We start from the raw sequence: 230,686 nt of genomic DNA, 5'->3' as shown, positions 1-230,686 counted from the left end.
CGCTGGACGGCAATCGCCCACCGCAAACTCCTGAATGGGCGATAAGCCATAGCGTCAGTTGGCGCTCGTCCGATGGCTGGGTGCTTTCCGGCATTGTCCGCCATATCGGCGTGCAATTCGAGAGCGACCAGGAAAGCGACACTTTGCCTGCCGCTACCACTCTGGGCGTCTATGCGCAGATCCCGGTATCCAATCGGTTCGCGCTTGTTCTGAGAGGTGAGAACTTGACTGATGAGACCATCGTGACGCGAAATTCGGGCGGTGCGATTGATCTTGGAGTCCCTCGCACGGTGTGGGGCGGCATCAAGGCCAAATTCTAAGTCCTGAATCTAGGACACTAGGGTTCGCTGATCTGCCATTCCCATTGCGATTAACAGGGGCGCTTCGGATTGCATTGCCTTGAATGTTTCCTTTCCATCCATCCCGCGCCAGTCTGCTAAAATAAGTGATTGCGCAACCGCCCCGCCCAGCGTGGTTCCGGGGCCGGTCACAATGAACAAATCGGGCGCGAATTCGCGTGCAGCGACAGCAACGGCGCGGGTGAAGTCGTAAGTTTCCATCACTTGGTAGCCCAGAGTGTAATTTCGAAGGGTTTCGGTATCGGTGGCATGGGGCCACCAGATTGCGCCGCGCCCGTCGATTAGCGGCAAATCCGGTTGGCGGAACAAATCTGCAGAGAGCAGCGCGCGACCCTTCTCCGCTACCGGTGCTTGCATTGGCGTATGAAATGCAGCGTGATTGCCGAGCCGCATCGGGAAGCGTCCGTCAATCGGTTCTGCCGCCTTTTCAAATGCTTTCAAGCCGGCCTCATTTCCGGCTAGCACCAGCATGCCGCCCAAATGGATTGAAGGGAGGAGCGTGCAATTGGCTCGGCTATCAATCTCTGCGGCCATGTCTAATAACGCATCGCGCCTTGCACAATCGGGTGTCCAATCTTCGCCGAAAAATGGATAGACTAACTGGCCGCCGATCAAGGCGTCCTGCATCAGAGTGCCCATCGTGTTGGCGATATTAAAGCCGTCCTCAGACGTGGTCGCGCCCGCGCAAGCAAGCGCGCTATACCAGCCCATCGAATTGCCGGTCACCGCGACAATCTCTATTGCAGCGCGGTCAATTGATTTGAAGTCACCTAACGTCGCGGCGAAGATTAGGCCCGAGGCATTATCTCCTCTTGTATGTTTGGCGAGACTGAAGCGGTCGGCACCATCCAGTTCGGACAGCGTTTCCTGGCCAGCCTCTGTGCGATGTGCATCAAACGCCTCAAGCAATCTCGTGTCTGGGAAATTGCGCCCAAGATAACCGAGTTCGGCTTTGTTGTATGTTCCGCGTCCAGGGCAGATGACGACCGCCGTTTTCTTGGGGGCGTTCATGATTTTTCTCCCACCAGATTGCGGCCGGCCTGAACGATACCGTCAACGGAAGGCATCGTCGTGGCGTAAGCGGGGCCTGTGGGAATGAAGCTGTCTTGCGCCACCAACCGCGCATGGGGAATAGCAGACTTCTCCGTGAACAACGCCATCAGTGCTTCGGCAAGGCCGCCAGTTTTGCGCGTTTCATCAACAATCAGCACATTCATGCACCCCTTCACTGCTTCCAGCAGCGAGGTTTCGGGCAAGGGCGAAAGCCAATTTAGATCGATTACCCGCGCTGCAATCCCCGCCGCCTTAAGCCGTTTTTGCGCTTGCATCGAAAGGTAAGTGCCATTGCCGTAAGTGACTATCGCGAGATCTTGTCCGCCTCCGTGGGTGGTCACTTTGCCAAACGCAATCCGTTCCGATGGATCTGGGTAATGCTTCATCCACAAGCCATCCCCCTGCTCGTGAAGATCACGCATCGGGTATAGCGCAATCGGTTCAAGGAAGATCACCAGCCGCTGTTCCTCACGCGCAAGACGAACCGCCTCGCGGAGCATCCGCGCCGCATCGGCCCCGTTGGAAGGGCAGGCGAGAATTATGCCCGGCACATCGCGGATTGCGGCAAAGCTGTTGTCATTGTGGAAGTGGCCGCCAAATCCCTTTTGATAGCCAAGCCCGGCAATCCGTAGCACCATCGGATTGGTATATTGACCGTTGGAGAAGAACGGCAGCGTGGCTCCTTCGCCCCTGATCTGGTCTTCTGCATTGTGATAATAAGCAAGGAACTGGATTTCAGGGATCGGCAGAAAGCCATTCTGCGCCATGCCCAGGCCCAAACCTAAGATCGATTGTTCATCCAGCAGCGTATCAATGACACGTGCGCGGCCGAAGCGTGCCGCGAGCTTTTGCGTTACCCCGTAAACGCCGCCCTTCTTGCCAATATCCTCGCCCATCATGGCGATCTCGCCATGAGTGAGCATCAAGTCGGTCAGCGTCCAATTGATCAGCCGCGACATGATTTGCGGCTGGTCCATCGCTTTCAAATCACCGCCAAAGGCAGCAGCCCGGCCTTCGGCAGAGGGACCGTTAGACGGCGCGCAATCACGTTTTGGCGGGATGATGCTTGCCATAACATCTGCTGCATTATCGAGCCGGGAACGAGTGCAAGCCTCAGCGGCAATGCGTTCCACCCTGTCACCCGTTTGGTTATAGATTGCCAACGCAGCTGCGCGGTCGAGCGTGCCTGCCGCCTCCAACAAACGCACCGAATGGAGTAGCGGATCATTCGCTTCTTCGGCCTCAACCTCAGTTTTGGACAAATAGGTTGTCGGTACATCCGCGCCGGCATGGCCATAAAGCCGGATCGTACGGATATGGAGGATGGCAGGCTTACGGCGAGCACGGACATAGTCTGCAGCTTCCTGCGCGACACGGAACGTGTCGTACATGTCGGTCCCGTCGCAGTGGAAATATTTGATCCCGGGCCGTGCTTGGAAATTCGCGGCGATCCATCCGGTCGGGGTCTTGGTCGAAATCCCGATGCCATTATCCTCGCACACCCACAGCAACGGCATCGGAATATTCTGATACGCGGTCCAGCCGGAAGTGTTGATGGCGCCCTGTGCAGTGGAGTGATTAGCCGAAGCATCGCCGAAACTGCACATCACAATCGCATCGTCAGGCAATTGCTTATGTTCGGGCGGCTGACGCTTGGCGAGGCCAATCGAGTAAGCAGCGCCGACAGCTTTGGGCAAATGGCTGGCTATGGTCGAGGTTTGCGGCGGAATGGTGAGTGCTTTTGAACCAAGCACCTTATGCCGTCCGCCAGAGATAGGATCATCGACCGAACAGGCAAATGAAAGCAGCATGTCCCATGTGATGGTTTGCCCGGGAACTTGTGCCGCCCGCTGAATTTGAAATGCCGCATCGCGGTAGTGCAAGAATGCCATGTCTGTTGGACGTAAAGCCGCCGCGACAGCTGCCATTCCCTCATGACCGGACGAGCCAATGGTGTAAAAGCCTTGCCCTTTGGATTGCATCGCGCGGCTGGTCCGGTCGAGCGCCCGTGTAAGGCATCCCGACTGGAAAATCGCCACCGCCGTGACGCCGTCCAGTGGCCCTGCTGGCTCAATGCCCTCTGGCAGGTCACCGCTCTCAACACGGCGGAGGAAATTTTCGTGAACGATCTGTGCGCGGTCCATCATGCGCACTTAGGCGCGTTGGTTTGGCAGGCCAAGTCCGAACCTGGCGCGCAGGCAAATGTTGCGCTGGTCAGTTGGCTGACTCGAAAAGGATTCCGATGGCCAGAACGGGGGAAAGCGAGGCTGCCTGGCTTGGGCATTTCCGAGCCTGCCGCTATCCTGCCAATTGTGAAAACAGAAATCATCATTGGCGAAGATAGCACCGGGAAACCGGCTGTTATCGATATGGAAGAATTGCTTGCGACGCGCCTATTGGTGCAAGGGAACAGCGGTTCCGGCAAGTCTCATCTTCTCCGCCGCTTGCTTGAAGAAAGCGCAAAGATGGTGCAGCAGATCGTGGTCGATCCCGAAGGGGATTTCACCTCGCTGGCAGACCTGTTTCCGCATGTGGTGATCGACGGTTCTGCGCATTCTGTGGCGGAGATTGAAGCGCTGGCCAAACGGGTTAGGGAACACCGCGTTTCTGTTGTGCTCGCGCTTGAGGGATTGGATGTAGAGCAACAGATCCGCTGTGCTGCACAATTCCTCGGGGCATTGTTTGATTCGCCGCGAGATTACTGGTTTCCGGCATTGGTAGTGGTTGATGAAGCGCAGATGTTTGCTCCATCAGTTTCGGGCGAAATAAGCGAAGAAACGCGCCGGCTTTCGCTAAACGCGATGACCAATTTGATGTGCCGGGGTCGCAAACGTGGCCTGGCCGGGATTGTCGCAACGCAACGACTGGCCAAGCTCGCCAAAAACGTCGCCGCTGAGGCTTCCAATTTTCTAATGGGGCGGACGTTTCTCGATATTGATATGATCCGCGCCGCCGATCTGCTTGGGATGGAGCGGCGACAGGCGGAGCAAATTCGCGATCTGGAACGCGGCAGTTTTCTGGGGCTCGGGCCAGCGATTACACGAAGACCACTGTCGATCCGGATCGGGTCAACCCGCTCAGGCCCGAAGAGCCGCGCCGGTGGTTTGATGCCCCTGCCGGATGCCGGGCCTGAAGCGATGGAGGCACTGTTGCATGCGGAACTTGAGAAGGATGTTGCAACCGCAGCCGATACTGCTCCGCCATCGCCGCCGGACCAGCTTTCCCGTCATATGGAATCGCTGAATGTTGAGATTGACACTGCACCTTCAACTTCCACATCAGATGCAATGGAGGACGTCAGCGACCAAGCGGAAAGTGTCCTGAATCAAATGGCAGATGATCCCGCTAACGCTTATCTATCGTCCGCCAACCTTTTCCAGTCCTTCCTAACTCGGTGCAGGAAGGTGGGAATGATTGCTCCACGAATGGATATGTCCGAGTTTCGCCGCCGTTTCGCCTTTGCTTTGGCGCGCATCGACAGCTTGGAAGAGGTTGACCAAACACAGGCAAAGAGACTGGCAGCGAGCGTTGAGGATGACATTCTTGCGCCTTATTTGGTCATTCTGCGCAGTGCGTTCGAAGGCGCAGGATCACCCGATGAAGATGAATTGGCTGCGGCTTATGGCACCAGTTCTCCTGGCCGGATAAAGCGATTGCTCGACCATCTGGAATCGTTGGGATTGATTGTCATTCGCGAGGAATATGGCGGCGGACGAACCGTCATGGTGCCTGGCATAGCGGAAGCTGCGACCTAGCTTCGCCTGTTACTGAGTAATCGCGCGCTCGATCCACTGCCTCACATTGGGCAGGCGGCCTTCGATTTCTGGCAGGTCATTAATACACAATAATTTAATCTCGGGGCCTGCAAGATTGGACAGTACTTGCTTGATGGCTTCTGCCGACCAATCTCCGTCATTATTGGCCGGAATGTGCAGATGGTCACTAAGCTCGCTGATGCGGCCCAGGCCATGATTTAGGCAATGATGGGTGTACAGGCTTTGCGGCAGGAATTGCGATGTGCTGCGAAACCGGAAGGCGCAATTGGCGGTGAACGCTTCGAGGTGCTCGGCAAACAGCGTTTCCATAATGGAACGTTGCATCGGGTACACCACATGCGCGCTTTCGAACAGATGGTCGGCAGTGAACCCCGCGAGTCTACCCGATGCAATTTGGTTATATTGGTTGAGCAATGCCGCATCATTGCGGCTCTCCTCACAACCCAGCAGATGCGAGAGATCAGCCCATTTGCCGCGTAGCACAGGACCATCTTGTGTGAAGAAGTCTGAAAATTTGACCGGCGCGGTAAGGAAAACATCATCATTGAAATAGAGAAAATGCTCGGCAAGGCCGGGGATCCGCCACAAAAATGTCTCGATCGATAGCGAATTGAATGTCGGCAGGAACTCTTCATAGCCTGCGAAAATTTGTCTGTGATCGGCGATTGATATCTTGGCTTTGAGACTGGCAGGAAGATCCGGCAGTTCAGGGGTTTGTCCGTCGGTAAGAATCCATATCCGCCGGATATCGGGCGCATGATTGGCGATCGACCGCAGGCAATAGCCAAGTTCGTCACTGCACAGCCAACGGTGCGGATTGATCCCATTGCCGTGCAGGGGCTGTTCCGCTGCACCAAGAAAATGGGCACGCTTTTCCATCATTTCGGGAGTCGATCCATCGACCCAAGTGATGACAATGTCGGCGTTTTCCATAACCTATTGTAACGGGGCGTGAGGTGTATTGGTAGTTAATCTAGCAGTAAACGTTCGCGGTTTTTGGATGAAATCAATGCGATCATTTGTAATGCTCGCGCCGGTCACCAAATTGCCGGACACGTTTACGCCAAGTGCGATAGCTGGAAGGCTTGAGCGATGCCCGCATCAAACCCTTTACCTCACTATCGGACAAGCCAAACTCCCGCTCGATATTGGCGAAGCTGACATGGTCGCTAAGCGCCATTTCTATAATAGCGCTGACGTCTGCGTGAGATAGTTCATTTTTGTTCAACCTTGGTGGGGCCGCTTGAAGTCTTTGGACGGCGCTATCACGCTCGTAAACTCTCCATCCGCTTGAGATAGCGCGCGAGCACGTCGATCTCCAGATTGACTTCGCTACCTGCGCCCAGATCGCCAAGCGTGGTCACGTCCCACGTATGCGGAATTATGTTGAGCGTGAAGCTGCATGATCCATCGGCATTGTCGGTCACGTCATTCACTGTCAGCGAGACGCCTTGCACCGTGATTGACCCCTTGGGCGCAATGAAGGCGGCAAGATCACGCGGGGCGCGGATTGTGACTTTGTGCGATCCGGCGGCTGGCTCTACGCTGTCCACTCGGCCTACCGCATCGACATGGCCGGTCACGATATGACCGCCAAGCTCATCGCCAAGCCTGAGCGCGGTTTCGAGGTTCAGCTTCGCACCTGCATTCCACATTCCGGTCGCGGTTTTGGAGGCGCTTTCGCCTGAAACATCTACTGCAAACCATGCATCGCCCTTGGCCCCGCCGCGTTCCACGACAGTCATGCATGCGCCCGAACAGGCAATTGATGCACCGATAGCGATCTCTGCGGGGTCATAGGGGCAGGCGATCCGCACGCGCAGATCGCCCTGCGGTTCGCTCGATTCGACTGTGCCGATGGCGGTTACAATTCCGGTGAACATCTAATTTCCTGAATTAAAGGAGGCTTCGCTGCGGTCATAGGCTTCGTAAGTATCGGTGCCAAGCATCCGGCGTTCTGTCAGCTGCCAGTATTCATGCGCCTCGGCCAGGCTCGTCAGACCGTAATCGCCCAATGCGGTTATGCCGCTGCCCAGAAAAATCGGAGCGCGGTAGATTTCGATCCGGTCGGCAAGGCCTTTTTTCAAGAATGACGCGGCCGTTTGCGCGCCGCCTTCGACATAGAGATATTGTACGCCATCCAGTGCTGATATCTGTGCCGGATGGTTGATCACTTTGACGCCATCTGGCGCGATCCCGCGTGAAAGAAGTATGCGCTGCGGGCTGCGACTTTCCAGCCCAGGCAACCGCACATCGAGGCGCGGCTTGTCTGCGCGCCAAGTTCCACCGCCAACCAATATTGCATCGGCCATCGCACGCCGTGAGTGGACATGTGCACGAGCATTTGCGCCAGTGATCCATTGGCTTTCGCCATCTGGCCGCGCAAGAAACCCGTCGAGCGACATCGCGAGCTTGATGGTTACATGAGGACGACCTTTGGTCTTGCGCATGAGGTATCCCGAAAGGCTGGTTTTGCATGCGGCGCAGTCTGTCAATTCGGCTTTGATGCCTGCATCGCGCAATATGCTTTGACCCTCCCCATTGGTGCGGGAATCTGGGTCTGCGAGCCCGTAAACGACCCGCGTTATGCCGGAACTGCCAATTAACTGACTGCAAGCCGGGCCACGGTCGGATCGATGGGCGCACGGTTCAAGGCTGCAATAAAGCGTGGCGCCTATGGCGGCTTCGCCTGCTTGTGCCAGCGCCATTGCTTCAGCGTGGGGGCGTCCGCCTGCTTGCGTGTGGCCGTGAGCGATTACGATGCCATCTTTGACGATTATGGCGCCAACAGACGGGTTGGGGCGGCTGACCGGCCTGCCGCGCAGCCCCAGCCGCGCTGCCGCAGCCAGCCAATCGGCATCACTCGGCGGAATTGACAGTGCTCCGGCCTAGCGCCTGTTCACGCCGCACGATTGCAGCAGCTTCATCGCGCGCTTCTTCTTCTGCTGCTTCGCGTTCGATCTCGTCCGGGTCCATTCCGCTGGCACGGGCAAGCGCGCGGTAGAGTTCCTTCTTGCGCTCCTCATTCTGTTCAAGCAGCGCTGCCATCTCTTCTTTCTTGCGCTGATTTTCGATGTTGGAGACCATGATCTCCTCGTCGGTCCGCCCGGGCTCGAAACTAGTGATATACTCGACATCATAGGGCACTGGCGGCCCGACGACGTTCTCTTGGATGATGAGATACATCAACCCACCTGTTAGAGTCATCGAAGCGGCCAAAATACGCCAGCGGTAAGGATTGGGGCGGCGAAATTCACTCCAGAAGTCCTGGACGCCATCTTTGGGGTTAAGTCTGCTGATCAAGCTCATGTTCGCAAGATAAGCGCCAATGCGTGATTTCGCCAGACTTTTGCTGGATTTGCCAAATCTTTGCGACGGAAAAGCGCGCCGACCTATCCAAAATAACGGTAAAGCGAGCGGCCCTGCCGCTTCAGCCAACTGTCTGCCGCGCTTAATTCGCCCTCGAACAAATCGCCAAGCAATCGATAAAAAGCCGGACTATGGTCGAAATGGACAAGATGCGCGACCTCATGCGCCACGACTGACCGGCGTACGTGGTCAGGCGCCATAATCAGCCGCCAATTGATTCGAACGGTGCCGCTGCTGGAACAGCTACCCCAGCGCCGCTGCGCCTTGGATAACGCTATTTTGGGAGCGATCACGTCCGCCCGTTCACAATACTGGGTAAGGTCACTTTCCATCAGCTCCAGCCCCTCTGCCCGAAGCCATTTCTCGATACGGGCGGGAAGGCCGCTTTGCGGCCCGCCAACCAGCAAATTGCCGTCATCGGTGACCGGTTTGCGCGGGTAGTTGCTGTCCCAATCGATAGTCAGTGTGTCGCCGCGAAAGGGAATTTTCTCTCCGTGGGCAGGCGGTGTTTTGTCCGAAATTCCTGACAATTGGCGCGCCAACCATTCAATCCGGGTCCGAGCAAAATCCACTGCATCGCGCGATTGCCCCCAGCGAGGCATCGTCACCCGGACTTCGCTGCCATCTGGCGCGAGCCGCATCACAAGTCGTTTGGCAGTTTGGTGACGCCGGATCGCAATGGGAATATCCCGGCCTGATACGCTGATGGTCGGCGTTTCATTTTGGCGACCCATCCAGTCCATCAGATTTGATCCCAGCCGTGGTCCTGATCCCAATTCGCATCACTATTCGGCCATTCGACTATGTGATGTTCTAGCGGACCTGCGTCGACTTCGCTGATCACTCGCTTGGCGACCGAAACTCCGGCTTCCTTGACCGCCTCATGATCGCCGGAAATCAGATAATGCCAATCCTTTAGCGGTTCGCCATCGGCGCGCAGCCGATATGCACAGGTTGCAGGTAGCCATGCCACCTTTTCGACAATTTTCAGGGTCAGCCGCATACAATCGGGCACGAAAGCCTTACGGTTGCGGTAATCGGTGCAGCGCGCGGTTTGCGGATCGAGCAATTTGCAGGCGACGTTGGTATCCTCGATCGCGCCGGTATCTTCATCTTCGATTTTGTGCAGACAACAGCGGCCACAGCCATCGCACAGCGCTTCCCATTCTTGCCGGTCGAGATCGCCGATCGGAAGTTCCCAGAAACGCTCTCTCATCGAACCCATCGTTCAAGTTCGGCGACGACCCCATTCGGCCCCTTATCGGTTGGGATTATACCTAAAGGTTTGCCATCAGGATCAAATAAATAGGTGAAAGTGCTGTGTTCGAAATCATAATTGCCAGCCTCGGTCTCTGGCATCTTGATTGCTGTGACCTTGAACGCTTCAAGTGCTGTGTCGATGGCCTCTTGGGAACCGGTTAATCCGATAAGCCTCGGATGGAAATTGTCTACAAATTCTCCGATAGTGGCAACGTCGTCTCGTTCAGGATCGACTGTGATGAAAATCGGCTGAATCTTTGCACCAAGGTCAGGGTACGACTTTTCAAATATAGCCAAACCTGCTGAAGACCGCGCAACATCAGTCGGACAGATGTCGGGACAATAGGCAAAACCGAAATACACCATGCGGTATTGTCCGGTAAAATCAGCCCAGCGCACTGGCTTGCCTTCGTTGGAGGTCAGCAGGAAGTCGCCGCCAATCGCCGAGCCGCGTAAATCGACGCCATCGAGCGAAGGGCCAACTTCGCCTGATGGAGCGGGATCGCATGCGGCCAGCATCATGGTTGCGGCAATCAGAATGAAATAACTACGGATATAGTGAAGCATAGCGTTGAGGTTCATGGTCTGCTAATCGCTTTTCATCAAGAGAACGAATCCGTTTCGTCACGTAGTTATTTCCTGGAGATTGAAAATGGCCACTGCCGTTTTCCGCAAATTTTTCGCTTTTATCGCATTGGTAGTGCCTATGGGTGCAGCCGCGTTGACCGCAGTTCCGGCTGCGGCCCAATTTCAATCGGACGGCTATAAATTCCTGGAAGCCGTGAAAGAGAATGAAGGCGACATTGTCACCGAAGCCTTGAAAGAACCCGGCAGCGTTGTGGTAAATACGCGCGATATTACCACCGGTGAAACCGCGCTGCATATTGTTGCGAAACGGCGCGATACACAGTGGGTCAAATTCCTTACCGCCTATGGCGCAAATCCCAATATCGCGGACCGCAATGGCCTTACCCCCCTACAAATCGTTGCCACCTTGGGCGCGGTCGATGCGGCAGAGGCGTTGATTGATGCGGGTGCAATAATCGACAAGACCAATTCTTCGGGCGAAACACCTCTGATCACAGCGATCCACCGTAAAGATGTGGCAATGGCGCGCTTACTCCTGTCCAAAGGGGCTTCTGCAGACCGGAGCGACAATTCCGGCCGTACCGGTCGTGACTATATCGCTTTGCAAACGGGCAATAGTTTGATGCTTAATGAATTAAAGAAGGCGGATGAAGCGCGCGCCAACGCTGGCCCTACGCAGACTTATGGGCCACAATTCTGATGGCCCCAAATTCCGCGATCGATCCGGTGGACCTGACCCTCGACGAGCTACGCTTGGCCTTGGCTCCGCTAATTGCTGACGCGGCGATTTTTGACGGCTGGAAAGATGCTGCCATTGTGCAAGCCGCAGCGGATTTTGGCGCTGATCCCGATGTGGCGAAGCTGGCATTTCCAGGTGGTGCGATGGATATGATCGGGGCTTGGATTGCAGCGACCGACGCGAAAATGGCGGAGGCCTTACCGGCAGAATTGCTCGGGGCCATGCCAATCCGCGAGAGGATCCGTAGCCTTGTCCAATTTCGTCTCGATGCAATTGCCGGTCAAGAGGAGGCACTAAAACGCGCCACCGCGATCATGGCCATGCCGCAGAATGTGGCAAAATCGCTGAAGACCGGATGGCACAGTGCGGACATCATGTGGCGGCTCGCTGGCGATACTGCGACCGATTACAACCATTATACGAAACGCACGATACTTGCAGGCATTTACACTGCAACTCTGGCGGTGTTCGCCGATGATAGCAGCGACGATAAGGCTAGGACAAAGGCATTTCTCGGTCGCCGTATCGAAGGTGTGATGAAGTTTGAGAAGACCAAGGCGAAATGGCTTAATCCTAATCGCGAGACCTTTAGCGTCTCTCGCTTTTTGGGGCGGCTGCGTTACCCCTCCCGCTGAGGACACCCAAAGGGCGGCTGTTAATCCTATTGATAATCACTTGCAATTAGCGCTTGCAGGTGGCAGCGCCCACTCATGACGCTCGACTCCATCCCGCGCGGTAAGCGCGCCCAGATCATTGCGGTTAATTGGGAGGCACTCGCTCCTGATGAAGGCAAAAGATTGCGCTCACTTGGCCTTGATGCGGGTGCAAGAGTGGCAATTGCACATAAGGGCGTATTCGGCACCAATGACCCGATTGCGGTGATGATTGGCCGTATGACGATAGCGGTGCGAAAAATCCACGCGCAGGCGATGGAAGTCGAAGCATTATGAGCAAGGGCGCTGGCAAATTGATGCGGGCTGCACTGCTCGGTAATCCCAATGCTGGTAAAAGCGCGCTGTTCAATGCTCTGACTGGTGCGCGGCAGAAAATCGCCAATTATCCCGGCGTAACGGTCGAGCGCAAAGCGGGACGGATCGAATTGCCATCGGGCGATTCTGTGGAGCTGATCGATCTCCCCGGCAGTTATTCCTTCGACACGACCAGCCCCGACGAAGAAGTCACGCGTAAAGTTGTGATGGGCGAATTTCCGGGCGAAGCGCGTCCTGATGTGCTGATCCTGGTACTCGATGCTGCCAATCTCGAGCAGCATCTTGTGTTTGCGCAGGAAGTGATTGAGCTGGGCCTGCCGACCGTAGTTGCGCTCAACATGGTTGATCTGGCCGAGCGGGACGGGCTGACGCTCGACCCGGCGGCATTGTCGAGTGCGCTGGGCGTTCCGGTTGTTCCGACTGTGGCCGTGCGCCGCCGCGGCCTGAGCGAACTTATCACCGCGATTGATGCCGCCGAGCACCGCGCCGAGGATATCGGCCACGCAGAGCCGCGACCGCACATCACTTTGCCGGAGCGCCGATTGGCGGCCAGTAACATCGCGAAGGCTGGCATATTATCGGAATCGACCGAACGCCGCTTGCATACGCGGCTTGATTCAGTGTTGCTCCATCCATGGATCGGCCCGCCAATCCTGTTTGCGTTACTGTTCATCATATTCCAAGCTGTGTTCGCATGGGCGACGCCATTTGCCGACGCACTGGATACCGGCGCAGGGATGCTGTCCGAGTTTGTGACAGCGACTTTGCCCGAGGGGTTTGTCCGCGATTTGCTGACCGAGGGGCTGATTGCCGGCGTCGGATCAGTGATTGTTTTCCTGCCTCAAATCGTCATTTTGTTTGCTTTCATTTTGCTGATGGAATCGACCGGATATATGGCGCGTGCCGCCTTTGTGATGGACCGTTTGATGGCGATGGTAGGACTGTCGGGCCGCAGTTTTATTCCGCTACTGTCGAGCTTCGCTTGCGCCATTCCAGGCATTATGGCGACGCGAAGTATTGCCGACCCGAAAGACCGCCTGACCACTATTCTGATCGCGCCACTGATGACCTGCTCGGCGCGTTTGCCGGTCTATGCAGTGGTTATCGCTGCGGTCATTCCGGAAACAAGCGTTGGTCCGGGAATTGGGCTGCAGGGTCTGGTGCTGTTTACACTATACGTGCTCGGCATCGTCGGTGCGATGGCGGTCGCGCTGATCCTGCGCAGCACAGTTACCAAAGGTGCTGCGAGCGGCTTCATTATGGAGCTCCCGCGCTATCAATTGCCGCGTTTGCAGGATTTGCTGATCGGTCTGTGGCAGCGTGCCTGGGTATTCCTGCGCCGCGCGGGGACGATCATTTTTGCAGCAACGGTAGTTCTGTGGTTGCTGCTGACTTTCCCCAAGGCGGAGATTGGCGAGAGCCAGCTTGATGCGTCATTCGCCGGGCAAATATCTGCGGCAATCCAGCCCGCATTCGACCCGATTGGCTTCAATCAGGAGATGACACTGGCGTTGGTGCCCGCAATGGCCGCGCGCGAAGTTGCTGTGGCTTCGCTCGCCACTACCTATGCGGTCGATTCAGAGGATGATGCGGAGACCGAAGAGGCGTTGCGCGAACAAATCGCCGCGCGCTGGAGCCTGCCAACCGCACTGGCTTTTCTTGCGTGGTTTGTGTTCGCGCCGCAGTGCATTTCAACCATCGCAGTTGCCCGCCGCGAGACGAACGGGTGGAAATGGCCGATAGTGATGTTGGCCTACCTGTTCGGGCTCGCGTATATTTTTGCAGGCGCAACCTATTGGATTGCGGTCTGGATCGGGCTGTAAGGAACGTTTGTTCACAGCATCGGTAAAAAATCCGGCTTCCGGCTGGTTTGCGCGGCGTTGATTAGCTAATCCCTCTCGCAACAGATTCGAGAAGGAAAACTGACATGGCTGGCAGCCTCAACAAAGTAATGCTCATCGGCAATCTGGGGGCTGACCCGGAAGTTCGCTCGTTCCAGAATGGCGGCAAGGTTTGTAATCTGCGGATTGCGACATCCGAAACCTGGAAAGACAAGAATACTGGTGAACGTCAGGAAAAGACCGAATGGCATACAGTCGCGATCTTCTCCGAAGGACTTGTCAATGTTGCCGAGCGTTTTCTGCGCAAGGGCAGCAAAGTCTATGTCGAAGGTCAATTGCAGACCCGCAAATGGCAGGATCAATCCGGCAATGATCGCTATTCGACCGAGATCGTCCTGCGCGGCTTCAATGGCACGCTGACGATGCTCGATGGTCCCGGCGGCGGTCAAGGAGGCGGCCAAGGAGGCGGAGGCGGCCAAGGTGGCGGTAATTACGGCGGCGGTGCCTCTGGCGGTGGTGGTTACAACCAAGGCGGTAGTTCTGGCGGTAGTGGGTCTGGTGGCTCGGGCGGCGGCTCCGGTGGGGGCTCCAACTATGACGATCTTGACGACGATATCCCGTTTTGATCTGAGCGGGGCGTCAAATGCATACAAGTCATCCCGGCCTTCGCTGGGCTGACGGAATGCTGCTAGATTTTCGGCGAACTAATCAAAATTTGGGTTCAGGGTTACACCTGTAACCTAACACACCCCGGATAAGCCTCTGGAGCAAAAAGATTTCCCTGTTGGAATCCGGGTTACACATTTGCTCGGCCCGGACTTTGGGGCGCTCGAATACTACAGACGATGTCAAAGAGCGGGTCCGATATTGGCGATGCGGCGCCGTGTAGGAAAGTGTATTCTAGCTCGTCCTCAATCCAGTGGCATCAACCCATGGGTACCAGCCGGCCGCTCCAAAACGCACTTTATCCAAAAAATGTCCGGACAAAGCCACTCCACGCTTCCCCGTCGGCAATCGTGAATTTTGCGGCCATCGAAGCACCGAACAGAATGATCGCTATCACCGTTGCCCAGTGCGGTCTGCCTCTGGTTCTGAAATCATGGATGAAGAAGGCCGCGAATAAAGCGAGTTCTAGTCCGGCAATAAGCGGCGGCGACCCCCCTAAGGATAACACCAGGCGCGCTGCTGCGGGATCAATCATCATCACCCCTGAAAGTATCATCAGCCTTTTGTGCGTCTGGCCATCTGCACGATAGTACAGCGCCAGAGCGTAGATAATTACGAAGTTCACGATATCGGTGAACGGGAATATGGCCGACCCCAGAGCATCCTTGCCCGCAATCGAGAAATCTGGCCGAGCAATGGAGGTGCGAACGAGTAAATAACCGAGCACCACCATCAGCAGCGTCAGCCCGATGCTGAACAGGCCAATGCGCTTGTGCAAATCCCATTTGCCAGCGGCTATAAGGCTAGGCTGAATGATGAGCAGCGCGTACCATGTAATGAATACAAACGCATGGACCGCCAATAATGGCGTGAAATCGGGCGCGAAATTTGTGCTGGTTAGCTGGGCCGAGCCAAATCCGGCGATCACAATCGCCATCAGAACCCATGCCATTTTCCGGTAAAAACTCTCGCCGCTCTTGGTCAAAGCCAATGTTCATCCCCCCATGAAACTTCACCTCGCGACCGGAGAAATCATGCCACATCAGGTGAACGAGGGCAAATCGGTGGCAGGCTGGTTCGTGTCGGGCTGGTCAGCGAAGCGCGGCGCGGCCGACGAAGTTCGGTCGGTGAGGGTGCCGCTCAACTCTTCTTCAGCGCCGCCAGCATTTCGGCCATCGGCCCGTCTTGCTCGCCCTCGGCAAGTATCCCTGTTTCCTTGCGCGCTGTGTCAGCATCGGGGCCGGTGGCGAAGGGATCGATCGCGAGGCCTAGGCTTTGCGCGACCGCTTCGCCCAGATCAAAAATCTCGCCATCATAATCAATCGTGTCCAGATCATCGGCTTCGAGCTCGATTTCCTCGTCGGGCACTTCCTCGCGGGCCTGAACGAAGCGGAAGTGGAGCGGCTCGTCCAAGCGGACAGGGAAATCCTCGCCCGCAACCGCGCAGGGCTGAATCCAATGTCCGCTGAAAGTGCCATCGGCGTTAATGGTGCTGCCGTCGGGGGTCAGCTTTAGTGTTGCCTTGAGCGATTTGACTTCGCTCAAACCGAACCGCTTGGCCAAGGCTGCGCGTTCTTCCGCATTGGCCTTGATCTCGTAAGGCTCCTCCGAAATCGCCCGGCGTTTGACCAGTAGAGTCAGCTCGCTTTCACCAAATTCGGCAGTCATGCGGGGAGGTCTCCGTTAAGCAATTGCTCGTCGGAAAGCGCAGCGAGAGCGCCATGCAAATTGACCAGCCGCGCGGCCATTGCGTCTGGCGAAGTTCCGTCTGCCAAAGTGACATTGCGCTCGACCGCGTCCTTCATTGCGCCAGGCCCTTCAGTCAGAGCGTCCCGATATGCGCCAATCCGGCCGCCTAATGCCTCCATCATCTTGCCCATTTTCTTGCCGAGTGTCGGATCACCCAGGCCGGTTTCGCGCAATTGCCCGTCCATATCTTCGACAAATAATTCGGTGAGCCGGGCGGAGGAAGGTAGCAATTCGGGGTTCGCCTCCATTCGCAACATCACCATCGCGGTTACGTTGGTGATCATCTCGAACCGGCCATCGACTGTATCCGCCGCGCCGCATTCTCGGAACCAAGCGGGGTCGCGCGCTGTGCGGATGACGCCGGAATAAAGCGGCCGCAGCGCCTCTTTGGGGTCGGGCGCGGTGCCAAACAGTCGGGATAGGAAGGACATTACGGCTTCTCCGGCGAATGGTCTTGCTGCGCCAATCGCGGCAAAACTGTGCGTGTTGTTCAGGGGGAATTCAAGCCGTCTGCTTCAGTCGCGATTTCCAGAGTATCAAGTCTGGCAAAAGCGGATGGTTGCATGGCGCTGTTCATCCCCGTAAGGCTCGTGCTGATATAGGATTAAGGCCCCACTATCCAAGCCATCATGTGTTTGGAATGCGGGTTTGCAAAGAAGGTAGTGTGGATGCGTAAGGGCAAAATGATCGGTGCAGGGCTGGTATTGGCAGCGGCGCTGACCGCTGGCGGTTGTTCGTCAATCCGCGAAAGCCGCGGCTATATTGCCGATCAGACGCTAATCAGCTCGGTCCAGCCCGGCATCGACAACCAGACATCGGTTACCGCGACTTTGGGCCGCCCGACATTTACCAGTCAATTTGGTGAGCCCGTCTGGTATTATGTGTCCAGCGTAACCGGTCGCAAGCCGTTTGTGCGCCCTAGAATTCGTGAACATGCGGTGCTGGCGGTCAAATTCGATGCAGCAGGCAATGTCGTTTCGGCAGACCGGACGGGCCTCGATCAGGTCGCGTTCTTGTCTCCAGATGGTGACAAGACACCGACCTTGGGCCGCGAACGGGGCTTCTTTGAAGATTTGTTCGGCAATATCGGCACTGTAGGTGCGCCGGGTGCCGGCGCTCCCGGGGGTTAAGCAAGCGAGACTGCTTGCGTGGCGGATCACAGCTTGATCGAACACATAGGCTCCCCATATTCAGTTTCATGAGCGAAACGAACAATCCGCATGGCCTTGTCCAATGGCACGGGACCACCATCATCGGTGTAAAGAAGAACGGCAAAACCATCATTGCCGGGGACGGCCAAGTCTCCATGGGCAATACGGTTATGAAGCCTAACGCGCGCAAGGTGCGCCGGATTGGCGAGGGCGGCAAGGTGATCGTCGGCTTCGCTGGCGCAACCGCCGATGCTTTTACTTTGTTTGAAAGGCTTGAGAAAAAGCTCGAGCAATATCGCGGGCAATTAATGCGCGCAGCGGTTGAGATGGCCAAGGATTGGCGGACCGACAAATATCTGCGTAATCTGGAAGCCTTGATGATCGTGGCCGACGCAGAAAGCCTGTTAGTTCTGACGGGTAATGGCGATGTGCTGGAGCCAGATGGCGGAATTGCCGCGATTGGCTCGGGCGGAAATTACGCACTTGCCGCTGGCCGCGCGCTCACCGAATATGAAGACGACGCAGAACAGATTGCGCGCAAGGCAATGGCCGTTGCAGCGGATATTTGTGTGTTCACCAACGGCAATGTGACCGTCGAAGAGATTTGAAACCCATGATTGAATCCCCAAGCTTTGAAGCCTTGACCCCAAAGGCGATTGTCGCCGCGCTCGACGAGCATATCATTGGCCAGAAAGACGCGAAGCGCGCGGTGGCGGTGGCGATGCGCAACCGCTGGCGCAGGCAGCAGCTCGGTCCCGAATTGCGCGATGAGGTTACGCCCAAGAACATTCTGATGATCGGCCCGACCGGTTGCGGTAAAACCGAAATCAGCCGCCGTCTGGCCAAGCTGGCCGAGGCTCCCTTTATCAAAATCGAAGCGACCAAATTCACCGAAGTCGGCTATGTCGGTCGCGATGTGGAGCAGATTGCCCGCGACTTGGCCGAAGAAGCGATCCGGCTGGAGAAAGAGCGCCGCCGCGAGGCAGTGCGCGAAGCCGCGTCGACGGCGGCGATGGACCGGCTGCTCAATGCATTGGTTGGCGAGAATGCTTCGGAAGCAACTCGCGAAAGTTTCCGCCAGCGCGTTGTCGACAATTCGATGAACGAAACCGAAGTTGAAATAGACGTGCAGGACGCACCTTCAATGCCGATGGATATTCCTGGCATGGGCGGCGGCATGGGGATGATCGACCTTAGCGATATGATGGGCAAGGCGTTCGGCAAATCTTCCTCAAAGCGCCGTAAAATGAAAGTTCCCGATGCGTGGGACAAGCTGGTCGATGAAGAAGCCGAAAAGCGGATGGATCAGGATGATGTTGCGCGCACCGCGATCCATAATGCTGAAACCAATGGCATCGTATTCCTCGACGAGATCGACAAAATTGCAGTTTCGGATGTGCGCGGCGGATCGGTGAGCCGTGAGGGCGTGCAGCGCGATCTGCTACCGCTCATCGAAGGCACCACGGTTGCGACCAAATATGGTCCGATGAAGACCGATCATATTCTGTTTATCGCCAGCGGCGCGTTTCATGTGGCCAAGCCGTCCGATATGTTGCCCGAATTGCAGGGCCGTTTGCCGATTCGCGTGGAATTGCGCGCGCTGACCGAGGAAGATTTCGTCCGTATTCTTGGCGAAACCCGCGCCAATCTGGTAGCGCAATATAAGGCGCTGCTCGGCACCGAAGATGTGACCATCGACATCACCGAAGATGCCATTCGCGAGGTCGCGAAAATTGCCGCACAAGTGAATGAAAGTGTCGAGAATATCGGTGCGCGCCGCTTGCAGACGGTGATGGAAAAGCTGCTCGAAGAGCTGAGCTTCGAGGCTGAGGATCATGGAGGCGAAACGATCACGATCGACGCCGCCTACGTACAGGAACGCCTGACCGAACTCGCCGGTGACACTGATTTGAGCAAATATATCCTGTAGCAAGGCGCGGGGGCATTACCCCGGGCCAGCCAGTCTGCTTAAAACCTGTTGTAATCTGTCCAGCAAGTGTCCCCTGGTATGAGGCCACATAGATAGACCGTGGTAGACAAGGTGCAGTACCAGCTATCAGCACGTTCGTAGCAGACCTCCTTGTAGCAAACTTGTAGCAAATTTTTTCTGCCACGCTTTGCCAAGAGCATCAGCTGCGCGTTGTCGTGCCGCCACCCGAACCGGCCCCTGCCTGAACTGCGAGCGCCGTGGTTGGTGCCGACACAATGGCGGCAGCGGCAAGGCATGGCGCAATGAGTCCCATGACAGCGATTTTCTCTAATTTTTCATTTGCGTTCCTTCATTCGCAATGCGACCCACACAATGCTGGGTGCCAGCCTAATGGTATTCGCTTGCTTTAAAAGCATTTTTTGGTGCCGAAATCATGACGCAGAAAATTACTGACGCACAAGCAATGGTCGCGCAAATGGACCCTGCGCTTGATCTGGTGGACTATTGCTTCGTCATGATTACGCCTGACATCGCGGCGCAAGCCTTAGGCGCAGCGATAGCGACGTTCCGCGAGGATGAGGGTGTTTCCGCGATTATTCCCGCTTGGCTGGCGCAGGAACTGGGACAGGCTGGCCCCCATTTCCGGCGGATTACGCTTCAGGTCTATTCCGATCTTGAGGGCTTTGGCTTGACGGCTGCTGTTGCAGCGGCGCTCGCCGATGCTGGCATCGCCTGCAATATGGTCGCCGCATTTCATCACGACCATGCATTTGTTCCAGCGGGCCAAGCGGAAGCAGCTTTGGCGATTTTGCAGGCTTTGTCGCTCGCGGCCCGTGGGGCTATCTAAGTCGTTCGTCGATTATGGGGCCGCGCGGGTTGTAACGGCGGTGATGATTTGGTTTACTCCTTCGGTATCAATCATTTGGCCATTGGGGTGCCTGATGAATTGAATAAAGAGGGCGCAATCATGAATCGTTCAATTTTTTATATCGGCACCGCACTCAGCGCGCTGTCTGTTTCAGCCTGTTCGCCTGCGATGCAGGAACCGTTGAGCGCAACCACTGCGCCAGTTGCAGTCATAGCCGAGACAAATGCTACTGCCACAATCTCTGCGCCCGCAATCGAATATACCGAATGGATGCTGGATAATGGCTTGCGCGTGATTGCGCTGCAAGATGATACCACTTCCACCGTCACCACATCGATGTGGTACGATATCGGTAGCAAGCTCGACCCCGAGGGGCGCAGCGGTTTTGCGCATTTGTTTGAACATATCCTCAGTCGCAAGACCGAGAATATGCCGTATAATATGATTTACGGCCTGACTGCCGATATCGGCGGCACGCGCAACGCCTCCAACAGCCCCGACCGCACCAATTATTACGAGCAGGTTCCCGCCGAATATCTAGAAGCGATGCTGTGGACACATAAGGAACGCATGGCTTTGCCAGTTATCGACGAGGACGTTTTCGGCAAGGAACGCGATGTCGTGAAAGAGGAACTGCGCCAACGTGTGCTTGCACCTCCTTATGGCCGGTTCCAGCGCTTCGTCCTCGCAGAAAATGCGTTTGATGTCCTGCCCCAGCGCCGCCCCGGTATTGGCAGTATTGAGGAGCTCGATTCGGCGACTCTCGACGATGCGCGGGCATTCTATCAGGCCTATTATGGTCCAGACACGGCCACTCTAATTATCGCCGGTAATTTTGAAATGGGTCAACTGCGCGGGCTGGTCGATGAATATTTCGCCGACATTCCGCGCCGCGCCAGCCCTGTTGATATTACCATACCCGAGCGCGAACCCGCGCGCACCGAACCGCGCTTTGTCACGGCTACCGCGCCCAATGTCCCATTGCCGCTGGTTGGCGCGACTTGGAAAGTACCCGGAGCCGCGCATCCGGACTCGGCCGCTCTTGAAGTGCTCGACATGGTAATGTCGGCTGGCGAGAACAGCCGCTTGCACAAGGCACTGGTCCGCACCGGCAAGGCCGTGCAGGCCCAGCAATTTGTGTCGCAAAGCGAGGAGGGCGGCTTCTTCGCACAATTCGCGGTGATCAATCCCACCGCTGATGCCGACGAAGTCAATGGCTTGCTTGCTGCAGAGCGCGCAAAAATCCGCGCCGAAATGGTTTCTGATGCCGAACTGGCTGAAGCCAAAAACGAAATCTTCGCCTCCAGCCTGCGCCGCCGCGAAACTGCGCGAGGTCGCGCATTCGAAATTGGTGAGGCTCTCGTGCTGACCGGCGACCCCAAGGCCGCAGACATTCGTCTGCAACGTATCGCTGGTGTTACCAAGGAGGATATCCTCCGCGTAGCTCAACAATATCTGAAGCCCGAAGCGCGCGTGGAGTTCCGCTATATTACGGGCGAGGACGATCCATCGGCCTATGCCAATCCTGCACCGTTCCCGACATTCCGCACACTGCCCGCGGCCACGGGTGAACCGCGTCAGGTAAAGCCCGATGGTGAACGCGAAGCGCCACCCGGGCCGGGTACGAAACCGACTGTGATTGCTCCATCGATTGTCGAAACGACACTCGCTAACGGTATGCAAGTCGTCGCGACGCAAACCAGTAATGTGCCAATGGCCACCATCACTGTGGTTCTGCCGGGCGGCACAGTTACCGACAGCAGGGCCAAAGCAGGCGTGGCGGAACTCGCAGCCAGCCTAGCGGATAAAGGGACGGCCGATATGTCGGCCACCGATATCGCCTCGCGGCTTGAAAGCCTCGGCGCATCGTTCAATGGCAGCGGCGGCAGCGACGGTACATATTTCAGCCTGACTGCGCCTGTTGCGACAATCGATGAGGCTGGCGAAATCATGGCCAGCGTCTTGTCGAGCGCGTCCTATCCCGAAGAAGAATTCGCACGCGAGCGTAAGCGCACGATCGACGGCTTGCAGGTGTCGCTGAAAGATCCGGGCGCTTTGGCCGGATTTGTCGCTGCACCGGTGATGTATGGCGATGCGCCCTATGGCACGATTGCGACGACTACCAGCATTGGTGCAATCGAAGCATCAGATCTGGTAGCACACCGCGAAACCTATTGGCATCCTTCGCTCGCCAAAGTGATTGTCAGCGGCGGGATGGCTCCCGATGCGGCAACCGCCCTGGTCGGCGACTTGCTCGGCGACTGGACTGTGGAGGGTGCGCCGCCAACTCTGGTTGCCGATCCTGATGGAACAGTGCCCGGACCGCGCACCGTTGTGATCGATATGCCCGATGCTGGTCAGGCAGCGGTAATTGCTGGCGTTCGCGCCGTATCACGCGGCGATGACCGCTATTATGATCTAATGCTGGCCAATGCCGTATTAGGCGGCGGATCAAGCGGGCGTCTGTTCGATGAAGTGCGCACGAAACGGGCCCTCAGCTACGGCGCTTACAGCGGTTTTGCCTCGCGAGCGGGAGAATCGATCCTGAGCGCCAGCGCGCAGACAAAGAATGAAACCGCCGCAGAAGTAGCGGAGATTTTCCTCAATGAGTTTGCCCGCCTCGGGACAGAGCCATTGGCTGCTGATCTGCTGGAAAAACGCCGCCTGTATTTGGGCGGCAGCTATGCGCGGGCGCTCGAAACCAGTTCCGGTTTTAACAGCATTGTTGCTGGCTTGATGCAGCAAGGTATTGAACCGGCTGAGGCAGCCCGTCTGGCAGAGCGCCTGTCAGCGGTCAGTCCCGAAGCTGCGTCAGCTGTGGCTGCCGAACTGGTCGATCCGTCCAAGGCAACGATCATCATTGTGGGCGATTCAAAGCAGTTCCTCGACAAATTGCGCGAATTGCGGCCCAATGTCGAAGTCATCTCAGCCGATGATCTCGACCTGTCGAGCGCCGATCTGGGCGCTGTCGAGTAAATGGAATTGTGGGCTCCGGCTTAGGCTGGGGCCTCCAACCAAACTGGCGTTACGTTTGGCGATGGATTTGCCAGCCTCCGCTGGCACTTGGGCATTTGCTAGGCCGACTGGCTCTCGCTCGCTTGTCGCGCCCACATCTCGGCATAGAGGCCGCGTTTCGTCAGCAGCGCTGTATGGTTTCCGCGTTCCGCCAGCGTTCCATGGTCAAGCACCAGAATTTCATGAGCATCGGCGATTGTCGAAAGGCGGTGGGCGATGGAAATGGTTGTGCGATGCTCGGCTATCCGGTGCAATGTCCGCAGAATGTCTTGCTCGGTGCGGGTGTCGAGCGCGCTGGTCGCTTCGTCCAACATCAGGATCGGCGGGTCTTTCACTAAAGTCCGGGCAATAGCGACGCGTTGCTTCTCACCTCCTGATAGCTTCAGGCCGCGTTCGCCAACTTCGGTTTCGAAACCTTTGGGAAGCTGCTCGATAAAGGGCAGAATTGACGCATCGCGTGCAGCGGCCAGCACCTCATTTTCGTCCGCGCCTGCTTTGCCGTAGGCAACATTATAGCCGATCGTGTCATTAAACAGCACGGTGTCCTGCGGGACGATGCCAATGGCTGCGCGCACCGATGCTTGGGTAACTTGGGATATATCCTGCCCGTCGATCAATATCCGGCCCGAGGCTGGATCATAAAAGCGGAACAGCAGGCGTGCGATGGTCGATTTGCCTGCGCCCGAGGGGCCGACAATCGCGACATTCTTACCGGCAGGAACTTCAAAGCTGAGACCGTGGAGGATAGTCCGGTCGGGCTCGTACCCGAACACGACATTGTCGAATACAACCGTAGGTTGGCGGATGATCAAGGCGGGGGCGCCGGGCAAATCCTCGACTTCGACTGAAGTGTCCATCAGGCGGAACATCTCTGCCATATCGATCAGACCTTGGCGGATGGTCCGATAAACCCAGCCAAGCAGATCAAGCGGACGAAACAGCTGCATCAGATAAGTGTTCACGAACACCAAATCGCCGACGGTCAGCTCGCCCTTGCTCCAGCCCCATACGGTATAGGCCATCGCGCCGGCCATCAGCCCGTTGGTGATGAGCGATTGGGTGATGTTGAGCAGGCCAAGCGAGTTCTCGCTCTTAACTGCCGCCTCGGCATAGGCGCTGGTGGCGGAGGAATAGCGTTTTTCCTCTCGCGATTCGGCACCGAAATATTTGACCGTCTCGTAATTGAGCAGCGAATCGACAGCGCGGTCGAGTGCGCGGCCATCAAGGTCGTTCATCTCTTTACGCAATTTGGTGCGCCATTCGGTGATCCAGCGGGTGACCGCGATATAGCTGACCACAGTGATTGCAGTCGCTGCGACGAGCTCCCAACCGAAATTGATATAGAAGATGATGCCGACCGCTGTCAGTTCGATGAACGTCGGGGCGATGTTAAACAGCAGAAAATACAGCATCGAATCGATGCTCTTGGTCCCGCGTTCGATGGTCTTTGTCACCTCGCCCGTGCGGCGCGACAGGTGGAAGCGGAGGCTGAGCCTGTGAAGCCGGTGGAAAACGTCCTCCGCCAATTGCCGGGTCGCGTCCTGTCCGACCCGTTCGAAAGTAATATTTCGCAGATTGTCGAATACCAGACTGGTGAAGCGGCCAAGGACAAAGGCCACAACCAAGGCCAGCGGTACCAAAAATGCCTCCTGCGAACCGTTGGTCATGGCATCAACGGCATTCTTATAGGCGAATGGCAGTGACAATATCGTCGCCTTCGCTGCGAGTACGAAGAATATCGCAATCACAATCCGCCGCTTTAACGCAGGATTATCTTTGGGCCACAGATAGGGGAGGAACCGCTTTAGCGTGCTCCAGCTGTCGTGGTCGGCGGGTGTGGGGGTGGCTGCGTCAGGTGGCATCGCCGTCTATGTGGTGGCGCGCGGCATGTTTGGCAATGCGCGCCGCCGCATCGATGCGGTGTCGTGCGAAAATTCGGTCAAAGCCGCGTTGGGCGAAATTTCTTCCTTACGCCTCCACTCGATTTACCTGATCTGATGGCTCCGGACGGCATATCGAACAGCACGGTACGCGTGGCAAAATCAATCGCAACCCGGTCAAACAGCCGCAAGTCGCGCATCCCGAGGATCAGGGCAGGGCGCTTATCCAGCCCGAGCGCTGCAAAAGCGGGGCTATCCGCAAAGGTAATCGGCATATTGGTCAGCTGCATCTGCTTGATCCTCAGCGACTTTGCCAGATGACGGTCGCCCTCAATCTGGACGCCGTTTACATCGGTCGAGCTTACCTCTGTCATATTGCGGGTGCGCAGGCGCCGCTGAAGCTTGCGATTGCCGAAACTGCTTTGGGCGCCTGTGTCGAGCACCACGGCGGTTCGCACACCGTCAATCTCTGCGCTGGTAATAATCAGACGGCCTAGCCGGTGGCGCGCACGCACGATAATCTCATAACCATTATCGCCGCCCAACGCTTTTGAATCATTGACTGCGATGGTGCCGTCGCGAAAATCGATCATCACCCGCAAATCTTGCAAGCTATCGAGCCCGAGAATGCCGTCGGCTCCCACATTGCGGGCCTCCAGCATGGGCGCTGAAATATCGTCGATCACCCGTTGGGCGAATTCCAGGCCGTTCAATTCGACTAACTGCACCAATCTTCTGCTGCCCATTCCCACAACGGTAGCGGATCCCGCTGGCGCCAAGTTCAACTGCTCGGTCAATCCGCGGGTGACCACCGTTGCCTGCGCGCCGGTATCGATCATGAAGCGAAAAGGACCTTGTCCCTCAATCGTGACCGGCACGGTCATCCTCTCGTAATAGTCGGTTTCGCTGGTCAATACTTCGTCGGAAGGATCGTCAACCGATGCAAACTCGTCGATGACGGTGGGCTGGGCATTGCCGGTGGCCGGACTGGCATCTGGCATGGCGGCCAAAGGGGGGGGCACCTGCGCTGCGATCAGTGCTGCTGCCCAATAGGTCCAAATTGACATTGCCGGTCTCCGTTCCATGCCTAAAGCTTACCATATATGGCAGCGGCAGCCTAATTCGGCAGGTAGTACGTTACGCTGGAAGCGGCATTGCGGCTGTCGCTGGTTTCGGTTTGCGCAGCATCGCCCAAGTCTCATACAGAATGTTTCGCCACCCTAGCCACAGCGCCGCGACATATGTCAGCGCGCCGAGGGGAACCAGAATCAGCAATAGCAATGGAGGCGCGATTTCAGGCGCCATCGTGCCGAGCGCAAATTTCATCGCGGTAACCGCAAGCGCCATTACCCCGCTGGCAAGCATGACAGGCAGCAACTGTTTGAGCAGATCAGCCAACCGGACATTGATTGCTGGCAAGGTCAGGGCAAAGGTCGCAATGACCAGCAAAGGCGCGGCAACCCACCATGCGTGGACCAGCCCCATCGGGCCGTTCGCGATGCCGAATAGGAAGCACGTGGGAAACAGCACCGCGCCGATCGCGCTTGTAGTGACATATATGCGGGGGCGGCCAATCGCATTTGTGGCCGGCGCGCAAACTATCTGCATCGCAAAGAACGGCATGGCCAAGGCGAGACCGGCAATGATGGGTATCATCTCGGCCCATTTTTCCCCGCCAATTGTGAGGATGGCCGCTTCTGCAGTCAGGGCGAGGCCGACATATATCGGTGCGGTTACCAGTAGCACCGTACGCAAGGTGCGGATGAAGAACGGGCCGAGCGGCCGCCCGGCTTTGTGCAATTCTGCATAGGCGGGGTAGGCGACTTCATTAATTGGCGGAAGGAACCGCCCCGTAACTACCAAGGCAAGGAATAGTGCCTCTGCATAGATGCCCAACTCATGCGTCGTGAAACTGCGGCCCGCGACAAAGATGTCGCTCTGACTCTGTACGATCCACAGCAGCTGACACAGGGTCAACGCGCCGCCGAACGAGAGTATGTCGCCCGCGCCGCGAAAATCAAAACTTGGCCAGACTAACAAGCGAGCCGAGATCGTCAGGCCGAGCGCCCTTACACCAGCCATTGCCATCGGCGCATAGACTAGCGCCCAAACGCCAAACCCAATCCATGCAAGGCCAAGCGCGGTTGTTGCACCGACTATAGCGCACAATAGGTTGACGAGGCCCTGACTGCGAAATTCTATCCGGCGGGCAAGCAGCGCGGAGGGCAGGGCGATAAAAGGGGTGGCGAGGAATATGAGAGCTTGAACCTTAAGCATCGCTTCTACTTCGGGCTGTCCATAATAGACGGCCGCAGCGGGAGCGAGCAGGAACTGGGCCAGCGCGATCCCGGCATTTGCGAGGATAAGCATGCCGAACACTTGACTGATTCGGCGGTCATCCACGTCATCAGTCTGGATCAGCGATGCCGCGAAGGAGTAGCCGTTGAGAAAATTGAGCGCTGCAAGCACCGCCTGCGTCATCGCAAACAGGCCGTAATCACTCGGGTCGAGGATGCGGAAAACCGCGATAGTAGAGGTCCAGGTGATAATCTGTGCAATAACCTGACTGCCCCAACGCCACGCGACTGCACTGCGCACGCGCGCAGCGAATCCCGAATCATCAGGTGCAATGAAGGCTCTCTCTTTCGTCACAAGCAGTCCATTAGCCGGCAAAAGTGAACAATCCGCCAAAGTGAATCGCCGATTCACCATCGATTTCGTAGGCTTAGGCGGCCGGACGAGGGGGGATTCTTGCCAAATCAGCAGGCTGGCAGACTTGAATGCCCCACTAAGGAGCCCATTTGGCTTTTAAGAGATGGTCAGGAATGGCGGAATTCTGGGGTTTTTTGCGCCTTTCAAAATCTTTTGAAAGAAAATTACAAAAAGCCGTTGACCAGAATCAGAGTCGCCAGTAGAAGCCATCTCACCAACACGGAGCGGACGGAAACGCCCCGCCGAGTTGGTCGCCAATATAAACGGACAACCGGCCCCCGGTTCTAAATCGGGGAACCTTTGTTGTCCGCCTTTTGTATTGTGTGGCTCTTTGACATTGTTAGTTTTTGATGAAGGGACATGTGGGCGACGGCGCCAGGTCCAAGGGCTTTAAGGCCTTGGATACCTGTTAAATTAAGTCGATGCCAATTTCCTCTGCAAACTTAGGTTTGTGGTGGATCTAACATGTCCTAATGTATCCATAAAATACGTTTGACAAGTGCAGGTATCGGCTCCTTAAATTCGGGCTTATCGGTTTGCTACCTTCGGGTGGTGCTGATTTGTTCGTGACACAAACTTGAGAGTTTGATCCTGGCTCAGAACGAACGCTGGCGGCATGCCTAACACATGCAAGTCGAACGAAGCCTTCGGGCTTAGTGGCGCACGGGTGCGTAACGCGTGGGAACCTACCATCAGGTTCGGGATAACAGTTGGAAACGACTGCTAATACCGGATAATGTCTTCGGACCAAAGATTTATCGCCTTTTGATGGGCCCGCGTTAGATTAGCTAGTTGGTGAGGTAACTGCTCACCAAGGCGACGATCTATAGCTGGTCTGAGAGGATGATCAGCCACACTGGGACTGAGACACGGCCCAGACTCCTACGGGAGGCAGCAGTGGGGAATATTGGACAATGGGCGAAAGCCTGATCCAGCAATGCCGCGTGAGTGATGAAGGCCTTAGGGTTGTAAAGCTCTTTTACTAGGGATGATAATGACAGTACCTAGAGAATAAGTTCCGGCTAACTCCGTGCCAGCAGCCGCGGTAATACGGAGGGAACTAGCGTTGTTCGGAATTACTGGGCGTAAAGCGCGCGTAGGCGGCTTTTTAAGTCAGAGGTGAAATCCCAGGGCTCAACCCTGGAACTGCCTTTGAAACTGGAAAGCTAGAATATTGGAGAGGTAAGTGGAATTCCGAGTGTAGAGGTGAAATTCGTAGATATTCGGAAGAACACCAGTGGCGAAGGCGACTTACTGGACAATTATTGACGCTGAGGTGCGAAAGCGTGGGGAGCAAACAGGATTAGATACCCTGGTAGTCCACGCCGTAAACGATGATAACTAGTTGTTCGGGCACTTGGTGCCTGAGTGACGCAGCTAACGCATTAAGTTATCCGCCTGGGGAGTACGGTCGCAAGATTAAAACTCAAAGGAATTGACGGGGGCCTGCACAAGCGGTGGAGCATGTGGTTTAATTCGAAGCAACGCGCAGAACCTTACCAGCTTTTGACATCCTAATCGCGGTTTAGAGAGATCTTTACCTTCAGTTCGGCTGGATTAGTGACAGGTGCTGCATGGCTGTCGTCAGCTCGTGTCGTGAGATGTTGGGTTAAGTCCCGCAACGAGCGCAACCCTCATCCTTAGTTGCCATCATTTAGTTGGGCACTTTAAGGAAACTGCCGGTGATAAGCCGGAGGAAGGTGGGGATGACGTCAAGTCCTCATGGCCCTTACAAGCTGGGCTACACACGTGCTACAATGGCGATGACAGTGAGCAGCTAACCCGCGAGGGCAAGCTAATCTCTAAAAGTCGTCTCAGTTCGGATTGTTCTCTGCAACTCGAGAGCATGAAGGCGGAATCGCTAGTAATCGCGGATCAGCATGCCGCGGTGAATACGTTCCCAGGCCTTGTACACACCGCCCGTCACACCATGGGAGTTGGATTCACTCGAAGGCGTTGAGCTAACCGGTTTACCGGAGGCAGGCGACCACAGTGGGTTTAGCGACTGGGGTGAAGTCGTAACAAGGTAGCCGTAGGGGAACCTGCGGCTGGATCACCTCCTTTCTAAGGATTTTTACGAAAGCGTCAGGGCTTGCCTCTGAAAGTGCTTCGTACATTCCAAAGAACATTGCCGTCGTCCTCATGTCCTTTCATCACTGGAGATCAACACTGGGTAATACCCCTTTGTTGTGACGCCTGAGCTGGCTCACGCCGCCTGCGGCATGCCCATTTCGCAAGATTTGGGCAGGCTAGCATGTGGTTATGGGCCGGTAGCTCAGTTGGTTAGAGCGCACCCCTGATAAGGGTGAGGTCGGAGGTTCGAATCCTCCTCGGCCCACCATTTCTACAGCAGGTTATGCCGCAAATCTAAAGGGGCCTTAGCTCAGCTGGGAGAGCACCTGCTTTGCAAGCAGGGGGTCATCGGTTCGATCCCGATAGGCTCCACCAGATTTGCCGCTTCGCGATTATCCGCTGAAGCAACCAAATTTCTCCAGAGATGAAACGAAAACTAATCCGGCTTCGGCCGGTTAGCGATCATTTGGATCGCGATCTTTGACATTGTGAATGGGTTTTTAATCGATGCCGTGGCGCATAGCGTTACAGGTGTGGGTGTATGCTTTTGCATATTCTTACGTCTGAGCGATATGCATCACAAATTAGATGTAAAAATCTGGCTGAGATATCTTCCGCATTATCATTAAGACGTTCAAGTTTTATGCAAGCTTGTCGTTGATGGTGTGGATTCTCAAGCGTGAGGTAAGAGCATTTGGTGGATGCCTTGGCACATACAGGCGATGAAGGACGTGGCACGCTGCGATAAGCGTCGGGGAGTTGTGAGCAAACTTTGATCCGGCGATTTCCGAATGGGGAAACCCACCTTCACCATTTCTTTTCGAATTCCTTCGGGGTTTCGGAACGAGGTGGATAAGGTATTACCGAGTTGAATATATAGACTTGGTGAAGCGAACCCGGGGAACTGAAACATCTCAGTACCTGGAGGAAAAGACATCAACCGAGATTCCGTTAGTAGTGGCGAGCGAACGCGGACCAGGCCAATGCCTTTGTATAAATTAGCAAAACTCTCTGGAAAGTGAGACCATAGTGGGTGACAGTCCCGTATGCGAAAGTGATTACAAAGGATTCGAGTAGGGCGGAACACGTGAAATTCTGTCTGAACATGGGGGGACCACCCTCCAAGCCTAAATACTCGTATGTGACCGATAGTGAACAAGTACCGTGAGGGAAAGGTGAAAAGCACCCCGATTAGGGGAGTGAAATAGTACCTGAAACCGAATGCTTACAAGCAGTTGGAGCCCCTTTGGGGGGTGACAGCGTACCTCTTGCATAATGGGTCAGTGACTTAATCTAACATGCAAGCTTAAGCCGTTAGGTGTATGCGTAGCGAAAGCGAGTCTGAATAGGGCGACTGAGTATGTTGGATTAGACCCGAAACCCGGCGATCTAGGCATGACCAGGTTGAAGGTGCGGTAACACGCACTGGAGGACCGAACCGTTGCATGTTGAAAAATGCTCGGATGAGTTGTGTTTAGGGGTGAAAGGCCAATCAAGCCGGGAAATAGCTGGTTCTCCGCGAAATCTATTGAGGTAGAGCGTTGGATGTATGCCGATGGGGGTAGAGCACTGGATGGGCTAGGGCTGCGCGAGCGGTACCAAACCTAACCAAACTCCGAATACCATCGAGTCTTGTCCAGCAGACAGACGGCGGGTGCTAAGGTCCGTCGTCAAAAGGGAAACAGCCCTAACCTACAGCTAAGGTCCCCAAGTCATATCTAAGTGGGAAAGCATGTGGGAATCCCAAAACAACCAGGAGGTTGGCTTAGAAGCAGCCATCCTTTAAAGAAAGCGTAACAGCTCACTGGTCTAAATAAGGGTTCCTGCGGCGAAGATGTAACGGGGCTAAAGATATGCACCGAAGCTTAGGGTTCAGAATTTATTCTGAGCGGTAGCGGAGCGTTCCGTAAGCGGATGAAGCCGAAGGGTAACCGACGGTGGACGTATCGGAAGTGCGAATGCTGACATGAGTAGCGATAAAAAGGGTGAGATACCCTTTCGCCGAAAGACCAAGGGTTCCTACGCAATGCTAATCAGCGTAGGGTAAGCCGGCCCCTAAGACGAGCCCGAAGGGGGTAGTCGATGGGAACCACGTTAATATTCGTGGGCCTGAAGATGTGTGACGGATCGTGGAAGTTGTGTGCTCTTATTGGATTGAGTGCGCAGCCAAGCGGTTCCAGGAAATAGCCTCTTCATATAGACCGTACCCGAAACCGACACAGGTGGTCAGGTAGAGTATACCAAGGCGCTTGAGAGAAGTATCCTGAAGGAACTCGGCAAATTGCCTCCGTACCTTCGGAAGAAGGAGGCCCTGATTCGAGGCAACTCTTATCAGGGGGCACAGGCCAGGGGGTAGCGACTGTTTATCAAAAACACAGGACTCTGCTAAGTCGGCTTCAAGACGACGTATAGGGTCTGACGCCTGCCCGGTGCTTGAAGGTTAAGAGGAGGAGTGCAAGCTCCGAATTGAAGCCCAAGTAAACGGCGGCCGTAACTATAACGGTCCTAAGGTAGCGAAATTCCTTGTCGGGTAAGTTCCGACCTGCACGAATGGCGTAACGACTTCCCCACTGTCTCCAGGATATGCTCAGCGAAATTGAATTCTCCGTGAAGATGCGGAGTACCCGCGGTTAGACGGAAAGACCCCGTGCACCTTTACTGCAGCTTTAGAGTGGTATTGGGAAAGAACTGTGTAGAATAGGTGGGAGGCTTTGAAACTTGGGCGCCAGTCCGAGTGGAGCCAACCTGTGAAATACCACCCTGTTGTTTTCTAATATCTAACCTAGATCCGTTATCCGGATCAGGGACCCTCTATGGCGGGTAGTTTGACTGGGGCGGTCGCCTCCTAAAGAGTAACGGAGGCGCGCGATGGTAGGCTCAGGACGGTTGGAAACCGTCTGCGAGAGTGCAATGGCATAAGCCTGCCTGACTGCGAGACTGACGAGTCGAGCAGAGACGAAAGTCGGTCATAGTGATCCGGTGGTCCCTCGTGGAAGGGCCATCGCTCAACGGATAAAAGGTACGCCGGGGATAACAGGCTGATGATTCCCAAGAGCTCATATCGACGGAATCGTTTGGCACCTCGATGTCGGCTCATCACATCCTGGGGCTGGAGCAGGTCCCAAGGGTTTGGCTGTTCGCCAATTAAAGTGGTACGTGAGCTGGGTTCAGAACGTCGCGAGACAGTTTGGTCCCTATCTGCCGTGGGCGTCGATACTTGAAAGGAGTTGCCCCTAGTACGAGAGGACCGGGGTGAACATACCTCTGGTGTACCAGTCATTCCGCCAGGAGTGCCGCTGGGTAGCTATGTATGGACGGGATAACCGCTGAAAGCATCTAAGCGGGAAGCCTCCCTTAAGATAAGGTATCTTCGAGTCGTAGTAGACCACTACGTTGATAGGCTGGGTGTGGAAGTGCAGTAATGCATGGAGCTAACCAGTCCTAATAACTCTGATCGCGCTTGATGAATCCCACCATCAACGTCAGGTTTGTACTTAGTACAACTTGCTGTTGGTGTCGGAAGACATCCAGCCAGATCTTTGACGCCTAAATACGTATCGTATCGATTAAAAACCCGCACACCCGCCTGCTTCATTGCTTGGTGACCATAGCGTCTGTGACCCACCCGATCCCATCTCGAACTCGGCCGTGAAACCAGACTGCGCCGATGGTACTACCGCTTAAGCGTTGGAAGAGTAGGTCGTCGCCAGGCATTGTAGCCGGCGGGTATGCGCGGTAAAAACCCATTCATAAGTCAAAGGGCTGACCCCACAAGGGCAGCCCTTTTGGCGTTTCTGCAGCTGTCGTTGTAGTTTGCGTCATAAATTGGTGACGCGGGGTGGAGCAGTCCGGTAGCTCGTCAGGCTCATAACCTGAAGGTCGTTGGTTCAAATCCAACCCCCGCAACCATAAAAATCAATCACTTACCTATGTTCAAACCTTGGCGCAAATGTGCTGTGTCCGCGTGGTGTCCGCACTTGTAGAGTTTGATCTTAACAAAGATCCGGCTACGCTCTCATCACATTAATGGCATTTGGACCCCTTCTGTTGAAGGCAATGGAAAAAGTGACCTTGTCTCCATTATGGAGTTCCGGCCAAACTTCATCATCAGTGTATGCTCTTGAAGCAAAAAGACCGTCCGGTAGATGGGCGGATTTAATGAATCCGTAGCCCTCCTCGAGTCTTGTTAGTTCTCCCTGCAATCTGCCGGAGGTAGTTTTCTCACCCGCTACTTCTGCGGATGAACCTGATCGAAAACGACCGGGTGCATGTTTGTGAAGTGCATCAAATATCTTGGTGGCTTCTGCAAACTGGTCCTGCAAAAATAACTCTCTCGCGTACCAGAACTGACCTTCGTAGTTTGTGTCACCCTGTGTAAACGATCGCCGAAAATGGTCGAGTACAAGAGCTGCCTCACCATTGCTGGCTTTTAGGCAATGTCCCAGTTCAAGATGACCCATTTTGCTTGATGAATTTTCTCTCAAGCAAGCTTCCAGAACTGCAATGGCCGCGTCACAATCCCCATCGTTGCGATGTTTGCGAGCTAGGCGCGCTGCAAGCCAGTCTTGTCGAGGGTTTTTCTGAAAGGCACGCTTCAGCGCCGCAATAGCTCTTTCATCGTCGTTGAGCAGCTCGTGGAGCGACGCCTCAGATGACAGGAGTTCAGCGCTTTCTGGATGAGCTTGGCGACCACTAGAGATTGCTAGTTCTGCTTCTTTTGTGGCAATTAGTATTTCATTCGTGGATGAATTGTTATCGGCGTCTTCACCCGAAAGCACGTCCCTTAAGACATCTAGCGCCATCCGTGCTCTAGTATTTAGGTCGTATGCGCTCGATTTCCCTTGATCCCTAGAGAGCCATTTGCGAGATTCTCGCCGATGAGCTTGCTTCAATAATGGGTCGTCTGACTCATTTGCCTTTCGACGAAAAACTTCCGCCAGCGTGTGCTTGATGCTTTGGCTTTTGGCATTAGCCTTGAGCGCACGATTGCAGGCGTTTTCGGCTAAATCGAGAGAACCACCCTGATGGTTCAGTTCGAAAACTGCTCTCTGGTGAGCAACGAAAGAACCTCCTGGGGCAGCTTCCTCCGCGCGGTCATAAAAAAGCCTGCCCAAGGAAACATCGGCAAAGATCTCAGAGATGTTTCTACCCTTAATCATGCGGCTGAACGTCTCTCGATCTGAATTATAGTCTACATTCATAGCGCCAAGCAGTGATGCCAATGCGTCATATTTCTCTTCGGCGCTTGGCAGAGCTTGTGAAAACACCATTGCGGCGACCTGAGAATGCCTCGCTTGATATGAGAGATCCTTCGTGTGCTTGTCTTCTACAATCTTCACGACATTATCTAATGGATGAACGAATTTGGATCGAAAGTCCTCGAAAGATATCCCTGACGAACGAGAGATAAGCCCAGCTCTGACTGGAGCACCAAATTGATGAAGGGCACAGATCTCAAGATAGAGTTGCTTGGCTTGTGGTGGCTCAATGCGCTCGTACTCGTCTAGCACGATTTTCTCGAACGGTAGCCCCAGAGTGACCTCGTGAAGTGCCACTAGCAGCTGACGCTCTGCTCCAGAAACAAATGCCGTTATCCGCTCTTCGGGTGTTTTTTCGGAAAGAACTCCTAGGCAGTTGTGCCTTTCCAGCAAGTCGACCAACTGTCGGATTTCAATTTCTGAGAGGTATCTGACCGGAAAATCTTGCGTAAGAAACGCTTCTAATCCCTCGCAATAGGTATGCCATTCGTTATCGCGTTCTGCGCCAATAACTGTCAATGGTATGTTGTATGTTTGACAGGATTTTAGCAAAGAAACTACTTCATTTCGAAATAAAGCTATATGATCAACAAATAAATAAATGCGTTTCTTTACTAAATTAAAAATCTCTTTGAGTGGATCAAGGCGAATGCTGGCCGGACCGTCTGCATAAAGTACCAGCTTGTCGTAACTGGTTGCTGCCTCCCACGCTATTCGTTTCAATGCAACAGTCTTACCGTTTCCGGCGGGACCTTTCATCATAAATAGATGGGTAGAATTATTACTCGTGTCGTCATCATAAAATAGGACCGCATCAACTAAAGCTGAATCAACGATTTTTCTTTTAACATCGTAATTTTGGATGATTGCAGACCATCCCTGATCATGCCCCGAATAAAATTCTCGCGCGGTTGAGGTGTCTGATACGTAGCCTGAATGCACATGTGAAACATCGGTTAGTAGATAAGCTTTTAGCTCATCGCTCTCTTGAGGGTCGTTCGTTCGATAGTGTTTGCTGATGGATAGGTCGTCGCTTGAGTTCGATACCAAAGGAACTTTCCGAGCTAAGTCTGGTATCTCGGCATCAAGCGAGGTCAAAAACCCCTCTAGGGTATCTTTAATAACCGTCACACGGTGACGGGCCCAATATCTGATTTCAATGTCATCGAAATCTGGGCCTACGCAATAGAAAGAGGGACGCTGCAGGTCATTACTGGTGACGTCGAATAATATCTGTTGGATATGTGGATCTGCCAGTGAGTACCCAGCAAAAATTATCGAGTTCTCGTAGGCGAGGTCTCGTAGCCGTTCATAAAACCTCTCTCTATTTTGGCTGTAGCTTGCATACTGCTCGTTTCCCAAAACCAGCGGGATTGTATCGTCAGTATAATGATCGACACACCCATGGAGCTTAAAGAAGCCAACCGGTGAGCTTTCACCCTGGATTCTTGCATCGTATTCATCGCCATTCTTGACCGTTTTTACAAGATTCTGAACCCGCTGGGTTTCGGCTGCGTAGGCTTTTTCGATTATTAGGTCGAAGTTGGTAGAGGCAATCGCACGCCATCGAAACTTTGGGATTTTTAGATGATAGTCTGCTGGGCCATAGGGCTCAAATATGTCACGGATGAAACGCTGAAACTTGCTGAAGCCCGCTTCCGACAATGCCATAGCGGAAACCGCGATAAGTGATTTGTCCTTAAGCCGTCCGCCAAAAAATTCGTCGCAGATAAGCTCTTTTAAGCCATCACCAACCGGAACACTCTTATCCTTTGGATGTTTTGCACCATAATTTGCTCCAGCGCCTAAGAATAGGATGGCTCGCTGGTCGCGCACTGTTTGTATTAACATTGGGGGCAAATCGGTCATACGCTATAGATTGCCGTATCCAGAAATATGAGCAAGTGTTTGTTTCGGATTGCGGCAAGTTAATAGACAAAATATCGATCTTCAGCCTTTTTGAGCTTTTCCGCAAAGTCCTCCGGCGCTGACTGAATCGCAGTTGCCATTTCGTTGCCGGTCAGTCTTGCGAACTCTGAGAGAGAATCGGCATCAATCCCATTGATCGCAGCCTTGCTCGTAAGCAATCCCGTCATCTGCCTTTGCAATAATTCGCTGTGCTCATGCTGATGAACTTGTTTGATGAGGCAAGGTTCAGCGTAGCTCCGCATCTCAAAAAGATCAGTGTCGAGCGCTGCCTTAGCTTTCAGCCACAGTGTGCTGTCAGGCCATCGAGAGCGATTGCTGTCTGATGTTGGATTGGTATATCTTATGGATTGAGCGGTAGCTGACACTAAATCGCCATATCGATTAGCGACATCAGCCCAACTTCGAATGTTCCAGCGATCTTTAAGAAATTTTTTACCTGTTCGATATTCAACGCGCCAAATCCGGCTTTTGTCTGGGTCGTCATGATCGAGGGGAGGTAATCCCTTCTGCTGCATGGCCGCATTCCAAATCACCCACCAAGCGTGTTTGTGTTTGCTAATCACTTCTGCGCGCTTGTCGTAGACGATCACTTGCTGCCCGGGCATCTTTCCTACCGTTACAGAGCTAGTTCTACCTGATTTCCCGTTCGTGGATATCTCGAGCGGCTCCCAATGATCCGCGCGATTAGCATTAGAATGCATGACAAAGCGTTCAGGGACCAGCTCAAATTCGGGGGCGAGAATATCGACCGCGTAATCAATTCGTCCAATACTCTCACCGCGAGACTTCAGCTTAACCTCTAGCAGGTCCAAGAGTTCGTAAATCTTGTTGCGGGCTTCAGCAAAACCATAAGTGGCTAATAGGAAGGAGTTGCACGACACCCGCACACCCCAAGGATCGCGCACGTTGGGTTTCTTGAAGAACCACGTCGCCCCAAAATCGCCAGTGCTTACCAAATAGGAATAACCGCCTCTTGCGCCGCTATCTTTGACATGTAGCTTTGCGCCTTTCCAATCCAGAACGACTGCACCGTGTTGCTTTTTCGCTTCCAATTTTGCAGCTTCAAGCTCTTGCTCAAGGGCGGGGCTGATTTGTCCCTGCAAGCTGAAATCCAGACCGTCGAAGCCTTGGTAAACTACTTCCATGACTTGGCCGTCCAAATGTATTTCTGGAGGGGGGTGCTACAGGGACCCCCCTCTTGCTCTTCGGGCCATTGCTGCATGAGGTTCGCTCCTCGCTGCCGCTGCGGTGCGAACTCGTGCAGCATCAGGTTGCGCCTCGGACGGGCGCGACCATGAATTGTTCCAACCATTCGTAAAGACCAGTAGCCGGATAAAGAATGCAACCGCCTTCTCGGTGAAAGCGAGGTCCACGACCTTCAGCCCTCATTCGGGCTAAAGTCCTCACGCTTCTCCTGAGTCTTAGAGCAGCCTCGAACGGAGTGAGAAACTCATCTTGGGTGGCTTTCAGCTTCATCGCACACCATTTCGATAGAGCGATGAGCGCGACTTACCTCGTTTGCCTACGCGGAGTAGGCTGATTGGCTCGTCATATTCTATTGGCCAATATTGGTAGCCAGATTTGATTTCAAACCGATCAAAGTCGGGGTCCGAACCGCACCGCCGGGTAATGTCTTCAATATTGCGATCTAGAAATTTCTGTGCATGCGCCTTGGATTTGAACAACGCCGTAGCGCGCGTTGCCAAGTAGCCTTTAGCTGAAACGCAGATATATTCGTCTTCGAAAAATGGTTCAATGCCTTGGAAGCGCACAGCAATGTACCAGTAAGTAATTTTGTGGCGTGATGGTGGTATCGTCATAATTCTAATTATAGCGTAACAGAAACCGCAGAAGTATATGCAAAAGTGTCTCAAATATGAGCGACTTTTGCATATACTTAATTGCATAAGTTTATAATTTAGAACGATAATTTGTCTTATTAGCTAATTGGCTGCTAAATTTTCTCTAGTCTGGTGTTGTTTTAAGAGCAGGTCGATTCGATGATTTAATCTAAGCTGTTCTCAAGACCGATCGCACCATATCCGATCGTAACGGCGGACGGCGTGGCCGCTCTCAATTTGGGCACAAGACAGATCGATCTCCCCGACTGAGCATCTGGCAAGCGTCCGACCGTATCTATCAAGACCATCAGGCAAGCATCGCAACTGGCCACTGGCTACTAATCTGGAGAGGTTCGCAGTGCTTGCGAAAGGGTCGCCTGGTGTGCAGTTTCTGCCCGTGCGGCAATGACCTGGCATTTCAGGAGCGTCTATGCCCTGAAGGCGTATTCTCTGGTCTCCGCATCGTATCGTATCACCATCAACAACTGATGGAGGCGAGCAGACAAAGGTATCAGCCAATTCGCGGGATTGAGAAGCCTTCCAATTAAGCGTGCCAAGCGTAACTAGTGCTCCGAGCGACAATCCAAGGGCGACGGTCAGAAGGATCTGGGGCGTCATTCTTCTAGGCCACGAAGCAATCGGTTTCGGCTTTTTTGTCTCCCTGAACTGCAACACGTTGCTTGGTTTGCGCCTAACCTTTAACCTTAGGCGCTTGAATAACTTCCTACCGAGCATCTTCTATCGCTCCCTAAAGCCAATCGCGGCGGAAACTCCCTCGGCAGCTGAGCGAAGTGTATCATCGTAGAGGCTAGCGTAGCGTTTAGTTGTTTGCGGTGATGAGTGCCCGAGAAGTTGGCCAACAATGTAGAGCGACTGCCCCGATGATGCGGCAATGCTGGCAAAAGTGTGCCGAAGATCGTGAATCCGCACATGATCAAGACCCGCAACCTCGCAAACTGATTTCCAAGTACGACGAACATCTGCCAACGGCGCACCGAGCCTTCCGGGATATATATAGGTCCCTTCAGTCTCGGCACGCCTCCGTTGCAAAATCTCTGCAACCGTTTCCGAGTATGGCACACGATGTTCTCGGCGTTGCTTGGTTTCAGAGCTGGCTTTAGTCCAAACCCGTCGCTCTAGATCGAACTGGTCCCAGCGTGCGTTTAGCGCTTCACTGCGCCGACAGCCAGTTAGCAACATGAACAGGAGTGCATCAGCTGAAGTTCGTTCTTGATGAGATTCCAGCGCCTCGATCAATTTGGCCACTTCTTTGCGGCTGAGATATCGAGTCCGCTTAAGTTCAGGGTTTCGACGAGCGCCAGATGCGACATTTCTCTCTATCCATCCCCAACGGATTGCGAGGTTCAGGGCTTTCCTTAGCACTTCAATGACGCGGTTAGCCCGAGTGGGACGATCTAGCGAAATGGTCCGGTGCAATTCATCACAATCTTGAGGGCAAAGGTCACTGACCTTCTTTGCAGCAAGTGCAGGCAAAATGTCTTTGATCCACATTGAGCGATCATCAGCAGCGGATCTAGGCGCTTTTGTCGGCAGATGCTCTTTTGCATACCGATCGAAAAGGTCGCGCACAGTTGGGGCAGAACGTTCAGCGACGCGTTCCTCCAACGGGTCGAGGCCTAGATCGACACTTCGGCGCAGCTGCTCGGCCTGTTTCCTAGCGGCTAGCACCGTCCATGCAGGGTATTGACCTATGGTTATGCGCCGCTCTCTTCCTTTGACTCGATAGTTAAGAACGAAGGAGCGCACTCCCTTCGCTGTCACCCGCAGACCAAAGCCGGACAGCTTGGAATCATAAACAATTCGATTGCCTGCCGCTGGTGGTTGAGTTTCCCGCGCTATTTGATCGGAAAGCTTCTGCTTTTCGTTCTGTGTCCGCACTGTGTCCGTCATTGAAGAGGATGTGCTTGGCATTGACTGTCCTCGCTTTGCATTGATTGGCGCGATAGCTTACTCGTTATATCAGCAAGTTACGCCATTTTATGCCAAACAATCAATAGGTTCGTTTCGCCCCTGTTTTCAGGCTCATAACCTGAAGGTCGTTGGTTCAAATCCAACCCCCGCAACCATCATGTCATTGAAAACCCATATTATTCAGCCTCACTGTCTTCAGTGGGGCTTTTTCGCGTTGGCTATCGCGGTTGCACAAATAACTGAACGAAGATTGGCCCTTGTGCTGCAAAATAGTATTCGGCCTGTTTTTGGCCCTGTTTGCGCGCGAGGAATGGCGATAGGGTTCGCATTCACCGGGGCGGGAACGCATGTTGTATTTATCTGCGTCAACGTACGCAGTGCCGACAACTCCTTAACGCCAATCCATCTATGCTTTAGGCTGGCCTGTGGGTGTAAAACGCTCATAATCAGGCCATTGTCACAAAGTGCGCTACGCCGGTGCGGAGAAGGCGTCAGCCACAAAATCCCGCCCAAGGCGCAAGCCAACGGGATCGACGTTGTGAGCCACGCCATAAGAAACATGACTGGTGACGCTCACGCCAAGGCGCTTCAGCTCGCTTTCCGCCATATGAAGTGCCGCAACCGGAACCACTGGATCCGCGGTACCGTGCACTAGCATGACAGGAGGTTTGGCGACCTCTTTGCCAGCGAGCCCGGTGGTCTCGGTCAGCATGCCTGAGTAGCCGACTATGGCGGCCGCCGGTCGCGATCTTCTCAAGCCGACATGAAGGGCCATCATCGTACCTTGGCTAAAGCCGACTAGCGCCAGGTTTTCGTCGGTCAAATTATACTGGCTGAGCTTGCGGTCGATAAAGGCGTTGATTGGCGGTGCCGCAGATGCTGCGCCTGCCGCCAGCGCCGACGGCGCCAATCCTGATAATCCCCACCATTGGTAACCTGCGGCCATCATTCCGCAACGTTGCGGCGCATGCGGCGCGAGAAACAGTGCATCCGGCAGCGCATCTTGCCATTGTGGCGCTAGCGAAATCATGTCGGTGCCGCTGGACCCGAAGCCATGCAAAAGAAGTACTATTTGCTTAGGTAAGCCTCCGGAGCGTGGCTTAAGGCTTGCTCCATTTATGATTTTGGACAGCACTATTTCAACCTCGCATTCGATGAAGGACACATACTCGTGGCGACATTCAGCCCTTGCCGCTATGGCGTACCGATGTCATTCGCTAAGATTGATCACTGGATCGGCAAGACACTGTTTGTCCCGCCGATTATCAAATTATGCCAGCTTACGCGTCAGAGCCAGTTTGCTGTTTCGCGCCTTTTTTGGTTCATAGCAGCGCTGGATGGATTCTATCGTGCCGAAACGCTGTTGGGCTCGGTCCTGTGGGCCGGCCTTAGCGTCCTAATGATGTTTGCCGCGGCTCAACGCGCTGATACGCCGAACACTAGCTTCATATTTTTTCGGTTGCTGGCAATGGTTATGCTGGTTGTCGATATAGTTAGAGGTTTTGCGACCGGCGAGTGGGCAGGAATTGAGTTTTGGGTGTTCGTCCTGATCGCCGAGTACGCGGCAATTATTCGCACGATCCCGCCAAAATCGTCAGCTGATTCAGCGATTAAGGTATCAGAACCAACGCCATAGGTGGCGACTGCAACCGGGGCAGGAAACAGCCATTAGGGTTATTTGATAAAATAAAGCGATGTCCGTTAAGCGGCTATTTCCTCGCGGCTAGCAATGTCAGCGCCTGAAACCCATGTCACTCTCGCGCAGAACCAAAAATCCATTGCGTTCTGCATGCTTTCCTAGAGGATGCTCCCAGCTAATAAGGAACAGAAAAATTGCATCCTGCATTCGATAAACGTGGTGCCGACTTACTGGCAGCCGCCCCGGAGTGGCTTGCGCCGCTGATGACTGGCCCTGTGGTGCAAGGCCAGATAGACGCCGACGGCTGTAGCATCAATTATTTTGAATGGGGCAAACGCGGCAACCCGCCGCTAATTTTGCTGCATGGTTTTCTGGCTCATGCTGGTTGTTGGGCAGCGATTGCCCCGTCTCTTGCTGTTGGGCGGCACGTGGTGGCCTATGATTTGTCGGGGATGGGCGATTCCGGTAGGCGCGAGACCTATACGGTGGAGGACCGCGTTGCAGAGCTGATGGAGGTCGCCCGTCAGACTGGGCAATTTGATCACGCTGTTAAGCCGGTGATCGTCGCGCATTCTTACGGCGGAAGTGTCACCCTGTCGGCACTTGAACAGCACCATGATGCTTTCAGTGGAGCCATAATTTGTGACTTGATGGCGATGCGGCCTGAGACACTCGCAAGGCATTTCAAGAGAAACCGGCGACCCGGCTCGCAAGACCCCGACCGGCCAAACAAGGTCTATCCCGATTACGAGGCTGCGCGCGGGCGTTATGTCCTGTCGCCACCGCAAGAGGCCGGTGTGCCCTATCTGGTCGACTACATGGCCTATCACTCGCTTAGTCAAGTCGCCGGCGGATGGCGTTGGAAATTCGATCCGGAAGTGTTTCGCCGCGACCCCAAAATGGAGAGTTCCTGGCAAAGAACGCCTGAGCGCATCATCGAAGCACCAGGCCGTAAGGCGGTTATCTATGGCGAACAAAGCCTACTCTTCAACGCTGATTCTGCCGCTTACTTGCGTGAATTGGGCGGAATAGATTTCCCGATCATCTCCGTTCCTCAGGCCCAACATCATCTCATGTTGGATCAGCCAGTCGCTATGATTGCTGCGTTAAGATCAGTCCTGGAAAGCTGGACTGCCGCCGATTGCCGGGCCAGTTCGGATTAGCAGGGTGCACGGTTTGCAAGCCTGACAGGCCGGCTTTTTGGTTTGCAAAATTATATCCCAAGAGCAGATTGCAGATCATCCAGCCATGGCTCGAATGGCCGCCACGCTCCTTGACCGGAGCGGTTGATTGGCTGACGTACCTGTTCGGAGCTGGCCGTTCTCACAGCGCGATTGGATTGGTGGAAATCAATGCAAGCCTGTTCAAACGTCAGGCCTAGATAATCGAGCATCCTGCGGACTTGGCCCTCAAGATCATCCAGCACATCTTCATGCTGAACCCGCAGGATTGCCCCGGGCAAGACCGCGTCCCAGTGCTGCATCAATTCGACATAATCAGTGTAGTACCGCCCAATCTGTTCAAGTCCGTAGGTGAATTCCTGCCCTTCTGCGAATAGCTGTTTGAAGCCGGAGAAACAGCAATCCATCGGATCGCGGCGCGCATCTATGATTTTGGCATTGGGCAGGATTAATTTGATGAGGCCAATATGACGAAAATTGTTGGGCATCTTGTCTATAAAATATGGCGCATCTTGGCGATGTATGCGCGTGCTGTCGATAAAATCGGATCCCATTGTCGAAAGCTGATCGGCTTCCAGCCTATGCAACACTTCTGGATATTGGGACTCGCCAGCCTTTCGTCCGCGCAATTGATGCGCAAGCGCCAAGATATTGGGCAGCTCTAGCGTACCATCGATCTGGCTATGCGATGCCAAAATTTGTTCGAGTAATGTTGAACCCGCGCGCGGCAAGCCAACGATGAAAATCGGGTCTGCGGCCTGATATCCCTTGCCATCATGCTGTGCAAACAGTTCGGTAGTACAGGATTGAGTCTGTTTGCGCAGTTCTGCCTGCATCTTGTCGGCGTCATAGCGGGTCTGGCGACGCTTCAGGGTGTTCCCGTCCTGATAGAAGCCAATTGACTGCTGGTATTCGCCGCGATCCTCTAGCGCCTTACCGAGCGCAAATGACAGATGGACCCGGTCCATAAAGGCAAGGTCATGGCGAACAATTTGCGCCTGCATTTTGGCAATCTCAGATTCGGAAAAGCGGTATGTTTTGAGATTGGCCAGCGCGTAATAAGCGTCACCCTGGTCGGGTTTTGCGGCAAAGGCTGCTTGGTAGGATTCGACCGCTTCATCATGCTTGCCAACCGTTTTCAGAGCGTGGCCACGCGATGTCAGCGTGCTGGGGTCATCAGGTATTTTGTCCAAGACAAGTTCGAACAGGTCAAAGGCGCGTTCGTATTCGCCGGTTTGCATGCTCTCGATTGCCAGCCGGGACTGGAACAGCGGATTTTCGGGATCGAGCGCAAACAAGTCTTCCGCCTCGACTTTGGCCTGCGCGAATTTCTGTCGCCGGCGCAAGGCATCGATATAATCAATCCGGATTTGAATATTGTCGGGATCGAAGCTGCGCGCGCTTTCGAGCAAAAACTCTGCGTCATCGAGAACGCCGAGCTTGATGCCTATCTGTGCCAACAACCGCATTGCTTCGGTATTTTTCGGGTTCTGGCGCAAGAAATGGCGGCAAAATTCTTCAGCGCGCAGCACACGCCCTTCGTGCAAATGATTGGTCGCCGCGAGCAATTCGCGCGGCATCGCTTTCAGCCGATCTGCTTGGGCCAATGGGCCTGCGGCTTCTTGTACCCTGCCAGATGTATTGAGCAATTCAGCTTGTATCCGCCAGCTCGCTTCTAGTGCCGGATTGAACTGTGTGGCCCGCTGGAAGGCTGTCAGTGCTTTCGCCGCATCACCCTTGGCCCGTTCCAAATGACCCGCTTCTTGCCAAGCTCGGCCATATTCGGGGGTCGCGGCATGGAGCCGGGCGAGATAGGCTTCCGCCTGCTTGTAGTCTTTTAGATACCGGGCAGAAACTGCGGCCAGATACAGCGCCTCGGCTTCATCCGGTGTTTGGCTCAGTATCGCTTTTGCGGCGGCTAAGCCGCCTGCAAAGTTACCCGCTTGCAGCAGTTTTTGCGCCTGCTTTATGTGTTCTGCGCGTAATTCTGTTTCGGCTGACATCACGGCCTTCTCTGCAGAAAAGAAAAGCAGCGGGCAAGGTTTCCCTCACCCGCTGCCCATCTTGATATTTATTATGACTTAGTAGCTAAAGCCGACCCGAATTCCCATTGTCAGCGGGCGGTTGGTCGTAATGCGTTCCCGGTCATTGATGAAATTGCCGGCGATTTCGGCACGCTCATCTGTGAGGTTTTCACCAAACAGCTCGACCGACCATTGATCCGACTTGACACCGGCGCTCAACGCGAAGGTCGTGTAGCCGTCCAACTTGAATTTGTTGATTTCAATGATGTCGGTAAACTTCGAGGATGAATGTGCGACTTGCGGCATCACATGCGCCGTGAGATCGCCAATTGCCCATTCATACCGTACACGCATGTTACCCTGGAATTTAGGGGCATACGCTAGCGGCGATCCTTGAATGACATCATCGGTCGGGGTCAGAACATCTGTCACCTTGGTATCGAGCAACGAGAATGCGCCCGCTACCGTTAGCCCTTCTAGAGAGTATGGAGCGTAAGTTATTTCGCCTTCAACACCATAAATTTCCGCGTCAGCAGCATTATCGGAGAAGAACAGGTTGGTGATGCTCGGGTCAAAAATTGTCGTTTGGAGTCGGCTGATGTCGACGTAGAAAGCACTGCCGTTGAGGCGAACCTGGCCGTCAACCAGATCCATTTTCCAACCGAGTTCATAGTTCTGAACTTCATCCGTTTCCAATTCAAACGGTACGGTAAAGCCAGCGCCATTGGTTGCGCCGCCCGGGCGGTTAAGCAGTCCGGGACGGAAGCCTTCCGAATAGGTTGCATAGAACAGCAGATCATCATTCGGAGTGAATGTGAGCGTGCCTTTCTTGATCCAACCTTCTGCCTTGGCGACATCAGGTGCAGCAAGCGCATTGAACACTTGCTGTGCCTGAGTGGCGCTCAAGCCCGCCGCTTGAATATCGGCAATGCTATCACCCTGATTAAACGTCTGGCGCAGTGCCGCGTTACAGCTTCCGACAAAGGTAAATTGTCCATCGCCATCATACAGGTCGCTGATGTTGGTGCCGAATGCGTTGGCATCCTGCGCCGCGCCCGAGTTACAGAACGACGCGTTAGCATCACCCTCAAAATCGACCTCGATGTTATAATAACGTGCACCAAGGGTGAGTGTCAGAACATCTGGCACGATATCGAATGATGCTTCACCGAAAAGGCCGAATTGTTGGTCAGTCCGCTTGACGTCGTTGCGGAAAATCACGCCAGCCGGGAATGGCCCGGGATCGCTCTGGAAACCGCCCGGGAATGGCGAGTTAGGCGCGAACGCACCGAAAGGCGCAGCAGCGACGCTACCAGGGTAAGTGAAGTCGTTGCGTTCTTGCAGTTCAAGGTCAGAATAGAATGCACCGAAAGTACCGCGGAGGCGATTTTCTTGCGGTGTGCTGGCACGGAATTCCTGGGTGAAAACAGTGGTTTTAGAATCAGATGTTACGAACAAGTTAGGCGCCTGACAGGTCCCGGTTGGGCCGCCTGCTCCAGGATAGCTGACCGAGCCATCACAGATATAATATGGCAGATATTGGCCAACAAACAGATAGTCAGTGTAATCAACCCGCTGTTCAGTTTCGCGTTCGGTATAAGCGCCAGTATACACCAGATCGAGCATCGCCAGACGCCCTTCGACTGTCCAGCTGGTGTTGGAATAATCATCTTCCAAACGGTCATCTTCATACCGCTGGATTTCCAGATCATCGATGTCGAGCGTTGGATCAGCGAAGAATACACCGTCTGAATCAATGCTCTGGCGGGCGTGGGAAACGTTAAGGCGCCAATCGGAATTGAACTCAAACAGACCCGACACACGGAAACCGGTATATTGGGTGTCGTTGAAGTTTTCCTCTACTATCGCCAAGTTGTCGGCTGCGATGAAGTTCACATTGGCGTCTATCGCAGCAAGCGTTGCCGCATCTGACTGGAAGCCGCCGCGCAGACCGCTGACAGCAACGCCATTGGAACGGACCGTTCCTGCAGGACGGAACCGCGCGCTGTCACGCAATGTCTGCGTACCCGCTACATTGTCGATATAACCACCTTGATCATCGCGATAAAAAACGCCGCGCAGGGCAAAGCTGTCTGTCACCGGGACATTCAGCATCGCCTCGACATTATAACTCGCTTCGCCGCCCTTGGTGAATGACAGGCCAGCTTTGGCGTTATAATCCAGTCCGCTCAGGCTTGGCTTATTGGTAATCAGGCGCACAACGCCCGCTTGTGAACTGGCACCAAACAGGGTGCCTTGCGGACCCGCCAACACTTCAATCCGCTCAAGATCGGCGGCATACACATCAAGGTTGCGGCCAGGCTGACCAAGCGGTTGTTCATCAAGATATAGCGCAACGTTGGGGGCTAAACCAGCAACGCCTGCGGTTGTAAGGTTAGGTGTGGTTGAAGCCAGTCCGCGAATGTAGATGGTGCTTTGGCCAGGGCCGCTGCCGCCCGCTGTGACGCTGGGAAGCTGGTCAAGATAGTCGGCAAAAGTATCAATCGCGAGCTCGTTAAGCTGCTCTTCGCCGATCGCGCTGACGGCGATCGGTACGTCCTGCAGGTTTTCACTTTGCTTGGTGGCCGTAACGACGATTTCTTGCACGCCGCCCTTGCGGACTTCATCAGAATCCGACGTGTCTTGGGCAAAAGCAGGCGTTACGGAGAGAGCGGCGATCGTCAAAACTGACGCGCCACTGGTGAATTTCATCATTAAAACTTTCCTTGTCGATTGGATAAGGCGGGGCCCCTGCAAAGATCGCGGACAGGATAGTCTGCGGTTCCGAGAAGCTGAAAAGGCGAAGGACATTTATCCAATACCATTCGCTGCATTGCCCGCTAACAAACAACAGCAACCCACTCCACCGCAGCAAGCGGACATATCTAATTGAATATTTTGGAGTCACATAAAAACAACACGACTAATTCTATTCGCCAATAATATAAATACAGTTACAATTGTATTTGCCTTATATAGAATTCACATCGCAAGCGCGAATTTCGCCAAGTTTTTTATAAAGTAATATGAAATACTACTTTGAATAGATATTACTATACTAATACTTTCGAGAGTCTGTATTGACCCTCTACCGCCCCAACAGCTTGTGATGGGCGGGCGCCCCAAGTAACCGCAACTAAGGTGCCGTCGCCAAGCGCTCGGCCTCCACACCCTCAAAGGTGGTGGGGACCTCATGCTTCATCCGGATAAGATCATAAATCACCGCTTTTATGATCGAAACCGCCATCAGGGCAATTACGAAGGAGAAGGGCAGGGCGCCGATTATCATGGTGACGCGAATTGCTCCGGTTCCGCCAAGAATCAGCATACTGCCCACGACCAAGGCGATGGCGCACCCCCAGAAGATGATGTGGTGGCGACGCTCGACATCATCTTCCTCATGGCCGGCCCCATTTATCGTATTGACGATAAGGATCGCGCTATCGACCGAAGTTATGAGATACGTCATCAGCAAAATAACGACCAGGCCAGACAGCATAGTCGCAACGCCTGGGTCAAACATGACCGACAGGGTCGCAAACAATTGGTCGGATATTCCCGCGGCCAGGATTGAACCCTCGGCCGCCCCGCTCAATTCAAGATCGATTGCGGTTCCGCCGACAATGGTCATCCAAATGAAGCACATAAGCGAAGGAACCAGCACTACACCGAGAACATATTCGCGCACTGTGCGGCCGCGCGAGACGCGTGCGATGAACATCCCAACGAAGGGCGCGAACGCAATCCACCATGCCCAATAGAAGACTGACCAGTCGAGCTGCCATTGCGCAAGGGCGTCACCAATGGGGGTTCCGTCCGCCGTCCATAGGCTAACGGCTAGGCCGGGTAGGTTGACGAGATAATCGAATATCCCGGTGAACAAGAGGGTGAAGCCAAAGACACCCGAGCCTGCGAGAATAAATACCGTCAGCAGAGCAAAAGAGAGACCCATATTGAGGTTCGACAACCACTTTATCCCGCGCCCAACCCCGGAAAGTGCAGAAAGAGTCGAGGTACCGACGAGTAAAACCAGAGCAAAAATAATAGCCAGTGTCGATGCGCTGCCCTCGCTGCCCAGCAGCCAATCTCCTAGGCCAAGCCTGCTCAGGCCAGCAACAAACTGCTCGACCCCGAAGCCCATTGTAACGGCGACGCCCAGAACAGTCGCAACCACCGCAACGATATCGACAATATGCCCTGTAACGCCCGACATTGTCTTACCAAACAGAGGAGCAAGACCAGAACGGATTGTTAGGGGTAGGTTCCGCCGATATGCGACATATCCGACAGACAAGCCGACCAACGCATAGGTTGCCCAAGCGGCAAAGCCCCAATGCAAGAATGTATATATGTAGGCTGGGCGAACAGCCTCCATCGTTATCGGTTCGATAGCGCCGCGTATGATGTCTGGATTGTTGGCAAAATGCGCCAGAGGCTCGCCGGTTGAATAGGTTAGCATGCCGACGCCAATTCCGGCCCCGAACAACATCGCAAACCAAGAAAACCTCGAAAACTCTGGCTGTTCGTCCGGCATCCCAAGGCGCAGCTTGCCAGTTTTAGGAATGATAGCGAGGAAAAAGGCTGCGAGCATTAAGAACGCGACAAGATAGACATACCAACCGGCAAAATCGCGAATGATCGTACTGTTTGCGATCTCCAGCGCTTCGCTCGCTCGGACAGGAAAGAAGATGACCCACAATATCAGTAAGGTCACGATGACTTTGGACGGCAACGTAACGATCGTGCTGAAGCCCTTATAAAAACCGGAATCCGCAGTGTTAATATGTAAGTCCACCAGTGGTGGATCAATCACATTGCTGTTGGTGTCACTCAATTGCGCCCCTACTTTCATAATTCGTTTTGATCGCACAATTTCAACTCGCGAAGTGGCGATCTGATAAGTGCGCGGAATTTGAATGTGTGTCCCTCAATACGGAATGTAGGCACTATTGCAAACGCAGTAGGCCAATTAATAGCATTGCGCGCTACCTGCTCCGCTCGAAAAATAATGCGTTACAGCTTTCAATGGAAAATTCTGAGCCGGCCGACTGGGCCTTCGCGCGATGTATCAAACGCAGACCATTTCGCTCTCAAGCCTCCGCATTTTCTTCCTCACGATCTCGATGATCATGGTGGGCGGCGAGCTTTTGTCCGCTTGGATCAAGAATAGGTTTGGCGAAGGTCGGAGCGGCTCTATTTTGCTGTTGGCTCATGCAATGCGATTTGCCGTGAATTGAAAACCGGGCTTCCTGCATCGTTGAATTGTGAGGAGCTCTTGGGCTTGGAAAAATAATACCCTTGCATCAGGCGAACCCCGAGAGACCTGGCCTGTATCGCCTGCTCCTCAGTCTCCACTCCCTCAAGAACGCATTCAAGACCTATCTGCCGCGACAAAGCCAAGATTGTCGCTACAATCGCCCAGCCATGCTCATTTGAGCTTGCATCGTCGCAGAAAGATTTGTCGATCTTGATCTGGTCTAGCGGTAGTTTGTGTATCCTGGACAAACTTGATTGACCAACACCGAAATCATCGAGAGCAATACGAAAACCGCCAGCGCGCAATAGCGCCAGATTAGCCGCAGCTTGCGCCCCGCCGGTCAGAATCGCGGTCTCGGTCAATTCGAGTAAGACTTGTTCCCGAGACACCGGCTCGAAAACATCACTTTCCAGCAGCCAATTCACAAAGTCGATATTGGTGATGTCCTTTACTGAAAGGTTGATATGCAATGATTTTTCGCTGAAAATTTCCGGCAACTCAATAATTGCCTTTGCGATGATGATTTTTGTAAGTTCGCTGGTTCGGTGCGTACTCTCTGCCATCGGGATAAATACGTCGGGCATAATAATCGTCCCGCCCACGGCATTCCATCGTGCTAGAACCTCGACCGACTGGATGTTGCCGCTATCAAAATCGATGATCGGTTGATAGACAACTTCCAATTGACTAGCCAAATCGGCACGGTCGAACAATTGTGTGATCCGGGCTTTCTCTTGCATCACCACTTCATCTTCAACTGAGAAAATAGTGACCTTGCCGCCGTTTTGCTTCGCCTTATAAAGCGCCCAATCAGCGCGTTCGATACATGCGCTCGCAGCAAGCCCTGCTGTCTTTCTGAGGCCTATCGATGCTTGAACCGTTAGCAGCTGTTGCTGGAACGGGATTGGCTCTGCAATAAGCCTCACCAGCTCCTCGCATTGATTGACCGCCGCATCTTTGCCCAGCGAGCCCATTAGGAGAAATCCGAATTCGTCGCCTCCCAACCTGCCGCAGCAGATCACGTCAGGAAAGTCAGCCAGCCGTTTGGCGATAATCGTTAGCACTGTGTCGCCTGCGCGGTGACCGAACAGATCATTGACAATTTTAAATCCGTCGAGATCAATCAGCCCTAACCAAGGTTCATCAATAGCCGGTTGCGAAAGTTGGGTCTCGAAGCTTTCGAAGAATGATCGCCGGTTTGCTATCTGGGTCAGATCGTCAATATAGGCTTGCTTGTGTAACCTATCATTGAGTTTAGCCGCTTCCAGCTCTCGATGCTGCAAAGCAGTCTTGGAGCGAATAAGATCGATTAACCCTTGGTATTGTGCACGGGCAATCAGCAGGAGAAGCATCGACACCGAAACCATCGTGACGCTGATTGCAACAGCATTCGTATGTCCAATGTAGAGGAACATTGTGATCGACGGGACAACACTGACAACGGTCATCCCAAGTGCCGTTTTGGGAGATGGGTTCAAACCCAGGATTCCCACGAAGCTGGTAAGCGTGGCGATATAGTGCAGAAGGCTTTGTTGCTGGGTATCACCGTATGGATAAAGGCTGAGACCGAAGAGCATGAGGCCAGTTGCAATTGCTGTTCCTGTCACAGGAAGCATCGCCAAATCACGAGAGATTTTTTCTGGTGAACGCCGGGCAACTGCCCATGGGTGCCAGTGAATCGCTCTTAGACTGGCTATCACCAAAAGCGGGCCGGTAGCGAAGAAAAGATGGATGTCGGAAACTGTGCCATGAAATGCGTTTGCAACGAGCAGCAGGTTAACGATGGCAATTGCGTAAACAAACGGCATGCGCCTCGAAAGTTGCTTGGCCAATGCAACTTCAACCTCTTGGTTCGCTGCTCGGGGGTCAACGCTGAATTGTGTAAGCGAAATTGCAGCTTCAGCCTGGAGGTCCATTGTACGTGGAACTGGCCGCGACCAATTGCGACTTCGTTTTCCGATTTTTGAATGCAGCGCGCCCATATTACTCGGATAGAATAGATAGACTACCATTGCGTTAACTAAGGCATTAACATTTCTACGTTTTTTCGTTCATCGCCTCTATCTCCTCGAACGAGAAAATTATCGCTTGTCCAATGGGCTTGCAAAAATTTGGCGACCGGGGAACGCGCTGGGTTCGATATCACCGTTCTTGATTACAAAGCTGCCATTTACCAGCAGATATGTAACACCAATCGATGGTTGGTGAGGGTCCAAATAGGTGGCCATGTCCATAATAACCGCCGGATCAAATACAGTAATATCAGCGTCCATGCCGGTTTGTAGGCGACCCTTAAGACGGAATGCGGGTGCGGCATTTTCCAGTAGCTGCGCGGGTTGCAGAGTGATTTTCGACAAGGCCGACATCATGGGCAGAAGTTGCTCGTCGCGCACGTAGGTTCCAACCAGTTTGGAGAACGAGCCGATACCCTGCGGAGGAGCTTTTTCCTTCAGACTGATCACAGGCAAGCCATCGGATGACAATATGACATCTGGCGCGGCGACCAAAAGCCGCGTCCATTCCTCTTTTAAATAGTGATGCATAATTGCGGCATTGGGGCTCTCTTTCCTTGTCTGGTCAAAGCTTTCCTGGGTGAAGAATTCTCCGGTCGAGGCGAGTTGGACATCTTCGGGCCCGATTCCAAATATCTCCTGCCAGTCACGGCCGAACACTGCCGCTCCAATGCTGGTTGATCCCGCATTATAGGGCAGGACTTCAGTGGTGACGTCCACACCGCTTGTTCGCGCCTCGCGGATTTTCTCTAAGAACAGAGCAACATTTTTCATGGCACTATGCGACAAATGGCAAATATGAACTTTCGCGCCCGTGGCCTTGGCCAAGGTCAGCACTTCATCAAGGCCGGTGGGGTCTCCGGCAGCTCCGCGCCGGATATGAACAAAGACCGGCGTTTGATATTGCGATGCAAGTTCAAAAATGGCGCGCACTTCATCTTCGTCGACAGCTTCACTGATATAATCGAGCAGCAGGCCGATACCGATACCGCCCTGTTGCAAGCCATCCTCGACGGTGCGCCGTATCTTGGCCCGTTCGCCCGCGTTAGAGGTAACATAGCGGGCTCGCGCTTCGCCATTATCCAGGCCGATATTGGCCCTTTTCGCTCCCATAATGTTTTGCACTGGGGCATGATTGCCGCCAGACATCGCCACCATTCTCGCTTGTGTATGGCTGGTTGAAGCTCCGTAATTTATCCGTGCCTTCCGGCGAATATATGCACCATGTGCTGCGACCGGATAGGAGCCTGCTTCCAATTCCAAGCTGGTCGTCACGCCATCACGGGCCTGATACATTTGGCCGAGTGGTGTGGGGCTGTGATTGTGAACATCGATGAAACCGGGGGCAACAATCTGTCCTGTAACATCGATCATTTCAACGCCGCGAATTTCTTCAGCAGATATGGCTGTGATCGTCCGGTCAGTAATCCCGACATTGAGGATCGCATCCAGACCAGTCTCGGGGTCCATAACTCTGCCGCCTTTTAGCACGATGTCATAGATTGGCAGCTCTGCAGCCGGTTCCTGCGCGCTAGCTGCGCAAGCCGCCGCTATTGCAAGCGTGAAAATAACGGAACGTCTAATTTTACCGGACATATCCAGAGCTCCATTGTCTGCTAGCGATGATCATTGTCATATCAGATCCGCCGAGGAAATGTTAATCGGACCTGTTGTTTGTAGCGCTTGGAATCTGGTGGAACCGGAACGCTGTTAAATCGCCCGCGCCCGCGCTAGGAACGGCCCGCGAGAAACACAGTGGAATAGAAATGAACAACACAGGCTTTTACCCCATCGGAAATGCAGGCGAACCTTGGGGGGAGTCCGAGCGCACTCAATGGCGTGCGAGCCAATCTGTGCAACGGCGATATGATGAAGATGTGGTGCCTAGGATTGAAGCGCTTTCGGGCCGGTTTGAAACTGTCACATACGGAAATCTTGACTACGCTGGAGAGGAGTATGCGCTCTATGCTCTGCGCGCAGCGCCGTACGATCCCGAATTGCCAAACGTCCTCGTAACCGGGGGCGTGCACGGATATGAAACCAGCGGAGTGATGGGTGCGCTCGAATTTCTTGAGACCAAAGCTTCTGATTATGCGGGCAAGGTCAATCTGTTGGTCGCCCCGTGCGTCAGCCCGTGGGCTTATGAGCGGGTCAACCGTTGGAATTATGACGCGATCGACGTCAATCGCAGCTTTTTTGAGGGCAGCAGCGCACTCGAGTGCACTGCGCTAATGGCTCTTGTATCCTCGCATTCCGATCCTTTCGTACTGCATATCGATCTTCACGAAACCACCGACAGCGATGAAAGCGAGTTTCGGCCAGCTTTGGCGGCGCGCGATGGGGAGCCGTATGAACCGGGCATCATTCCTGACGGTTTCTATCTGGTGGATGACAGCGAAAACCCGCAGCCGGAATTTCACAAGACGATAATAGAGGCAGTAGCGAAAGTGACACACATCGCTCCGGCTGATGAAGAGGGCCAAATTATCGGGTCAGCGGTGCTGTCACCAGGGGTAATCGAGTATCCCTATGCTAAATATTCGATGTGCGGATCGATTACAAAAGCGCGGTTTACAACAACTACCGAAGTCTATCCGGACAGTCCGAATGCAACGGCCTCGCAATGCAATGCAGCCCAAGTGACTGCGATTTGTGCCGCGCTGGATTACGCTGTGAACTAAGCATCGTTTCGCGCTTCACAGGTGCTCCGCTTCAGGTGCTCCGGTTAGGGTCTTTGCGTGCTGGCATTTGTCTGGCAAAAGCGGCGCTATGGATTCACAAACATTGCTCGAGCCAATTCCGCAACCGCCCGGTAAACCACTGATTGGCAACGCTGTTACGGTGGATTCGGCCAGGATGATCCAGTCCTTAATGGAATTGGCGGACGAATACGGACCAATCTTCAAGCTCGACATGATGGGCACGCCAATCATTATGGTGTCAGGCGCGGATCTGGTGGCCGAGGTTTGTGACGAAAAGCGCTTCGACAAAACTGTGCGTGGGCCGCTGAAGCGGTTGCGGCTGATTGCGGGCGATGGCCTGTTCACTGGCGATACCCAGGATCCCAATTGGTCCAAAGCGCACCACATCCTGCTGCCATCATTCAGCCAGAAAGCGATGGGTGGCTATCTGCCGATGATGACCGACATCGCCAACCAATTGATGATGAAATGGGAACGGCTCAACACCGATGATGTGATTGATGTGCCCAAGGACATGATCCGGCTGACGCTGGACACGATCGGCGTGTGCGGGTTCGGGTACCGCTTCAATTCGTTTTATCGGGAGGATTTTCATCCCTTTATCGAAGCGCTCAACCGGACGCTTGGCACCACGCTCAATATGCGCGGAATACCCGGCGAGAAACTGTTCAAAGGCGATCAGATAAAGCAATTGCACCGCGATGCGGCCTATATGAACAATCTGGTCGACGAAATTATTCGCGAACGGCGCAGTCAGGGGGGAGGCGGGCCTGAAGATCTGCTCGACTTCATGCTGTCGGGTCGCGACGCGGTTACTGGCGAGCGCCTTTCGGACGAGAATATCCGTTATCAGATCAACACATTCCTGATTGCCGGACACGAGACAACATCGGGATTGCTATCGTTCACGCTCTATTATTTGCTCAAGAACCGCGACGTGCTTAAACGTGCCTATGCTGAAGTTGATGAGGTGCTCGGCCGCAATATCGACCGTGCGCCGACGCTGCCCGAAATCGGGCGGCTCCCGTATATCCGGGCTATCCTGTCGGAGGCATTGCGCCTGTGGCCAACCGCGCCGGCGCTTGGCCTTGCGCCGTATAAGGATGAGATCATCGGCGGGAAATACGCCATTCCCAAGGGCACTTTCACCACCGTTCTGATACCTTCGCTCCACCGTGACGCCTCCGAATGGGGCAATGATCCGGAGCAATTCAATCCGGACCATTTCACGCCAGAAGCAGAAGCCGCCCGCAATCCGGCCGCATACAAGCCGTTCGGGAACGGGCAACGCGCCTGTATCGGGCGACAATTCGCGATTCAGGAATCTATCCTCGTGCTTGGGATGATATTGCAGCGGTTCGACCTGTTCGATCACACTGATTATCAGCTCGATATCAAGGAAACCCTATCGATCAAACCCGACGAGTTCTTCATCAAAGCGCGCCTGCGGGATGATGTGGAACGGGGCGGGGCAGATGCGGCTCTTGATAATGCAGCAGGCGAAATGCCTGCCGCTGTGGCTGTGCCCAGCCATGGCACACCGTTGCTGGTTCTTTACGGCTCCAATCTGGGATCAAGCGAGAGCTTTGCCCGCGAAATAGCCCAAAGGGCTGAATTCAGCGGTTTCGACGTAAAGATGGCGGAACTTGATGGCTATGTCGGCCAATTGCCAACCGAGGGCGCGGTTGCCATCGCATGTTCGTCCTACAATGGAATGCCGCCGGACAACGCCTCGAAATTTACCGACTGGCTCGAACATAACGATGCTTCATCGGTTACGCTGGAGGGCGTGTCATATTTCGTACTTGGCTGCGGTAACAGCGACTGGGCTGCCACATTCCAGGTGGTGCCGCGCAAGATTGACGCGCGGATGGAAGCGCTTGGCGCGCGCCGGATTGCAGGCACCGAGGAGCTGGACGCTCGCGGTGATGTCGATACGCAATTCCATGACTGGCTCGATGCGCTGATTCCCCAATTGGGCACCGAATTCGGCGTGCCAGTCGAAACCGAGGCGGGTGCGCTGGCGGAGCCGCTTTATTCGGTCCAGATAACCCAAAGCGTCACCGCAAACGCCGTCGCCGACCGGCTCGGCGCGCGCGAAGTGGAAGTCGTTAGCAGCACCGAACTTAAAGATACCAGTCATGAAGAAGGGCGTTCGACCAAACATATCGAAGTCGCTTTGCCAGAGGGCATGACCTATCGTCCTGGCGATCATCTGTGCGTGGTGCCGGTTAATGATGACGCGGTCGTCGAACGCTTGTTGAGGCGCTTCAAGCTTGCCCGCGACACCTATGTACGGATTGAATCGCGCAGTGAAATGCGCGGGCCGTTCCCTAGCGGAAGCACATTTTCTGTTCAACACCTCGCCCAGACAGCGGGCGAGCTTCAGGCCATTGCTACCCGGCGGGATGTCGCGGCATTGGCGCGCTATTCACAATGCCCCAATTCACGCGCAGCGCTAGAAGCTCTGGCGGAGCCGGCCGCAAAAGGCGAAACTGACGCCTATACGACCGAAATTCTGGAGAAGCGCAAATCGGTTCTGGATATCCTCGAAGACTTCCCGGCCTGCGACCTGCCGCTCGCCGTATTCCTTGAATTAATCCCGTTCTTGAGCCCGCGATATTATTCGATTGCATCTGATCCACACCATAATCCGGGACATTGTTCGATCACTGTCGGTGTCACGCGCGGCCCGGCAATGTCGGGCAAGGGCGAGTTCAAGGGCACGTGCTCAACTTACCTCGCAGGCCTGCGTCCAGGTGACCGGTTTCAGGCGATTGTCCGCGAACCGACCGCCAATTTCCGTCTGCCAGAGGATCATTCACAGCCGGTAATCATGGTCGGACCCGGCACCGGCATCGCCCCGTTCCGCGGTTTCCTTCAACAGCGCGACAGGTTGCAGCAGGCGGGCAAAAACTTGGGTGATGCACTGCTGTTCTTCGGATGCCGTCACCCAGATCATGATTACCTCTACCGCGAAGAGCTGGAAGATTATGACCGGCGCGGGGTCGCGTCAGTGTTCGCGGCATTCTCCCGCCATGATGGCTCGCGAACCTATGTACAGGATTGCATAGTTGAGCACGCGGACCGGGTTTGGGAGCTGATCGAACAAGGCGCACGGATATACATCTGCGGAGATGGCGCCAAGATGGAGCCCGATGTGCGCGGCACCCTCGCATCAATCTACGCCCGGAAAACAGATTGTAGCGGGGCAGAGGCCGATAGCTGGATAGAGTCGATGATTGATCGGGAGCGCTATCTGCTAGATGTCTGGGTGGGTTAGGGACAGACTTACCCTTTCGACAAGGAGCCGTTAAAGCTGGAACGCTGGCCTTTCCCGCAGGCCCTCGCGCCAGCGGGCAATGTTGGAATATTCCTCGCCCGGCCGTTTGCCAATGACTTTGGCGAAATCCATAAAGACGAAACCTGTGACATCCGCGACCGAAAGCCGGTCTGCGGCGATGAATTCCCTACCTTCAAGATGGGCATCCAGCCGGTCGAAGAAGTGATCAACTTGCTGCATACCGCGTTCGGCGAGCGCGGGAATTTGTTCGTAGTCATGCGGACCGGGTAGGGCGCGCCCTTTCATCGCCGGATTGGCGTTGCGCAGCGCGCTGGCAACACCCATGCCGAACTCCTGTTCGACCCGCCATTGCCACGTTGCAATGTCCGCCTTTTCCAGCGGTGAGATACCCATCAAAGGCGGATCGGGATAGGCCGCTTCCAGCCAGGCGGCGATCCCGGCATTATCGGTTAACACTGTGCCATCTTCCAGCTTGAGCGCTGGCACGGTGGCGTTCGGATTGATGGCCCGATATGCCTCGCCCATCTGCTCTGCTGACCGCAAATCAATCTCGACCAATTCGTGCGGCACACCCTTTTCCGCCAGAATGATGCGAGCGCGCCGAGGGCTGGGCGCGGTCTTACAGTCGTAGAAGGTCAGGGACATGGTCGGCACTCCGGCGTTGGTGTTGCGGCATTGCAGGTATCATATCGCACTGCTAGTTTTCGAAGACAAGCACGCCGCACAGGGCCAATTCCATGATCGATCTTTACACCTCGCCTACGCCGAACGGGCATAAAGCCTCCTGCACCTTGGAGGAATTGGGGATTCCCTATGATGTCCATGCGATCGATTTGACGGCAGGCGCGCAGAAAACCGAACACTTTCTCGCGATGAACCCCAATGGTCGTATCCCGGTTATTGTAGACCGCGAAAATGATGATTTGGCGGTGTTCGAATCCGGCGCAATTATGGTCTATCTGGCCGAGAAAACCGGCCGCCTACTGCCCACCGAAAGCAAGGCACGCGCGCGGGTGATGTCCTGGTTGATGTTCCAAATGGGTGGGATCGGGCCGATGATGGGGCAGGCCAACGTATTTTACCGTTATTTGCCCGAAAAAATTCCCACCGCGATCAGCCGTTACCAGAATGAATCGCGCCGATTGTTCGAAGTGCTCGATCGCCGCCTGGGTGAAAGCGAGTGGCTGGGCGATGATTTCTCGATCGCAGATATCGCCAATTGGTGCTGGGTGCGGACTTACAGGTGGTCGGGCGTTTCGCGCGACGGGCTGGAAAATCTAGACCGCTGGCTGGATGCGATGAAGCAGCGGCCTGCGTTGCGCGCAGGCGTCCAGGTTCCGATAATCTCGGAAAACGCCTTGAAGGATGAAACCACAACCAAGGCGTTTGCCGAGCGGGCACGGGGAAACGTTCAAACCTGATGAAGTGCCCGCTTTAAGGTAGATTTCGGGCCGTCTTGCCAATAGATAGCGCAGACAATGGCATTTCGCAGGTAAGTCGGATAGTTGCATGAGCCAGAGGCGGAAAATGACAATCCGGCCTGCGATTTTTTGGGGGAAATAGGTGCGGCAAGCGGGGGCTTGCTTCGCATATCAGCATGACTTGGTCGCTCGCATATACGCTGATTACGTGCATTGCCGCGATGGCTTTGGTGGCTTGGGTCAGCTGGCTCAAAACGCGCGGTTCGGCCAATACCAAGGACGGATATTTCCTGGCAGGACGGGGACTGGGCGCGACATTCATCGCAGGCTCGCTGCTGCTGACTAATCTATCGGCCGAGCAATTGATCGGGCTGAACGGCTCTGCCTATGGCTACAATCTATCGAGCATGGCGTGGGAAGTGACTGCGGCGATTGCGACCATCGCGATGGCCTTCATTTTCCTGCCCCGCTATCTGGCCGGCGCTTTCACGACGCTTCCCGAATTCTTGAACGAACGATTTGATCCCGTCGTTCGGCGCATGTCGGTTGTGCTGTTCATGCTTGGCTACGGCCTCGTGACGATACCTTCGGTGCTGTATTCGGGCTCGATTGCAGTCATGCAGTTTTTCGATGTACCGACATTGAGCGGCTTGGCCTATTTCCCGTCTTTGCTGTTGACGGTGTTGGTGATCGGGATCAGCGGTGCTGCCTATGCGGTGTTTGGCGGCCTGAAAGCTGTGGCGGTATCGGACACGCTCAATGGCATCGGGTTGCTGTTCATTGGCTTGCTGGTTCCAATTTTGGGGCTGATGCTGCTGGGGGACGGCAGCTTTGCCGCGGGGTTTGATCGGATAGTTACCGACCATCCGGAAAAACTGAACGCAATTGGCGGACCCGATGATCCCACTCCGTTCGGAACAATTTTCACCGGTATGATCTTCGCCAATCTGTTTTACTGGTGCACTAACCAATATGTGATCCAGCGGACGTTGGGTGCGCGCTCCTTGGCCGAAGGGCAGAAGGGCATTTTGTTCTCCGGCTTTTTCAAAATCATGGTTCCGATGATGATGATGATACCCGGCGTCATCGCGTTCCATCTATACGGACCAGGCTTGGGGACGATTGACGAGGCCTATCCGCGTTTGGTGCGCGATGTGCTTCCCGCATACCTTACGGGCATATTCCTCGCGGTTCTGCTGGGGGCGGTGTTCAGTTCGTTCAATTCGCTGCTCAACAGCGCCGCGACGCTGTTTACCCTCGACGTTTATGCACCCATGCGCGGTGATCGCGACACCGAGGCGCAATTGGTGAAAGTGGCCAAGATCGCCAGCGTCGCTATTGCGCTGATGTCCTTCGGCATCGCGCCGCTGCTGTATTTTGCAGAGGAGGGCCTGTGGCAAATCGTGCGGATTTTCACTGGCTTTTACAACATCCCGACCGTCGTGATCGTTATTGTCGGCCTGTTCACTCGCCGCGTTCCCGCGCTTGGGGCTAAGTTGGTGATTGTGTTCCATGTGCTGGCGTATGGATTGCTACGGTTTGTGCTGGACGATGTGGTTACGCTCCACTTCATCCACCTATATGCCATCCTGTTTGTGATCGAAGTGGCGATCATGCTGGTTGCCGGCCGGATCAGCCCGCGGGCAGAGCCTTACATTCCGCCGAGCAATCCGAAGGTTGATATGACTCCGTGGCGCTTTGCCCGTCCATTGGCTTTCACTCTGCTGTCGCTGGTGGTGGCGCTGTATCTGGTATTTTCCCCGCTTGGCCTAGCCGGTCCCAGCGGGGAGGGCGCGCGCGGAGTTCAGGCGATATTCCCGATCCTGATTGGGGCATTGGTGCTGGGTAATATGGTGGCATGGGTGATGTCGATCAGGCGGCCGGCGGTTACTTAATCAGCGAAGCGAGAACCCTGCGTCTGCCGGTGAACGGTTTTCGGCCATGCATAACCGCGAAATTGTCGACCAGAACCACATCGCCAGCTTGCCAATAATGGTCATATGTCAGTTCTTCTGACAACGAGATTGCCGCCGCCATATCCTCTGACGTAATCGGTTCGCCATCGCCGAAAGTGATCGATTTTGACGGGTCGTTGCGCGCATCGGACCATCCCCGGAACGCGGCAATCAGCTGGTTGAAGAAGCTCTTCCGGTCATCTGCGAGCATTCGGACCGCTGGCAAAACAGGGGTCGTCGCGCGCAAGCTGTCATCATCGCGCCATTGGCCATCATAACCAAGCGCGGCCAGTCTCGCGTCTGCTTGTTCCCGGGTTTCGACACCCAAGGTGCTGCGCCAAGAACGCCCTTGGCCCGACCCGGCATCATCGCTGCCAGGCATAACGTTTGAATATCGCACGCCGCGCTGTTCAAAGGCTTGTGCACGCGCTGGGTCGGCGGAAACCAGCCTCTCGAACAAAATATCAGACCGGCATAGCGGGGTCGCACCGCCGGTTTCGGCCGCTATTTCGCAATAGAAGAACAGTTTGCCGGGATAGATCGGCGTCTGTGCCATTTCATGATGCAAATGGATGGTGGTGGTCGGCGGCGCTTCATTGGCGGTGAAAACACGCTCGGTCACGTTGACCCGCACCGCGTTGGACAGTGATTCCCTATAGGGGAAGTTCTCTTGGCCATAAGCAACCACGGTGGAATCGAAATGCGCCGCATCAGGCACCGAAAAGCCACGAAACAGCACTGCGCCAGCACCAGCAAGATGCGCGTCAATCGCTGGCTTGTTATCGGCAATATACGCGGCAAGATCGCCGCTGCCTTGAGCTACATGGGGAAAGTCGCTCATCGCGGTGCCTCAATCATAAATAGGGAAGAAAGTGCCAAATGCGGCTTCGCAAAATACACCGGGATCGTTGAACCGGCGACCTTGATCTAGCGCGTCAATCGCGGTCATTTCCGCTTCGGTGAGTTCAAAATCGGTAATTGCGAGATTCTCGCGCATCCGGTCTGGATTGGTCGATTTGGGAATGACCGAATTGCCGCGCTGGATGCCCCACCGCAGCACCACCTGAGCTGGTGTTTTGTCATGAGCGGTTGCGGCAGCTGTGACGGCTGCCTCGTCCAGCACGCTATCAGCCGCGCCGGCCATGCCGATTTCGACATAAGATAGCGCACCGAAAGGCGAAAACGCAGTAACCTGCATTCCGTAATCCCGCGCAAGCCGGATTAGCTTTTGCTGGGTTAGATAGGGGTGCGATTCCACTTGCAGCACGGCTGGCGCAATGCGGCTGTAAGACATCAGATCATGAAGCAATGCGGACGAATAATTGCACACGCCGATCTGGCGTGCCAGTCCTGCATCAACCAACCGTTCCATTGCCGTCCAAGTTTGATGCTGCGGCACCTTCGCAGGCTTCATCGCTGGATGTTTGGCGGCGGGATCAAATACCCATTCGGGTGGGTAACGCTGCTCAAACGGTACAAATTCCAGCGCGATGGGGAAATGGACTAAATAGAGATCAAAATAGTCCAGACCAAGATCGCTCAAGCTTTTGCGGCAAGCAGTCTCGACATGCTCGGGCGCGTGATAGGTATTCCAAAGCTTAGACGTAATCCACAAATCCTCGCGGCTGCAAAGGCCCTGATCTATCGCGGCCTTAATGCCTTTGCCGACAGCTTCCTCATTGCCGTAATCGGCAGCGCTGTCGAAATGACGATAGCCAGCCCGGACGGCGTCCAAGATTGCCGCTTCGCAGTCTTCGGGAGCGATTTTCCAAAGGCCGAAACCGATTTGGGGGATGGTGTCAGGCAAGTTTCTCTCCAGTTTGGGAAAAGTCGAGGTGGACCGGAAGGCCGGTTGCAATCGATTGCTGCGCCGCCGCGCCCATCTGGACCGAACGGAGCCCATCAAGTGCGGTGAGTGCTGGCGGCGTGCCATCCACCAAAGCGTGGTGGAATGCCTGCAGTTGGAAGAAGGTTGCGCCGTGATGGTCGCCCGCCTGCAAGGCATCAGTTGGTGTTTCGACAGCCTCGATTGTCATGCCGCTGCCGTCACGGGGTGACCATTTGACCGTCGCTGCAGGAATTGTAACGTCGAGCCGGCCAATTGGGCCGACCGCGTAGATCTCTTCCTGCTGCTCTGCACCCTCGGCAAACATACACAGATCGAGCACCGCGCGACCGCCGTGCGAAAAATCCACCGTTACAAAGGCGTTGTCGAGAATATCGGGCGTTTCGCCATTATATTGTTCGTCAAGATGGTTCACATCCTGACCGCCACTGGCGAAAATCCGCACAGGCTCATCTTGCAAACTATACCGCATCAAATCGAAGAAGTGGCAGCATTTCTCTACCAGAGTGCCACCAGTGTTGCGGTTGAAGCGGTTCCAATCGCCGACTTTCTCCAGAAACGGGAAACGATGTTCTCGAATATAGAACATCTTGACCGCGCCCGTCTCACCCGATTGGACTCGTTCAATGAAGCGGGCCACGGGCGGCATATAGCGATATTCGAGGCCGACCCAGACTAGCGGATCATAGTCGCGCATCTGCCGTGCCAGAGTGACCGCGTCATCCACGGTGGTGCAAAAAGGCTTCTCCAACAGGATCGCGACGCCGTGCTGCATCAGCAGATTAGCGATATCGAAATGCTGGTAATTCGGCGCAGCCACAATCACGGCATCGGGCCTGACTGTGCCAAGCATGCCGGCGATGTCAGTGAAGAAGGCAGGGCTCTGGCCCAGCGCACTTGCCAACGCAGAAGCGGCATCACGCGATCCGGCGTCTGTATCGGCGATGGCAATCAGCCGTGCATCGGGCACCAGCGCGATGTTGCGCATATGCTCGCGCCCCATCATGCCGCAGCCGGCAATGGCGTAAGTTCTCGTTCTATCCACGCTGCCCCTATGTCGTTGAAATCCGTGTTTCACAAGCGAGGAAAGCGTGGCTCCGATTGGCCAAAACCAGTGGGGTGGGCAGGCGATGGCATATCTAAGGCATTGAGCGAAAGACCCAGTCACTGGATCGTCTATTTCAAGAGATCGCTTCCGGAAGTTCCTGCAATTCGGTGAGGAGCCCACCGCATTGCACTAGCAGGAGTACGCGCGGGCATATCCCCATTGACCTGACCGTGAGCAATCACGTGAAGTCGATTTATCTCTGGCTTGCCGTTCATTCACGGGGAGATGCTGTGTATGAGGCAGTTAAGACCGGACAGCTAAAGCTTTAAATTTGAGGCTTGATGCTCGCCACGGCTGCCAGATAGTCAAATTCGAAAATGTAGTTTTTGCAGCTTCTCCGCCGGGTTCCCTCGGGCAAGCGTGCCGCGGGCAAGGCGCCGTCGATCGCCGCCTTCTCGATCAACCTGTCAATCAAAGCGCCTTCGGGCCATGCCGCGCAATATCGGACGTTGGCGTTCCTCCAGCTAGCGACAGTGCCATCATTCGCAGTCAATTCCGGAGTCGCGCCGCCCTGCGGCCGTTCCAACCGGTCTAACCACCCTGCTACTTCCCAATCGTCACCTTGATAGACAACGCCGGGCCGCAAGGTTTCGCTCAAAGTTACTTTGCCGCCAATCAGCGTTTCGAGCTTTCCGGGGGCGAGAGTGGGCGGAATAGCAAAGTCTTCATCGCGGCTTCCGCTGCGTGGCCCGATTACAATCTGACCGCCGAAATTCTCGAGCGATTTGGCGAGAGCATCAGGTACGATTGGCGAGCAAGGCACGACCACCAGCCCATATCCGTCAAGCGAGGCGTCCGGCGCGACAATATCCACGTTCAAGCCCAATTTTCTCAACGCCGAATAGCAATTGAAAGCCGCCCACAACGCCGAGCATCCTTCGCCCTGCGGCTGGATTTGGGTCATCCATTCTGAAGTATAGGAAAATACCAATGCGGCGTGTTTCGTCCCTGCGCCGAGTGGTCCCAGCTCAGCGACATTAGCGGCGGCTTCCTTTACTTCAGTCAAGGCAGGGGCTGGTTCCCCGTCTGGCCGCAATAGGCCCGCGTGCATCTGCTCCTGCGCTTTGGGGGATTGCCGCCAGCGGAAATAGCTGACCAATTCCGCACCATGCGCCATCGCTTCCAGCGTCCACAGCCTGACCATCCCGCGTAGCGGTGCCGGATTGTGCCTTGCCCAATTGACAGGGCCGGGTTGCTGTTCGAGCACTGACCAGCGGCCATGCTTGGCGCAGCCGCGGTACAAATCGTGATGAAATGCGGCGATGTCGGGGTGTCCCTGCCGTGCATATCGGCATTTGTCTTCTTCCGAAAAGCGGAACATTTCGAGGAAGCCGAGCGGGTAGCTATCCCAGCCCAGCACATCCAGATCAGCGGCCAGATCATGGTGATCATAGCCAGTGTAAAAGCCCATCGCATTATGCGTAATGTCACGGTCCGGAGAAGATTCGCGCAAGATATCAACCTGTGCGCGGTTGAAGGAGATGACTTGATCCGAGGAGAATCGGCGGAATGCCAGCCAATGCGCGGGATTGGCTTCGGTGACGGTTAAATTGGGCAGATCGATTTCGTCAAAGCTGCGATATTCCATGCTCCAGAACACATTGCCCCATGCCTGATTTAGCGCGTCAATCGACGTGTACCTTGCGGCAAGCCATAGGCGAAACGCATCGCGTGCGGCGGGCGAAAAGCTTTGCACTGTATCGTGGCAGCCATATTCATTATCGGTCTGCCAAGCAGCTATTGCAGGATGGCTGCCATAACGCTCGGCCATTGCGCTGGTGATGCGCGCTGCCTGTTCGCGGTAGCCTCTGTGGCTGAAGCAATAGTGGCGCCGAGAGCCGAATTTGCGCGCCTTTCCATCCCGGCCCAGTGCGGCCATATCGGGCATCTGGTTATATAGCCATTTGGGCGGGGTCGCGGTCGGTGTGCCGAGAATTATCCGCAGCCCCTCGGCATGCAGAACTTCGATGGCCCGGTCGAGCCAAGCCCAATCGAAGCGGCCTGGCTCAGGCTCGATCCTGCTCCATGCGAATTCGCCGATCCGTACCAGACTTAATCCGGTCTCCGCCATTTCGCGCGCGTCAATCGGCCAGCGGTCTTCGGGCCAATGCTCTGGATAATAGCAAACGCCAAGCTGCATCGAATGGTTCTGTCCGGACATGCCGGGTTCTTCCGCTACCTAAGGGGCAGGGTCAATCCCTGCTAATTTTGCAGCAGGATTTTTGCGGTTCAGTCGGCCCAGATCAGTCCTGCGCGCCGATACGCACCTGGCGGAGGAAATCGCCGACATGATGGCTCAATGTCGCGGCTTGATCTTCCAATTCTGTGGCCGAACCAAGTAATTGGGTCGCCGCTGCTCCGGTTGCGAGCGAAGTTTCGCGCACGCCGGAGATGCTGTCGGAAACTTCGCTGCTGCTGCGTGCTGCCAAATCGATGCTTCGAGCCAGATCCTGTCCGGCCACGGATTGCTGATCGACTGCCGATGCAATCGAAATGGCGGTGGATTCCAATTGTTCGATCTGACCGCCAATCGTCCGCAAGGCAGAGACGCTGTTGGTTGTCGAGCTTTGCATTGTACGAATTTGTTCGGCGACCTCTTCTGTCGCGCGGCTGGTTTGCGCAGCAAGCTCTTTTACTTCGGATGCAACCACTGCAAATCCGCGCCCCGCTTCACCGCCACGCGCTGCTTCGATAGAGGCATTAAGTGCAAGCAGATTGGTTCGTTTGGCAATTGAGTGAATCAATTCAACAATATTACCAACCTGTTCGGCAGATGAGGAAAGCGCCGAAATCGTTGCGTCGGCCTGTACCGCTGATTCGGACGCCTTGCGCGCCAGTTCAGCCGATGATGCGGCTTGCCTGCTGATTTCGCCGATAGACATGGCAAACTCGTCGCTCGCCGCTGCAGCGGCGGTAACGCCCGAGGACGCTTCGCCCATGGCGCGCGAAACCAATTGGCTTTGCTGGGCCGAGTTGTCTGCGGCACTGGCCATTGATCCGGCAGTGGACTTCAGTTGCGAGGATGCAGAGGCAACGCCGCTTACGATGTCACCGACGGACCGCTCGAAACGATTGGCGAGGTTCTGCAGCATATGATCATGATCAACCCGAATTTTGTCGCGCTCTTCTTGCGAAGCGCGTTCTTCGTCCGACCGTTTGTTCCGTTCTTCTGCCCATTTCTCAAGCCTGACGTTGGCTTTTTTGAAGATTCCGAGCGCGCGCAACATATCGCCGATTTCATCTTTACGCTCCGCCCCCTCGATTTCGAAGTGTCGGTCGCCCGTGGCAAGCTGGTTCATTCCATCGGTGATTTCGATGATCTTATGGGTCACTTCTTGGGATAGCCTGCGCAAGCCGACGGCCATCATTGCACCTGTGATAATAATCAACAGGACCACAACGCTTGCCAGTTGGAAGAAATAGGCCATGCCGCTCGCTTCAAGCTCGCTGCTTCGTTCGATCATCTGTTTTTGAAGGGTTCTTGTGTCTTTGTACAGAGTGTCACCCGCTGCCGAGAGCTCAAACGCGAGACGCGTGGTCTGTTCGCCCCGACCGCTAGTCTCAAGGCTTGCAGTCATCCGGTCGAAACTGGCTTCATATTCGGCCAATCGCAACCCCAGGGCATCCACGGCGGGAGACAGGTCGGCGGCAGCGCCGGAGACGATGTCGTTCACGACAGCATGCTCCTCGACCGCTTCGGCAAGCGAGACTTTCATCTGGTTCGCCGCCTCCCTCTCGCCAGAAAGTGTGAAGCGCATTGCATGATAACGCATCTCGCCAGCGACACTACGCAGGTCGGCGGCGTTGATAGTGGCTTTATTCAGGTCAGCGCTGGTCTGATAGCGGTCATAGACGCCGGTCATGCCAATACTGGCGATTGCGACAATTGCTGCGAGCATAGCGAAAAAGACACCGAAGACAGTCCGCAATTTGACGCTGATGGGCTTGTCCTTGAACCAACCGTCCAAACCTGTCCTGCTAGGAGCGGAGACCGGATTTTGAAATTCCGGATCGGCATCGATATCCTGCTGGATTTCGGCGACAACTCTATCCATTGCACTCATGACGCTTTCCTCTGATCGGCATTTTCACCGGTCCTGGCTTTGGGTTTTACTGAAGGCATTATCGGGCCGAGATGTTGGAGAATTTCTTCGCTCGGCATGGCTTTGAAATAGAGCCATCCTTGAATTTGATCGCAGCCCGACGCACGGGCCATGTCGGCTTGCGCCTCGGTCTCAACACCTTCAGCGGTTACATCCATATTGAGCGCATGAGCCATCGATATGCTAGACAGCATCATAGCGCGCGAACCCTCGTCATTGGCTGAATCAACCACCAATGAACGGTCCAGTTTCAGTTTTTCAAAGCGGAATTGGCGAAGGAACCCGATAGAGGCGTATCCGGTACCGAAATCGTCAAGCACAACATTCACGCCAAAGCCGCGAATAAGGTCGAGGCTCCGCTCTGCTACGACAGGGTCAAGCACAAGACAGGTTTCGGTAATTTCAAGTTCGAGCCGCTCCGCCTCGAATCCGGTCTCTTCCAGGATTTGCCCCAGTTGAATGGGGAATTCCGGGTTACGCAGTTGGGCAGCTGAAATATTGACTGACAGTTTTATCCCGTTCCAATCCAGCGCATCCTTGCAAGATTGGCGTAGGACGAACAGACCGATCGCGTTGATCAAGCCGGATTCTTCGGCGATAGGAATGAAGATATTTGGGCCGATTTGTTGTCCGTCGGGGCGTATCCAGCGAATGAGCGATTCAACCGCGACAACTCGGCGGTCCTGTGCGTTAACAAGCGGCTGATAATGCACCTGGAATTCACCGTTAAGCAGAGCATTACGCAGTTCGCTATCCATGTCACGAATGGCTTCGAGATTGCGGTCAAAATCTGGCCTGAACCAGGTGCAGCGCATTTTACCGCCGCGTTTGGAGGCATACATTGCAACATCGGCTTGGCGGAGCAATTCGGAAGATGGAAGCGGAGCTTGTGCATTACTGTGCGACAAGCCGACGCTCGCGCCAACGGCAATCCGCCGATCAGCAATCGCCATCGGTTGCCCCAGCCTTGCGATTAACCGGCGGCAAATTCCTTCGATAATGGTCTTTGACAAGGACCCGGCCATGCTGATGGCAAACTCATCGCCGCCCAAGCGGTAACATTGAGCTTCTTCGCCGCAAACCTCGCGCAGAATAACTGCACATTGTTTGATCATTTCATCGCCAACTGCGTGACCATAAAGGTCGTTCACGATCTTGAATCCGTCCAGATCAATGAGCGCGACCGAGATCTCTTCGCCAGATTCGCAGATTTTCCTAATTTGTGGATGTAAAGCTCGCCGGTTGGGCAACCCGCTGAGGCTGTCAGTAAGCCCGATGCTTTCCAGATTATAGACGCTGTCGAAGCCAATTTTTGCGAGCAAGGCAATGGCCGCGGAATAGAGCGCTAAGCCGCCAATAATCAGTGAAACTAGCGCGCCGTCTGAAAACCCTTCAGCCACAGCCACAAGTCCGATTACGCTAGCAAAAATGAGGGTAAGCACCACCAAGGGTGCGAGCACCAGGGCTTTGGGAGCCATGCTTAGCTTGCGCCAAGATCTTTGTAATGAAATCCCCAAAACCAACACTCCAAATTCGCTAGACCGGGAATTAGCGCGTCGGCACTAAAGAACGGTTAATATGGCGTTTACGCAGCAAGCACAGATCACTCAGCGAGATGCGCTTCTGCTGTGTCCGCGCGCGGGTGCCGATTTACGAGCAATCTCGCCCGGCTTGGAACGAACATACAGCCCTTGATTGCCATCAGCTGCCTTGAAATTCTCTGTTTGGCCGAGCACAGATTCACCGGCGCCGAGCATTAGCCAGCCATCCTCGCGAGTTACATCGGCGACGCGGCTGAATGCTTTTTTTCTGCGTGATGCGTCGAAATACAACATCACATTGCGGCACAGTACTAGATCGAAACGATGCGGAATCTGTGCGGGATCGAGTAAATTTCTCTGCTTGAACCGGACCATCCTGCGCAAAGCGTCATTTGGCTCCCAACCCGCTGAAGTTTCCTGGAAATGGCTGAGCATTTGGGTGACGCTGAGACCGCGCTGGATTTCGAATTGGGTAAAGCAGGCGCGCTGTGCAGCATTAATTGCCCGCTGCGAAACATCGGTGCCGACAATATCGATCGTCCAATCTTTCCATCGCTCAGGTTGATCCGCAAACAACATTGCCAGGGACAATGCCTCTTGCCCCGTTGAACATCCCGCTGACCAAATGGAGATGCGCTTTGTGCCGCTGCGTTTTGCGGCAAGATCGGGCAGGACGCTACTCGAAAGCAGCTCGAACATAATCCTGTCACGGAAAAAATAGGTTTCGTTATTGAGTAAAGCCTCAACGACTTCCTGCGACAAGCTGCCGGCGTGGTTATCCGCGAGCAGGCACACGAGTTGGTCGATATTCGTAATCCCGCGTTCGCGGAATAATCCGCTAAGCGCAGTGCCAACCCGCCATTTGCGGCTATCAGTTATCTGTTGGCCGGTGCGGGCCAAAAGCAGATCGGCGATAATCCGGTGGGACATCTCGCTCACTTCCATGCGGACGCCCCTACATGTGCCATTATGCTTTCAGCCAGTTTTTCGGGCGGTTGAATGGCGCTGGCGATGCCGCTTTTGGAAACTGCGCCGGGCATCCCCCAAACTGCGGAGCTTTGCTGATCCTGAGCAAAGATTGTGCCGCCGCTGTCAGCCAAAACGCGTGCACCGCTTGAACCATCACGCCCCATTCCCGACAGAATGATGGCGAGTGTACGACCTTCTGTAGCCTGCGCTGCGCTTTCCAGCATAGGGTCAACCGATGGCAGGCACCCGCTCGGCATAGTTTGGCGGGTAATTTTGGCTGTCAAGCCGTCGCCGGTGCGATAGATATTCAAATGGCCGTCACCCGGCGCCACAAAAATTCCGCCGCCTTCGATACGGGTTCCATTTTCGGCGATGACTGCTTTTCGCGAAGACGCCAACTCGAGCTGGCGGGCGAATACCTGCATAAATGAACCGGGCAAATGCTGGGTGACCAATATCGGCAAATTGAAGTGGGCTGGCAAGTTGCGAAGCAGGATACACATCGCATGAATTCCGCCAGTGGATGCGCCGATGGCCAAAAGCTCAGGGCGTTTGTTACTGACAAGTAGAGGTTTGAAGGGGGCGGTGATACTAGTCGCTAGGGTGGTTCGCGGGGCGTCTTCGTGTGGTCCCAAAGCGCGGATTTTAGCAAACAAGGCTGAACAATATTCTTTGCCAAACTCGCCCGCGCGAGGCTTAGGCATAGTGTCTGCCGCACCCATCGACAGCGCAGTTAGGCTGTGTTCTGCCCCGTCCTGAGTGAGTGAGGATACCACCAGAACCTGCGTCCGGTCGTTAGTGGAGAGTATTTCGGGTAGCGCGTTTAGTCCGCCAATCCCCGGCATCTCCAGATCAAGCAAGACAACATCGGCGGGGCTCTTGCGGAGCTCCTTCAATGCCAATTCTGCACTACTTGCCGTCGCGACAATTTCAAGATCGGGCTCGGCACCAATCAACCGCGCGAGAATTGATCGCACGGTCAGGCTATCGTCGACCACCATCACCCGTGTAGTCTTCAAACGAGAAGGCCGGGGTGGGTCAGGAAGGACAATTGTTTTGGATTCGATGCCCACGGACTTAACCTTAGGCCATGCCGACCAGTTGCATCTTGATTTGAAGTGTTTCGTGATCGAATGGTTTCATCACATATTCGTCGGCACCGGCACTGATGGCTTCGCGGATGTGCGCGATGTCATTTTCGGTGGTACAAAATACGACTTTCGGCTTATCGCCGCCGGGCTGCTGCCTTAGCTGGGTAATAAATTCGATGCCGGTCATCACCGGCATATTCCAGTCAAGCAGCACTGCGTCGGGCATTTCTGCGATGCAGCGGGTCAGGCCTTCCTGGCCATTTTCAGCTTCATCGACGGCGAAGCCAAGCGATTCGAGAATGTGACGAGAGACTTTACGGATGACCCGCGAGTCGTCGACTATGAGACAGCTTTTCATATCAGGCGATCCTTTTTGTATTCTTTCTTATGGGCTGTTAGGGTAACCAAGAGCTTAAGCCGCGTGAGCAAATTGCGGACCGGCGACCAGCGCCTTAATATCTATGAGCAGCGCTGGTCCGCGATCGGTTTCGACCATTCCGCGTGCGACGCGCTGCCAATTCTCGCCAAATCCGCCTTTGATCGGCATGATTTCAGATTGGGCTGGAATCACATCGTCGACCAAATCAACTTGTAATGCATAAAGATGCCCGCCAATTTCCACGACTGGCGAACGCTCGCCATGGCTGGCATCACCGGATTGCTGCAAGGCGCGGTGGCAATCGATTACTGTCAGCGACTGGCTGCGCATGGCGGTCAGGCCGGTGACATGCGCCGGGGCTTGCGGCACCGGATATATCTGATCCAGTTCAATCACGGATTGAACCTCGACGGCTGGAATTGCGGCTCGCCGCCCAGCTATTTCGATCATTACAATCAATTCGCCTATCATGCGCGCTTCCTCGATTTGGTGGTTCGCACGGTGTTGAGCGCGCCAATCAGTGCTGCGCGGTCATAACGGTAGACCGAACCAGCTGCAGGTTCGGAACCGGTCAAATCTGTGTGGAGCATAATGGTCGCTCCGCGCGCAGTTTCAGAAGGTTCCGCATCCCGGTCCGCTATTGCGATTGTCACATCGGCTTCTTCATCACCTGATGAAATGCGGTATCCTGCCGAGGTAACAAGCGGAGCGAGCATACGCTGCGCCCAAGCGTCGTCTTCGGGCAGGCGGCAAACCAAAACCTCTTGTGGAACTGATGCACGGCCATGCAGTCCGAACAGCCGATAGCCATCGATAACCGGCACAGGTTGCCCGTCTATCAAGGCGATTCCTTCCACTTCGGCATCGGTATCGCAGGGTGTCAATTCGCCGGTTACTATCAGTGATTCTCCCAGTTCGGCAACCGCATAGGCCAGCTCACAATCGCTGTCCGAGAGGCGCAGTATTTTGACTTTGCTGTCCTGGATATTGTCGCTGCTTGCGCCAACCAGCGTCATAATCTGCCCGTCGATAACGACATTTGCACGCTCTCCGTCGAAGTCGAAAGCTTCCGCCGGGACCTGATCAATGCGCGCAACCAATTCCATACCCATCGCGCGGACTCGCCCATCAAAGCCGGTAAAGCTCATCAAAGTTCGGCTGCTTTCCTGCGTTACCGCATCTTGCGCCGGTGCCGCTTGCGAAGGGCGCATTCGAACATCATTCACCAACCCGTTCCGGCTGGCGATTGTCGGAATATCCAGCATCAAAACCGGGCTGCCATCATCGAGCAATGTCGTACCGGCGTAGGTGCCCGTATGCATTACCTCGGGGGCAAGTGGCTTGATTACCAGATCTTCCTGATCGTGGATTTTGTCGACCGCCAGTGCGAATAAATCGCCGCTGCCCAGCATCAACAGCACCAGCCTTTGGTCCGGACCAGCTGAACGCGGATTTACGCCGAGCACGTTGTTTAAAGTGAGGCACGGAATGCGGCGATCGCGGAAAGTGACTAGATCGGTGTCCCCTACTTGGGAGAAGTGGACCGAGCTTGACGCCCCATGTGCAATTTCTTCGACATAGGATTGCGGAATGGCAAATCGTTGACCGCCAACACTCACTGTCAGCGCAGAGATAATGCTGAGCGTCAAAGGAATCTGGAGATAGAAGATCGTCCCTTCGCCTGGGTGCGAGGCGACCGAAATAGTCCCGCCAATTTTCTCGATATTGGCGCGGACGACATCCATTCCGACACCGCGACCTGAAATTGCGCTGACTTCGTCGGCGGTCGAAAGACCCGCTTCGAATATCAGATTGGTCACCGCCTCCGCCGGCATTGCGTCAAGATCTGCTTGCGTGATTAATTCTGATGAAACCGCCTTGCGACCGATCTTGTCGGCGTTGAGGCCGCCGCCATCATCGGAAATAGTGATCGTGATACGGTTTCCCGATTGGCGCGCAGCAATCGCCAACATGCCAATTTCCCTCTTGCCCTTGGCAATCCGGTCGGATGGTTTTTCGATACCGTGGTCAATTGCATTGCGGATCAGATGGGTGACAGGATCGCGGATCATCTCGATCATCTCGCGGTCAAGTTCGACACTTCCGCCATCGAAATCAACCATGACTTGTTTGCCCAATTCGGCAGACAAATCGCGGACAAGCCGCGGCAAGGCATTATACAGATGCTCTATTCGCTGCATACGCATCCGGGTGATCGCATCGCGGACATCGGTCAAAATGCCTGACAGGCGTTCAAACGGACCGTCTAACGTAGGTTCATTGCCCGCATCGCGCAGACGGCGGGCGAGGTCGTTGCGGGCCAGCACCATATCGGAAACACCGCTCATCACGCGGTCGAGCAATTCGACCGGTAGACGGATCGATCGAGGGGCTGCTGCGCCATGTTCAGCAGGCTTACCGCCAGTTTCCGACGCCGCCATTACCGGCCTGTCATCAGAATCTGCTGCATCCGGGGCAAGTGCGGCAATCAGGAATTCGTCACCCTGTTTCGGCATCGGATTTCCGGCTTCTATAGCGTTGGTCATATGGGTGATGCGATCGATTACCGCGAGCACTGCTGACACAAAACGGCTATCTGGCTTGCGGTGGCCAGCACGTGCTTCGGCCAACGCGCCTTCGGCAGCATGGCTTAGCTTTTCGAGGCGGGGAAAGTCGAAGAAGCCACAATTGCCCTTTACCGTATGGACGAAGCGGAAAATGGAATCGAGGCGCGACCGGTCAGATGGGTCGGATTCCCATGCGACAAGTTCGCCTCCAATTGCTTCAAGCATCTCGCGCGTTTCCGCGACAAAATCTGCGAGCAGGTCATCCATCAGTTAAAAACCCCCGAAATATCGAAAGCTTTATGGATGACGATGGTTAATAAGGAGTAACCGCTGGCAGGAGAGTTTGAGGCTAGTTAGTTGGTTTTGCTGCGCAACACCCACCAGACGATCACCACCGCAGAAATCCCGCCGACACCATTGGCTGCCAGTTCAGCCGTATAGATCGCTTGCGAACCCCACGAGGGGCGCAGGAGCCAAGCGACCGGCATCATAATCAAGAATACTCTGGCTGCGCTTTGCAGCAGCGCCCACCCGGCTTTGCCAACCGCGTTCAATGCACCATTGCTAACCACCAGCAGGCCATATCCGGCATAGCCCCATGCCGCGATGCTGAGATAGCTCGCGAATTCCTCTATAATGGCGGGATCTTCGGTGAAGAAATCGGCGAACCATTCGCCAGCAGCGAACAGGATCGTTGCCACCACCAATCCGTAAATCAGACTAAAGCCGCCCGCCCAGCGCATCGCCTGACGGGCGCGTTCGGGCTTGTTCGCGCCCCAGTTCTGACCGACAATTGCCCCTATCGCACCCGACAGGGCGAGCATCGGCACCACTGCAAAACTTTGCAGACGCCCCGCTGCACCGAAGCCAGCAACAGCGGCCTGGCCTTGTGCCGCTATCAACGCGGTCAGCACGGCGAGACCGACAGGATTGATGGCGTTGGAAAATGCAGCGGGCGCCGCAACGCTGCCGATTGCCTTGAGCGAAGGCACAATCTGGCAATCGCGCAATTTCGACATTTTAAAGGGTAGCTTGGTTCCGTTCAGCAGGGAAAAACCAAAGATTACCGCGATCAGCCATCCGGCAACTGATGCGTAAGCCGCGCCTTCCACGCCAAAGCCGCCGATCCCGAACGCGCCGGTAATCAGGATCGGGTCGAGCACCCAATTGGCCGCTGCATAGGTCAACGAGATATAGGACGTCTTGCGCGCCTCGCCCTGACCGCGCAGCACGCCATTTAACCCCATGATGAGCAGCAGCAGCGGAAAACCGCACGCATAGGGCACCATATATGATCGGATAATTGGCAACAGTTCGTCATCGGCTTGCATCAGGGCAAAGATCGGGTTGAGCAGCAAAAACAGCGCGAGCGCCATGATCGCACCCATCACCGCTGCAAATGCAATGCCGAAATTGGCGCGGCTGCTGGCTTGCTCCCGGTCGCCGGCGCCAAGCGACCGGGACACGACCGAATTAATTCCGACCGAGATCCCGATCCCAAGGCTGCTAAGCGCAACGCCGATCGGGAAGATAAACGAGATCGCAGCCAGTTCCTGACCGCCGAGTTGCCCGATGAAATAGGAATCCACCAAGCCAATCGACAGCACGGCGGCGACGCCAATAATCATCGGTGCAGTCTGGGTGACGAGGTGCCCGCGAATATCTCCGCGTGTAAGTTTTGCGTCCTCGCTCATTATCACGCGCTCTAGCGGTGCATCGCTAAGCGGGAAAGCGCTTTTCCGCAGTGCCGCTTGTGTCGCGCCGCATCATCGTGCGATAGCGGAAGAAAGCAAAAAGTAAGAGCAGGGAGCAGCCGCCAATGCCGCGGATGACGGTCAACGATCAACCGGTCGAGTTCGAAATAAACCCCGATACCCCGCTGTTGTGGGCGCTGCGCGATGCCGCCAATCTGACCGGCACCAAATATGGCTGCGGCGTAGGCGATTGCGGCGCATGCATGGTGATTGTTGATGGTGAGGCGCTGCGCAGTTGCCTGATCACAATCGCAGAGGCGGAGGGCCGGTTCATCACCACAATCGAGGGGCTGAGCCGCGACCGTTCGCATCCGGTGCAGCAGGCGATGGTTGCCGAACAGGCGATCCAATGCGGTTTCTGCACGCCTGGTATCGTCATGTCCGGAGCGGCTCTGATCGCAAAAAATGCCGCGCCTACAAAGGCAGAAATCGAACAAGCGATCCCCAATCTTTGCCGCTGCGGCGTCTACCCCCGTCTGGTCAAGGCAATCCAGCGGGCAGGGCGGGTTGCGCGCCGAAGCGAAACGATCAGCGCCGCGCCAGCACCGGGCATTAGCGCGCAGGATGCCGCACAAACGGTCCCTGCAATCGTCTCGCCAGAGGCTGTAGCCGCTGACGAGACCGAATAAGCGACTACATCTTTACGCGAATGCCGAACCGGACGCTGAACGGCTCGGCGGGCTGGATATTGTTGTCCCCATGCGCGCTGGCGTAATAGCGTTTGTCGAACAGGTTCTCGACATTGATTTGCACCGAGACCGTGTCTGACACCTCATAAAATGCGGCTGCATCAAACCGCCAGTAACTCGGTAAGACTACCGCATTGCTGAATGAGGTGAACTGCTGGCCGCGATGGATAGCGCCTAGCCCAATATCAAACTTTTTCGTTATCGAAACATGGTTCCACGCGGTGAACTGATGCTTCGGCAATTGTTGCAAGCGAGTGCCGGCGGCAGCAAAATTGCTAGTCGTAGTGATCTCGCCGTCAAGATAGGTGTAGCCGATATTAGCCGACCAATTCGGTGTGATGTCGCCGACCAGGCTTAGCTCGAATCCTTCAACCCGGCTCTCACCAATTTGCACGGTCAGACCAGTGTTGGCAGGATCGGGAGCGCGCGTGTTGGTCCGGTCGAGCCGGAACAGCGAAGCGGTCATGAACAGCGAAGGTTTGACCAGCCATTTCGCGCCCACTTCGTAATTGGTGAATTTCTCCGGCTCGAATGCTGCTGTGCCCGGTGACAAAATCAGGAACTGATCGCCCGCTTGCGGCAGGTAGCTTTGCGAATGGCTGGCATAGAAAGACAATGTCTCGCTAGGTTTCACCACCAATCCAAAACGCGGGCTGACCATCGTGTCGGTGCGTGCGATTTCAGCGCCGGAAATCAAATCGGTCGTTTCCAGATCGAACCGTTCCCACCGCAGGCCTGCGATGAATTCCACGTAATCGCCAAATTCGATTTGGTCCTGGATGTACCCAGACACAACCGACAAATCGCTGTCGCGGCTACGGCTCAATCCGTTTACGGTGACGGACGGATAGGCAAAATCAAGTGCCAAGGGCACGCTGTTCTGGCTTAAGGTCACACCAAAGCGGCCATTTTGCGTGCTCTGGCTGCTTGCCTCCATGCCGGCCAGGATTGTGTGCGCGATGTTGCCAGTATCGACATTCCAAACCAGATTGGCCTGACCGATGAGATTCTCGCGCTGGGTAAAGTCGCGATATCCGCTCAGGCTGACATTCGTGCCATCGGCGCCAGTGGGAAGAATATTGGAATAGATCTTGTCGTAATTGGCATATTGCACTGACGCATTGGCAGAAAGCGCGTCGGAAAAGCCGTGGTCGATACGGCTGCGCGCAATATGCACCTTGGACCGGCTGGCGTTGAAGCCGGGCACTCCGAAGAAGGTTTTGTCAAAGCCAGACACGGGCAGGCCGCCGAGCGAGGGCACGCCCCGGTCGGTCACGCGCTTGTCGTCATCATAGGTGTAATGCGCGGTCAACCTTGTATCTGGGCCGAGTTCTGCGGCGATGCTGGGCGAAAAGCCAATGAAACGGCCCTCATAGAAATCGCGGTGGCTATCAAATTCTTCGTAGGTCGCGTTCAACCTTCCCGCCACAGTGCTGCCAAGCGGCTGGTTGAGGTCTGCCGAGACAGAGAAAGCGCCGAAGCTGTCAGCCGAGCCATCAAAATTGGCAAAGCGGTCCAGAATATTCGCGTTCTTGCTGACACGGTTGACCACACCGCCGCCGCCGCCGCGCCCGAATATCAGCGCGTTTGCGCCCTTCAGGATTTCGATCCGCGACACGTTATATAGCGAACGATAATATTGCGCGTCATCGCGTAATCCATCGAGATAGAAATCAGCCGTTGTTTCCTGCCCGCGAATAAATACTTCGTCGCGGTGGCCTTCGCCGGTTTCGATGCTGACACCGGGAACATAAGCAAGCGCCTCACCCAGCTGCGTGATCGCCTGATCTTCCAACTGGTCTTCAGTAATGACTTGGACCGTTTGCGGAACTTTGATCAGCGGCGTTGGTGTCTTCGTCGCGCTCGAACCGTCATCACTGCCATATCCGTCCACTTCACCCAAAACGACAATGTCGCTGGGCAAATATTCGCGGTCCAGATCTAAATTTTCCCCGGCAAGAGCAGGAGCAATGGGAAGGGCGAGCGCCGCTCCGGCCAACAGGGCAGATCGGGAGGTGATGTAAAGCATGAAAATTCCTATTTGCGAACGAGTCGCGACAACAAGTGATCTGCTATTGCGAATGATTTGCAAAAGCAACCGTAAAGCGAGGATTGGTTGCATTATTTGCGGAGGTTGTGGCTCCGGTCTAAGGGGCGGCAAACTATCTCAGGAGATTTCCGATGAAGGCAACGATCTGGCACAACCCCAAGTGCGGTACATCGCGTAACACTTTGGCAATTCTGCAGGAGCGAGAGGATGTCGATCTGACCGTAGTTGAATATCTCAAATCCCCGCCAACCCGTGACAAGCTGGAGCAGCTTTACAGGGATGCGGGAATGACCCCGGCAGAGGGGCTACGCTTGATGGGAACCGACGCCAAAGAGCGCGGCCTGCCAGAGGCGGATGCTGACACAGTGCTGGATGCGATGGCAACCGAACCGATCCTGATCAATCGCCCGCTGGTTGAAACCGAGAAAGGCGTGCGCCTGTGCCGTCCCAAGGAGCTGGTCGAGGAAATCCTCTAACCAGCCGGCTTTACTTCCGGCTGTCAGTCGGAATCTTTGCGCCCTTCGAGCACTTCATCGCTTTCCAGCGCTTTCCAGCCAAGTACGAGCACAAGCAGGCAAAGTCCGGCTATGGTGGCAAAGCCGATGGCTTGGTGATGGCTATAGAGCCATACCCCTGCTGCTGGCCCGACGATGTATGCAGATCCATTGAGCGAGGCGACGATGCCGCTGACCTGCCCCTGTTCAGCGCGCGATACAGCGAGGCTTGCCCCGGCAGTAAAGCCGGGACGATAGAGGCCGAACCCGAGCGATGCGACAGCGAAGCCCAGCGCAATCGTGTGCAAATCATAGGCATTAGCGATAAAAATCGTGCCCAGAAGCGCCAGCGCCATGCCCCAAAGGGTGGAGGTGCGAGGCCCGAGGCTTAGCGTGGGTATCAACCCCCATTGTGCCATCAACGTCGCCAGCGCTCCGCACATCAGGACCAACCCGACAGACCCCGCTCCGACCGAAGGATCATCACGCAGGCCCAGCTGGTCGAGAATGAAAAAGCCCGATAGGCCAAGCAGCGCCGATTGTGCATGACCGCCGACAACGCCCGCGATCAGCCATGGGCGCAAGCGCTTGTCCAGCCATGACAGGTGCGGGATATCGTCGGTTGGCTCGGGATCGGATGCTGCACGGTCGGGCGCGCCGGCATCGTCATCCTCATCGGTTTGAGAGAAGGAATTGGGTGAGTTTGCGCTGAACGGTGCGGCCAGCACCTGGCCGCGGCCGGCAAAGGTTGGATCATCGTTCGGCAGGCGCAGCCTCAAGGTAATCAACACGACCACTCCGGCTAGAGCAAACGCCCAGAACGGCCCCGAAAGTCCCACAACCGGAAAGATCAGCAATGGTGCGATGGCCGGGCCGATAACTGTACCAAGACCAAAGCTTGATGCGACCAGTGCCAGCGCCTTGGTCCGCTCCGCGCGCGGAGTGCGGCTGGCGACATAGGCTTGCACGGCTGGTGGCGCCGCTGAACCGAACGTACCGTAGAAACTACGCGCGGCGGCAAACAGCAACAGCGTCGCGGTAACGCTGAGCATCCCGCCAAGGCCGAGCACAAGGATCAAGCCGCCAAGCCCGAATGACAAGATGAAGCCCATCATTCCCAGCGCCATCATCGATTTCCGGCCGCGCTTGTCAGACCGGCGTGCCCAGATTGGGGCGAATATCACCCACAGCAGAGCCGACCACGTATAGGCCAGACTGATCCACACATCATCGACCTGAAGCTCCGTACCGATCGAGGGCATGACCGATTGCATTGCGGTGTTACCCGCTGCGGTTGTGAGCATCACAATGAAAAGCAAGGTCATGCGCCCACGCGAAATCGGCTTTTGGCCAAGCGGCAGCGGTGCTTTGTTTGCAGAATTCTGCGGCGCTGATGGGTCGATATCGGCCATGGGTTCAGCGGCTAGTCCGCTATGGCTGAATAGGCAATGGGCCGCAGTGTTTCAGGTTAAGCCCGGCTGCAGCTTGCCAAGCATCGCTGAATTTGCCAACGCGGCTGTTACGTAAGGGCCGCCTGCGCAGATGTTTGAGCTTTAAGTAACGGAAATCATTTTGAAAGACACCAAGCATGCTGTTCCCGCAGCGCATAGCAAGAACGCCAAGCGGCCAAACCGTTTTTTGGGTCAGTGGGGTGTGTTCCTTCGCGGCTTTATCGAGCATCCGAAAATGGTTGGTTCGATCATTCCCTCGTCACGCTTTACCATCGGCAAAATGCTCGCGCCGGTTAAGTGGGACGAGTGCAAATTGTTCGTCGAATATGGCCCCGGTGTGGGGACATTTTGCGATCCGGTCTTGGCCCACTTACGCCCCGATGGCGCGTTGATCGTAATCGACACCAATCCGCTGTTTATCGATTACCTTAACCGGACGATCGACGACCCGCGCTTTACCGCTGTCCTCGGCTCTGCGGTTGATGTCGAAGCCATCGTCCGCGACCATGGCCATGATCACGCGGACTATGTGCTGTCCGGCCTGCCGTTTTCCACCTTACCCGGCGGAGTTGGCCCGGCCATCGCCGCCGCCACGCACCGCGTTTTGCGGCCCGGCGGCGCATTCCTGGTCTATCAATTCAGCGCCAAGGCGCGCGACTTTATGGCTAAGCACTTCACCCGGATTGATGCGGGATTTGAATTCTGGAACGTGCTGCCGTGCAAGCTGTTCTGGGGTTGGAAAGATCTACCCGCCCAAACCGCCGTTTAAACGCCGGACCCCCTTAAACGCCGAGCCCGCTTGGGCTAACGACTACTCGAAGGTTTCCAGATCGGCCTGCGATGTGCCGCCAGCCAGCTGCTGGTGGATTGCGCAATATATCGACAGCATGATGACCGACATGACTGCGCTCAGCAGGCCGCTGAGTATCGCATTCACCCACAGGGCAGCGGTTGCGCCCATTAACGCGCCGACCAAAGCAAACATCATGCCCAGCACCGCGCCAACAATTATCATCGCCAGAACCACCAGGATAACAAACGCGATGATATAGCGGGTATTGCCTTTAATCAGACTCCAAGAGCGTGAAATTGCCGCGACGGGATTGTAAATACCTTCAATTGCCATGATCGGGCCGACCAATATCAGGCGGAACGAGACGAAGACAAATAGGCCCACAAGCGCAATCCCGAGGATAATTCCGACAGCGCTGGAGCCAGTCGCCCCCGCCAGCAGGCCCACCAGCAGGAACAACACCACGAAGGACATGCCGACAATCAGGCTGCTTGCGAAAAACGGTAGCAATGCGGTAAAACCGATCTTGATCGCCTCGCCAACATTCGGCCGGTGATGCCTGCCGAGCAAGGCGTATAAGGTTAAAGTCCCGACAGTGGTCGCGATAACATACATTGCAAAAAGCCATCCGAATTGGCTGGCATAAGCGATTAACGCTGCTTGCATCCGGTCGGGGTCGCCTGCGGCAGCCTCCAACTCTGTCCCTGGCGCAAGGATACTAAGCGCCAGTGAAGGTAGGAAAAAGAACACGCCAGCGACGATGGCAAGCACATCCTTATTGGCGGCGAGTATCTTAACAGCGTCATTCCACGCCCGGCCCATATCGAATGTCATTGCTTATATTCCCCTAGATCTCTCGTTATTGCTCTTGATAAGCCAACCATCGCACGCCACGCAATGTTTATGACATCGCCAGCCGACAAGACAGTAGAAATCATCCGCGCCGCCGACCAAGTGCCGTATCGCACTGCATTGGATGAAATGGACCGCCGCAACCGCGCGATCTCTGCTGGCGAGGCAAGCGAATTGCTGTGGCTGCTGGAGCATCCGCCGGTTTACACCGCTGGCACCAGCGCGGGCGAGGGTGAATTGCTCGATCCACGGTTCGAGGTGGTCGAAGCGGGACGAGGGGGACGTTATACCTATCACGGCCCCGGCCAGCGGATCGGCTATGTCTTGCTCGACCTGACCAAACGCGGCCGCGACGTGCGGCATTTCGTCCATAGTCTCGAAGGATGGGTGATTGCGACGCTGGCCGATTTGGGCGTTGAAAGCTGGCGCGCCGATGGCCGCATCGGCATTTGGACCCGCGATATTGACGGGCAGGAAGCGAAAATTGGCGCAATCGGTGTGCGCGTGCGCCGCTGGGTGACGATGCATGGCTTTTCGGTCAATCTCGACCCGGATCTGTCGCATTTTGCAGGAATTGTCCCCTGCGGTATTGCTGAATTTGGCGTGACGAGCTTGGCACGGCTGGGGATGAATATCAGCGCGGAGCAATGGGACGATGCCCTGCTTGCGCGCAAGGACGCTTTCCTCGATATGCTCAGCCAGAATACTGGAGCGAAAATATGATGACCCGCCGAAATCTAAGCCGAATTGCAGCACCACTGTGTACGCTCGCGCTGCTTACCGCCTGTAAAGACGAGCCTGCCGCGCCGACGCCAGAAAATGAAACGCAGGCGGCGGAGGGCGATGTTCTGAAGGGGTCAATCAGCGATGAAATGCTACCGCTCGATACGATCACTTCGCAATCACCTGCAGCCAAAGCCACTAACGATCCCAAAGCTCCGGCTTCGGCGCCCAATGAAGCTGCTGATATTGCAGCGGACCCTGTGATTGCGGAAAATGGTGATGATAGCGGTAAAGAAACCGCTGAGGCCGATACACAATAGGCCAGTTTACTCGCCCATTAACAGCCCAGCGCGCGAACTTCCTTCATTTGAGCCAAATCTTTTTGGTCCAATCGCTTGCCTTCATGTTCGACTGTCTTAACCCCCGGATTGGTGGCAAAAAGGCCGATAATTGCTTCTGCCTCTGCACGCTCCTGCGCAGATAGCGAGAAAGCTTGATTGATCGCGGAAATTTGCCGCGGATGCACCGCGCTGACTCCGGTGAAGCCATCGTGCTTCGCAGCGCGAGCCTCTGCAATTCCGGCTTCGACATCGCGTGGGTTGGATGCAGATGTTTCGATTGCCATCACCCCCATCGCCTTTGCAAGAAACAGTGTTGTTGCACGGACATGGCGCATGGAATCGGTCCAATTGCCGTCTTTATCGTGAGTGCGGGTCGCACCAAGCGCCCGCGCTACATTGTCCGCATTCCAGGCAAAGCCGGTTAAGCGCGGCTGCGGATCGCGGGTCAAATCGCTCATAGTCAACGCTGCGCGTGCAGTTTCGCCAATTTGCGGGATGATCTTGGTGCTGTTGTGTTTCAGCCCAAGTTTTTGCTCAACTTCGTACAATTCAGAAGCCAGCGTGCGAATTTGATCCGGCCCGCTGGTTTTTGGCAGCACCACACCATCGGGCGCGCCCTTCATGGCGATCAGCAGGTCTTCGCGCCAATGCGGAGCATCAAGCGGTTTAATTCGCAGCCACCGGGCGAACGCTTTATTGAGGATGAGTGGATCGCTGTATGCCGTCAGCCAATCTGCGATGCCCTCCATGATCTTAGGGCTTTCATCGCTGATTGCGATTTTGGAAATATCCACCACGACGGCATCGGCGCCGACCATTGGGGCTTTCGTCAGTTTGGTGGCGCTATCGCCATCGATAAATAACCATGATCTCATGGATATTGCGATAGCGCCAAATTCTTAAGGAGTGATTGCCCTTATCCGTCTTGCTCGGCGAGCGTGGGATAATCAACGTATCCCGCCGCGCCGGGCAGATACCAGCTTTGCGGGACATTGACGTTTTCTGCCCATTCTGCGCCCTTGGCAATGCGATCGGGCAGATCGGGGTTGGAGATGAACGGCCGGCCAAATGCAACCGCGTCGCACAGGCCGGATTCGATATCGCGTACCGCATCTTCGGCTGTGTAGTCGGAATTCAGCACCAGCGGGCCTGAATATATTTTGCGGATCATCGGGCTTTGCTTGGGCACATCAGTCTGGCCAAAAGTTCCCTCGGGGCCGGGCTCGCGAAGTTCGAGAAAGCCGAGCTTCAGATCTTCGACCACTTTTGCCGCTGCCCCGAAAATTGCCGCAGGGTCGCTGTCATCCGCGCCTTGAGTTTCGCCATTTGGCGACAGGCGCACGCTAACACGGTCGGCGCCCCAAACATCAACCAACGCCTCCAGGACTTCGCGCAGGAAACGGGTGCGGTTTTCGGGCGAGCCGCCATATTTATCTGTCCGCAAATTTGTCGTCTCGCGCAGAAATTGGTCGACCAGATAGCCGTTCGCGCCGTGCAATTGCACTCCGTCAAAACCGGCTTTCTTGGCGTTCTCTGCAGCGTGGCGATAGTCAGCAACGACGCGGGCAATTTCATCTGTTTCGAGCGCCCGAGCCTGTTGATGGTCCTGCCGTCCGGTTGGCGTGTGCGCATGCCCCGGCGCGGTTGTTGCCGATGCGGAAACCGGCGGCTGACCGTCCAGGAAGACGGGGTGAACAATCCGGCCCATATGCCACATTTGCAGCACGATTTTGCCGCCTTCTGCGTGCACCGCATCGGTCACGGCTTTCCAGCCAACAACTTGTTCATCGCTCCAAATGCCTGGCGCAGACGGCCAACCGAGTCCTTCAACGCTGATGCCGGTTGCTTCGCTGATAATCAGGCCAGCACTTGCCCGCTGGCGGTAATAGGTCACCATCATTTCGTTCGGAACGAAGCCGGGTGTGGTCGCCCGCCCGCGTGTTAGCGGCGCCATCAGGATGCGGTTCTTCGCTTCAAAAGCGCCAAGTTTAATCGGCTGGAACAAGATGTCGGTCAAATTCTGTCTCACTTTTCGTTTATTCTGATGTTACAACACAGCTATGGCGAGTGCGTGACCAATTCAAGCGCAACAAAACCAATCAGCCCAGACAGCGCAACTTGGCCGCGCTGGGTGTTGCTTGCTGCGTTGCTGTTGGGCAATGTGGCCTTGGCAACCGGACCATGGTTTGTCAGGCTGGCCGATACTGGGCCAGTTTCATCTGCATTCTGGCGGCTCTTTCTGGCATTGCCGTTTCTCGCCTTGTTCGCGCGGGCGACCGGGCAAGCTTTAACCGGAATCCCCAAGCCAACTTTGATACTGGTCGCGCTTGGGGCGGTCGCTTTTGCGCTGGATTTATCTAGTTGGCATATTGGGATCGAGCAAACGCGGCTCGGAAATGCGACTTTGTTCGGCAATGCGGGCAGCCTCGTCCTGTTGTTCTGGACCTTCATAATTAGCCGCAGTCTGCCGAAGGGGCTCGAATGGCTCGCGATTCTATTCGCGCTAGGCGGGGCGAGTATTTTGATGGGCCGCAGTCTGGAAATCAGCGTCGCGACCTTGATCGGAGATCTGTTTTGCCTTGCCGCTGGTCTGTTTTACGCGGTTTATCTGCTCACTCTGCAAGATGCGCGCAAAGGCATCGGTGCATGGAGCCTGCTTGTTTGGGTCAGCATATTCGCATGCCCGGTAATTTTGGCTCTGGCGCTGCTTTTGGGAGAACCGGTCTGGCCGACTAACTGGACGCCCGTGATCATCCTGTTTGTTACCAGTCAATTGATAGGGCAGGGGTTGCTGGTGTTCAGCCTACGCCACTTCCCGCCACTGATCATCGGGTTGGCATTGCTGACGCAGCCTGCGATTGCGGCGGTGATAGGGTACAGCGTATTCGACGAAGTACTGATGCCGATGGATGTGCTTGGCATGGCCTTGCTGGGCGGGGCGTTGTTGGTGGCGCGGTTGAAGCGTGATGAACGGCCAACGCCGCCCAGCTTAACCAGCGGCTAGTTGCGTTTGGCTTTTAGCTCTTGATAGCTTGCCTCGACCTGCTCCAAATCGGGCCCGGTCAAACATTCTCGCGCCTGCCGCATTAATTGGTCCACTTCGTTTGCCAAATCGGCGCGCCGGGAGGCATCTTCAAGCGTCGTCGCTGCCTTGGCCATTGCATCGAAGCCGACTATCGCAGCGATTGGGCTGGCCGCCATCGCGGAACGCAATCCGCCAAAACCGCGCTGGATATAATGGGCGAAATCATCGTTCAGCAGCACCAGGCAATCCTCATTCGGATTCCGTGCCTCGCCAAAACTGCGAACAAGCTTGCGCTGGCCCAATTGCGCGGTCGCCGCGCCCAGCCAATGGACCGATGTGACCGCCGTAAACGGATCATTGATCCCCGGAGATAGTGCGCGCAGCCCGATTTCGACCAGCTCGTCGATCAGGAAATGCAAATCCTGATTGGGCGTGCGCATCCCTCCCAAAGCGAAACAATCGCGCACCTCGCCGTCTATGTCCTTTGGCGGCTTGTCACCCGCCCAATAGACCAGTGGCAAATCGCGGTGAATAAAATCGCCGGTCCGCACTGCCAGTTTCATCACCGCATCGTGACCGCGGGCAAGCGCGTCCAGCCCTTCAAAATCGATCACTTGAATATAGCCGGTGTCCTGCGAGTTGACCGGCGTCCCTTGCGGGGCTTTCATCTCGACTCCGCCGTCAGCAGGATCGGGGAAAATTGTGCCAATGTCATGTATCAGCCGCTCACCGATTTCCTGTAAAACGGTATTGATCCGGATTGAAGCGGGGATGTGGTTGAGGAAATAGACCAGCACAGCGATAGACAGCGCCATCAACCCGTAGGCAACCAGCAGCGACAATTGCGGCACAAATCCGGACATATCTCCGATACCACCGGCAGTGGATAGAAGATTCTGCTCCTCGCTCGTCCGCACAGTGCGCAGCACGGTGAGCGAATAGACAAACGTGCCGATAAAGGTCGCAAGACTTAACTGGTTGCCGCGGTCTTCCATGAAATTGGTCAGCAAGCGCGGACCATAGGTGCCGCTTGCATAAGCGACAGCGGCAATGGTGATCGAAAACACAGTTGAGGCGACGCCGATCATACTGCCAGCAATGACGGTGAGCATATTGCTCGCACCATCAGGACGCGCAGGGTGCAGCCACACAATCTCGCCGAGCCAATCAGCCCAGCCTGATCGGTCGAGCTGGATTGTCAGCGATGCCAGCAGCAGCGCCAGTATTGCAAATAGCGCAGGGAAGAACCAATAGCTGGCATTGATCGAATGCGCAGCAGCGCGAAGGCGTGTCAGCATTGGTCGGCGTTCCCTCTAGGCGCGGTTACGGTCTCAAAACGGGCGAAGGGCTTGTCAGGCCGGACCCAAATCACCCTTGCCGACCGTGCCGCTCGCCATTTCCAGCATTGCGTCGAGGCTCTTCTTGGCGCGCAAACGCAGACCTTCTTCAATCTCGATGCGCGGTTCAAGATCGCGGAGCGCGGTGTAGAGTTTTTCAAGCGTGTTGAGCGCCATATAGGGGCAGATATTGCAATTGCAGTTGCCGTCTGCACCGGGCGCGCCGATGAAGTTTTTCTCCGGCAGTGCCTTTTCCATTTGGTGGATGATGTGCGGCTCTGTCGCGACGATCAGCGTATCGCCTTCAAAATCTTGGGCGAATTTTAGGATGCCGCTGGTCGACCCGACATAATCGGCATGGTCGACAATAGTGGGAGGGCATTCGGGATGCGCAGCAATCGGCGCATCGGGATGCTGTTCTTTCAGCTTGAGCAGCTCGGTTTCGCTGAACGCTTCGTGGACGATGCAGACACCGGGCCAGAGCAGCATTTCGCGGTCAAATTTGCGGCTGAGATAGCCGCCCAAGTGACGGTCGGGGCCGAAGATAATCTTCTGGTCTTTGGGGATTTGTTGCAGGATCGTTTCCGCGCTGGAACTGGTTACGATCACATCGGACAGCGCCTTCACCTCTGTCGAGCAATTGATGTAAGTCAGCGCGATGTGGTCGGGATGCGCCTCGCGGAAGGCTTTGAATTTGTCCGGCGGGCAGCTGTCTTCCAGACTGCACCCTGCATCCATATCGGGCAACACCACGATTTTGTCGGGGCTGAGGATTTTGGCGGTATCGGCCATGAATTTGACCCCGCAAAAGGCGATGACATCGGCATCGGTTTCCGCCGCCATCTGGCTCAGCTGCAAACTATCCCCGACATAATCGGCCAAATCCTGAATTTCGGGCCGCTGGTAATAATGCGCGAGGATAACCGCGTTGCGTTCTTTACGCAGGCGATTGATTTCCGCGAGCAAATCCGCGCCTGCTGGTACTTTATCCTGAACGCTCATTTCTGGACCTTCTCTCCGTCAAACCGGACATTTACGGTTACATCGCCATATCCTGCGATTTGCAGCGGAATCGTCAAATTTTGTCTGACCGCTTCCTTAGCGGCGCTTCTCGCCATTGCCAAAACCTGCGGGTTCTTAGCGAAGGCAGCGGCTTTCACCTCAGCCTGACGCGAATTTTCGCGGCTGAGGTTTTCTGACGCGCCGCGGCTGACCCATACACCTTCGGTGAAGGTTTTTTGCTGCGCCTCGTCAAGATTGGGTTTGGAGATTTTGAGTGCTGGCAGAGTAATATCCAAAGTCTCGTCGCCAGCATCCCAATTAAACCGGTCACGGTCGATGGTCGACAAATCGAGACGGTATTCAATGGTCGCGGGAATGATTGCTGCTTGGCGGGATTCTGCCAGATTGATTGGGCCCAGTGATGTGGTGTTGACGCTTTCGGCGACCACTTCGAACCGCGAACTAAATACGGTCAGCGAGTTTTGCTTCTCAAACGCGAGCATCGCGCTGCCCACCGGATCGCCTTCTTCCTGATAGAAGAACGCACGCCAGCCCAGCCATGCAGTCAGCGCCATCAGCAGAATGACGATCAGCCACGGAACGGCCTGAATGCGGGCAAGAGACTTCCCCTGATATTGCGATTCCGAGACCGGCGCAGAGTCATCGCCGCCCATTCGAATATCCTGCTTTGTTACTGTGTCTGCCATATGCCGTTAGAATGGATGACCATTCCCCTTTGTTCCAGATCGAGCAAATGCGCCTTCACCGACATCCCGGCCGCGCCGACTAATCGCGGGTCGAGGCCCTTATACATTTTCGGAACCAGGTTTTCGATGCTTTGCGCCGCTTCGCCCAGCAGGCGGAGTATCTGGTTCTCCCGCTGGCGGCGGTGGCCCATCATTCCGCGAACCAATTGGCGCGGCTTTTCCATCGGCGCGCCATGCGCGGCGTAATAGATGCGGTCTTCCCGGGCGTAGAGCTTATCAAGGCTACGCATATAATCGCCCATATTTCCATCGGGCGGAATGACCACGCTGGTGGACCAGCCCATCACATGGTCGCCGGTGAACAGCGCGCCGCTTTCTTCCAGCGCGAAACATAAATGGTTGGACGTATGGCCCGGCGTGTGGACCGCAGTGAGTGTCCAGCCGGGCCCGGTCATTTGCTCGCCATCTTCGAGCACGCGATCGGGCGCGTAGGTTTTATCGAAAGCTTCGTCCGAACGTGGCCCATCGACCTCAAGCACAAGTGGCGCGCAGCCGACAATTGGCGCGCCTGTTCGCTTTGCCAGAGGGGCGGCGGCAGGGGAATGGTCGCGGTGCGTGTGAGTGCACATTATCGCGGACACTTTGGCATCGCCAATGGCGGCAATAAGCGCATCAATATGAGCCGGCTCGTCCGGTCCCGGGTCAATGACCGCAATCGAGTCTTCCGCCCCAACCAGATAGGTCTGGGTGCCTGTATAGGTATATGGTGAAGGGTTTGGCGCAAGTACGCGGCGAACCAGCGGTTCGGGCTGCTCGACAAGCCCAGTGGGCCACGGTTCTGGGGGAATTGCCATGCTGATAGTATGGAGTTCCGGCACGCGCCTGTCCATAACTACGTCAACGCAGCGCATGCCGTGATCGCTATCCACTAGGATTGACTGTGTTCACGCCTATCCCAGCTTTCGCTAAGATAACGATTGTGTTTATGGTGGCGTATGACTCAATCCATTCTTGTCCTTGATGAAGGCACCACATCGACCCGCGCTATGTTGTTTACAGCAACGGGCAAGTTGCTCGGCAGCGCGCAGCAGGAACTGACACAGCATTATCCCGCGCCGGGCCGCGTTGAGCATGATGCGACGGAGATTTGGCACCGGACGCTCGCCTGCGCGCGCGAGATGGTTGAAAAGGCGGGCGGGGCAGATCGGATTGCCGGGATCGGTATCACCAACCAACGCGAAACGGTGGTCGCATGGGATCGTAGTACTGGCGAACCGCTCGCTCGGGCGCTGGTGTGGCAAGACCGCAGGACCGCTGAGTTTTGCGATGAATTGAAACAGGCAGGGCATGAGGCGGCGGTGCAGGAGCAAACCGGGTTGCTGCTTGACCCCTATTTTTCCGGCACCAAAATGCGCTGGCTGCTCGACAATGAACCGGCTGTTGCCGCTGCGGCGGAGGCTGGCACGCTATCGCTCGGCACGATTGAAAGCTGGCTTGTCTACAAGCTGACCGGCGGCAATTTTATCAGCGATGCCAGCAACGCCAGCCGGACGCTGTTGCTGCCGCTGGGCGGCGCGCAATTTGATGACGGGCTGTGCGATCTGCTCGGTGTTCCCAAATCCGCGCTGGCCCAGGTCACCGACAATTCCGGACATTTCGGTGTAACCTTGAAGGAATTGTTCGGTGCGCCAATCCCGATCACGGGATTGGTGGGCGACCAGCAATCCGCCACCATTGGCCAAGGGTGCCTGTCACCGGGCGAGACCAAGGCCACTTATGGAACCGGCGCATTTATCCTCGCCAATAAAGGCACAGAAATTCCGGGATCGAACAACCGCTTGCTCGGCACTGTTTTGTATCAGGATAATGGAGAGCGCACCTATGCGCTCGAAGGCTCCGTCTTCGTCGCGGGCAGTTTGGTCCAATGGCTACGAGATTCTCTTGGGCTGTTAGGGACAGCATCCGAGACCGAGACGCTCGCGCGGTCAATTTCCGATAGCGGAGGCGTGGTGATCGTTCCGGCAATGTCCGGCCTGGGCGCGCCGCATTGGCAGCCCGAAGCGCTCGGCGTGATTGCTGGTCTCAGCTTTGCCACTGGCCGCGCCCAGATTGCCCGCGCCGCGTTGGAGGCGATGGCACATCAGACCTATGATCTGGCGGAAGCCTTTGCAGCGGACGGGGCCAAATGGACCTCGCTGAAAGTAGATGGCGGGATGAGCGCGAATGACTGGATGGCGCAAGACATCGCCAATATGCTCGGCCTGCCGGTTGAACGGCCTGATTTTGTCGAAACCACAGCACTGGGCGCGGCAATGCTGGCGGCGAAGGGTGCTGGACTGGTGCCGTCCTTGAACGAAGCGAGCAAGGTTATGCGCGGATCGGTGGGAAGGTTTGAGCCGGAAATAGACGAGCGGGCCAAACAGCAACGTCTGGTCAATTGGCGGCGGGCCCTGTCAGCGATTTGAGTGTTTGCAATCTAGGCCGAGAGACTTCGACCGGAGCTTAAGCTAGCGATAGTCGGCCATTTGGTTCAAACGTTCCTGCAAGCGTAGGATCGCTGCCGGCCGCATTTCAAACCGATCACGCCATGCGGCATCCAATCGCGCAATCCGGGCATGAAGCTTTTCACTTTCTTGGATCAGTGCGGATGTCGGCTGCTGCAGCAGAGCGAGGTTGCCAGCTTCGGAAGGCCGGTCCACGGGCAATTTGCTGTGGCGGCGCAATTGAAACTCGGTTAGCTCGCCCGAATAATAGGCGCGGTGATTAAGCAGCCAAGCAAGCACATGCATAACCCGGGTCGTAGTCCGCAAACCTTCAACCGAAATTGCCAGCCTGACCTTGTCCGCCGCTTCGCCAGTTTCGCGAATGGGGTTAAGGTCGAATACCTGACGGACTTCATCAGCGAGCAGCAACGCCTCGCAATACAGCGCCTCGATAATCGGCTGGTTTATGTCTTTCGGGTTCCCCATGGAGATGCCGTGTTAAGAGAGGCAACCGCGAAGAGCCAGTGCCAGCCGAAAACTATCCCGAACCATATCGGGACTGTGCCGTTTTGGAGCGGAATTCGGGGAAATTTTTGGTTGGCATCAAGCGCCGGCGGTTGATGCTAAAAAGCTACGCAATAATATCGGGCAGGAGCGCATCCTCCATCCTGCTCACCTGATCGCGCAAATTCAGCTTGCGCTTTTTCAACCGGGCAATTTGCAATTGATCGTGCGACCCCGATGCAAGCAGCGCATCGATTGCTGCATCCATATCGCGGTGTTCGGTTTTCAGCAGCGCCAGTCGTTTGCGCATCTCCTGTTCGGTCACTGGGTCTGGTCCTCAATCATGGGCGAATGCATTTTGTCGTTAATGCAACGTAGCTTACCGCTTAAGGATTAATCAGCACTTCGCAAATAGCTTCATCTGTGGTTGTATACCAATACGCGGTTTGTCCGTGATGGACGAGTCGCTTGCTTGGGGTTTGAGCCCCAAACCTTGGAACGCATAAGGAGAGCCAGATGGCAACGTCGCACGTCAACGCCCTACAGTCCAAACATGCCGGAATCGAAGCAAAGCTTCGCGAAGAGGAAAACCGGCCGGCACCAGACACCGCGACAATCCAGACTCTCAAGAAGAAAAAATTACGAATTAAGGAAGAATTGGCCTCAGCCTAGCCCTGTTTCCAGAGATTTTCGGTTCTTAGCCAGTAAAATTGGGCCATTAACTTTGCGACTGCGGTGGTGTAAGTTACAATTATGACCGCAGCCGCAGCCGCCCGCTTGATTCTGACCCAGCTTCACGAGGTCATGGCCTCGCGCCTCCATGCGCAGGGTAAACTTGACCGTGTCGTCGATATCATTGCAGAGAGCCTGGATAGCGAGGTCTGCTCGATCTACCTTTTGCGCGAGGGGATGCTGGAGCTGTTTGCCACGCATGGCCTTAACGCTGCTGCGGTCCACGTTACCCGTTTGGCAATGGGCGAAGGGTTGACCGGCAGCATCGCCGACAAGGTTGAAACGCTCAATCTGGCCGAAGCAAAGGCGCACCCTGATTTCCAGTACCGGCCCGAGACAGGCGAGGAAAAATTCCATTCCTTCGCGGGGGTTCCGATTGTCTATCGGGAACGCGCCGTTGGCGTGCTGTGCGTGCAGCATGTCGAACCGCGCCGTTATGAGGAAGTCGAGCTGGAGGCCTTGCAAACCACCGCAATGGTGCTGTCCGAATTGATTTCGAACAACGAGTTGATCGACGAAGAAGAAGCGTTGGGCAGAGGTCCGGAGATGACCGGCCCTGTCAATGTTCCGGGCCTGACACTGGTCAAAGGTCTGGCGGTTGGCACCGCGGTCTATCACCAACCGCGTGTCAATATTGACCAAGTCATGGCCGAAGATACCGAGGTTGAGCGCCAGCGGGTCTACCGCGCTTTCGACAAGATGCGCGAGCAGATCGACAACATGACCAGCCAGGCCGAGTTTCGCACCGGCGGCGAGCATGAAGAGGTTCTCGAAACCTATAAAATGTTCGCCTATGATGAAGGTTGGGGCCGCCGGATCAATGAGGCGATTGATTCAGGTTTGACTGCAGAGGCGGCGATCGAGCGCGTCCAGCAGAGAACCAGAATGCGGATGCGTGAAATTGACGATGCGCTGCTGGCCGACCGGATGCATGATCTGGAGGATTTATCCAACCGTTTGCTGCGGATCGTGTCGGGCCAGTTGGGCACTGCGGCCAGTCAGGGTTTGCGCAAGGATGCTATCCTGATTGCCAAGAACCTCGGGCCTGCAGAATTGCTCGAATATGACCGGCGGCGCTTGAAGGGGGTGATCCTGGAAGAAGGTTCGCTCACCGCGCATGTGGTGATTGTCGCGCGCGCGATGGGTGTGCCTGTGCTTGGCCGCGCGCGGGGCCTGCGCGGAATCGTTCGTGAGGGTGACGAGATTTTGCTCGACGCTGATGCGGGTGTGGCAACTGTGCGGCCAGCGCAGCAAGTGTTCGACGCTTTCGAAACGCGCTTTGCCAAATCAAAAGAGAAGCAGGCGCTTTACGCCGAGTTGCGCGATGTCGAACCTTTCACCCGCTGCGGCACGCGGATTCAGGTGATGATGAATGCCGGTTTGCGAGAGGATATTTCCAACCTTAATCTGGTTGGCGCTGACGGTATCGGCCTGTTTCGTACCGAATTTCAATTTCTGGTTTCAGCAACGCTGCCGCAGCGTGAAAAGCAATTGCGGCTCTACCGTGATGTTCTCGATGCGGCGGGCAACCGCCCGGTCATATTTCGTACGGTCGATATTGGCGGAGATAAGGCGGTGCCCTATCTTCGCAACGAAGATGTTGAAAATGAGGAAAATCCGGCAATGGGTTGGCGCGCATTGCGGCTGGCGCTGGAACGCGAAGGCTTACTGAAAGCTCAGGCTAGAGCCTTGCTAGAGGCGGCATCGGGGCGCCAGCTTAATGTCATGTTCCCTATGGTGTCAGAACCTTGGGAATTCGATGCAGCGAAGAAGGTCTTCGACGATCAACTGGCTTTCCTTACATCGCAAAAAAGACAGCCACCTGAATCGATCCGTTACGGCGCGATGCTGGAGGTTCCGGCCTTGGCCGAGGTGCTCGATATCCTCATTCCCAAAGTGTCGTTCATTTCGGTCGGTACCAATGATTTGACCCAGTTTCTGTTCGCAGCGGACCGGGCCAACCCCAAGCTTGCGGAGCGGTATGATTGGTTGAGCCCGGCAATTTTGCGGTTCTTGCGCCGGATTGCGCAAGCGACCGTGGGCCAACAGGTCGATCTGGCCGTGTGCGGCGAAATGGGCGGGCGTCAGCTGGAAGCGCTTGCGCTGATGGGCCTCGGCTTCCGGCGATTGTCAATCACTCCTGTTTCGGTCGGGCCGATCAAGGAACTGGTGAGACAAGTCGATCTGGCGCAAATAACCGAAGCGATGAACGGGTGGTTGTTCAATCCTCCGGCAGATTTGCGCGCCGAACTGACTAAATGGGCGGCTGACCAAGGGATTCTCATCGATTAAGCTGTTTGATGGTGTCTACTTCCGGGGCGCCGCGTGCATTTATCTCTGTTTACACTCGGCTTGGCGATTTAGTTTTCAGTGACTGGCTTCTGCGCTTGACAGCAAGGCCTCAGACCTCTTCTTCTGCCGCAAAATAGAACACGGGCCGTATGGGATGATTTATGAGCGATGAAATTGAGGAGTCGGTAGACCAACTTCCGCTTGATGGGGCTGGGCAGCGGTTGCTTCGCGCCCGCAAGGATGCCGGCAAGTCTATCGATCAAATCGCAGCTGAAACCCGCATCCCGATTCGTCATTTGCAAGTCATTGAAGACGGCAATTTTGCGGCACTGCCCGCGCGAACCTATGCGGTTGGCTTTTCGCGGACCTATGCCAAAGCTGTTGGTTTGGATGAGATCGAAATTGCCGATCAAGTACGCAGCGAATTGGCGGCTAACAACGACTACGAAAATGAGCGACCGGCAAGATTCGAACCGGGCGATCCGGCGCGCATCCCGTCACGCGGTCTTGCATGGTTCAGCGCCTTTGCGGTGCTGCTGCTTGTGGCTGGTGCATTTGCGTTTTTCCGTGGATATTTCATCCCCGGCTCCGGGCCTGGCTCTATTGTAGAGCCAACCGAAGTTTCCGAAGAAACGGTGACCGGAGGCGACGGTGCGGACATCGTCACCTCTTCATCCAAGCCCACCGGGGAAGTGGTATTTACATCGCTTGCCGACGGGGTTTGGGTAAAGTTTTACGATCAGGATGGCGAACGCTTGATGGAACGCGAAATGGCCAAGGGCGAAAAATACTCGGTGCCAAGCGATTCTCAGGGGCCGCAAATTTGGACCGGTCAGCCAGAGGCCCTGATGGTTTCAATTGGCGGCACCTCGATTGGTAATTTGTCTGACGAGAGCGAGATATTGCGAGATCTGCCGGTTACGGCGGATGCGCTTATTGCCCGTGCTGAGGAAAGTGAAACTGCCGCGGACGGCGAAGCTGGCGAAGTGGCGGACGAAACAAACTAGGGGGCCTGATTGGGCATGCGGCCCAAGGTCTCCACCGATTAGGTGGTGGCGCGGCTCGACAATTTGGGGGCGTTGCTGCACGAAAAACTAGGTTGTTCAGCCTGGGTATGGCGGCATGACGTCATAACAGGCCGGGTAATGAGACAGGAGCATTCGAAGAATGATTAGTCATAAGAGCCGCGCCATAGTTGCTGGTCTGGCGCTTTTTGCCGCGGTCGGCACATCGATGCCGGTATCTGCGCAAAGCGGCGACGAAGCCCGCTTGCGCAAAATTGAGGCAGAAGTTCGCGCCCTGCAGCGCACTGTGTTTCCTGGTGGTGACGGTAAATATTTCGAACCTCAGATAACCGGCTCTGCGCCATCGGCCACAAGCGGTGCGGCCCCATCGACAACAGCGGTTACCGACATTCTGATCCGGCTCGACGCGTTGGAAGCGCAAATTGCTTCGCTGACATCGCAAACCGAAGAGAATTCGAACGCGATTATGACGCTGACCCAGCGATTGGTAGCGATGGAAAACGCGCCGGGCACAGGCTCTTCCGCGATTGTTCCCACACCGAGCCCATCGGCTCCGGCGGCTAGAGTTCCCACTGCATCGCCCCCGGCAGCCACACCCGCCGTCGTGGCTGCTGCGCCAACGGCAGCACGGCTCGAAGCCGTTCAGCAAATCGCCAAACCCCAAACTGACGATGCAGCAGATGACGAATATTCCTATGGTTACCGCCTGTGGAATGCTGGCTTCTATCCCGAAGCGCAGCAGCAATTGACCATGTTTGTCGAGAAATACCCAAGCCATTGGCGCGCCACCTATGGCAGGAACTTGCTGGGCCGCGCTTATCTCGATGATGGCAAGCCAAGCGACGCCGCACCGTGGTTCTTCAAGAATTACCAAACGAACAAGCAGGATGCACGGGCACCTGACAGCCTGTTGTACTTGGGTGAAACGATGATTGCCATGAATGACACCAATCGTGCGTGTATCGCCCTGGCTGAGTTTGCTGACACCTATCCTGCGCTTGCGTCGGGGCGGTTGGCTGACCAATATCAACGCAATCTTGGCAAGGTTACGTGCAATTGATAGTCTGGTTGACCGCGATTTAGTCGAGCGTTTCCGGCACGATATCGGCGGCCTTTGGGCAACTGATGCCAAGCTGGGCGTTGCCGTTTCAGGCGGCGCAGATAGCCTTGCATTGCTGCTGCTTGCCCGCGAAGCGTTGCCCGGAATGGTTGAAGCCGCAACAATTGACCATGGGCTAAGGCCGGAAAGTGCCAAGGAAGCGCAGCATGTCGTAGAAATTTGCGACAGGCTCGAAATCCCCCATGTCACTTTGAAAGTTACCGTTGAAAGCGGAAACCTTCAGGCCAATGCTCGCGAGGCGCGCTATGCCGCGCTTGCCAATTGGCACGACCGGCGCAGTTTAGGTGCGCTCGCGACCGCCCACCACGCAGACGATCAGGCAGAAACTTTGTTGATGCGGCTCAATCGCGGCAGCGGCCTGTCTGGCCTTGCCGGCATTCGGGCAAAATCATGGATTCGCCCCAAGGAAACAGGGGGCGAGTACAGGTTGCTGCGACCGCTGCTCGGTTGGCGTAAATCTGAATTGATAGAAGTTACCCGTCGCGCAAATATAGGCTGGATCAGTGACCCGTCAAACGAGGACGATAATTTCGACCGTGTGCGGGTCCGCAAAGCGCTGGCAGAGCAGGACTGGCTAGATCCGGTCGCTTTGTCCAAGAGCGCGCAATTGCTTGGCGAAGTCTGGAGCGATGTTGAGTGGGAAGCGAGCGCCAAACTCAACAGAAGTGTGGTCAGACAAGATGATGGATTTGTCTTTTTCGGCAGTGCGGGCCGCGTGTTTGAGATCGAGAATGTGCTTTGGATATGCGAGCAAATGGGCAAAAAAGTCAGCCGCTCGGAAGCAGACCAACTTTTGAACAGGATGCTTGAAGAGAAAAAGACCTCATTGGCCGGAATTCAAGTGCGCAAAATCATGCATCCTACAGGCCCCAATTCGAGCCAGGCCGGTTGGAAATTTGAAAGCGAACCGCCCCGCAAGGCGGGATCGCGCCCCAAATCAAATAATTGAATCGCCCATTCCGATGGTCTTGCCATCGGTGATAATGACTTTGTCGCCCTTCTTGGCGACTGCGAAGACTTTCGCAGCGAAGCCATCTGGCATGCCTACGCAGCCGTGGCTGGCGAAACCGTTTTCTACTTCTGCGCCGTGGAGAGCGACGCCGTCAGAGGTCAGGAACATGGAATAGGGCATCGGCGCATTGTTGTATTTTTCGGAGACATTATGCCGCATCTTATATCTGATCGGGAATGTGCCGAGCGGGGTCGGATGCGCATCAGTGCCGAGAAGAACCGCCGCTGCGCCGATTTCGTAGCCGCCTTTGAATACCGAGATAACCCGCGCCTTCAAATCGACGGTCATAACCAGCGGACCATCTGCGATGCCTTCATCGTCCCAATGCCACTCGCCGTATTTGATCGGGCCAGTGATGGGCAACACGCGCTTGATCACGAAGCGTTCGTCTTTGGGATCCGGCTTAGGTTCAGGCACTGCCTGGACAACTTCTTCCGAGACAAATTCGGTTTGTTCGGTGCCCGCGGCGTCCGCGTCGGACATCATGCCTTCATCGGCCGGAACTGCTTCCTCGATCGAAGGCGCAGCCTCGACAGAATTGCCTGCCATCCAGCCGCTCGCCAGCGTTGCGCCGCCGAGAGCCAGTACCAGTGCGGCGGTTGCGCCGCCAATCCATTTTATCATCGGGTTCATAGATGGCTCTATGCCAAAAAACGTCTCGTTATTCTATCCTAGGCTTTTCGTGCGTCCCGTTGCGAGACGGCTATTGGTCAAAAAGTAACCAGCTGAAAGCCTATATCGGCAGCCTATCCATGCGCTCCGAACTCATTGGCGATTGCCGTGCCGATCCGCAGGCTTAACCCGTAAGCACGTTCCAGCGGGTCGATGTAATCGCGCTGGATTTGGGTATAGCCGGTGCCATCGCCATCAGGATAATCACTCGGCTCATCGACGGTGAAATCGTCAACGCTCGGGAAGCTTGTCGGATATGCGCGGCGCAATTGGGCAAGGGCGTCATCCACGCGCAAGGTGAACACCATTTCCAGCACATCATCGCGGCTGATGTCATTGGCGCGGCTGAACGCCGGGACCGACACGGCCTTGATAAACATATGCTGCAACAAAGTGAGGCGAAGCGCCTGAAGCGCCCCGATTGACCGGCGCACAGGCTCGCGCTCAGGGTGCGGTTCCTCGTCCGGTATCAGGTCGAGCAATCGGTGAAGCTTGAGCGCATCAACCCGCAGCCGGGAGGCAAGCCGGCGGAAAGTGCCAGTCCTGTCATCCTTGGTAAGATATTCTGCGAGCACCTCGCATGCGTCGGACAAATGGCCTTCTGTGCCGCGATAAGGGCGGCTGGCCCAATAAGCGGAGTTGAACAATTCGCCAAAGGCCGCAACTGTCTTGATACTGGCCAGTGCGTTGGAGGCACGAACCAAACGGACCAATTGCCGCCCCCGTTCGCTTTCGGTGAGCAGTGAAGCAAGGTCTTCATAATTCCCGTCAGCCGCGGTGCCAACGCCCGAGATAACATTCACCGGGTAGCCAAGCTGTTGCAGGATTGCGTTGTGCGGGATTGCGCGAATTTGGCGCAGGTTCATATCGCGGTCGGCGCTCAGATCGGATTGGCGGCGGGATACGCGGCTACCGGTGTTATTCAGCAGGCCCAGCCCGAATGCCGTCAATGCGCGGCTGTATGTCTGGCTTTCCAAATGATTGCGCTGGTTTGACCGCACAGCCCGGTAGAAATCGAGACTAATATCAGTGCGGCGGTAGAATTGATCTGTCGGCGCATCGGGATCAGTCGAAGATGGTCGGTGCGTGGCAATCCGGGTTAATGTTGCAAGCGCCAGTTCGGGCGTTGCGAAATGGAGATAGCCATCGCCGCCCTGAAAGCTGACTTCCGGCTCGAGCCGGATGCCTGCGCGCACAAACCGGCGCCTTGCCCATGGGCTAAGCGGCCATTCGAGCCGGTCCTTGAAGCCGCCCGGATGCGCGCCGCGCCCCATGCTTTCGCCGTGGGTGTTGAAAATTAGTGCGGCCACATCGGTCAGGCCGTTGTCTCGCATTGCGTCGGCGAGGCGGCCCTGCAGGCGCTCGATTGCGAGACTTGCGGGAATTTGGCCGACGAACCGCCCAGCATCGGAAAATCCGGTCTGGATTGCCACGCGGCCGCGCTTCCGTGCGTAATTCTGGTAGATCTCTTCGGACAATAAAGCGTCGAGGAACCGCCCGCCATGTTCCAGCGCGCTTTCGGTTTCGAACAAAGGCGAGACATCGACCTTGTCCTCGATCCCGAACAATTTCGAGAAATACAGCGCCGCCAGAATGGTGGAAGGCTGTTCGCATTCGGCAATCAGCATCCGGATCGGCGCGTCGCCATCAACATGCTGGATGATCTGCGCCATTGCCAGAAACTGACGGATGGCGGTGCTGCTTTCAATCGCAAGTGCGGCAAAATTGCTCCGCAGGGGCCGCACATTTTCGAGCAACTCGCGCAACGTCGCCATCGCGCCCTTACTTCCCAGATCGAGCGTGTTGTCCGGGTCAATCCGGCGGCGGATTGCGTTGTGTAACTGGCTGGAGTTCACCCGGAAGTGGATCCAGCCCATGCCAAGTCCGTCCGCGCGCATGGCAGCAGCGACTGTTTTCAGCCCGATTGCTCGGTTCGCGTCAGCGCCCTGCGCCTCGGCTTCAAGTAAATCAATCAGTGGGGCCAGCGACAGCAATTTATGCGGATGGTCCGCAGTGAGCGTATTGGCGGCAGCGGAAAGAGCGGCGGGGTCCGACAGATCAGCGCGGAAGTCGGTCGTTCGTTTGTGTGAATAGACCGCCGCATTGCGCAAGGTTTCAAGCAGCGGATGCTCTGCATCCACTTTTTCCAGCGAATTGATGTAGCGATCAAGCCGCTCCGCCTTTTCCGACAAGCGGAACCCGATGGAATCGAACCATTTGATGTCGGTCCGGCCATCCATATCGTAGCCTACCCAACTGGCGAAACGGAACGGCAGAGGGTGCGCGGTAAACCATTTATCGGGCCACAATTCCTGCGCCTTGGCCAGCGATTGACCGACAATCGTATCGCGTGCGTCCTGCGCATGCGCGATGGCGAGCATGGCGCGCCGGTGCTCATAGCGCAGCGTTATGTCGGGGCGTGCGGCATTGGCTACGCAGGCCGCGTCGGAGATTTCTGCATCGCTGCTGGCAGAGGTGGCAACCGCTTCAGTTTGTTCAGGCGTAAGCAGGAATGTCGGATGCGCGGTGAAAACCGCGTGCAAGCCTGGGTGTTCCCATTGCGCCTTGAAAGTGTCGAATTCGCCGTGTTCGCACGCATCGCGCACCGCTTCGACATTTGCATCTTGCGATACCGGCGACAAATTATGCCGAAGACGTTTTGCGCGACTCTTCAGCGATTGACACTCAAGTTCGGCAATCATGCTTTCAATATCGTCGAGGCTGATTGCGCCGCCTTCGAGATCCCGCGACAAATCGAGCGAAAGTTGGAACACCGGATTGAACAGCGGCGTCTCGCGCGTTTGCTGGTGCAGCTGGCTCAGGCGCTCGGTCAGTTCGGCGACGGTCTTCATGTCCGCAGGTTCATCGCTTCGCGGGCCATCTTTTCGATTGCGGTTTTGTCGGGTGCACCCTTGGGCGCAACCCAGCTTCCGCCGACGCAAAGCACCGGATCAAAGGCAAGCCATTCAGCCGCGTTGCCCGCGCTAATGCCGCCGGTCGGGCAGAACCGGCATTGGCTAAACGGCGCAGCAAGCGCCTTCAATGCGGGCAATCCGCCAGCTGCCATCGCTGGGAAGAATTTGAAATGGGTTAGGCCGAGGTCGAGGCCGCGCATAATGTCACCGGCATTGGCAATACCGGGCAAAAATGGAATTTCGTGGCGGATCGCGGCGCGCCCGAGTGTTTCTGTCAGGCCCGGCGAAACAATGAATTCGCTTCCCGCAGCGATTGCATCTTCCAGTTCCTCCTGATTGGTCACGGTACCTGCGCCAACAATCGCACCGGGAACCTGCTTCATCGCGCGGATTGCAGCGAGCGCGGCAGGTGTTCGCAAAGTAACTTCCAATGCACGCAAACCGCCTGCGACCAAGGCTTCGGCCAAAGGAACCGCATGCTCGACATCTTCAATTACAATTACCGGAATGACGGGCGCTGTGCGCATGATGGTTTCGATATCACTCACGATTTATCTCCAAGAAATTCAGATGCATAGGCAGCTGCGGCACCGAACAATCCGGGTTGCGGATGGACGATTAATTTTACTGGCAGGGTGGACATCATGCTCTCGAAGCGCCCCTTGGCGCGGAACCGTTCGGCAAAGCCCGATGACAACAGAGTATCGCGGATGCGGTAACCAAGCCCGCCTGCAATTACGACACCCTTAGCGCCGTGAGCCAGCGCCATATCGCCCGCAACGCTGCCTAGCGAGAGGCAAAACCGGTCAACCGCAGCGGCAGCGAGACTGTCGCTGCCGTCTTGCCCCCGGGTCCAGATCGCCACGTCATCTTCTTCCGAAACCGGCTTCCCCTCCATCGCTGCGAGTGTTTGATAGATATCCGAGATAGCGGGGCCAGCGACCACGCGTTCCACCGAAACGCGGTTATGGCGTTTGCGCAGACGGGCAAGGATTGCGTCTTCAATACTGTCGAGTGGGGCGAAATCGACGTGGCCTCCTTCGGTCGCCGAAACGCGATATGTGCCGTTTGGTTCACGATAGAGGTGCGCGACGCCAAGTCCGGTGCCGGGACCAAGCACGGTCAGCCTACCCGTTGCAGGCAACGCGCCTTTGGGGCCGGTTAAATGGATGAACTGGTCTTCACTGGCGCGTGCCACCGCGTGCGCAACAGCTTCAAAATCATTGACGATGGTAAAACTATCTACGCCAAGCTTTTCCTTGGTGAGCGCGGGTCTGATGATCCACGGATTGTTGGTAAAACGAATGACATCGCCGCCAACGGGGCCTGCAATCGCCATGGCAACTGCCTTGGGTAAGGTCCCGCCATTACGCTCGCGGAAATCTTCCCAAGCGGTTTGAAAACTGGCGTGGTCTTTGGTGTGAAGCGTTTCAGGTTCGCCCAATACGATTGCGCCATCAGCAGCGATGGTCGCAATGGCAAAGCGGGCATGGGTGCCACCGATATCAACGGCTACGAGTTGGGTGTTCATTGGCCTATAATCCCGCCTGTGACATCATCGATGAACCGCCTTGTTCCGCCCCATCCGCATGGGCGCGGAACATTGTGAACAATTCGCGGCCAAACCCGGCTTCGTTGCGTGGGTCGGGCGCGGCCTCTCGCGCGGCCAGATCGGCTGTGGTGCTGAGAGCCCCCGTTTTCGCGCAAAGACGCACAACGTCGCCGTCTTGCAATTTCGCCAGCGGGCCGCCGCCCAGCGCTTCGGGTGTGCAGTGGATGGCCGCCGGAACCTTGCCGCTCGCGCCTGACATGCGCCCGTCTGTGACCAACGCGACTTTGTATCCGCGGTCCTGCAAGACTGCGAGCGGCGGGGTGAGAGAGTGCAATTCGGGCATTCCGTTGGCGCGAGGCCCTTGGAAACGGACTACAACCACCACGTCCTTTTCCAGCTCGCCAGCTTTAAACGCAGCGGCGACGTCGGCTTGGTTTTCAAATACGCGGCATGGCGCCTCGACAGTGTAGCGATCTTCCGAAACGGCGCTGGTTTTGAAACAGGCGCGGCCAAGATTGCCTTCGACTAGCGTCATCCCGCCATCGTGGTGAAACGGATTGCCGGGTGGCCGCAGCATATCGTCATCACCGCTTGGTCCGACTTCCCGCCAAGTCAGCGCGTCACCATCGAGACCGGGTTCTTGGGCATAGCGTGCAAGATCGCTGTCACCCACGGTCAGCAGGTCCTGATGCGCCAATCCGGCGGCGAGCAATTCCTGAATAATATAGCCCATACCGCCTGCGTCGTGGAAATGGTTCACATCCCCCGAACCGTTGGGATAGACCTTCGCCATCAGCGGGACGACGTGCGACAGTTCCGAAAGATCATTCCAGTCAAACTGAACTCCAGCAGCGCGCGCCATCGCCGGAATATGGATCGCATGATTGGTCGATCCGCCGGTTGCAAGCAGGCCCACGGCGGCGTTGATGATCGCCTTTTCATCGACGCAATGGCCCAACGGGCGGTAGTCATCGCCATTGATCCCAATCTCGGCGACGCGGTGAACCGCCGCGCGGTCGAGCGCTTGCCGAAGTTTGGTGCCGGGCTGGATGAACGCGCTGCCCGGAATATGCAGGCCCATCATCTCCATCATCATCTGGTTGGAATTGGCGGTGCCGTAGAAAGTGCAAGTTCCCGGCGAATGGTAGCTTCCAAGCTCGCTTTCCAGCAATTCGGCGCGGGTGGCCTTGCCCTCTGCATACAGCTGGCGCGTCGCTTGTTTCTGCTTGTTTGAAATACCGCTGGGCATTGGGCCGCTGGGCACGAAAATCGCAGGTAAATGGCCGAAGCGCAATGCGCCCATCAGCAAGCCGGGAACGATCTTGTCGCAAATGCCCAGCATCAGCGCGCCGTCATACATCGCATGGCTGAGCGCGACGCTGGTGCTAAGTGCGATCACGTCGCGGCTGAACAGTGACAATTCCATGCCCGTTTCACCCTGCGTCACGCCGTCGCACATTGCCGGAGTGGCGCCTGCGACTTGCGCGGTTGCGCCGATCTCTCTGGCGTAGATCTTCAGGCGGTCAGGATAGCGGCCATAGGGCTGATGCGCCGAGAGCATGTCGTTATAGCTGGTGACGATCCCGATATTGGGGCCGCGATGCGCCATCAGCGCCTTCTGGTCTTCCTCTGCGCCCGCATAGGCATGGGCAAGGTTCGAACAGGATACTGCATTTCGGTCAGGCTGATTATCCGCTTCGCGCTTAATCAGTTCCAGATAGCGCGCGCGGCCATCTTTCGAATTGGCAATAACCCGCTGCGTAACTCGGTGGAGGGTATCGTGGAGACTACTCATGCCAGCTTACTCCGTCGCGTTCGGCAAGGGCGATCGCGGCGCTTGGGCCCCAGCTGCCCGATGTGTAGGTTTGCGGGGTCTGACCATGGTCGGACCAGCCAGCGCGGATGGCATCGATCCAGTTCCATTGCGCCTCCACCTCGTCGCGGCGGACGAACAGGGTCTGGTCGCCTTCAATTAAATCGAGAAGCAGCCGCTCATAGGCAATCCGTTTATGCGTGCCGGTAAAGGCATCGGGCATCGCAATGTCGAGCGGAACGCTACGCAGGCGAATACCGTCGCGGTCCAGTCCGGGAACTTTGGCCATTAGGTTGAGCGAGATATTTTCCTTCGGCTGGATGCCGATGACCAGCTTGTTTGCGACCATTTTGGGCGCGGATGATCCCTTGGCTCCGGCGAAGATGGAATGCGGAACAGAGCGGAACTGGACGATGATTTCGGTCACCCGTTCAGGCAGACGTTTGCCCGTGCGCAGATAGAACGGCACGCCTTTCCAGCGCCAATTGTCGACGTGAGCCTTGATCGCCACGAAAGTTTCAGTGTCCGATTGCTTGCCCAATTCGTCATCATAGCCCGGCACAGCTTCGCCCTTGATCGCGCCTGCACGATATTGGCCGGTTACCGTTTCGCCTTCCTTCACATCGCGCAAAGACCGCAGCACTTTGACCTTTTCATCACGCACCGAAGTCGCGTCGAAATTGCCCGGAGGCTCCATCGCCACCAGCGCCAGCAACTGCAGCATATGGTTCTGCACCATGTCCCGGATTGCGCCTGAATCGTCATAATAGGCGACGCGGCTTTCGAGGCCGACGGTTTCGCCCACAGTGATCTGCACATGGTCAATATGGGCGGCATTCCACAGCGGTTCGAACATGATGTTGGCAAAGCGCAAAGCGAGCAGATTCTGCACCGTTTCCTTGCCCAGATAATGGTCAATCCGGAAAATGCGGTCTTCGGGAAAGGCGCTGGCTACCGCGTCGTTAATCTCGCAGCTGCTGGCCAAATCTGTGCCGAGCGGCTTTTCCAGACACATGCGGACATTTTCGCCGACGAGTCCTGCGTGTTGCAAGCCCTTGATCGTCGGTTCGAACAGGCTGGGCGCGGTCGACAGGAAAATCGCGAGGCCGCGCTCGGGCGTGCCGACCTTTTCTGCCAGAGATTCAAATCCGTCCGGCTTCGTCGCGTCCAATGCCTGATAACTCAGCCGGTTCAAAAACTCCGCCATACCGCCGCGCCGGTCGGCAGGCAGATGTTTCTCCAGCGCCTCGCGCGCGAAATTGCGAAACTCGGCATCGGTCATCTCGGACCGGGCGGTGCCGATGATCTTCACATCTTCAGCGATCAGCTCGTCAGCATGGAGCGCGCACAGCGAGGGCAGCAACATTCGCTGCGACAGATCACCCGTGGCCCCGAACAACAGCAGGCGGTCGGCGGTAAAACTCATGCGCACAATTCTCCCAGAATGCACTGCGTTGGACAGGGTGGTAGCATTGCCATCCCCGCCGCGCACCCCGCAAGCCCCTTTTAGGGCCAGTCGCAATCGTATTCATCGCATTCAGGAGGTGCTGACGGCCACTTCGCTGAACAGAAACTCGCTTTGCCCGAAACTGGTCATGAAGCTGACATCGGCAGCATCACGGCCCACGCCAATCTTCACAATGTCTTCGGCGTTGGCCATATTGGTCGCGTCGATCAGATACCATGCGCCGCCCCGGGCACCCCCGCCGGGAATAGTCGGGTCCTCAAGGAAAACCTCGGCGACCGCGTGGAAATCCTGCGGCGTGACCTGCGGCGCATAGCAACTGACGAACCGCGCCGGAATTCCGCTGGCCCGGGCAAAGGTGACCATGACATGGGCGTAATCGCGGCAAATTCCGCGCCGTTCGATAAAGCTGTCGACTGCGGTGGTTTTCGCATCCGAACTGCCGGGGACATATTGGAAATTTTCAGCGATCCAGCCGTGCATGGCCATTACCCGCGCGCCGCCCGTCAAATCGCCGAATTTGTCATGGGCAAAGCTTTGCAACCGGTCCGCCTGACAATAGCGCGAATCGAACAGATATTTGACCGCTTCGCCCGGCAAATCATGCGGATCCACGCGGGCCAGACTACTGATCGGGCTGAGCATCCGCTCAAGCTCCACCGTGGCGCTATATTCGACATCAAAACGGCCTGTGCTGTCCAGCCAGATCCGCTCCCCGATATCATCCCCTGCGGGAACCCGCGCACAATGCGCCGCATCGGACAGGCTGGTGTTGGAAGACAGGATGCGCTGCTCAGGGATAGCAGCCGCCTCGAACTGAAGCAGGATATCTGTCGGCTCAGTGGTTTCAAAAGCGAATTTGGCGGAGATGTCTATGGGCATGGCTGGTACGATTCATAAGAGGAGAGAAACGGACTTTTCTCCTCCCGCGATGGGAGGAGGGTGGCGCAGCTTGCTGTTTGGAGCGAGCGAAGCCCTGGGGATGGTGAAGGACAATGTTGCAAGATTAGCGACAATTGCTCCAAACATCCATCGGGGTTGTCCGGCGCATCGCCATTCCAAAGAAGCGCAACTTGCAGCCGCAGGCTACCAGCTTAGGCTGGCAGCTGGTGGAAAAGCCTGAAATGCGCCGGCAAAAGCATTTTCCTACAATCGTATCGCTTGCAAGCGTTGCTTGCGGGTCTTTCCTGTCGGCGGTTTGTGCGCCCGAGCGGTTCGGGCGGCCATTGGAGGCCATGGCGGGCAGGGCGAGCAAATGTGTAACCCGAGCGGGGGCGTGCAAATGTCTGGAATATTGCGGTTTTCATGTTGGAAACGGGGTTACACCTGTCACCTAACACAGTGATTCGGGCGGTTTTGCCTGTATTGTCATTTCAGGAGAATTTTACGCAGGCACGCCGAACAAATCATGCGCGTCGGCATCTTCGATTTCAACGGTGATGAAGTCGCCTGATTTCAGCGTGGCAGGCACGTTGCGCAGGAAGACATTGCCGTCGATTTCGGGTGCGTCAGCTTGGCTGCGGGCGGTGGCGCCGATGTCACCATCTTCGTCAGGATCGCCAACCTCGTCGATGATGACGGGCAGGGTTTTGCCGATTTTGGCGGTCAGCTTGGCGGCGCTGATACGGGCGGTGACTTCCATCAGCCGGGCGTATCGCTCTTCCTTGATTTCCTCGGGCACGGGGTCTGGCAGGGCATTGGCCTGAGCGCCTTCGACGGGTTCAAAGCGGAAGGCGCCAACGCGGTCGAGCTGCGCTTCTTCCAGCCAGTCGATCAGATATTTAAAGTCATCCTCGGTCTCGCCGGGGAAGCCGACGACGAAGCTGCTGCGGACCGCGATTTCGGGGCAGATTTCGCGCCAGTTTTTAAGGCGTTCGAGGACTTTCGCCTCGTTCGCGGGGCGTTTCATCGCCTTAAGGACTTTGGGGCTGGCGTGCTGGAAAGGAATATCGAGGTATGGCGTCAGCAGCCCCTCCGCCATCAGCGGGATCACCGCGTCAACATGCGGGTAGGGGTAGACATAATGGAGCCGGGTCCAGGGGGTGTCACCCTCCGGCGTGCGCAATTGGCCAAGCTCGCGGGCGAGGTCGGTCATGTGGGCGCGGACTTCGCGGCCCTTCCATTGGCGCGGATCATGGCGGGTATCAACGCCGTAAGCAGAGGTGTCCTGACTGATGACGAGCAGTTCCTTGGTGCCGGCGGCGACCAATTTCTCTGCCTCGCGCAGGACGGCATCAATTCGGCGGCTGGCCAACTTGCCGCGCAGATCGGGGATAATGCAGAAGGAGCAGGAATGGTTGCAGCCCTCCGAAATCTTGAGATAGCTGTAATGACGCGGAGTGAGTTTGATATCCGGTTGCGGGATCAGGTCGACGAACGGCCCCTGGCTGGGCGGCGCGTAGAGGTGAACCGCTTCGACCACCTGCTCATACTGATGCGCGCCAGTAACGGCGAGGACTTGGGGGTGAGCGGCGCGGATCGCGTCGGCTTCTTCGCCCATACAACCGGTTACGATCACGCGGCCGTTTTCTGCGATGGCTTCACCGATAGCCTGGAGGCTTTCCTCCTTGGCGCTATCGAGGAAGCCGCAAGTGTTGACCAGCACCACATCTGCCCCGGCATAATCGGGCGACATCGCATAGCCGTCTGCCCGCAGGCGCGTAAGAATACGCTCGGAATCGACCAAAGCCTTGGGGCAACCGAGGCTGACCATGCCGACCTTCTTGGCCTCGGGGAGTGTTGTCGTGTTCATGCCAATGTTCCAATAATTCGGGCGCCCTACACCCGATTGCTCGATTGCGCTACAGAAACCAGATTGGGTCTGATCACTGCGGAGGGAGATTGATATGTTTGATGTGAACTGGCTGGCGATTGTGCTGGGGGCACTTGCGGGATTTGTTGTGGGTGGAATCTGGTATGGCCCGGTGATGGGCAAGAAATGGATCGGCGCGGTCGGCCTGACCGAGGATCAGATCAAGGAAGGCAATATGGGTCTGATTTATGGCGGAGCATTCGCATTTTCACTGCTTGCCAGCTGGACAATGGCGCATACTTTCGCGAGTTATGGTTATGATCTGTCTGTGTTTGCGAAGATTATGACCGCATTCGGAGTAGCACTTGGTTTCATTGTTCCGGCGATCGGGACAAATTACCTGTTCTCGCAAAAATCGAAATTGCTCTTCTTTATAGACGCAGGATATTGGCTAATCTTCTACCTCGCGATGGGGACAGTCCACGCGTATTTGCCGTAGCGACTTTGGAAGAGCGGGGTCATTTGCGGCCGTTGTGACCATCACCCCGCTTTTCGCCGTTTTCGGTTGGGACGATTTCGACGATAATGTCACCTTTTAGAAGGTTCTGGCATTCGTCTTCCCAAAAGCCGAGCACTTTACCGTCGCGGTAAACGCGCAAGCCGCGACCGCCGGTCCCAAGGTCGGTGATCGCGCAGCCGCATTCCTCTTCAGTAACTTCGCGCTCGACCAGTTGGACCCGGCCCGTGACCGAAGCGAGATCGGCAAGATAATCGGCTATGTGCGCGCCCTTGGCGGACCCGGCGAGCAGCAGGCCGGTGAACCGCACCGGATTGATGACATTGTCGGCTCCTGCCTGACGAGCAAGAGACTCATTGTCATCAGCTCGCACAACTACGCTTATCGGCACTTTGGGGGCAAGCTGCCGGACGGTAAGCACGATCAAGATCGAGGTGTCATCGCGGCCTGCCGAAACGAGCACATTGCGAGCTTTGGTAATCCGAACAGCATTTAGGATCTCGTTGCGCGTGGAGTCGCCAGCCATAATATTGCAACCAAGCTTTTCGGCTTCGATCAGGCGTTCTTCGCTGGGATCAATAACCACGATATCACTCGGGTCGGTTCCGCGTTCGATCAGCTCGCTGACCGACTCAGAGCCGGAGACGCCATATCCCAATACAACGATGTGGTCGGACAGCTTTTCCTGAATGCGCGCCATGCGAAATTTCTCCCAGCTGCGTTTGATAATGAAATTATAGGCGGTGCCCACAAAAATGAAGAATACGGCAAAGCGAATAGGAGTGACAATTATCGCCTCCACCATCCGCGCCCGGTCGCTGATCGGGGCTATATCGCCAAATCCGGTCGTGGTGACAGAGATCATCGTGAAATAGACGACATCGGTGAAGCTAACTTCACCATCCAGATTGTCGACCAAGCCCTCTCGGTCCCACCAATGTATGACGACCACTATCGCCAGCAGGAAAATCGCGAGGCCGAGACGGATAGCAAGATCGCCCCAAACCGGAACGCGTGACGCACGCCTTAACGGCTGGAACTTTGGTCCCCGCACACGCCGTCCGCTGCCGCCTGTAACTATCCGGTCGATTTGTTCATTCATTGCAGATTAGCGTTGCGGCAGCTTGGCCTTGGGGTCAATCCGCTTGTTATCTTTCATGATTTCAAAATGAAGTTCGGGGCGGGTTGCGATTCCTGCTTGGCCTGCGGTGCCAATCCGCTCGCCAGTCTTAACGACATCGCCCAAGTTTACCGTCATGCGTTGCAAATGGCCATAACGGGTGCGCCAGCCATTACCATGGTCGATTACGACCAAACGTCCAAACCGCTTGGGCTCATCATCGGCGAAAACGACGGTGCCCGATGATGATGCGCGAATCATATCACCCAGATTGGCTTCGAAATCGAGCCCATCATGACCGCCGCCATCTGCGCGCAAGGCAAAGCCAAGCATGACGCGTCCATCATGCGGCCAGCGAAAATAGGGAGTGGTGCTGATCGCCGTCTGTTGAGTGATAGGAGCCGCTTTTAACACTGCGGGGATAATTAGCCTCTTTCCGGTGGCAAGATCGTATGGTTCTTCCAACCCGTTCGCGATGGCAATGTTTGAAAATGGTACGCCATATTTTTGCGCGATCCCGAAGCCCGTGTCGCCACCCTTCACAACATGGACGCGTTGGCGGGGTATCTGCAAAACTTGGCCGTCGCGCAAATTGTAGGGCTCGCGAAGACCATTGGCGGCGGCGATTACAGCCGCGGGCACTTTTGCGCGACCCGCGATCCCGCCAAGCGTTTCGCCGGATTCGACAGTGTGTTCGGTTTCGGATGCAGGGTCACCCGCCGCGAGAAGCAAAGGTGCCGCGGCCAGCAATACCAATTTGTGAGCCAAGCGTATCATACTGTATATCTCCCAGCCAAAGCATCGAGCGAAGCGTGATGCGTCAGGTCCAATTGCAGCGGTGTAACCGAGACAAACCCTTCATCAATTGCTTCCAAATCTGTCCCGTGATCGAGTGTGTGCTCAATCGCGTGCAGCCCGAACCAGTAATAAGGCAGACCGCGAGGGTCTCGCCCTTCGACCACAGAGCCGCGCGAATAGTCATGGAAACCCTGCCGGACGGCGCGAATCCCCGCAACTTTATTGGCAGGAAATGGAGGAAAGTTTACATTTACCAAAGTGCGCGCTGGCAGCGGTGTGTCGAGCAGCGGCGCGATTGCCTTTGCCCCCCATTCACGAGTTGCCTCGAATTGTTCGTGGTTTGCGGACCTGTCGAGCACTTGGCTGAGGGCGATCGAGCGGATGCCTGCAAGCGCGCCTTCGATCGCTGCAGAAACCGTTCCCGAATAGGTAATGTCATCGCCAAGGTTGGCGCCGCGATTGACACCCGACAAAATGACATCTGGCGGGCTGTCCAGCACGGTGCGCAATGCCAGCGTGACTGAATCGGTTGGTGTGCCAGTGACCGAAAAGCGGCGCGGGCCGTGTTTGTGCAATCTGACCGGTGCGTTGAGCGATAGCGAATGGCCAGCGCCCGATTGTTCCTCATGCGGGGCGCAAATCCACACATCATCGCTGAACTGGGCGGCAATCTCTTCAAGAACTGTCAGTCCGGGGGCGAAGATACCATCATCATTGGTCAGCAGAATGCGCATCAGCTCTCCGGATTTAGCGTTGTAATCCCGCCCATATACGGGTGCAAGACGGCTGGGATTGAAACGCTTCCATCCGCCTGTTGGTAATTCTCGAGGACCGCCACGAGGGTTCGTCCGACGGCCAAGCCAGAACCATTCAGCGTATGAGGAAATTCGGTCTTCTTTTCCGCCACGCCATCCTTGACCGGCCGGTAACGCGTATTCATCCGCCGCGCCTGAAAATCGCCAGTGTTGGAGCAAGAGCTGATCTCGCGATACGCTCCTTGCCCTGGCAGCCAGACCTCCAGATCGTATGTCTTGCGCGCGCCAAAACCCATATCGCCGGTGCAAAGCAACAATTTGCGGTAGGGCAACTCGAGCGCTTCCAGAATTTCCTCTGCGCATCTGGTCATCCGTTCATGCTCGGCTTCGCTGTCTTCGGGACGAACCACGCTGACCAGTTCGCATTTCTCAAATTGGTGCTGGCGGATGAAGCCGCGTGTGTCCTTGCCAGCAGAACCAGCTTCGCTGCGGAAGCAAAGCGTCAGGGCTGTCATACGAATTGGCAGCTTGGCATCGTCCAATATTTCGCCCTGGACCGAAGCGGTTAAACTGACTTCGGCGGTTGGAATAAGCCAGCGGCCCTCTGTAGTTTGAAAGGAATCCTCTGCAAATTTAGGTAATTTGTCTGTGCCATACATGGCCTCGTCACGCACAAGCACGGGCGGGGCGCATTCGATGTAGCCATTTGCGCCTGTCTGATGATTGAGCATGAATTGGCCAAGCGCACGGTGCAACCGCGCCATCTGGCCGCGCAAAAAAGTGAACCGCGCACCGGATAGCTTCGTGCCCGTTTCGAAATCTAGGCCTAGCACTGGTCCCATATCGGCGTGCTCTTGCGGTGCGAAATCAAAATCGCGCAAAGTCCCCCAACGCGCAATTTCTACATTTCCCTCTTCATCTTCGCCGTCAGGGACATCATCGGCAGGCAGGTTAGCAAGAACCGACAATGCGTCTTGCAATTGTGCGGAAAGTTGCCGGTCTTCTTCTTCCAACACCGGCAAAATTGTCTTGAGTTCGGCGACTTCTGCCTTGAGCACTTCAGCGGCTTCCTTGTCGCCTTTGCCCATCGCCTGACCGATCAGCTTCGAGGCCTCGTTGCGGCGGCTTTGAGTGATCTGCATTTTGGTTGCGACGGCGCGCTTGCGCTCGTCCAAGTCAAGAAGGGCGGCCGATACAGGCTCGATCCCGCGCCTAGCTAACGCCCCATCGAATGCTTCGGGATTGTCTCGGATAAAACGAATGTCATGCATGCACCGCGCTATGGACTCGTTTTGAATTGGCCTCAAGCGCCCGCCGGCCCTAATCCTACGCTGATGACTCGTTCTTTGCTGCATTTTGTCGGTTTTCGCGATGACCGATACTGGAACGCAGTTCGTATTTGGGGGGAGCCGGATGCGATCCATGAAGCGTGGGACCAATATGCAGCGGATGAAATCGCGCCAGGCGATGTTGTGATCTTCGCGGAAGGAAATGCTGGTGCACAGCCACGAAGTTTCAGTGCAGAAGCTGAACGTTCACGGCAAGCAAGAGCGGCTGCTCGATCTTACCCGACGGAACCAATGGAGTGATTGGCCATTCCAAAAGGGACACAGTCCTTAAGGTAATGAATTATGAAAAAGCGCTGGGCCGCATTTGCGGCAATTGGAGTTCTTGCGGCCGGTGCAGTCTCATGGGGCGCTGCGGCTAATGACGTGGAGGAGCCAGCCTATGCTATCCTCCAGACGGCAGGCAATATCGAGATCCGCGCATATGAACCGATGATCGTCGCTGAAGCTAAGGTGACAGGCGACCGCAGCACAGCGATGAACCGTGGCTTCCGAATCATCGCTGACTACATCTTCGGCAACAATATCGCCTCGCAAGAAATCGCTATGACTTCGCCCGTGACGCAACAGCCGGCGAGCGAAGACATTGCCATGACCGCTCCGGTCACTCAGCAGCAAACCGATGGTGTTTGGCAAGTCCGCTTCATCATGCCGTCCGAATATACGATGATGACTTTACCAAGACCGGCCAATTCTGAGGTGGAGATAAGAGAGATTCCCGCGCGAAAATTTGCGGCGATCAGGTTCTCGGGTCGCGGCGGAATGGCCTCGCTCGATGCGCGCACAAAGGAACTACAGACATATTTGGTTGAGCAAGGCATGGAAACGGCTGGTGACGCTACTTATGCATTTTACGATGCGCCGTGGGTGCCGGGTCCAATGCGGCGCAATGAGGTTATGATCGAGCTATTGGCCGAATAATCCAAAGCCAAAGAAAACCGCGCAGCTTCGCGATGGAGGCGAGGCGATCCGGGGCCAGGCTGCAAAAACTTATAAGAATACGGAACAAACCTTCAATTAACCTGTTGATAAGGCAACAAGGAGATTCAAATGTTCGGCAAAATTCTGGGGGCCTTTATTGGTTCGAAAGCAGCACAGCAAACACGCAACATCGGTGGTCCAGCAGGCGCCGCCATTGGTGTGGCATCCACCATTCTGCTTCGGCGGATGAGCCTGCCCGCGATGGCTGCTGTCGCCGTGGGTGGATATGCGTTCAAGAAGTTCGCCGAAAAGAAGAACGCGGGCAATACTCCGTCCAATGTCGAGATCAAGGTTGATCCAGCCCCAATTCCAAATACTGTCTGAAATGAGCGCGCCTGAATACAGGCGCATGAAGCAGTTCTCAAAGCCGAGCAGCTCTCTCAAGGGATCTGCTCGGCTTTTTGCTTGCCAGAAGAGTTTGAGATGTAAACGATCCAACGACTGCGCAAATCATGAGTTTGAGCAGCGCATTTTGTAAAAAATCTCACTAAATCCGCTTGCAAAGAGTGGATGGCCGCGCCAGCTTGAAGATGAGGCGGCATGACTAAGGTGTCAGCCTCCTTGGGGGCAATTTATGAAATCGTCTGGCAGATTTGATGTCATCGTCGTGGGCGGTGGCCCATCGGGATCGACGATGGCTTGGTCGCTTGCATCGCGTGGCATATCGGTTGCTGTGATCGAACGGAGCACTTTCCCGAGAGAGAAAGTCTGCGGAGATTTTGTTGAGCCCGCTGGCCTGCGGATCATCGACAAAATGGGCTGTACCGAAGCATTGGACCTTGGCGGACGCACTGCAATCAATAAAGTCCGCGCCTATTACGGACCACACATCGCGTATCAGAATGAAGTGGCCTATTACGAAGGTGAAATGGCGATGCCGCCGTACGGGCATGTGGTGCCGAGGGATCAATTGGACACGGCACTGCTTGAAAACGCCGCGCGCGCCGGAGCAAGCGTTTTTCAGGGTGCCGCGGTCAAGCAAGTACGCCGTGAAAACGGCCTGATGAGCGTCACAACCAAGACAAATAAGGGCACTTCAGAATTAATTGCGCCCGTTGTGGTTGGCGCAGATGGAGTCCAATCTGTTGTTGCTGCACATGCTGGGCTGCGGCGCGATGATAAGAAGCACATTGGCATTTCGCAGCGCGTCTATCTCGAAGGGGTCGAGATGGATGAGAGCGAAGCCTGTATCTGGTTTGATGAGGATCACTACCCCGGGTATGGCTGGGTCTTTCCTGCTGGTGATGGGCGCGCGAATGCTGGGATGGGAATGCTGAGCGAAACGACCGAACGATTTGATATCTCGCTCCAGAAATGCTTTCGCGAAAGCCTAGACCGCCTGAAATTCCGTCATCCTTCATGTGCCAATGCGACCATGTGCAGCAAGCCTCTGGGTGGCGCGGTGCATATGTATGGCGGGATTACGCGCAATCATTTCGCGGGCGGATTGCTCGTGGGTGACGCTGGTGGATTTGTTGATCCGATGACAGCTGAGGGGATCACGCAAGGCATGGAGTCCTCCATCATTGGTGCGAAGACAATCGCTGAGGCGCTGGAGCGTGGCCGGTTCGAGCAGGCCGACTTTGCCCGTTTTGATCAGGACTTTCGGTCCTATTTCGATCACGGTATGCTGTATCTCAGCTTCTACGCAACGATGATGCGCAACCGCCATTTTGGCGATTTCTTCCTGAGCATGACCCAGCAAGGTTTCGAGCGGGCGCAGCATGACCGCGAATTTGCTCGACTTTCAGGAACGGGGTTCGGCGGGTTGAATGTCCAACCAGCGGCGATGGCGGCGCAAATTTGGTATGGGATTGCACGGCATATTCTGGATGGAGGGAAAGCAGTTCTCGCTGATTTGCTGGCTGGTCGCGGGGTGCCGCTGGATGGATTTGTCGGTGATTGGAACCTGTGGCAGTGCGGCTGGCGTGCCTCTGTCAGCGCCGATGTTGGCTGGCACATGGATTGGCTGGGCGATATTGTTCACGCGGCATCAAAACTTGGCCCATCATTCACTCAGAAAGAAAACCCACGGCTGAAAGGGCCGTTTGAGATGGAATTCGGCTCATGAATAGTCCAGCTAAACGCAAAGCGGCGGCCAAAGCGAAGACGGCCGAATTAGAGAAGTCCGCAAACCAAACCTCCATCGCGATCGTCGGCGGCGGCATCGCTGGGTTGACCGCTGCAATAAAGCTTCTCCGCGCCGGATATTCGGTCACATTGTTTGAACGTAACGAGAGGTTGGGCGGCAACATGTCTTCGCGCCGGGTCAATGGGATCGAGCATGATGTTTACCCGCACATGTTCTGCGATTGGTACGAAAATTTCTGGGACCTTTATGAGAACGAATTGGGCCTCAGCCGAGAGGCCAATTTCGACGCTCGGGCGGGCGTCAAAATGCTCGAACAAGGCTCAACTGACTACCGTGAATTGTTCAATCCCACGAAAATGGACGCGATCATTGCCAATCTGAAATCAGGGGTTATGTCGCCCGCCGAAATGCTGCTTATGGGATATTCCACGCTCGATTTGGCTGGATATCCGTTCAATCGAGAGGGTTACAAACAGCTCGACGAATTGAGCGTGAACGGTTTTCTGTATTCATCAAGCACATCGACAGAACCGGTTGCAGAAATGATGAATTACATGCTCCAGCTAATCTGGTCGATTAAGGCTGAGCAAACCACCGCAGCTACCTATCAAGATTTCTTGCGGCATACTTTGTCCTTCCCCAATGGGGCGCCATTCGCGCATATGCTCAAGAATAGCCTGCAAGACGCTTTAATCGCACCGATCGCTGAATTGTTGGCAACGCTGGGCGCCGATGTTCGAGTGTCGACTGAGGTTTCCAGCGTGCGCTTGGTGGATAGCGGTACGCAATTGGAATGGGGCAGGACTGGCAGCAAGGCGGCGAAGAAATCGCAGCATTTTGATGCAGTGGTAATGGCGCTTCCCAATATTCCGCTTTGCGAGCTTATTTTCGGCGGGGATGAAAGCAGTCCGGGTGACCGGATTGTAAAGCGAGAACCGTCGCTGGCACAGACGCGCAGGCTGCGTTCGGTGCCAATTCCGGTGCTGAACCTCTATCTGAAGCGTAAATTGCCTGGTTTTCCTGCCGAAAACATCGGCCTCGCAAAAGCGAAATACGGCCTGTCGGTGGTAGATATCGCTCAATTATGGCCTGCTTCAAAATTTGACGGAAAGACCGCTCTGGTTTTGGCGGCTTCTGAAGGAGAAGGCCTGCCGAGCAATGAACCGGAGGAAATGGTCAGAGCGATGTTGCTGGAACTCAAGCAATATTACCCCGAGATCAACGTCGGTAAAAAGTATGGCGATCGTGATTGCGATGTGGATTGGGATAAAACCTATTTCCGGTCGAATGCGGATTATCCGCTGTTTCTGAATGATGTTGGCAGTTGGGATTGGCGACCGGCACCGGCGTATCCAGATACTCTGCCTGGGTTGTTTTTTGCTGGCGATTTGGCGCGTAGTAATGTCGATATGGCAACGGTTGAAGGCGCGGTTGAAAGCGGCGTTAGAGCGGCTTCTCTGGTGCAGGAATATGATGCGAAACGGCGCAGCGTACCGATGCCTGCCAAACCGATTTCTATCATCAAACACACCACTTATGGCAACACAGCGTTGCGTGCGGCTAAGCTAGCGCTCATGCCCTTTGCCTATGCAGCCAAAGCGTGGACGCAGATTTCGCCTGATGATGGACGGAGCCAATTGAAGGCCTTGGGCAATTCGCTGCAATCGGAACATCTCGCATTGTTGCCGATGCAATATGTGGTTGATTGGTGGACCAACGCCTATTGGTTCTGGGACGCAGCTTTGTCGCCTGATGAAGATGAGAGGCCCCTAGGCCCAGCCGACCATAGCGATGACAAATTTATAGGATTTGGTGCCGCGGCGCTAATGGTTTTGGGCGAGTTCGCATCGTATGCCAGCGAACAATGTCAAAAGCGCGCAGGTATCAAAGTGGCGGATGCTTCGTCTCTGGAAAATTCCCACAAACGCCGCTGGCGGCCAAAGCGCTAGAGCAGCAAACCACTGGAATTGCACGATTTAACAAAGGAAATGTGCGTTGAATTCAGGATTGGATACAGTGACTGCAGGTATTGTCGCCGATCTCGGTTTCGTCGAGGAGATGGACCGTGTCCGCAATTTTCTGAATTCGTGGATTGAAGGTGTCGGCCCTGATCTGGAGCCTATGTTGAAATGGCAATTTGTCGAAGGGTCGAAGTATTTCCGGCCTCTGACAATTTTCGGGTGTTACCGGGCGAAGTTTGGCGGGGAAATACCCGATGCAATGATCCGCTCCGCCGCAGTGCTTGAGATGATGCATAATATGACATTGATCGTTGATGATATTCTCGATCAGTCCGACGAGCGGCGCGGGATACCTTCGCTCCATGCAAAATTCGGGTTACTTCCAGCACTCATGGCTTCGGGTTTCATAGTTGCTGACGGTTTTGATATGTCCGCGCAAGACCCGCATGACATCCGCCTGTTTGCTGACTTGGTGAAGCGGCTGGGGGTTGCCGAATGCGCGCAGTGGCGACTGCGTCGCCAACCGCTGGGCATAGCCGATTGGGAGCAAATTGCCGGCGAAGACACCGGCTCCATGTTCGAAACCTGCGCCTGTCTTGCAACCCGCGATGACAGTTTGCGGAAATTCGGCCGCTTGATCGGAATGCTTTATCACGGCTGCGATGATGTGGGCGATGTGAAAGGGCTGGAGGGACTTGGCGGTGGCGGTGAAGAGGACTTGCGCGACGGCATTTTGACGCTTCCGGCTTCGCTCGCCATTCAAGACCGCGAGATTTGTGATTTGTTTTGCAAGCCAACTCCGACATCTGACGAATTGGAAAAAATCAAATATGCCATGATCGCCCAATTACCGGCAGCCGACGCCCATCTGGATAAATTGGCAAAAGATGCAAAATGGCAGGCGCAAACACAAACCGCTGATGCCGGGGTTCTGGTTGAACTGGTGGATTACACGCGCGAACTCTCTCGGCGATAAGCGGACAGATATTGCAGGGTTAGATTACTTGTGTCGCGCAGACATCTGGTTAGATGCTTGTCCATCTGCGATTTAGAGGGTTGGTGGAATGGAATCGATTGGTGCCGATCTTGAGGTGATGAAGCGTCAGCCGCTTAGTGACAAGCATGTTGCCGCCATTCGTGAAATTGCCAAGGAAGTCAGCTATCTTGCTGGAGACATGGTTGCCAAAGTCGGCGATGCAATGGACAGGTTCGTCTATGTACTCGACGGCGAAATCGAGGTGGTTAACCCGTACAGTGGGGAGCGTTGGGGAGAAGCCGTGTTGGGTCCAACCCAATTTATGGGCGAGATCGCATTTCTAAACGCCGGAACCATGACAATTCCGATGCGGGCGGCCAAATCGACATCGACTTTGGAAGTCCCGAGAGAAGAAATGCTCAAATTGATGAGCGACATTCCCGAGCTGTCGGATCACATAATTACCGTGTTTTCCGCGAGGCGGCGCAAACAGTTCGAGGCCAACCGCAGTTCAATCAAGTTAATCGGTGCCGACCGCGATGCGAAAATACAGGATATTGCCAGCTTCCTTTCGCGCAACCGTATTCCCTTCCAATCATTTGACATGGATAGCGACGATGAAGAGACCGCTGAAATCTGCACGATCGCATCGCACAAACCATCGGTAATTTATGCAAAGAACCATGTCGTGGAAGAACCTACGCCGCGTAAAGTTGCGGGCTTGCTCGGGTTAGATCTTGATGTTGAGAAGGGCCTCGATGTGGACGTCCTGATTGTTGGTGGCGGACCGGCTGGTGTGGCCGCGGCCGTCTATGCCGGAGCAGAGGGGCTATGCGCGCTGGTGGTCGAGGATGTTGCCATCGGCGGACAAGCAGGCACATCAAGCAGAATTGAAAACTATATGGGTTTTCCAACCGGCATTTCCGGCGCAGACCTTGTTTACCGCGGACAAATCCAAGCCATGAAATTCGGCACCCGTTTTGCAATGCCGCGGCGGGTTGAAGCGATGGTCAAAAATGACGACGGAAATTTTTGTGCCACGTTGGATGATGGTGACGAAATATGCGCAAGGGCCGTATTGGTTGCGACCGGTGTGCAATACCGAAAGCTTCCGCTTGAAGGTCGGGAGGAATTCGAAGGAGCAGGGGTGTTCTATGCTGCCACCGATATGGAAGCGCGGTTCTGTAACAAGAAGCCCGTAGTTATTATTGGTGGTGGCAATTCAGCGGGTCAGGCAGCAATGTATTTGTCACGAACTGCCCATCATGTTCACATGATGATCCGCGGCGATAGTCTGGCTGACTCCATGTCAGCCTATTTGCGTGACCGGCTGGAGGCGGATGAGGCAATTACCGTTCATTACGGCATAAAGGTGTCGTCGCTGCATGGTGAAAAATGGTTGGAAAAAATCATTCTTGAAACGCCTGAGGGCGAAACGGAAATGGACTGCGGCGGGCTGTTTGTTATGGTTGGGGCTGAACCCAATACCTGCTGGCTTTCAGGATTGGTGGATCTGGATCACAGAAATTTCGTCAAGACGGGTGAGATGATAGGCGAAGCATCGCCGTTCCAAACCTCAACCAAAGGAATATTTGCGGTCGGGGACGTGAGAGCCAGTTCTGTAAAGCGAGTGGCGTCTGCTGTAGGCGAGGGCTCCGTAGTTATGTCCGCTATCTGGAACCACATTAATGCCCCGCCCCTTGAATCAGAATAAATAATGTTTGTGTGTCGCAAGTATCCAATCGACTTCGCATGCAAAGCCTATCTTCTGATCCAATTCACCACAGAGTGATGAGCAATAATTCGGTCGTTATAAATATCTTTTTTAAAGGAACCGAAAAATTATGAATGATTCAAATGATAGTCCGGCTCCTGGTTGGGTGGGCGGCTTTGCCCAATCCAATCCAGCATTTGCATACCCTGACCCTGATCTCAAATCCTTGCCAATGCTTTGCAACATGGCCAATATTGACAAGCTGGACCGCATGGAAAGCATCAAATGGCCAGAATTTAGCTGGCAAACTGTCCCGGGCGATGAAGAGACCCGCTGCTTCCAGAAATTCGCCCCGCAAATATCGCGGATTGGATACACAAAAGAAGGGAGGATCTTCTCGATTATTTGTCCGCAGCAGGGCACTTACTCTCCCATCTTCGGCGACCTGAATGTAGAGGTCACAGTCACCGGCCAACGCGGTTGGGTCGATGAAGATACCAAGACTATGGCCGCCGATATGACAGTGGTTGGTAAAGTCTGGTTCACCGAAGACGCCAAAGAGAAGAAGATCGTCAAAACGCTTATGTGGCTGTTTGAACAAACAGGTTGGCCGTTTCCGTTTGATAAGGATCATGCGATTGTAATCAAGACCAGTCATGATGACCATTCCGAAGAACCGATCTTCCCGTTCGTTCAAGGAGAGATCACGCGCTTCAAGAGCCCGGAATTTGCTCGGCATGTGGATGAGGCTTGGGATGTTGCCAATATCGAAGTTCAAATTGGTGATGTTGAACCAACGGGCAATAAGTTGGTCGATGAATTCAACCAGCTGATCGTTGACGCGTTCAATCTGGGCGCAGGAAACCTGCTAAAATCCGGCAACAAATTGTCATGGAATATCTGGTTCACCGCGCCTGAACTTGTCGATAGGATCAAATGGAAGAACCATGCGGATTTCTGGCGCCATTCAATCGATGTCGATCACAAAAGCCCTGACGGACAGCGCAGCAATCCGCGCTATTTTGATGGAACGGAATTCAAACCGATTGATGCTGTAGTCGATACCGAGCTTGATAAGATTGGTGACTTTATCAAGAAATTACTTCGTCACCTCTGATGGTCACCTAGGATCAAAAAGGGCGGCCACGCAAATTGCGCAGCCGCCCTTCCTTGAAGCCAAATTCAGTGCGTTTCTATCAAATGAAGTCTTCGACGCGTTCGATGATAATCGCCGGAGCCATGCCGCCGGCTGCGCACATGGTTACAAGGCCGTAACGTCCACCGGTGCGCTCCAATTCATCAAGCACAGTGCCGATCAGGATTGAACCGGTTGCGCCGATCGGATGGCCGAGCGCAATCGAACCGCCATTGACGTTCACATTGTCCCAGCTCAGGCCTAGGTCGGTTACAAATTTGTGCGCGACGACAGCAAATGCCTCGTTGATTTCCCACAAATCGATACCGTCTTTCGTCAAGCCGGCTTTGGCCAGAACCTTCTTTGCCGCTGGTACTGGCGCGTTTAGCATCAGCGTCGGATCATCACCCATATTGGCGGTGGCGACGATGCGGCCGCGCGGCTTTAAGTCATGCTTTTTCGCGTATGCTTCGGATGTGACGAGCACGCCTGCCGCGCCGTCAACTACGCCTGAACTGTTACCAGCGTGGTGAAAGTTCTTGATTTCGAGGTCCGGATATTTCTGGTTTACCAATCCGCGGAAAGTAGTGCCATTGGCATCAAGCGGCATGTCGGCAATTTTGCCGAAAGCGGGGTTGAGTTCTGCGAGGCCCTCGCGAGTGGTTTCGGGACGCGGATACTCGTCATGATCAAGGATCACATTACCTTCATCGTCCGTGACAGGGACGAGGCTCTTGTCGAATTTGCCAGCTGCAATTGCAGCAGCAGCGCGTTGCTGGCTGCGATAACCAACTTCGTCTAATTCTTCGCGGGTGTAGCCTTCCATCGATGCAATCGCATCGCCGCATATCCCCTGATGTGATTGCGGATGAACTTTCTGCAAGCGCTCATTATAGCTGCCCATCATGGCCGGCTTAATGCCTGCGGCCATCTTTTCCTGCATCATCTGGCCGGTTAAGCTCATCATTTCCGTACCGCCTGCTACGACGCAATCTTCCATGCCAGACATAATTTGTGCCGCCGCGAAGTTCACGGAAGTGATGCCGCCGCCGCAAAAGCGGTCAAGTGTTGTTCCGCTGGAAGTGATGTCGAAACCGGCATCGAGCGCAGCCATCCGGCCAAGGTCGCCGGCTTGCTTGCCATCCTGGGTCGAGACAGACCAGATCACATCATCGACAGTGCTGGTATCGAGATTGTTTCGCTCTTTCAGCGCTTTCATGACCGTGGCCGCGAGGTGTTGCGGGTGCTCGTTCGACAGTGCGCCCTTGCCAACTTTTCCGATCCCGCGAGGTGTGCGCACTGCGTCGATGATATAGGCTTCGGCCATGAATTGGGTTCCTTATTGAGCGAGTAGAGTCCGTAGACAAGCTGGTTCACCTAGTTATATATGTCAGCCAAAGGGCGGCGGCAAGTGGCTGCTCGAAACATCAAGCGGAGAGATATTCATGACACAAGAAGTCCTGACCCAAGAAGAAGGCGGCATTCTGATCATTACGATTAACCGTCCCGAGGCCAAGAACGCGATGACCAAGGCGGCATCGGAAGCGATTGCGGCCGCGCTTGATCGGCTTGATGCGGAGGATCATCTGCGCGTGGGCATTCTTACCGGAGCTGGGGGCACTTTTTGTTCGGGCATGGATCTTAAGGGCTTTCTTAAGGGCGAGCGTCCTTCGGTCGAAGGGCGCGGATTTGGCGGTTTGACTGAACAGAAACCGGCCAAACCATTGATTGCTGCGGTTGAAGGCTATGCGCTCGCAGGCGGACTTGAATTGATGATTGCTTGCGATCTGGTGGTGGCCAACAGCAAAGCAAAATTCGGAATTCCGGAAGCCAAGCGAGGCCTTGCGGCTGCAGCTGGCGGATTGATGGTTCTGCCTGATCTGATCCCGCACAAGGTGGCGATGGAATTGGCGCTAACCGGCGATTTCATCACCGCTCAGCGCGCTTACGAACTCGGTATGATCAACCGGATTACTGAAGGTGATGCGCTATCGGCGGCGAAGGAACTGGCTGCTTCGATCACAGCAAACGGCCCGACTGCGGTGCGTGTATCCAAGCAAATCATGGAAGAGTCGCGCGGCTGGGCGTTGGAAGAACGCTACGCCAAACAGGCTGAATTGTTGCCGCAGGTATTTATGTCCGCTGATGCACGCGAAGGTTCGCTGGCCTTCGCTGAGAAGCGCACGCCTAATTGGACGGGTAAGTAGTCTAGATGCCGGGACCGCTACAGGGAATTCGCATCGTTGAATTTGCCGGGATCGGTCCCGGTCCGTTTTGCGGAATGATGCTGGCTGATCACGGCGCAGAAGTGATCCGGATCGACCGGGCATCTGGCGGCCGTGGCGGCTCGACCCCGCTTAGCACCAAAGATGTGTTGGCGCGCGGGCGCAAGAGCATTGCGATCAATCTGAAATCCGAAGAAGGCGTCGCTTTGGCACGCAAACTTTGCGCCAGTGCCGACGGGATTATAGAAGGCTTCCGACCTGGTGTGATGGAGCGGTTGGGTCTTGGTCCTGATGCATTACTGACAGACAATCCCAAACTGGTTTACGGTCGGATGACCGGCTGGGGCCAAACTGGGCCCTATGCCCAAGCGGCGGGTCACGATATCAACTATATCGCACTGGCCGGTGCGCTCGCGCATTTTGGGCGCAAGGGCGAGAAACCTACCCCGCCGATCAATATGGTCGGCGATTTCGGCGGCGGTGGGATGATGCTTGCATTCGGCATGTCATCGGCCTTGCTGAACGTTGCTCGCGGCGGAGAAGGGCAGGTGATCGATTGCGCGATGACCGATGGCACTGCTGCGCTGATGGGCATGATTCACGGCATGGCCAATATGGGTGTTTGGTCGGAGGAACAGGGCGCAAACATGCTCGACACTGGCGCGCATTTCTACGACACTTACGAGACATCGGACGGTAAGTTTATCTCGATCGGCAGCATCGAACCGCAATTCTATGCGGAGCTTCGGCGGTTGGCGGGACTTGCTGATGATAGCGCGTTTGACGCTCAACATGACCGTGCAGCTTGGGGGCCGCTGAAGGACAAGCTGACAACACTGTTCAAATCCAAAACCCGCGATCAATGGAACGCGATCATGGAGCATACCGATGTTTGCTACGCGCCGGTCTTGACCATGAGCGAGGCGAAGGAGCATCCGCACAACGTTGCGCGCGGGACGTTCATTAAGGTTGCTGGCGATCTCCAGCCTGCACCAGCGCCGCGCTACAGCGGCACCCAGACCACTAAACCATCACCGGCCCCTATGCCGGGCGATGACACCGATGCGATATTGGAGACGCTAGGCATAAGTGAAGCTGATCGCAGCGCGCTTCGCGATGCAGGAACGATTGCCTGAAGGTCTGAACGCCTGCCCGAATACGGAATAGTAACGAATGTAAGCGACTAAGCCTTGTAAAACAAAGAGGTATGGCGTGAAAACTTATTTGATTCTGGCCGTGTTGATACTCACCGCGAGCGGCCCCGCGGTCGCCACAGAATCCGTAATCAGCGGCACCGCGACAGCCGCCGATGGCGATACACTCAATTTTTCAGGCGCATCCGTTCGGTTGCTGGGAATTGACGCCCCAGAATTAAAGCAAAGCTGCATTCGTGATAGTCAGGATTGGCAGTGCGGGCGCGAGGCTGCCGCGATGCTAGCCCAGCTTATTGAGGGGCAAAATCTCAAATGCCAATCGCGCGGCGCGGATGAGTTCGGCAATCTGCTGGCATCATGCACCAGCGGCGATCTCGACCTTGGTCTGACGATGGTAGAAGCTGGCCTGGCCGTCGCTCTCGCTAGTGGGGGGCATCAGTATGCTGCTGCTGAAGCGCTCAGGAAAACGCATAGAATCGGCATATGGTCATCTCAGTTTGATCACCCCGCAGATTGGCGTTTGAAATATCCTGCCCCTAAACCAAAACCGGCAGAACGGCGGGCCAGCGTCCGATCAGATCCTGCGCCATCAGCTAATACCGCACGCAGTTACCGCAACCAGTTTGGCTGCGCGATCAAGGGTAACCGAAATCGCCGGGGGCAATGGATATACCATCTACCGGGAATGAAATATTATGAACGAACCCGGCCAGAGGATTTTTTCTGTACTGAGGAACAGGCCCTGCGGGCAGGATATCGGCGGTCGCAGGAATGACCGCGTCCAATTGACGGGACGGCGCGGGTTAAATCACTCAATAAACGCTTTTACCTCGGCCATAAAATCGTCGAACCGGTCATGGTGCACCCAATGGCCGGCGCGGTCATATTCGGTGACGCTGGCATTATCGCCGAAATATTTCATCCTGCCATCGGTTTCGGGGTTTGAGGCCCAGCTGTCCGCACCATAGATGAAGCGGGTGGGGCAGGTAATGCGGCCCCATAATTCCTGCTGATGCTTGATTGACATATCATCCATCGGCCACGCATGCAGATGCGGGTCGAATTTCCAACTATACGTGCCGTCTTCGTTACGGATTACTGCATGGCGGGTCAGATGTTCAGCCTGATCGCGGGTTAAATAGGTGTTGGCTTCGTGCATCCTGTCGAGCGCGGTTTTGAAGCTGTCATATTTGCGGATGCTGCGCGAACTGGCATCACGTTTCTTGTCGATCCAGTCGGTCCAATGTTTATGGAACGGCTGCTTGCTGCGTTCGGATTGGACTTTCGGGCTGGGGCCCAATCCCTCGATTGCGACGAGTTTCCGGACATTTTCAGGATACAGACCAGTATAGCGGACCGAAATATTCCCGCCCATCGAATGCGCGACAATCGTTACAGGCGATAGATCTAGTTGATGAATTAACTGTGCCAGATCATACACATAACCGATCGTCGTGTAATAGCCGGTGTTGTTCCATTCACTGTCACCATGCCCGCGCAGATCGGGGCAAATTACATGGTAGTCCTTGCGCAGTTCCTCCGCCGCCCAATCCCAGCTGCGGCAATGGTCGCGCCCGCCATGCAACAGGATCAGCGGCGGCGCATCCTGATTACCCCAATCGGCGTAATGCAGTTTGGTGCGCTGGGAGATGAAACTTTGCGAAGTGGGTCCGATTAAATCCATGGCGGTTCTTTGGTGGTAAGTTGCGATTCATGCAAGCGTTGCACATAGCTAACTAAGTGATACAAGAGAGTGATTAGAGAGACTCAAACCCGAAAGGCCGCAATCATGCCCGCAATCAACGTTCCCCAGCCTGAATTTATGGAAGATGAGGAGATTTCGATCTTTGCCGATGCGGTTGGCAAGTTCTATCAGGACAAGGCGCCCGAAAAACGCATCCTGAAATGGCGAGACGAAGGTCAGGTAGAGCGCGAGTTCTGGAATGAAGCCGGAGCCGCCGGTCTACTCGGTGTGTCTGTTCCCGAAGAATATGGCGGCCATGGCGGTGATTTTCGCCATGATATGGTGGTGATTGACCAGCAAGCGCAGCACGGCGTTGAGGGCTTCGCCGCCAGCCTGCACAACACCATTATCCTGCCCTACCTTGTCCGTCATGGTACCGAGGAGCAGAAAAAGAAATATCTGCCGAAACTGGTTACTGGCGAGTTGGTGAGCGCAATCGCAATGACCGAACCGGGCGTCGGCTCAGATCTGCAGAGCATCACCACCACCGCGCTGAAAGACGGGAATGGCTACCGCTTGAATGGCGCGAAGACCTATATTTCCAACGGCCAGACGGCCGATTTCATTATCGTTGTTGCGAAAACCGATCCGAATGAACGGGCCAAGGGCATTTCGTTGATGTTGCTCGAAACCGAAGGTGCCGAGGGATTCCAGCGCGGCAAGAAGCTGGACAAGATCGGGCTGGATGCGGCGGATACCTCAGAACTGTTCTTCGATGATGTGTTCATTCCTGGCGACAACGTCTTGGGCGGGGTTGAGGGCAAGGGCTTCTATCAGTTGATGGGCGAATTGCCGCAGGAACGGCTGATTATCGCAATGGGCGCGATGACCGGCATCGAAAAGGCGCTCGAAATAACGTTGGAATTCACCAAAGAACGCAAGGCGTTCGGCCAGCCGATCTGGGAATTCCAAAACACGCAATTTACGCTGGCAGAATTGGCAGCGCGGGGCACCGCGGCGCGGGTATTTGTCAATGATTGCATTGCAAAACACCTGGAAGGCAAGCTGGATGTGCCAACCGCCTGTATGGCGAAATTGATGGTCACCGATTTGCAAAGCGAAGTGGTCGATAAGTGCCTCCAGTTCCACGGCGGAGCTGGCTACATCAATGATTATCCGATTGCGCGGATGTACCGCGACACGCGAATTGCGCGGATTTTCGGCGGTTCGAACGAGATCATGAAAATGGTCATCGCACGGTCGATGTAAGCTGACATTGTGAACGAGCTTGGCCAGTCAGAACTAGGGGAAGGGACCGCATCAGACGGCCCCTTCCGCGTGCCGAAAACGGCCGAGCTTGTTGCAAATTCTATCCGTCGCCGGATTATCCAAGGCGATTTGTGCGAAGGAGATACTCTCCCACCCGAAGCGCAACTGATGGAGCAATTCGGTATTTCGCGGCCTAGCTTGCGCGAGGCGTTTCGCATCTTGGAAGCCGAGCGGCTGATCACGGTCAAGCGCGGTTCGCGTTCGGGCGCTAGAGTCAGTCTGCCTAAGGTGGAGAGCGTGTCTCGCTATGCGAGCTATTACCTACAGTCGAGCGGGGTGAAGGTCAGCGACATTTACGAGGCGAGGCTGGCCTTAGAGCCGCATGTCGTGCGCAAATTGGCAAGCGAACCATCAGCGGTTGCTGTGGACCGTTTGCGGGCAGAGGCATCGCGTCTCGCGGGCTTCTATGAAAGTGATCAAGAACGCGATTATATGATGGCGTCTGCCCGGTTCCACAGTGTGCTGATGGAAGTGGGCGGCAATGCGACGCTGCATTTTCTGACCCGCGTTCTCGAAGATGTGATCGCTCAGTATCAGAAACGCTACGTCACCACTGCGTCCGAAGCGGCGGACCGGAAGCGTGGCCGCGAGAAGGGGGTGAAGTCGATTTCAAAACTCATCGATTTGATCGAAGCGGCTGATCCTGACGCGGCCGAACAGCACTGGCTGCTCCATTTGACTAATACGAATAAAATCTGGGGTAGCGACCGGACTTTGGGTGAGGTGCTCGCAGGGTGAAGTGCAGGTTTTCTACTCGCTTTCGGGAACTACGATTGGACGTTCACCGATAATCGACAATCCATAACCTTCAAGTCCGACCAACGAGTGCGATGAGTTGGTCAGCAGCTCCATATCCTGCACGCCGAGCGCGGTCAGAATCTGGGCACCTACTCCGTAGTCTCGCAATTCCTCCATCGGCGGCATCGGCTCGCCCTTCAGCTTGCGAACCTGATTGTTGAGGAAGCCATTGCCCGATTGCGGGATCATCACAATCAGGCCGGAGCCTTCCTTGCCGATGATCTCCATCGATTTTTGCAGCATCCGGTCCTTCGGGCCTTCTAGCCCGAAAATGTCACTGAAAATATCGAGCGCATGCATGCGGACAAGCGTTGGCTTAGCCGGATCAACATGGCCTTTCTTTAGGACAATCTGTTCGGTCTGGGTCGCGTTGTTGAAAAATGCAAGCGCCGTCCATTCGCCGCCCCACCGACTGGTGAAGCGTGCTTCATTGCGGACTTCGGCCAAATGGTCGTGCCGCATCCGATACGCGATCAGATCGCGTATTGTGCCCATTTTCAGATCATGCTTGCGCGCGAAGCCGACCAAATCTTCCATCCGCGCCATTGTGCCATCATCATTCATAATCTCGCAGATCACACCTGAGGGATTGAGCCCAGCCAGCCGCGAAATATCCACCGCCGCCTCCGTATGGCCGGCCCGCACCAGAACACCGCCATCGCGTGCGATCAGCGGGAACACGTGGCCGGGTGTTACGATGTCTTCTTTTGTCTTTGCAGCATCGGTCGCCACGCTGATGGTGCGCGCACGGTCGCCAGCGCTGATGCCTGTTGTAACGCCTTCGCGCGCTTCTATGGACGTGGTGAAAGCGGTCTCATGCTGGGTTCTATTGTTCTGGCTCATCAGTTCGAGGCCCAGATCATTGCTGCGCTGCTTGGTGAGTGACAGGCAGATCAGGCCCTTACCATGCGTGGCCATAAAATTAATCGCGGCGGGCGTAGCCATCTGTGCAGGGATTACCAGATCGCCCTCATTCTCGCGGTCTTCATCATCGACTAGCACGAACATCCGGCCATTACGCGCCTCGTCGATAATCTCTTCGATGGTTGCAAGCACCGGGCGGTCATCATTCGCCTTGAGGAAAGTTTCGAGCTTTCCTAATGTATCTGCGGTCGGGTTCCAGCTTTCCTCGGTACATTCTCGCAAGGAATTTGCATGAAGTCCGGCGGCACGGGCGATCCCAGCGCGTGACATTTTGGCGCTATCAACGATGGCGCGGATTTTCTTTTGGACGGATTGGATGGTGAGTTCGGTCATGTGGGCAAAATAGCAGCAGAATGTGACGGTGCAATAGCTGCCTCACATTTAAATGTGATCGAGAGCCATGAAATGTTGGATTGCGGCGAAATTATCGGAGAAATTGACTGGTTTGACCACATCAATGTGAAGTCAGTTCTAGATCCTGTGGAATGCAAGCGACTCGCGCACTCTTTCCAATGCGCTACCCACTGGGTCGGTCTCATCCAATAAGGCGAAGCTTCCGCTGATGACATAGCTACAATGTCCATGCACTGCCGCAATCAGCGAGCGCGCGTATCGCGGCACATCCAGTTCAGTATCGGCGGGCAAAGCAGCACGGACCTCCTGCTCGACGATATGCGTCAACTCCCCACGGCCTTGCAAGTCTGCCTCTGACAATGAGGCACCTACGGGCAATCTGTGTTCATAGATTGCCGACCACAGATTGGGGTTTGTCTGCGCAAAGGCGAAGTAGCCATGCACCAAGCTGGCAATGCGGTCATCACCGCCTTGGTCCAACTCCAACTTAAGATGCTCCGCCCATAGCACGAACGTGTGAGTGTTGATCGCCGCGAGTAATCCCTCGAGCGAGCCGAATACATTATAGATGGTCCCGACCGTGTATCCCGCACGCCGCGCAACCTGTCTGCCGGAAAATTGGGCATAGCCAACCTCGGCCATCAATCGGTGGCCTTCGTGCAGGAGCAAGCCGCGCAATTCGGTGCGAGAATGATCTGAGCGTCGTCCCATAGCCAGCCCATCTGCCAAAAAAACTGAACACTGTCTAATTTTTATATTGAACAGTGTTCAGTTTGCCGATAGGTCGCGCGCTCAGCTTGGGGAGAATTCGGCGTGGAAATCCTGCTTCTGGTCCTATTGGGCGGCGCTCTGGTCTATTTGTGGAGGCGCAGTGATGCGCTCGAAGCGAATATCCGTTCGCTCGAAGAACAGATTGATTCGCTGCGGCGGAGATTGCCGGTTTCCCAGCCATCAGAATTGAAGCCAGGGGAAGCAGGAGTGGCGAGAGGGCTGCCCTTGCCGGTTCCTGCCGCTCCAATGCTCAAAGCGAAAGCACAAGCAAAGACAGGTAAGGTTGCTGGGCCAATTCCGGCTTCGCGTATGGCAGCTGAAGCTGAGGATTTAGAGGAGGCAAAGCCTGAACCGGCAGAACCCACTTTGCAATTCAAAGTGCCGTTCAAATTACCGGGCCCTAAATTCGATTTTGAAGATGTTTTCGGTCGGCTTTTACCAATTTGGGCGGGCGGAATCACGCTCGCCATTGCCGGGTTCTTTCTGGTCAAATATTCAATTGAATCGGGATTGCTTGGGCCGCAGGTTCGCGTGGCGCTCGGGTTTCTGTTTGGCACCGCGTTGCTGGGCGGGGCAGAGGCTGCGTATCGTAACGAAGGCCGCATCTCTGATCCGCGCGTGCGTCAGGCGCTCGCGGGTGCTGGCCTTGCCACGATGTATGCCAACTTCTATCTCGCGGGCAGCCTATACGGGCTGGTTGGTAGCACGATTTCCTTCCTCGGCATGGCCGGTGTGACGGGAGCGGCCATTGCGTTATCGTTCCGGTTCGGATTGCCAAGCGCGATTTTGGGTCTGATCGGCGGCTTTGCGGCCCCGATGCTGGTGGGCAGCGATCAGGCCAACCTTCCGATTCTCGCTTTGTATCTCTCGCTCGTCACCGGCGGATTGACCTATGCCGGAAACCGGCAGGGGCGCAGTTGGCTTGGTTTGGCCGCGCTGGCTGGCGGATTGGGCTGGGGTTGTTTGATGCTGCTAACCAGCATCACCGGCACAACCGACATGCTTGCTTTCGGCGGTTTCATGGTTGTGCTCGGTGCAATTGTGCCCGCCTTGGCAAGAACCGACGATGCTGATGATAAGACCGAAGGCGGCCTAGGCGCGCATCCGATCTTGCGGACCGGTGCTGCGGCGTTGGCGGCCTTGCAACTGGCCGCGATGATCCAGCAATCGGCCTATTCGATGCTGGGTTGGGGGCTGTTTGGCCTGCTTGCGTCGGCGCTTGCGGTCTTTGCCTGGAGAGAACCCCGCCTGCGCGAGGCCAGCGCATTTGCGGGCTTTACCGGGCTGGTGATGCTTGGTCTGTGGCATGTTCCAACAGGGCAGAACTTCGCGTTGGTCGCGGCAGCATTCGCGGCGATCTTTGCCGGGGTGCCGATTGCCAACATCTGGCGAAAGGCTCATCGCACAATCGACAGCTACCAAATCGCCGGATTCTCGTTCGGCCTTATGGCGGTGACTTTGCTGCAGTTTGGTTGGGCTGCATCCTTGCCTTTGCTGACAATGGCTATGGTCGCGATCAGCGTTCTGCCGATTGCAGCGGCTTGGTTAGGGTGGCAGCCGAATGATAAGCCGCTTCGGCTTGGCGCTTTGGCCAATTGCACGATCGCGACATTGGGTCTGACACTGGCGGGTTTGATCGCCACGCCGGCATGGATGGCCCCGCTGGTGCTGGCAGCCATTGCATTGGGCGCAACTGGCCTTTGCTGGCGCAGGCAGGATAGGGGCTTGTTTGCTCTGGCTTGTTTCGGTTCTGTCCTGACACTTATCGCGCTGCTGATATCGCCGGGCAGCTATGCGGAAGCGGCCCGTCTGGGCGGGCAGACCACCGATGCCGATATGGTGCGCGGGGTGATTAGGTGGATTGCTGCGGCACTTCCCTTCCTTGCATTCGCCATCCATGCCCGGATACGCCCCGTAACCTATGCAGCAGAAGCTATCGCAACCATCCTAGCATACGGCGCAGCAGCCCAAATGCTGAGTGGCGATTTGCTGGCCTGGTGTGCTGCCTTGATTGCCCTCGCGCTCGCAGCATTGCAAGCAGAGCGTAAGTCCGCGCGCCTTACCGCTACCTTCGTTGCGTTGCTTTGGGCTGCGGAGCCCCTGTCCATTTGGATAATGGAAGGCCTCGCGGCTCTTTATGGAGAGCCCATGTTGATCGCTGGCGATCTGGCCTGGAGGGTTCTGGGCCTGGACGTAGCACCGCTTATGGTCGCGCTGGCACTATTGATCGGGAGCAGGTCTACTGGGTTTGGTGACTGGAAATGGCCAATCATGATTGCTTTTGGCATGGTGACGGCGGTCGCGGGCCATATCGCCTTCAAGCAGATTCTTGCATTGCAAAGTTCTGCGGCCTTTATCAATTCCGGTCTTGCAGAACGGACAATATGGGGCGCGATGCTGCTCGGGCCGGGCCTCGCCATCGCGCGGTTTGCAGCGGCACAAAGCTGGGCAAAGCCGGTCAGCATTGCCCTCTATGGCATCGCTTTGGCGCATTTCGCGATCTTTACGCTAGGGTGGCACAATCCGCTCTGGTCACAGCAGGCCGTTGGCCCTTGGCCAGCTGCGAATCTGTTGATCCCGGCCTATCTGGTGGGGGGTATTGCAATTGTTCTGCTTGCAGAGGCAGCAAAGAGCCTGGGCTGGATCGTTCGGTGTCTGTTCGATGCCGCGCTTATGCTATTGATCGGCCTAATGTGCTTGTCGGAGCTTAGGCATCTGTTCGCCGGAACCATCCTTGACGGGCTGCCGGTTGGCCAGACCGAGGATTTGCTTAGGTCGCTTGTGGGCATTCTGGTCGCCATTGGCTTCTTGATTTGGGGCACGCGGAAACACAGCCGCAGCTGGCGGGTCGGTTCGCTTGTGTTGATGTTGGGTGCGGTGCTGAAAGTGTTCCTTTTCGATGCCAACGGGCTGGAGGGGTTGATCCGGATTGCGTCCTTTGTTGCGCTGGGTTTCAGCCTGATCGGCATCGGCTGGTTCTACGCGCGGCAATTGCGCAGCGAAGAAATTGCATTGCCGGACCATCAAACATCATGATTGTCATGGTTGCGTCATATCAGCGCGGCATCCTTTGCTGTGACAAGGGGCATGACGCGTATGGAAATCGTCAATATTTTCGTGACTGCCCATCTGGGCGAAAGTCTGGAGGATTTTCAGCATGACACGGTTCGTTTCGTGTTCGACCGGATTGGACCTGAAGGACCAAAGAGGCTTGTAGAAGGTTCGGTCTGGGCGTTTATCGATTGGGTCATGGATGATCTTTCGGGCCTGGAAATGTGCCGCCGGATGCGCGCCGACCCGCGCACCGCCGATGCGCATATCACGATCGTGTTAGACAATGATGATCTGGATGATCGCCGCCGAGCTTTGAAGGCCGGGGCGGATGATTACATCACCGGACCGCTGGGCCGGACCACAGTGCTCGATCGGGTCATGGCCCTGCAATCGCAGCAGCGGCGCCACGCCCCGCATCTATTTTCACAAGGTAATCTGGTGATTGATATGACCGCGTTGAAAGCGATGTGGCGAGGAACGATGATAGAATTGCGGCCCAATGAGTTCCGCTTGCTTCGGTTTTTCGCAGAAAATTCCAACCGGATGTTGTCGCGGCAGGAATTGATTGTTGGGATCGGCAAACAGGAACCGCTGGTTGACGACCGGACAGTTGATGTCTGGATTGGCCGATTGCGCCGTTCCTTGCGCGCGGCCGGTGCTGGAGATCCACTGCGGACTATCCGGACCATGGGCTATGTGTTCGACCTTTAGCGAAGCCGCAGAGTGTCAAATTGCGGATGCCGGTGAAGAATGGCACCCGCAAATCAATCCCGCTAAAATTCTGTCGAGAGCGACAGGCTGAAGCTTTGCCCCAATTGATAGCTGTTAATCTCGATCCGGTTGGCGCCGTTGGATTGGAATTCGAAATTGTCCCGGCCAAAGATATTGCGCGCCTCTAATTTGAGTTCAAACGGGCGGCTGCCCAGCTTGACTTCCTGCCGCGCCACAAGGTCAACGCTTAATCCCGGATCTTCGAGGATGTCGGGCAGTGCCGCCGTGCCGCGGCTGGTCACGCGCTGGCTAGCGTAAGACATCAGGATCGTAAATTGCTGCAATTTATCGAGGTCTTCGATGCCCAATTGCAGATTGACCAGATGATCTGATTGCCCCGTCAGCGGCACACCGTTGCGGAAGAAATTGGTTGCTGGCTGATCGGCAAAGGGAAACACGCGGGCAATGTCGTTTTGTGTGACTTGCAGTTCGGACTGGGTGTAGGTGTAATTGGCCACGACAATAGCGCGCTTGCTTTCAAACGACCCGCCCAGATCGATCAGATCATAGCCATATTGAATGTCGAACTCCGCCCCATAAAGCGACGCTTTGGGGGCATTGGCAAAGCCGCTGACCTGGACGTTGTCGGAAAAGCTGGAGAACACTTCGATCGGGTTTTTGATGTCTTTGTAAAAACCTGCGAGCGAAATGCGGTTGCCGCGTCCGAAATAATATTCGGCGCGCGCTTCGGCATTGGTCAATCGGCTGTCGACCAGGAACGGGTTGCCGTTGAATTGCCGGTTCGTTTCCGGGTTGAAATAGGTCTGGAATATCAGCTCGCGAAATTGCGGACGGGCGATGGTCTTGGACGCATTGACCCGGAATTGCAGCGAATCGCCGATCTCCCACGTGATAGTGCCTCCGGGCAGGAAATAATCATTGGCAAGGAAGGTCGAGCTGCCCGAGTTGGTGGGTGTCGCGAACACTTCGACCGGGTTCACGGTCTGCACCGCGTCTTCATAACGAACGCCCAGATCCATCGTGACACCATAGAGCGGCTGGATCACGGTTTTGAGATATCCGGCATGGATTTCCAGCCCGGCCGAAAATGCCGGATCGGATTGGGTCGTTTCAATTAACCCAATGCCGTAATAATCGATAACCGCATCGCCCAGCAGCAGATCGGGGCGAAGCGCTCCGACCGCATCATCGAAATTGGCCCCTGCATCAAACAGGAATTCGCGCCTCGAGGAGAGCCGGTCGGTGTTGGTATAGGCATAGCCGGTGGTCAGTCGCAGCCAGTCGGTTGCCGGATAGCTGAAATCTATCCCGCCATACCACAAATCTTCTTTGAGGTTGGAAAAGGCAACCGATGCACTACCCGTCTGGCGATCAAGCACGTTGATGAATTTGTCGCCCAGTGGGTCATTGGCGTTGTTGGTGCGAACATAGGTAAAGCTGTATTCATATGGGGCCTCGCGCTTGGTTTGGGCAAAACCGCCGCGCAGGTCGACATTCAGATCCCCAAATTCGAGTTCGGCAACAAGCTGGCTGTCGATCAATTGCCGTTCAAACCATGCGGTATTCTGGATGTATTCGCTGTCATCATCCTGAAAATCTGTGCCGGTCGAAAGCCGGGACTGCTTCAAACTGTCGCGAATATACAGGTTTGTGAAACGAATTTTGTGTTGCCCAAGCTCAAGCCCGAAGCCCAGCAGACCGTTCACCAAAATCCGGTTGTCGGTCACAAAATCACGGAAATCGCTATCAAGATCGAGGTCGGAATTGACCGCCGACTGTTTTACGATTGATCGCGTGCGCCATTTGTTGTTGAGCGAGGCATTCGCGATAATTCCGAAACGCCCGTCAGAACCAAAATCCCACGCATCCCCGGCGGTGAGACCGCCCGAAAAATTGACCGGTATCTGCTGAATCTTTTGAACCAGAACCAGGTTCGGATTGCCCAATTGCTTGGCAATTTCCTGCTGGTCTACGCCCAAGTCGGACAGCCGCGAACCGCTGTCGAAAAAGGATTGAAGGGCAGGAGGAATATTGCGGGTGCCGTCATCAAATCCGGCCCAATCGTAGTCGGAACCGTAGAAATCGAGGCCGGCTGAAAGCGTGGTCTGTTCATCGCCGCTAATGCCCGCGCTGATTTTGAAGAACCCCTCATCGGGCACTGCGCGGGTGGTTAGATTGATAACACCGCCGCCAAATTCCCCGGGAAAATTGGCCGAATAGGTTTTCTGGACAAGCGAGGACGCGACAATGCTGGTCGGGAAAATATCGAGCGGAACAACGCGGCTGAGCGGCTGAGGGGAGGGCAGTGGCAATCCGTTGAGCAAAGCTAGCGAATATCGGTCACCCAATCCCCGCACAAACACAAATCCGTTGCCTTGGACCGACAAGCCGGTGACGCGGCCCAGTGCGCCCGCAATATCGCCTTCTCCGGTTCGTGCGATTTCCTCGCTCGACAAAACTGTAACAACTTGGGTGGAACTGCGCGTGACATCGCGATTGAGCCGCCCAGTCACCACGATTTCCCCGCCAGGAATCGAAATTTCGGTTTCGACCTCCTCCTCGGGTTGCTGCGCCACAACGGCTTCTTCTTGGGAGTCGGGCTCTGGCGTTGCGCCCGCATCCTGGGCAAATGCTGCCGCTGGGAATGTCAGCGCCGTGGAAAGAAGCAGCAGAGCTGTGATCTGCTGGCGGGTGGTCAAGTTGGAAGACCGCGTCATGGTTTAACCCCGATTGCCGGACGGTGCATTGCGCCCTGAAACATGAAAGACTGGAATTGGCAGCGGGGCCGCTGCTATCTTGCACCGGCCCCGCCTGACTTTGTGATGTCAGTAAACCGGCAACGACGTGCAGGCGCCGGTGTTGCTGCCGAAAGTGATGGCTGCGGAATCGCAGGTCCAACCTAGGAACCTTGTGTCGTTACCGCGTGCCGCACCTACAAAACCGGCATTGTCGAAGAATGTCGACAATGTGGTTGGATCGAATGCGACTAAGGCGTTTTCATTGGCGCCGTTCAGGTAAAAACCGGACAATGAATTAACGTAGGACGCGTTGTTGTTGCTGCCCGCGTTAAAGATTGTCTGGACATTCGCCGCAGTAACGCCGCCGCTTCCGTCCCGGAAGTCGGTTGCGCAATCCAAGTTGAGTGAATTGAATATCGGCGTGCCGACATCATCAAGACCGGCATTGGCCGCGCGCACGGTTTGGGCGAGATCGATGCGCAAACAGGCTGTGCCTTGCGATCCGTCAACCAGCAGGGTGTTGAGCAGTGCATAATCGGTTCCGCCACGGATACGGACGGACTGATCATTGGTGCGCCGCTGGATAAAGGTCGCGTTGGAAATCCGCGTGTTCTGGCGCGGGGTTTGGTCCTCAAGGCCGTTGTTTGAGTCGGCTTCGATAATCCCGTCACCCACTTCGCTACGTTGGACAGCCACAACATATTGCAAATTGGCTTTAACGCCGGTGTCAGTGTCGATCGAATCGTCTTCTGCCCCGACCACAACAAGGCCTTTCATATTGACGAAGCCGCCAAAGAATTCGACGCCATCGTCAGAGCTGTTGTAGCTCATGACGTTGTTGAAAGTTGTGCCGGTGCCGGTTCCGCCAGTGGTCAAGGATTGCAATTCGTTGTCGCCCGACAGAACGAATCCGGAATAGCGGATTTGAACAAAGCTGAGCGTGCCCGAATTGTCGGTGGTGGTTGCGCCGCCAAAAATGGCCGGCTGCGCTGCGCCTTCCACCTGCCGCTCGCAGTTCACGCTGCCCGGTACTGCGGCTGGTGCAATACAATCGGTCACCGGTGCGCGGCCGCCAAGCACAATTCCGCCCCATTGGCCCGATGAATTTTCATTGTTGAGGCCAAGGACATTGTCGCGGCTGGTGAAGATAATCGGACGGGCCGATGTGCCGGCTGCGTTGATCCGGTTGCCGCGGTTGACCATCAGGAAAGACGAGCCGCTGGCATAGACAATCACGCCGGGTTCGATGTTCAATTGGACATTGGTATCACTCAAGCCATCCGATGTGTCCGGCGCAGGGCCGCCGTCGGTGCCGACATCAACGCGGCCATTCATGCGGTAAAGCAGGCCCTTGATATAGGGCAAATTGGCCGAAGCCGTGAACCGTGCCGGCAATGCGCAGACACGGTATTCGCCGGTGGGACCAGAGATGGTCCCTTCATCTGTCAGGCCGGCTGGGTCGCTGATTGTCGGGCAACCTGCCGCCGCTGTGACCGTCGCAGTGCCAGTCGGTGTCGGCGTGGGTGTCGGGGTTGGCGGGTTGTTAATGGTAATGTTGCCGCCCGTACCGGGAGAGGCGATTTCTTCTGCGCCGCAGCCAGCCAGTGCCAGCGCGCTACAGCCAATGATCAAGGAACGATAAATATGTGTCACGGGAACGAGACCCCCTAAAAATCCGATGAATCAGATAACGCGAATTCGTTATCGCGACTCGTCAGCTAGGCGGCTTTCGTGACAGTTTTGCTGCTATATTTCGGTTTGATGTAAATGACTTAACGGGTCTGAAATGTGTCAAATATGACAGGGGGAAACTGGTGTTTGCGAGGTTGCGGAATTTGATTTGTGCCAAATCTTGGAGTCGCTTCGAAAGCAGAATATTACACTTTGATGACAATATTTCATTTTTGTTGCAGTTTGGGCTGCGGGCGCGCAATTTCTATTCAATCAGAACCGATGGAGAGAAATCATGACCCTTGGAATCGCGCTCGCAGCCTTGTCTTTGCTCCAGCCTGCCGGCCATGCCGACCAGTCGGTCGACGTCGCGTTTGAAGAATTGGCGGCGCTCGACAACCAGGCTGCTATTGAACGGATCGAGGCCAATGATACCCTCGAGCAAGACGATCCGGCCCGGTTGATTAATCTGGGAGTCGCGCTCGCAAGGGAAGGGTGCACTGGCGAGGCCAAGGCGATGTTTGAAGCAGATGCGTGCAGCGAAACCCACTAACGGCTGGAAACGGCAGAGGGAGAATGGATCGATTCGCGGCGTCTGGCATATCGCGCCCTGGCAATGTTGGGGGCCGAGGAATTCGGTTCACCAACGCGGATGGCCGCGCGCTGATATTAAGTCGGGGCACCCCGGGCCGCCGCTGCAATTGATTTTGTAACTGAAAACACACCATAAAATCGTCGCAACCACAATTGCTCCAAAATCTTCGTCACATTGGTTCAGCTTGCTGTCACCGCACTGTCATGTAGTGTGCGCAAGGGGATTGGACGGAGGTTTTGATGATTCTCAAAACATTGGTCCGCCTGTCTTTCGGGATCGGGCTGGCCATTACGTCAGTGCAGGCATCTGCGGACGTTATGGAAATCAATGATGATGGCGCGCGCTGGATTGCTGGCGGCTCTATCTCTGTGCCCGATGCGAACCTTGCATCAGCCGACATTATTGCTGATGCTGAGCTGGTGGAATTGGCTGCGGACTTTCATGTGCCGCCGCAAGCCATTGCCAATGCCGCTGCGCAAGCCGGGCTGGTTCCGGCGCAATATGTGGCAAAAGTGCAAGAGCTGGCGGGTAGGTTCGACCTTAGCCCGGCCTTGATCGAAGCGGTTGTCTGGCAAGAAAGCAGGTGGCGGGCCGACGCGGTTTCACCGGTCGGCGCACGCGGTTTGGCGCAATTGATGCCAGGCACGGCGCGTGAATTGGGCGTCAATCCGCACGATCCCTTCGCCAATCTGGAAGGCGGTGCCCGATATTTGCGCCAACAACTTGCTCGCTTCGATGGCAATCTCGAACATGCGCTTGCCGCCTACAACGCCGGGCCGGGGCGGGTTATTCGCTCTGGCGGCGTCCCCAATATTCGCGAAACCAAGCTATATGTGGCGGCCATTATGGGCCGCCTAGCCAGCCATTCCCGGAGTGTAATGTAAATGAATGTGATTTCACGCCTCTCTATCGCAGCCCTTTCTACTGCGGCCCTCGCTTTGATGCCCAGTGCCGCTTTGGCCCAGGCAGCCGACCCGCAGGGTTCGGGCCCAATTGTCGCGGCAGTTGGATGGTTGCAAGGCACCTTGTTAGGCAATGTCGCGACCGCAATCGCGGTGATGGCGGTGGCCGCAATCGGCTTCATGATGCTGACCGGCCGGATGAACTGGCGGTTCGGCGCGACAGTGATCATCGGCGTCTTTATCTTGTTCGGTGCGGGCACTATCGTGGCCGGGATTCAGGGGGCGGCGGGTTAAAAGGCGATGAGCAACCTTGTCCGCCATCCCGTCCACAGGGCGCTGACCAGACCGCAAATGTTTGGCGGGGTGACGATGAATTTCTTCATTCTCAATATGCTGGTTACGGCAGAGGCGTTTCTGATTCTAAAGAGCTTCTGGATCATTCCGGTACCGATTGTGGTGCATTTGGTGGGCTATTTTGCGTGTTTGCGCGAACCGCGGGTGTTTGATTTGTGGATCACCAAAGTCAGCAAATGCCCAAGGGTGAAGAATTGGAAGCGCTGGGGCTGTAACAGCTATGCTGCGTAACCAGGTGAGAAGGTCTTGAGGCGATGAGCAATTGGATCGGAGCAGCGGCGTGGAGTGCGAAGGAAGCCCAAGCGGGTGACCGGCTGCCCTATGCACATCTGATCGATGAGAGCACTTTGTTGCTGCGCGACGGGTCGGTCCTGACTGCAATCCAAGTGCCCGGACTGCTGTTTGAAACCGAAGACAGTGATGCGCTGAATGCCCATGCGGCAACGCGCGAAGTAATGCTGCGTTCGGCGCTTGATGCACGGTTTGTGATGTATCACCATGTTATCCGCCGCCGCGTCGAGGTCGAGCTGGACGCCGAGTTTGACGACCCGCTGTCGGCCCATATTGACCGGCGCTGGAAAGAACGGCTCGGTCATGGGTCGCTGTTTATCAATGACCAGTTTGTCACGCTCATTCGCAGACCGGCGCGGGGCAGAGCAGGTCTGGCCGAACGTTTCGCAAAGATGTGGAACAGGAAAGGTCAGAAGCAGGTCGAAGCCGATCCCAAGGATATCCGGTCGCTCAAAGCTGCGGCAACCGGACTAGTATCTTCGCTTGGCGCCTATGGCGCGCAGATCCTTGGCGATTATGACGGGGCCAAAGGGGCTTCGAACAACGAGATTCTGGAGCTGCTCAGCGCCCTTTATAACGGCGAGATGCGGCCGGTACGCAGGCCCGCCAATGAAACCGACATAGGGCTGATGTTGCCCTATCGCCGGGCTAGTTTCGGGCTGGACGCGATGGAATTGCGCGGTTCGGGCGAACCCGATTTTGCCGCAATTGTCAGTCTGAAAGAATATCCCGATGCGACATCGCCGGGCCTGCTCGATGGATTGTTGCGCCTGCCCTATGAAATGGTGGTCAGCGAAACCTATGCGCCTGCAGAACGCCAGACTGCACGCGAAAGGATGGATCTGTCGATCCGCCGCTTGCGCTCTGCGGACGAGGATGCGGCGGCTGAGCGCGGCGATATGATGGCCGCCCGTGATGCATTGGGCAACGGCGCGGTCGGGTTTGGCGATCACCACCTTAGCGTGCTGGTGCGCGAAAGCGATTTGGCGAGACTGGACGAGGCGACCGCGGCTTGCGCTTCAGCGCTCGCGGATACGGGCGCGATTGCGGTGCGCGAGGATACCAATCTGGAACCGGCTTTCTGGGGCCAGTTTCCCGGGAATGAATCATATATTGTCCGCCGTGCGCTTATCTCCAGCGCCAATATGGCCAGTTTCGGATCGCTCCATGGCTTTGCCTTGGGCAAGGCCGAAGGCAACCATTGGGGCGAGGCTGTAACGCTGCTTGAAACGACCAGCGCCACCCCGTTTTTCTTCAATTTCCATCATGGTGATCTGGGCAATTTCTCGGTCATCGGGCCGAGCGGTTCGGGCAAGACTGTGGTGATGAATTTCCTGGCGGCGCAGGCCCAGAAATTTTCGCCACGCACGGTGTTGTTTGACAAAGATCGCGGCGCGGAACTGTTCGTGCGCGGGATTAACGGCCGGTATGACCGGATCAACGCCGGCACTCCATCCGGCTTCAACCCGATGGCATTGCCCGATACACCGACAAACCGAGCGTTTTTGCGCGATTGGCTAAGCGTGCTGCTGGGCGCTCAGGGACCGGAAGAACTTGCGACCATCAGCGCTGCCGTCGACGCGACTTACGCCAATGATCCATCGCTGCGCCGACTAAGACATTTCAAGGAATTGCTGTCTGGCTCTCGCCGTCCGCAGCCGGGCGATCTGGCAGACAGGTTGGCGGCATGGATCGGTTCCGACAATGGCGATGGCGGAGAGCATGGCTGGCTGTTCGATAATGAGCAGGACAAGCTTGATCTGAACAACCGCGTGCTCGGTTTCGATATGACCGCGCTGCTCGAAAACCCCAGATTGCGCACGCCGACCATGATGTATCTGTTCCACCGGGTAGAAGAGCGGCTGGACGGACATCCCACGATGATCCTGATTGACGAAGGGTGGAAGGCGCTTGACGATGATGTGTTCGCCGCGCGCATCCGCGATTGGCTCAAAACCTTGCGCAAGCGCAATGCATTGGTCGGTTTCGCCACCCAATCGGCCCGCGATGCGTTAGAGAGCAAAATTTCCACGGCTCTGGTCGAACAGACCGCGACCATGGTGTTTATGCCCAATTCGCGCGCCCGGGCAGAGGATTATTGCGATGGCTTTGGCCTGACCGAACATGAGTTGGCGCTGATCCGGTCGCTGCCCGCGCACAGCCGGTGCTTCCTCGTCCGCCAACCCGATGCATCGGTCGTCGTGCGGCTCGATTTATCAGGCGCACCCGAGGTGCTTACAATCCTCTCGGGCCGCGAAAGCACGGTCCGCAAACTTGATATGCTGCGCGAATCGCTCGGTGACGAGCCGGCTGAATGGTACCCGGCTTTGACTGGCCGCGCCTGGCCGGGCCTCGGTCAGGAAAGCGGCGACGGTACATTCCCTGTTTGGCAGGCCGCTGAATGAGCGAGCGGTGCGATGCCTTGATGAACGACGTCGGTGCGGGCGTCGCTGCGGCGCTCCGCGCGGTGGACTGCACCGCATCCGAAGTCAGCGCCGCCGCTTTCGGGCGTCTGTTTGCGCCAGGTGGGGCGATGGCCCCTGTCCTGACCATGCTGCTCGGGCTGTTTATCGCCTTCTTTGCCATTGCCTTGATGCTGGGCCGGACAAACCTCAGCATCCGGTCGCTGGTTCCGCGTATCTTGACGCTGGGGTTGGTGGTGACGTTTGCGACCAGCTGGGTCGCCTATCAATCGGTGGTGTGGAATCTGGCGGTGAGCGCGCCCGATTATCTGGCAGGGATACTGACCGGGACGCAGGGTTCTGCAACCGCGACTTTTGGCGACAAGATTGATGTCGTGTTTCTGGCGGTTCAACAGGCGACCGACAATGTCGCGGGACAAGCCAACGGCCAACAACAGGCGGCCGAAATCACGGCGTTTTCTCCGCAAGGGATTTTGTGGTTGGGGGCACTGCTGCTTCTACTAGGCACAGTCGGCGTGTTGGTAACTGCACGGATCGCGCTGGCGCTGCTCATCGCGCTGGGGCCAATATTCGTAGTGTTGGCATTGTTTCAAAGCACAAGGGGTCTGTTCACCGGGTGGCTGAAGGGGGTTGTGATGCTGGGCCTTACGCCTCTGTTTGCTGTGCTGGGCGGCGGGGTAATGCTGGAACTGGCAGTGCCGATTTTGGCCAAACTTAACCAAACGCCCGGCCAGATTGACCCACGCTCTGCCATGGCATTCTTTCTGATCGGTGCGGTCCATGTCGCGCTGATGATCATAGTGCTGAAGGTTTCAACGACAATGGTTTCGGGCTGGCGCGTATTCGGTTTGGTCCCGCATACCGGCGCAGTGAGTGATCAGAGTGAATCGCCGCCGGCGCCAGCACCGCACGTAATGGCACCAGTCGTTCAAACCACAGCGCAGGCGGCCGGTATGTCCAGCGCGCCGCGCCGTGTGATCCCGATGTCGGGGGTCACGCCGGCGCAGGCCGCAAATGATGGCTCGGGCGGGGGCCATAATGCGACCAAGCGCGAACCGCGGATTTTTGCGACAACTTCAGGCGGCGAACATGTGCAGCCGCTTACCGCCAGCAAATCAAGGACGCATGGGATCGGCAATCGGTTCCGCACCGCGAATACTCGTTTAACGGAGAAATTGAAATGATCCGCGCGCTGAAATCTGCGCCGTTTTTGGCACTGGCGCTTGGTGCACTGTCATCTCCTTCGCTGGCCGATGATCCGCGCTTGGTTGAACGCCTCTATGACCCGACTGAAGTGGTCAGGATTGAGGGCAAGACTAAGGTTCAGGCGACAATCGCGTTCGCCGAAGACGAGCGGATCGAAAATGTTGCTATTGGCGATTCTCAGGCTTGGCAAGTGACCCCCAACAAGCGGGCAAATGTGCTGTTTATCAAGCCACTGACGGTCACAGCGCGAACCAACATGACGGTGATTACCGACCGCCATACCTATTTGTTCGATCTGGTTGCCAGCCAAAATGCGAAGCCGCTTTATGTGCTGCGCTTTACCTATCCCGAGCCAATTAAGCTTGATGTTGAAGAGCCAAGTTTGGTGGGTAGCCCCAATGATATCGAACTTGCTGCCGCGACTGACCCCTATGCAGTAGTCGATCCGGCTGCGCTAAATTTCGAATGGGGCCGCGAGGGTGACCGTGATTTGATGCCGCAGCAAGCCTATGATGATGGCTATGCGACATTTCTAGTGTGGGATAGGGGAAGGCCGGTTCCCGCGATTTTGATCACTGATGCCGCTGGCACTGAGGGGCCGGTCAATTTCTCCGTTCGCGCTGCGACGATCGTGGTTGATGGCGTGCCGCCGCAAATCATTTTGCGCTCTGGCAAAGATACCGCAATCTTGACCAATAATGGTCCTGTTCGGAGCATAGGGACGGAAGCCTCGCTCGCGCGGTCCGAATATATGTCTGATGGGGAAGGTAAATAATGCGCCTCGCAACCAAAATGCCATCTCGAAAAGGCGATGCGGCGAATGATGTCGATCCGCGCGAGCAGGAATCGGCAGAGGTTATTGACCTCGCCAGCCGTAATTCCTTCCCAGCTGTAACGCAGCGTAAAGGAAAATCTGATGGGCTCGGACTGGCCGCCGGCGTTGCGTTGGTTGCAGCGATCGGCGCTGTAACCTTATGGGGCATGAACTCCGCTCGTGTTGCACCGCCAGAGGGCATCGGCGGACAACAAGGGCCTGTTACGGTAGCGGCTCCTGCTGCGGTTGCAGCGGTTCCGATTGCGCCAGTTCAGCCGGCTCCAGTTGTTCCGCTCATTGATCCCGCGCCTTCGCCGATATATTCGGTCGCACCTGTTGCGAATCCGGGGCCTTCGCTTAATCCGTTTGCAACGCCTACACTTGTTTATGATGCCGGAGGCGCGCCAATTGGCATAGTCCCCGGCACAGTGGTTGATGCGGCTGAGACTGGCGCTGCAGTGCCTGGAGGCGGATCTGCCAATGACTTTGCAAGCCGTGTAGGCGGTGTCGGTGGAGGAGCCGCGCAAGCTAAGGCAATGGTCAATCCACAAACGACAGTCACGCAGGGCACTCTGATCCCGGCGATTCTGGAAACGGCTATCGACACCAACGTTCCGGGCTTTGTACGAGCGGTCGTCAGTCAAGATGTGCGTAGTTTTGATGGTACCAATGTGCTCGTGCCGCGAAGCTCGCGCCTAATAGGACAATATCAATCTGGGCTCCAGAACGGACAGAAACGCGCATATGTTATCTGGACGCGGTTGATCCGGCCCGATGGGGCGTCTGTGAATCTGCAATCACCGGCGGTCGGATTCGATGGTACGACCGGGCTTGAAGGCAAGGTTAGCAGCAACTTCTTCCAGCGGTTCGGTTCGGCAATGCTGCTGTCCGTGGTCGGCGGGCTGACGGCGATTGGCACTGGCGGCGCATCAGTTGTTTTGGGCGGCGGCGGTCAGGCGGCAGCGGCGGCGGCCCAACAAGACAGCCAGATCGGGCCAACCATCCGGGTGCGCATGGGTGAGCCGATACGGGTGTTTACCGCACGCGATCTGGATTTCTCTCAGGTTACGGGCGGCTGATATCAGGCATTTTTCATGACCGCTGATATTCACCCTTTGCAGCCAGAAGGCGAGGATCTCGAACGGAGCGTTTATCTTGACGCTTATCTGAAACCGTTCCGCGAATGGCTGGACCGCGACACGGTGACCGAAATAATGGTAAATCGTCCAGGCGAATTATGGATCGAGGATTCAGCGTCGCCAGGAATGCAAAGGCTCGAAGTGCCCGAGATTGATGACCGCTTGGTGCAACGGCTGGCCGAACAGGTGGCCCGCATCAGCCACCAAGGGATTAACCGCGAACACCCATTGCTCGGCGCGACTTTGCCCGATGGTGCGCGCATCCAATTTTGCGGACCGCCCGCTGCGCGCAAGAACTGGGTGATGGCGATACGCCGCCACCGGCGGCTTGATCTACCGCTAGATGCCTATGACACAGGCCCGCTCGCTCGGCAGTCCGATCCTGAAATGCCCGACCGCGTTCAGCAACCGATTCAATATCTGCGCGCAGCCATAATGGCGCGGCGCACGATCCTGATTTCAGGCGGCACCTCTACCGGCAAAACGACATTCCTTAACGCAATGCTGGGCGAAATTCCCAGACACGAACGGGTTGTATTGGTCGAAGATACCCCCGAATTGCGGCTACCTGGTGAAAACGGGGTCGGTCTGGTTTCGGTCAAAGGTGAACTGGGCGAGGCCAAGGTGACACCGAATGATTTGCTGCAAGCAGCCCTGCGATTGCGGCCGGACAGGATTGTCTTGGGCGAATTGCGCGGCGGGGAAAGCGTCAGTTTCCTACGTGCCATCAATACCGGTCATCCTGGCAGTTTCTCTACCATCCACGCGAACAGTGCAACAGGTGCGCTCGAACAATTGGCGCTGATGGTGATGCAGACCGGAATCGGCCTGAGCCGCGCGGATACAATTGCTTATTCCTCATCGGTGATTGACATAATCGTGCAATTGGGGCGGGGCGAAGACGGCAAGCGCGGAATTACCGAAATTGCCGACACCAAGTCGCTAATCTAGACCGCACGAGAGACTTTGGGTTTGCTGCGTGACGCGGAGAACTGAGAGAGTTATGTTTCGAAAAGCAGTGTGATTCATACCGGAGCAACGTACCATCAAGCCTGATCCTTCACTCGACAATTCAGGACCGGCGCTTAGCCGAAATCTGGCTGTGACACGTAGCGCAGAGGCCTATGACGGTGGGGAGATTTCGGGCATTTCAGACGATCCGGCGGAAACCTATATCAACCGCGAATTGAGCTGGCTCGCATTCAACGAACGGGTGCTGGCAGAGGCCCGGAACGAGAATTATCCGCTCCTTGAACGGCTGCGGTTCTTGTCGATTTCGGGCAGCAATCTCGATGAATTTATGATGATACGCGTTGCGGGCCTGGTCGGGCAGGCGCAGCGCGGGATCGACCGGCTGTCAATCGACGGCCTTAGCCCCGCGCAGCAATTATCTGCCATCCGTAACACGTTGAAAAGAATCAATGCAGAGCAACGTGAATGCTGGAGCGAATTGCGTGGATTGCTTGACGAAGCGGGCATAACCATTGCCGATAATCGGCGGGTCGAGCCTGAATCGTACACCTCTCTAAAGACCTATTTCCTCGACGAAGTTGTCCCGGTGATAACCCCGCAGGCGCTTGATCCTGCTCATCCTTTCCCGTTTGTTTCGAACGAAGGGGTCGGTTTGCTGTTCAACCTGACACGTGCCTCAGACGGAGCGCGCTTGGTAGAAATGGTTCTGATACCTTCAGCTTTACCGCGCTTCGTCCGCGTACCGGGCGAGAAAGCCATTTACATCAGCATCGAAAGCCTGATTTGCCGCTTTGCAAAGCATATTTTCCCAGGCTTCAAGGTGGAAGGTGACGGCGCATTCCGGGTCTTGCGAGACAGCGATATTGAAATTGAAGAGGAGGCCGAAGATTTGGTCCGGACCTTCCGCAGCGCGATCCAACGAAGGCGGCGGGGGCAAGTGATCCAGCTGGAATTGGAGCATGATTTCGATCCTGTGTCGGAGGAGATATTGCTCGAACAGTTATCCACCCAAGGAACAACGATTACTAAGACCGATGGATTGATTGGCGTGGCAGGACTGTCCGACATCATCGCAGAGGATCGGCCCGATCTGAAATTCTCAAGCTACAGTCCGCGCTATCCCGAGCGCATACTCGAACATGATGGTGACTGCTTTGCTGCCATTCGGGAAAAAGACATTGTCATTCACCATCCCTATGAGAGTTTCGAAGTGGTGGTCGACTTTCTGCGCCAAGCGGCAAAGGATCCCGATGTCGTGGCAATCAAACAAACGCTTTACCGTGCAGGCGACCAGTCGCCGGTCATCATGGCGCTTATCGCCGCGGCTGAGCGGGGCAAATCGGTAACTGCGGTTGTCGAGCTCAAGGCTCGCTTCGATGAAGAACAAAACCTGTTATGGGCCAGCGAATTGGAGCGGGCGGGGGTTCAGGTCATCTACGGTTTCGTCGATTGGAAAACCCACGCCAAAGTATCAATGGTCGTTCGCCGAGAGGAAAAAGGTTTCCGGACTTATTGCCACTTTGGAACGGGCAACTATCACCCCGTAACAACTAAGATTTACACCGATCTTAGTTATTTCACGGCAGATCCTAAAATTGGCCGTGATGCGGCGAAATTGTTCAATTTTGTGACTGGTTATGTTGAGCCGCGAAAGACCGGCTTACTTGCAATTTCTCCGATCGATCTGCGCGAGAAATTATATATGCGGATTGATAGAGAAATCGAAAACGCCAAAGCGGGGCAACCGGCGGCGATATGGGCGAAGCTAAATTCGCTTACTGACAAGGGTGTGATTGACCGTCTCTACGCGGCGAGTCAGGCGGGGGTCGAAATCCAACTGGTTATTCGCGGCATTTGCTGTTTGCGCTCGGGGGTTGAGGGCTTGTCTGATAGTATCAGAGTCAAATCCATCATTGGGCGGTTCCTAGAACACAGCCGAATCTGGGCCTTTGCCAATGGTGCGGAAATTCCCGGTGACCGGACTAAAGTTTATATCTCGTCAGCCGATGCCATGTCGCGCAATCTTAACCGCCGAGTGGAGGCGCTGGTTCCGATCAGGAACAAGACGGTCCACGATCAGGTACTTGAGCAGGTTTTGCTGGCCAATCTGCTCGATACCGAACAAAGCTGGGTGCAACAGCCGGGGGGGGAATATACGCGCATGGAACCGGGCGAAAAACCGTTCAATTGTCATCGTTACTTCATGACCAACCCTTCGCTTTCTGGACGCGGCGGGTCGCTCGAAGCGGGCGACGTTCCCAAACTGGCGTTACGCAAGGGCGCTGCCTGATGGCGGCTGGATCGCGGCAGGCGGATCGCGAAGGAATGTTCTCCGGCAACCGGGTGGAACGGGCAATTATCGACATAGGGTCGAACACGGTCCGGCTGGTCTTATACGGCGGATCCCCGCGGGCACCGGTTACTTTATTCAACGAAAAAGTCGCTGCCCGGCTGGGCAAGGAGATAGCAACAACAGGACAGCTGCCTGACGATTCTGTCAAAATGGCCCTGCGGGGGCTGGAGCGGTTTTCGCTTTTGCTGCGCGAATGGGGTGTTGACCGGATCGATGTCGTGGCCACCGCTGCTGTTCGAGAAGCGGCAAATGGTCCGGCGTTTTTAAAGACGACGCGCGACATGGGTTTTGAACCGCGTCTGCTTTCTGGTGAAGACGAGGCGCGGATAAGCGCAATGGGTATTCTCGGCGCTTTCCCTGGTGCAGAGGGTGTCGTTGCAGACCTTGGCGGGGGCAGTCTCGAACTTGTCCAGATTGGCAGCGCCGAAGGGGTCCGTGGAATAAGTCTGCCACTCGGCACACTCCGCCTTCCGGAATATCTTGGTCAAGATGACAAGCAGACTTGTATAAATTTAAAGACCGCATTGGGCCGGGCGGATCATCTGACTGCTCATGGGGGCAGTCTGTATCTGGTCGGCGGAACTTGGCGGTCAATGGCTGTCGTCGCCATGGAGGATCGCAACTATCCGTTAACGGACCCGCATGGGTTTACATTGCCTGCATCAGAGGCTGCCGCACTTGCTGAGACGATCGCTGCTTCTGACCCGGCAAACCTCTCAAACGACCCACGAGTTTCACAGATGCGCGCCGAATACCTGCCCGATGCGGGGGTGTTGCTAAAAGCGCTGCTCGACAAGCTTAAGCCCGACGCCATCGTTTTTTCATCTTGGGGTCTGCGCGAAGGAATCCTGTTTGATGAACTCGAACCTATCGCGCGCAAGCAGGATCCGCTGCTTGCTGGGGTTGGCGAATTTGCGATGATGCGGGGGACTCCGCCGATGTTGGCCACGCAAACGGCCGGTTGGACGGTGGGCGCGTTGCGCGGCGAAGGACGGGGACATGGTTCAGAGCGCCTGCGCATGGCGGCGACAATGCTTGCGCTTGCCTCTATGCAAATCGAACCGAACCTTCGTGTCGGTCTGGCGATGGATTGGGCTTTGCACAAGCGCTGGATAGATGTTGACGCATGCGGACGTGCAATGATGGCGGCCGCAGTGGCAGGCAATGGCAACCGCTGTAATCTGCCGAAATCACTCTATGAACTCGCGAGCGCCGAACAATTGGAAGACGCAATCTGCTGGGGTCTGGCAATACGCTTGTCGCGCCGATTGGGGGGGCGGTCGGGCAAATTGTTCAATGTGTCAAACCTGTCGATTCAGGACACGAAGCTGGTCCTGACCTTGGATGAAAGCCACGCTGCTTTGTTCGGGCAGCCTACCGAAAAGGATATGGCCCTGCTTGCGGACAGACTGTCTTTAGACCCAGTGATGAGAGTGGCCGAGAACTGATCGGGCCCAACTATTTGCGCGCAGGAATAACCAATCGCATTTGCGTGAACCGAAAAGGTCGCTATGCGCTCTGCGGTGTGCGCCCGTAGCTCATCTGGATAGAGCGCGAGACTTCTAATCTTGAGGCAGCAGGTTCGAGTCCTGCCGGGCGCACCACCCTTTATCCCCGCAAGACACCGTCAAGCGGTTCACCGCTGACCGGATATCCAGCCTGATCATCGATGCATAACCAGCGTTGTCCATCACGGATTTCCATGAAGGGCGTGATAGTGCGCACGGGAAATTTCGCACAGTCGGCAGCAGCATCGCTGAAATCGCCAAATTGAGCCAAGCGTTCAAGATTGCGCCGTGTCGGATAGATTATTGACAGGTCGCCGCGTTCTGCAGCGTCAAGTGCACCTTGCGCGCTGATCCAATAAAGCTTGGTATTTTCCGTTGCATCGACCGTAATATCCACTGCTCCTGTGCCCAAATCGGCGAGGTAGAAGCGCGTATCGAAAATCCGTGTCAGCCGCTCATTCTTGGGAAACCATCGTGCAAATGGAAGTACGGTGGCCAGATCTAGCTTCCATGACATCGCTTCGAGTACCGGAGCTAGAGAACCTTTTGTCAGCAACATCTTTCTAGCATCGCGGGCTATCTGTGCATCGACTGTGCCTCGAACGCCGATCGCCAAGCCGGTTTCTTCAAGTGTTTCGCGGACTGCGGCAATCCGGTGTGCGGCCTCATCTAAGGCGAATTCGCTATCCAGATCAGCGGCAAGGTCAAAATCCGCCTGATCTACGCGCCCGCCCGGAAATACTGCTGCACCGCCGGCAAAGGACATGGTGCGCGAGCGGGTGACCATCAGCAATTCGGGCGGCTCACCTGCTGCTGCCCGCCGAAACACCACGACCGTCGCGGCTGGGATTACGTTTTGATCGGAGGATTTGTGAGGGTCTGTCATTGTGCTAAACAGTGGCGCAGCCGAAGATTAAAGCCAAGCCTTCAATCCACAGCGATACAATGTCGGGAAAATTTACAAGTCGGGTGTCGTCAATTTGATTTTAACCATCACACCCACGGGAAACCGCACTTCTATAAAACTGGCACGGTGCCTGCATAGTTACATTCATAATCCTGGTCTTCGATTTGAGGGGAGGCCTTCCTGGTCTCTGGTCTCCCCTCACCGAATACAAAAAACCCCACTCGCGCAAGCGGTGGGGTTTTTTGTTGGCAGATTTGGTTCGGTGTTACGGGGGTGCGGCGGCTTAGGCCTTTGCTACCTTTTTCTCGTCCATCATGGTCTGCAATTCGCCAGCTTCAAACATTTCCATCATGATATCGCTGCCGCCGACGAATTCGCCTTTGACATACAGCTGTGGGATGGTCGGCCAATCGGAATAGGCTTTGATGCCCTGGCGGACTTCCATGTCCTGCAGAACGTCAACGCTTTCAAAACCGACGCCGCAATGTTCGAGGATCGCCACTGCTTTACTGGAGAAGCCGCATTGCGGGAATAATGGCGTGCCCTTCATGAATAGGACCACGTCATTGCTGGTTACGACGTCAGTAATACGGCTATTTGCATCGGACATAAGATTGCTTCCGGTTAATTCTGTGTAATCAGGAGGTGGGAACCGCAGTGGTCAGTTGCAAGGCATGCAATACGCCGCCCATCTTACCGCCAAGCGATTCATAGACCATCTTGTGCTGCTGAACGCGGCTCTTGCCTGCAAATTGCGGAGCAACAACCTTGGCCGCCCAGTGATCGCCATCTCCGGCCAAGTCGGTCATTTCGACTTCCGACCCGGGCAAACCCGCCTTGATCATAGTTTCGATTTCATTTGCGGACATCGGCATTTGGTCAGGACTCGCCCATCAATTGGCGGCGTGCTTCAATGGCTTTTTCTTCAAGCGCAGCGCGCACGTCGGCCTCACCGATGTCCACATTTGCAGTGGTCAGATCGCCCAGCAATTTGCGAATTACGTCTTCGTCGCCTGCTTCTTCGAAATCGGCTTGCACAACTGCCTTGGCATAGGCTTCGGTTTCTTCGGCATCGAGGCCCATCTTCTCTGCTGCCCAATGGCCAAGCAAGCGATTGCGCCGTGCTGCGATTTTGAAGGAGTTCTCTGCATCAAATGCGAATTTGGCTTCTTCGCCTTTTTCGCGGTCTTTAAAATCGGTCATAGGTGCCTCGTTATTATGTTTACACCAAAGATAGGTGGGCGCCGGCATTGCTGCAAGCGCTATGGAAAGTTGAAGATGCCAACTGGCCGACTTAATCCATGGTTACGACAAGCTTGCCCACCGCTCCGCGGCTTTCCAGCTTGGCAATCGCTTCATGCGCACGTTCCAGCGGATATGTCTCGCTGACCAGAGGATTAATCTTGCCATCTTTCCACAAGCGGAACAGCTCGGCAATATTGGCTTCGTTCTTGCGCGGTTCGCGCATTGTGAACGCCCCCCAGAAAACACCGCGGATATCGCAGCTTTTCAGCAAGGTCAGGTTGAGCGGCATTTTTGCGATACCGGCGGGGAAGCCGACCACTAGAAAGCGGCCCTCCCAGGCGATTGCCCGAAGCGCTGGCTCCGAATAATCGCCGCCGACAATGTCATAAACGATATCCGCGCCGTCAGGGCCGACTGCATCCTTGAATGCTTTGGCCAATGCTTTCGATGTATCTTTGTCGAACGGCGCGCGGGGATAGATGACAACTTCATCGGCGCCAGCTTTGCGAACGACTTCAGCCTTCTCTTCGCTTGAAACGGCAGCGACCACGCGCGCACCATAGGCTTTGCCCAACTCAACCGCAGACAGGCCAACGCCGCCTGCTGCACCAAGGACAAGCATCGTGTCGCCTTTTTTGATGTCGCCGCGATCTTTCAGGCCATGAATTGTTGTGCCGTAGGTCATCAGCAATGCGCTGGCTTCAGGCAAGGAAACGAAATCGGGAACCCGAAACAGCTTGTTAGCGGAGGTCACGATTTTCTCTTGAAGGCCGCCATTACCAATGCCGGAAAGGACCTTATCGCCAACCTTCCAGCCTTCAACGCCTTCGCCAAGCGCTTCGATTGTGCCGGAAATTTCACCGCCAGGGGAAAACGGGCGGGGCGGTTTGAACTGGTAGAGGTCGCGGATGATTAGAGTGTCGGGAAAATTGATTGCGCAGGCGGCAACCTTAATCAGAACTTCGCCCTTGCCGGGTGTCGGTTCGGCGATATCTTCGATTACGAGCGTCTCTGGCCCGCCGACTTCCTTGGATAATAGAGCTTTCATGCGGCAATCTCCGTCCCTGTTGCGAGCCATGGCATATCTTGCCTTTGGCGCTGTTCATATTCTGTAATTTGCGCGTCACGTTCCAGCGTCAGACCCACTTCATCGAGTCCTTCGATCAAGCAACGCTTGCGGAATGGGTCGACTTGAAATGTGAAGCGGTCCTGAAAAGGCGTTGTGACCGTCTGGTTTTCCAGATCGAGCGTAATCGCATCGGTTGCTGCCACTTCCAGCAGACGGTCAATCTGGTCTTGCGGCAAGGCGACTGTCAAAATTCCGTTCTTGAATGCATTGCCCGAAAATATATCGGAAAAGCTGGGCGCGATTACCGCTGTGATGCCCATGTCGAGCAGTGCCCAGGCCGCGTGTTCGCGGCTGGAGCCGCACCCGAAATTATCGCCTGCGATCAGGATCGGTGCGCCAGAAAATTCGGCGCTGTCGAAAATGTTGTCTGGGTCTTTGCGGATAGTTTCGAAAGCACCTTGGCCCAAACCATCACGGCTGATTGTTTTCAGCCATGCCGCCGGAATGATCACATCCGTATCGACATTCTTCGCGCCAAACGGAATGGCGCGGCCTTCGATTGTGGAAACGGGTTTCATCAATCGGTTTCAGGCGGTTCGCCGGTGGGCGCTTGCGGTTGTCTATCGGCCTTCTTCTTTTTGCGGTTGGAGGCATAGAGAAGGGCCGCAGCAATGGCGGCCGAACCGATGGCAGCGCCAGCAACTGCTGCCTTGCCACCGAGCGTTTCAGGAATCTTTTTTGTCATAGGACTATCAATGGTGGCCTTATGGCGGGCGTGCAAGAGGTCAAAATGCGAGTTTGTGCATGAGTTGCGGTCAAATGAAGTTCCCGCTCTCTCGTTGCGTCAATTCCCGCACATCAGTCAGCCTGCCAGTGACAGCTGCGGCAGCGGCCATAGCGGGGCTCATCAAATGGGTGCGGGCACCTGGCCCTTGGCGGCCAACGAAATTGCGGTTGCTGGTCGACGCGCAGCGCTCTCCGGGGGGCACTTTATCGGGGTTCATTCCCAAGCAGGCGGAGCAACCCGGCTCTCGCCATTCCAATCCGGCATCGGTGAAGATCGTGTCCAGCCCTTCTGCTTCGGCTTGCAATTTAACCAAGCCAGAGCCTGGCACGATAATCGCCCATTTGACATTTGCGGCTTTCTTGCGGCCTTTCAAGATCTCGGCTGCGGCGCGCAGATCTTCGATCCTGCTGTTGGTGCAGCTGCCGATGAAGATGTTCTGGACCTCGACCTCGGACATTCTCTGGCCCGGCACCAGTCCCATATAATCAAGGCTTTTCTGCGCTGCTTCTTGCTTGGAACTGTCTGCGAAGCTGGCTGGATCGGGGACAGAACCGCCGATTGGGATAACGTCCTCTGGACTGGTACCCCACGTGACGGTCGGCTCGACATCGCTAGCGTCAATATGGACCGACTTATCAAAGTGCGCGCCGACATCGGTTTTAAGCGAGCCCCACCATGATACCGCTTTGTCCCATTCATCTCCGGTTGGCGAAAGGGGGCGACCCCGCAGATAAGCAACTGTCTTGTCATCAGGGGCAATCAAGCCTGCCCGCGCTCCTGCCTCGATTGACATATTACAGACGGTCAGCCGGCTTTCGATGCTCATCTGTTCGAACACGTCACCGCGATATTCGATCACATGGCCAGTGCCGCCTGCAGTGCCGACAATGCCGATAATATGAAGGATCAAATCTTTTGATGTAACACCTGGGCCAAGTTCGCCTTTGACGACAATCTCCATATTATTGGATTGCGTCAGCAGCAGTGTCTGCGTCGCCAGCACGTGCTCAACTTCGCTGGTGCCAATTCCAAATGCGAGCGCGCCCATGCCGCCATGCGCCGCCGTGTGCGAATCTCCGCAGACAATGGTGGTGCCCGGCAGCGAGAAGCCTTGTTCGGGGCCGACAACATGGACAATGCCTTGCTCGGCAGCGGTCGCGTCTATGTAGCGGATGCCGAATGCAGGTGCGTTGGCTTCCAGTGCTTCAAGCTGCGCTGCACTTTGCGGATCGGCAATCGGGATGCGCTTGCCGCCGGCATCTACGCGAGGCGTGGTCGGTAAATTGTGATCTGGTACCGCCAAAGTTAGATCAGGCCGGCGGACCTTGCGTCCGGCAATTCTCAGCGCTTCGAACGCCTGGGGGCTGGTTACTTCATGCACAAGATGCCGGTCGATGAAGATCAAGGCGGTGCCATCGTCGCGCGTTTCAACTACGTGCGAATCCCAAATCTTGTCGTAAAGTGTGCGCGGTTTGCTAGCCATGGGATGGAATTAGCGGCCAATCAGCAACAGTGGCAAGCTATCTCGCAATAACGAAATTTGTGTCATGGTATAGAAAGCTTTGTGTGCTTAACTTACACTCATGTCAGCAAAGCCATATAATTTCCCGATTACCATCATTCCCAGCGATATTGATTTCATGGGCCATGTGAACAACGCCCGCTATCTTGGTTGGGTGCAGGACGCGGTTTTATCGCATTGGCACAACATCGCCCCTGCCGAAGCGGTGGCGAGCAGGGCCTGGGTCGCGCTGAAGCATGAAATCACTTACCGAAAACCTGCCTTCCTTGATGACACGGGAGTGGCCGCAAACACTGTGCTGGAAAGCATCAAAGGTGCCCGCGCATTTTACAACACAGTGATCCAGCGCGGTGAAGAGGTGCTGGCAGAGATCCAGTCAAGCTGGTGTTGCATTGATACCGAAACCCTGCGCCCTGCGCGCATCGGAGAAGAGGTCGCCAAAATCTTCTTCACCAAGTGAATTGGTGTTAGAATTCACCGAACCGGGATATTTTGCTGTCACTGCGCATTCATCCTAAGATAGTTCCATGAAAGATAATCGCGCCCATCCGTCTGTCAGTTTGAAAAGCCGCGCTTCGCAGGCGGCGACTGGCCTGACACTGGCCGCGCTCATTTTCGGATCGTGGCTCAGTCTGCATTTTTTCTCCATGTTTGTGTTCGATTTGAGTCTTGCCAGCCTGCCGCTCGCGATTGCGATTGCGGCAGTCCAATGCTGGCTGTCAGTCGGACTGTTCATCGTCAGTCATGATGCGATGCATGGCTCTCTGGTCCCGGGTTCCAAGCGGATCAATTCGGCGATCGGGGCGACTTTGCTGTTCCTCTATGCCGGGTTCTCTTGGACCAAAATGCGCGGTGCCCATTTCGACCATCACCGGCTGGCGGGGAAGAAGGGCGATCCCGATTTTGACGAAAATCATCCTGCCGCTTTCTGGCCTTGGTACGCGACTTTCTTGCGCCGGTATTTCGGGCCGGGCTCGATTGTCTTCGTGTTCAGCGTGGTGATAATTTACGGGCTGGTGCTGGACGTGCCGCTTGGCAAAATTGTGCTCCTGTACGGCGCGCCAGCCATCGCATCATCGATCCAGCTATTTTATTTCGGCACTTTTCGCCCGCATCATCATGTTGATGGGAAAGGCGAGACATTCGCTGACCGCCACAATGCCCGCAGCGAGAATTTCGGCACGCTGGCAAGCCTCGCCAGCTGCTTCCATTTCGGCTATCATCACGAGCATCACTGCCGACCTGACACGCCTTGGTGGGCGCTGCCAAAGGTCCGGCGCGAAGTGTTGAACAAAGGAGCCGCCGCGTGAGCACGCTGGCAATCATCGGTATCATTCTTGCTTCGTTGATTGGCATGGAGCTGTTTGCGTGGTGGGCGCATAAATACATCATGCACGGCTGGGGTTGGGGCTGGCATCGCGACCACCACGAGCCGCATGACAAGGTGTTGGAGAAAAACGACCTGTTCGCGGTGGTGTTCGGCACCATCGTGTTTTTCATGTTTTTGATCGGATATTACTATTCCGCAACGCTGTGGTGGACCGCCTTTGGTATTACGCTTTACGGGCTGATCTACACGTTGGTGCATGATGGCTTGGTCCATCAACGTTACTGGCGATGGGTGCCCAAACGCGGATATGCGAAACGGCTGGTTCAGGCGCACAAGCTGCACCATGCGACCGTGGGCAAAGAAGGCGGCGTAAGCTTCGGCTTTGTTTTCGCGCGCGATCCGGCGAAGTTGAAGGCAGAACTGAAGCAGCAACGTGAGGCTGGCATCGCAGTGGTCCGCGACAGCGCTGGCGCTTAACCTGACCGCTAAATATGGGGTTTAGGGTGACACCTGCAACCTAACACACCTGCGCTACAGCACTGATTTTCCTAAATTACTCTGTTGGAGAACAGGTGACACATTTGCCCGGGTGCCAATTCCGCGGCTTTAGTAAATGCGGCCAAATTGACTAACGATGGGAAAGAGCGACTGCGAGACTAGCGCGGCAACATCGTGTAGGAAAATTCATTCTGCGCCGACAATTTTTCGAGGCTGGTTAGGGCGGCCAAGCAGCGCAGCCGATTTATGGAAACCTGTCCCGATCAGCGTTGGCTCGGCGCCTACTCGTTACGGGCCTACTCGTTACGGGCCTACTCGTTACGGGCCTACTCGTTACGGGCCTACTCGTTACGGGTTGCGATCCAACTGCCGGAAATTACCAGAACGGCGATCGAAATATATACATAGGGCACGCCCAGCGTGAGCCAAGTAACGACTACGCCGGCCGTCATCGCGCCAATGGCCATAATTTTGGATCGGCGGGAGATCGCCTTGCGTTCACGCCAATCGCGCAGATGCGCGCCCCATTGCGGATGTTTTAGCATGCGTTGTTCCCATTCGGGGTTGCTCCGCGCAAAACAGAATGCGGCGAGCAGCAAAAACGGGACGGTCGGAATAATCGGTAAGGCTGCACCAATCGCGCCAAGAGCAACCGCAATTAGACCGCCCGCAAGAAATAGCGGCCGCATATCAGGCGGCAGCGATGCGGGAGGCGTGTTGTTGTACCAGAGCGATCATATTGGGAATGCCTTGAGTCCTGTTCGAACTCAGCTGGTTGCTCAAATTAAACGGTGCAAGCGCAGCTTTGATATCCATAGATGCGACTTTGCCGGCGGGTTGGTCCTGCACAGCGGAAATCACCAGCGCGACAATGCCTTTGGTAATCGCCGCGTTGCTGTCAGCCAGAAAGTGAAGCGCGCCGCCATCATCGGTGGGGTACACCCACACGCTGGCTGAACAACCACGCACCAAAGTCGCATCGGTTTTTAGCGCGGCAGGCATTTCATCCAGCTCGCGGCCCAGCTCAATCAGCAGGCGGTACCGCTCATCGCCTTCGAGAAATTCATATTCTTCAAGGATGTCATCGAGTGTTCGCATGGCGTCCCATGTAGTGCGTGCGAATTACAAATCCACCCCGCTGGCGATGGCTTCCAATTTGCGGATGCGTTCTTTCAGATCGGCGATTTCGATCCGGGCTGCGCCGACCGGCGAACCGTGTTCCAATTCATAATCCTGCCGCATCTGGTGCAGCGGGGTCGAACGGCGGTCGAGTTCTTGTTCTTTCAGGGCAAGCCAACCCTGCCAACCGCGCAAGGCGATCATGGCGACAATCACTGTGCCTATTATCACTGTGCCATACATGATGATCTGTTCGTTCATTTCACAAATCCTCCCGATTTGCGGTGCATATAATTTGCTGCACCGGCTCGATTATTTGTCCCTGAGATTTTCGATTTCGTCTGAAATCTGCCTGATTTTCAGGCTTTCCGTAGTGTTGGCATCGGTCGCAATCCGTTCGAGGACCTTGATCCGCTCGCGCAGTTCTTCGACCTCGCGCCTGTCCGAAGTGTCGGTTTGCTGGATATATTGCTCATTGCCCTGCTTGTCGGCGATAATCCCCGCCTGGGCGCGGTATCGTGCGCGAAAAACACTTGTAACGGCGCCGATGGCCACGATTATGACGACTGCCGTCCAGAAACTCATTGGACTTTCTCCCTAGTCGCGAAATTCAGGTCAGCATCAGGCAGGCTGCGCAATTCGTCGATCTGGGCCGCTAGATCCTGGCCGCGATCTGTTGCAAGCCGTTCAAGAACGCGGACGCGCTGTTCGAGCTGGTCAATTTTCTTTGCCGAAGCCACCGGATTGGCGCTGCTATCTGCACGTTCAGCAGCATCGCGGCGTTCTTTATAGGCAATTTGGCGTTTGTGCATCGACATCACGCTGCCAAATACAATCAGCGCAGCCACAATCACGAAGCTGAAGATGATGACGAGTTCTGGCATCAGGCAGTTTCCTTCTTCGAAATATTGAGCGGTACGCCGCTATTGTTACTGGTGGCATCGGGCAGATCGCGCAGCGCCTCGATTTCCTCATTCAGGCGGTAGCCCTTGTCGGTCACGATGCGTTCGAGCGTCTCCATCCGTTTACCCTGGTCTTTCAGCAGGCCGACCAGTTCGGCATTTTCGGCGCGGAGCTGTTTGATCTCGCCGGTGTCCTTGGGTTTGGTTTTGCCGCCCCATTCATCTTCCAGCTCGTATCCATGCTTGGCACGGATCCAGTTGTTGATGATCCACGCGCCGTAAGAAACGGCAATGATGGCGATAACAAATTCAGGACTCCCCCAATTCATTATACCCGCTCCGCTTTGGCGATATTCAGCGGCGTACCGCTGCTTGCCTGATTGACTTCGCGAGTGTCGCGCAAGGCTTCGATCTGCGTGGCAATGTCATAGCCGCGATCGGTAACGATGCGTTCGAGTACCTGGACGCGCTGTTCGAGTTCGGCGGTGTGCGAGGCATATTGCGCCGCTTTCTCTGAACTCATTTCAGCGGTTGCTGCGATGCGTTTCTCTTCCAACTTCTTCTGGCTGCCAATCCAGACGATCCCCAAGACCATCAAGAACGGTGCCGATACGGCGACTAATCCAATTAGATCACCCATGATAATTTCCCCTCAAATTTGAATGTCAGCGCAGCCGTTCAATCTCTGCAGTCAGGCGCGGATTGCTGGTGACGTAATATGTTTCGATATCAGCTAGCCGGCGGTCGACATCGCGCATTTGGCTGCGGATCTGTCGCGCGGTGCGCTGCGGACTTTGACGTACGCCCTGCCAGTATTTTTGTTCTTCCTTGCCAACATAAAGATGCGCGGGCTTCTTGTTCAGAAGCAAACCGGCGATGAAGTAGGCAGGCAGCAGGATCGGCGCGATGGTCAACAACAAGATTATGAAGCCAAGGCGAACCCATAATGCGTTGACCCCGGTGTAGTCGGCAATTCCCGAACACACGCCCATCAATTTCGCGTTCTGTTTGTCGCGGTAAAGAGTTGTCCGTTCGCTGGTCATTACTGGGGTCCCTTCTTCTCGGCGATCAAGCGGTCAAGTTCGCGTAATTGTTGGTTGTCGACATCGCGGTCATGCATCAATTTGGCTGGCCGGTAGTCAGGATTGTCGCTGGCGACGAGCCGCTCGACTGTGTCCATCCGGTCATCAAGACGCTTGGCCAGGTGATACAATTCATCAAGTAGCTGCTCATCATCGTTGGTGATGGTGCCAGCGGTTTTCCACTTGGTGATATAATGCATAATCAGCCACGGGAGCGCGATGAAGAGTATCGGTACGATGATAATTTCACTTGGAAAATCCACTGGCTTAGTCCTTCTGATCTTGTGCGGCACCCTTCAGGGCTGCCTTCATTGCTTCCAATTCTTCATCGACCTTATCGGCACCTGCGAGCGCATCGATTTCGTCTGACAAAGAGGGCTGCTGTTTGGATCCATCTGCCAGTGACAGCGATTCGGCGCGGCCTTCGGCGTAATCGACCCGGCGTTCGAGTTGGTCGAACCGCGACAGCGCCTCGTCCACCCGCTCGTTCGACATCAGCGTGCGCAGCTTGACCCGGTTTTCTGCGCTTTCCAAACGAGCCGCGATGGCGGTCTGGCGGCTGCGGGCCTCGCGCAGGCGGTTTTGCAGTTTGTCGATATCTTTCTCGTAAGCGCGCAATGCGTCGTCGAGCACGGCGATTTCGGCCTTCAGTTGCTCTGACATATCGCCAGCTTTCTTCTTCTCGACCAAAGCTGCCCGGGCAAGATCTTCGCGATCCTTGCTAAGCGCCAATTGTGCTTTCTCGCCCCAATCGGCTTGCAAACGGTCAAGCTTAACCGTGTGCCGGTGCATTTCTTTTTGATCGGCAATGGTGCGTGCTGCGGATGCGCGCACTTCCACCAGAGTTTCCTCCATTTCGAGGATGATCATGCGGATCATTTTTGCCGGATCATCGGCATTATCGAGCATGTCGTTGAAGTTGGCGGCGATAATATCACGGGTGCGACTGAATATTCCCATCAAGGGTACTCCATTGGTGAACAAATTGGCTTTGATATCTGCGCGGAAAGTGGATTGTCCAGAGTCCGCAAGTAACGAGTTTTTTGAAGCCTGTGCCGGTGTTTGCGTTGGGGTGGGGCTGGTGCGGAGGCGTTCAACCTCGGCTTCGAACCGTGACACCACATTTTGGGCCGGAGCGCCTGAACCGCGTGGGGGGGTGTGTGCGGTGTTGGCGCCAGACTGGGGATGCGCCTTCTTTTCGCGCTCCGGCCCTAGGGGGTTGGTGGGGGAAGGGGTGTTCATGCCAGCTCGACAGCTTCGAACTGAACGATTTCCGAATGCGCCGAAGCGTAAGCGGGGCTGAACTGCATTTGCGAACTCAGAACAACAAATGCGCACATCGCTGCGATGCTGGCGAGTGCAGCCTGACCCAATTTGCTTTTAAAGAAGCTGCGGTCATACATGGCTTGATTTCCTTCCGATTGGTGTTGTTCATTACATAGCAAGGGGTGTGCCAAACGGATAATTATCAATTTATTCAATATCTTACAGGTTCATATCAATTTTTGACTTGGCGACTATTGCCAAGATGTGGGAAATTTCACTATAGGTTGGGTTATGGAGCGCGAAAATCAATTTATCGGCCAGTCTGGTGCCTTTCTTGATGCGGTCGAGCGTGCCAGTCGCGCGGCTCCTATGCGCCGTCCGGTTCTGGTGATCGGCGAACGCGGCACGGGTAAGGAATTGATCGCCGAACGCCTTCACCGCCTCTCCGAACGTTGGGGAGAGCCGCTGGTCACGATGAACTGCGCCGCTCTGCCCGAAACGCTGATCGAGGCCGAATTGTTCGGCCACGAAGCAGGAGCTTTCACCGGCGCTACCAAAGCGCGCGCGGGAAGGTTTGAAGAAGCCGACAAAGGTACGTTATTTCTCGACGAACTGGGCACGCTGTCGATGGCTGCGCAGGAAAGGTTGCTGAGGGCGGTTGAATATGGCGAAGTGACCCGCATCGGATCCTCCCGCCCGATCAATGTCGACGTCCGGATTGTCGCAGCAACAAACGAAGACCTGCCCCGGTTGGCGGAAGAAGGAACCTTCCGTGCCGATTTGCTCGACCGGCTCACCTTTGAAGTGATTACGCTGCCCCCGCTGCGCGTGCGCGAGGGTGATGTCGAAGTGCTGGTTGATTATTTCGGGCGGCGGATGGCTGCGGAAATCGGATGGGAAGGGTGGCCCGGTTTTGCCCCGCACGTCGCCAGGCAATTGGACAATTATGAATGGCCGGGCAACGTCCGAGAATTGCGCAATGTTGTGGAGCGGGCGATTTACCGCTGGGACAATTGGAAAGACCCGATTGGCCATGTGCAATTCAATCCATTCGATTCGCCTTGGAAACCGCTGCCCTCAAAAACTCGCACGTTTGACCCAGACGATGCCGGCAAGCCTACAGCAACTGCGACTGCAACACAGGCTAATTCAACCGCCGCGCTTGAAGAGGTCAGTGACCTGCGCGCCGCCGTTGATGACCATGAACGCAGCATAGTCGAACACGCGCTTGGCAAGCACCGCTGGAACCAGCGGCAAACCGCCAAGGCTCTCGGCCTGACCTATGACCAACTGCGCCATTGCATCAAGAAACATGGGCTGGCCGACGAAACCTGACATCTGCGGTTTGTCGCGGGGGCGACTGACCGGCCTTTTCAAACAATCAGGGCTTGCCCTCTAAGCCGCCATCGGTAATGTCGCCGGCGGACTAAGGGGTCGTTGCATAATGACAATCAAGGGAGCCCGCATCGCAGGGGGCCTCAATTATTTAATCTCGGCCTTGATAGTGGCCTTGATTCTGGCGGCAGTTTCTGGCGTTTTCGGCGCGAGAATTGCAAATGCACAAGTCGTGCCCTCGGTCCTCGAAGAATTGAGGCTCGTAACCGAGGATAAGGAAAGCGCGACCTTCATCCTGCGGTTCTCTCCTGCTGAACCCCGCATAGCCCCTGCTGAAAGCAACGCAAACCGGCTTGAACTGATAATGGCCACCACTTTGAAAACGGGCCGGGTCAGAACCAAGCAAACCTATCGCGGCCTTGTTCGTTCGCTGCAGTTTTTCAATCAAGGCAGCAGCCTGGTTTTGAGATTTGATACTGCGCTGCCGGCAACGATGAATATCCAGCGAATGGGCAATAATGCAGTACAGGTACGGATTGAGAAAGTCTCCGACGAAGAAGTGTTAGGGAGCAGGCCCATCGGGTCAGCTGGCGAAGAAGTTATTCCTCAGCAGGAACTCAATCGCACGCCTGTTGACGCCTATCAGCCCGGCGATGCCTATGATCTGATTTTTCTGAAATACGCCGATGTGTCTGAAGTCGTCGGTCTGTTGTCAGAGGGCGTCGAGATTGCCCCCAACGATGTGTTCATCCGCCGCGAGCCGGGGTTTGGTTCGCCCGGCGCATCGCAGCAGTCGAATTATTTTGGCGCGCCGCAACAGCAGACCGAGCGAGAGCAGGTCCCGCTTGGCCAGAACTTTGGTGACGGGCTGGCGATCGATCGCCGGTTGAACGCAATCTGGGTTACGGGAACGCAGGACCGGATTGACCGGGTCCGGAGGCAAATCGAATTAATCGATGTTCCGGTCGATAGCGTTATTTTGGAAACCCAATTTGTCGAATTGACAGAAACCGGTGCGCGCAATCTGGGCATCGATCTCAACAACCAGAACGGGCAGGTTGGTATCGGGACACTGAGCACCGGATCGTTTTTGCCGTTTGGCCTCGACCCGAATGATATTCTGCCATCAGGCGCGCTTCAGGCAGCGGTCTATGCGCAAATCCAGAAGGGCGAAGGCCGTATCGTTTCGCGTCCGCGCATTGCCGCGCAAAGCGGGTCGACCGCAAAGATTATTACCGGCGATGCCCTGCCCATTCTGACCTCAATCCAATTGTCGGGTGTCAACGGCGTGTCGCAGCAGGTCCAATATGTGAATGTAGGCGTGACGTTGCAAATTGCGCCGCGGGTTAGCAGCGACGGCTATATAACGTCGAAGATATATGGCGTGGTATCGAGCGTTACCGGCTTTTCCCAAGGCTATCCCACAATCAGCCAGCGTGAGGCGGAGACCAGCGCCTCGGTCCGCGACGGAGAAACCTTCGTGATTGGCGGGCTGACCCAGGAAAATGTTTTGACGACCAATTCGAAGATCCCGCTGCTGGGGGATATCCCGATCGTCGGCGCCCTGTTCCGCAACGAACGATCAACCAGTACCAAAACCGAACTTTATATCGTGATTACCCCGCGCATTGTGCGGCACCGCCGGTTTGAAATTGCCGAACAGGCTGATTCTGTAGCTAGCGAATCAACTATTGAGACCAGCGGCCTCATTGAGCTGGAGCCAGTCGCCGAGTAGGGCTTGGTATTTTATAGCGCAAACCAAAGTAAATTGGCAATAAAATTACAAGCTGTACTTGTAAAATAGGAGGCAGATTGAGTTTCTATCTCTCATGGCTCCAAATTGTGACCGAGCCATAAACCAAATCAATCTCGGAATTAAAGGAAATTCTGAGTTACCTAAAAATTAATACTCTTTTATTCTCGACAATCCAGTTTCAAGCGATACACCTATTGCTCCAGTCAGCCACGGGTCGCTGATTGAAAAATAAACTGGAGAGGGAAAAATATGAAAGTTGCATCATTGGCCGTTCTTTCGGCTCTACCATTGGTAGCACTGGCAACTCCTGCGCAGGCGCAGAACGCGGGCGACAAGATCGCCGGAAGCTACATCTGTGTTTTCGAAAAGGGCAAGGTTTCACGCAGCAACGCACGCGCAGAAGCGCAGCGTTCGGCTCAGGCTAACGCTGCTCAACTAAAGCATGTCTATTCGGTCGCCTTGCGCGGTTTTGCGGTCAACGCGTCGCCGCAAGCGATTGAGAATATGAAGCGCGGCAATGCCAACATCGCTTATTGCGAGCAAGATCAAGTGATCAATGCCATCCAATTCCAGGGCAATGGTCCTAGCATTCGCAAGGGTAAGCCCGGCGATGGCGGCGGTGGCGCACAGCCAGCCCAGGAAACCCCATGGGGCATCGCCCGCGTAAATGGCGGCGGCGCTGGTAGCTTCAACACCGCATGGGTTATCGATAGCGGCATCCAGCTTGATCACCCTGATCTCAACGTGGATGTTGCGCGCTCGGCAAGTTTTGTCCGTGGCGATGCAGGTGACCAGAACGGCCACGGTACGCATGTTGCCGGCACGATTGCTGCTTTGGACAATAATATTGGCGTAATCGGTGTGGCGCCGGGCGCTCCTGTTGTGGCTGTCCGTGTGCTTGACCGCCGCGGTTCGGGTTCGAACTCGGGTGTTATCGCTGGTATCGATTATGTAGCGCAATATGGCCGTCCCGGTGACGTTGCGAATATGAGCCTAGGCGGCGGTGTTAGCCCCGCGCTTGATCAGGCGGTTGTTGATGCAGCTGCTGGCGGCGTTCGCTTTGCACTTGCAGCGGGTAACGAGCGTGATGACGCGAACAACCACTCGCCAGCACGCGCAAACGGACCAAATGTGTTCACCGTTTCATCCTTCGCAATTGGCGACAACTGGTCGAGCTTTTCCAACTATGGCAACCCGCCGGTTGATTTTGCCGAGCCGGGTTCGTCGATCAAATCGACATGGACCGGCGGCGGATACAACACCATTTCCGGCACCTCGATGGCTACACCGCACCTCGCGGGTATCCTTCTCCAAGGTGCGGTCGGGAATGGCGGCCGCGTAAATGGCGATCCAGACGGAAACCCTGATGTTATTGGTGTGGTCAACTAAGCACCGGTAATTTTACAGACCAATTCAAGAAGGGTCCGGTTCGCGCCGGGCCCTTTTTGTTGCCATATGGGCGATGTGCTGTCACTTTACCTCGATTGCTAAAGGAGCCCTAGCTTGCGAAAATTTGTTGCCTTTCTGCTTTTGTCGTCGGCCTGGCCGTTATCAGTTGCGGCCCAAGCTGAAGCGGTGGAGCCAGCATCGACGCCGCCCGTTCCCGCATTGGCAGAGCCCACTGCGGAACAATCTGCCGCGAATGCAACGGCCAAAGCGCTCGGCTTGCGAATTTACCGGCATGATCAGGCAGCTTGGCACGGCACCGATGCCTTGACCGGCAAGATCAAATTTGGAGAGCATCCCGAAATCCGCGATTATTTGACCGAGGAACTCGCGGATGGCCGGATTGCGCTGGTCTATTACGCTGAAGCATCGGGCAAGAAATTCGAATTTGCCCGGCTGGTAGTCAAAGGTTCGACCGTCATTTCTACCGAAGTCCACTCTGATATGACCCAGCACCCGCTTTCGGCCAGTCTGGAAAAGCAGGCAGCGGCACGTCAGGCAGCTTTGGAGCAAGGCGTTAAAGAGAATTTATCGCTCTGCGGCGCTGGGGGCGCCAATATAATCTCTCTTCCGGCTGACGCTGAAGGGCAGATTGCGGTTTATATTACGTCGTCGCAGTCGGTGCCTTATGAATTTCCGCTCGGGGGACATTATTTGCTGACGGTGAATGACCAGAATATGGTCATCAGTGGGCGCGCGTTTATGCCGGGCTGCTATGCTGCGCCGATTATCAATGAAGATGTGACCAACGGACCAGACGATTACAGCTTTGCGCATATATTAGACCGGCAACCCAACGAGATTCACTATTTCGTTGCGCAATATGCGAATGTTCCGCTGTCGATCACTGCAGGCAATGCCTTGTGGACGGTCGGGCGAGAGGCGGTCGGGCGAGAGGTGGCGGGCGGATCTGCGGCCGCCCAGTAATCTGCCTATAAGCCAGTAATCTGCCTATAAGGAAATCCATATTTAGCCAAGTTTAATGCTTATTCTGCGAAACCCTTCGAACATTATTGCCAATAACCTTGCGGCGTTCCTGACGGCATAGACGCGGAGTATCTCAAAATTACAGATTGATCCTTGCGCTTGGCGATCCTCTCGCCTATCTGGACACCAATCCGACATCGTTGAGACAATGTAGGGCTGGCGCCGAAAGGGGCTGGCACCAAAGCCCGTTGGCTTCAACCGATGTCCAAATATTGGAGACCGAATGGCCGATCTGGCTCGCCTGACACAGATTATCGAACCCGAAGCGCAGGCGCTCGGCTTTGATCTTGTGCGCGTGGTGATGATTTCCTCAGAAGCCGGCGACGGCGACCGCGCCTTGCAGATTATGGCGGAAGACCCCGCGACGGGTCAGCTGGTCATCGAACAATGTGCTGCGCTTTCCCGCGCCGTGTCCGAGAAAATCGACGCACTGGAAGAGCAGGGCGATATGCTGATTGAGGGGGCCTATCACCTTGAGGTAAGTTCGCCGGGAATCGACCGGCCGCTCACCCGAGTGAAAGATTTTACCAAATGGGCCGGGCACGCGGTTAAAGTGTCGTTGACCGAGAAGGTTGATGGCCTGCGCAATATTCGCGGGAAATTGACCGGTATTGATGGCAATGCTGGCACAGAGATTATTACGGTTGAAGATAACCGGGCCGGGACGGTATCTTTTCCGTTCGGTTCACTCCATTCGGCAAAACTGGTCCTGACGGACGAGTTGATTGCCGCGACCAAGCCGTTGGATACCAGCGGCGCGGATGAAATCACCACCGACGAACCTAACGATGAAGAGAAGGCTGACGACTAATGGCCAGTGCAATTTCCGCCAATAAAGCCGAGCTGATCGCGATTGCGAACGCTGTTGCGACCGAAAAGATGATCGACAAATCGATCGTCATCGAAGCGATGGAAGAGGCAATCCAGAAAAGCGCGCGCAACCGCTATGGTGCTGAAAATGACATTCGCGCCAAGCTTGACCCGATGACGGGCGATTTGCGCTTGTGGCGTGTGGTTGAGGTAGTTGAGGAAGTCGAAGATTACTTCAAGCAAGTAGATCTGAAGGCTGCGCAAAAGCTGGAAGCCGATGCGAAAATCGGTGATTTTATTGTCGATCCGCTGCCCCCTGTTGATCTGGGCCGCATCGACGCGCAATCTGCCAAGCAAGTGATCTTCCAGAAGGTCCGCGATGCCGAGCGTGAACGTCAGTATGAAGAGTTTAAAGACCGCACTGATGAAGTCATCACCGGCGTTATCAAATCGGTCGAATTTGGCCATGTGATCGTCAACCTCGGCCGTGCAGAAGGTGTCATCCGCCGCGACCAGCAAATTCCGCGCGAAGCCGCACGTGTTGGCGAGCGCGTCCGCGCGCTCATCACCAAGGTTGAGCGCAACAATCGCGGTCCACAGATCTTCTTGAGCCGCGCTGCGCCCGAATTCATGCGTAAATTATTCGCGCAGGAAGTGCCTGAAATCTACGACGGCATTATCGAAATCAAAGCCGCCGCACGCGATCCCGGCAGCCGTGCCAAAATTGGCGTTATCAGCCACGACAGCAGCATCGACCCGGTCGGTGCCTGCGTCGGTATGAAGGGTAGCCGTGTTCAAGCCGTCGTGCAGGAATTGCAGGGCGAGAAGATCGACATCATTCCATGGTCGGAAGACACTGCGACCTTCGTGGTCAACGCGCTCCAGCCTGCGACCGTTGCCCGCGTTGTTCTCGACGAGGATGAAGGCCGCATCGAAGTTGTCGTCCCGGATGATCAGCTGTCGCTCGCTATTGGCCGCCGCGGCCAGAATGTCCGTCTCGCCAGTCAGCTGACCGGCCACCAGATCGATATCATGACCGAGGAAGAAGCGTCCGAGAAGCGTCAGAAAGAATTCGCCGAACGTTCGAAGATGTTCGAAGAAGAACTCGACGTTGATGAAACGCTGTCGCAGCTGCTGGTTGCCGAAGGTTTTGCCGAGTTGGAAGAAGTTGCCTATGTGGAGCTGGCAGAACTCGGTGCAATCGAAGGTTTCGACGAAGACCTTGCCGAAGAATTGCAAAGCCGTGCGCTTGAGGCGATCGAACGTCACGAAGCCGCTGCCCGCACAGAGCGCCGTGAAATGGGCGTTGAAGATGCGTTGGCTGAAATGCCTCACCTGACCGAGCAGATGCTGGTAGTGCTGGGCAAGGCGGACATCAAGACACTCGACGATCTGGCCGATCTGGCCACCGACGAGTTGATTGCCAAAAAGCGCGAAGCGCCAAAGCGTCGCCAGAATCCCGCCGATGGCCCCCGTTTGCGTGCCGACGTTCAGTCGAAGCGCGCAGAGGACAAAGGCGGCGTGCTGGGCGAATATGGCCTGACCGAAGAACAGGGCAACGAGATTATTATGGCTGCCCGCGCGCATTGGTTCGAAGACGAGGAACCGGCTGCTCCAGCCGCTTCCGCTGCCGAGCCCGACACACAGGAGGCCGCTGATGCGGACTCCACACAATGAGCCTGTAGCTTCCGACATCTCTGAAACCGTATCGGGGCGAGGGCACAAGGCCTCCGCACCCGAACGGCGCTGTATTCTGTCCGGGGAGATTACCCCGAGAGACAGCCTAATCCGTCTCGCCATATCACCTGCCAAGGATGATGGGTCGCATGATGTGATGCCCGACGCATTGGCGCGGGCCCCGGGGCGCGGTGCGTGGCTGGGCGTGACGAGGGCGGAGTTGGAGATCGCGCTGCAAAAGGGCAAATTGCGCGGTGCGCTGGCGCGGGCATTCAAAGGTACAAAACTGAATGTGCCCGACAATCTGCCCGACCTTATCGAAAGCGCGTTAATCCGCGTCATGTTGGACCGGCTGGGACTTGAAATGCGCGCGGGAAGGCTGATCTTAGGATCGGACCGTATTACCGAACAGGCGCGGTCTGGCCGTGTGGCATTGCTGCTGCACGCTAATGACTCAAGCGAGGATGGCCGCAAGAAGTTGGACCAATCCTGGCGTGTGGGACGTGAAACCGAAGGATCGGGTGAACGCGGCGTAACCTTGCCACTGGACCGGGCCGCCCTGTCTGTGGCATTGGGCCGTGAGAATGTCGTTCACATGGCGCTGGCGGATGATTCATCAGCCGAGCGGGTCCAATCGGTCCTGGCGCGCCTTATGCATTTCCTACGGGCGGATGTGCCCCTACTACAAGATGGCGAGGCACATGATGCGCCGCGCCAAGATGCCGTGACGACGAATTGAAATTTGAAGGACTGAGACGAGCTTTATGAGCGACGAAGACAACAAACCGACCCGTACCCGCAAGCCCCTTGGGCTAAAGACGGCGGCTGGCGGCGGCGAAGTCAAACAGACTTTCAGTCATGGCCGGACGAATAAAGTCACGGTTGAAGTAAAGCGGCGCCGTAAGCTGGTGAAGCCGGGCGAAGAGCCTACGGCTACGCCTGCGCCGGCACCTGCGCCTGAGCCGGTTGCGGCTCCTCCGCCTCCTCCTGCGCCCAAGAAGGAAGCACCCAAGCGGAAAGTCGCTGACTCCAGCGAGACTCCGCAAGAACGGGTTGCGCGCCTCCAGCGTGAAGCCGAGGAAGCACGCCTACGTGCAACGGAAGCTTCCGCACGCCGTGAAGAAGAGCTGAAGCAGCAGAGTCTCGAAGACGAGAAGAAGCGCGCAGAAGAAAACCTCGCGAAGGAAAAGGAAGAAGCGAAAGCTCCTGCGAAGGAAGCCGATGCGCCTGCTGAAAAACCCGCTGAAACAGTGGCTGAGGAAGCGTCCGAAACTCCGGCTACCGAACAGCCCGCTACTGAAGCGGCTGCGACCGAAGAAAAAGCCGCACCTGCGCCGGCTGCACGCCGGTTTACCCCGGTTGCACGGCCTGAGCCTAAGCGTCCTGAAAAGAAGAAAAAAGAAGAACGCCAGACCAAAGGCAGCGAAACCGACAAACGCCGCTCGGGCAAGCTAAGCGTTACCAAGGCACTAAACGAGGATGAAGGCCGCCGCGCCCGCAGCCTCGCCGCGCTCAAACGTGCGCGTGAGAAAGAACGCCGTGAACAAGGCGGTGGCTCTAGCAAACCGCGCGAGAAGCAAGTGCGCGATGTTAAGGTGCCCGAAGCGATTACCGTTGGCGAATTGGCCAAACGGATGGGTGAAAAGGGTGCCCAGCTGGTCAAGGCGTTGTTCAACATGGATATGATGGTCACCGTCAACCAGACGATTGATCAGGACACTGCAGAATTGCTGGTCGAGGAATTCGGCCACAATATCGAGCGTGTTTCGGCCGATGATGTCGAAATCAAGGTCGAGCAGGATGTCGATCCCGAAGAAACGCTGAAACCGCGTCCGGCGGTGGTCACCATTATGGGTCATGTCGATCACGGCAAAACCAGCCTGCTCGATGCGCTGCGCGGGACCAATGTGACCAAGGGCGAAGCTGGCGGTATTACCCAGCATATCGGTTCTTACCAGATTGAAACCAAGGACAAGACCAAGATCACGTTCCTGGATACGCCTGGCCACGCTGCCTTCACCGAAATGCGTCAACGCGGTGCCAATGTCACCGATATCGTTGTGCTGGTGGTGGCTGCCGATGATGGCATTATGCCGCAAACCATCGAAGCGATTAAGCACACTCAGGCGGCTGGTGTGCCGATGATTGTGGCGATCAACAAGATGGATAAGCCGGAAGCGAACCCGCAGAAAATCCGCGAACGTCTGCTTGAACATGAAGTCATCGTGGAATCGATGTCGGGTGAAGTGCAGGATGTCGAGATTTCAGCCAAGGAAGGCACCAATCTGGACGAACTGATCGAAAAGATTTCGCTTCAGGCTGAATTGCTTGAGCTGAAAGCCAATCCGGATCGTTTCGCCGATGCGACTGTGATCGAGGCGCAATTGGACAAGGGCCGCGGCCCAGTCGCTACTGTGCTGGTTACACGCGGTACGCTAAAACGCGGCGACACATTTGTGGTCGGCACCGAAAGCGGCAAGGTTCGTGCAATCGTCAATGACCAAGGCAAGCAGATCAAGGAAGCTGGCCCGTCAATGCCGGTTGAAGTTCTGGGCCTTGGCGGCGTGCCGGGTGCAGGCGAGCAATTGACCGTTGTCGAGAACGAACAGCGCGCTCGCGAAGTGGCCCAATATCGCCGCGAAAAAGCGACCGAGCAGCGGACCGCGCTGGCTCCGACCAACTTTGATACGATGTTCACCAATTTGCAAAGCAATCTGGTCGAATTCCCTGTATTGGTGAAAGCCGATGTGCAGGGCAGTGTCCAAGCAATTGTCACTGCATTGCACAATCTGGGCAATGATCTGATCAAGGTCCGCGTGCTGCATGCAGGCGTGGGTGCGATCACCGAAAGCGACGTGACTTTGGCGGCAGCCTCGAACGCGCCGATTATAGGCTTTGGCGTTCGTCCAAATCCGAAAGCGCGCGAATTGGTCAAGCGTGACGGCGTCGAGATGAAATATTTCGACGTAATCTATCATCTGACCGACGAGATCGCCAAGGAAATGGCTGGCGAACTTGGTCCGGAAAAGATCGAGCACGTTGTTGGTCGCGCCGAAGTCAAAGAAGTCTTCAAATCGGGCAAGAAGGACAAAGCCGCTGGCCTCATGGTCACCGAAGGCGTCTTGCGCAAAGGCCTGTTTGCACGCCTTACCCGCGACGATGTCATTGTCTCGGCAACGACTATCGCTTCGCTGCGGCGCTTCAAAGACGATGTGGATGAAGTCCGCACCGGCCTCGAATGCGGCGTGGTTCTGGAAGACACGAATGATGTGAAACCGGGCGACAGCCTCGAAGTCTTCGAAATCGAGGAGCGTGAGCGGGTTCTTTAATCGGGGATTCGAGTGACAGAAGAAGCGCCCATTTTTACCAAGCAACGATCCCCATCGGCCAAGCTGATGGGGTCGGAGTTTGTTTCTTTTGACGCTGAAACTGCGACCGTGACTGTCAGTTACACCCCGCCGCCATCCTTCGCGTCACCGCGCGGGGCGGTGCAGGGCGGGCTTATCGGCGGGTTTCTGGACGAGGTAATGGGCACGGCTTTGCTCGCGGTAACGGGAGGCGAATTGCTGCCGCTCAACCTTGATCTCAGCATGACGTTTTGCCGGATGGTCCCGCTTGAAACGATCACAGCCAAAGGGCGGGTTATCCGCTCCGGTCGCCGCGTGGCGTTTTTGGAGGGTGAATTGTTCGACAAGGATGGCAATCTGCTGGCCCGCGCGACTTCCACCGCTATTCCTACGCCCGTGCCCTCTGCAGGCGCGGAGAAGCAATGATGGATTTCATGAAAAAAGCGTGGCCGCATGCCGAACTTATGAGCGCGGAATTTGTGTCTTTCGACAAAGACACCGATACCATCACCATGAACTTCACTGCACCTGAAAGCTTCATCACCCCGCGCGGCAGCGTGCAGGGCGGTTTGGTCGCCGGATTCCTCGATGAGGCGATGGGCTGGGCTTACACCTACTCGACCGGAGGGCAATTCTCTCCGCTAATGCTCGACGTCAATTTCTCGCTGCTACGGCCCGTTCGCCAAGGTCCAATCGTTGCCGAAGGCCGCGTGGTGAAGGCCGGCAAGCGCGTGCTGTTCCTCGCTGCCGAGCTTAAGGAGATAGACGGCACCATTCTGGCCCGCGCAACCTCGACCTGTATTCCGACGCAAAATCCCGGGATGACAGCCTAATGCGCTATGTCGCGTTCCTTGGCAGCATCAATGTCGGCGGCAACCGCTTGCTGATGGAAGATTTGCGCCGTGTGCTGCGCTACGAAGATTTTGACGATGTAGAAACAGTGGTCGCCAGCGGAAATGTGTTATTCACCCATGCCGAGGGGCCATCCGAAGGGATCGCCGAAAAGCTTGCTTGGACGGTAAACGAGGAATTTGACATCGAAAGCTTCGTCGCCGTGCGAACGCGCGATGAACTCGCTGCGACAATCGCCGAAAACCCGTTTGCCGAAGATGGTGAAGACAATTTCGTCCACACCATGTTTCTGGCGGACGAGCCGGGTGAATTCGCCGTAAAATCGCTGGTTATCGATCATGAAGGTCGTGGGAACGAGCGGATCGCCGCGGGGACCAAGGCGCTGCATGTCGATTATGCCGATGGCGTGGCACGCAGCAAGCTGACCGGTGACTTCATTCAGCGGCGGCTTGGATTATCCGGCACGGCGCGTAATATGCGCAGCATGAAGCGAATTCTCGCCAAAATGGATGAACTGGACGCCTGATGGCCCGACAACCCGCAACTTCCGAACAGCAATCCGTCCGCGTCCTGAAGGTGGGCGAGCGGGTGCGTCATATCCTGTCCGAATTACTCGCACGCGGCGAAGCGCATGATGATGTGCTACGAGCGACCACGATCAGCGTCACCGAGGTACGAATGACGCCCGATCTGCGCAATGCGAAAGTCTATGTAAAGCCGCTGCTCGGCGAAGATGAGGACGTGGTGCTAAAAGCGCTGCGGACTAACACCGCATTCTTCCAACGCGAAGTCGCCAAGCGCCTAGGCCTGAAATTTGCGCCCAAACTGCAATTCAAACCCGACGAAAGCTTCGACGAAGCCAGCCGGATCGAACAATTGCTCAACGACCCCAAGATCGTCCGCGATCTTGACGATGGCCAAGATCTCTAAACCATAGAACTACTTGCTGGGCGCCGCCGAAGTCGGCACGTCAATAAATACACTCGCGCCAGGTCCGAGCGGTAGGTCAAGCACCACCCAGCCGATGGTCATGGCGAGGCCAGCGACCATCAATCCGATTGAGTATGGGAGCATGGTCGCCGCCAAGCTGCCGAGGCCGAAATCCTTGTTCCAGCGCTGGCAGAATATCAGGATCAGCGGGAAATAGACCATCAGCGGCGTGATGATATTGGTCGCGCTGTCACCTACGCGGTAGGCCGCAGTGGCCATTTCCGGCGAGACACCCAGCAGCATCAGCATTGGGACCAGCACGGGCGACAGCAGCGCCCATTTTGCGCTGGCTGAACCGACGAAAATGTTGAGCAGCGCCGAGACGAGGATAATTGCCGCCAGTAGCGCCCAAGCCGGAAGACCGGACGAACCGAGGAAGTCCGCGCCCTGCACCGCCAGGATCAGGCCAAGGTTGGACCAGGCAAACATCGCCACAAAATGCGCGGCGGCAAAGGCGAGGACCATGTAATAGGCAAGGTCCTCCATCGCGCCCGACATCATTTTTACGAGGCCGCGATGATCTTCAATTGTCCCGGCACCTTTGCCGTAGGCCCAGCCTGCGAGCAGGAACAGCAGGAAGAACCCGCCGACGAGGCTTTGGTAGAACGGGGTCAGCTGAGCCTCTGGCGTCGCGCTTTCATCGATTAGCGGAGTGCCCGGGCCGAAAGTGAATGCGAGCCATAGCCCAACCACACCCAGAACGGCGAGGCCGGCCCAGCGAAGGCCTTTGCGCTCACCATCGGTCAATGCGCGGTCGGTTTGTTCTTCAGTATCGGCGCGGCCTGCATTGGCAGGGTCCCATTTGCCGAGGCGCGGCTCAATCATTTTGTCGGTGACATACCAAATGACCGGTAGAAAAATGAAAGTCATCGCAGCGATAAAATACCAATTGCCTGCGATATTGGCGGTGAAATCTCCGAACACGGTTTCCACTGCGGCTTCGGTTATGCCGAACAGCAGCGCGTCCAGTTGACCGGGCAACAAATTGGCCGAAAATCCACCTGAGACACCGGCAAAAGCCGCCGCGATACCTGCAATCGGGTGGCGTCCAGCGGCATGAAAGATGATGCCTGCAAGTGGGATAAGTACGACATAAGCAGCGTCGGCAGCAAGGTTCCCCAACATGCCGACCAACACCACAATCGGCGTCAGCAGCGCAACCGGAGCATTGCGAACACCGGCGCGCATCGCGGTTCCAAACAGGCCAGCGCGTTCCGCAACGCCCGCACCTAACATCACCACCAACACATATCCGAGCGGGTGAAAGTGGGTGAAGGTCTTGGGCATTTCGACCCATAAACGCTGGATATTTTCAGCCGATATCAAGCTGGCGGCGGAGATCATCCGCGCCTGACCCGTCGCTTCATCGATTTCGGTCGGGTGCATCGCGGACCAGCCAGAGATGCTTGCGACAATTGAGATGACAACAAGAATGGCGATCAGCCAGAAGAACAGAAAGACCGGATCGGGCAATTTGTTACCGCTGCGTTCGATCCAACCCAAAACACCCTTTTGCGCCGCCGCATCTGCCACTGGTAATTTCCCTTGAGTGCCGAAATCTATGCGCGCTTCTAACTTCAGTGTTGATGGAATTGCAATGGCTCTCGCGCAGAATGTTTCGGCTCGCTAGCATGGCGCAATGGCCAAACTCTATTTCTATTATGCCAGCATGAATGCAGGCAAGTCGACCACGTTGCTGCAGGCGGATTTCAATTACCGCGAACGCGGCATGACCACTATGCTGTGGACTGCCAAGCTGGATGACCGCGCTGCTGACAAGGCGATCAAAAGCCGTATCGGGTTGGGCGCAGAGGCCCACCGATATGAAGGTGGTACCGATTTATGGGACCGGATCAGCGCGGCGCATTCGGTCGAACCGATTGATTGCGTGCTGATTGACGAGGCGCAATTCCTGACCGGCGAGCAGGTTTGGCAATGTGCCCGGTTGGCCGATCAAGCAGGCATTCCGGTGCTGTGTTATGGATTGCGAACCGATTTCCAGGGGGAATTGTTTCCGGGGTCAGCCGCTTTGCTGGGCATCGCGGATTCGCTCGTGGAGCTGAAAGCTGTGTGTCATTGCGGCCGCAAGGCGAGCATGAATTTGCGCGTCGATGCCAGCGGCGCGGCGGTGAAGGCAGGCGAGCAAACTGAAATTGGCGGTAATGACCGCTATGTCGCGCTGTGCCGGAGACATTTCAGCGAGGCGCTCGGTGACTAATCTCTCGGCAATTCTCGAAGGCGGGCCAGTGCGGCTTGAACCGCTGGCGCAGCATCACCTGGAACCCCTGCGAGCGGCTTGTGCCGAAGACCCGGAAATTTGGGAAATATACCCGGTTAATATGCTGGGTGATGATTTTGATGCCGCCATGGAGCGGTTCCATGCAATGGACAATTGGGTGAAGTTCGCGGTCATAGACGCTGCAACCGGCCAGCTTGTCGGAATGACCAATTACATCAGCCCCGATGCGTTTGGCGTGGTCGAAATTGGTGGAACCTATATTGCACCTATGGCGCGCAGGACTGGTTTTAATCGAGCGATGAAAAAACTTCTGATCGAGCATGCTTTTGCGAACGGTTTCCGCAAGATCCGCTTCAATATTGATACGCGCAACACGCGTTCGATGGCAGCGGTTGCGAAGCTGGGGGCTTTACGCGAAGGGACGCTGCGCCAAGATCGGATAACTTGGACCGGCTATATCCGCGACACGGCGGTATTCGGCCTGCTTCGCGAAGAATGGGCTGGTTGACCGGGGCAAGGGAGCCTATCTACGCTGCATGACCGAAACCCTCATCAATGCTGCAATCCTGATCCCGTGCCTGATAATCGCAATCGTATTCCACGAAGTGGCGCACGGCTGGACCGCGCTTGCGCTCGGTGATCCAACCGCCCAAGAGCAACGGCGGCTGAGCCTCAATCCAATCCGGCACGTAGACCCGGTGGGGACTTTGCTGGTGCCCGGGGCGCTGGCGCTGATGGGCGGCCCGATTTTCGGCTGGGCGAAGCCGGTTCCGGTCCAGCAGCGGCGGTTGAAGAATCCGCGATACGGCATGATGCTGGTCGCGGCTGCTGGACCTGCAACCAACATTATATTGGGAATTATCGGCGCGATAATTTTCGGTCTGGCGTTCCCTTCGCTGACCGGCCTTTCCGATGGCACCTTTAACTATGTGCTTCAGGCGTTTCAGTTCTTCATAATTATCAATATCTTTCTCGCGCTATTTAACCTGCTTCCGATCCCTCCGTTTGACGGCTCGCACATTGTGCAAGGCTTGCTCCCGCGCAGCATGGCGGGGCAATATGCAAAGCTACAACAGATGGGAATGTTCCTGCTGATCGCGCTGATCGCGGCGACCTGGGCGTTCCCGCAAGCAGGCATTATCGAAAACACTGTCGGCGTTCCGGTTGAATGGCTTTACGATAAATTCTTGCGCTTATCGCTCGCGATTGCAGGCGTTCAGGCCCCGGCGGTGACATGATCTATATAGCGCGCGCCGGTATGACGCTTTAACAAAGCGTCTTGCCAGGCGGCGCGTTTATTCGCGCCAATGCAGACGACGATACATCCGCCAAAGCCGCCGCCAGTAAGCCGCGCCCCGATTGCACCCAAATCGACAGCATCGGCGACCAGCGCGTCAATTTCCGGAATCGACATTTCGAAATCATCGCGCATCGAGGCGTGACTTGCCGCCATCAGCGCGCCGAACTGGCAAGTGTCGCCTGCTTCCAGCGCCTCTATCGACGCCAGCACGCGCCGGTGCTCGGTCGCGCAATGGCGGGCGCGCTTTTGCAGGATTTCGTCAATATCCTTTGCGGATTCGATCTCAGACGGGTCGAGCAGGCACAAATTTTTAGTGCCGAAAAATGCCTTGGCAGCATCGCATTCTTCTTTGCGTGCGGCATAGCGTCCATCGGTTAGGCTGCGTGAATGACCTGAGTGAATAACCACCATTTCATGCGTGGAGGGCAGGGAGACAACGCGGTATTCGAGTGTGGCTGTGTCCAGCGCCATGGCCTCGCCCGGCTTGGCGATTGCGACCGCCATTTGGTCCATGATGCCGCACGGGACGCCGATATATTCGTTTTCTACGCGCCTCGCCGCCAGTGCGATTTCGGTATCGGAAAGATCAGAGCCTGCATATTCGCGCGCGGCCTTCAGCAAGGTCACAATAAGAGCCGCAGATGAAGACAAGCCAGCGCCAGCCGGAATGGCCGAACTGATCGCAATGTCCGCCCCGTTGCCGATCAATCCCAGCGCTTCCGCCTCGCGCATTGCACCGACTGCTGGATCGGACCAATGGCGTCTTGCCGCGTCATCCAGCGTGCGTTCTGCCGTGCCATTATACCCGCGCGCAGCGATGCTAACGCGCCGGTCTGTGCGCGGAATAATCGTTGCCGTAAGGCTGACTGAAAGCGCCGCAGGAAGCACCCAGCCTCCGTTGTAATCGGTGTGTTCGCCGATCAGATTAACCCGGCCGGGCGAAGTTGCGGTTACATTCATTTTAGACAGACCTTAGTGCCATAGCCGCGCTCTCGGGCATGACATCAACCGTGAAAACGCCGGTGTGCTGTTCAACCGAGGCGAGATATTTAACCCGGTCCGGGCCGCGAAGCAGCGGATAGAATTGCGCGGTGAAATGATAAGTATCGCCGCTCTCACGCGGCGCAGAATGCAGCGCAAACATATAAGGTGTGGGCCGTCCGAAGAATGCATCGTAGCGGCGCGTTACGTCGCCCAGCAAAGTCGCAAATCCTTCGATTTCAGCTTCGCTGCATTCCCACGGGCCTGCGCGGCGTTGTTGCGGAGCGATCCACACTTCGTAGGGAAAACGGGCGTAGCGCGGACAGTACGCCGCCATGCCGCCTTCTTCGGCCAGACCATATCCAGGCATCGCGCGACTAATTTCCTCTGCAAGATCATAGCCCGCAGCAAACGCATCAATCGCGGCTTGCTGGACCAGCGGCACTTTGCCGAAGCCGTAAATCTGGCCGTGCGGATGGTGCAAAGTAGCGCCCACTTCGTCGCCGCGATTTTCAAACGGCAGCACATAGTCGCAGCCGCGCGCAAACAACGACCGATAGCGGTCGATCCAGGCGGTGATTAGTAACAAGCGCCGATCCTGCCCAATGGTGTGGAGGCTGCCCTCCGCATCGGGGGTATAGACGATAACTTCGCACGCCCCGCTGGCCGTTTCGCTGGAAATGCCGTTCAGTACTGGCGGGTTCGGCGCTAGGGGGTGCAGGGCTGAAAACTTGTTTTCAAAAATCGCCAGTTCAAAATCTTCGAATGGGATTTCCGTTGCTGGACCGTTCGGCTTGGTCGGTGCCAGGGGGTCGGCGCTGGCCGCGGGTTTGAAGGTGCGGTTCTGTCGATGCGCGGCATAGACATTCCACTCGCCGCGCAAGGGATGGAAGCGGAGCTCTCCTCCGGTTGCGATGGCATCCTTATCCTGCGGCTGTGGCAGCAGCGTGTGTGGCTCCCGCCCGTAGAGATACAGCATCCGGCCATCGGCTTTGGTGAAGCTGCGCCGGTGAACAGGGCCGCCCGCTGCAAAATCAAGATTGCCCAGCCGGTCCACTAAGACGCGGCTACCGGATTGCACCGCCCAAACCACTCGGTGAGCGCTGCCCGTTCTTCGGCGGTCATATGCAGGCCCAGCTTGCTGCGTCGCCACAAAATGTCATCGGCGGTCTTCGAAAATTCGCGGACAATCAGGAAATTGACTTCCTGCTCGGTTAGTCCAGCGCCGAAATCCTGTCCCAGATCTGCCCAGGAATCAGCGTCACCAATCAGGTCAGTCACCAGCGTTCCATATGCACGGCAAAGGCGCAGCATCGTATCGTCAGGACACCAGCTGAACCGGCTTTGCATCTGGCTTACGAAAGCATCGAAACCACCGGAAACAATATCGCCGCCAGGCAAGGTAGCGCCCTCGGTCCACGCCTCTGCCGGAACAACATCCAGCTTGGAAAGCTTGTGTAGCGCATGCTCGCCCAGCTTGCGGTAGGTGGTTATTTTTCCGCCGAAAATCGACAGGATCGGCGGCGCGCCATCCGGTGCATCCAATTCAAAAACGTAGTCGCGCGTTACGGTCGAATTGTTGGCGGAATGATCATCATAAAGCGGGCGCACCCCCGAATAACTCCATACCGCCTGATCGGGCGAAACATCAGTCTTGAGATATTCGTTGATCGCGTCGCAAATATAGGCGCTCTCTTCATCGGATATAGCGATTGTGTCGGGATCGCCGGTAAAGGCCACATCGGTTGTGCCCACCAGCGTGAAGTCCCGCTCGTAAGGAATGGCAAAGACGATCCGGTCGTCCTTGTTCTGGAAGATGTAACAATGATCGCCGTCATACAGCTTGCGGAATATCAGATGGCTACCCTTTACCAGTCGCAGATTCTGATGGCTTTCGCCCGGATTGGCGCGGCCCAGAACTGTGTCGACCCACGGCCCTGCGGCATTGACCACAGCGCGTGCACTCACTTGTTCTTTTGAGCGATCATCATTTTTCAAATCGGCGACCCAGAGCGGCCCACGCCGTTCCAGCCCTGTGCATTCGGTGCGGGTGCGGATATCTGCGCCGCGCTCGGCTGCATCGACCGCATTTAACACAACCAGCCGCGAATCCTCGACCCAGCAATCCGAATATTCGAACCCCTTGACCAGCCTATCCTCCAGCACCTCACCGTGCGGCGACTGGCGCAGATCAACGGTCTTGGTCGCCGGTAGCTGCTTTCGTCCGCCGATATGGTCGTAAAGAAACAGGCCGAGCCGCAGCAGCCATGCCGGGCGCAGGCCCTTGTCATGCGGCAACACAAAGCGCAGCGGCCAGATGATATGCGGCGCCATGCCCAGCAAGCGCTCACGCTCGATCAGGCTTTCGCGAACAAGGCGGAATTCATAATGTTCCAGATAACGCAGGCCGCCGTGCACCAGTTTGGTGCTGGCTGAAGACGTATGGCTGGCGAGATCGTCTTTCTCCACCAGCATCACCTTCGCCCCGCGTCCGGCCGCATCGCGGGCGATACCCACGCCGTTAATCCCGCCGCCGATGACCAGCAGATCATAGGGCGCTGCTTCAATCATTTACGGTCTCGCTGTGAAAAATCAGGCAAGTGTCGGGATGGGTAAGCGGGAGCTGCATGCCATGCCCCATAAGCGCGCTACCGCTGGCAATAAAGCCCTCGCCAGTCAAATCTGCCTCTTCGATGATTGAGGGGGAGGACTGTGAGGGGTTGTGCTGCGGCCAGACCATGCGGGTGCGATAATTTTTGTCGGGAGCAAGCCCGGCGAAGCGCAACCTTGGCGGGATAGTGGAAGGGTGCATGTCAAGTAGCGCGCAGCTGCTCAGCGCGGCGGTTTTGCCGGGTTCGACGCAACTTTGCGCCATCAGAAAATCCGGTGTCTCGATCCGGTAATACGCGCCATCATGGATCAAGCCTCGATGCTGCTTGTGCAGCGCAATCGCGGCGGCGAGGGTAGCGCGTTCTTCCGCTGTCTCATCCGCCAGATCAAGCTCCATGCCCATATGGCCAAAAATTGCACTGGCGGCGCGAAACTCCATCGAAAACATGCGGCCTGTGATGTGGCATTTCTTTGGTCCAACGTGGTTGCCGAGCACTTTGAGCGGGAAGAAATGGCTCGCGCCACGCATGATCTGGTGGCGGCGGCGCGCGTCATTATTGTCCGATGTCCAGATACGGTCTGTGTACCTGAGGATGCCGTAATCCGCCCGCGCTCCGCCTGAGGAACAGCTTTCGATTTCGGTATTGGGGTGCGCGGTTCTGAAACGATCAAGCAGCGCGTAAAGAGCGTTTGTCTGCTGGTGCATAACCGCGCGGCCGTCGCTGCCGGGATGCTGGGTGTCGCGGTTCATATCCCATTTGATGTAATCGATCTTATAGTCGCGGATCAGCGCGCTTATCGTTTCGAACAGGTAATTCGTGACTTGGTGCTTGGTCAGATCGAGCGTGAGTTGATGACGTGAGGGGATTGGATCGGTGCCGCCGATACCCAGCACCCAATCAGGATGCGCGCGATAAAGGTCGCTATCGGGATTGACCATTTCGGGTTCAAACCACAGCCCGAATTCCATCCCCAATTCGCGCACACGGTTCACTATCGGATGGAGCCCGCCAGGATAAATTTCAGACGAAACCCGCCAGTCGCCAAGACCCGCTTGGTCGCTCCGCCGCCCGCCGAACCAGCCATCGTCGAGCACGAAACGCTCTGCACCCACTGCGGCTGCTTTCTCCGCCAGATCGAGTAGACGCGCTTCCGAATGGTCGAAATACACCGCTTCCCATGTGTTATAATGAACAAGACGCGACTTGGGGCGCTGCTTCAGCACCGAATCTTTCAGGTAATGATGAAGCCGCCGCGACACATCGCCATAGCCGTCGCGTGACCAGCAACCGAAGAAAGTGGGAGTGGTGTAGCTACGGCCAAGTTCCAATTCTCCGGGAAATAGCAATTCGCCCATTTGCAAGAATGTATGGCCGTCTTGGCCGGTGTCCAACCGAACGCGGCTGTTGCCCGACCATCCGATATGAAAACCCGCGGCCAGTCCACTCGTCTCGCCAGTTGTCTGGGTTCCTGCAAAGAGCCCGGGAAAGTCGCTATGGCTGGTCCGGCCAGCCTTGTTCTCGCGTAGATAGGTCCCGCGAAACCGGCCTATCGTTTCGGTTTGAAATTCATCGGCCCATTTGCCGCTAAAGGTTTTGAGCGAAGTCAGCCGGTCGTCAAAAGGAAGGCAAACAGGCGCGCACCATTCAAGCTGGACCGCGCTTGTTCCGGTATTCGTTACCGTGGAAGAAGCTGAAAGAACGCCTGTTTCCGCACAAACTTTCAAATTGTGAGTGACGGACAGGTTGGCGTTTACGTCTTCGGTTAGGATTTCGATTTGCTGATCGGATGTCTGGTCAATCGAAGCAACTCGCAGATCAATCGCCCAGTCCTTCCTGGCGCAATGGGCAAGCAATCCCGCACTTCCGGACCAACCAGTGCCTAGCGGATTAAGCAGTGATGCCCTTATCGGCTGCTGCGGCCCGCCGGGGACATGCTGGCTGGTCTGCAACAAAACCAATTCTTCAGCCGTAGCGCCCGGTAAATCGGGCCCACAATAAACAATCGACGTCCGCTCACCCTTGGCCGCGTCCAGCACGATGAGAGTGTCTTTGCCGCGAAGAATGGAGAAATCAGCCACGCAAGGCTTTTGCCAGATCATGCGGTGCTGGCAAACAGAAACAATTGGTATTGTTCGCAAACGAAGCTAGTCAGCCAGACAGACCTGACGAAGATCAGGCTGCCAAGGGGAATGCCAAATATGAATAATCCGGTCCAAATCGCGGTTTTCCTCGGAATCTCCGCCTTGATCGCCTTCGCCACTTATATGCACTGCCGGGGCAAGGGCAAAGGTGCGGCGGCTGACGAGAAGGACTACTTCCTCGCCAATGGCGGGCTGGCCTGGTATTTTGTCGCAGGTTCGATCACCCTCACAAACCTTTCAACTGACCAATTGATCGGGATGAATGGTAACCAGATGGCGTTGCTCGCTTGGTGGGAATTTGCCGCTGTTGCTGGCCTGATGATCCTGTGTTTTGTATTCCTGCCGGTTTATTATAAGAATGATTGCACCACCACGACCGAGCTTCTGCAAAAAAAGTATGGCGACAAGCATATACGCGCGTTGATTTCGGTGCTGTTCCTGTTTGGCAACTTGTTCATCTTCTTGCCCGCAATTCTTTACGGAGGCTCGCTGTTCCTGCTGTCGATGAGCGGGATGGATACAGGCATCGAGAGCCTGATGTTTGCGTCCGTTGTTCTAGCGGGCGTCGGTGCGGCATATGCGATTTTCGGCGGACTGCGCGCGGTTGCGGTGTCTGATACATATTCGGGGGTGCTAATCCTCGGTCTGGCAATTTTGGTTGTCTATCTGGCGCTCGCAGCGATTGATTTCGACCTGTCTGGCATACCCGCAGAACGGTTGACGCTGATTGGCGATAATGATTCGCCGATACCGTGGCCCACGCTGTTGACCGGGATGATCTTTATTCAGACATTCTATTGGTCCACCAACCAGACAATCACCCAGCGCGCGATGGCCGCACCGAGTATTCGCGAAGCGCAAAAAGGCGTGCTGGCGGCGGCTGGCATTCGGTTGCTGATTGTACCTGCGATTGTCGTGATTCCGGGCATCGTTTCATACAAGCTTTACGGAGATATCGGCGATCCAGCCTATGGCCGGATCGTCGGCGATGTCTTGCCGACCTGGTTGGCCGGAGCGTTCGCAGCGGCAATCGCGGCGGCGGTGCTGACGACATTCAACTCGATTTTGAACGCTTCTGCTGCGCTATATGTGTGCGACATCCACGAAGCTTATCTTGAGAAAAATCCGCCTGTGGCGAAATTGAGTGCCATCGTTTCAATTGCAATGTCGGTATTGGCGCTGGTGCTGGTGCCGTTCTTCGCCAGTCAGGAAAGCCTGATTAACACCGTGCAGGAACTGTACGGTCTGCTTTCCATGCCGATCCTGTCGGCGTTCATCGTGTGTCTGGTGTTCCGCAATGTGAAGGCGGGCGCGGCCATGATCGGGGTCGTGACCGGAGTTGCCTTCTACGCGTATTTCAGCATGGTGTGGCAACCGTTCCATTATATCCACGGTATGGCAATCACGCTGGTTTTGTCGGTGGCAATGGCGCTTGTCAGCAACCGGATCTTTTTTGGCCAAACCGCTCAATTTGCCATCGGCGCGCGCAATAGCGGGGGTGCTTCTGCTTGAGGCGGCGCTGATTACCGCCTAGCTGTGCGGTATGAATATACCCAAGCCGACGCCCAAATTTCCTGCCCCTCATGGCTGGATAATTCTCGACAAGCCGCTTGGGCTTGGCTCGACGCAAGCGGTCGCCGCGGTGAAGCGCAATCTGCGCGAGGGCGGTTATGCCAAGACCAAAGTCGGCCATGGGGGCACGCTTGATCCATTGGCCGAAGGCGTTTTGCCGATTGCGCTGGGTGAGGCGACAAAGCTGGCGGGGCGGATGCTTGATGCCAGCAAGATCTATGACTTCACAATCCAGTTTGGCGAGGAAACCTCCACGCTTGATAGCGAGGGCGAAGTGGTGCGGACTTCAGATCGTAGGCCTCCGATGGCCGCTGTGGCTGCGATCTTGGAGCACTTCACTGGCGAGATTGATCAAGTGCCGCCCAAATACTCGGCGTTAAAGGTTGACGGCAAGCGTGCTTATGATCTGGCGCGCGCCGGAGAAGAGGTGGAGCTTAAGACGCGGCATGTGACGATCTATTCGCTCAGCTCGGATTCCCATTTTCACGGGGGCGACGAAGGTGGTCTGGCCGGGCCGGAGCTCACCTCGACCTTCGCCACGACGGCAGGCCGCCCTGACCCTTATGATGTTGCCGCGCCGCTGGAACTGGCGGACAGTGTCACCCTGACCGCGCATGTCAGCAAGGGCACATATATCCGTTCTCTTGCACGGGACATCGCACTGGCGCTTGGAACGGTCGGACACGTTACTTATCTCAGGCGCATCAAGGCGGGGTCCTTCCTCGAAAAACAGGCGATTTCGCTAGACAAACTGAACGAAATCGGTAAGGGCGCGCGACTTGAAGACATAATACTGCCATTGGAGGCAGGGCTGGACGACATCCCGGCTCTATCCCTCACGTCCGAACAGGCAGCAGCGGTCCGCCAGGGCCGCGTCTTAACCGGGCAGCCCCAAGCAGACGGGCTCTATTGTGCCGTGCACCGGGATATTCCGGTCGCATTGGTGGAGCTTGCAGGCGGGACGGTGAAAGTCGTCAGGGGTTTTAATCTTCACGATGTCGCGGAGTAAATATTATGACGATTAGCGCTGAACAGAAGCAAGAGATTATCAAAGAATACGCACAGAACGAGGGCGACACTGGTTCGCCGGAAGTTCAAGTTGCCATTCTGACAACTCGCATCCGTAACCTGACCGATCACTTCAAGGCCAACCACAAGGATAACCATTCGCGTCGCGGCCTGCTGACCATGGTCAATAAGCGCCGTAGCCTGCTCGCCTATCTCAAGAAGATTGACGTAGCGCGCTACAACGTAGTCATCCAGAAATTGGGTCTGCGTAAGTAAGAGTTTACGAAGGGCGGCCCGGGAAACTGGCCGCCCTTCTTCTATCAGGCACCCGTCGCAATTCGGCGAAGGGGCCTCACGGAACCAGATAGGTTCCACACCGGTCCGGGCCGGTACCCCCGGAATCAGAAGGCCCCGCGCAGCAATATGGCTGGCGGGATCATAAGGAAAATACATGTTCGACAAGAAAACCGTATCGATTGAGTGGGGCGGCAAAACCCTCACCCTCGAAACAGGTCAGATCGCCCGTCAAGCAGACGGTGCAGTACTGGCAACCTATGGCGAAACCGTGGTGCTGTGCGCCGTGACTGCCGCCAAATCTGTGAAGGAAGGCCAGGATTTCTTCCCGCTGACCGTTCACTATCAAGAAAAATTCTCCGCAGCAGGCCGCATCCCCGGTGGCTTCTTCAAGCGTGAACGTGGTGCGACCGAAAAGGAAACGCTGACCAGCCGCCTGATCGACCGTCCGGTTCGCCCGCTGTTCCCCGAAGGTTTCTACAACGAAATCAACGTAATTTGTCAGGTCCTCAGCTATGATGGCGAGACCGAGCCAGATGTCGTCGCCATGATCGCAGCGTCGGCTGCGCTGACTATTTCGGGCGTTCCTTTCATGGGCCCGATCGGCGCTTGCCGTGTGGGCTATGAAGAAGGCGAATACACGCTGAACCCAGCCCAATCGGTTGCTGCCGAAGGCGCGCTTGACCTTATCGTGGCTGCCACCGGCAATGCCGTGATGATGGTCGAATCCGAAGCGAAAGAGCTTTCCGAAGAAGTCATGTTGGGCGCGGTTATGTTCGCGCATGATGAAATCAAGAAAGTTGTCGGCGCGATCATCGATCTGGCCGAGCAAGCTGCCAAGGATCCTTGGGACATCGCGATCTCCGACAATTCGGCAATCAAAGACAAGTTGGCTGGCGTCGTCGGTGGCGATATTGCTGCTGCTTACAAGCTGACCGACAAATCGGCGCGTTCGGACGCACTCAACGCCGTTCGGGCCAAAGCCAAGGAAGCCTTCGCAGGTGAAGATGGCCAGACGCAAATGGCAGCTGGTAAAGCGGTGAAGAAGCTCGAAGCAGAAATCGTTCGCGGTGCTATTCTGAAAGACGGCACACGGATCGACGGACGCAAGACCGACGAAGTTCGCCAGATCGAAGCCATGGTCGGCTTCCTGCCGCGTGCGCATGGTTCTTCGCTGTTCACCCGCGGCGAAACGCAGGCCATCTGCACCACCACCTTGGGCACCAAGGATAGCGAGCAGATGATCGACGGGCTGGAAGGCCTGACCTACACCAACTTCATGCTGCACTATAACTTCCCGCCCTATTCGGTTGGTGAAGTGGGCCGTTTCGGCGCACCAAGCCGCCGCGATATCGGCCACGGCAAGCTGGCATGGCGCGCTCTGCGTGCGGTGCTGCCTTCCAAGGAAGATTTCCCATACACCATCCGCGTATTGTCCGACATCACCGAGTCCAACGGCTCGTCTTCGATGGCGACAATCTGCGGCGGCTGTCTGTCGATGATGGATGCCGGTGTTCCGGTGACTCGCCCCGTTTCGGGCATCGCCATGGGCCTGATCCTCGAAGGTGATGACTTCACTGTGCTGTCCGACATTCTGGGTGATGAAGATCACCTGGGTGATATGGACTTCAAGGTGGCCGGTACCGAAGAAGGTATCACCACCATGCAGATGGACATCAAGGTTGCCGGCATCACGCAGGAAATCATGGCTCAGGCGCTGGCACAGGCGAAAGCCGGCCGCGCGCATATCCTTGGCGAGATGGCCAAGGCGCTTACTGGCGCACGGACCGAACTTTCGGCACACGCACCGCGCATCGAGACAATGCAGATCGACAAAGCGAAGATCCGCGACATCATCGGTACCGGCGGCAAGGTGATCCGTGAGATCGTTGCGGAAACTGGCGCGAAGGTGGACATCGATGACGAAGGCTTGATCAAGATTTCATCGTCCGACGTCACCCAGATCGAAGCGGCCCGCAAGTGGATCGCTGGCATCGTAGAAGAAGCCGAAGTTGGCAAAATCTACGACGGTAAGGTCGTCAACATTGTTGATTTCGGTGCATTCGTGAACTTCATGGGCGGCAAGGACGGTCTCGTCCACGTGTCTGAAATGAAGAACGAGCGCGTTGAAAAGCCAGGTGACGTTGTCTCCGAAGGTCAGGAAGTAAAGGTCAAGGTTCTCGAAATCGATCAGCGCGGCAAAGTCCGTCTGTCGATGCGCGTAGTTGACCAGGAAACCGGTGAAGAGTTGGAAGACACTCGCCCGCCGCGCGAAAACAAGCCACGCAGTGGCGGCGGTGACCGTGGTCCACGTCGCGGCGGCGGCGGCGGTGGTCGTGACGGTGGCCGTGATGGCGGCCGTGGTCGCGGGCCTCGTGCAGGCGGTGGCCGTGATGGCGGCGGTGACAAGCCTTCGGGTGGCGGTAATGAAGGTGGCGGCGGTGACGCAGCCCACATGCCGGACTTCCTGAAGGACTAATTGTCACTTCATCCGAATAAGAGGGGGCTGCGAGAGATCGCGGCCCCTTTTTTTGGTCAGCCCTTTTTCCTTGTCGGGAGCAGTCTCTTCCCTTTTGCAAGAGCAGGGTGCAAATGCTGTACAGCCAATTGGGCTGGCAAAATTGAAAGTTATTGTCCTTGTTCAACAGAACACGCGTTGCTGATTTCGAACTCGCTGGCCACAGCATCAAAGCGGGCACATCTGAAACCATCGATATTCCTGTCAGCCGCCTCTCCACTCACACTGAAATTTCGATGCGGGTTCGGGTAATTCACGGGAAGAAGCCGGGGCCGGTCATGTTCGTCAGCGGCAGCGTGCATGGTGACGAGATTATCGGAGTTGAAGTTGTGCGGCGCTTGCTCAAATCGGTATCGGCCAGCCGGCTGGAAGGTACTTTGCTTTGCGTCCCGATTGTGAATGCCTACGGATTTGTCGCGCACCAGCGCTATCTGCCAGACCGGCGCGATTTGAACAGGTGCTTCCCGGGATCTGCGAAGGGATCGCTGGCCTCGCAATTGGCGCATTGTTTTACAACAGAGATTATCGCGCGTTGCAGCATAGGCGTTGATATCCATACTGCGGGATTGCACCGCGAAAATCTGCCTCAAGTGCGGATTAGTGACAATCGGGCCAAGGCCGAAGAGCTGGCGGCGCTATTCGGTGCACCAGCTGTTATCGTATCAAAATTGCGCGAAGGTTCGCTGCGTCAAACCGCGGCCGACCATGATTGTGACGTATTGCTGGTCGAGGCGGGCGAGGCCTTGCGGTTCGACGAATTGAGCATTCGCGTGGCAGTGCAGGGTATTTTGCGGGTCATGGCCAATCTGGGGATGGGTGTGAAATTGCCTCGGAAAGCCGGAGCAAAATCGATCCGCAGCCGGCGGTCGATGTGGGTGCGCGCACCCGAAGGCGGCATTTTCCGTGCGACCAAACCGCTTGGCGCTTTAGTCGATAAGGGCGAAGCGGTTGGCTATCTGGCTGACCCGTTCGGAGACCAAGACGTCGCGGTTGAATCCCCCATTCATGGTATTATTATCGGTCGCAGCAATCTGCCTGTGGTCAATCAGGGCGACGCCTTGATGCATGTCGCCGAGGTAGAGGTGCCAGGCACCGCGGAAGACCGGCTAAGCGATATAGAGGATGCGGCCTTCGCCGACGGACTGTTCGATGAAGACGAAATTGTCTAAGCGGCGCGCAAAGGTAGTTAGATGTTAGAACGCAAATTAATTGACACCGCGCAGGTTCCTGGCGGCGAAGAGCTGGAGCTGATTTCGCATGGCCGCGATCATATGATCACGCTCAAGCGTAACGAATTGATGTCCACCCGGATGCAATTTTCCGAAGAGCAACTGGCCGAATTGACGATTGACCGGGTCAGGGCGGATAAGCCTAACATTCTGATTGGCGGATATGGAATGGGCTTCACTCTGCGTGCGGCTCAACGCCGGCTGGCGAAAGATGCACGGATTGTCGTGGCGGAGATCGTCCCGAAAATTATCGAGTGGGCGAAGGGGCCAATGGCGCATCACACTGGTGATTGCCTGGATGACCCGCGCCTGACGCTGGAGTTGACCGATGTTGCCGACCCGATTGGAGAGGCGGCAGACGGAATGCGCGCGCAATTCGACGCTATATTGCTTGATGTCGACAATGGCCCTGATGGCTTGGTGCGAGAAGCAAATGACAAGCTCTATTCCCCGCGAATGCTGCGCCAGATGCGCGAGGCGATGGCACCGGGCGGGGTGCTGTCGATTTGGTCAGCGGACAAAGACCCGCGATTTACCAACCGGCTCGAGAAAAACGGGTTCGAGGTGGAAGTAATCGAAGTCCGCGCCCGTCCCAACAACAAGGGGCCGCGCCACACAATCTGGTTTGCCAAAGCCTGAAGGCCGTTTTCACTGCAAAATCACCCGTTCTTGCTTAATTCAGCTTGGATGTGAGACAACGCTGCCCAGGCTCGAAGGGGGAGGCAGCGATGTTCAAGAAAACAATGCTCGGCTTGGGATTGGCGGCAGGAACGGCAATAGGTGCCTGGAGCATTCCAGCACAGGCAGGCGGCTATTATTGCTCGGCAGATTGGAAGCCGGAGAATCCCGACCTTAATTGCGCCAGCCAGATAGCCATTTCGCCCGGCAATGACTCGCGGATAAATTTGTTTCTGCTGATTCAGGATCGCGCTGGTCAGGATGGCGCGGGCCTGAGCTATCCTGATGTGGGATGGGATACTTCCTTCGGCAGAAATTTCATGCGCTGGTCCTATATGCGCGCTGCTTGGTTTCCTGACCCGGCAAAAAAGGAATGGCCGGCCCACTCGGGGACCCGCTGCCAGACGGTCGAGACGGGCGGCCAACTCTTCTCCACCGCTTTGGCCAAGAACCCGCCGGTTCGGCCGGAATGGAGAAGCTTCTTAGGCACCACACGCAGCGCAATTGAGGACGTCTGCAATAATGGAGCAGTCGGAAACCTCTTCGCCAGCAACGGCAAGTATTTCCAAACCCAAGCCGATTTCGGCGGAGCAACGGCCAAGCCGGGAGCCTTCCTCGCCTATGCCGAAGGGTCGATGAGCTTTTATGCAGGCGATTGGGACCGCGCGGCTAAATACTATACTGAACTTGCCCGAATGGGCGGCGACGAGTGGGTCAAAGAAACCTCGAAATATATGATCGCCCGCAATTCGCTCAATGAAGCGATTGAAACGGGCGAGGATGAGTGGGGCGATTACGAGCCGGACCAAACAAATGGCCAGATAGCTGCCAGAGCGGAAAAGGAGTTTCGCGAGTATTTGGCTGAATATCCTGCCGGACGATACGCAAAATCAGCATCCGGTTTAATTCGGAAGGCCTTGTGGCTTCGAGGTGAATTTTCAGCGCTCGCCCCGATCTACGATGATTTGCTGCAGAGGGCAGATCCGGCGGATCGCAGCACGGCTGATTTGATCGACGAAGTCGATGACAAATTCCTCAATCCTAGAGATGGACAAATCGAAACGCGCGCCCTGTTGCTGGCTGCGGATGATCTGATCCGGATGCGAACATGGGCAGGCTCAGAAGAACAGCCGGACAATCTGATCAGTGCAGCCGAGCTTGAGAGACAGGCAGCCGCCTTTGCCGATCACCCCAAACTGTATGGCTTGCTGAAAGCCAATCACGCATTTTACGTTCAGGGTGACTATCGTGCGGTGCTGCAATTGTTGCCCGATGCAGCGCGGGAGGAAAGCTACACCCCGCTCGATTTCAGCCGCCAATATCTGCGCGGACTTGCCCTGCACGCATTGAAGGACCGCAATGAAGCCGGATTCTGGCTCGATCTGATAGAGGGTTCCAAGGGCATTTGGCAGCGGCCCGCCGTAGAATTGGCACTTGCGCGAAATTACGAACAAGCTGGACAATTGGACAAGGTCTTCGCCAAAGGTTCGCCGATCACCGATCTGCGTATACGGCGGATATTGCTCGACCAATCTGCAGGTCCTGATATTCTTAAGGCGCAGGCCCGAAGCGCGGATTTACCCGCTTCCGAGCGAAGCTTTGCTTTGTTCTCTGCTCTCATCAAGCAATTAGAGCACGGCCAATATTCCGGGTTTGTGCAAGACCTGCCCTTGACGAAACAATTCCTGGGAAGCGATGAGAGTGGCCTTTGGAGCATCCTTGATGCGGAGATATCGCCGGTGCATATCTTCAACAAGGGCAAGTTCTCGGACGGAATTGCCTGCCCCCAACTGGAAACAACTGTGCGGGCACTTGCACGAAATTCCAGAAATGCAAGATCGCGGCTGTGTCTGGGTGATTTCTACCGCTTGAACGGATTCGATAATTTTGGGTTCGGTGATCGCTACAATGGAGGCGACAATTCGGGGGCTTTGGGAGAGCGTAATTTCTATCCGGGCGCCGCAACTCCAAGGCATGATTTCTACACTTCGATTATGGCTGACCGCACGGCATCACGCGATGACCGCGCCTATGCACTCTACCGTGCGATCCGTTGTTACGCGCCCGCCAATGCCAACTCTTGCGGCGGTGACGGCGTCGACGAGCCCGTCCGTGCAAGTTGGTTCCGCCGGTTAAAACGCGACTATGGCAGCTCCAAATGGGCGAGGGAGCTGGAATATTATTGGTAAGTTTGTCCTTGCCGCGCTGGCCTGTCTGACAGTCGCGGCTTGCGCCGAGCCAGATGATCTGAATGCCAACCAGCAAGCCGGCACGATCAATGCCGCCGATTACTCTGCATTCTATCTATGGACCGGGGTGCCTGCACCTGCTGCGATGGATGATGCCCAAGCGGTATATTTGTTGTGGGGTGAACTGCGAATTGATGATCCGAGCAGAATAGTCCCGCTGCGCCGCGCCGCGCCGACCGCGATAGTTGACGAGAAATGGCTGGTGGTGCGCGCTGAACGGCTTGATTGGCAAGAAGCGGCTTACACCCAATTGACCCGCGAGGCGGACAGGTGGAACCGGCACGGCGGCCTGACCGGCGTGCAGGTCGATTTCGATTCCAGTACTGACGAGTTGGGCGATTACGCCAAATTCTTGCGTGATATCCGGCTGCGTTTGCCTGAAGGCCTGAAACTTTCCGCAACGGGCCTGATGGACTGGCCGGCCAATGCGCCGCGTCAGGAACTGGATGCGATGCGCGATGCGCTCGATGAAATTGTCATCCAGACATATCGTGAAACCGTGACGATCCAGGATTATCGGCGCTATCTTGCGGCAACTGAACGGCTCGACATGCCCTACAAAGTGGCGCTTGTGGAAGGCGGCGAGTGGGAAGCACCCGCACAGCTCGCCTCAGATCCTGACTTTCGCGGCTTCATAGTATTTCTGCTTGGCGAGAAGCATAAGAAGGTCCGGAAGTAACACGTCCGGTCAGAAGCCATAGATCAGCGTAAAGCGTGTCAGCGTATCAGTCTGCACCGCACCAGCTGGCGGATCGGTGTCATGCTCGACTGCGTAGGACACGCGCGCCGACAGGCTGCCGCCCAAGCTGGCTTCCAGACCTGTTGTCGAGAGATAGGTGCTGTTGCCCGATTGGATGAATGCGCTTGCATCCTGTGTCAGTTTGATCGTGTCGCTAACACTCCAGTCGAAATCCATTGCTGCCAGCCCGGCAATGCTGCTGTCACTGCCGCCCGCGATAAAGGACGTCTTGCGATAGGCTGGCCCTGCTTTGACTGACAGGCTCATCGCGTCTGTGTCGATTACATCATAGCCGATGCCCGCAGATGCCGAGAGGCGTGACGAAAACCCCTGAAATCGGTCGCGCTCATATTGGCCGAGCGCATAGGCAAACAGCCGTTCGTTGATCTGGTAATTTGGTTCATATCCGAGCAGGAACTGCTCCCGAGTGGTAACGCCATTGGTGCGCTGAAAATCAGCCAGAGCGTTGAGTTTGTGCCGCCAATTGATTCCGGTACGCTGCAATTTCAGCCCCGCGCTAAGGCCGGTGTCGCTGTTGTTTCCGGTTGAACGGAATGCGCCGATCTGCCCTTGGCCGGACCAATTGTCGAACAGTCCGGCAGAACGGATCGCGGCTTCTTTTTCGGCGGCCTCGGCCTTGGCAAGTTGCTGCTGCTTTACGGCAAACGCCGCAGCGATGCTGTCAATTTCTGCAGCATCATCAGGGTTGGTCACCTTAGCCAGTTCCAGCACTGTCGCGACCTTATCTGCGTCACCCGTGGCGATTGCGGCATCAATCATCTCGCGCACAGGCTGAGGCACATCAGCATTAGCTGGAGTAGCAATCAGAATGGCGGTGATGGCTGCGGCATGGGCGCTACGTGTTACTGTCGGATGTATCATGCGCGGGTTCTTAATGTTGGCCGCAGCTGCTTTCCAGCCCGTTATTCAACTCTTTACAGGTATCGCGCCGAGATAGTCTCGTTTGCCGATTTCAAGCCCTTTCATCCGTAAAATATCATAGGTGGTGGCAGCGTGAAAATAGAAGTTGGGAATGCTGAAGCCGAGCAGAAAATTCTGCGCATCAAAGCTCATCCGCACCTTACCGCCCATTACGAAATCGACATTGTTTCCGGCACAAGCATCCAAATCATCGGATTCAACCGCCAGCAGCGTATCGCGCGCGGCATCAAGTTTGGCACGGCAAGCGTCAAAACTGTTCGGAACATCGGTAAAATCGGGCGCGAATGTCCCCGACTTCGCGGCATTCACAGCATGCGCGCTATGCATCCACACGCTGTTTATCTGCCAGCCGATGCCCCACATATCTTCGGCTAACTTCGCATTGATCAACGTATCTGCAGGTTCGTTATTCTCCGCGCACCAATCTTCTGCCTTGTCTACCAAAGCGCGGGTGGACGCGATCACTTGAAGCCAGGTTGGAACGATTGCGGTGTGAAGGGAAATCGACATAGGCACCTCCGAGAAGTCTGATTTTTTACGGGTGTAAGCCTGCTGCGATATTAGTCCATAGCAAGCACAGTGGTAGCCAATCGGTCAATTTCGCTGCGATCATGGCTAACATAGATTATCGGCAAATTTAGCTCATCCCGAATCCGTTCGATTGCGCAGAGCAGCTGCTCGCCCCTGCTCGCATCTAGCGAGGCTAGGGGTTCATCAAGCAACAGGAAGCTTGGCACCGAAAGCAGCGCGCGGCCAATTGCCACACGTCTTGCCTCTCCGCCGGATAACGCAACTGGCCAGCGGTCCAGAAGATGACCAATTCCAAGCAGCTTTACCGTATCATCAAACGACATTAGGGCAGCGCTTTCTGCCTTCCTTGTCAGCCCATAGATCAGATTTGCCAAAACTTTTTTATGCGGAAACAAGCGGTTGTCTTGAAAGACATACCCGCAACCGCGTGCGTCTGGCGGTAAGTTCAGTTCGCTCGTGCTGTCGAACAAGGTTCTGCCATCTATGATGATATGGCCTGCGGCAGGCGTGGCTAATCCTGCGATGCAATTCAGCAGTGAAGTTTTGCCTACGCCGGAGGGGCCGGTAATCGCGATTAGCCTGTCGTCTGACTGGATGGCAGCATCAATGGTGCAGTCACCAAGCCGTTGGTTGACTTGCAAATTAAAGGACATGTGCGTCCTTTCCAGCAGAGCGGCGCACCAGCCATTCGCTCAGTATCAACGCGCCCAGCGAGAGGATGACTGCGATAATCGCCAGCCGCGCAACCGCGATTTCGCCGCCCGGCAATTGCAGTTTGGTGTAAATCGCCAAGGGCAAGGTGCGTGTTTCGCCCGGTATATTGGCTGCAAAAGTGATGGTCGCGCCAAATTCGCCGATCGCACGGGCAAAGCCCAGCACTCCGCCTGCCAAAATGCCGGGCAGGCTGAGAGGCAGGGTGACGGTAAAAAAGGCGCGCAGCCGGCCCGCACCCAAGGTCCGTGCAGCATCGACCAATTTTCGGTCCACTGCTTCAATCGACAGGCGCATTGCCCGCACCATCAATGGCAGCGCCATGACTGCAGCGGCGAGCGCGGCGCCTGTCCAGTGGAACACCAAGCTGATCCCCAAGGTCTGCTCCAGAAACGCGCCAATCGGGCCATTGCGGCCGAAAGTTAGCAGCAGGACGTAGCCGGTTACGACTGGCGGGAGAACCAAAGGCAAATGCACCAGCGCATCGAGCAAGAAGCGCCCGGGAAACCGGTTTCGAGCGAGCACCCACGCAAGTCCGTAGGCAACCGGCAAAGTCATGGCTACGGCGATCAGAGTCACCCGCAAAGACAGCGCGACAATTTGCCACTCTGCCGGAGACAGCGACGAATTCACGGAACGCCGAATCCGTATCTGGCGAACGCCTGGCGCGCTTCGTCCGATGCAAGAAATTCGAGAAAATCACCGGCATCGGGATGGGCGGAACTGGGCAACAGTACCGCCTGATAGACAATTGGCGAATGGCTTTCAGGCGGTATTGCGCGAATGGCGACAAGTCTTTTGATGCTGGCCGCATCGCTTGCGTACAGGATACCGCCATCGGCCTCGCGGATTAGCACCAGCTTCACCGCAGCCCCCGATGATTGCGCGGGGACAAGGTGCGGCTTGGCCGCGTCCCACAATCCTGCGCTTTGCAGCCATTGCTCGGCAAACCGGCCAAGTGGAACGGTTTCCGGATCGCCCGTAGTAATTTTTCCGGTAGTTACAAATTTGCGTGTTGTGGGCACATTTTGAGATGCCAAAAGAGCGCCCTCTTCTCCGTATATCGCAAGAACAAGTGAGTTTGTAGCCACAACGCGCACTGCGCTGTCGTCCAACCGTCCAGCCGTAACCAGATACTCAATCCATTGCTCGTCGGCCGAAATATACAGATCGGACAGCGAACCATTGTCGATTTGCCGTGCTAGTGTTGCCGATGATGCAAAAGACAAGACTAGCGGATCATTGCCTTTTTCCACCCAGAGGCTTGCCAATTCTTCCAACGGCTTTTGCAGGCTGGATGCGGCAAATACAATCGGGCCTCGCGGCTGAGATGCGGCACAAGCTGATAGCAGTGACGAAGAAGCGAGCCAAAGGAACAGACTGGTTAGAATTGCGCGCATAGACATCAATGCAGACCGTTGCTCGAAGGTCGACGGCCATGCAAGACCAAAGCGGTAAGCAAGGGCCGCACGCCATAGAAAAACGGCCCGCCAATTAGGCGAGCCGTCGATATTTCTTCATGTTTCGGATTGGGCTTGGATGTTAGCGCACCCGAGGACCGCCGAATGGCAGAGGGGGAGGGGGGCGGCGTGAACCGCGCGGCAATTGTGCCTGGAACGCCCGACCGCAATGTTCGACGCAATAGGGAAAACCGGGGTTTACTTCAGTGCCGCAGAAGTGGAAGTCCGGCTCACCGGGGTGGCCCATCGGCCAGCGACAGACTTTATCCGACAGATCAAGCAAGCCTGTCTTATCGGCAACTTCAGGTCCCGGCTTGGCAGGAACCAAACGGCGCGGTGGCGCTGGCGGGATCGGGGGCTGTTGATCGCCAGGCCCCTGACGCAAGAATCCGCCCGGTCCGACAGAGACAATCCGGGGCATGTCGGGTGACTTGTTCGGGATAGGCTGCATCGGGATGGTTTCGCCAGCCGCACGCGCAGCTAATTCGACCGCGTTGCTCGGCGGGCGTTTGGGCGAGGGTGGCGGTGTTGCGCGCCGAATCGGCTGCGCTGCTGCTGCCGGTTTCTTCGGCGCTGCCTTTGTAGCAGGCTTTTTAGGCGCCGCATTCTTGTCATTTGCCTTTACCGGCGACGGGCGCGATTTTAGGCCAAGGCGGTGCGCCTTGCCAATCACCGCGTTACGGCTGACCCCGCCGAGCTTCTCGGCGATCTGGCTTGCGGTTGAACCGCCTTCCCACAACTTTTGCAGTGTGGCGATCCGTTCGTCAGTCCAACTCATTCAGTATTTCCATATCTGTTCATACAGGGCATTTTGGCCCCGGTGGCGCTTGCCAGTTCTAGCCATTGGCCCTAGGCGCGGGTCTATGGCCGATCAAGCCCACAAAAGCGATAATTCGAACGAGTCTCTGGCCGGGAATTCTCCTGAACAGGAAACTCGCTTTCCGCCGCGGGGCGTGCCGATCATCACCGGCATCAACCGCATTGGATTGTGGAGTCTCTATATTAAGGAGGTTCGGCGGTTTCTCAAGGTGCAGACGCAGACGATTTGGGCTCCGGCGGTCACAACCTTGCTATTCTTGGTCATTTTCTCGGTCGCATTAGGCCGTTCGGGCCGAGAAGTGCTGGGTGTTCCCTTCGCCAGCTTCGTCGCGCCGGGGCTGATTGTGATGGGCATGATGCAAAATGCTTTCGCCAATTCCAGCTTTTCACTGCTGGCAGGCAAAATCCAGGGCACAATTATCGATTTGCTGATGCCGCCTTTGTCCGAAGGCGAATTGATGGCGGGAATTGTCGCGGCTGCTGTGACCCGCGCAATTATGGTTGGCGGGGCAGTCGCTTTGGCAATGGTGCTGTGGCCCGGCGTCAGCCTTGCTGTGGCGCACCCTTGGGCCGTGGTATGGTTCGGCCTGATGGGCGCCACCATGCTCGCCCTGCTTGGCTTACTTACTTCGATTTGGGCTGAGAAATTCGATCACAACGCGGCGATTAGCAACTTCATTGTTGCGCCGCTCTCGCTGCTATCGGGCACATTCTATGTGATCGATAATCTTGCTCCAATGTTCCAGACTATCAGTCGGCTAAATCCGTTTTTCTACGTGATTTCAGGCTTCCGCTTCGGCTTCCTCGACCAAAGCGATATCGGGAATACGACTGAGGCGGTGCTGCACAGCGCGATTGGTTTGGGTGTGTTTAATTTGGTGCTCGCGATAATAACTTACCGCGTGCTCAAATCAGGCTGGAAGCTGAAGGATTAAGTCCGCAAGCTCTCGGCCAAATCGCGGATGGATTTTTTCGCTGCATCAGCGCCAGCGATGTCACCGATAATGAATTTCAGTCCTTTCGGTTCGTAATCACACGCTTTGCCTTTCAGCTTGATCTGCAGACTGCCGTGTTCGCCCTTGCCTTCAATCCAAGGTGACCGCCCCAATGAGTTTCGCAGGGACCGATTGGCAGATAATTCCTTTGTTGAGCCAGAATAGCCGCTCGTTAGCGACCGCAAAGATTGCTCGCTTAACAGAAAGTATAGCGCAAAAATGGCGCCGCCATAATGCCTCCCCCTAGGGTCAGCGCAGCACCTCGTCCGAAGCCTTAGTGCGTGAGCGAGCGCCGCATCTTATATCCGCCATTGTCAAAGCTTTCGAACAATTCCTCAACATTGGGGTGTTCTACTGGGCCGCCATCGGCATCGGGCAATAGATTTTGCTGGCTGACGTAAGCGACGTAGGATGATTCGTCGTTTTCCGCCAATAAGTGATAATAGGGCTGTTCGCGATCAGGGCGAATGTGTTCGGGAATCGACTGGTACCATTCCTCGCTGTTGGCGAAGACGGGATCGATGTCGAAAATCACGCCGCGAAAATCAAACATCCGGTGACGCACGACATCGCCTATACCGAAGCGTGCGCTCGCATGGCGAGGAACATCAATCGTGCGGCCTGCGGTCTGGGAAAAGAACTGTGTGCGTTCCATATATGGCCAATATAGCCCTTCGCAGTTGCGAAACAAGCGTGTCTAGAAAACTTCCCCCGCTAGCCAATGCGGTGGACAGTTAAAATGGGGGTTGGCAAGGGCAAACCCATCCGCTAACCGCCTCGCTCCCAAGACCAGTCGATGCGCGCCCGCCGCGCTTTGTGCTATGGGGAGAGATGCCGGAGTGGTCGAACGGGGTAGTCTCGAAAACTACTGTGCAGGCAACTGTACCCAGGGTTCGAATCCCTGTCTCTCCTCCACGCACCCCCAGCACTAGTCTCTACTGACAGACCGCCTTCGCTAACCCGCGGAACAGGCGGCTTTGCGCGCCCCATTCCGTATGGAGCAGATCATTAGCGGCGTCTCTTCAGCAATATCAGGCGACTTTTGGCGGGCCAGTCTCTGACGATCACCGCATGGGTTCGGTTTTCCTGTTATAACAGGGATTAACAGGGAAAACTGCTCATTTTGGGCTAATAACAGGGCTTTTTGCACGATTTCTCCAGATTCACGCTGAAAAATAGCCCTTGATTACCGTGGGTTACGGGCGTGATAATACCGTTTCCCTGTTAATCGACGGAACAGGGAATTAAATGCCCCGAACAGGGAGCTATATCGACAATAACAGGCCTGTTAATCGGCAGAACAGGGAAATCGATTATCGCCAAATCCGAGCGCTATACGCTGCTTGGACCAACAAAGCGGGATGTCGATTTTCTTGAGAATCTGGAGGTTAAAGCTTGCTGGTTGATGCCCGTCCAGAATGTCCTGCTGAATATCCGGCGCGAGAAACGCAAGACGCAAGATGCTGCGATCATAGGGTGATGCTGGCGCGACCGGTACAAGCGGTAACCCCTTCTTGAATGCGGCCATCGCATGTGCTTTGCGCAGCGCCATAATGAGGACCGGATCAGGCCGTGCGCTGCGCCTGCTGGCTGGAACGATGTGCCGTCTGCCTCCGCGAAGCGGTAAGGCGAGCGGCAGGAGAATGGTGACCTGACCGCTGTGGCGGTCAGTAATCTTCTCGATTTCGTGAAGCATGCTGGAGAAGTGCCCAGCCTGATCCGCATCTACCGTAATATGGAGACCTTGGTCGCCAAGGCTAACCGAGCGAACCAGTGAAAAGACATCCGCTGTTTTTGGAACCCAACGCCCAACAGCTTCTGCGACTACGCTTTCAATAGCTGGCGCCGAAAGCCGCTGGATCTTTTTACCTGATGCTGCCGCGCGGCCCTGCTGAAGCGGGGCCGAGACATAGTATCGATATTTTCGGCCAGTCTTGCCGTATGAAATCGTTGGGGTCATCGGGTGACACAAAGCATCAAATAGCTTGCCGGTCAGCGGCGCGGTGGCACCGCGCTGATCCGCTGCTGCGGTATGCCTGCGCTTTTGGGAATCAAGCTCTGCCTGAACTTGATCGAATAGCTGCTGATCAACAATGGCATCATGCTCGCCTTCAAAACTCTCGTCTTTATGCACTATGCGACCGAGATAGATCTGGTTGCGAAGAAGGTGAAACAGAGCGCCCCTGCTAAACAGCGTCCCGCCAACAATTTTGCCTTTGAGAGTTTCGCGGCGTTTGGAATGGATACGCCGCTCAGCAAGCTCGCGCTCAAGCGCGTGAACCGATCCAAGCTCGAGATAAAGCGCGAAGATCTCGCGCACGTGTTGCGCTTCCATCTCATTGACCAGCAGTTTGTGCATCCCTTCTTTGGGCCGGTCGTACCCAAGAGGTAAGTTGCCGCCCATCCACATGCCCTTCGCTTTGGATGCTGCAATCTTGTCGCGAATGCGCTCTCCGGTAACCTCGCGCTCGAACTGGGCAAATGACAGCAGCACGTTGAGCATCAACCTGCCCATGGAGGAGGTGGTGTTGAACGACTGGGTCACTGAGACGAAACTGCAGTCGGCCTTCTCGAAAGTTTCGACGATACGAGAGAAATCCGTGAGGCTACGGGTGAGCCGGTCAATCTTGTAAACAACCACAATGTCTACTTCGCCAGCTTCAATATCTCGAAGTAGAGCCTGAAGGCCTGGGCGGTCCACGTTCCCGCCCGAGAACCCGCCATCGTCATAAAGGGTCGGCAATGCCGACCAACCCTCGCTGGTCTGGCTCAGAACATAGGCTTCGCAAGCTTCGCGCTGCGCATCGAGTGAGTTGAACGATTGGTCGAGACCTTCTTCGGAGCTTTTGCGTGTGTAGATCGCGCAGCGCTTTTTCGTTTCGCTCATTGTGTGTCTCGCAGGCCGAAGAACCTTGGCCCGTTCCAGCGCGATCCTGCGATGGCGGTGGCAGCAGCCGACAGGCTGGGAAATAGATCTTCATTCCAGCGGAACCCGTCCTCCTCGATAATCACGATGACCTCGCGCCCTTTCCAGTTACGGGTAAGGCGTGCGCCGACGCCCAGCTCGCGGCCTTCGGCTTGCACTGCTCCGGTGCGTTCAAGCGTTCTGCGGGTTTCGGGTGCCAGTCCACCAAAGGTCTCGGCTTGTATCCGCCATGCGAGTAGTTGCCGCATGATGGGTTTTGAACGGAGCGAGGGAGGGGCGCCGTAGCGCCGCCTCCAGTGATCACGCAGTTCGTCGAGCTCCATGGTCTCGACATCGGCGACCAGACTTTCGGTAACTCGGGTCACGATGCTGACTCGATTCGGTAGCGGCGCACACCGTCAATCTTATCTGAACTGATGATATGTCCGCGCTTCTTTAGCGCAGCTGCCATCGCTCCGCGTACGGAATGTTGCTGCCATCCGGTTGCCTTGGTCATCTCAGCGATGCTTGCGCCGTTTTTGCGCTTGAGCAGCTTCTCCAGAGTATCAAGTTTGCTGGGCGCTTTGGTGGGTAATTGTTTGGTCATGTCATCCTCCGGTTGATGCGGGAGCCGAAAATGACTGCCGCTACCGAAGCAAGCCCAGCTTGCCGGGCGCAGGAACAGCAATGCTCGAATATTTGCCGAAGTCCAGCGGAAGCGAGATATCCCCACACGGACGCCTGGTGCGCTAGATTAGAACAAACGGACCTGTTATGTTCACTGTATGGTTGAAAAAGATACACTTGCAAGCATAGCTGCTGACCGCCGGATTGAAGTTAGTTACACGCGCACAGACAAGCTCGTCCCAGATCCGCGTAATGCGCGAACGCATTCGAAACGACAGGTCGGGCAAATCGCCAAGTCGATCAGTGTTTTCGGTTTCACGAACCCCATACTCGCAGATCCGGAGGGTTACCTTATTGCGGGGCATGGCCGTCTGCGAGCAGCCAAGGAACTGAACCTTGCCGAAGTCCCGGTCATCACGCTTACCGGGCTGAGTGAGACACAGAAGAAGACTCTGCGCCTCGCCGACAATAAGATCGCGCTCAATGCGGGCTGGGACCTTGAAATTCTCAAGCTAGAGCTTGCCGATCTCTCGCTACCAGAAGTGGATGTCGACCTTGGCCTGACCGGCTTTAGTACTGGTGAGATCGACGTCGTACTTGCTGACAGCGACGACCCTGATGACGAAGTAATCCCCGCCGTTCCTGAAAACCCGCGAGTTCAATCTGGCGATATTTGGCAGCTTGGCGAGCATAGGGTCGCCTGCGGCGACGGGCGCAATACCGAGTTCTTGCAGAAGGTAGTGGGCGAGGGTGCCTCGATCGACTGCGCGTTTCTTGATCCTCCGTACAATGTGAAAATCAATGGTCATGCCAATGCCAAGGGACGTCACCGCGAGTTCGCGATGGCATCGGGCGAGATGAACGAGAGTGAGTTTCGCAGCTTCCTCGCCGACACGCTTGGTGCCTGTGCCAAAGTATCGCGAAACGGTGCGGTCCACTTTGTGTGCATGGACTGGCGACACATGGATGATGTGACCGCGTCGGTAGACGGAGTTTACGGGGACCTGCTCAACATCTGCGTCTGGAACAAAAGCAATGCAGGGATGGGCTCGCTTTATCGTTCCAAGCACGAGATGGTCTTTGTTTACCGTGTCGGTGACGCGTCCCACGTCAACAATGTCGAGCTTGGCAAACACGGCCGCAACCGGACCAATGTATGGGATTATCCAAGCGTCAACTCAATGCGCGGTTCGCGCCGCGAGGATCTAGCGCTCCATCCTACGGTAAAACCAGTGGCGATGGTGGCTGATGCCTATCAGGATGTCACAAAACAGGGCGAGCTTGTTCTCGACATCTTCTTGGGCTCGGGCACCAGCCTAATTGCAGCCGAGCGTGTGGGCCGCGCGTTCCGCGGTCTCGATATTGATCCAGCCTATGTGGATCTTGCAATGCAGCGCTGGAGTGATCTTACCGGCAAGCAGCCGAAACTCGTCTTCCGCGAGGGCGAAAAGGTTAGCGAATGAGCGGATCGCGGTTCCAGCCTGGGCAGTCGGGTAATCCCGGCGGGCGTCCGCGCAAGCCGCGCAGGCCCAATGTGTCAGCGTTCGAGATCATCCTCGATAAGACGTTAGTCATTACCCAGAACGGGAAATCGCGCGAGGCGAGTGTTGAAGAAGCGCTTCAGCAGCAAACCTTAAAAGATGCTCTTGCAGGCAAGCGGATGGCAATCCGCAAAGTCCTCAAGATGATAGAAAAGCGAGAAGCGGAGCTAGCAAAAAAGAACGCCGCGCCGCGCCACAGGATCGAGCTCAAACATCATCACCACTCTGACAACGCGAACGAAGCGTTGCGCATCCTGGGCATCGCAGAGCCTGAACCTGAATTTCCAACCAGATGGAAGGTCCATGCATGGGCGACCCAAGCCGCGCTGAGCCGCCCAGGACGCAAGAAGTTTGACCGTAGAGAAGTCGACAGCATCAAGTTCTTCACCTTCGATCCTGACACCCTGAAATGGCCGCGTGGTAAGATCGCATGAGCGAGGCTGTAGGCCGCGGCAAACCGCCAACTGAGACGCAGTTCAAGAAGGGCAGTTCTGGCAACCCCAAGGGGCGCCCGAAAAACCGTCACAAATCTGTTCCTTATGATGCGGTGCTTGGTCAGATGGTGACGATCCGTGAGGATGGCCGAGAGCGGCGCGTCACCGCAGCCGAAGCATTTGTGCTTCAACTCACTCAAAAGGGCCTCGCTGGAGACAGTTCGGCGGCGCGGGCTTCGCTTGATGCAATCGAGAATGCACGCTCGGTTCGCGGCGATGATCAGCAAGGAATCGATACGATAATCCTGTCCGCAATTAGTTCCGGCGCTGATGCGATCATCGGAACGCTTGGTTTGGCTGTGAAGAAGTTCCCGGCCGACGAAAAGCGGGTTCGATGGGAATTGAGCCCGTGGATTGTTGAGGAAGCGCTTGAGCGGCTTTGCGACAGGCGGCTTACTATCGAGGAGCAACGCGAAGTTTGGGGCGCGACGCGCACGCCGCATAAAGCTACTTGGCCTGATTGGTGGGAAGTGAAGGGCTGATGTCAGCTTTGCGCCCCAATTCAAGACATAGACTTCCAATTTCTTAGTTCCCAAAAGCGGACGTTCTCTGCGGCCATTCCGGCCAAGGAGAATGAAGATGACATACTCACAATTCGATCCAGCAACACAAAGCCGTGTGCCATGGAATTTTGGCGCCAAGATCGGGCCCAAGCGTCCTTTCAATCAAAAGCAGATCTGGGCGATCCGATTCTTCCTAGATCGCGAAGAGCGCATTCGAGATCGCGCGCTGTTTGATCTGGCGATTGATAGTAAGCTGCGAGGTTGTGATCTCGTTGAGCTGAAGATCGGCGATTTGGTCAGTGGTCCGGAAATCAGAACGCGAGCGACAATTACCCAGCGCAAGACTGCACGCCCTGTCCAGTTTGAGATTGCGGCAGACGCGCGTGCAAGTCTTTTCGCCTGGCTCGAACTCAGAGGTGGTGACGTCGAAGACTTTGTCTTTCCCAGCCGTGTTGATCACACCCGTCATTTGAGCACGCGACAATACGCTAGGCTTGTTGATGAGTGGGTTGAAGCGATTGGCTTGCGACCCGAGGAATATGGCACTCATTCGCTGCGCCGAACCAAAGTTTCAATCATCTACAAAGCCACCGGCAACATCCGGGCAATCCAGATATTGCTGGGACATTCGAAGATTGAAAACACCGTTCGATACTTAGGCGTTGACATCGAAGATGCTCTCACGCTTGCTGAAAAGACTGAGATCTGACAGGAGTCGGGCGCTGGTTTCATCTGGGCCAGCGTCCGCTTCTGGAGACGGTGGGCGAACCTAGGCAAAGGTCACACCTAGCCCACCAGCTGATCGACTACGCTTTCCACCCACTCAGTATCGATGGGCTTCGCCATCACGATCATGCGTGCGTAGAGAGCTCCAGCGGCCAGTGCGAACAACACATCCGCGTCGACTTCAGGTGCAAGTTCTCCGCGCTTCTTGGCGCGTTCGAAAATCGGTGCGACATCTTCGCGACGGCGCTCCCACAATTGCCGGGCCAACTTGGCAAACTCGGGTTGCTCTCGCCCCGAAAGGCCGGCGATTATTGCAGCCCTACCTGTCGGGCTGTCGATGAAGGCACCAATCTGTTCGAGCATGGCCACAAGATCACCTCGCAAGCTGCCAGTATCGCGGATTTTGATGCGATCCGCTGCGGTCGCAGCCAAGGCATCCGCGACTAGGAATGTCGGCTCGGGCCAACGGCGATAGAGCGTTGCTCGGCCAACGTCGGCTCGCTCGGCCACGCGTTGGAAGGAGACAGCGGAGATTCCGGCCTCCTCAAGCAGCGCCATTGTGGCTTCGAACACGCGGCTCGTCACCTCCGACGTTCGCCCTCCAGGTCGTTTCGTCGCAGCTTTGCGCATAGGCGAAGATTTTTGGGCGCTTGACATGCCCTCTCCTTAATGAGACATTTGTATCGTTAATAGCGATTCGGTTCAGGATAGCAAGTAGCAATCGGGTCTCAATCAGGAGGACTTCATGGATACGGGAAAAGTCATCATCGTAGGCGGCGGGCCGGTCGGACTGGGGGCAGCACTTGAGCTTAGCCGTTTTGGTGTGCCCAGCATACTGATCGAGAAACACCCCAGCACCTCGCATCACCCCAAGACCCGCAACTTCAATACCCGCACGATGGAAATTGCGCGCGGCTGGGGAATGGGAACATATAAGCGGCTACGCAGCATCGATTGCCCTCCCGGTTGGAAGAGCCCGATCCGTTTCCTCGAAAACGCATGCGGCGAAGAATACGGACAAATCGAGAGCAAGGGTTTTGAAGGTCCGGGGCCAGACGTGAGCCCGGCCGAGCCGACCATGACTTCGCAGGACCGGATCGAGGAGATCATGCTCCAGGCGCTGCGTTCGAGCGGGCTTGTCGACCTGCGTTTCTCGACTGAGGCCGTTCGCCTGCTCAAGGGTGGCGAGGAGGGCGACGACGGCATCGTACTCGAGATCAAGGACCGTCTCTCTGGCGAGACTGAAGTCATTTCCGGTTGCGCCATGGTTGCAGCCGATGGCGCGGCGAGCCCGATGCGAGACGCACTAGGACTCAAACTTGAAGGCCAAAAAGCGGTCAAGCAGCTGGTCAATTGCTACTTCCGCGCCGACATCGAAAGCCATCTGAATGGCCGACACGGCGTTTTGCTGTTCGTGAATAACCAGGATGCCACCGGCGTGCTCCAACCGCTCGATGCCAATGGCCGCTGGCTCTCGCAGATCAATGTCGAGCCGCATGAGTTCTCGCTCGAATACTTCACAAAGGAACGCGCAGCCGAATGGGTGCGCGCTGCAGCAGGCGTGCCCGATCTTGAGGTCGAAGTATTATCGCTCGGGTTGTGGGAGCTCAATGCCACGACAGTCGATCATTTCACAAAGGGCCGCGCGCTGGTCTGCGGCGATGCCGCGCACCAATTCCCTCCTACCGGTGGCTTAGGCGTCAACACTGGGCTTCAGGGCATGCACAATGCAATGTGGAAGCTGGCTCTCTTTGCGCAAGGCAAGGCAGGCTGGGATCTAGTCAAAACCTATCACGACGAACGCCGACCGGTGTCGCAGCAGATCGTGATGCAAAGCTTTGTCAACGCGTCGAACGTGCAGCGGATCAACGTCGCTTCAGCCACAGGCGAGGACAGCGGCCTTACCGCCGAACAGATCGTTGCGGAATCGCATCGCTACGGCAACCATCTTGGGGTCGAGTTCGGCAGCTGGTATCAGTCGCCAGCCATTGTCCCGGACGGAACTATTCCGGAGCAGGCCGAAGACTCGTATTCGGATTACATACCAGCAGCAACGCCCGGCTGCCGCGCGCCGCATGTGTGGCTGGGGCAGGAGGGCGACCAGCTCTCGACGCTCGACTTGATCGGCTCCTCCTTTACCCTGTTGGTCGGGCCGGATGGCCAAGAGTGGGAGCAGGAAGTCGATGCTGCGCGCAAAGAGCTCGGGCTGCCCATCGCCTGTTACCGCATCGGCAGCGCTGGCTTGCGGGATGATGGCACATTCCTTGAAGCGTTCGAGATCGAAAGCGACGGCGCGGTTTTGGTGCGGCCTGACGCACATATCACATGGCGCGCCAAATCGCGCGACACGAAGGAAAAGGGTCTTATTGCTGCTCTCGAGCACATCTTGCAGCGGGAGGGGAGACAGTGAAGGAGAAAGTCACTGTAGCGGCGATCGGTTGTTCGGGGCCGGTCGCCCATCACTTCGTCGAGGGGTTCTGCGAAGAGGGTGCAAACCTGCGTCTTCTTGCTCGCAAGCCTCACAAAGTTCGCAGGCGCTATCCGCAGGCCGAAATAGTCCAGGGCAGCATGATGGAGCCCGCTGATGTTGCGCGTGCGGTTGACGGGGCGGATGCGGTGTTCCTTGTCACTCCAATGGGTCTCAGTGATGATCCATCAAGCGAGATCGAAGCTGCGCGGCTGGTACTAAAAGGATTGAAAGCGGCAGGCGTCCCCCATCTTATCTACACTTCCTGTCTCGGGGTCGAGCGCAAGCACGGCGTCGGGATTCTTGATGCCAAGCATGCGATCGAACAGATGATCTCCGAGAGCGGCATTCCTTTTTCGATTCTGCGCTGCGGGACCTACATGGAAGACCTGTTCGATCTGCGGGTCGAGCTGCTCAAGAAAGGCAAATTCCTCTTCCCGCTTAACAAGAGCCGCCGCTTCACTTTCACCAGCCAGCGCGACGTTCCACGTTTCGTGACCAGCGAATTGCTAGCGAAAGGCAGGGTGCTGAACGACAGGATCGATCTGGTAGCGCCCGGCACATTCTCCATTTCCCAAATTGAAGTGCTGCTTAGTGAAGCGGCAGGTTTCGAAATCCGCGCGCCATCGCGTTTCCCGACTTTCCATCTCTTTCGTGCGCTGACGCCGGTGTTTCGGCTGCGCAAAGACCGCATGTCATCGGTCATTCCCTTGCTGGTTCACTTCGACAAGCACGGGTATCACTCGAAGGATGCTCGAAGCGATATAGGCGGTTTTGAAGCAACCACATTGCCCGCGCATCTCGACCGCTTGCTTTGCCAGGAGCCTGGGTGATGACGAAACATCAAAATATTACAGCGGCAGGCACGCATTACACGCGCGAAGGTGAGGGACCGGCGCTCGTGTTCATCCACGGCGCAGGCGGCAACGCAGCGGTGTGGTTCCAGCAGGTCGAAGCATTCGCGCCGAACCACACGGTAATCTGCATCGACCTGCCGGGATTCGGACAAACCCCAGCACGCGATGGCGGGTTTGATCCTGATAGGCTGGACGAAGTGGTGCTCGAGGTCATGGATCATGCCGGGGTCGAGAAAGGCACGCTGATTGGCCAATCTTTGGGCGGATGGTTTGCATTGCGGGCAGCGCTCGCAGCGCAAGAGCGCGTGGAGCATCTGGTCCTAAGCTGCTCAATGGCGGGCGTGGCGCACGGTCCGGCGATGCAAGCCTTCGCGGCGGCTTTGCAGAACATCGGACCGGAGGGCCTCGCCGAAATGACGCTCTCGGAACAGTTCGAAAAGGCCAGCGCAACAAAGTCGTTTCTGTTTCGCCAGATCACTGCGTTCAATCCTCCGCCGAATCCAGCTGCAATCGGCCCGCTTTTCGCGCCATCTGCACTCTTGCCGGAAGAGCAATTGGCGAAGATCCCATTCCCGGTTCTGATGATCTCAGGCGAAGATGATCCGATCTGGCCGCCGGGTTCACTGGCGGCGATGGCTGATAACTTTCCGCATGCACAGCAGAAGGTGATCAGTGGGACCGGACACTCGCCCTATTTCGAGCGACCCAAGTCCTTCAACCGGATGTTGAGCCGATTCCTCGGCGATCCGGAGTGATCCGTTCACTCAGTTTTGCATAGGTTCGAGTCTGACGACTACAGTATTCGATCTTTAGCTATCTCACGCCAATTCCCGATAGTCCGCAATCGGCCCAATTGTCGTCAATTAGAATTGCGCCCATTCTCGGTCTCAGCGATGCCAAATCTTAGTCCCGGAAAGCGGACATTCTTCGCGGCCATTCCGGCCAAGGAGAAAGAAGATGACTTATTCACAATTCGATCCTGCGACTCAAAACCGCGTCCCTTGGAACTTTGGGGCGAAGATCGGGCCTAAGAGACCGTTCAAACAGAAACAGATATGGGCCATCCGGTTCTTTCTCGACCGCGAGCAACGCATTCGTGATCGGGCTCTCTTTGATTTAGCAATCGATAGCAAGTTGAGGGGGTGTGACCTCGTTGAGCTCAAGATTGGGGATCTGGTCAGCGGACCTGACGTTCGAACGCGGGCCGCAATCACACAGCGCAAAACTGGGCGACCCGTTCAGTTTGAAATCGCGGCAGATGCACGTGACAGTCTGTTCGCTTGGCTTCAACGTCGAGGCGGTTCTGTTGAGAACTATGTGTTTCCAAGTCGGATCGAGCACTCAAATCATTTGAGCACGCGTCAATATGCCAGACTGGTAGATGAATGGGTTGAGGCTATTGGCCTTCGGTCAGAGGAATACGGCACGCACTCGCTGCGGCGAACTAAGGCTTCGATTATCTACAAAGCGACGGGCAACATACGAGCGATCCAGATACTGTTGGGTCATTCGAAAATAGAGAATACTGTTCGCTATCTTGGCGTGGACATCGAAGATGCGCTCACACTCGCGGAGAAAACGGAAATCTGACCGCTGTTGGGCGCCGGTCGATACCGGGCTGGCGTCTGCTTCTGGGTGGGAAGCGGACATTATGTATGGCTCAGTCTTACGATGACTATTGAGTGTGCAGGCTGGTGCTTTGATAAAATCCACATCGCGATTTCTCCGTTAAGAGAGCATCGCGATGCTCGGGGTTACGGCAATACCTCGAAGCAGAAAATTGCTAGCATTTTGGCGGGGATGCGCAATAATCGCGCTGTACCTTTTGAACCGTCAGGATTGAGCACCGGCCACCTATGAGCGTTAGACAATCTCTATTTGAGCCTTCGGGCGGCAATGCGCTGGGTGATTCAGCCAATTGGATTGTGGGCACGATGCTTGGCAGCGTTGCGACGGGGCTGTGTGTTTTGGCGGTGGCTTTTGTCGGGTTGATGTTGCTGACGGGGCGACTGGAGTGGCGGCAGGGGGTGCGGGTGATTGGCGGGTGCTTTATCATCTTTGGCGCGCCGGTGATTGCGGCTGGGCTAATGGGACTGGGGCAGTCGCAAAACGCGCCGGTGGTTGCCATGCCGCCGCAATCGCAGGACCTTGGACCGAGGGAGGAATTACCTCAGTCGGATTACAACCCCTATGGCGGGGCTTCGCTTAGGGATGATAGGGAATAGGTTCGCCCCGACGGTTCTTCTGATTAGCACTGATATTAAAACCAACAAGTTAATCTTCAAGCCTCTTGATTTCAGAAAAAACATCGGCATCGCGCGCTATTTATAATTACAAAAAAGCTTCGCTTTACTCGAACTTTGGATAGCATATATTAATGTATTCGCATAATTTTTTACAAAATAGAGAAATATTATTTTTCTGTATGTCTAATATAAATAACATTTATAGTTTTCATAAATTATACTCTTTTTTTGAATATATAAGAATGAAAACGAGTAGAAATCCGGCACCTGCACTCCCAATATGAAAATTTGAATGCGTAAGCAATCCTGCAACAAGGTACACAAAAGCAGAGAATAAAGCCATCCGAGACATCCAATTCTTCAAATATACATTTCTATTTTTTAGAATAAAAATCAAGTTTATTATTACATAAGCTACAATGAGGGAATTCTTGGCCTTGTTATACGACATAAAATCATCAAATAATTCTTCAAAAAAATACATAACGCATGATAATGCCAACATAATTGAAGTTGAAATCCAGAAAATTTTCACTGTTTTTTTGCTCCACATATCCCGTTGGAAGTTTTTCTAGTTTCTATGCTCCCCTCCACTATCATCCCGCCGACGGGGAAATTGAAAAGGCCACTAACTGCTACTTCTGCATTTCCAACGTTTGCTCCATAAAAATTAACCCAACTAATGGATGCCGGACCAAGGCCGATTGCTCCCCATTCAATCGTGACATTCTTCTCAAATGTCGAAGGACCATTTGGTAGCGTCCCTGTTATGGAAACTACGCCCAATCCAGCAGCGAAATCAGCAAATCCTGACAAGTGTATTGACCAAGTCCTCTGCGTAAGTGGATCAATCAATTCGGCTATCAATGTCGTGATTCCGACAGCAGCGCCTCCGGCTCCTAACCTGCCCTTTAAATGAACAACTGGATTAGGATTGACGCAATCTGCTTTATCTAGACCGCCTGCGCCCGGAGGCGGGCGACTGCCATCATGGGCTAGGCCACTATCTTCTGCGCATACAGATATCCAAGTATGCACATCTCCATCTTCATATCCAATGTCTTCGCCCGTTGCACCGTTCGAAATGATCCAATTATTAAGACCTATCAATTTGCAGTTGCCAAACTTTCCACCGCTTACAGCTAGTCCCGTCGGATCAACGTAATTCACCGGATCGTTACCAACATAGGCATAGATATTCATCCCATCAGAATACCCAATCGGATCGGTCTGCATAAACCGGCCCAGCGTCGGTGAGTACATGCGGGCTTTGTAATAATACATTCCCAGCTCCGGTATCCAAGTCTGCCCTGTATAGCGGAACCGGCCCAGATTGTTAATTCCGCTGCTTGCGCCCGGTATGCCGTATGCATCATAGCTGTTGATGGCGGTGACCGTGCCGTCGCGCTTCACCTCTTGCACAATCGAGCCAAGCCGGTCGGCATAAAGGTAATGCGCGTCGTTTCTGGCGGTGCTGCTGCCGGGATAGCCGACCGAATGGAGGCCGTGATTTAGGGGTTGCTGCACCTGTTGCAGCGAACCCCGTAATTCTAATCCTCAAAATTGGAATTATACCTTTCACCGGCCAAAAGCGATAAAAAGCAAGCTATAAATAAAACGGCACCATATAAAATTGCCCCCTCCTTTTGGTCAGGATTAGGGTACGAAAGCCCGAATTCTATCAAATGCAAGCTGACAATTGTTAAGGTTGAGGCCAGAATTGATAAGGAAATATTTTTAGTTACGTTTTTCATATTACCTCAAAGGACATGATCCCTCAGCCACAGATTCGAGGAAGTCAAGTCTATCCTGAATCTTTGCAGCTTCGCCAGAATAATAATTCTTGATCGGATTGGTCGCCAGCGAGACACTCGCATCAACGCCCGCTGCGGTAGCGGCAAAAGCGCCAGCCGCTGCTTTGTTATTTCTAGTCACTGCAAGCACACCCAAGCCGGAAACTGACCCCGCCACTACGCCCGCTGCTTTTGGTACTGCGGCCGCGTCGAACCTATTATCCAACTTGTTTAATTGTGCCGCCTTCAATGCGACAGGGTCTTTCCAAATTTTTGGTTCCGTTACTCGGCCTGGCAAATTAGACCTAGCACCATCTGATGCCGCCCTTAAACGTCGACACATCGGGGTGTCTTCAGGTGTATTATTTGTCTTACCAACCAAAACACCAATGTCATAGGTATAGTCCCCCAAGTCCCAACAAACTGTGTGCTTCTCCAACGAAGCCTCAATAATTAGCTCTCCCGTTTCTGGGTCAAAAACAACTACCCCGACTTGTTGATAAGACGAGGAACACACTGCCTCCATCCCACTCGGATCCACCATATTAAGCGGGTCATTGCCCACATAGGCATAGATATTCATCCCATCAGAATACCCAATCGGATCGGTCTGCATAAACCGGCCCAGCGTCGGTGAGTACATGCGGGCTTTGTAATAATACATTCCCAGCTCCGGTATCCAAGTCTGCCTGTATAGCGGAACCGGCCCTGATTGTTAATTCCGCTGCTTGCGCCGGGAATACCATACGCATCATAGCTGCCCAATGCAGTGACCGTGCCATCGCGCTTCACCTCTTGCACAATCGAGCCAAGCCGGTCGGCATAGAGGTAATGGGCACTGCAAAATAAGTATACTGTCGCCGAAGAGACCCGGAATTTGCGTCAAGTCTCACACAAGTCTGTAACGCGAGAGCACGAGCCAGCCCGCCACTGATATGGTTACGATGGCAATAAATTTGTTAAACTGTAGGTCATAAAGCACATTTGCGAAAGAAGGGGCAGTAAAGATGGTGATGAGAATTCCAGATCTGATGATCAGGTCTCGTGCTGCGCTGCCATACTGTTGATAGAGGTTCTTTGAACCTACGGCCCATGCGAGCAGAAATGAAACTGAACACAGGACGATGGCAAGCGCCTCATCGATAGGCGATCCAATAAGCAACCAGATCCAGCCTACATAGGCGATGTTCCTCAAAACCATTGAATTATTCACCCGCTCCGCAAGAATACTGGTATCCTTGGTATCCTCCATAGCCAGCTGCCAAGAAGCGTCCGACCGGGGTTAGTCTGCCCAAAGTCTTGGCACCACCGACAATAGACGACCGCCAGGATCTCCGCTCCAACCTGCCGCCACTACGCGCCGCCTCATCTGCAGTTTGGATTGGAGCGGTGTCAAGGCGTTTGCGTTTTGCTAATGTCGAGTCGATTAGACCGAAAACATCGATTCCAACAGCTCCACCAACAGCTCCGACAATTATGCCGCCCACACATTTGAATGTGCCAGCAAGATCTTCCATTTCCATTTGCGGCAACTCCGGCCCCTGAATTGGCTCGGCAATAATCGTTAAAAAAGGAATCGTGTCTGCTAAATCGAAAGTAGCAATTTGGCTCGAATTAGAGAGATACAAAGCGGCAGCGCCAGCTCCAAATTCACTAAAAATGCCATAAACTGTTATTATTCTTGGCCCGCCGTTATCGTCGCAGTTATCGGGTTGGTCAGTGCCATCCTCACATTTTTCCATCCCACTCGGATCCACCATGTTCACAGGATCATTGCCCACATAGGCATAGATATTCATCCCGTCGGAATACCCAATCGGATCGGTCTGCATAAACCGGCCCAGCGTCGGTGAGTACATGCGGGCTTTGTAATAATACATTCCCAGCTCCGGTATCCAGGTCTGCCCAGTATAACGGAACCGGCCCAGATTGTTAATCCCGCTGCTTGCGCCCGGTATGCCATAAGCATCGTAGGTGTTTATCGCGGTGACCGTGCCGTCGCGCTTCACCTCTTGCACGATCGAGCCAAGTCGGTCGGCATAAAGGTAATGCGCATCGGTTCTGGCGGTGCTGTTGCCGGGATAGCGGATCAGCGGATCATCGCCTGCGCCGGGGCCGTGGATGTAACGCTGTAGCTGAGTGCCCGAGGCACTGTATTCGCCAATCAGCGCGTCGCCATCATAATGGAAACGAGTGATGTTGCTGCCGCTGTCGGTCACCTGATACAGGCGGCCAAACGGATCATAGCGCAGGCCGACATTGTTCTGGCCCGATGCGCTGACCAAGCGGTTCTCTGTGTCATAGACAAAGCTGGTGCTGAGCGTCCCACCCTGCCCATCTGACTGGCGGCTGATCGTGAGGTTGCCATTCAGATCATAAGTCTGGGCAAAGCCGTCAACCTGCGCATATTGGTTGAGCCCGTTGGGGGAGTAGGCAACATCAGCCACGGGCAACGGATCATCAGCGAACAAATTGTTGTTCATCGTTTCATCAGCGACCTGCCCCGCCGGATTGAGCGTCCAGCTGCGCCGCACATCATAAGTGGCGACGGGGTGGTCGGTGAAAATCTCGTCCAGACGCTTGGCCGCATCGAGAAAGAAGAAATCATCGGGGGCGGAGCTGTCGCGCATTCTGCGAGAGGCTTGTCCGCCTTGCCAAAATGCATGGGTGATTAGCGAGGCATTGCCCTGATCCTTCAGATATTTAAGCCGGTTGGTGTTGTCCCACACATTGGTCCAATAGGCTCCATCAGGATGGGTAATGCGCGTCTGCCGCCCGGCAACATCATATTGATAGCCAAGCGTGCGGCTCTGCCCGTCAAGATCGGTGGTGGCGCTGATAACTTGGCCAAGCGCGTTGTAAGTGAAGCTGAGCCCTTCGCCGTTCGCGCTGTCAAAATTGGCATAGGTCAGACCGCCAAACAGATCATACCCGAAATATACATCGCGGGTGTGCGTGCTTGCCAAGCCCGAGCGGGTTGGAACGTCTTTTACCGTGACGCGGCCCAGATTATCATAGGTGTAGTTGAAGGTCTCATTACGCCTTGTTCGGTGGGTGAGGATATTGCCTGCCGGATCATAGGTGATCTGTTCGTAATCGGCAGGATTGGCTGTGCCCGGCGTGGTGTCCGAGGGGTAGGTGATGCGGTAATTGCGATCAAACCCGTCTTGCAAATAGGTCGTGCGGTTATTCTTGGCATCCTCCACCCAAGTGGTTTGTCCATTGGCCGTGTAATCCATTTGAGCGGTGACTTGTTCTAACGGGGTGCCGACGCCGGAGCGCACAGATGTGACGCGGTCGGCAGTGTCATAGAGGCGCTTGGAAATCCGGTCCTCGCCAAATGCGCCTGCTGTCATGGGTGTGCAAGCATCAGCTGGAAGTGAAGAGCTGGTGTAGGCCGCATTCATCCGCTGCGCGGCGCAATCAAGCCTGCCTGCGGCGTCATAGCTGTATTGCGCGATGGAATATTGCGCGGTGCCGGTTACGCCAACTTGCGCGGATGTTTTGGTCCGGCCAAACTCGTCATAGGTTGTGACGCCTTTAGTATCGACCGTGAAGCCAGCCCAATCGGTATCCGTCAAACCCGCAACCGATCCATTTTCTCGAATTGTGACTTGACCATCATCATTGTAAGTCACCCGCGATGCAAGGCGCTTGAGCGCTCCGCCATCATCGGGGTCGGGCGAGATCGTCCCGACCAACTGCCCCGCATCATCATAGCGGTTGCGCGATAAGTCCACCGTTCCTGCCAGCGGCCCGTCAGCGGTCAGGACATTGCCCAGATGATCATAAGTAAGCGTTGAGGTTGCTGCGAGCGTTCCATCGCCTGCTTTGCGGGTGACCTGATAGGGCTGGAGGTTTTCGGCCTGGGTGTTGTCATAGGTGACCTCCACCACCTGCTCATTTGTGGTGCCGGAGCAGCTCGCCCCGACGCGGCAGCGCGCAATGCTAACCGGTTTTGTAATCGGGTCAGCCGCAATCACCAGATTGCCAGCGCTGTTCTTGATCCGCGCACTCTGATCCGCATAGGCAAAAGTGGTTTTGGGCCGCGTTCCCGAAGGGTCGGCTGGCAATTCAACCGTCAGGACACCTCCATGGACGGGATCATAGGTGTAGTTGGTCGTGTTGCCGCGTGCATCGGTTGTCGATGTCGGACTGTCGCACGTGACATTGACCGTGCAATCATAAGGATAGCTGGACGATGCCGCAGGATAGGTTGCAGAGGTAACGATATCGGGCAAGGTCGAACCGGGTTTGGCAATGCGCCGAACCTCTGTCACCCGCCCGCGAACGTCGCGGGTATATTCAACCTTGTTGCCTTCGGGCGCGGTGACGCTTTCAACGCGGCTTTGGCTGTCATGGGTGAAAGTGGTTGTGTTGCCGAGGGCGTCGGCTTGGCTTTTGATTACGCCTTCGTCCTGATCGGTAACAACGGTTCGTTCCCTGCCAAGGCTGTCATCGGAAACCGACACCAGGTTACCATTGGCATCGTTCGACCAAGTGTAATTGCGAGCATAAAGCCCTTGCCACGTAACCGCCGATACACGAGAATTTCCGTCATAGGAAACCACCATGCCATCGGTGGTTTCAGACGGACGCTTGACGCCTGTTAAGCGCGATGAAGAATCCGTGCGGAACCGCGCCTGCCTGCCGAGCACATCGGTGACGGTCTCAAGCTTATCATTCCCAGATGTCGCCTCGCTATAGGCAAGATAGGGCCAAGTGCCGGTAAGACTGCAGCTATCCGCCGCTGGATCGCAATATTCCTGAGAATTGTTGATCGCCGTGACTTTATCGATCCGGTACCAATCATCGACATTTGCAGAGGTCGGGGTGTCCACCGGATAATCGAACTTCAGTTGATAACCTGCATTGTTGGTTACCGATTGCAGACGGACAACATACATCGTCCCGCTAAAGGGATAGGAATCGCCGCGATAAGTCAGTGTCGTTTTCGATCCCGAGGGAGATATGATGGTTGTGCCAACCGCCTCAACCGCCTCATAATAACTTTCGCCATTGGCAACGAGTGTTTTGCTGAAATTATAGATCGCGCCGCCAGCCGTGGTGTAGGTATATTCGGTTGCATCTTCGGTGAGCGTCCCTTGCTCGCCATGCAGTGCAATATAGTCCGCCCCGACTTTGATGAACTCAGCAGTGCTGCCGCCAATTTGGACTTTGCGAGTTTCATCTCCAAAATTTGGAATTGCGCCCTTAGCTATCGACAAGATATAGTTATGCCGCCAACCGTTGGGCACTCTGTAACGCGAGTGGACAAGCCCATCGCCTCCGCCAATCGCCACGGTGGAAGACGGCGTCACAATTGCGCCCGAGGACAAATCAACACCGCTTTCATCAAGCGGTGCTCTAATGGGAGGCGGGTCAAGAGTTATGCTTTGGGCTGCAAGCGGCGCCGCAAAAGCGAGGCATGGAAGGATGGCCGCCGTTGAAAGAAGAATTGCCCTATTTTGCATCTCTAAAGCCCCGTTGATTTGATCTTCTATTTCTCAATTTTCGTAGGAAGTAGGCCCCATTTGCCTACTCAGGCTTGCTACTTCGACCTCGCTCCCAGGCACCTGCAACCAACTCTGCGCTTCCGCACAATATTGAAGGTCTGACGCCGTAGACGCGCTCCAATTGATTTTGGACGGCTTCATTGCCTGCGGATGCCAGCTCACAGATCTCGTCGCGCCATCCACCGCGCCGAACAGCCGTGGCCAGATCAGCAACTTTGCAATCAACGACGCTAAAACCGTTCACCTCAAGGTTCTTCACATCTCGCGCAGCAACAACGATCCGGAACGCTTGACCTCTGCGAGATTCAGTTACCTGCGGCACATTCCGAAACGCTCCACTCATGCATACTGGCTCGACATCTTGCGCGGTCAGCGGAGGCGGAGCGGGTCTTGCATCTTGGGCCCACACCACTGTCTGGGATACAGGTGTGAGTAACAGTGCGCATGCTGCACCGACCAATTTTGTTGTTGCGAAAACTTTCATCGATCAATCTCCATTAGCTTCCAAATCGCGCTGCCATTTCGAACAGTTAAGCTAGAAGCCTCCGCATCCCACTGTCGTCACTGTGAAGCTTCCCGTGCTGCTCGCGAGGAGAGAGTCCTCGACCGTGTAAAAGAAGCTTGTCGTTCCATTCACCGGGCCAGCATCAACCGAGACCGAACTCGACGAGGCCACTGAAGCAGTCGCAAAGCCCCCTCCGGAAATCGCCAATAAGTTCAAAGGATAATTACCCTCAGGGTCGGTGTCATTTGCGGTCAAATTGACAGTCGATATCCCATCACAAAACATCGTGGCTGAATCAGAATTCGCAACAGGCGGATTGTTTGAAGGCGGCGGAGGTGGTGGCGGAGGTGGTGGAGGCGCGGGAGGTGGCGGCGGCGGAGCTGGCGGCGGAGCGGCACAGTTCGCAGCAGTGCCATTATCCGCAGACTTAAGGTCTATCCGATTCCCCGCTTCATCAAAGCAAAAGGAAAGAGCGTCGCCTGCATTAGGCCCGTTCGTCGTTTCAGCAACAATCAGTCGTCCAAGAGAATCATATTCATTCTCCTTCTCAGTCGATTGCGCCAAAGCCGCTGGAGCGCTTAGTACGAGCATTATCGCACTCGAAGCCAATAGGTGTTTTGCTTTCATTCTCAAATCAAGCCCCACGAATTATTATTCGCTATGCATAATGGGATTGATGACAAAATAGCAAATTAACTTAGGCAGGCCCTGTGAATAGTAATAAAACTCCAAGGGAATGATGTGGAGATATGCCATATGTCTGGCAGAATGGTATTTTGGAGGTCTTTCCAGTTTAATTTATTGCTTCACTGAAAAAAATTTCAAACGGGAACCTACACTACTTCGTGTGTTGGAGATCTTGCACCTGCAAGCCCCTAGTTCAAACTAAATGGTTCTGCCTAATTAGGCCCACTCTGCAGCCAATCCTGCCAAACCTGACTGACTGCAACTGGGTCGTTAGCAGACAGGCTGTTTTTATCTGAAAGGCAGGATTAGCGGACTTTCCGCTTTTAGCGAAATGCTAGAAGCGGCCCAATGTCCGCTAATGGGTTGGACAGCGGAGATCTCAATAAACTTGCGCTTGTTGTTCCGTCAGCATCTGCACATATAATGGGTGGCCCTCATCCCTCGCCTTCTCGAAGACACAATGAATGGCGAGATCGTTTTCCGGGACGATCTTTATGAGCGCGAACGGCACTCCGTCGAGCCCATTCGATGGCTTGATGAAAAACTCCTTCGCGCCGCATTCTCGGAGCAATTGGCCACTCGTTGAAGCGATCTCTTCGATTCTCTCGATCTCTCCTTCCACATACGGTCGCTCCGACACTGCGAGGTAGGAATGCAGTTCGTCAGCCGGCACAATGAGCAAGCGAGCGAGCATAGCCGCAAGTGCAGAAACAGCTGCTCCGAGAGCAAACCAGATCAATCTTTGACGCCTCAAAACACTACCCTCTCGAAGCCTACCTGAGCGCAGCTCACCATTCAATCAAGGTAGCCCCTACATAACGTCGGCTCTTGGGTCGTTAGGGGAAAGTTCGCTTTCAGCGATGCACTGCCAATTGCAGACGGTCTGCAAACGACCCATTTGCGGACATTTATTTGCAGCCTCAATGGATTGGGCGATAATCTCGCTGCCGATGTTGTTAATCGAACGGCAAGTGAATTTTGCCGAACAAACTAGCTATCGTGTTCCCCACGGCCATAACATGCAGCATATGTGAGTATTATATCCAAAACGTAGGTGGTTTGAGCATGTACAGAAAGAGTGATCGCATGCGAAATGTGACAAGACTGCTGTTATTAAGTGCCGTACTATCGGCCCCAACTATCGGGAACAGTGCCACCGAAACCAATAATTGCGAAACTATCGGAATCAACCGAACCAAAAAAGCGCCTCTAATTGACGGTCATGTCCGCCCGGTTTTGCCGTCTCATGCTCCAGCCCCTTCCTTCATCTGGCCTGCGCAAAACAAAATTCATTCTGCCGACGGAGCTCCAGGGGACTTCTTCGGTTTTAGCGTTGCGATATCCGAGGATACGGCGATAGTCGGGGCCTTTCGAGCCGATGACGAAACTAAGGGCGTAGATACGGGCGCTGCGTATATTTTCACTCGCTTCAAAAACACTTGGCAACAGCAAGCCAAACTCACCGCTCATGATGCCCAGGCGGGTGATACGCTTGGAGGGAATGTGGCGATTTCGGGCCATATCGCGATTGCGGGTGCCATTGGCCATGATCAAAACGGCGATAATGCCGGGGCGGTCTATGTGTTCGAGCGCTCGGGTCACGCTTGGCAGCAACAGGCCAAACTAACGGCGTCGGACGGTGATGCGGATGATGCATTTGGGCAGAATGTCGCAATTTTTGGCGAAACGATTGTGGTCGGAGCACCGCATGATGATGATAAGGGCGATGGCTCGGGGGCCGTTTATGTGTTTACTCGGAACGGAATGGTTTGGGACCAGCAGGCTAAGCTTACCGCTTTAGATGGAGCAAGTGGCGACCTGTTCGGCATAAGCGTGGCACTTACATGCGATACGGTCCTGATTGGCGCCGATCTGAACGACGAAAGGGCCACCAACGCAGGTGCCGCGTACGTGTTCATTCGCTCTGGAGATAATTGGGTTCAGCAAGCTAAACTTACGGCTTCAGACGGCGCAGAGACTGATATTTTTGGTGTACGTGTCGCTATGTCTGGTGACACCGCTCTGATCTCAGCACGGCGAGATGATGACAAGGTTATGGGCGTAGATGCGGGCGCTGCATATGTATTTACGCGGAATGGAACGATTTGGCACCAGCAAGCAAAGCTGGTTGCTCCAGACGGCGAAGCAGATGATAGATTCGGACGTGACGTTGCGCTCCACGAAGACACAGCACTAGTTGGCGCAATGCATCAAGATGATCGAGGTGATGATTCCGGCGCTGCCTATGTGTTCAAACGCACTGGCAACTCTTGGACACTGTTGACCAAGTTAACGGCTGACGATGGTGCATCCGGCGATTTGCTGGGTTGGAGCGTCGCAATGTCTCACAAGAATGCGTTGATCGCAGCGGTTCGAAATGAGGACCGCGGCAGTGAATCAGGCGCGGCCTACATATTTAATTTTGATCGTAAAAACACCTCTGCGTCTCCAAGCAGCATTGAGAAGATCGTGAAACACAATGAATAATGCAGGCGTCAAAAAGGACCGGGCGAAGATCATGATTCTAGCGTTACTATAAGTCTGGGAGCGATCCCGATTCGAACATATGATACTGTTTCCCATAATGTCCGCTATTGGGTCGTTAGCTGGCGGTCCGCATTTGTGTGCGAGGCGCGGAAAGCTGCCAATCTGCTTTTGGCGAAGTTCGAGGCGCTGCTAAATGGCCTCAATTGGGGTGGGAAGCGGACATTGGAGCACTATCGTCAGAGGCAACTATCCTAATCGGAGAATGAGCTCTGTGGGTGCAATCCGTCCATTCGAAATATTGCTGACCATGTTAGCGAGCTTCGTTGGAAAGTCGGCTCCCATGAGAATATGCAACCCGACTGCTGGTAAGCCATCGGCCCCACTGCGTAGCTTCTGCTCGGCAAAAAATTCGAGCGCTGTTGTCGTCTTGTCGCGACTTGAAACTTCCGCAAATCCCGCTTGAACCGACGCCTCTCGATATGTTTGAAGGTCCACAAGAAAAGAGTTCTTCCCGATGCTTGCCCACGGAACCGGCAATGAGATCGGCTCAGCTCCAACTTTCATGATGTCGTAAATTGCGAATAGACCATTAGGGCGCAGCACGCGTGCGGCCTCATCCAAAAGTGCGGACTTATCGGGGATGTTCATGCCAACATGAAGCATCAAGGCAGCATCGAAACTGTCATCATCGAAGGGTAGATTAAGCGCGCTGGCAGTTTGGAAGTCGGTCGCATCGTCCATGCCGACTAACTTGCTCAAGGCTATCGCTGTGGAGGTGTATTCTGGCGTTAGGTCCACGCCTGTAACGTGTGCTCCCGTTTCTCCCGCAACGAAACGGGCGGTGCCACCAATGCCGGAACCAATATCAAGAACCTTCATCTCTGGTTTTAGTTCAAGTTGATCGATCAATGCAGTCGTCGCTGAAATTCCACCGACGTGAAATTCGTCAACTGATTTCAAATCCCTTGGTGTCGCAGAAGCGGGCGAAATCCCCATTTCATTGAGCGCTTCAAGAATCCGTTCGAGCAGCCTACCGTTGGCATAATGTGCAGATACTTCAGCTTCGAGTGCCATTTGAATTACTCCAGAACCCGCACTCTGGTAGCACAAGCTTGACAACAGTCGGAAGGGTGCTGTCAAAGCAAATGCACTTGATTGAAATCGCGGGCTGAACGGGTAGGGCAGGGCGATGCCAAGGCCATCCAAGTCAGTCAGTCCGTTTCGCTATTTCAACTCATCTCCCGAGATTATCCGCCTGGTCGTGATGATGTACGTGCGTTTCCCGCTGAGTTTGCGGAACGTTGAAGACTTGCTGTTCGAGCGCGGGATTGACGTTTGCCACGAGACGGTGCGACTGTATTGGAACCGTTTTGGACCGATGTTTGCAGCAGACATTTGGTGCCAGCGCATCAGCCGGATGAAAGGCTTTCGTCATTGGCGCTGGCACCTTGATGAGGTGTTTGTGAAGATCAACGGCGAGACCCACTATTTGTGGCGTGCGGTCGACCAAGAATGCGAGATCCTCGAGAGCTACGTGACCAAAAGGCGCGACAAAAAGGCAGCTCTACAGTTCTTGAAGAAGGCACTAAAGCGGTACGGTCAGGCGGAAAGGATCATCACCGACGGGCTCAAATCGTACCCTGCAGCAATGCGTGATCTTGGCAGCCTCGATCGCCAGGAAGTGGGGCGGTGGAAGAACAACCGAGTCGAAAACTCGCACCAACCGTTTCGACGACGAGAGCGAGCGATGTTACGGTTTCGACAAATGAAATCGTTACAGAAGTTCGCTTCGCTCCACGCCAACCTCCACAATCACTTCAATTCACAGCGCCACCTGATCGATAGACAAACTCACAAGACTGCCCGCTCGGCCGCCCTGGCTGAGTGGCAAAACCTTATGGCCTGAGTCATGCCGGGGAAGGGGATAGCTACGCAAATCGGAGACTAGTTGCGATTGAACTGACAGCACCAGCTGACCTGCCAAACACCAATGACATCAATAGCTTCACCACTCCGGCGGGGATCAATGATACAAGTGCTGATGCAATTATGATGGCAACGAAGAGCATGATGGATCCGCATTTTCTAAATTTCAGGTCTGGTTGCGTGGATCATAGTTCGCATTGGTAAACGGCAGAGGAATGCTCACAAGAACAACCGTCCGCAAAGACCGCGCCGCCGCTATTGTCTCTGCAAACCGCGCTTCGTTTACGATGACTGTCAGCGCCAACTGGCGTGGGAAGCTAACTTTCGGAAGCTGTGATCTGAACGCCCACTTCAGGGCAATTTGACTTATTGCTTGATGTCTGGTTCACCAGACACTATGTCCTGTAAACCAGACAAGGAATAGATTAGCTAATGCCAAGAAG

General features: G+C 55.6%; 210 protein-coding genes, 5 tRNA genes and 3 rRNA genes (2 of these 218 cut by a window edge). 104 read left to right on the top strand and 114 right to left on the bottom strand.

The window, feature by feature from the left end; genetic code table 11:
• Positions 1–320: the final stretch of a TonB-dependent receptor plug domain-containing protein gene (locus GRI36_RS13455; RefSeq protein ID WP_160598912.1), read on the top strand. It extends 1,717 nt beyond the left edge of the window; 320 of the gene's 2,037 nt are visible here — the last part of the coding sequence; its start codon lies off the left edge, out of view; its stop codon occupies positions 318–320.
• A gap of 9 nt (positions 321–329) precedes the next feature.
• Here GRI36_RS13455 and GRI36_RS13450 read toward each other — a convergent pair whose 3' ends face one another.
• Both GRI36_RS13450 and GRI36_RS13445 read right to left on the bottom strand, forming a co-directional pair.
• A complete protein-coding gene (locus GRI36_RS13450; RefSeq protein ID WP_160598911.1) occupies positions 330–1,370 on the bottom strand; it encodes an ACP S-malonyltransferase in 1,041 nt (346 codons plus the stop codon).
• Positions 1,367–3,559, bottom strand: a complete 2,193-nt coding sequence (locus GRI36_RS13445) for a thiamine pyrophosphate-dependent enzyme (protein WP_235902290.1) — start codon at positions 3,557–3,559, stop codon at positions 1,367–1,369. Before GRI36_RS13445 ends, GRI36_RS13450 begins: the two co-directional genes overlap by 4 nt.
• A gap of 165 nt (positions 3,560–3,724) precedes the next feature.
• Here GRI36_RS13445 and GRI36_RS13440 point away from each other — a divergent pair, with 165 nt between their 5' ends.
• Positions 3,725–5,167, top strand: a complete 1,443-nt coding sequence (locus tag GRI36_RS13440) for a helicase HerA domain-containing protein (protein ID WP_160599258.1) — start codon at positions 3,725–3,727, stop codon at positions 5,165–5,167.
• Between the two features lie 9 nt (positions 5,168–5,176).
• Here the strand turns inward: GRI36_RS13440 and GRI36_RS13435 are convergent, their stop codons facing one another.
• The 8 genes from GRI36_RS13435 to GRI36_RS13400 all read right to left on the bottom strand — a co-directional run bounded on the left by GRI36_RS13435 (position 5,177) and on the right by GRI36_RS13400 (position 10,399).
• Entirely contained in the window at positions 5,177–6,121 is a 945-nt protein-coding gene (locus GRI36_RS13435) for a hypothetical protein (RefSeq protein WP_160598910.1), read from the bottom strand.
• An 82-nt stretch (positions 6,122–6,203) separates the two neighbouring features.
• Positions 6,204–6,368 (bottom strand): DUF2805 domain-containing protein, encoded by a 165-nt coding sequence (locus GRI36_RS13430; protein ID WP_160598909.1) that lies wholly within the window; start codon positions 6,366–6,368, stop codon positions 6,204–6,206.
• An 85-nt stretch (positions 6,369–6,453) separates the two neighbouring features.
• Positions 6,454–7,071, bottom strand: a complete 618-nt coding sequence (locus GRI36_RS13425; protein WP_160598908.1) for a riboflavin synthase — start codon at positions 7,069–7,071, stop codon at positions 6,454–6,456.
• Positions 7,072–8,067, bottom strand: a complete 996-nt coding sequence (gene ribD, locus GRI36_RS13420) for a bifunctional diaminohydroxyphosphoribosylaminopyrimidine deaminase/5-amino-6-(5-phosphoribosylamino)uracil reductase RibD (RefSeq protein WP_160599257.1) — start codon at positions 8,065–8,067, stop codon at positions 7,072–7,074. It lies immediately after the preceding gene.
• Entirely contained in the window at positions 8,048–8,497 is a 450-nt protein-coding gene (locus GRI36_RS13415; RefSeq protein ID WP_160598907.1) for a hypothetical protein, read from the bottom strand. Before GRI36_RS13415 ends, ribD begins: the two co-directional genes overlap by 20 nt.
• 83 nt (positions 8,498–8,580) lie before the next feature.
• A complete protein-coding gene (locus GRI36_RS13410) occupies positions 8,581–9,300 on the bottom strand; it encodes a M48 family metallopeptidase (RefSeq protein WP_202392181.1) in 720 nt (239 codons plus the stop codon).
• On the bottom strand, positions 9,300–9,782 hold the full coding sequence (locus GRI36_RS13405; RefSeq protein WP_160598906.1) for a YcgN family cysteine cluster protein: 483 nt from the start codon (positions 9,780–9,782) through the stop codon (positions 9,300–9,302). The genes GRI36_RS13410 and GRI36_RS13405 overlap by 1 nt, the downstream gene beginning before the upstream one ends.
• Positions 9,770–10,399, bottom strand: a complete 630-nt coding sequence (locus tag GRI36_RS13400; RefSeq protein ID WP_235902288.1) for an SCO family protein — start codon at positions 10,397–10,399, stop codon at positions 9,770–9,772. Before GRI36_RS13400 ends, GRI36_RS13405 begins: the two co-directional genes overlap by 13 nt.
• 70 nt (positions 10,400–10,469) lie before the next feature.
• Here GRI36_RS13400 and GRI36_RS13395 point away from each other — a divergent pair, with 70 nt between their 5' ends.
• From GRI36_RS13395 to ssb, 5 genes are all read left to right on the top strand, one after another.
• Entirely contained in the window at positions 10,470–11,105 is a 636-nt protein-coding gene (locus GRI36_RS13395; RefSeq protein WP_235902286.1) for an ankyrin repeat domain-containing protein, read from the top strand.
• Complete coding sequence (locus tag GRI36_RS13390; RefSeq protein WP_160598905.1) at positions 11,105–11,779, top strand: COQ9 family protein; 675 nt, start codon at positions 11,105–11,107, stop codon at positions 11,777–11,779. Before GRI36_RS13395 ends, GRI36_RS13390 begins: the two co-directional genes overlap by 1 nt.
• A gap of 75 nt (positions 11,780–11,854) precedes the next feature.
• On the top strand, positions 11,855–12,094 hold the full coding sequence (locus GRI36_RS13385) for a FeoA family protein (protein WP_160598904.1): 240 nt from the start codon (positions 11,855–11,857) through the stop codon (positions 12,092–12,094).
• Positions 12,091–13,956, top strand: coding sequence for a ferrous iron transporter B (gene feoB / locus GRI36_RS13380; RefSeq protein ID WP_235902285.1), 1,866 nt, complete (start codon positions 12,091–12,093; stop codon positions 13,954–13,956). The genes GRI36_RS13385 and feoB overlap by 4 nt, the downstream gene beginning before the upstream one ends.
• Before the next feature lie 104 nt (positions 13,957–14,060).
• Complete coding sequence (gene ssb, locus GRI36_RS13375) at positions 14,061–14,600, top strand: single-stranded DNA-binding protein (RefSeq protein WP_160598903.1); 540 nt, start codon at positions 14,061–14,063, stop codon at positions 14,598–14,600.
• Between the two features lie 338 nt (positions 14,601–14,938).
• On the opposite strand, the gene GRI36_RS13370 is transcribed toward ssb, so the two are convergent.
• The 3 genes from GRI36_RS13370 to GRI36_RS13360 all read right to left on the bottom strand — a co-directional run bounded on the left by GRI36_RS13370 (position 14,939) and on the right by GRI36_RS13360 (position 16,820).
• Positions 14,939–15,631: a hypothetical protein gene (locus GRI36_RS13370; protein ID WP_160598902.1), complete on the bottom strand. Its 693-nt coding sequence runs from the start codon at positions 15,629–15,631 to the stop codon at positions 14,939–14,941.
• A 149-nt stretch (positions 15,632–15,780) separates the two neighbouring features.
• Positions 15,781–16,308, bottom strand: coding sequence for a YceD family protein (locus GRI36_RS13365; RefSeq protein WP_160598901.1), 528 nt, complete (start codon positions 16,306–16,308; stop codon positions 15,781–15,783).
• Entirely contained in the window at positions 16,305–16,820 is a 516-nt protein-coding gene (locus GRI36_RS13360; protein WP_160598900.1) for a ubiquinol-cytochrome C chaperone family protein, read from the bottom strand. Before GRI36_RS13360 ends, GRI36_RS13365 begins: the two co-directional genes overlap by 4 nt.
• Before the next feature lie 237 nt (positions 16,821–17,057).
• On the opposite strand from GRI36_RS13360, the gene GRI36_RS13355 reads away from it, so the two are divergent.
• The 5 genes from GRI36_RS13355 to GRI36_RS13335 all read left to right on the top strand — a co-directional run bounded on the left by GRI36_RS13355 (position 17,058) and on the right by GRI36_RS13335 (position 23,314).
• On the top strand, positions 17,058–17,519 hold the full coding sequence (locus GRI36_RS13355) for an outer membrane protein assembly factor BamE (RefSeq protein WP_160598899.1): 462 nt from the start codon (positions 17,058–17,060) through the stop codon (positions 17,517–17,519).
• A 68-nt stretch (positions 17,520–17,587) separates the two neighbouring features.
• On the top strand, positions 17,588–18,148 hold the full coding sequence (gene hslV / locus GRI36_RS13350) for an ATP-dependent protease subunit HslV (protein ID WP_160598898.1): 561 nt from the start codon (positions 17,588–17,590) through the stop codon (positions 18,146–18,148).
• Positions 18,149–18,153: 5 nt separating this feature from the next.
• Entirely contained in the window at positions 18,154–19,470 is a 1,317-nt protein-coding gene (gene hslU / locus GRI36_RS13345) for an ATP-dependent protease ATPase subunit HslU (RefSeq protein ID WP_160598897.1), read from the top strand.
• A gap of 433 nt (positions 19,471–19,903) precedes the next feature.
• Positions 19,904–20,317, top strand: a complete 414-nt coding sequence (locus GRI36_RS13340; RefSeq protein WP_160598896.1) for an ACT domain-containing protein — start codon at positions 19,904–19,906, stop codon at positions 20,315–20,317.
• A 120-nt stretch (positions 20,318–20,437) separates the two neighbouring features.
• Positions 20,438–23,314: a M16 family metallopeptidase gene (locus GRI36_RS13335; protein WP_235902282.1), complete on the top strand. Its 2,877-nt coding sequence runs from the start codon at positions 20,438–20,440 to the stop codon at positions 23,312–23,314.
• Between the two features lie 98 nt (positions 23,315–23,412).
• On the opposite strand, the gene GRI36_RS13330 is transcribed toward GRI36_RS13335, so the two are convergent.
• The 3 genes from GRI36_RS13330 to GRI36_RS13320 form a co-directional block, all read right to left on the bottom strand.
• Positions 23,413–25,215: an ABCB family ABC transporter ATP-binding protein/permease gene (locus GRI36_RS13330; RefSeq protein WP_160598895.1), complete on the bottom strand. Its 1,803-nt coding sequence runs from the start codon at positions 25,213–25,215 to the stop codon at positions 23,413–23,415.
• A 77-nt stretch (positions 25,216–25,292) separates the two neighbouring features.
• Positions 25,293–26,300 carry a retroviral-like aspartic protease family protein gene (locus GRI36_RS13325; protein ID WP_160598894.1) on the bottom strand — a complete coding sequence of 336 codons (1,008 nt, stop codon included), beginning with the start codon at positions 26,298–26,300 and terminating at the stop codon, positions 25,293–25,295.
• 70 nt (positions 26,301–26,370) lie between these two features.
• Complete coding sequence (locus GRI36_RS13320) at positions 26,371–27,885, bottom strand: lipopolysaccharide biosynthesis protein (RefSeq protein WP_328598400.1); 1,515 nt, start codon at positions 27,883–27,885, stop codon at positions 26,371–26,373.
• A gap of 633 nt (positions 27,886–28,518) precedes the next feature.
• Here GRI36_RS13320 and GRI36_RS13315 point away from each other — a divergent pair.
• The 6 genes from GRI36_RS13315 (at position 28,519) to GRI36_RS13290 (ending at position 33,927) form a co-directional block, all read left to right on the top strand.
• A 16S ribosomal RNA gene (locus GRI36_RS13315) occupies positions 28,519–30,009 on the top strand.
• A 200-nt stretch (positions 30,010–30,209) separates the two neighbouring features.
• Positions 30,210–30,286: transfer RNA gene (locus GRI36_RS13310), tRNA-Ile, on the top strand.
• Between the two features lie 31 nt (positions 30,287–30,317).
• Positions 30,318–30,393, top strand: a tRNA-Ala gene (locus GRI36_RS13305).
• A gap of 299 nt (positions 30,394–30,692) precedes the next feature.
• A 23S ribosomal RNA gene (locus tag GRI36_RS13300) occupies positions 30,693–33,483 on the top strand.
• Positions 33,484–33,615: 132 nt separating this feature from the next.
• A 5S ribosomal RNA gene (gene rrf / locus GRI36_RS13295) occupies positions 33,616–33,730 on the top strand.
• Together the 16S, 23S and 5S rRNA genes with 3 tRNA genes alongside form the textbook arrangement of a ribosomal RNA operon.
• Positions 33,731–33,850: 120 nt before the next feature.
• Positions 33,851–33,927, top strand: a tRNA-Met gene (locus tag GRI36_RS13290).
• Between the two features lie 98 nt (positions 33,928–34,025).
• Here GRI36_RS13290 and GRI36_RS13285 read toward each other — a convergent pair.
• From GRI36_RS13285 to GRI36_RS13260, 7 genes are all read right to left on the bottom strand, one after another.
• A complete protein-coding gene (locus GRI36_RS13285) occupies positions 34,026–37,145 on the bottom strand; it encodes an SIR2 family NAD-dependent protein deacylase (RefSeq protein WP_160598892.1) in 3,120 nt (1,039 codons plus the stop codon).
• A gap of 59 nt (positions 37,146–37,204) precedes the next feature.
• Positions 37,205–38,350 (bottom strand): hypothetical protein, encoded by a 1,146-nt coding sequence (locus tag GRI36_RS13280; RefSeq protein WP_160598891.1) that lies wholly within the window; start codon positions 38,348–38,350, stop codon positions 37,205–37,207.
• A gap of 121 nt (positions 38,351–38,471) precedes the next feature.
• The gene (locus GRI36_RS14120; RefSeq protein ID WP_407985676.1) at positions 38,472–38,681 is read right to left on the bottom strand and encodes a helix-turn-helix domain-containing protein; all 210 of its coding nucleotides are present in this window, start codon (positions 38,679–38,681) and stop codon (positions 38,472–38,474) included.
• Entirely contained in the window at positions 38,678–39,025 is a 348-nt protein-coding gene (locus tag GRI36_RS13275) for a hypothetical protein (protein ID WP_160598890.1), read from the bottom strand. The genes GRI36_RS14120 and GRI36_RS13275 overlap by 4 nt, the downstream gene beginning before the upstream one ends.
• A gap of 201 nt (positions 39,026–39,226) precedes the next feature.
• Entirely contained in the window at positions 39,227–39,664 is a 438-nt protein-coding gene (locus GRI36_RS13985) for a thermonuclease family protein (RefSeq protein WP_160598889.1), read from the bottom strand.
• 120 nt (positions 39,665–39,784) lie between these two features.
• The gene (locus GRI36_RS13265) at positions 39,785–40,978 is read right to left on the bottom strand and encodes a tyrosine-type recombinase/integrase (RefSeq protein ID WP_160598888.1); all 1,194 of its coding nucleotides are present in this window, start codon (positions 40,976–40,978) and stop codon (positions 39,785–39,787) included.
• A 469-nt stretch (positions 40,979–41,447) separates the two neighbouring features.
• A complete protein-coding gene (locus GRI36_RS13260; RefSeq protein WP_160599251.1) occupies positions 41,448–42,113 on the bottom strand; it encodes an alpha/beta hydrolase in 666 nt (221 codons plus the stop codon).
• Positions 42,114–42,185: 72 nt separating this feature from the next.
• Here GRI36_RS13260 and GRI36_RS13255 point away from each other — a divergent pair, with 72 nt between their 5' ends.
• Together GRI36_RS13255 and GRI36_RS13250 are read left to right on the top strand one after the other, a co-directional pair.
• Positions 42,186–42,614 (top strand): hypothetical protein, encoded by a 429-nt coding sequence (locus tag GRI36_RS13255; protein WP_160598887.1) that lies wholly within the window; start codon positions 42,186–42,188, stop codon positions 42,612–42,614.
• A gap of 197 nt (positions 42,615–42,811) precedes the next feature.
• Complete coding sequence (locus GRI36_RS13250; RefSeq protein ID WP_202392179.1) at positions 42,812–43,780, top strand: alpha/beta fold hydrolase; 969 nt, start codon at positions 42,812–42,814, stop codon at positions 43,778–43,780.
• 50 nt (positions 43,781–43,830) lie between these two features.
• Here GRI36_RS13250 and GRI36_RS13245 read toward each other — a convergent pair whose 3' ends face one another.
• The 5 genes from GRI36_RS13245 to GRI36_RS13225 form a co-directional block, all read right to left on the bottom strand.
• Entirely contained in the window at positions 43,831–45,801 is a 1,971-nt protein-coding gene (locus GRI36_RS13245) for a tetratricopeptide repeat-containing sulfotransferase family protein (protein ID WP_160598886.1), read from the bottom strand.
• Positions 45,802–45,879: 78 nt separating this feature from the next.
• Positions 45,880–48,537, bottom strand: a complete 2,658-nt coding sequence (locus tag GRI36_RS13240; protein ID WP_160598885.1) for a TonB-dependent receptor — start codon at positions 48,535–48,537, stop codon at positions 45,880–45,882.
• A 421-nt stretch (positions 48,538–48,958) separates the two neighbouring features.
• Positions 48,959–50,656, bottom strand: a complete 1,698-nt coding sequence (locus GRI36_RS13235) for a BCCT family transporter (protein ID WP_235902279.1) — start codon at positions 50,654–50,656, stop codon at positions 48,959–48,961.
• Between the two features lie 359 nt (positions 50,657–51,015).
• Complete coding sequence (locus GRI36_RS13230) at positions 51,016–52,887, bottom strand: putative bifunctional diguanylate cyclase/phosphodiesterase (RefSeq protein ID WP_160598883.1); 1,872 nt, start codon at positions 52,885–52,887, stop codon at positions 51,016–51,018.
• A gap of 273 nt (positions 52,888–53,160) precedes the next feature.
• Positions 53,161–54,687, bottom strand: coding sequence for an amidohydrolase family protein (locus GRI36_RS13225; RefSeq protein WP_160598882.1), 1,527 nt, complete (start codon positions 54,685–54,687; stop codon positions 53,161–53,163).
• 170 nt (positions 54,688–54,857) lie between these two features.
• Between GRI36_RS13225 and GRI36_RS13220 the strand changes: the two genes are divergently transcribed.
• Complete coding sequence (locus GRI36_RS13220; protein WP_160598881.1) at positions 54,858–55,772, top strand: M14 family metallopeptidase; 915 nt, start codon at positions 54,858–54,860, stop codon at positions 55,770–55,772.
• A gap of 88 nt (positions 55,773–55,860) precedes the next feature.
• Positions 55,861–59,076 carry a bifunctional cytochrome P450/NADPH--P450 reductase gene (locus GRI36_RS13215; RefSeq protein WP_160598880.1) on the top strand — a complete coding sequence of 1,072 codons (3,216 nt, stop codon included), beginning with the start codon at positions 55,861–55,863 and terminating at the stop codon, positions 59,074–59,076.
• 30 nt (positions 59,077–59,106) lie between these two features.
• Here the strand turns inward: GRI36_RS13215 and GRI36_RS13210 are convergent, their stop codons facing one another.
• Entirely contained in the window at positions 59,107–59,742 is a 636-nt protein-coding gene (locus tag GRI36_RS13210) for a glutathione S-transferase family protein (RefSeq protein WP_160598879.1), read from the bottom strand.
• Positions 59,743–59,834: 92 nt separating this feature from the next.
• Between GRI36_RS13210 and GRI36_RS13205 the strand changes: the two genes are divergently transcribed.
• Both GRI36_RS13205 and GRI36_RS13200 read left to right on the top strand, forming a co-directional pair.
• Complete coding sequence (locus tag GRI36_RS13205) at positions 59,835–60,518, top strand: glutathione S-transferase family protein (protein WP_160598878.1); 684 nt, start codon at positions 59,835–59,837, stop codon at positions 60,516–60,518.
• Positions 60,519–60,694: 176 nt separating this feature from the next.
• Positions 60,695–62,413 carry a solute:sodium symporter family transporter gene (locus GRI36_RS13200; protein ID WP_160598877.1) on the top strand — a complete coding sequence of 573 codons (1,719 nt, stop codon included), beginning with the start codon at positions 60,695–60,697 and terminating at the stop codon, positions 62,411–62,413.
• Here the strand turns inward: GRI36_RS13200 and GRI36_RS13195 are convergent.
• The 12 genes from GRI36_RS13195 to GRI36_RS13140 form a co-directional block, all read right to left on the bottom strand.
• Entirely contained in the window at positions 62,406–63,314 is a 909-nt protein-coding gene (locus GRI36_RS13195; RefSeq protein WP_160598876.1) for a TauD/TfdA family dioxygenase, read from the bottom strand. The two genes, GRI36_RS13200 and GRI36_RS13195, sit on opposite strands and share 8 nt — an antisense overlap.
• Before the next feature lie 9 nt (positions 63,315–63,323).
• Positions 63,324–64,280: an aldo/keto reductase gene (locus GRI36_RS13190; RefSeq protein WP_202392178.1), complete on the bottom strand. Its 957-nt coding sequence runs from the start codon at positions 64,278–64,280 to the stop codon at positions 63,324–63,326.
• Positions 64,273–65,364, bottom strand: a complete 1,092-nt coding sequence (locus GRI36_RS13185; protein ID WP_160598875.1) for a Gfo/Idh/MocA family protein — start codon at positions 65,362–65,364, stop codon at positions 64,273–64,275. Before GRI36_RS13185 ends, GRI36_RS13190 begins: the two co-directional genes overlap by 8 nt.
• 328 nt (positions 65,365–65,692) lie before the next feature.
• Complete coding sequence (locus GRI36_RS13180) at positions 65,693–67,588, bottom strand: beta-galactosidase (protein ID WP_235902278.1); 1,896 nt, start codon at positions 67,586–67,588, stop codon at positions 65,693–65,695.
• Between the two features lie 82 nt (positions 67,589–67,670).
• Entirely contained in the window at positions 67,671–69,491 is a 1,821-nt protein-coding gene (locus GRI36_RS13175) for a methyl-accepting chemotaxis protein (protein WP_235902276.1), read from the bottom strand.
• Positions 69,488–71,008, bottom strand: coding sequence for a putative bifunctional diguanylate cyclase/phosphodiesterase (locus tag GRI36_RS13170; protein ID WP_160598874.1), 1,521 nt, complete (start codon positions 71,006–71,008; stop codon positions 69,488–69,490). Before GRI36_RS13170 ends, GRI36_RS13175 begins: the two co-directional genes overlap by 4 nt.
• Positions 71,009–71,137: 129 nt before the next feature.
• On the bottom strand, positions 71,138–72,016 hold the full coding sequence (locus GRI36_RS13165) for a CheR family methyltransferase (RefSeq protein ID WP_160598873.1): 879 nt from the start codon (positions 72,014–72,016) through the stop codon (positions 71,138–71,140).
• Entirely contained in the window at positions 72,007–73,059 is a 1,053-nt protein-coding gene (cheB, locus tag GRI36_RS13160) for a chemotaxis-specific protein-glutamate methyltransferase CheB (RefSeq protein WP_235902274.1), read from the bottom strand. The genes GRI36_RS13165 and cheB overlap by 10 nt, the downstream gene beginning before the upstream one ends.
• 64 nt (positions 73,060–73,123) lie before the next feature.
• Positions 73,124–73,489, bottom strand: a complete 366-nt coding sequence (locus GRI36_RS13155; protein WP_160598872.1) for a response regulator — start codon at positions 73,487–73,489, stop codon at positions 73,124–73,126.
• A gap of 54 nt (positions 73,490–73,543) precedes the next feature.
• Positions 73,544–73,981 (bottom strand): chemotaxis protein CheW, encoded by a 438-nt coding sequence (locus GRI36_RS13150; RefSeq protein ID WP_202392177.1) that lies wholly within the window; start codon positions 73,979–73,981, stop codon positions 73,544–73,546.
• Complete coding sequence (locus tag GRI36_RS13145; protein WP_160598871.1) at positions 73,978–76,344, bottom strand: chemotaxis protein CheA; 2,367 nt, start codon at positions 76,342–76,344, stop codon at positions 73,978–73,980. Before GRI36_RS13145 ends, GRI36_RS13150 begins: the two co-directional genes overlap by 4 nt.
• Positions 76,345–76,430: 86 nt before the next feature.
• Positions 76,431–77,771, bottom strand: a complete 1,341-nt coding sequence (locus GRI36_RS13140; protein ID WP_160598870.1) for an MATE family efflux transporter — start codon at positions 77,769–77,771, stop codon at positions 76,431–76,433.
• Positions 77,772–77,896: 125 nt separating this feature from the next.
• Between GRI36_RS13140 and GRI36_RS13135 the strand changes: the two genes are divergently transcribed.
• The gene (locus GRI36_RS13135; protein ID WP_160598869.1) at positions 77,897–78,460 is read left to right on the top strand and encodes a (2Fe-2S)-binding protein; all 564 of its coding nucleotides are present in this window, start codon (positions 77,897–77,899) and stop codon (positions 78,458–78,460) included.
• Positions 78,461–78,464: 4 nt separating this feature from the next.
• Here GRI36_RS13135 and GRI36_RS13130 read toward each other — a convergent pair whose 3' ends face one another.
• Positions 78,465–80,549, bottom strand: a complete 2,085-nt coding sequence (locus tag GRI36_RS13130; RefSeq protein WP_160598868.1) for a TonB-dependent receptor — start codon at positions 80,547–80,549, stop codon at positions 78,465–78,467.
• Positions 80,550–80,701: 152 nt separating this feature from the next.
• Between GRI36_RS13130 and GRI36_RS13125 the strand changes: the two genes are divergently transcribed.
• Positions 80,702–81,046, top strand: a complete 345-nt coding sequence (locus GRI36_RS13125; protein ID WP_160598867.1) for an arsenate reductase family protein — start codon at positions 80,702–80,704, stop codon at positions 81,044–81,046.
• Between the two features lie 23 nt (positions 81,047–81,069).
• On the opposite strand, the gene GRI36_RS13120 is transcribed toward GRI36_RS13125, so the two are convergent.
• Positions 81,070–82,476 (bottom strand): MFS transporter, encoded by a 1,407-nt coding sequence (locus tag GRI36_RS13120; protein WP_235902272.1) that lies wholly within the window; start codon positions 82,474–82,476, stop codon positions 81,070–81,072.
• 160 nt (positions 82,477–82,636) lie between these two features.
• Here GRI36_RS13120 and GRI36_RS13115 point away from each other — a divergent pair, with 160 nt between their 5' ends.
• A complete protein-coding gene (locus GRI36_RS13115; protein ID WP_160598866.1) occupies positions 82,637–83,284 on the top strand; it encodes a class I SAM-dependent methyltransferase in 648 nt (215 codons plus the stop codon).
• 42 nt (positions 83,285–83,326) lie between these two features.
• Here the strand turns inward: GRI36_RS13115 and GRI36_RS13110 are convergent, their stop codons facing one another.
• Positions 83,327–84,142 (bottom strand): hypothetical protein, encoded by an 816-nt coding sequence (locus GRI36_RS13110; protein WP_160598865.1) that lies wholly within the window; start codon positions 84,140–84,142, stop codon positions 83,327–83,329.
• Between the two features lie 69 nt (positions 84,143–84,211).
• On the opposite strand from GRI36_RS13110, the gene lipB reads away from it, so the two are divergent.
• Together lipB and GRI36_RS13100 are read left to right on the top strand one after the other, a co-directional pair.
• A complete protein-coding gene (gene lipB / locus GRI36_RS13105; protein WP_160598864.1) occupies positions 84,212–84,883 on the top strand; it encodes a lipoyl(octanoyl) transferase LipB in 672 nt (223 codons plus the stop codon).
• Complete coding sequence (locus GRI36_RS13100) at positions 84,880–85,203, top strand: hypothetical protein (RefSeq protein ID WP_160598863.1); 324 nt, start codon at positions 84,880–84,882, stop codon at positions 85,201–85,203. The genes lipB and GRI36_RS13100 overlap by 4 nt, the downstream gene beginning before the upstream one ends.
• Before the next feature lie 17 nt (positions 85,204–85,220).
• Here the strand turns inward: GRI36_RS13100 and GRI36_RS13095 are convergent, their stop codons facing one another.
• Together GRI36_RS13095 and GRI36_RS13090 are read right to left on the bottom strand one after the other, a co-directional pair.
• The gene (locus tag GRI36_RS13095; RefSeq protein WP_160598862.1) at positions 85,221–86,099 is read right to left on the bottom strand and encodes an HpcH/HpaI aldolase/citrate lyase family protein; all 879 of its coding nucleotides are present in this window, start codon (positions 86,097–86,099) and stop codon (positions 85,221–85,223) included.
• Positions 86,100–86,140: 41 nt separating this feature from the next.
• Positions 86,141–87,241 (bottom strand): alkene reductase, encoded by a 1,101-nt coding sequence (locus tag GRI36_RS13090; RefSeq protein ID WP_160598861.1) that lies wholly within the window; start codon positions 87,239–87,241, stop codon positions 86,141–86,143.
• A 54-nt stretch (positions 87,242–87,295) separates the two neighbouring features.
• On the opposite strand from GRI36_RS13090, the gene GRI36_RS13085 reads away from it, so the two are divergent.
• A complete protein-coding gene (locus GRI36_RS13085; protein ID WP_328598399.1) occupies positions 87,296–88,228 on the top strand; it encodes a DMT family transporter in 933 nt (310 codons plus the stop codon).
• Here GRI36_RS13085 and GRI36_RS13080 read toward each other — a convergent pair.
• The 4 genes from GRI36_RS13080 to GRI36_RS13065 are packed head-to-tail and all read right to left on the bottom strand — an operon-like array spanning position 88,225 to position 92,149.
• Positions 88,225–89,547, bottom strand: a complete 1,323-nt coding sequence (locus tag GRI36_RS13080) for a DUF2254 domain-containing protein (protein WP_160598859.1) — start codon at positions 89,545–89,547, stop codon at positions 88,225–88,227. The two genes, GRI36_RS13085 and GRI36_RS13080, sit on opposite strands and share 4 nt — an antisense overlap.
• Before the next feature lie 54 nt (positions 89,548–89,601).
• A complete protein-coding gene (gene nadA / locus GRI36_RS13075) occupies positions 89,602–90,588 on the bottom strand; it encodes a quinolinate synthase NadA (protein WP_160598858.1) in 987 nt (328 codons plus the stop codon).
• Complete coding sequence (locus tag GRI36_RS13070) at positions 90,585–91,262, bottom strand: DUF4230 domain-containing protein (RefSeq protein WP_160598857.1); 678 nt, start codon at positions 91,260–91,262, stop codon at positions 90,585–90,587. The genes nadA and GRI36_RS13070 overlap by 4 nt, the downstream gene beginning before the upstream one ends.
• A gap of 17 nt (positions 91,263–91,279) precedes the next feature.
• Positions 91,280–92,149: an MBL fold metallo-hydrolase gene (locus GRI36_RS13065; RefSeq protein WP_160599243.1), complete on the bottom strand. Its 870-nt coding sequence runs from the start codon at positions 92,147–92,149 to the stop codon at positions 91,280–91,282.
• Positions 92,150–92,290: 141 nt separating this feature from the next.
• On the opposite strand from GRI36_RS13065, the gene glpK reads away from it, so the two are divergent.
• A complete protein-coding gene (gene glpK / locus GRI36_RS13060) occupies positions 92,291–93,760 on the top strand; it encodes a glycerol kinase GlpK (RefSeq protein WP_160598856.1) in 1,470 nt (489 codons plus the stop codon).
• Between the two features lie 42 nt (positions 93,761–93,802).
• Here the strand turns inward: glpK and GRI36_RS13055 are convergent, their stop codons facing one another.
• Both GRI36_RS13055 and GRI36_RS13050 read right to left on the bottom strand, forming a co-directional pair.
• Positions 93,803–94,264: a DUF1465 family protein gene (locus tag GRI36_RS13055; RefSeq protein WP_160598855.1), complete on the bottom strand. Its 462-nt coding sequence runs from the start codon at positions 94,262–94,264 to the stop codon at positions 93,803–93,805.
• Positions 94,265–94,409: 145 nt separating this feature from the next.
• Positions 94,410–94,607 carry a YdcH family protein gene (locus GRI36_RS13050; protein ID WP_160598854.1) on the bottom strand — a complete coding sequence of 66 codons (198 nt, stop codon included), beginning with the start codon at positions 94,605–94,607 and terminating at the stop codon, positions 94,410–94,412.
• Between the two features lie 191 nt (positions 94,608–94,798).
• Here GRI36_RS13050 and GRI36_RS13045 point away from each other — a divergent pair, with 191 nt between their 5' ends.
• From GRI36_RS13045 to tilS, 5 genes are all read left to right on the top strand, one after another.
• A complete protein-coding gene (locus GRI36_RS13045) occupies positions 94,799–94,954 on the top strand; it encodes a YdcH family protein (RefSeq protein ID WP_160598853.1) in 156 nt (51 codons plus the stop codon).
• 81 nt (positions 94,955–95,035) lie between these two features.
• Entirely contained in the window at positions 95,036–97,306 is a 2,271-nt protein-coding gene (gene ptsP, locus GRI36_RS13040; protein WP_160598852.1) for a phosphoenolpyruvate--protein phosphotransferase, read from the top strand.
• 161 nt (positions 97,307–97,467) lie between these two features.
• Complete coding sequence (locus tag GRI36_RS13035; protein ID WP_160598851.1) at positions 97,468–98,313, top strand: helix-turn-helix domain-containing protein; 846 nt, start codon at positions 97,468–97,470, stop codon at positions 98,311–98,313.
• Between the two features lie 160 nt (positions 98,314–98,473).
• Complete coding sequence (locus GRI36_RS13030; RefSeq protein WP_160598850.1) at positions 98,474–99,391, top strand: tetratricopeptide repeat protein; 918 nt, start codon at positions 98,474–98,476, stop codon at positions 99,389–99,391.
• Entirely contained in the window at positions 99,285–100,400 is a 1,116-nt protein-coding gene (tilS, locus tag GRI36_RS13025) for a tRNA lysidine(34) synthetase TilS (RefSeq protein ID WP_328598398.1), read from the top strand. Before GRI36_RS13030 ends, tilS begins: the two co-directional genes overlap by 107 nt.
• Here the strand turns inward: tilS and GRI36_RS13020 are convergent.
• The 8 genes from GRI36_RS13020 to rimO form a co-directional block, all read right to left on the bottom strand.
• Positions 100,389–101,096 (bottom strand): L,D-transpeptidase family protein, encoded by a 708-nt coding sequence (locus tag GRI36_RS13020; RefSeq protein ID WP_160598848.1) that lies wholly within the window; start codon positions 101,094–101,096, stop codon positions 100,389–100,391. The genes tilS and GRI36_RS13020 overlap by 12 nt on opposite strands.
• Before the next feature lie 113 nt (positions 101,097–101,209).
• A complete protein-coding gene (locus GRI36_RS13015; protein WP_160598847.1) occupies positions 101,210–103,987 on the bottom strand; it encodes a phosphoenolpyruvate carboxylase in 2,778 nt (925 codons plus the stop codon).
• Positions 103,984–104,598, bottom strand: coding sequence for a bifunctional 4-hydroxy-2-oxoglutarate aldolase/2-dehydro-3-deoxy-phosphogluconate aldolase (gene eda / locus GRI36_RS13010; protein ID WP_160598846.1), 615 nt, complete (start codon positions 104,596–104,598; stop codon positions 103,984–103,986). Before eda ends, GRI36_RS13015 begins: the two co-directional genes overlap by 4 nt.
• Positions 104,595–105,581 (bottom strand): glucokinase, encoded by a 987-nt coding sequence (gene glk / locus GRI36_RS13005; protein WP_160598845.1) that lies wholly within the window; start codon positions 105,579–105,581, stop codon positions 104,595–104,597. Before glk ends, eda begins: the two co-directional genes overlap by 4 nt.
• A gap of 4 nt (positions 105,582–105,585) precedes the next feature.
• Positions 105,586–107,397 (bottom strand): phosphogluconate dehydratase, encoded by a 1,812-nt coding sequence (gene edd / locus GRI36_RS13000; RefSeq protein WP_160598844.1) that lies wholly within the window; start codon positions 107,395–107,397, stop codon positions 105,586–105,588.
• The gene (gene zwf / locus GRI36_RS12995) at positions 107,390–108,841 is read right to left on the bottom strand and encodes a glucose-6-phosphate dehydrogenase (RefSeq protein ID WP_160598843.1); all 1,452 of its coding nucleotides are present in this window, start codon (positions 108,839–108,841) and stop codon (positions 107,390–107,392) included. Before zwf ends, edd begins: the two co-directional genes overlap by 8 nt.
• Positions 108,842–108,952: 111 nt before the next feature.
• On the bottom strand, positions 108,953–109,762 hold the full coding sequence (locus tag GRI36_RS12990; RefSeq protein WP_160598842.1) for a transglutaminase-like domain-containing protein: 810 nt from the start codon (positions 109,760–109,762) through the stop codon (positions 108,953–108,955).
• 502 nt (positions 109,763–110,264) lie between these two features.
• Positions 110,265–111,632, bottom strand: a complete 1,368-nt coding sequence (rimO, locus tag GRI36_RS12985) for a 30S ribosomal protein S12 methylthiotransferase RimO (RefSeq protein ID WP_160598841.1) — start codon at positions 111,630–111,632, stop codon at positions 110,265–110,267.
• A 94-nt stretch (positions 111,633–111,726) separates the two neighbouring features.
• Here rimO and GRI36_RS12980 point away from each other — a divergent pair, with 94 nt between their 5' ends.
• On the top strand, positions 111,727–112,131 hold the full coding sequence (locus GRI36_RS12980) for a DUF1761 domain-containing protein (RefSeq protein WP_202392176.1): 405 nt from the start codon (positions 111,727–111,729) through the stop codon (positions 112,129–112,131).
• Between the two features lie 19 nt (positions 112,132–112,150).
• Here the strand turns inward: GRI36_RS12980 and GRI36_RS12975 are convergent, their stop codons facing one another.
• The 4 genes from GRI36_RS12975 to serS are packed head-to-tail and all read right to left on the bottom strand — an operon-like array spanning position 112,151 to position 116,093.
• Positions 112,151–113,251: a potassium channel family protein gene (locus tag GRI36_RS12975; protein ID WP_160598840.1), complete on the bottom strand. Its 1,101-nt coding sequence runs from the start codon at positions 113,249–113,251 to the stop codon at positions 112,151–112,153.
• A 6-nt stretch (positions 113,252–113,257) separates the two neighbouring features.
• Entirely contained in the window at positions 113,258–114,046 is a 789-nt protein-coding gene (locus GRI36_RS12970; RefSeq protein WP_160598839.1) for a M23 family metallopeptidase, read from the bottom strand.
• A complete protein-coding gene (gene surE / locus GRI36_RS12965) occupies positions 114,043–114,801 on the bottom strand; it encodes a 5'/3'-nucleotidase SurE (protein WP_160598838.1) in 759 nt (252 codons plus the stop codon). The genes GRI36_RS12970 and surE overlap by 4 nt, the downstream gene beginning before the upstream one ends.
• The gene (serS, locus tag GRI36_RS12960; protein WP_160598837.1) at positions 114,801–116,093 is read right to left on the bottom strand and encodes a serine--tRNA ligase; all 1,293 of its coding nucleotides are present in this window, start codon (positions 116,091–116,093) and stop codon (positions 114,801–114,803) included. The genes surE and serS overlap by 1 nt, the downstream gene beginning before the upstream one ends.
• 63 nt (positions 116,094–116,156) lie before the next feature.
• Here serS and GRI36_RS13775 point away from each other — a divergent pair, with 63 nt between their 5' ends.
• The 8 genes from GRI36_RS13775 to GRI36_RS12925 all read left to right on the top strand — a co-directional run bounded on the left by GRI36_RS13775 (position 116,157) and on the right by GRI36_RS12925 (position 125,009).
• Positions 116,157–116,411: a hypothetical protein gene (locus tag GRI36_RS13775; protein ID WP_202392175.1), complete on the top strand. Its 255-nt coding sequence runs from the start codon at positions 116,157–116,159 to the stop codon at positions 116,409–116,411.
• Positions 116,412–116,453: 42 nt separating this feature from the next.
• Entirely contained in the window at positions 116,454–117,089 is a 636-nt protein-coding gene (locus GRI36_RS12955) for an SOUL family heme-binding protein (protein ID WP_160598836.1), read from the top strand.
• Positions 117,090–117,218: 129 nt separating this feature from the next.
• Positions 117,219–117,473, top strand: coding sequence for a hypothetical protein (locus tag GRI36_RS12950; RefSeq protein ID WP_160598835.1), 255 nt, complete (start codon positions 117,219–117,221; stop codon positions 117,471–117,473).
• A 250-nt stretch (positions 117,474–117,723) separates the two neighbouring features.
• Positions 117,724–119,220: an NAD(P)/FAD-dependent oxidoreductase gene (locus GRI36_RS12945; protein WP_160598834.1), complete on the top strand. Its 1,497-nt coding sequence runs from the start codon at positions 117,724–117,726 to the stop codon at positions 119,218–119,220.
• Positions 119,217–121,190 carry an FAD-dependent oxidoreductase gene (locus tag GRI36_RS12940; protein ID WP_160598833.1) on the top strand — a complete coding sequence of 658 codons (1,974 nt, stop codon included), beginning with the start codon at positions 119,217–119,219 and terminating at the stop codon, positions 121,188–121,190. Before GRI36_RS12945 ends, GRI36_RS12940 begins: the two co-directional genes overlap by 4 nt.
• 46 nt (positions 121,191–121,236) lie before the next feature.
• Positions 121,237–122,178, top strand: a complete 942-nt coding sequence (locus GRI36_RS12935; RefSeq protein ID WP_160598832.1) for a polyprenyl synthetase family protein — start codon at positions 121,237–121,239, stop codon at positions 122,176–122,178.
• 88 nt (positions 122,179–122,266) lie between these two features.
• Positions 122,267–123,892 (top strand): FAD-dependent oxidoreductase, encoded by a 1,626-nt coding sequence (locus tag GRI36_RS12930; protein ID WP_160598831.1) that lies wholly within the window; start codon positions 122,267–122,269, stop codon positions 123,890–123,892.
• 130 nt (positions 123,893–124,022) lie between these two features.
• Positions 124,023–125,009: a hypothetical protein gene (locus tag GRI36_RS12925; RefSeq protein WP_160598830.1), complete on the top strand. Its 987-nt coding sequence runs from the start codon at positions 124,023–124,025 to the stop codon at positions 125,007–125,009.
• A gap of 79 nt (positions 125,010–125,088) precedes the next feature.
• Here the strand turns inward: GRI36_RS12925 and GRI36_RS12920 are convergent, their stop codons facing one another.
• Positions 125,089–126,354, bottom strand: a complete 1,266-nt coding sequence (locus tag GRI36_RS12920; RefSeq protein ID WP_160598829.1) for an acetyl-CoA C-acetyltransferase — start codon at positions 126,352–126,354, stop codon at positions 125,089–125,091.
• A gap of 118 nt (positions 126,355–126,472) precedes the next feature.
• Between GRI36_RS12920 and GRI36_RS12915 the strand changes: the two genes are divergently transcribed.
• From GRI36_RS12915 to GRI36_RS12905, 3 genes are all read left to right on the top strand, one after another.
• Entirely contained in the window at positions 126,473–127,234 is a 762-nt protein-coding gene (locus GRI36_RS12915; protein WP_160598828.1) for a crotonase/enoyl-CoA hydratase family protein, read from the top strand.
• A 5-nt stretch (positions 127,235–127,239) separates the two neighbouring features.
• Positions 127,240–128,388 carry a CaiB/BaiF CoA transferase family protein gene (locus GRI36_RS12910; RefSeq protein ID WP_160598827.1) on the top strand — a complete coding sequence of 383 codons (1,149 nt, stop codon included), beginning with the start codon at positions 127,240–127,242 and terminating at the stop codon, positions 128,386–128,388.
• 76 nt (positions 128,389–128,464) lie between these two features.
• Complete coding sequence (locus GRI36_RS12905; RefSeq protein WP_160598826.1) at positions 128,465–129,181, top strand: thermonuclease family protein; 717 nt, start codon at positions 128,465–128,467, stop codon at positions 129,179–129,181.
• Between the two features lie 33 nt (positions 129,182–129,214).
• On the opposite strand, the gene GRI36_RS12900 is transcribed toward GRI36_RS12905, so the two are convergent.
• Positions 129,215–130,090, bottom strand: coding sequence for an alpha/beta fold hydrolase (locus GRI36_RS12900; RefSeq protein ID WP_160598825.1), 876 nt, complete (start codon positions 130,088–130,090; stop codon positions 129,215–129,217).
• A gap of 105 nt (positions 130,091–130,195) precedes the next feature.
• Between GRI36_RS12900 and GRI36_RS12895 the strand changes: the two genes are divergently transcribed.
• Positions 130,196–131,359, top strand: coding sequence for an acyl-CoA dehydrogenase family protein (locus GRI36_RS12895; protein WP_160598824.1), 1,164 nt, complete (start codon positions 130,196–130,198; stop codon positions 131,357–131,359).
• A 9-nt stretch (positions 131,360–131,368) separates the two neighbouring features.
• Complete coding sequence (locus GRI36_RS12890; RefSeq protein WP_160598823.1) at positions 131,369–132,157, top strand: FadR/GntR family transcriptional regulator; 789 nt, start codon at positions 131,369–131,371, stop codon at positions 132,155–132,157.
• A 12-nt stretch (positions 132,158–132,169) separates the two neighbouring features.
• On the opposite strand, the gene ribB is transcribed toward GRI36_RS12890, so the two are convergent.
• A complete protein-coding gene (gene ribB, locus GRI36_RS12885; protein ID WP_407985683.1) occupies positions 132,170–133,411 on the bottom strand; it encodes a 3,4-dihydroxy-2-butanone-4-phosphate synthase in 1,242 nt (413 codons plus the stop codon).
• Between the two features lie 201 nt (positions 133,412–133,612).
• Positions 133,613–134,206, bottom strand: coding sequence for a TetR/AcrR family transcriptional regulator (locus GRI36_RS12880; RefSeq protein WP_160598821.1), 594 nt, complete (start codon positions 134,204–134,206; stop codon positions 133,613–133,615).
• Between the two features lie 102 nt (positions 134,207–134,308).
• Between GRI36_RS12880 and GRI36_RS12875 the strand changes: the two genes are divergently transcribed.
• Both GRI36_RS12875 and GRI36_RS12870 read left to right on the top strand, forming a co-directional pair.
• Positions 134,309–137,302 (top strand): DUF2339 domain-containing protein, encoded by a 2,994-nt coding sequence (locus tag GRI36_RS12875; RefSeq protein ID WP_160598820.1) that lies wholly within the window; start codon positions 134,309–134,311, stop codon positions 137,300–137,302.
• Positions 137,303–137,362: 60 nt separating this feature from the next.
• A complete protein-coding gene (locus tag GRI36_RS12870; RefSeq protein ID WP_160598819.1) occupies positions 137,363–138,031 on the top strand; it encodes a response regulator transcription factor in 669 nt (222 codons plus the stop codon).
• 62 nt (positions 138,032–138,093) lie between these two features.
• On the opposite strand, the gene GRI36_RS12865 is transcribed toward GRI36_RS12870, so the two are convergent.
• Both GRI36_RS12865 and GRI36_RS12860 read right to left on the bottom strand, forming a co-directional pair.
• On the bottom strand, positions 138,094–140,769 hold the full coding sequence (locus GRI36_RS12865; RefSeq protein ID WP_160598818.1) for a TonB-dependent receptor domain-containing protein: 2,676 nt from the start codon (positions 140,767–140,769) through the stop codon (positions 138,094–138,096).
• A gap of 108 nt (positions 140,770–140,877) precedes the next feature.
• Positions 140,878–142,443, bottom strand: coding sequence for a hypothetical protein (locus tag GRI36_RS12860; RefSeq protein ID WP_160598817.1), 1,566 nt, complete (start codon positions 142,441–142,443; stop codon positions 140,878–140,880).
• Between the two features lie 313 nt (positions 142,444–142,756).
• Between GRI36_RS12860 and GRI36_RS12855 the strand changes: the two genes are divergently transcribed.
• The 12 genes from GRI36_RS12855 to GRI36_RS12800 all read left to right on the top strand — a co-directional run bounded on the left by GRI36_RS12855 (position 142,757) and on the right by GRI36_RS12800 (position 155,114).
• Complete coding sequence (locus GRI36_RS12855; protein WP_160598816.1) at positions 142,757–143,014, top strand: hypothetical protein; 258 nt, start codon at positions 142,757–142,759, stop codon at positions 143,012–143,014.
• Between the two features lie 281 nt (positions 143,015–143,295).
• Positions 143,296–143,940 (top strand): lytic transglycosylase domain-containing protein, encoded by a 645-nt coding sequence (locus GRI36_RS12850; protein ID WP_235902270.1) that lies wholly within the window; start codon positions 143,296–143,298, stop codon positions 143,938–143,940.
• Positions 143,941–144,252: a TrbC/VirB2 family protein gene (locus GRI36_RS12845; protein ID WP_160598815.1), complete on the top strand. Its 312-nt coding sequence runs from the start codon at positions 143,941–143,943 to the stop codon at positions 144,250–144,252.
• A 6-nt stretch (positions 144,253–144,258) separates the two neighbouring features.
• Positions 144,259–144,543 (top strand): type IV secretion system protein VirB3, encoded by a 285-nt coding sequence (locus tag GRI36_RS12840; RefSeq protein ID WP_160598814.1) that lies wholly within the window; start codon positions 144,259–144,261, stop codon positions 144,541–144,543.
• Positions 144,544–144,566: 23 nt separating this feature from the next.
• Complete coding sequence (locus tag GRI36_RS12835; RefSeq protein WP_160598813.1) at positions 144,567–147,008, top strand: VirB4 family type IV secretion/conjugal transfer ATPase; 2,442 nt, start codon at positions 144,567–144,569, stop codon at positions 147,006–147,008.
• Positions 147,005–148,210: a type IV secretion system protein gene (locus GRI36_RS12830; protein ID WP_160598812.1), complete on the top strand. Its 1,206-nt coding sequence runs from the start codon at positions 147,005–147,007 to the stop codon at positions 148,208–148,210. The genes GRI36_RS12835 and GRI36_RS12830 overlap by 4 nt, the downstream gene beginning before the upstream one ends.
• Complete coding sequence (locus tag GRI36_RS12825) at positions 148,207–149,007, top strand: TrbG/VirB9 family P-type conjugative transfer protein (protein ID WP_160598811.1); 801 nt, start codon at positions 148,207–148,209, stop codon at positions 149,005–149,007. Before GRI36_RS12830 ends, GRI36_RS12825 begins: the two co-directional genes overlap by 4 nt.
• Positions 149,007–150,125 (top strand): TrbI/VirB10 family protein, encoded by a 1,119-nt coding sequence (locus tag GRI36_RS12820; RefSeq protein WP_160598810.1) that lies wholly within the window; start codon positions 149,007–149,009, stop codon positions 150,123–150,125. Before GRI36_RS12825 ends, GRI36_RS12820 begins: the two co-directional genes overlap by 1 nt.
• A gap of 15 nt (positions 150,126–150,140) precedes the next feature.
• The gene (virB11, locus tag GRI36_RS12815) at positions 150,141–151,136 is read left to right on the top strand and encodes a P-type DNA transfer ATPase VirB11 (RefSeq protein ID WP_160598809.1); all 996 of its coding nucleotides are present in this window, start codon (positions 150,141–150,143) and stop codon (positions 151,134–151,136) included.
• 151 nt (positions 151,137–151,287) lie between these two features.
• On the top strand, positions 151,288–153,447 hold the full coding sequence (locus tag GRI36_RS12810) for an RNA degradosome polyphosphate kinase (RefSeq protein ID WP_407985675.1): 2,160 nt from the start codon (positions 151,288–151,290) through the stop codon (positions 153,445–153,447).
• On the top strand, positions 153,447–154,958 hold the full coding sequence (locus tag GRI36_RS12805) for a Ppx/GppA family phosphatase (protein WP_160598808.1): 1,512 nt from the start codon (positions 153,447–153,449) through the stop codon (positions 154,956–154,958). The genes GRI36_RS12810 and GRI36_RS12805 overlap by 1 nt, the downstream gene beginning before the upstream one ends.
• Before the next feature lie 79 nt (positions 154,959–155,037).
• Positions 155,038–155,114: transfer RNA gene (locus tag GRI36_RS12800), tRNA-Arg, on the top strand.
• A 4-nt stretch (positions 155,115–155,118) separates the two neighbouring features.
• On the opposite strand, the gene GRI36_RS12795 is transcribed toward GRI36_RS12800, so the two are convergent.
• The 8 genes from GRI36_RS12795 to leuC all read right to left on the bottom strand — a co-directional run bounded on the left by GRI36_RS12795 (position 155,119) and on the right by leuC (position 160,509).
• Positions 155,119–155,904 (bottom strand): NUDIX hydrolase, encoded by a 786-nt coding sequence (locus GRI36_RS12795; RefSeq protein WP_160598807.1) that lies wholly within the window; start codon positions 155,902–155,904, stop codon positions 155,119–155,121.
• Between the two features lie 304 nt (positions 155,905–156,208).
• Positions 156,209–156,535 (bottom strand): Grx4 family monothiol glutaredoxin, encoded by a 327-nt coding sequence (gene grxD, locus GRI36_RS12790; protein ID WP_160598806.1) that lies wholly within the window; start codon positions 156,533–156,535, stop codon positions 156,209–156,211.
• 28 nt (positions 156,536–156,563) lie between these two features.
• The gene (locus tag GRI36_RS12785) at positions 156,564–156,800 is read right to left on the bottom strand and encodes a BolA family protein (RefSeq protein ID WP_160598805.1); all 237 of its coding nucleotides are present in this window, start codon (positions 156,798–156,800) and stop codon (positions 156,564–156,566) included.
• Between the two features lie 4 nt (positions 156,801–156,804).
• Complete coding sequence (locus tag GRI36_RS12780; protein WP_160598804.1) at positions 156,805–157,128, bottom strand: DUF1476 domain-containing protein; 324 nt, start codon at positions 157,126–157,128, stop codon at positions 156,805–156,807.
• A 91-nt stretch (positions 157,129–157,219) separates the two neighbouring features.
• Positions 157,220–158,218: an NADPH:quinone oxidoreductase family protein gene (locus GRI36_RS12775; RefSeq protein WP_160598803.1), complete on the bottom strand. Its 999-nt coding sequence runs from the start codon at positions 158,216–158,218 to the stop codon at positions 157,220–157,222.
• Complete coding sequence (gene leuD / locus GRI36_RS12770) at positions 158,215–158,817, bottom strand: 3-isopropylmalate dehydratase small subunit (protein WP_160598802.1); 603 nt, start codon at positions 158,815–158,817, stop codon at positions 158,215–158,217. The genes GRI36_RS12775 and leuD overlap by 4 nt, the downstream gene beginning before the upstream one ends.
• A complete protein-coding gene (locus GRI36_RS12765; protein WP_160598801.1) occupies positions 158,817–158,984 on the bottom strand; it encodes an isopropylmalate isomerase in 168 nt (55 codons plus the stop codon). Before GRI36_RS12765 ends, leuD begins: the two co-directional genes overlap by 1 nt.
• A 70-nt stretch (positions 158,985–159,054) precedes the next feature.
• Positions 159,055–160,509 carry a 3-isopropylmalate dehydratase large subunit gene (gene leuC / locus GRI36_RS12760; protein ID WP_160598800.1) on the bottom strand — a complete coding sequence of 485 codons (1,455 nt, stop codon included), beginning with the start codon at positions 160,507–160,509 and terminating at the stop codon, positions 159,055–159,057.
• A 100-nt stretch (positions 160,510–160,609) separates the two neighbouring features.
• On the opposite strand from leuC, the gene GRI36_RS12755 reads away from it, so the two are divergent.
• The 3 genes from GRI36_RS12755 to GRI36_RS12745 all read left to right on the top strand — a co-directional run bounded on the left by GRI36_RS12755 (position 160,610) and on the right by GRI36_RS12745 (position 162,355).
• Complete coding sequence (locus GRI36_RS12755; RefSeq protein ID WP_160598799.1) at positions 160,610–161,008, top strand: acyl-CoA thioesterase; 399 nt, start codon at positions 160,610–160,612, stop codon at positions 161,006–161,008.
• A 67-nt stretch (positions 161,009–161,075) separates the two neighbouring features.
• Positions 161,076–161,858 (top strand): fatty acid desaturase, encoded by a 783-nt coding sequence (locus GRI36_RS12750; RefSeq protein WP_160598798.1) that lies wholly within the window; start codon positions 161,076–161,078, stop codon positions 161,856–161,858.
• A complete protein-coding gene (locus tag GRI36_RS12745) occupies positions 161,855–162,355 on the top strand; it encodes a sterol desaturase family protein (protein WP_160598797.1) in 501 nt (166 codons plus the stop codon). Before GRI36_RS12750 ends, GRI36_RS12745 begins: the two co-directional genes overlap by 4 nt.
• Positions 162,356–162,717: 362 nt before the next feature.
• Here the strand turns inward: GRI36_RS12745 and GRI36_RS12740 are convergent, their stop codons facing one another.
• Genes GRI36_RS12740 through GRI36_RS13770 form a run of 11 tightly spaced genes read right to left on the bottom strand, consistent with a single transcriptional unit; the run spans position 162,718 to position 166,882 of the window.
• The gene (locus GRI36_RS12740; protein ID WP_160598796.1) at positions 162,718–163,065 is read right to left on the bottom strand and encodes a YbaN family protein; all 348 of its coding nucleotides are present in this window, start codon (positions 163,063–163,065) and stop codon (positions 162,718–162,720) included.
• 1 nt (position 163,066) lies between these two features.
• On the bottom strand, positions 163,067–163,474 hold the full coding sequence (locus GRI36_RS12735; protein ID WP_160598795.1) for a SufE family protein: 408 nt from the start codon (positions 163,472–163,474) through the stop codon (positions 163,067–163,069).
• Positions 163,475–163,498: 24 nt separating this feature from the next.
• On the bottom strand, positions 163,499–163,756 hold the full coding sequence (locus GRI36_RS12730; RefSeq protein WP_160598794.1) for a hypothetical protein: 258 nt from the start codon (positions 163,754–163,756) through the stop codon (positions 163,499–163,501).
• 51 nt (positions 163,757–163,807) lie between these two features.
• Positions 163,808–164,080, bottom strand: a complete 273-nt coding sequence (locus GRI36_RS12725) for a hypothetical protein (RefSeq protein ID WP_160598793.1) — start codon at positions 164,078–164,080, stop codon at positions 163,808–163,810.
• A complete protein-coding gene (locus tag GRI36_RS12720) occupies positions 164,077–164,379 on the bottom strand; it encodes a hypothetical protein (RefSeq protein WP_160598792.1) in 303 nt (100 codons plus the stop codon). The genes GRI36_RS12725 and GRI36_RS12720 overlap by 4 nt, the downstream gene beginning before the upstream one ends.
• Positions 164,379–164,726 (bottom strand): hypothetical protein, encoded by a 348-nt coding sequence (locus GRI36_RS12715; RefSeq protein WP_160598791.1) that lies wholly within the window; start codon positions 164,724–164,726, stop codon positions 164,379–164,381. Before GRI36_RS12715 ends, GRI36_RS12720 begins: the two co-directional genes overlap by 1 nt.
• Positions 164,726–165,037 (bottom strand): hypothetical protein, encoded by a 312-nt coding sequence (locus GRI36_RS12710; protein WP_160598790.1) that lies wholly within the window; start codon positions 165,035–165,037, stop codon positions 164,726–164,728. Before GRI36_RS12710 ends, GRI36_RS12715 begins: the two co-directional genes overlap by 1 nt.
• 25 nt (positions 165,038–165,062) lie before the next feature.
• Positions 165,063–165,440, bottom strand: coding sequence for an envelope stress response membrane protein PspC (gene pspC, locus GRI36_RS12705; RefSeq protein WP_160598789.1), 378 nt, complete (start codon positions 165,438–165,440; stop codon positions 165,063–165,065).
• Positions 165,440–165,742, bottom strand: coding sequence for an envelope stress response membrane protein PspB (pspB, locus tag GRI36_RS12700; RefSeq protein ID WP_328598397.1), 303 nt, complete (start codon positions 165,740–165,742; stop codon positions 165,440–165,442). Before pspB ends, pspC begins: the two co-directional genes overlap by 1 nt.
• A gap of 4 nt (positions 165,743–165,746) precedes the next feature.
• Positions 165,747–166,721 (bottom strand): phage shock protein PspA, encoded by a 975-nt coding sequence (pspA, locus tag GRI36_RS12695; protein ID WP_235902268.1) that lies wholly within the window; start codon positions 166,719–166,721, stop codon positions 165,747–165,749.
• The gene (locus GRI36_RS13770; RefSeq protein WP_202392174.1) at positions 166,718–166,882 is read right to left on the bottom strand and encodes a hypothetical protein; all 165 of its coding nucleotides are present in this window, start codon (positions 166,880–166,882) and stop codon (positions 166,718–166,720) included. The genes pspA and GRI36_RS13770 overlap by 4 nt, the downstream gene beginning before the upstream one ends.
• A gap of 154 nt (positions 166,883–167,036) precedes the next feature.
• Between GRI36_RS13770 and pspF the strand changes: the two genes are divergently transcribed.
• From pspF to rbfA, 12 genes are all read left to right on the top strand, one after another.
• On the top strand, positions 167,037–168,080 hold the full coding sequence (gene pspF / locus GRI36_RS12690; RefSeq protein ID WP_160598788.1) for a phage shock protein operon transcriptional activator: 1,044 nt from the start codon (positions 167,037–167,039) through the stop codon (positions 168,078–168,080).
• 109 nt (positions 168,081–168,189) lie between these two features.
• Positions 168,190–169,815 (top strand): type II secretion system protein GspD, encoded by a 1,626-nt coding sequence (locus GRI36_RS12685; protein WP_160598787.1) that lies wholly within the window; start codon positions 168,190–168,192, stop codon positions 169,813–169,815.
• Between the two features lie 270 nt (positions 169,816–170,085).
• On the top strand, positions 170,086–171,225 hold the full coding sequence (locus GRI36_RS12680; RefSeq protein ID WP_160598786.1) for a S8 family serine peptidase: 1,140 nt from the start codon (positions 170,086–170,088) through the stop codon (positions 171,223–171,225).
• Between the two features lie 114 nt (positions 171,226–171,339).
• Positions 171,340–172,209: a hypothetical protein gene (locus GRI36_RS12675; RefSeq protein ID WP_160598785.1), complete on the top strand. Its 870-nt coding sequence runs from the start codon at positions 171,340–171,342 to the stop codon at positions 172,207–172,209.
• A 283-nt stretch (positions 172,210–172,492) separates the two neighbouring features.
• Positions 172,493–173,080 (top strand): ribosome maturation protein RimP, encoded by a 588-nt coding sequence (gene rimP, locus GRI36_RS12670; protein WP_160598784.1) that lies wholly within the window; start codon positions 172,493–172,495, stop codon positions 173,078–173,080.
• A complete protein-coding gene (gene nusA, locus GRI36_RS12665; protein ID WP_160598783.1) occupies positions 173,080–174,756 on the top strand; it encodes a transcription termination factor NusA in 1,677 nt (558 codons plus the stop codon). Before rimP ends, nusA begins: the two co-directional genes overlap by 1 nt.
• Positions 174,737–175,495, top strand: coding sequence for a DUF448 domain-containing protein (locus GRI36_RS12660; RefSeq protein WP_160598782.1), 759 nt, complete (start codon positions 174,737–174,739; stop codon positions 175,493–175,495). Before nusA ends, GRI36_RS12660 begins: the two co-directional genes overlap by 20 nt.
• 25 nt (positions 175,496–175,520) lie before the next feature.
• Positions 175,521–178,085 carry a translation initiation factor IF-2 gene (gene infB, locus GRI36_RS12655; protein WP_160598781.1) on the top strand — a complete coding sequence of 855 codons (2,565 nt, stop codon included), beginning with the start codon at positions 175,521–175,523 and terminating at the stop codon, positions 178,083–178,085.
• Between the two features lie 12 nt (positions 178,086–178,097).
• Positions 178,098–178,529, top strand: a complete 432-nt coding sequence (locus GRI36_RS12650; protein ID WP_160598780.1) for a PaaI family thioesterase — start codon at positions 178,098–178,100, stop codon at positions 178,527–178,529.
• An 8-nt stretch (positions 178,530–178,537) separates the two neighbouring features.
• Positions 178,538–178,936 (top strand): PaaI family thioesterase, encoded by a 399-nt coding sequence (locus GRI36_RS12645; protein ID WP_235902266.1) that lies wholly within the window; start codon positions 178,538–178,540, stop codon positions 178,934–178,936.
• Complete coding sequence (locus tag GRI36_RS12640) at positions 178,936–179,481, top strand: DUF1697 domain-containing protein (protein ID WP_160598779.1); 546 nt, start codon at positions 178,936–178,938, stop codon at positions 179,479–179,481. The genes GRI36_RS12645 and GRI36_RS12640 overlap by 1 nt, the downstream gene beginning before the upstream one ends.
• Positions 179,481–179,885: a 30S ribosome-binding factor RbfA gene (gene rbfA / locus GRI36_RS12635; protein ID WP_160598778.1), complete on the top strand. Its 405-nt coding sequence runs from the start codon at positions 179,481–179,483 to the stop codon at positions 179,883–179,885. Before GRI36_RS12640 ends, rbfA begins: the two co-directional genes overlap by 1 nt.
• 9 nt (positions 179,886–179,894) lie before the next feature.
• Here rbfA and GRI36_RS12630 read toward each other — a convergent pair whose 3' ends face one another.
• Entirely contained in the window at positions 179,895–181,478 is a 1,584-nt protein-coding gene (locus tag GRI36_RS12630; protein WP_160598777.1) for an AbgT family transporter, read from the bottom strand.
• 106 nt (positions 181,479–181,584) lie between these two features.
• On the opposite strand from GRI36_RS12630, the gene GRI36_RS12625 reads away from it, so the two are divergent.
• From GRI36_RS12625 to GRI36_RS12615, 3 genes are read left to right on the top strand one after another with little or no spacing between them, the layout of a single operon-like run.
• Positions 181,585–182,163 carry a thymidine kinase gene (locus GRI36_RS12625; RefSeq protein WP_160598776.1) on the top strand — a complete coding sequence of 193 codons (579 nt, stop codon included), beginning with the start codon at positions 181,585–181,587 and terminating at the stop codon, positions 182,161–182,163.
• Positions 182,156–182,692, top strand: a complete 537-nt coding sequence (locus GRI36_RS12620) for a GNAT family N-acetyltransferase (RefSeq protein ID WP_328598396.1) — start codon at positions 182,156–182,158, stop codon at positions 182,690–182,692. The genes GRI36_RS12625 and GRI36_RS12620 overlap by 8 nt, the downstream gene beginning before the upstream one ends.
• A gap of 28 nt (positions 182,693–182,720) precedes the next feature.
• Positions 182,721–183,422 carry a site-2 protease family protein gene (locus tag GRI36_RS12615; protein ID WP_160598775.1) on the top strand — a complete coding sequence of 234 codons (702 nt, stop codon included), beginning with the start codon at positions 182,721–182,723 and terminating at the stop codon, positions 183,420–183,422.
• Here the strand turns inward: GRI36_RS12615 and galK are convergent.
• From galK to GRI36_RS12595, 4 genes are read right to left on the bottom strand one after another with little or no spacing between them, the layout of a single operon-like run.
• Positions 183,401–184,444 carry a galactokinase gene (gene galK / locus GRI36_RS12610; RefSeq protein WP_160598774.1) on the bottom strand — a complete coding sequence of 348 codons (1,044 nt, stop codon included), beginning with the start codon at positions 184,442–184,444 and terminating at the stop codon, positions 183,401–183,403. The two genes, GRI36_RS12615 and galK, sit on opposite strands and share 22 nt — an antisense overlap.
• A gap of 1 nt (position 184,445) precedes the next feature.
• Positions 184,446–185,522 carry a galactose-1-phosphate uridylyltransferase gene (locus GRI36_RS12605; RefSeq protein ID WP_328598395.1) on the bottom strand — a complete coding sequence of 359 codons (1,077 nt, stop codon included), beginning with the start codon at positions 185,520–185,522 and terminating at the stop codon, positions 184,446–184,448.
• Positions 185,522–187,036, bottom strand: coding sequence for a glycerol-3-phosphate dehydrogenase (locus tag GRI36_RS12600; RefSeq protein WP_160598773.1), 1,515 nt, complete (start codon positions 187,034–187,036; stop codon positions 185,522–185,524). Before GRI36_RS12600 ends, GRI36_RS12605 begins: the two co-directional genes overlap by 1 nt.
• Positions 187,029–189,155: an alpha-galactosidase gene (locus GRI36_RS12595; protein ID WP_328598394.1), complete on the bottom strand. Its 2,127-nt coding sequence runs from the start codon at positions 189,153–189,155 to the stop codon at positions 187,029–187,031. The genes GRI36_RS12600 and GRI36_RS12595 overlap by 8 nt, the downstream gene beginning before the upstream one ends.
• 120 nt (positions 189,156–189,275) lie before the next feature.
• Between GRI36_RS12595 and GRI36_RS12590 the strand changes: the two genes are divergently transcribed.
• The 8 genes from GRI36_RS12590 (at position 189,276) to GRI36_RS12555 (ending at position 199,445) form a co-directional block, all read left to right on the top strand.
• Entirely contained in the window at positions 189,276–190,730 is a 1,455-nt protein-coding gene (locus tag GRI36_RS12590; protein ID WP_160598771.1) for an SLC5 family protein, read from the top strand.
• 31 nt (positions 190,731–190,761) lie between these two features.
• Entirely contained in the window at positions 190,762–191,799 is a 1,038-nt protein-coding gene (truB, locus tag GRI36_RS12585; protein ID WP_160598770.1) for a tRNA pseudouridine(55) synthase TruB, read from the top strand.
• Positions 191,800–191,804: 5 nt separating this feature from the next.
• Positions 191,805–192,074, top strand: coding sequence for a 30S ribosomal protein S15 (gene rpsO, locus GRI36_RS12580; protein ID WP_160598769.1), 270 nt, complete (start codon positions 191,805–191,807; stop codon positions 192,072–192,074).
• Positions 192,075–192,249: 175 nt separating this feature from the next.
• On the top strand, positions 192,250–194,571 hold the full coding sequence (gene pnp / locus GRI36_RS12575) for a polyribonucleotide nucleotidyltransferase (RefSeq protein ID WP_160598768.1): 2,322 nt from the start codon (positions 192,250–192,252) through the stop codon (positions 194,569–194,571).
• A 158-nt stretch (positions 194,572–194,729) separates the two neighbouring features.
• Positions 194,730–195,779 (top strand): succinylglutamate desuccinylase/aspartoacylase family protein, encoded by a 1,050-nt coding sequence (locus tag GRI36_RS12570; protein ID WP_160598767.1) that lies wholly within the window; start codon positions 194,730–194,732, stop codon positions 195,777–195,779.
• Positions 195,780–195,800: 21 nt separating this feature from the next.
• Positions 195,801–196,478: a polyamine aminopropyltransferase gene (locus GRI36_RS12565; RefSeq protein WP_160598766.1), complete on the top strand. Its 678-nt coding sequence runs from the start codon at positions 195,801–195,803 to the stop codon at positions 196,476–196,478.
• Between the two features lie 89 nt (positions 196,479–196,567).
• Positions 196,568–198,706 (top strand): outer membrane protein assembly factor BamD, encoded by a 2,139-nt coding sequence (locus tag GRI36_RS12560; protein ID WP_160598765.1) that lies wholly within the window; start codon positions 196,568–196,570, stop codon positions 198,704–198,706.
• A complete protein-coding gene (locus tag GRI36_RS12555) occupies positions 198,663–199,445 on the top strand; it encodes a DUF3142 domain-containing protein (RefSeq protein WP_160598764.1) in 783 nt (260 codons plus the stop codon). The genes GRI36_RS12560 and GRI36_RS12555 overlap by 44 nt, the downstream gene beginning before the upstream one ends.
• A gap of 9 nt (positions 199,446–199,454) precedes the next feature.
• On the opposite strand, the gene GRI36_RS12550 is transcribed toward GRI36_RS12555, so the two are convergent.
• The 6 genes from GRI36_RS12550 to GRI36_RS12525 form a co-directional block, all read right to left on the bottom strand.
• Positions 199,455–200,387 (bottom strand): DUF481 domain-containing protein, encoded by a 933-nt coding sequence (locus GRI36_RS12550; protein ID WP_160598763.1) that lies wholly within the window; start codon positions 200,385–200,387, stop codon positions 199,455–199,457.
• 45 nt (positions 200,388–200,432) lie between these two features.
• A complete protein-coding gene (locus tag GRI36_RS12545) occupies positions 200,433–200,957 on the bottom strand; it encodes a DUF1993 domain-containing protein (protein WP_160598762.1) in 525 nt (174 codons plus the stop codon).
• 50 nt (positions 200,958–201,007) lie between these two features.
• Complete coding sequence (locus tag GRI36_RS12540; protein ID WP_160598761.1) at positions 201,008–201,631, bottom strand: ATP-binding cassette domain-containing protein; 624 nt, start codon at positions 201,629–201,631, stop codon at positions 201,008–201,010.
• Entirely contained in the window at positions 201,621–202,322 is a 702-nt protein-coding gene (modB, locus tag GRI36_RS12535) for a molybdate ABC transporter permease subunit (protein ID WP_328598393.1), read from the bottom strand. Before modB ends, GRI36_RS12540 begins: the two co-directional genes overlap by 11 nt.
• On the bottom strand, positions 202,319–203,095 hold the full coding sequence (modA, locus tag GRI36_RS12530) for a molybdate ABC transporter substrate-binding protein (protein WP_235902263.1): 777 nt from the start codon (positions 203,093–203,095) through the stop codon (positions 202,319–202,321). The genes modB and modA overlap by 4 nt, the downstream gene beginning before the upstream one ends.
• Positions 203,096–203,231: 136 nt before the next feature.
• Positions 203,232–203,927, bottom strand: coding sequence for a GcrA family cell cycle regulator (locus tag GRI36_RS12525; RefSeq protein WP_160598759.1), 696 nt, complete (start codon positions 203,925–203,927; stop codon positions 203,232–203,234).
• Between the two features lie 85 nt (positions 203,928–204,012).
• Here GRI36_RS12525 and GRI36_RS12520 point away from each other — a divergent pair, with 85 nt between their 5' ends.
• Positions 204,013–204,903, top strand: a complete 891-nt coding sequence (locus tag GRI36_RS12520) for an ABC transporter permease (protein ID WP_160598758.1) — start codon at positions 204,013–204,015, stop codon at positions 204,901–204,903.
• Here the strand turns inward: GRI36_RS12520 and GRI36_RS12515 are convergent.
• Positions 204,900–205,076: a hypothetical protein gene (locus GRI36_RS12515; RefSeq protein WP_160598757.1), complete on the bottom strand. Its 177-nt coding sequence runs from the start codon at positions 205,074–205,076 to the stop codon at positions 204,900–204,902. The genes GRI36_RS12520 and GRI36_RS12515 overlap by 4 nt on opposite strands.
• A 161-nt stretch (positions 205,077–205,237) precedes the next feature.
• A complete protein-coding gene (hspQ, locus tag GRI36_RS12510; protein ID WP_160598756.1) occupies positions 205,238–205,618 on the bottom strand; it encodes a heat shock protein HspQ in 381 nt (126 codons plus the stop codon).
• Between the two features lie 170 nt (positions 205,619–205,788).
• Between hspQ and GRI36_RS12505 the strand changes: the two genes are divergently transcribed.
• Positions 205,789–205,878, top strand: a tRNA-Ser gene (locus GRI36_RS12505).
• A gap of 373 nt (positions 205,879–206,251) precedes the next feature.
• Here GRI36_RS12505 and GRI36_RS12500 read toward each other — a convergent pair.
• The 3 genes from GRI36_RS12500 to GRI36_RS12490 are packed head-to-tail and all read right to left on the bottom strand — an operon-like array spanning position 206,252 to position 208,475.
• Complete coding sequence (locus tag GRI36_RS12500) at positions 206,252–207,850, bottom strand: recombinase family protein (protein WP_160598755.1); 1,599 nt, start codon at positions 207,848–207,850, stop codon at positions 206,252–206,254.
• Positions 207,847–208,254: a DUF2924 domain-containing protein gene (locus tag GRI36_RS12495; protein ID WP_160598754.1), complete on the bottom strand. Its 408-nt coding sequence runs from the start codon at positions 208,252–208,254 to the stop codon at positions 207,847–207,849. The genes GRI36_RS12500 and GRI36_RS12495 overlap by 4 nt, the downstream gene beginning before the upstream one ends.
• Positions 208,251–208,475 carry a DUF3489 domain-containing protein gene (locus GRI36_RS12490; protein WP_160598753.1) on the bottom strand — a complete coding sequence of 75 codons (225 nt, stop codon included), beginning with the start codon at positions 208,473–208,475 and terminating at the stop codon, positions 208,251–208,253. The genes GRI36_RS12495 and GRI36_RS12490 overlap by 4 nt, the downstream gene beginning before the upstream one ends.
• Positions 208,476–208,653: 178 nt before the next feature.
• On the opposite strand from GRI36_RS12490, the gene GRI36_RS12485 reads away from it, so the two are divergent.
• From GRI36_RS12485 to GRI36_RS12470, 4 genes are all read left to right on the top strand, one after another.
• Positions 208,654–209,958, top strand: coding sequence for a site-specific DNA-methyltransferase (locus GRI36_RS12485; protein ID WP_160598752.1), 1,305 nt, complete (start codon positions 208,654–208,656; stop codon positions 209,956–209,958).
• Positions 209,955–210,470 carry a DUF5681 domain-containing protein gene (locus tag GRI36_RS12480; RefSeq protein ID WP_160598751.1) on the top strand — a complete coding sequence of 172 codons (516 nt, stop codon included), beginning with the start codon at positions 209,955–209,957 and terminating at the stop codon, positions 210,468–210,470. The genes GRI36_RS12485 and GRI36_RS12480 overlap by 4 nt, the downstream gene beginning before the upstream one ends.
• Positions 210,467–211,012 (top strand): DUF5681 domain-containing protein, encoded by a 546-nt coding sequence (locus GRI36_RS12475; protein WP_160598750.1) that lies wholly within the window; start codon positions 210,467–210,469, stop codon positions 211,010–211,012. Before GRI36_RS12480 ends, GRI36_RS12475 begins: the two co-directional genes overlap by 4 nt.
• A 97-nt stretch (positions 211,013–211,109) precedes the next feature.
• Complete coding sequence (locus GRI36_RS12470) at positions 211,110–211,742, top strand: tyrosine-type recombinase/integrase (RefSeq protein ID WP_160598749.1); 633 nt, start codon at positions 211,110–211,112, stop codon at positions 211,740–211,742.
• Between the two features lie 77 nt (positions 211,743–211,819).
• On the opposite strand, the gene GRI36_RS12465 is transcribed toward GRI36_RS12470, so the two are convergent.
• A complete protein-coding gene (locus GRI36_RS12465; RefSeq protein ID WP_160598748.1) occupies positions 211,820–212,416 on the bottom strand; it encodes a TetR/AcrR family transcriptional regulator in 597 nt (198 codons plus the stop codon).
• An 88-nt stretch (positions 212,417–212,504) separates the two neighbouring features.
• Here GRI36_RS12465 and GRI36_RS12460 point away from each other — a divergent pair, with 88 nt between their 5' ends.
• The 5 genes from GRI36_RS12460 to GRI36_RS12440 all read left to right on the top strand — a co-directional run bounded on the left by GRI36_RS12460 (position 212,505) and on the right by GRI36_RS12440 (position 217,308).
• Positions 212,505–214,169, top strand: a complete 1,665-nt coding sequence (locus tag GRI36_RS12460) for an FAD-dependent monooxygenase (RefSeq protein ID WP_160598747.1) — start codon at positions 212,505–212,507, stop codon at positions 214,167–214,169.
• Positions 214,166–215,059, top strand: a complete 894-nt coding sequence (locus GRI36_RS12455; RefSeq protein WP_160598746.1) for an SDR family oxidoreductase — start codon at positions 214,166–214,168, stop codon at positions 215,057–215,059. Before GRI36_RS12460 ends, GRI36_RS12455 begins: the two co-directional genes overlap by 4 nt.
• Positions 215,059–215,838 (top strand): alpha/beta fold hydrolase, encoded by a 780-nt coding sequence (locus GRI36_RS12450; RefSeq protein ID WP_160598745.1) that lies wholly within the window; start codon positions 215,059–215,061, stop codon positions 215,836–215,838. The genes GRI36_RS12455 and GRI36_RS12450 overlap by 1 nt, the downstream gene beginning before the upstream one ends.
• Before the next feature lie 202 nt (positions 215,839–216,040).
• A complete protein-coding gene (locus tag GRI36_RS12445; RefSeq protein ID WP_160598744.1) occupies positions 216,041–216,673 on the top strand; it encodes a tyrosine-type recombinase/integrase in 633 nt (210 codons plus the stop codon).
• Between the two features lie 266 nt (positions 216,674–216,939).
• Positions 216,940–217,308, top strand: coding sequence for a TrbC/VirB2 family protein (locus GRI36_RS12440; protein ID WP_160598743.1), 369 nt, complete (start codon positions 216,940–216,942; stop codon positions 217,306–217,308).
• 552 nt (positions 217,309–217,860) lie between these two features.
• Here GRI36_RS12440 and GRI36_RS12435 read toward each other — a convergent pair.
• From GRI36_RS12435 to GRI36_RS12405, 7 genes are all read right to left on the bottom strand, one after another.
• Complete coding sequence (locus tag GRI36_RS12435) at positions 217,861–218,856, bottom strand: RHS repeat-associated core domain-containing protein (RefSeq protein WP_328598392.1); 996 nt, start codon at positions 218,854–218,856, stop codon at positions 217,861–217,863.
• A 228-nt stretch (positions 218,857–219,084) separates the two neighbouring features.
• Positions 219,085–219,765: an RHS repeat-associated core domain-containing protein gene (locus GRI36_RS12430; RefSeq protein ID WP_235902481.1), complete on the bottom strand. Its 681-nt coding sequence runs from the start codon at positions 219,763–219,765 to the stop codon at positions 219,085–219,087.
• A 246-nt stretch (positions 219,766–220,011) separates the two neighbouring features.
• A complete protein-coding gene (locus tag GRI36_RS12425; RefSeq protein WP_160598742.1) occupies positions 220,012–220,374 on the bottom strand; it encodes a hypothetical protein in 363 nt (120 codons plus the stop codon).
• On the bottom strand, positions 220,328–224,596 hold the full coding sequence (locus GRI36_RS12420) for an RHS repeat domain-containing protein (RefSeq protein ID WP_160598741.1): 4,269 nt from the start codon (positions 224,594–224,596) through the stop codon (positions 220,328–220,330). Before GRI36_RS12420 ends, GRI36_RS12425 begins: the two co-directional genes overlap by 47 nt.
• Before the next feature lie 64 nt (positions 224,597–224,660).
• The gene (locus GRI36_RS12415) at positions 224,661–225,122 is read right to left on the bottom strand and encodes a hypothetical protein (RefSeq protein ID WP_160598740.1); all 462 of its coding nucleotides are present in this window, start codon (positions 225,120–225,122) and stop codon (positions 224,661–224,663) included.
• A 51-nt stretch (positions 225,123–225,173) separates the two neighbouring features.
• A complete protein-coding gene (locus tag GRI36_RS14115) occupies positions 225,174–225,734 on the bottom strand; it encodes an Ig-like domain-containing protein (RefSeq protein ID WP_202392171.1) in 561 nt (186 codons plus the stop codon).
• Between the two features lie 475 nt (positions 225,735–226,209).
• Positions 226,210–226,569 carry a hypothetical protein gene (locus GRI36_RS12405; RefSeq protein ID WP_160598739.1) on the bottom strand — a complete coding sequence of 120 codons (360 nt, stop codon included), beginning with the start codon at positions 226,567–226,569 and terminating at the stop codon, positions 226,210–226,212.
• 326 nt (positions 226,570–226,895) lie between these two features.
• Between GRI36_RS12405 and GRI36_RS12400 the strand changes: the two genes are divergently transcribed.
• A complete protein-coding gene (locus tag GRI36_RS12400; protein ID WP_407985674.1) occupies positions 226,896–228,317 on the top strand; it encodes an FG-GAP repeat protein in 1,422 nt (473 codons plus the stop codon).
• A gap of 246 nt (positions 228,318–228,563) precedes the next feature.
• On the opposite strand, the gene GRI36_RS12395 is transcribed toward GRI36_RS12400, so the two are convergent.
• On the bottom strand, positions 228,564–229,391 hold the full coding sequence (locus GRI36_RS12395; protein WP_160598737.1) for a class I SAM-dependent methyltransferase: 828 nt from the start codon (positions 229,389–229,391) through the stop codon (positions 228,564–228,566).
• 115 nt (positions 229,392–229,506) lie between these two features.
• On the opposite strand from GRI36_RS12395, the gene GRI36_RS12390 reads away from it, so the two are divergent.
• Both GRI36_RS12390 and GRI36_RS12385 read left to right on the top strand, forming a co-directional pair.
• On the top strand, positions 229,507–230,223 hold the full coding sequence (locus tag GRI36_RS12390) for an IS6 family transposase (protein WP_160598736.1): 717 nt from the start codon (positions 229,507–229,509) through the stop codon (positions 230,221–230,223).
• Positions 230,224–230,675: 452 nt separating this feature from the next.
• Positions 230,676–230,686, top strand: partial view of a hypothetical protein gene (locus GRI36_RS12385; RefSeq protein ID WP_160598735.1) — the beginning only. 613 nt of this gene lie beyond the right edge of the window; the window shows 11 of its 624 coding nt (coding positions 1–11); its start codon is at positions 230,676–230,678; the stop codon falls past the right edge of the window.

The sequence above is a fragment of the Pontixanthobacter gangjinensis genome (assembly GCF_009827545.1).
Taxonomy (GTDB): domain Bacteria; phylum Pseudomonadota; class Alphaproteobacteria; order Sphingomonadales; family Sphingomonadaceae; genus Pontixanthobacter; species Pontixanthobacter gangjinensis.
The sequence above is the reverse complement of the archived record's forward strand: the minus strand, read 5'-3'. Positions and strand labels throughout refer to the sequence as shown.

Bases quoted from the DNA above. Each gene is read 5' to 3' on its own strand.
- galK (WP_160598774.1), bottom strand. From the start codon at position 184,444: ATGAATGTAACCGCAACTTCGCCCGGCCGGGTTAATCTGATCGGCGAA.
- truB (WP_160598770.1), top strand. From the start codon at position 190,762: ATGAATATACCCAAGCCGACGCCCAAATTTCCTGCCCCTCATGGCTGG.
- lipB (WP_160598864.1), top strand. From the start codon at position 84,212: ATGACATCGCCAGCCGACAAGACAGTAGAAATCATCCGCGCCGCCGAC.
- GRI36_RS13130 (WP_160598868.1), bottom strand. From the start codon at position 80,549: ATGCTTTACATCACCTCCCGATCTGCCCTGTTGGCCGGAGCGGCGCTC.
- GRI36_RS13030 (WP_160598850.1), top strand. From the start codon at position 98,474: ATGATTAGTCATAAGAGCCGCGCCATAGTTGCTGGTCTGGCGCTTTTT.
- GRI36_RS14115 (WP_202392171.1), bottom strand. From the start codon at position 225,734: ATGCTCGTACTAAGCGCTCCAGCGGCTTTGGCGCAATCGACTGAGAAG.
- GRI36_RS12400 (WP_407985674.1), top strand. From the start codon at position 226,896: ATGTACAGAAAGAGTGATCGCATGCGAAATGTGACAAGACTGCTGTTA.
- GRI36_RS12870 (WP_160598819.1), top strand. From the start codon at position 137,363: ATGGAAATCGTCAATATTTTCGTGACTGCCCATCTGGGCGAAAGTCTG.
- glpK (WP_160598856.1), top strand. From the start codon at position 92,291: ATGACTCAATCCATTCTTGTCCTTGATGAAGGCACCACATCGACCCGC.
- GRI36_RS12950 (WP_160598835.1), top strand. From the start codon at position 117,219: ATGTTCGGCAAAATTCTGGGGGCCTTTATTGGTTCGAAAGCAGCACAG.
- GRI36_RS12920 (WP_160598829.1), bottom strand. From the start codon at position 126,354: ATGGCCGAAGCCTATATCATCGACGCAGTGCGCACACCTCGCGGGATC.
- GRI36_RS12805 (WP_160598808.1), top strand. From the start codon at position 153,447: ATGGCGGCTGGATCGCGGCAGGCGGATCGCGAAGGAATGTTCTCCGGC.
- GRI36_RS13360 (WP_160598900.1), bottom strand. From the start codon at position 16,820: ATGTCCTTCCTATCCCGACTGTTTGGCACCGCGCCCGACCCCAAAGAG.
- GRI36_RS13225 (WP_160598882.1), bottom strand. From the start codon at position 54,687: ATGTCCGGTAAAATTAGACGTTCCGTTATTTTCACGCTTGCAATAGCG.
- GRI36_RS13435 (WP_160598910.1), bottom strand. From the start codon at position 6,121: ATGGAAAACGCCGACATTGTCATCACTTGGGTCGATGGATCGACTCCC.
- GRI36_RS13210 (WP_160598879.1), bottom strand. From the start codon at position 59,742: ATGTCCCTGACCTTCTACGACTGTAAGACCGCGCCCAGCCCTCGGCGC.
- GRI36_RS13405 (WP_160598906.1), bottom strand. From the start codon at position 9,782: ATGGGTTCGATGAGAGAGCGTTTCTGGGAACTTCCGATCGGCGATCTC.
- GRI36_RS12545 (WP_160598762.1), bottom strand. From the start codon at position 200,957: ATGTCGATTTCCCTTCACACCGCAATCGTTCCAACCTGGCTTCAAGTG.
- GRI36_RS13215 (WP_160598880.1), top strand. From the start codon at position 55,861: ATGGATTCACAAACATTGCTCGAGCCAATTCCGCAACCGCCCGGTAAA.
- GRI36_RS12855 (WP_160598816.1), top strand. From the start codon at position 142,757: ATGACCCTTGGAATCGCGCTCGCAGCCTTGTCTTTGCTCCAGCCTGCC.
- GRI36_RS12785 (WP_160598805.1), bottom strand. From the start codon at position 156,800: ATGCCGATGTCCGCAAATGAAATCGAAACTATGATCAAGGCGGGTTTG.
- pspA (WP_235902268.1), bottom strand. From the start codon at position 166,721: ATGAACACCCCTTCCCCCACCAACCCCCTAGGGCCGGAGCGCGAAAAG.
- GRI36_RS13220 (WP_160598881.1), top strand. From the start codon at position 54,858: ATGAACAACACAGGCTTTTACCCCATCGGAAATGCAGGCGAACCTTGG.
- GRI36_RS13095 (WP_160598862.1), bottom strand. From the start codon at position 86,099: ATGAGATCATGGTTATTTATCGATGGCGATAGCGCCACCAAACTGACG.
- GRI36_RS13155 (WP_160598872.1), bottom strand. From the start codon at position 73,489: ATGAAAAGCTGTCTCATAGTCGACGACTCGCGGGTCATCCGTAAAGTC.
- GRI36_RS12685 (WP_160598787.1), top strand. From the start codon at position 168,190: ATGACAATCAAGGGAGCCCGCATCGCAGGGGGCCTCAATTATTTAATC.
- GRI36_RS12840 (WP_160598814.1), top strand. From the start codon at position 144,259: ATGAGCAACCTTGTCCGCCATCCCGTCCACAGGGCGCTGACCAGACCG.
- GRI36_RS12430 (WP_235902481.1), bottom strand. From the start codon at position 219,765: ATGTACTCACCGACGCTGGGCCGGTTTATGCAGACCGATCCGATTGGG.
- GRI36_RS13395 (WP_235902286.1), top strand. From the start codon at position 10,470: ATGGCCACTGCCGTTTTCCGCAAATTTTTCGCTTTTATCGCATTGGTA.
- rbfA (WP_160598778.1), top strand. From the start codon at position 179,481: ATGGCCCGACAACCCGCAACTTCCGAACAGCAATCCGTCCGCGTCCTG.
- hslU (WP_160598897.1), top strand. From the start codon at position 18,154: ATGATTGAATCCCCAAGCTTTGAAGCCTTGACCCCAAAGGCGATTGTC.
- GRI36_RS13240 (WP_160598885.1), bottom strand. From the start codon at position 48,537: ATGATGAAATTCACCAGTGGCGCGTCAGTTTTGACGATCGCCGCTCTC.
- GRI36_RS12750 (WP_160598798.1), top strand. From the start codon at position 161,076: ATGAAAGATAATCGCGCCCATCCGTCTGTCAGTTTGAAAAGCCGCGCT.
- GRI36_RS13145 (WP_160598871.1), bottom strand. From the start codon at position 76,344: ATGGATGACCTGCTCGCAGATTTTGTCGCGGAAACGCGCGAGATGCTT.
- GRI36_RS12710 (WP_160598790.1), bottom strand. From the start codon at position 165,037: ATGGGTGATCTAATTGGATTAGTCGCCGTATCGGCACCGTTCTTGATG.
- GRI36_RS13335 (WP_235902282.1), top strand. From the start codon at position 20,438: ATGAATCGTTCAATTTTTTATATCGGCACCGCACTCAGCGCGCTGTCT.
- GRI36_RS13180 (WP_235902278.1), bottom strand. From the start codon at position 67,588: ATGTCCGGACAGAACCATTCGATGCAGCTTGGCGTTTGCTATTATCCA.
- GRI36_RS13020 (WP_160598848.1), bottom strand. From the start codon at position 101,096: ATGAACCCGATGATAAAATGGATTGGCGGCGCAACCGCCGCACTGGTA.
- GRI36_RS12900 (WP_160598825.1), bottom strand. From the start codon at position 130,090: ATGGATTTAATCGGACCCACTTCGCAAAGTTTCATCTCCCAGCGCACC.
- GRI36_RS12440 (WP_160598743.1), top strand. From the start codon at position 216,940: ATGAGCGTTAGACAATCTCTATTTGAGCCTTCGGGCGGCAATGCGCTG.
- infB (WP_160598781.1), top strand. From the start codon at position 175,521: ATGAGCGACGAAGACAACAAACCGACCCGTACCCGCAAGCCCCTTGGG.
- rimP (WP_160598784.1), top strand. From the start codon at position 172,493: ATGGCCGATCTGGCTCGCCTGACACAGATTATCGAACCCGAAGCGCAG.
- edd (WP_160598844.1), bottom strand. From the start codon at position 107,397: ATGAGTAGTCTCCACGATACCCTCCACCGAGTTACGCAGCGGGTTATT.
- GRI36_RS13045 (WP_160598853.1), top strand. From the start codon at position 94,799: ATGGCAACGTCGCACGTCAACGCCCTACAGTCCAAACATGCCGGAATC.
- GRI36_RS12680 (WP_160598786.1), top strand. From the start codon at position 170,086: ATGAAAGTTGCATCATTGGCCGTTCTTTCGGCTCTACCATTGGTAGCA.
- GRI36_RS12390 (WP_160598736.1), top strand. From the start codon at position 229,507: ATGCCAAGGCCATCCAAGTCAGTCAGTCCGTTTCGCTATTTCAACTCA.
- GRI36_RS12425 (WP_160598742.1), bottom strand. From the start codon at position 220,374: ATGGAGGATACCAAGGATACCAGTATTCTTGCGGAGCGGGTGAATAAT.
- GRI36_RS12470 (WP_160598749.1), top strand. From the start codon at position 211,110: ATGACATACTCACAATTCGATCCAGCAACACAAAGCCGTGTGCCATGG.
- GRI36_RS13265 (WP_160598888.1), bottom strand. From the start codon at position 40,978: ATGCCAAGCACATCCTCTTCAATGACGGACACAGTGCGGACACAGAAC.
- GRI36_RS12980 (WP_202392176.1), top strand. From the start codon at position 111,727: ATGTTTGATGTGAACTGGCTGGCGATTGTGCTGGGGGCACTTGCGGGA.
- GRI36_RS13200 (WP_160598877.1), top strand. From the start codon at position 60,695: ATGACTTGGTCGCTCGCATATACGCTGATTACGTGCATTGCCGCGATG.
- GRI36_RS12795 (WP_160598807.1), bottom strand. From the start codon at position 155,904: ATGACAGACCCTCACAAATCCTCCGATCAAAACGTAATCCCAGCCGCG.
- GRI36_RS13770 (WP_202392174.1), bottom strand. From the start codon at position 166,882: ATGTATGACCGCAGCTTCTTTAAAAGCAAATTGGGTCAGGCTGCACTC.
- GRI36_RS12755 (WP_160598799.1), top strand. From the start codon at position 160,610: ATGTCAGCAAAGCCATATAATTTCCCGATTACCATCATTCCCAGCGAT.
- GRI36_RS13035 (WP_160598851.1), top strand. From the start codon at position 97,468: ATGAGCGATGAAATTGAGGAGTCGGTAGACCAACTTCCGCTTGATGGG.
- GRI36_RS13070 (WP_160598857.1), bottom strand. From the start codon at position 91,262: ATGGGCGGCGATGACTCTGCGCCGGTCTCGGAATCGCAATATCAGGGG.
- zwf (WP_160598843.1), bottom strand. From the start codon at position 108,841: ATGAGTTTTACCGCCGACCGCCTGCTGTTGTTCGGGGCCACGGGTGAT.
- GRI36_RS13015 (WP_160598847.1), bottom strand. From the start codon at position 103,987: ATGAAGACCGTCGCCGAACTGACCGAGCGCCTGAGCCAGCTGCACCAG.
- GRI36_RS12555 (WP_160598764.1), top strand. From the start codon at position 198,663: ATGGCAGCTCCAAATGGGCGAGGGAGCTGGAATATTATTGGTAAGTTT.
- GRI36_RS13125 (WP_160598867.1), top strand. From the start codon at position 80,702: ATGAAGGCAACGATCTGGCACAACCCCAAGTGCGGTACATCGCGTAAC.
- nadA (WP_160598858.1), bottom strand. From the start codon at position 90,588: ATGAGCGTTCAGGATAAAGTACCAGCAGGCGCGGATTTGCTCGCGGAA.
- GRI36_RS13195 (WP_160598876.1), bottom strand. From the start codon at position 63,314: ATGAGCGACTTTCCCCATGTAGCTCAAGGCAGCGGCGATCTTGCCGCG.
- hspQ (WP_160598756.1), bottom strand. From the start codon at position 205,618: ATGGAACGCACACAGTTCTTTTCCCAGACCGCAGGCCGCACGATTGAT.
- GRI36_RS13080 (WP_160598859.1), bottom strand. From the start codon at position 89,547: ATGCTGACACGCCTTCGCGCTGCTGCGCATTCGATCAATGCCAGCTAT.
- GRI36_RS13100 (WP_160598863.1), top strand. From the start codon at position 84,880: ATGATGACCCGCCGAAATCTAAGCCGAATTGCAGCACCACTGTGTACG.
- GRI36_RS12880 (WP_160598821.1), bottom strand. From the start codon at position 134,206: ATGGGACGACGCTCAGATCATTCTCGCACCGAATTGCGCGGCTTGCTC.
- GRI36_RS12600 (WP_160598773.1), bottom strand. From the start codon at position 187,036: ATGATTGAAGCAGCGCCCTATGATCTGCTGGTCATCGGCGGCGGGATT.
- GRI36_RS12615 (WP_160598775.1), top strand. From the start codon at position 182,721: ATGACCGAAACCCTCATCAATGCTGCAATCCTGATCCCGTGCCTGATA.
- GRI36_RS13255 (WP_160598887.1), top strand. From the start codon at position 42,186: ATGTCATTCGCTAAGATTGATCACTGGATCGGCAAGACACTGTTTGTC.
- surE (WP_160598838.1), bottom strand. From the start codon at position 114,801: ATGCGCATTCTGCTGACCAATGATGATGGTATCTTCGCCCCCGGACTG.
- GRI36_RS13340 (WP_160598896.1), top strand. From the start codon at position 19,904: ATGACGCAGAAAATTACTGACGCACAAGCAATGGTCGCGCAAATGGAC.
- GRI36_RS12490 (WP_160598753.1), bottom strand. From the start codon at position 208,475: ATGACCAAACAATTACCCACCAAAGCGCCCAGCAAACTTGATACTCTG.
- GRI36_RS13285 (WP_160598892.1), bottom strand. From the start codon at position 37,145: ATGACCGATTTGCCCCCAATGTTAATACAAACAGTGCGCGACCAGCGA.
- GRI36_RS13390 (WP_160598905.1), top strand. From the start codon at position 11,105: ATGGCCCCAAATTCCGCGATCGATCCGGTGGACCTGACCCTCGACGAG.
- GRI36_RS14120 (WP_407985676.1), bottom strand. From the start codon at position 38,681: ATGAAGCTGAAAGCCACCCAAGATGAGTTTCTCACTCCGTTCGAGGCT.
- feoB (WP_235902285.1), top strand. From the start codon at position 12,091: ATGAGCAAGGGCGCTGGCAAATTGATGCGGGCTGCACTGCTCGGTAAT.
- GRI36_RS12640 (WP_160598779.1), top strand. From the start codon at position 178,936: ATGCGCTATGTCGCGTTCCTTGGCAGCATCAATGTCGGCGGCAACCGC.
- GRI36_RS13065 (WP_160599243.1), bottom strand. From the start codon at position 92,149: ATGGCAATTCCCCCAGAACCGTGGCCCACTGGGCTTGTCGAGCAGCCC.
- GRI36_RS12780 (WP_160598804.1), bottom strand. From the start codon at position 157,128: ATGACCGATTTTAAAGACCGCGAAAAAGGCGAAGAAGCCAAATTCGCA.
- GRI36_RS13410 (WP_202392181.1), bottom strand. From the start codon at position 9,300: ATGGACTGGATGGGTCGCCAAAATGAAACGCCGACCATCAGCGTATCA.
- GRI36_RS12925 (WP_160598830.1), top strand. From the start codon at position 124,023: ATGAATGATTCAAATGATAGTCCGGCTCCTGGTTGGGTGGGCGGCTTT.
- GRI36_RS12830 (WP_160598812.1), top strand. From the start codon at position 147,005: ATGAGCGAGCGGTGCGATGCCTTGATGAACGACGTCGGTGCGGGCGTC.
- GRI36_RS13170 (WP_160598874.1), bottom strand. From the start codon at position 71,008: ATGGCTCCCAAAGCCCTGGTGCTCGCACCCTTGGTGGTGCTTACCCTC.
- GRI36_RS12940 (WP_160598833.1), top strand. From the start codon at position 119,217: ATGAATAGTCCAGCTAAACGCAAAGCGGCGGCCAAAGCGAAGACGGCC.
- GRI36_RS12520 (WP_160598758.1), top strand. From the start codon at position 204,013: ATGGCCGATCAAGCCCACAAAAGCGATAATTCGAACGAGTCTCTGGCC.
- GRI36_RS13205 (WP_160598878.1), top strand. From the start codon at position 59,835: ATGATCGATCTTTACACCTCGCCTACGCCGAACGGGCATAAAGCCTCC.
- GRI36_RS12475 (WP_160598750.1), top strand. From the start codon at position 210,467: ATGAGCGAGGCTGTAGGCCGCGGCAAACCGCCAACTGAGACGCAGTTC.
- leuC (WP_160598800.1), bottom strand. From the start codon at position 160,509: ATGGCTAGCAAACCGCGCACACTTTACGACAAGATTTGGGATTCGCAC.
- GRI36_RS13355 (WP_160598899.1), top strand. From the start codon at position 17,058: ATGCGTAAGGGCAAAATGATCGGTGCAGGGCTGGTATTGGCAGCGGCG.
- GRI36_RS12835 (WP_160598813.1), top strand. From the start codon at position 144,567: ATGAGCAATTGGATCGGAGCAGCGGCGTGGAGTGCGAAGGAAGCCCAA.
- GRI36_RS12715 (WP_160598791.1), bottom strand. From the start codon at position 164,726: ATGAATTGGGGGAGTCCTGAATTTGTTATCGCCATCATTGCCGTTTCT.
- ribB (WP_407985683.1), bottom strand. From the start codon at position 133,411: ATGTCACGCGCTGGGATCGCCCGTGCCGCCGGACTTCATGCAAATTCC.
- modA (WP_235902263.1), bottom strand. From the start codon at position 203,095: ATGTCTATGCGCGCAATTCTAACCAGTCTGTTCCTTTGGCTCGCTTCT.
- GRI36_RS12550 (WP_160598763.1), bottom strand. From the start codon at position 200,387: ATGATACATCCGACAGTAACACGTAGCGCCCATGCCGCAGCCATCACC.
- GRI36_RS12825 (WP_160598811.1), top strand. From the start codon at position 148,207: ATGATCCGCGCGCTGAAATCTGCGCCGTTTTTGGCACTGGCGCTTGGT.
- GRI36_RS13165 (WP_160598873.1), bottom strand. From the start codon at position 72,016: ATGGAAGTGAGCGAGATGTCCCACCGGATTATCGCCGATCTGCTTTTG.
- GRI36_RS12775 (WP_160598803.1), bottom strand. From the start codon at position 158,218: ATGAAAGCTCTATTATCCAAGGAAGTCGGCGGGCCAGAGACGCTCGTA.
- pspF (WP_160598788.1), top strand. From the start codon at position 167,037: ATGGAGCGCGAAAATCAATTTATCGGCCAGTCTGGTGCCTTTCTTGAT.
- GRI36_RS13325 (WP_160598894.1), bottom strand. From the start codon at position 26,300: ATGTCAATTTGGACCTATTGGGCAGCAGCACTGATCGCAGCGCAGGTG.
- GRI36_RS12445 (WP_160598744.1), top strand. From the start codon at position 216,041: ATGACTTATTCACAATTCGATCCTGCGACTCAAAACCGCGTCCCTTGG.
- GRI36_RS12540 (WP_160598761.1), bottom strand. From the start codon at position 201,631: ATGTCCTTTAATTTGCAAGTCAACCAACGGCTTGGTGACTGCACCATT.
- GRI36_RS12945 (WP_160598834.1), top strand. From the start codon at position 117,724: ATGAAATCGTCTGGCAGATTTGATGTCATCGTCGTGGGCGGTGGCCCA.
- virB11 (WP_160598809.1), top strand. From the start codon at position 150,141: ATGACCGCTGATATTCACCCTTTGCAGCCAGAAGGCGAGGATCTCGAA.
- GRI36_RS12660 (WP_160598782.1), top strand. From the start codon at position 174,737: ATGCGGACTCCACACAATGAGCCTGTAGCTTCCGACATCTCTGAAACC.
- GRI36_RS13110 (WP_160598865.1), bottom strand. From the start codon at position 84,142: ATGACATTCGATATGGGCCGGGCGTGGAATGACGCTGTTAAGATACTC.
- GRI36_RS13120 (WP_235902272.1), bottom strand. From the start codon at position 82,476: ATGGCCGATATCGACCCATCAGCGCCGCAGAATTCTGCAAACAAAGCA.
- GRI36_RS12975 (WP_160598840.1), bottom strand. From the start codon at position 113,251: ATGAATGAACAAATCGACCGGATAGTTACAGGCGGCAGCGGACGGCGT.
- GRI36_RS13275 (WP_160598890.1), bottom strand. From the start codon at position 39,025: ATGACGATACCACCATCACGCCACAAAATTACTTACTGGTACATTGCT.
- GRI36_RS13415 (WP_160598907.1), bottom strand. From the start codon at position 8,497: ATGAGCTTGATCAGCAGACTTAACCCCAAAGATGGCGTCCAGGACTTC.
- rpsO (WP_160598769.1), top strand. From the start codon at position 191,805: ATGACGATTAGCGCTGAACAGAAGCAAGAGATTATCAAAGAATACGCA.
- serS (WP_160598837.1), bottom strand. From the start codon at position 116,093: ATGCATGACATTCGTTTTATCCGAGACAATCCCGAAGCATTCGATGGG.
- GRI36_RS13055 (WP_160598855.1), bottom strand. From the start codon at position 94,264: ATGGGGAACCCGAAAGACATAAACCAGCCGATTATCGAGGCGCTGTAT.
- GRI36_RS13430 (WP_160598909.1), bottom strand. From the start codon at position 6,368: ATGGCGCTTAGCGACCATGTCAGCTTCGCCAATATCGAGCGGGAGTTT.
- GRI36_RS13400 (WP_235902288.1), bottom strand. From the start codon at position 10,399: ATGAACCTCAACGCTATGCTTCACTATATCCGTAGTTATTTCATTCTG.
- GRI36_RS12450 (WP_160598745.1), top strand. From the start codon at position 215,059: ATGACGAAACATCAAAATATTACAGCGGCAGGCACGCATTACACGCGC.
- GRI36_RS12970 (WP_160598839.1), bottom strand. From the start codon at position 114,046: ATGATACGCTTGGCTCACAAATTGGTATTGCTGGCCGCGGCACCTTTG.
- GRI36_RS12415 (WP_160598740.1), bottom strand. From the start codon at position 225,122: ATGAAAGTTTTCGCAACAACAAAATTGGTCGGTGCAGCATGCGCACTG.
- GRI36_RS13985 (WP_160598889.1), bottom strand. From the start codon at position 39,664: ATGACGCCCCAGATCCTTCTGACCGTCGCCCTTGGATTGTCGCTCGGA.
- hslV (WP_160598898.1), top strand. From the start codon at position 17,588: ATGAGCGAAACGAACAATCCGCATGGCCTTGTCCAATGGCACGGGACC.
- ptsP (WP_160598852.1), top strand. From the start codon at position 95,036: ATGACCGCAGCCGCAGCCGCCCGCTTGATTCTGACCCAGCTTCACGAG.
- GRI36_RS12560 (WP_160598765.1), top strand. From the start codon at position 196,568: ATGTTCAAGAAAACAATGCTCGGCTTGGGATTGGCGGCAGGAACGGCA.
- GRI36_RS12395 (WP_160598737.1), bottom strand. From the start codon at position 229,391: ATGGCACTCGAAGCTGAAGTATCTGCACATTATGCCAACGGTAGGCTG.
- GRI36_RS12955 (WP_160598836.1), top strand. From the start codon at position 116,454: ATGAAAAAGCGCTGGGCCGCATTTGCGGCAATTGGAGTTCTTGCGGCC.
- GRI36_RS12820 (WP_160598810.1), top strand. From the start codon at position 149,007: ATGCGCCTCGCAACCAAAATGCCATCTCGAAAAGGCGATGCGGCGAAT.
- GRI36_RS12850 (WP_235902270.1), top strand. From the start codon at position 143,296: ATGATTCTCAAAACATTGGTCCGCCTGTCTTTCGGGATCGGGCTGGCC.
- rimO (WP_160598841.1), bottom strand. From the start codon at position 111,632: ATGAACACGACAACACTCCCCGAGGCCAAGAAGGTCGGCATGGTCAGC.
- pnp (WP_160598768.1), top strand. From the start codon at position 192,250: ATGTTCGACAAGAAAACCGTATCGATTGAGTGGGGCGGCAAAACCCTC.
- leuD (WP_160598802.1), bottom strand. From the start codon at position 158,817: ATGAAACCCGTTTCCACAATCGAAGGCCGCGCCATTCCGTTTGGCGCG.
- GRI36_RS12525 (WP_160598759.1), bottom strand. From the start codon at position 203,927: ATGAGTTGGACTGACGAACGGATCGCCACACTGCAAAAGTTGTGGGAA.
- GRI36_RS12990 (WP_160598842.1), bottom strand. From the start codon at position 109,762: ATGCCCATAGACATCTCCGCCAAATTCGCTTTTGAAACCACTGAGCCG.
- GRI36_RS13445 (WP_235902290.1), bottom strand. From the start codon at position 3,559: ATGATGGACCGCGCACAGATCGTTCACGAAAATTTCCTCCGCCGTGTT.
- GRI36_RS12565 (WP_160598766.1), top strand. From the start codon at position 195,801: ATGTTAGAACGCAAATTAATTGACACCGCGCAGGTTCCTGGCGGCGAA.
- grxD (WP_160598806.1), bottom strand. From the start codon at position 156,535: ATGTCCGATGCAAATAGCCGTATTACTGACGTCGTAACCAGCAATGAC.
- GRI36_RS12485 (WP_160598752.1), top strand. From the start codon at position 208,654: ATGGTTGAAAAAGATACACTTGCAAGCATAGCTGCTGACCGCCGGATT.
- GRI36_RS13425 (WP_160598908.1), bottom strand. From the start codon at position 7,071: ATGTTCACCGGAATTGTAACCGCCATCGGCACAGTCGAATCGAGCGAA.
- GRI36_RS12915 (WP_160598828.1), top strand. From the start codon at position 126,473: ATGACACAAGAAGTCCTGACCCAAGAAGAAGGCGGCATTCTGATCATT.
- GRI36_RS12590 (WP_160598771.1), top strand. From the start codon at position 189,276: ATGAATAATCCGGTCCAAATCGCGGTTTTCCTCGGAATCTCCGCCTTG.
- GRI36_RS13140 (WP_160598870.1), bottom strand. From the start codon at position 77,771: ATGAGCGAGGACGCAAAACTTACACGCGGAGATATTCGCGGGCACCTC.
- GRI36_RS13385 (WP_160598904.1), top strand. From the start codon at position 11,855: ATGACGCTCGACTCCATCCCGCGCGGTAAGCGCGCCCAGATCATTGCG.
- GRI36_RS12765 (WP_160598801.1), bottom strand. From the start codon at position 158,984: ATGACAAAAAAGATTCCTGAAACGCTCGGTGGCAAGGCAGCAGTTGCT.
- GRI36_RS13135 (WP_160598869.1), top strand. From the start codon at position 77,897: ATGCCGCGGATGACGGTCAACGATCAACCGGTCGAGTTCGAAATAAAC.
- GRI36_RS12730 (WP_160598794.1), bottom strand. From the start codon at position 163,756: ATGAACGAACAGATCATCATGTATGGCACAGTGATAATAGGCACAGTG.
- GRI36_RS13175 (WP_235902276.1), bottom strand. From the start codon at position 69,491: ATGAGTGCAATGGATAGAGTTGTCGCCGAAATCCAGCAGGATATCGAT.
- GRI36_RS13280 (WP_160598891.1), bottom strand. From the start codon at position 38,350: ATGGAAGTAGTTTACCAAGGCTTCGACGGTCTGGATTTCAGCTTGCAG.
- GRI36_RS12645 (WP_235902266.1), top strand. From the start codon at position 178,538: ATGAAAAAAGCGTGGCCGCATGCCGAACTTATGAGCGCGGAATTTGTG.
- pspC (WP_160598789.1), bottom strand. From the start codon at position 165,440: ATGACCAGCGAACGGACAACTCTTTACCGCGACAAACAGAACGCGAAA.
- GRI36_RS12420 (WP_160598741.1), bottom strand. From the start codon at position 224,596: ATGCAAAATAGGGCAATTCTTCTTTCAACGGCGGCCATCCTTCCATGC.
- GRI36_RS12500 (WP_160598755.1), bottom strand. From the start codon at position 207,850: ATGAGCGAAACGAAAAAGCGCTGCGCGATCTACACACGCAAAAGCTCC.
- GRI36_RS13230 (WP_160598883.1), bottom strand. From the start codon at position 52,887: ATGCCGTTTGTTTACGCAATTGCCATCGTTAACCTGCTGCTCGTTGCA.
- GRI36_RS13330 (WP_160598895.1), bottom strand. From the start codon at position 25,215: ATGCCACCTGACGCAGCCACCCCCACACCCGCCGACCACGACAGCTGG.
- GRI36_RS12720 (WP_160598792.1), bottom strand. From the start codon at position 164,379: ATGCCAGAACTCGTCATCATCTTCAGCTTCGTGATTGTGGCTGCGCTG.
- GRI36_RS13150 (WP_202392177.1), bottom strand. From the start codon at position 73,981: ATGATAGGCGAATTGATTGTAATGATCGAAATAGCTGGGCGGCGAGCC.
- GRI36_RS12930 (WP_160598831.1), top strand. From the start codon at position 122,267: ATGGAATCGATTGGTGCCGATCTTGAGGTGATGAAGCGTCAGCCGCTT.
- GRI36_RS12460 (WP_160598747.1), top strand. From the start codon at position 212,505: ATGGATACGGGAAAAGTCATCATCGTAGGCGGCGGGCCGGTCGGACTG.
- GRI36_RS12735 (WP_160598795.1), bottom strand. From the start codon at position 163,474: ATGCGAACACTCGATGACATCCTTGAAGAATATGAATTTCTCGAAGGC.
- GRI36_RS12910 (WP_160598827.1), top strand. From the start codon at position 127,240: ATGCCGGGACCGCTACAGGGAATTCGCATCGTTGAATTTGCCGGGATC.
- nusA (WP_160598783.1), top strand. From the start codon at position 173,080: ATGGCCAGTGCAATTTCCGCCAATAAAGCCGAGCTGATCGCGATTGCG.
- GRI36_RS12865 (WP_160598818.1), bottom strand. From the start codon at position 140,769: ATGACGCGGTCTTCCAACTTGACCACCCGCCAGCAGATCACAGCTCTG.
- GRI36_RS13245 (WP_160598886.1), bottom strand. From the start codon at position 45,801: ATGTCAGCCGAAACAGAATTACGCGCAGAACACATAAAGCAGGCGCAA.
- ssb (WP_160598903.1), top strand. From the start codon at position 14,061: ATGGCTGGCAGCCTCAACAAAGTAATGCTCATCGGCAATCTGGGGGCT.
- glk (WP_160598845.1), bottom strand. From the start codon at position 105,581: ATGAACACCCAACTCGTAGCCGTTGATATCGGTGGCACCCATGCCCGC.
- GRI36_RS13365 (WP_160598901.1), bottom strand. From the start codon at position 16,308: ATGACTGCCGAATTTGGTGAAAGCGAGCTGACTCTACTGGTCAAACGC.
- GRI36_RS13775 (WP_202392175.1), top strand. From the start codon at position 116,157: ATGACTCGTTCTTTGCTGCATTTTGTCGGTTTTCGCGATGACCGATAC.
- GRI36_RS12480 (WP_160598751.1), top strand. From the start codon at position 209,955: ATGAGCGGATCGCGGTTCCAGCCTGGGCAGTCGGGTAATCCCGGCGGG.
- GRI36_RS12740 (WP_160598796.1), bottom strand. From the start codon at position 163,065: ATGCGGCCGCTATTTCTTGCGGGCGGTCTAATTGCGGTTGCTCTTGGC.
- GRI36_RS12465 (WP_160598748.1), bottom strand. From the start codon at position 212,416: ATGTCAAGCGCCCAAAAATCTTCGCCTATGCGCAAAGCTGCGACGAAA.
- GRI36_RS12625 (WP_160598776.1), top strand. From the start codon at position 181,585: ATGGCCAAACTCTATTTCTATTATGCCAGCATGAATGCAGGCAAGTCG.
- GRI36_RS12845 (WP_160598815.1), top strand. From the start codon at position 143,941: ATGAATGTGATTTCACGCCTCTCTATCGCAGCCCTTTCTACTGCGGCC.
- GRI36_RS12895 (WP_160598824.1), top strand. From the start codon at position 130,196: ATGCCCGCAATCAACGTTCCCCAGCCTGAATTTATGGAAGATGAGGAG.
- GRI36_RS12725 (WP_160598793.1), bottom strand. From the start codon at position 164,080: ATGAGTTTCTGGACGGCAGTCGTCATAATCGTGGCCATCGGCGCCGTT.
- GRI36_RS13450 (WP_160598911.1), bottom strand. From the start codon at position 1,370: ATGAACGCCCCCAAGAAAACGGCGGTCGTCATCTGCCCTGGACGCGGA.